This is a genomic window from Streptomyces plumbidurans (assembly GCF_019857225.1).
Lineage (GTDB): Bacteria > Actinomycetota > Actinomycetes > Streptomycetales > Streptomycetaceae > Streptomyces > Streptomyces plumbidurans.
Window position 1 is genome coordinate 1 of record NZ_JAFJSY010000010.1, and the last position, 225,128, is coordinate 225,128.

The following is a 225,128-nucleotide window of genomic DNA, read 5'->3' on the forward strand; positions in this document are numbered from 1 at the left end:
GAAAACCCCCGCACCTTTCGGTGCGGGGGTTTTCTGCGTTTACGCTCGATGTCATGCGCTACGACCTTGTGATCTTCGACAACGATGGCGTCCTCGTCGACAGCGAGCCCATCTCCAACCGGCTCCTCGCCGGCTATCTCACCGAGCTCGGGCATCCGACGTCGTACGAGGAATCGCTGCAGGACTACATGGGCGCCGCCATGCACCGGGTCCATGACCTCATCGAGGAGCGGACCGGGGAGCGGCTTCCGGCGGACTTCGACGATGTCTTCCATGCGCGGGTGTTCGCCGCGTTCGAGCGGGAGTTGGAGCCGGTTGCCGGGGCCGTAGGGCTGCTGGAGAAGTTGGCGGCCGACGGGGTGCCGTACTGTGTCGCGTCCTCCGGGAGTCATGAGCGGATTCGGGTGGGGCATCGTAAGACCGGGCTTGACCGGCTGTTCGACGACGGTCGGATCTTCAGTTCGCAGGATGTCGGGCGGGGCAAGCCGGCGCCGGATCTCTTCCTCTACGCGGCTGAGCGGATGGGGGCCGTGCCGGAGCGGTGTGTGGTGGTCGAGGACAGTCCTCTGGGGGTGCAGGCGGCTGTCGCGGCCGGGATGGACGTCTACGGGTTCACCGCGATGACGCCTGCTGAGAGGCTCGTAGGGGCCACTCGACTCTTCTCGGATCTGGGGGAGTTGGCTGACCTGCTCGTCTGACATTTGTCATGTGGAGCTCCGGACGATCGTTTCTACTGGAGTTCGAGTGCCGGTCGGCAAGCTGGGTGCATGACGACGAAGACTGGCAAGTCGAACGATTTCCTTCCGCTGATCGTGGACGTGGCCATCCCGCTCGGGTCGTACTACGTGTTCAAGGACGGCTTCGGGATGAGCACCTTCGCGTCGCTCGCCCTCAGCGCCGTGGTGCCGGCCCTGCGGACCGGGTGGTCCGTGGTCAGGGACCGGAAGGCCAACGTCCTGGCCGCTCTCATCCTCGTCGTGACCGTCGTGTCGCTGGCGCTGAGCTTTGTCTCCGGTGATCCGCGGCTGCTCCTGGCCAAGGACAGCGGGGTCAGCAGCACCATCGGCATCGGGATCCTGGTGTCGGTGGCGCTGGGCCGGCCGATGATGACCGAGGGGCTCAAGCCCTTCCTGATCAAGGACGAGGCCAGGCAGGCCGCCTGGGACCGTCTGATGGACGGGACGGCGGCGGCGTCGGCGGACTTCCGGCGCAAGGAGCGGGTCTTCTCCGTCGTGTGGGGTGTCGCGCTGCTCGTGGAGTGCATCGTGCGGATCGTGGGCGCGTACACCGTGCCGGTGGACACCATGGTGTGGCTCGGTACGGTCATCATGCTCGGCGCGATCGGGGTCGGCATCGTGGTCGGCGGTGCCTTCGGCGCCGGGCCCATGGAGCGGATGCTCGCCGCGGAGGCCGAGGCCGGCGCGACTGCCGAGGACGCCGAGGAGCCCGGGGCGCCCGGGTCGGCCGTCGCCGCCTGAAGCGACAATGGGTGAAGTTGAGGAAAACTCACCTTTGGCTTGATCTACCCACAGGTAGCCAGGGGCCCTACGCTCGCCGCCATGACAGATGTGCTGCGGCGAGGCAGGGCCTCTTTGGCGTTCAGCTTCTTCGCGCAGGGCGCCACCTTTGCCCTGCTGGTGACGCGGATTCCCGCCATCCAGGACCGCTACGGGGTCTCCGACGCGCTGCTGCCCGTCTTCCTCGCGGCCGTGCCCATCCTGGCCGGTGTCGGGAGCGTGACGACCGAGCAGCTGGTGAAGCGGGTGCGGCCGAGTCTGCTGCTGCGCTGCGTCCAGCCGGTGGTGCTGCTGGCGCTGCTCGGCGTCGGGGCGGGCGATCACCTGCTCGAACTGGGGATCGCGCTGGCGGCGTTCGGGCTGGCCGTGGGTGGGCTCGACGCGTCGATGAACATGCTCGGGGTGAGCCTGCAGCGGTCGTACGGCCGGAGCATCATGCTCAGCTTCCATGCGGCGTTCAGCCTCGGCGGGATCGTGGGGGCCTCGCTGGCCTGGGTGGGAGCGCACTGGCATCTGGCGCTGTGGGTGTCGTATCTGCCGGTCGTCGCCGTGCTGTTGCCGGCCACGCTGGTGGCGAGCCGCTGGTATGTCGACGGGGGTTCGTCGGCGGCCGTGGCGGAGCAGGAGGAGGAGCGGGCGCAGAGTCAGGGCATCGTCTTCAAGCTGCTGCTGCCGCTGTGCCTGGTGATGACCTTCGCCTATATCGGGGACTCGACCGTCTCCAACTGGAGCGCGAAGTACCTCAAGGACGTGCTCGGCAGCTCGGAGCAGCTGTCGACGGTGCCGTACAACGTGTACATGGTGACCACGCTGCTGGGGCGGTCGCTGGGGGACTGGGGTGTGCGGCGGTTCGGGGCCGTGGCCGTGGTGCGGCTGGGGGCGCTGGTGGGGGCGCTGGGCTTCGTGGTGGTGGCGGTGTCGCCGGGGGCGTGGGTCGGGATGCTCGGGTTCACGCTGGTGGGGTTGGGCCTGTGCGTGCTGGTGCCACAGACCTTCGCGGCGGCCGGGCGGCTGTTCCCGAACGCCTCCGACGCCGCCGTCGCGCGGCTGAACATCTTCAACTACGTCGGCTTTTTGATCGGCTCGCCGCTGGTGGGGGCGCTGGGCGATGCGTGGAGTTATCGCTGGGCGATGCTCGTGCCGATGCTGTTGGTGCTGGTGACGCTGTTCTACGCCCGGTCGTTCGCTCCTCAACCGGACCGATACGGTGGCGGGCATGAGTGGCCGCGCACAGCTGATGTGGGACGAGGCAGTAACGGGCTATGACTTCGGCCCGGACCACCCGATGGATCCGGTCCGGCTCGCCCTGACCAGGCACCTCGTCGACGCCTTCGGGCTCGACAAGGACGTGCGGGTGGTGGCGGCGAAGCCCGCGGGTGAGTCGACCCTGCGGCTCGTGCACCGGGAGGACTACATCGCGGCCGTGAAGGCGGCGTCGGCGGATCCCGGGGCGGCGGACGGGGCGTACGGGCTGGGCACGATGGACGATCCCGCCTTCGCCGGGATGCACGAGGTGTCGGCGATGATCGCGGGGCAGTCGGTGGCCGCCGCCGAGGCCGTGTGGAGCGGGGACGCGCTGCACGCGGTGAACTTCGCGGGCGGGCTGCATCACGCGATGCCGGGCAGCGCGTCGGGGTTCTGCGTCTACAACGACGCCGCGCTGGCGATCGCGCGGCTGCTGGAGCTGGGGGTCGAGCGGGTCGTGTACGTCGACGTCGACGTACACCACGGGGACGGCGTGCAGGCGGCGTTCTGGGACGATCCCCGAGTGCTGACGATCTCCCTGCACGAGCACCCGCGGACGCTGTTCCCGCAGACCGGGTGGCCGCAGGAGACGGGCGCGGAGTCGGCGGAGGGCTCGGCCGTGAATGTCGCGCTGCCGGCCGGGACCGGGGACGCGGGGTGGCTGCGGGCCTTCCACGCCGTCGTACCGGAACTGGTCGCCGATTGCCGGCCGCAGGTCCTGGTGACGCAGCACGGGGCCGATACGCACTTCGAGGATCCCCTGGCGCATCTGGCGGTGTCGCTGGACGCGCAGCGGGCGGTGCAGGTCGCCTGTCATGAGCTGGCGCACGAGTACGCCGACGGCAAGTGGGTCGCGCTGGGCGGCGGCGGCTACGCGGTCGTCGAGGTCGTGCCGCGCTCGTGGACGCATCTCGTGGGGATCGCGGCGGGGCGGGAGATCGAGCCCGAGGCGATGATTCCCGAGGGCTGGCGGCAGGAAGTGTTCGCGCGGACGCGGCAGTTGGCGCCGGCGCGGATGACGGACGGGCGGTGGCCGGTGTCGTTCGCCGGGTGGGACGCGGGGTACGACCCCGCCGACCGGCTGGACCAGGCGGTGCTGGCGACGCGGCGGGCGGTGTTTCCGCTGCGGGGGCTGCTGCCGTAGGGCGTTGCCGTTTTGCCGTTGCCGTTGCCGTTGCCGTAGGGCAGAGCGGTAGGAGTGGGCACAATCGTGCCCATTACGCCAACAGTGCGTTGTTTCGCCCGTTTCTGCCGTGCGGCCCCTCCCGGTCCGTCACCATCGCAGACGTGTTGAGCACCGGAGCCATGCGCGCTCATCTGCTGGCCGCCCGTCTCGCCGGGCCGGTGGCCACCTCCCGCGAGGAGAGCCTTCGCAGTTACCGGCTCTTCGCCGCCCGCGATCCTCGGGCGCTGCTCGGGCTCGATCCCGAATGGACGTGGCGGCAGCGGGATTTGATCGAGTTGATGGCGGACAAGTGCGGGGTTTCGGCCGATCCGCGCCAGGTCTCCGGTCAGGATGTGATCGATCCGGAGCGCACTCTGACCGCTCTGGATTCGTTCGCGGAGCGTCTCGCGGCAGCGGCCCAGCGTGGCGCACCCGTGCTCCTCGGCACCGGTCATCCGCACCGTCTGCTCGGTTTCTACGCAGCTCTGGCAGACGCGCTGTCGGCGGCGGGATGTGCCGTCCTCACCCCTGCGTATGGTCGCTGTGTCGACATAACGACCCGGTTCGGCCTACGCACGTACAACCTTGACTACGTACAAGGAGTCGCGCTGGTGCGGGAACCCGGTGCTCCCCGCCCCGGTTGTGCGACCGGCGTGCACACCCACTCCCCGCTCCCGGTTCGCACCGCGCTGGCCGCGGCCGCCGAGGCCGGCGGGCCGCTTCCCGAGCTGGTCGTCGGGGACCACGGCTGGGTCTGCGGGGCAGGTCAGCTGGGGTTCGAGGCCATCGGTCTGGCCGATACGGACGACCCCGCGCTCTTCGTGGGGGAGGCGGAGGGGTCCGTGTCCGTCGTCGTTCCACTTGATGACGCTGTGCGGTCTGATTACTACCGGCCGCTTACCCGCTACGTACTCAATCGAGCGTGTCTGTCACAGTAGGCCTGCGATGGGTGCACCTCTTCCCCACTCGCATCACCCGCCCCTACATTGGGGAGTGAGCACGCAGCGACGAAGAGTCACCGGAAGGGGAAGCCGGTGGCCGTCGAGTGCGGAAGGTTCAGGTGTGTCATGGCTGCTGAGCAGAGGCCTCTGAGCGAGGTTCAGTTCCTTACCGTGGCGGAGGTCGCCTCGGTGATGCGAGTGTCGAAGATGACCGTGTACCGGCTGGTGCACAGCGGTCATCTGCCCGCGATCAGGGTGGGGCGGTCCTTCCGCGTCCCCGAGAACGCGGTTCACGAGTACCTTCGCGAGAGCTACGTGGGGGTGGAAACCGCCTGACGACGGGTCGGGGGGAGCCTCAGGGCACTTGGTGGATCTCCCCCCGGAACCCTCGATTACAACCTCAGCGCTCGGACCGGTAGGCTGGCCCCTTGTAGGTCGTATGGGCCCATGGCGCCCAACGCCGAGTGATGAGAAGTGAGCGAGGGTAGTCGTGGGCTCTGTTATCAAGAAGCGGCGCAAGCGGATGGCGAAGAAGAAGCACCGCAAGCTGCTCAAGCGCACGCGCGTTCAGCGTCGCAACAAGAAGTAGGCGACGCGCCGAGAGCGTGCTCTGTGGCCCCCCACCGCAACAGGTGGGGGGCCACAGGCGTTTTCACATGGCCTGGTCTGTTCGTCCGGCTGTGGATGTCGTCACTTCATGCATTGGGTGGTCATCACAGCGCAACATCGACCCGCTAAGTTGGCCGAACGCGGGGAACACGGCAGGCTACGAGTACCGGATGGGCTGGAAGGAAGGCGCAGATCTTGGGCAAGGTCGTGCTCGTGACCGGAGTGGCCCGCAGGTTGGGGGGCCGGTTCGTACGGCGGATCCAGCGTGACCCGGAGGTGGACCGGGTCGTGGCGGTGGACGCGATCACGCCCGAGCACCACCTGGGCGGCGCGGACTTCGTCCAGGCCGACATCCGGCAGCCCTCCATCGGGCGGGTGCTCGCCGAGACGGGCGCCGACACCGTCGTACACATGGATGTCAGCGCGACCGGCCTGGGCAGCGGCAGCCGGGCGGCGGTCAAGGAGACCAACGTCATCGGCACGATGCAGCTGCTCGGCGCCTGCCAGAAGTCGCCGACGGTCAAGCGGCTGGTCGTGAAGTCCAGTACGAACGTCTACGGCTCCGCGCCCCGCGATCCTGCGGTGTTCACCGAGACGACCCCGCCCAAGTCCCTGCCCAGCGGCGGCTTCGCCAAGGACACGGTCGAGGTCGAGGGGTATGTGCGCGGCTTCGCGCGGCGGCGGCCCGACGTGGCCGTGTGCGTGCTGCGCTTCGCCAACATCCTGGGCCCCACGGCGGACACGCCGCTCGCCTCCTACTTCTCGCTGCCGGTCCTGCCGACCGTGTTCGGCTACGACCCGCGGCTGCAGTTCGTGCACGAGGACGATGTGATGGAGGTGCTGCGGATCGCCTCGCTGGAAGCCGCGCGGGGCACGCTCAACAGCGGCACCTTCAATGTGGCGGGCGACGGGGTCCTGCTGCTCTCCCAGTGCTCCCGGCGCCTGGGCCGCCCCACGGTGCCGCTGCTGCTGCCGGCGGTCACCTGGGCCGGCTCGCTGGTGCGGACGCTGGGCATGACGGACTTCTCGCCCGAACAGATCCGGCTGCTGACCCATGGCCGTGTCGTGGCGACGGACCAGATGCGTGAGACGCTCGGATTCCAGCCGAAGTACACGACGGCGGAGACCTTCGCGGACTTCGCGCGCAGTCATGGACCCGGGCTCCTGCCGCCGGAGGCCCTGGCGGGAGCCGTCGACCGGATCGCCGCGCTGCCCGTCCTGGGCGGCGGCCACCCCCCGACGCAGAGCGCCAACTGAGGAGCGCATCAACGATGGCGGATGCCAAGGTCATTCCGTTCGACGACGACCGGTCCCGTGGAGCCGCGCCGCGGCCGTCGCGGCGTCGCGGCATGGGAAGCCGACGCAAGACCACGGAACCCGCACTGGTCGGTGACGTCCAGCCCCTGCCCAGCAGGGCGCCTGCGCAGGATGATGTTCCCGTGACGCAAGAGGAACGGCCGCCCCAGCAGCCGCAGAGCGACGGCGGCTGGGAGCGGCGCGTCGCGAGCGGGCTCTCCTTCCTGCGCCGCCGTCTCACCGGCGACTACGAGGTCGACGACTTCGGCTACGACGAGGAGTTGACCGACCAGGTCCTGATGTCCCTGCTGCGGCCGGTGTACGAGAAGTACTTCCGGGTCGAGGTGAAGGGCGTCGAGAACATCCCCTCGGAGGGCGGCGCGCTGATCGTCGCCAACCACTCCGGGACGGTTCCGATGGACGGCCTGATGATGCAGGTCGCCGTCCACGACCACCACCCGGCGGGGCGCCATCTGCGGCTGCTCGCCGCCGATCTGGTCTTCGTGCTGCCGGTGGTCAACGAGCTGGCGCGCAAGCTGGGCCACACCCTGGCGTGCGCGGAGGACGCCGAACGGCTGCTGGGGAAGGGCGAGCTGGTCGGGGTGATGCCGGAGGGCTTCAAGGGCATCGGCAAGCCCTTCAGCGAGCGCTACAAGCTCCAGCGCTTCGGCCGCGGCGGCTTCGTCTCCACGGCGCTGCGCCACGGCACGCCGATCATTCCGTGCTCGATCGTCGGCGCGGAGGAGATCTATCCGATGATCGGCAACGCGAAGACCCTCGCGCGGCTGCTGGGCTTCCCGTACTTCCCGCTGACGCCCACCTTCCCGTGGCTCGGTCCGCTGGGCGCGGTCCCGCTGCCGACGAAGTGGACGATCCAGTTCGGCGAACCGATCCTCACGGACGGGTATCCGCCGGAGGCTGCCGAGGATCCCATGCTGATGTTCAACCTGACGGACCAGGTCAGGGAACAGATCCAGCACACGCTGTACAAGCTTTTGGTCCAGCGGAGGTCGGTGTTTTTCTGAGGGGCGCGTTTCACGGGGGAGCGCCGCTTCATCGCGGGCGGGCTGCCCGGGGGCGCGACTTCGGCTGCGTGGAGCCGCCGGACGGAGTCCGGCGCAGCTGTCCGAAGCCTGCGAAGCAGTGCGAGGGCAGCAGATGAGAGGGGCCAGGCTGCTGGTGCAGCGGCGGTCGGTGTTTCTCTGATGCCGTACTGCTGATGCCGTGCTTCTGATGCCGGTACGGCTGTGGGGGCGGCCTTCCTGGAGAAGGGCGCCCCCACAGCCGTAGGGCCTGGCCTACTGGGTGGTGTCCTCGCTGTCGATGCCCAGGCCGGGGAGCAGGCCGGGGAGCAGCGGGGGGATTGTCACGTCCGGTTCGCCGGAGGGGGGCTTGCTTGCCGACGGGGAGGCGCTGCCGGTGTCCTTCGGGGGGTCGAGCAGGCCGCCGGTGCTGCCGCCGAGGAGGCCCTCGCCGGTGGAGCCGGCCGACTGGCTCGGCTTGCTGGTGCGGCCGTGGTCGGAGGAGCTGTTGTCGGCGCTGGGCTCGGCGGACTTCCGGCCGGAGCCGGAGGTGCCCTGGGAGGCGCGGTCCGAGCCGTGGTGCTTGACGTCGCCGCCGTGTTGTGCCGGGGACTGCGGCAGCAGGGACTGCAGCGGGGCGACCTCGTCGTCTATGGCCGCGAACACCGACGACACCTGCTCACTGACGTCCCCGAGCTGCAGCGGGAGCCGCTCGCGCAGGGCGCCCCAGGCCTCGCGGTGCGAGCGCGAGAAGGCCGACAGGGCCTGGATGGGGCCGAGGCGGTCCGGGTCGCGCTCGTACGCCTCGTGCAGCAGCCGGTGGCCCTCGGACGCGTCGTGCGTCATGCCGGACAGGGTGCGCCGGATCTCGCCGAGGGACTCGTGGTCGAGGGTGTGGCCCCCGCGGCCGCGCTCCATCAGCCGGCGTGCCTCGCTCAGCCGGGTGGAGGCCTGGTCGAGATAGGCCACACCGCGCTGGTCGGCGCCGTCGGACATGTAGTTGAGCTTGAAGTCCTCGATGCCGCGCTTGAGTCCGTAGAGCGAGTCACCGGGCAGGGCGTCCTGGCTGGCCGCGGCGACACCGCCGAAGGCCCCTGCCGCGACGCCGACGCTCAGTCCGCCCGCCGCCAGGCCCTTGGTGAGCCGGGAGCGCGGCCGCAGTTTGCCCAGCGGGCTCGCGCGGTGGGCGCCGCGGGACCGCTGCACAGGAACCGCCGGTTCGGCCTCGCCGCCCGCGCCCTCCTGCATCATCGCCTCGAACGCGGCCACCAGTTGCGCCCGCTGAACGACCTTGACCTCGGGATCCAGCTGAGGTCGGGGCAGTTCGCCGAGACACTCCGTGAGCTCCAGCAGCCGGCCCTGCTCGCTTCGTTCCGCAGCAGTCGTGGCCGGGGCGGGTCCCTCGGACTGCTCGGCCGCCGTGCCCCGGTCCGGCTGCTCCTCCAGGGCCTGGGCGAAGGCGTTCGCCCGCCGGTGTGCCGATACGTTCGCGATCACTGGCGGCACCTCCTCTCATCATGACGGTCGACTCCCCAGGGGGTCCTGAGGGTTGCACGCTCTGACCACATCCACACGATCGAGTGATCGAAGACGGCCAGGGAGTGACCACAGGGAGCCTGCATCCCGCACAACGAGCGTCGCGGCACTTGGGTTACGGACGACAGATGATCCAAACGAGAAGTCAACGGACTTTCACTGACTGCTAGTTGGACATTACCGACCGTCAGCGGACGTCGTCCGGGAGGAGCCGGGCCAGAGTGCGCACCGCGCGGTACTGGAGCGTCTTGATGGCGCCCTCGTTCTTGCCCATCACACGGGCGGTCTCGGCGACCGACAGACCCTGAAGGAAGCGGAGCGTCACGCACTCCTGCTGCTGGGGGTTGAGGCGCCGTACGGCGTCGAGCAGCGCGTCGTTGGAGAGGGACTCCAAGACGGAGTCCTCGGGGGAGCGCTCGACCTCGTTGGCGTCGAGCATCTCACCGGTGGTCACCTCGAGCCGGAAGCGGCTCGACTTGAAGTGGTCGGCGACGAGGTTGCGGGCGATCGTCACCAGCCAGGCGCCGAAGTCGCGGCCCTGCCAGGTGAAGGTGCCGATACGGCGCAGCGCGCGCAGGAACGTCTCACTGGTGAGGTCCTCCGCGGTGGCTTTGCCGCCCACCCGGTAGTAGATGTACCGGTACACGGTGTCGCTGTACTGGTCGTAGAGGCGGCCGAAGGCGTCGGCCTCGCCGGCCTGGGCGCGTTCGACGAGGTCCATCATCCGGGCGCTGTCGCTGTCCGCTGCGGGACGGCGGGGGGTGGTGGTGCCCGTCGCCCGGCCGCGTCTGCCGACGGCGGCGCTGCCGTCGGCGAGCGCGTAGCACGGGCCGACGGGGGTGGTGGCAACGGCGAGGGCGGGGACGGCGTACGCGGTGGGGACGAAGCCGCGCAACAGGTCGAGGACCGTTGCGCGCAGCGTAGCCAGGCCCGAGGCGTCAACCCCGACGTGTGGGTACACGGGACTCCCAGAGGCAGAGCTTCCATCACGTGCAGTGCGGGACCGTTCACCCGTCGTAGCGACGGAGTGGTACCGGTTTGCGTCTGAGGAGAATAACGCTTCGTACAGGCGCTGCTACACCCAGTTGCTCAAATCACCGATTACGTCGCTTCCGTAACCGATTCGCGCCCGTTCTAGTACCTCTGAGTGATCGGTTGTTGATCGAAACAGTTCGGGTTCCGAGTGGGAACGGGGCGTGTTGTGGCGGTGTGCAGCCAACTGGACTGCACAAACGCTGAACGGGCCGGGAAACCTGCCCCGGCCCGTCGATTTCGTGGTGTGTCGCGGTCAGCGACGGCGCCGGTGCAGCGCGATCGCCGCCGCGGTGCCCCCCGCGACCGCGCCCACTCCTGCCGCCGCCGGGATGCCCACCTTCGCCGCCTTGCGGCCGGTGCGGTAGTCGCGCAGCCGCCACTCGAGCTTGCGGGCGTGCTTGCGGAGCTTGGCGTCCGGGTTGATCGCGTAGGGGTGGCCGACCAGCGAGAGCATCGGGATGTCGTTGTGCGAGTCGCTGTACGCCGCGCAGCGGGTCAGGTCCAGGCCCTCCGCCGCGGCCAGCGCGCGGACCGCCTCCGCCTTCGCCGGGCCGTGCAGCGGTTCGCCCACCAACTTGCCGGTGTAGACGCCGTCCACGGACTCGGCGACGGTGCCCAGGGCGCCGGTCAGGCCGAGACGGCGGGCGATCACGGTCGCGATCTCCACCGGGGCCGCGGTGACCAGCCACACCCGCTGGCCCGCGTCCAGGTGTGCCTGGGCGAGCGCGCGGGTGCCGGGCCAGATCCGCTCGGCCATGTACTCGTCGTAGATCTCCTCGCCGATCGACCGCAGTTCGGCGACGCGGTGGCCCTTGACGATGGACAGCGCCGAGTCGCGGGCCTCCTGCATGTGCTCCGGGTCCTCGACGCCGGCCAGTCTGAACCAGGCCTGCTGCCAGGCGAACTTGGCCAGGTCGCGGGTCTCGAAGAACTTCCGCTTGTACAGGCCCCGGCCGAAGTGGAAGAGCGCGGCGCCCTGCATGACGGTGTTGTCGAGGTCGAAGAAGGCGGCGGCCTTGTCGTCGCCGAGCACGGGGAACTGCGGTTCCTCCGGCGTGACGTCCTGCGAGGACTTGCGTGCTGCCTCCGCAGAGGCCTCGCCTGCCAACACGCTCCGCGCCGTGGCGGAGCGCCTACGGGGAGTGAGCCATCCGAGAGCGGCCATGTCCGTGAGCATAGCCAGTTTGTTCGGTGCCTCCGTACGCGCGAGGTTGGAAGCCTGTGAACTCTCCGCGACCGTGTCGTTAAAGAACTCATCCGATCCTGGCGTTCCTTGGCGCTTTCGGGTGTCCCGCCGTTTCACGTGCGCGCGAGAATGGCTGACATGAGTCCTCTCTTCCGCCGCAGGCCCGCTCCGCATGAGCGGTTGGTCACTCTCATCGGCAAGCCCGACTGCCATCTGTGCGACGACGCACGGCTGGTGGTCGAGAAGGTCTGCGGCGAACTCGGCGTCCCCTGGGAGGAGAAGGACATCACCCGTGACCAGGGGTTGTACGACGAGTACTGGGAGCAGATCCCGGTGGTCCTGGTCGACGGCAGTCAGCACACCTTCTGGCGGGTGGACGAGCGTCGCCTGCGCAAAGAACTGACCGAGTAGTACAAGGCCGTACGGGACATCGCCTAGGATCGAAGGCGATCTGGTCTGGGGGGCGGGATTCACGAGGAGAGTGTCGGTTTTGCCCCCTGCGATACGCCTGGGACGTGTGTGCGTGACCCCGGTCACGTTGGCCGGGCAAATCGGACACCATCTTTGTGCACGCGTTCACAAAGACATAGCCTTCTGTCGACGGGGCGGTCTTGGTACGTGTGACCGCCTGCAGCCCCGCTCTACCCGCAGGAGCACCGTGGCAACTGGCCGAACTCACCGACCGGCGACCCGCAGCCGAGGGATTCCCGAGGCCACCGTCGCCAGGCTTCCGCTGTACCTCCGCGCGCTGACCGCACTGTCGGAACGCTCGGTGCCCACGGTCTCCTCGGAGGAGCTCGCGGCCGCCGCGGGGGTCAACTCCGCCAAGCTGCGCAAGGACTTCTCCTACCTGGGTTCGTACGGCACCCGCGGTGTCGGCTACGACGTCGAGTATCTCGTCTACCAGATCTCGCGCGAGCTCGGGCTCACCCAGGACTGGCCGGTTGTGATCGTCGGTATCGGTAACCTCGGTGCCGCCCTGGCCAATTACGGCGGGTTCGCCTCCCGTGGCTTCAGGGTCGCGGCCCTGATAGACGCCGACCCGGAGATGGCGGGCAAGCCCGTGGCGGGCATCCCCGTGCAGCACACCGACGATCTGGAAAAGATCATCGACGACAACGGCGTGAGCATCGGGGTCATCGCCACCCCCGCGGGCGCCGCCCAGCAGGTCTGCGACCGGCTCGTGGCCGCCGGTGTCACCTCCATCCTGAACTTCGCGCCGACCGTGCTGTCCGTCCCGGACGGCGTCGACGTACGCAAGGTCGACCTCTCCATCGAGCTACAGATCCTCGCCTTCCACGAGCAGCGCAAGGCCGGCGAGGAGGCCGCCGAGACCGACGGCCGGCGACGTCCGGTCGCCGCCCGCAAGACCCCCGCCGACAAGGGCCCGGACGGGGACGTACCCGCCGTGATGCCGGCATGAGTCTCCTCGTCGTCGGGCTGAGCCACCGCAGCGCGCCGGTCAGCGTCCTGGAGCGTGCCGCGCTGAGCACGGACGCCCAGGTCAAGCTGTTGCAGGACACGGTCGCCGCGGAGCCCGCCACCGAGGCCGCGGTCCTCGCCACCTGCAACCGCATCGAGCTGTACGCCGACGTCGACAAGTTCCACGCCGGTGTCGCCGAGCTGTCCACCCTGCTCGCCCAGCACAGCGGGGTCGGCCTCGAAGAACTCACGCCCTATCTCTACGTCCACTACGAGGACCGTGCCGTCCACCATCTGTTCTCGGTGGCCTGCGGACTCGACTCGATGGTCGTGGGCGAGGGGCAGATCCTCGGCCAGATAAAGGACTCGCTGGCCCGGGCGCAGGACCTGCACTCCGCCGGACGGCTGCTGAACGACCTGTTCCAGCAGGCGCTGCGGGTCGGCAAGCGGGCTCACTCCGAGACCGGCATCGACCGCGCCGGGCAGTCCCTGGTCACCTTCGGCCTGGAGCAGCTGTCCGCCCGCGAGGACGTCCAGGAGTGGGCCCGCGGCAAGAAGGCGCTGGTCGTCGGGGCCGGCTCGATGTCGTCGCTGGCCGCCGCCACGCTCGCGCGGGCCGGGGTCGCCGAGATCGTCGTCGCCAACCGCACCGCCGAGCGCGGCGAGCGCCTGGCCCAGATACTGTCCGGGGCCGACGGCACGGACGTGGCGGCCCGCGCGGTACCGATGGACGCGGTGCCGGGCGAGCTGACACGTGCAGATGTCGTGGTGTCCTGTACCGGCGCGGCGGGGCTGGTGCTGCCGGCCGAGGCGGTCGCGACCGCGGTCGAGGGCCGTACGGGCGCACCCGTCGCCGTAGCGGAGAACGCGGAGGTACGTCCGCTGCCGCCCACCTCCGTCGGCACCGAGGAGGGCTGTCCGCTCGACCTCGCCGCACCGCAGCAGGGCTTCTCCGTGATGGGCGAGGCCGCCGTGGCCGGGATGGACGCGGCCACGCTGGAGCAGCACGCCGCCTGGGTGGACAACGGCACCGTGGACCGCCGCGAGGCCGCGCGCACCGCGACCGAGGCCGACGCCGAGCTGATCACCGCGCTCGCCGCCACCGCGGCGACCGTCGGCCGCATCCCCGAGCGCCGCAGGCCCGAACCGGTCGCCGAGCCGCCGCGGCCCGCGCCCGTCCTGTTCCTGCTCGACCTCGCGATGCCGCGCGACATCGACCCGGCCGTGCACCGGCTGACCGGCGTCCGTCTCGTCGACATCGAGTCGCTCGCGGAGGCCTCCGCCGACGCGCCGATGGCCGCCGACGTCGACCAGGTCCGCCGGATCGTCGCCGACGAGGTCGCGGCCTTCGGGGCCGCGCTGCGGGCCGCGCACATCACGCCGACCGTGGTCGCCCTGCGGGCGATGGCCGCCGACGTCGTGGCCGGCGAGATCGCCCGCCTGGAGGGGCGGCTGCCCGGGCTCGACGAAAAGCACCGCGGCGAGATCACCCAGACCGTCAAACGCGTCGTGGACAAGCTGCTGCACGCGCCGACCGTACGGGTCAAACAACTCGCGGCCGAACCGGGTGGAGCAGGGTACGCGGATGCCCTGAGAACCCTGTTCGACCTCGACCAGGAGGCGGTGGCCGCCGTCTCCCGGGCCGAGGGCGCCGACGACGAATCTGAGAACAGCAAGAACCGAGGGCCGGCATGAACAGCAAGGCATTGAGACTGGGGACGAGGCGAAGCAGACTCGCCATGGCCCAGTCCGGGCAGGTGGCGAACGCCGTGAGCGAGGTGACCGGACGGCCCGTCGAACTCGTCGAGATCACCACCTACGGCGACACCTCCCGCGAGCACCTCGCGCAGATCGGCGGCACGGGCGTGTTCGTCACGGCGCTGCGCGACGCACTGCTGCGGGGTGAGGTCGACTTCGCGGTTCATTCGCTCAAGGACCTGCCCACCGCGCAGCCCGAGGGCCTGGTGCTGGCCGCCGTACCCGTGCGTGAGGACCCGCGCGACGTGATCGTCGCCCGGGACGCGCTGAAGTTCACCGACCTGCCGCGCGGCGCGCGCATCGGTACGGGTTCACCGCGCCGAGCGGCGCAGCTGAACGCGTACGCCCGCACGCACGGGCTGGACATAAAGACGGTCCCGATACGGGGCAACGTCGACACCCGGATCCGGTTCGTGCAGGACGGTGAGCTGGACGCCGTCGTCCTGGCCGCCGCGGGCCTGAGCCGGATCGGCCGGATCGACGAGGTGACCGACTTCCTGTCGGTCGACACGGTTCTGCCCGCTCCCGGCCAGGGGGCACTGGCGATCGAGTGTGCCGCGGACAACGCGGACCTGATCGCGTCACTCGGGGAACTCGACGACCCGTTCACTCGGGTCGCCGTGACCGCCGAGCGGTCACTGCTCGCCGCCCTGGAGGCCGGCTGCAGCGCCCCTGTGGGCGCACTGGCCGACCTTCTGGCCGACGGGCAGATTGTCAAGGAAATGCGCCTGCGCGGGATAGTCGGCACGACCGACGGCTCGCGCACGGTGCAGCTGTCCACCACCGGTCCCGTGCCCGAGACGTACGACCAAGCAATGGCGCTCGGCCGTGAACTCGCTGCCGAGATGCTTGCCCAGGGCGCGGCCGGTCTGATGGGGGAGCGAGCACTGTGAGCCCCACCACCCTTCCCACCGGCCTCGAACACGGGCACGTCACCTTCCTCGGTGCCGGACCCGGGGATCCGGGACTGCTGACTCTGCGCGCCGTCGAGGCGCTGGCGAACGCGGACGTACTGGTCGCCGAGCACGACGTGCTCGACGTGGTGCGCAAGCACGCCAGGCAAGGCGTCGCCGAGGTGCACACGGACGGGGGTCCTTCTGCGGACTCCCACCCGGGCACGGGCACACCTCAGCTGGCGGTTGTTGACGGATCGTCAACAACCGCTGGGGTCCCCGCGGTACGGGATGCCGCACATCTTGTCATGGAGGCCGCGCGGGGCGGCAGGCGGGTCGTCCGTGCGGTCGCGGGGGACCCTGGCCTGGACACTTACGCCGCCGAGGAGATGCTCGCCTGCGCCGGTGCGGGTGTGCCGTTCGAGGTCGTCCCCGGTGTCGCCGCCGCCGTCGGTGTGCCCGCCTACGCGGGTGTCCCGCTGCGGGACGCCGAGGGCGCGGACGTGCGGTTCGTGGACGCCCGTACCGCCTCGGACCGGTGCTGGACGGAGGTGGGGGCCTCCGACGGGACCGTGGTCGTGTCGACGACGCTCGACTCCGTCGGTGCGGCCGCGGGTGAGCTGGTGTCGGCGGGCCGCAAGCCGGACACGCCGATGACGGTGACCATCGCGGGCACCACCACGCGCCAGCGGACCTGGACGGCGACGCTCGGCACCATCGCGCAGACCCTGAAGCAGGCCAAGGTGCTGCCCTCGCCGGAGGGCGGCCGCCCGGTGATAGCCGTGGTCGGAGACCGCAGCGCCCCCGCCCAGCGCGACCAGCTGTCGTGGTTCGAGTCCAAGCCGCTGTTCGGCTGGAAGGTCCTCGTGCCGCGTACGAAGGAGCAGGCGGCGTCGCTCTCCGACCAGCTGCGGTCCTACGGCGCCGTACCGCACGAGGTCCCGACGATCGCCGTCGAACCCCCGCGCACCCCGCAGCAGATGGAGCGCGCGGTCAAGGGCCTGGTCACCGGCCGCTACGAGTGGATCGCCTTCACCTCGGTCAACGCCGTCAAGGCGGTCCGGGAGAAGTTCGAGGAGTACGGCCTGGACGCGCGCGCCTTCGCGGGCATCAAGGTCGCGGCGGTCGGCGAGCAGACCGCCAACGCGCTGATCGCCTTCGGCGTGAAGCCGGACCTGGTGCCGAGCGGCGAGCAGTCGGCAGCTGGCCTCCTTGAGGACTGGCCCCCCTACGACCCCGTCTTCGACCCGATCGACCGAGTCTTCCTGCCCCGCGCGGACATCGCCACGGAAACCCTCGTCGCCGGGCTGATCGAGCTGGGCTGGGAGGTCGACGACGTCACGGCGTACCGCACCGTACGGGCCTCGCCCCCGCCGGCCGAGACCCGCGAGGCGATCAAGGGCGGCGGCTTCGACGCCGTGCTCTTCACGTCGTCCTCCACCGTCCGCAACCTCGTCGGCATCGCGGGCAAGCCCCACAACGTGACCGTCATCGCGTGCATCGGCCCGGCAACGGCGAAGACCGCCGAGGAGCACGGCCTGCGCGTGGACGTCATGGCCCCCGAGCCGTCCGTCCACAAGCTGGCGGAAGCGCTGGCCGACTTCGGCCTCCGACGGCGTGCTGCCGCGCTGGAGGCGGGGGATGCGGTGACCCGGCCGAGCGAGCGGAGGCCGGGGGCACGGCGGAGGCGGACGACGACCTGAGGCGAGGCGGAAGCCCCCTGTGCTTGCGCGGGGGGCTTTGCTGCGTTTTGCGCTACGGGTGGCGCTAGGTTGCTTCGCGGAGTTGTAAGCCGGCCGACGAAGGGACACCAGCCGTGGCTCAGCGGACCACCGACGACCACCCCGAAGCCCTCCCGCCCGCGCTCGAATCCATGACCCTGTTGGTCGCCGCCGTCATCGTCCACGACATGGCCACCAACCGCGTCGTCCTGCTTCAACGCGGCCAGAACGCCAAGTTCGCCCAGGGGATGTGGGACCTCCCTGTCGGGAAGAGCGAGCCCGGTGAACCCATCACGGAGACGGCAGTGCGGGAGCTGTACGAGGAGACCGGCCTGGTTGTGAAGCCCGAGGCGCTCAAGGTCGCCCACATCATTCATGGCGCCTGGGGCGTCGAGGCGCCCAACGGCTTCCTCACCGTCGTCTTCACCGCTCACGAATGGAGCGGTGAACCCGAAAACCGGGAACCACGCAAGCACTCTCAGGTTTGCTGGGTCGATGCCGACACAATCCCCGAGGAGTTCGTGGACACCACGGCCAGCGCTCTCCGCCGGTATCTCGATGGCGGGCCGCAGGTGTCGGTCGATGGCTGGAGTTAGGTGTTCCGTTGCGCCTGCCGTGTGACGGGTCCTGCAGGGGCCTGGCAATGCGGGATCCGGTGCAGCGGCGGCCGGGGCGGCGGGCGGTAAAAGACCAAAGCAACCTGGGGAAATAACCCACCAACCCAACCAAACCTCGCGCATGTCACACGGGCGGGTGAAACTGGCTGGTCTGGGTGGCGCAGCGGGGGATTGGGCGGGCAGTCTCGCCGTAGGCAACATCCGAAGGCAAAGTCCACAACTGCACAGCCCCCACACATACTTCGGCCCCCGCCGGGACGGCAATCCCAGTGCGAGGGCCTGACCAACGAGGAAGTCGAGACCTTCCCTATGGCTGAGAAGAAGCCTAACGCCGCCACGCGCCCGAATCAGGGCCTTCGCCAGACCACCACCCCCTCCGGTGTCATCCACGTACGGACGTCCCAATCGGGCCACTACACGGTCGTCGGCAATCACCTCGCGCAGCACCGTGAGCTCTCGCTGACCGCGATCGGGCTGGCCACGCACATCTTCTCGCTGCCGGAGGGGACGCCCGTCGACATCCGCAGCCTCGCCGAACGGTTCCCCGAGGGCCGGGACCGGATCGCCTTCGCTCTGCGGGAGTTGGAGGCGCACGGCTATCTGGAGCGAGTGCGGGAGCGTACGGACACGGGGCGGCTGGTCACGCGTACGTACGCCCATCACGCGCCCGCAGCGCCCGCTGTCACTCCGATTGCCATGGCCCGTCCCCGTAGCCGGAGCAGTGTGGTTCGTCCGTCCGCGGGTGACCGGCAGGCATCCCCGGAGGACGACCGAGGCGCGCGCCCGCAGGTGGACAGCGGTGTCGAAGCCACCGCTGCTCCCGCGCCCGTCCGGCCCCTCGAAGCGCCCGATCCGCGGCCCGTGAAAGCCCTGCACGGGCCGAGCCACGAAAAGGCCGTCGCCCTGCTCGCCGGCCTGCGTCGCGCCGACGACCGTCTCACCCTCTCCAGCCGGGACGTGCATCGGCTCGCGCCCGCTGTCAGAGCCTGGTTCGACGGGGGTGCCACGGCTGCCGTCGTTCACCACGCCCTGACCGCCGATCTCCCCGGCGACATGCGACACCCGGCCGGCGTGCTCGCCTACCGCCTTCGCGAACTGCTCCCCGTACCCTTGCCGACGCCCGCTCCACCACCGGCCGCACCGACAGGTACGTACACGAGGTTCCGTCCCCACCCCTTCCAGACGTGCGACGGCTGCGAGCGGGCCTTCCGGGCACCGGCTCCCGGGCAGTGCCGTGACTGCCGTGACCGCCGGTCCCTGGGAGACCGACATATCGTCGGCAAAGGTGCCCCCGAGGCGGGCGTAGCGTAGAGGTATGTCGAAGTACGGATCCTTTCCCGGTGCGCGGCCGCGGCGGTTGCGGACCAGCCCTGTGATGCGGCGGATGGTGGCCGAGACGCGGCTGCATCCGGCGGACTTCATTCTTCCGGCGTTCGTGCGTGAAGGGGCGGCCGAGCCCGTGCCCATTGCCGCGATGCCCGGCGTCGTGCAGCACACGCGGGACAGTCTGAAGAAGGCTGCCGCGGAGGCGGTGGCGGCCGGGATTTCCGGGATCATGCTGTTCGGCGTTCCGGAGGACGAGAAGAAGGACGCCGTCGGGACGCCGGGCACCGACCCGGAGGGCATCCTGCAGGTCGCCCTCCGTGATGTGCGCGCCGAGGTCGGCGACGATCTGCTCGTCATGTCCGACCTGTGTCTCGACGAGACCACCGACCACGGCCACTGCGGTGTGCTCGACGCCGAGGGGCGCGTCGACAACGACGCCACCCTTGAGCGGTACGCCGAGATGGCCCAGGTGCAGGCCGACGCGGGCGCCCATGTCGTGGGTCCCAGCGGGATGATGGACGGCCAGATCGGCGTCGTGCGCGACGCGCTCGACCAGATCGGGCGCGAGGACGTGGCGATCCTCGCCTACACCGCCAAGTACGCCTCCGCCTTCTACGGCCCCTTCCGCGAGGCCGTCGCCTCGTCGCTGCAGGGCGACCGGAAGACGTACCAGCAGGACCCGGCCAACGCACGTGAGTCGCTGCGGGAGTTGGCGCTCGACCTGGAGGAGGGCGCCGACATGGTGATGGTCAAGCCGGCCGGACCCTACCTCGACATCCTGGCCCGGGTCGCCGACGCCGTGGACGTGCCGGTCGCCGCGTACCAGATCTCCGGCGAGTACTCGATGATCGAGGCCGCCGCCGAGAAGGGCTGGATCGACAGGGACAGGGCGATTCTTGAGACGCTGACCGGCATCAAGCGGGCCGGGGCGCAGAACATCCTCACCTACTGGGCCGTCGAGGCCGCGCAGAGGCTGCTGGTCTGAGGCACTTCTGCTGATCTACGGCGCCTGCGGCGACGGTGCCCCCGCCGGGGCCGCAGGCGCCGTCGGCGTGTTCAGGGACGACGGTCCCTCGTCGCGCAGGCCCTCGCCGTTCCGGCACGCCGTCAGCACGAGCGCGGCGAGTGCGGCCGTCGCGGCGAGGAGCAGACGGGCTCGGGTGCGGGTGGGGGGTGCGGACATGGGTCGGCCCTCTCGATGGTGAACGCGGGGTCGGGGCACCAGCCTGCTCGGTGATCCGCCCGGCGCGCCACTGTCCGCGGGCGATTCGGGACGCCGGACCTTCCGGATACCGTCCGACCTGCGGGGATGTCATGTCCCGGGACGGCGTTCCGGGACGGCTCGCGGCGGGATCACGGTACGGGCACCATCAAGTTCCGCCGGGAGTTAGGTTGTTGGCGACTTCTCGTCGTTCATTGAACAACCGCCTCGACTCTTCAGGAGACGTCCATGTCCGGTGACGCCCTCAGCCAGGACCCCGCCGAGCTGAGAAGGAGGATCGACACCAGCCACGCGCACCCGGCCCGCGTCTACGACGTCTTCCTGGGCGGCAAGGACAACTACCCCGTCGACCGCGCCGCGGCCGCCGCCGCGCTCGCCGCCAACCCGCGCGGCTACCTCGATGTGCGGCACAACCGCGACTTCCTGCGCCGCGCGGTGAACTCACTGGCCGGGCAGGACGGCATCCGCCAGTTCCTCGACATCGGCACCGGCCTGCCCACCGCGGAGAACGTGCATCAGATAGCCCAGCGGATCATCCCGGACGCGCGCGTCGTCTACGTCGACAACGACCCCGTGGTGCTGGCCCACGCGCGGGCCCTGCTGACCAGCGGCCCCGAGGGCCGTACGGACTATGTCGACGCCGACTTCAAGAACCCCGCGCAGATCCTCGAACAGGCCGCCAAGACACTGGACTTCGACCAGCCGATCGCGCTCTGCCTCGTCGCGATCCTGCACTTCGTGGAGGACGAGGAGGCGTACCCGATCGTGCGCGAGCTCGTCCGTGCGCTGCCGTCCGGCAGCCGACTGGTGCTCAGCCATCTCACCGAGGACCTCAACCCCGAGAACATCCGCGCCGTTCAGCGGACGTACACCGAGCGGGGCTTCACGTTCGTGCTGCGGTCCGAGGCGGAGGTCGAGCGCTTCTTCACGGAGAACTCGCTGCGGGTGGCGGAGCCGGGAGTGGTCCCCGTCCACCACTGGCGCGCCGACAACGCCGCCCCCGTCCCGGAGCAGCCCGAGGAGTCCTATCTGGCGACGCTCGACGACATCGAGAAGGTGCGGTACGCCGACATCAACGACGTCACGGACGCCGACATCAACGTGTACGCGGGGGTCGGCGAAAAGGCCTGACCCTACCTCCCGCTGCCCCGGCGTTCGTTGATGTGGACGTAAACGTAAACGTAAACGTGGACGTGGACGCGGGCCGTCAGTCCCGTCAGTCCCACCAGAAGTGCCAGGCAGGCCGGTTGAGGAGGTGGCGCTCGGCGTAGGCCGTGCGGGTCGGGTCGTCGCCCTGCCAGATGTTGTCCGGGCAGAACGCGAAGTGCTCGGCGGCGAGCGCCTCCGCCTCGGCCAGGGTGGTGGGCGGCGCGGCGACCGACACCAGCAGGGTGTCGAAGCCGAGCGCCACCACCCGTATGCCGAACCGGTCCTCCCAGGAGCGGAGCACCGCGGACATGCGCGCGGTGTCGCCCTCGTGGTTCGCCGGGCCCGTCCAGCCGATGGCGGTCGGGATGTCGGCGCTGCGGCGGGCCGGGACGAGGGCGAGGCGGGCGTCCTTGAGCGGGCTGCCGGCGTCGAGGAGGGAGTCCACGATGCCGTCGGCGACAGAGTCGGGGTCCGCGCCGGCGTGCCTGGCGTCGGCCAGGCCGGGCCAGTCCGCGTCCGCCTCCGCGCACTCGTCCCAGAGCTCCTCCAGGACTTCCTCGGCGTCGTGATCCCCCGGATACGACACCTCGGCGGGCATCAAGTCCCAGTGCTGCGGGCCTTCATGACCGGCGCCGACGTCCAGCACGACCGGGAGCAGCCCCACGGCCGGTGCCGTCGCGCGGACCGCCGCCCAGTCGCCGGGCGCGGCCCGCCCGTCCGTCAGCCACAGCAGCGGCTCGTGCCACGGCCCGTCGTCCGTCGCGTCGACCAGCCCACCGGGCGGAAGCCGCAGACCGAGGGACGCGAGCCTCGGCAGCGGGTTCGGAAGTGTCGCCATGCCCGTGACTCTAGAGGCGGCCACTGACAACGGGCCTTCGTGGTCCACGACATGGCCTGCTCAAGGCACCGTAATCTCCGCCACCACCGCCCCCACCGTCCTGCGTACCGTCTCCCGGTCCGGTGCCCCCGACTCCCGGTCCGCGAACAGCAGGTGGGCGGCGCCCAGGAGGGTCGGGGCGAGGACGTCCACGTCCGCGTCGGGTGCGATACGGCCGCGGTCGCGTTCGGCGGTGAGGTAGGCCGCGAGGACGGCCGCCGCCTCCGTCATCAGGGGGATGCCCCGGGAGCCGGCAGCGCGCAGGCGGGTGCGGAGTTCGTCGCGGGCGATGACGAGGCCGACGACCGCGGTCGCCACCGGGTCGAAGAGTTCCAGGAGCGCGGTGGTGAGGTGGTCGGTGACCGTGCCCGTGCCCGCGGACTCGTTCAGGGCCGCGCCCAGCCGGTCGAGCCCGCGGATGCGACCTTGCACCAGCTCCACCAGGAACGCGTCGAAGTCCGTGAAGTGCCGGTGCAGGACGCCCTTGGCCACACCCGCCTCCGTCGTGACCGCCCTGCTGGTCAGCGCGTTCGGGCCGGCTCGGAGCAGGATGCGCTCGGCGGCGTCGAAGAGCTGTTGGCGGGGGTCGCGGATGGCCACTCCTGTCGGCATGTGGGCCATTGTCTCCTGGGTCGGAAGGGTGGGAGCGGGCGCCCGCCCGTTGACGAGTGGGCGCCTGCCCACCCATAGTGGGCACATGCCCACTCCTTCGTCCACCCCAGCGTCCACAACAGGTCCCACCCCGGCCTCCACCCCGAATCGCCCGCACGAGCGCCGAGACATCGCCGAGTCCTTCGGCACCGATCCCGAGCGCTACGACCGCGCCCGGCCCCGCTACCCGGAAGCCCTGGTGCGGCGCATCGTGGACGCCCTCCCCGGCCCGGACGTTCTCGACGTCGGCTGCGGCACCGGGATCTCCGCCCGGCAGTTCCAGGAGGCGGGGTGCACGGTGCTCGGGGTCGACCCCGACCCGCGGATGGCCGCGCTGGCGCGGCGGCTCGGGACGGACGCGGAGGTGGCGACGTTCGAGGAGTGGGAGCCGCGGGGGCGCCGGTTCGACGCCGTCGTCGCCGGGACGGCCTGGCACTGGGTCGACCACGCCGCCGGTGTGGCCAAGGCGGCGAAGCTCCTGCGCCCCGGCGGCCTGCTGGCCCTCTTCTGGAACGTGGCGGACATCCCCGCCGACCTGGCCGAAGCGGTCGCCGACAGCTGCGAACGCGTCATGCCCGACGCGCCGTTCGACTTCCGCGCCGCCCTGACCAGGTCCATGGTGGACGGCTACCAGACCTTCCTCGTCAAGGCGGCCGACGGCATCCGGGAGGCCGGCGGCTTCGACGAGCCCGAACAGTGGCGCTACGACTGGGAGTTCACCTACACCCGGGACGCCTGGCTGGACGTCGTCCCCACCCAGGGCGCCTTCACCAGGCTCCCGCCCGACAAGCTCGCCGAGATCCTGACCGCCGTCGGCGCGGCCATCGACGCGCGGGGCGGCACGGTCACCATGCCCTACGCGACGCTGGCGGTCACCGCCCGGCGTACCTGATCAGAGCCGCTCCGGCGTCCGGATCCCCAGCAGCGCCATGCCCTTGTGCAGCGTGCGGGCCGTCACGTCGCACAGGAAGAGGCGGTTCTCCGCGACCTCCTGGGCGGGCGCCGGCTTCACCACCGGGCACTGGTCGTAGAACGTCGTGTACAGCGACGCCAGTTGGTAGAGGTACGCGGCCACCTTGTGCGGTGCGTACTCCGCGGACGCCTCGAAGACCGTCTCCCCGAACGCGTCCAGGTGCAGGGCCAACGCCCGCTCCGCCGGGGCCAGTTCGAGCTCCGGGTGGGCCAGCGGGGCGCGGTCGCCGGCCTTGCCGAAGATGGACCGGATACGGGCGTACGCATACTGCAGGTACACGCTCGTGTCGCCGTTCAGCGACACCATCTGGTCCAGGTCGAACTTGTAGTCGCGGTTCGGGGACGTCGACAGGTCCGCGTACTTCACGGCGCCGATGCCGACGTAGCGGCCGTTCTCGACGATCTCCGCCTCGCTCAGGCCCACCTTCTCGGCCTTCTCCCGCACGACCGCCGTGGCCCGCTCGACCGCCTCGTCCAGCAGGTCCTCCAGCCGGACCGTCTCGCCCTCACGGGTCTTGAACGGCTTGCCGTCCGCGCCGAGGACCGTGCCGTAGCCCATGTTGTGCGCGGTGACGTCGTCGCCCAGCCAGCCGGCCCGCCGGGCCGTCTCGAAGACCATCTTGAAGTGCAGCGACTGGCGCACGTCCACGACGTAGAGCAGCGTCGTCGCGTGCAGTTCGAAGACGCGGTTGCGGATCGCCGACAGGTCGGAGGCCGCGTAGCCGAAGCCGCCGTCCGCCTTCTGCACGATCAGCGGCACCGGCTGGTCGTCCTTGCCGCGGATCTCGTCGAAGAAGACGACCAGCGCGCCCTCGGAGCGCACGGCGACACCCGACTCCTCGAGCAGCCGCGCGGTCTCCGCCATCATGTCGTTGTACGCGGACTCGCCGACGATCTCCTCGTCGCGGATGCGCATGTCGAGCTTCTCGAAGACCGAGTTGAAGTAGACCTTCGACTCGTCCACGAACTGCTGCCACAGCTCGAGCGTCTCCTTGTCGCCGGACTGCAGGGCGACGACCCGCTTGCGGGCCCGCTCCTTGAACTCCTCGTCCGCGTCGAAGACCGCGCGCGAGGCCTTGTAGACACGGTTCAGATTGCTCATCGCCTGCTCGCCGTCGACGTCGGCCGCCGGGGCCAGCTCGCCGGGGTTCTCGAACAGGTACTGGATGAGCATGCCGAACTGCGTGCCCCAGTCGCCGATGTGATGCCGGCCGATCGTCTTCTCGCCGGTGAAGTCGAGCATGCCGCGCAGGGCGTCGCCGATGACGGCGGAGCGCAGATGGCCGACGTGCATCTCCTTCGCCACGTTCGGCTGGGCGTAGTCGACGACCGTGATGCCCGCGTTCTGCTTCAGGGGCACACCGAGCCGCTCGCCGTCCGCGTACCGCGCGGCGAGGTTGTCGATGATCGCCCGGTCCGCGAGCGTGACGTTCAGGAAGCCCGGTCCGGAGACCTCGATGTCCTTGATCACGTCACCGGTGGCGATGTTGCCGACGACCTGCGCCGCCAGCTCCCGCGGGTTGGCCTTGGCCTTCTTGGCGAGCGCGAGGATGCCGTTCGCCTGGAAGTCGGCCCGGTCGCTGCGTCGCAGCAGCGGGTCCGCACCGGCGGCCTCCGGCAGGGTGGCCGAGAGGGCGGACGCGAGCTGCTGCTGGACGGAGTCGCTGAGGGACGTGACCGAGGCCATAGGAAGGGGTGCCGTTCTCCTCGTGGGGATCGATAGACCCATCCAGTATCCCATGGTGGGTAAAGCGGTTTTCTTCGCCGCGATCGGGTCTGGGAGAATGGGGCGGTCAGCCGTGCGACCGTACCGGCTGCCCCAGGCCAGAAAGAAGGACGTGCCGATCGTGGCTCAGAGCACCGAGACCACCGACTGGGTCTCCCGTTTCGCGGATGAGGTCATCGAGGAGTCGGAGCGTCGGGCCCCCGGCAAACCCGTCGTCGTCGCGTCCGGTCTCTCGCCCTCCGGTCCGATCCACCTCGGCAACCTGCGCGAGGTCATGACCCCGCACCTCGTCGCCGACGAGATCCGCCGCCGCGGCCACCAGGTGCGCCACCTCATCTCCTGGGACGACTACGACCGCTACCGCAAGGTGCCGGCCGGCGTCGCCGGGGTCGACGAGACCTGGGCCGAGCACATCGGCAAGCCGCTGACCTCCGTCCCCGCGCCCAAGGGCTCCGCGCACCCGAACTGGGCCGAGCACTTCAAGGCCGCGATGACCGAGTCGCTGGCCGCGCTCGGCGTGGAGTTCGACGGGATCAGCCAGACCGCGCAGTACACCACCGGCGTCTACCGCGAGCAGATCCTGCACGCGATCGCGCACCGGGCCGAGATCGACGCGATCCTCGACCAGTACCGCACCAAGAAGGCCCCCGCCAAGAAGCAGCAGCAAAAGCCCCTGGACGAGGCCGAGCTGGAGGCCGCCGAGGGCTCCGGCGCGGCGAGCGAGGACGACGGCTCGTCCGGCTCCGCCGGGTACTTCCCGTACAAGCCGTACTGCGGCAACTGCGAGAAGGACCTGACCACCGTCACCGCCTACGACGACGACACCACCGAGCTGACGTACGCCTGCACCGCGTGCGGCTTCTCCGAGACCGTCCGGCTCAGCGAGTTCAACCGCGGCAAGCTGGTCTGGAAGGTCGACTGGCCGATGCGCTGGGCGTACGAGGGCGTCGTCTTCGAGCCCAGCGGCGTCGACCACTCCTCCCCGGGATCCTCCTTCCAGGTGGGCGGCCAGATCGTCGGGATCTTCGGCGGCAAGCAGCCGATCGGGCCGATGTACGCCTTCGTCGGCATCTCCGGCATGGCGAAGATGTCGTCCTCGCGCGGCGGCGTGCCCACTCCCGCCGACGCCCTGAAGATCATGGAGCCGCAGCTCCTGCGCTGGCTCTACGCCCGCCGCCGCCCCAACCAGTCCTTCAAGATCGCCTTCGACCAGGAGATCCAGCGGCTCTACGACGAGTGGGACAAGCTCGACGCCAAGGTCGCGGACGGCAGCGCCCTGCCGGGTGACGTCGCCGCGCACACGCGCGCGGTCGGCACCGCCGCCGGCGAACTGCCGAAGACCCCGCGCCCGCTGCCGTACCGCACGCTGGCCTCGGTCGCGGACATCACCGCCGGGCACGAGGACCAGGCGCTGCGCATCCTGAGCGAGCTGGACCCCGCCAACCCGCTCGGCTCACTGGACGAGGCGCGGCCCAGGTACGACAAGGCCGAGGCCTGGATCAACACGCAGGTCCCCGCAGACCAGCGGACCATCGTGCGCGACGAACCCGACGCCGAACTGCTGAAGTCCCTCGACGAGGACGGCCGGCAGTCCCTGCGGCTGCTCCTGGACGGACTCGCCGACAACTGGTCGCTGGACGGGCTCACCCACCTCGTCTACGGCGTCCCCAAGGTGCAGGCCGGCTTCCCCGCGGACGCCACGCCCAAGGAGCTGCCGCCCGAGATCAAGACCGCCCAGCGGTCGTTCTTCGCGCTGCTCTACCACCTGCTCGTCGGCCGCGACACCGGACCGCGCCTGCCCACGCTGCTGCTGGCGGTCGGGCAGGAGCGGGTGCGGGCCCTGCTCGGGGAGTGAGGCCCGGCCTCAGGCGATGTGGTCGTCTTCCAGTTCCGCCGTGTGGCGGTTCTGGAAGCGCATCACCATGCGCTTGGCCTCGGCGTCCATGAGGGGAACGCCGAAGGTGGCCTCCGCGTTGTCGCTGAACTCCCGCGGAGTCGGGTAGCTGCCGTTTATCGACTGCTTGAAGACCTGGTAGTACGACTCCTCGTCCGGCTCCGGGTTGCCGCCGCCCTCACCCAGCTCGCGGGTGCGGCCCGGACTCACCGGGATCTGAAAGCTGCCCGTCTCCTCCGGGGAGGGCTCGTCGTACACGGGCTCTTCCGGATACTCCCCGGGGTCGAAGTACTGCTCGGGCCCCGGGTACTGCTCCGACCCGGGGTACTGCTCCGGCTCGGGATACTGCTCGGGCTCGTAGGCCGGGTCGTAGTCCCCGTAGTACGGCGTCTCCTGCGGGTGCCGGGCATGCAGCCAGGGGCTGCCGTCCGGCTGCATGGGCGCCTGGTCGAGGGGCCCGGACTGCCGCGGGACCGGCGGGGCGATCTCCTGCACGGGCGTCGGCGACGGTGCGGGCGCCGGAGGCAGCACCGCCGGCTCTATCCCGGCCGCCGCCAGGCCCGACGGCGCCGTCTCCGCCAGCGGGACGCCGTAACGGGCCAGCCGCAGCGGCATCAGGGACTCCACTGGGGCCTTGCGCCGCCAGGCACGGCCGAAGCGGGAGCGCAGCCGGGCCTGGTAGACCAGCCGCTCCTGCTCCAGCTTGATCACCTGCTCGTAGGAACGCAGCTCCCACAGCTTCATACGACGCCACAGCAGGAACGTCGGCACCGGCGACAGCAGCCAGCGGGTGAGGCGGACCCCCTCCATGTGCTTGTCGGCCGTGATGTCCGCGATCCGGCCGATCGCGTGCCGGGCCGCCTCCACGGAGACCACGAAGAGCACCGGGATCACCGCGTGCATGCCCACGCCCAGCGGATCCGGCCAGGCGGCCGCGCCGTTGAAGGCGATCGTCGCCGCCGTCAGCAGCCAGGCCGTCTGCCGCAGCAGCGGGAACGGTATGCGGATCCAGGTGAGCAGGAGATCAAGGGCCAGCAGGACACAGATGCCCGCGTCGATGCCGATCGGGAAGACGTAGGCGAAGTTCCCGAAACCCTTCTTGAAGGCCAACTCGCGCACGGCCGCGTACGAACCCGCGAAGCCGATGCCGGCGATGATCACGGCGCCGGACACGACCACGGCGATGAGAACGCGGTGCATCCGAGTCAGCTGCAGTGGCGCGGCCACCCGTACTCCCCTCCCATTGCGTGCTGTTGCGCGCAACAGAGTGGCACAAGTGTCCGGCGAACGATGTGCCGGGCCAGGCGGAGCCCGGTCCCCACAGGGGGCCGGGCTCCGTCAAAAGGCGTTGCTGAGCTGCGAGTTGGCGTCCAGATGTGACGGTCAGCTCTTCTTGGAAGCCGAAGCGGACGCGGAGGGCGAAGAGGACTTCTGGGCCTTCGAGGCCGACGCGGACGGCTTCGCCGACGCCGACTTCGAGGCCGACGTGGACGGCGAGGGCTTGCCCGCACCCGAATCCGAGCCGCTGCCCGTGCCCGAACCGGCGCCGGTGGCCGAGCCGTCACCGTTCGCCGACGCCACCGATGCCACCGCCTCCTTGGCCGCCTTCTCCGCCGACTTCGTCAGATCCTCGGCCGACGGGGTCTTCTCGCCCGCCAGGCCCGCGCCGTTGTAGTCGAGCGTGATGACGACGTTCTCGACGCGCGTCACGATCGTCTGCTGCCTGAAGGCGCCTTCCTTCTTCTTCAGGTCGTAGCGCACCAGCGACGCCTCGTCGCCCGTCCCGGCGACCGGCTGCGTTGTGGTGTTCTTCGCGCCCTCGACGCCCTGGGCGTCCTTGACCTGCTTCTCGTAGTACGTGTGCGCCAGCTTGTCGCCCTCGCCGCGCTGCGCGTCCGAATCGAAACGCAGCAGCGAGACATTGAGCCAGCGGAACTGCGAGCCCTTCACACCGTTGTTGTCCAGGCTGCTCCACGAACAGCTCGCCCGCGTCGCGGTGTCGTCCGACTGACCCTCCTTGCCGGATTTGGCGCCCTTCGGCACCAGCGAGGTCAGGGTCTTCTTCGACAGCACCGCACACGAGCCGGGCAGCTTGCGGTATGCCGCCGCCTGCACCGTCGGCGAGGCGCTCGCGCCGGACGCGGACGACGTGTCACCGCCCGCTCCCTTGCCGCTCCCGCCTCCGTCACCGGAGCCGGAGTCCGAGGAGCAGCCGGCGGTGAGCACCAGCACGGGGAGCGCGAGGGCGCAGACGGCAAGGCGCGCCGGGCTCCTGTGCCACCTGTCCCGCTGGTTGTGCCGGTCTCGCTCTGCTGGTCGCTGCATGGTTCCTTCACTCATGACGCTGTGGTTCCTGCGGTCGACGGGTCGGGTCCGAGGGGCCACGGTACGCGGTGAGGAAACTGTGTGCTTCTGCTTCACAGGCATTGCGGTCGCGCGCCGAGCACGCGCGAACGGCCCCTAGCCGCCCAGGGTGTCAGCCAGTTGCGCGGCCAATTTCCGGGCCTTGTCCTGCATTTCCTTGCTGTCCGGCACGGCGCCGACCACGGCCGGCTGCTCCTCGTACTGGATGGTCACCATCACGTTGGACGTGCGGAACGCCACAGTCACCGTGCGCTGCTGAGCCGTCGAGGCGGAGCCGCTGACGGCGTCGTCGAGGAAGGCCTCGTCGCCCAGACCGCTCAGCACGCGGGGCTGCAGATCGGCCGGCGGGACGGAGGAGGACGCGGACGCCGAGGAGGACGGCGAACCGCTGGGATCGGCGCTCCCGCCGGCATCCGCACCCGGAGAGGCGGAACTCGTGGCGTCACCCGGCGCGCTGCTGCCGGAGGCCGCCGGCTCCGGAAGGTCAGCCGCCGTCTCCTTCTGCGCGAACAGCTCCTGCGCCTGGGCGTCGTCGCTCACGGAGTTGTCGTAGGACACGACACGTTCGAAGTCCACGAGGAGATGGTCGGTCGCGTCCGGCGACTGCACCTTCCAGCGGCAGCCGACCTTGCGGTCCGTGTCGTACGTCAGCGTGGCCTCGCCCTGGTACGCCTTGTCCCGCTGCTCCGCGTCGGTGATCTGCTTGATGCCCGGCAGCATCGAGTCCAGGGTGTCGTGGCCGACCGCACTGCACGGCTCCGGGAGCGTGCGGTACTTGCCGGGCTGCGCCGCCGCGGACGCGGTACCGGCCTCGCCGGGGTTCGAGTCGTCCGTCGAACCCCCGCTGCCCGAGCCTGCCGTGCAGCCGGCCAGCAGCGCCACGAGGAGCGCGGCCACGCCGGGTACATATGCCTTCCGCTGCACGGTCAGGCTCCTCTCTCGACGGTGGCCGACGGCCGGTGCTCCAGTGTCCCCGCTGGTTATTCGCTTGCTGCACGGGGGCGTCCCCTGGAGACAATGTCTATCGCACGCACTGCCGTGGACGCCGGTCCGTTGTCCCATTTCACTGACCTTGGCGCCGGTTTTGCGTTTCATCACTTCTGTTGCTGTTCCGGGGGAATGAGGAAGACATGTCGTACGTCGAAATGCCGGGCGCGAAGGTCCCGATCCGCATGTGGACCGACCCGGCGACGGTCGAGGACGCGGCCCTGCAGCAGCTGCGCAACGTCGCGACCCTCCCCTGGATCAAGGGCCTCGCGGTCATGCCGGACGTCCACTACGGCAAGGGCGCGACGGTCGGCTCGGTCATCGCGATGCAGGGCGCCGTCTGCCCCGCGGCGGTGGGCGTCGACATCGGCTGCGGCATGTCCGCGGTCAAGACCTCCCTGACGGTCAACGACCTGCCGGGAGACCTGTCGCGCCTGCGCTCGAAGATCGAGCAGGCGATCCCGGTGGGGCGGGGGATGCACGACGACCCGGTCGACCCGGGCCGCTTCCATGGGCTGGCGACGGCCGGGTGGGACGGCTTCTGGGGGCGGTTCGACGGGGTCGCGGAGGCGGTGCGGTTCCGGGGGGAGCGGGCGGCCAAGCAGATGGGGACGCTGGGGTCCGGAAATCACCATCTGGAAGTTTCGCTCGATTCGGACAATTCCGTGTGGCTGACACTGCACTCCGGTTCCCGGAACATCGGCAAGGAACTGGCCGAACATCACATCGGTGTGGCCCAGAAGCTCCCGCACAACCAGGGCCTGGTCGACCGCGACCTCGCCGTCTTCGTCGCGGACACCCCCCAGATGGCGGCCTACCGGAACGACCTCTACTGGGCGCAGGAGTACGCGAAGTACAACCGCTCGATCATGATGGCGCTTCTCAAGGACGTGATCCGCAGGGAGTTCAAGAAGGCGAAGCCGACTTTCGAGACGGAGGTCAGCTGCCATCACAACTACGTTGCGGAGGAGCGCTACGAAGGGATGGACCTGCTGGTGACCCGCAAGGGCGCAATCAGGGCGGGTGCAGGTGACCTGGGAATCATCCCGGGCTCGATGGGCACGGCCACGTACATCGTCAAGGGCCTCGGCAACGAACTGGCCTTCAACTCGGCGTCCCACGGGGCGGGTCGGCGCATGAGCCGCAACGCGGCGAAGCGGCGCTTCTCGACCAAGGATCTCGAGGACCAGACACGAGGCGTGGAGTGCCGCAAGGACTCCGGCGTCGTGGACGAGATCCCGGGCGCGTACAAGCCGATCGAGCGGGTGATGGATCAGCAGCGGGACCTCGTGGAGGTCGTGGCGAAGCTGAAGCAGGTCGTGTGTGTGAAGGGCTGAACAGCGGGACCCCCGGCTCGTACCGGGGGCCTCGTTCAGTCGGCTATCGCTTGTCCGGGACGGGGACTCGGCCGGTTCGCAGGCGCCACAGGCGGAGGCTGCAGCTCTGGACGGTCCGGCCGAGTTCGTCGGCGGCTGCCTTCGGGCTGTTGAGTTCCAGCAGGATCAGGTCCTCGTGCTCGTTCCAGCGGCGTGCCGTGTGAGCAGCTCTCATGCCCGCCGGGCGTGCCCAGTCGGCGAGTGAACCGGCGGCTGCGCGCTTGCGCTCCAAGGACAGACACCCTGGGTAGTACAGGTGAGCTGCCAGTTTTTGGGCGGCCTCCATCATGTAGAGGACGTTGTAGATGCCGTCGCGTGCGTTGCGCTTGAGATTGCGCGCGACGCCCGTGAATTCCTGCGCGTACTGGCACAGATGAGTGCCGATGGCCGTGCTGGCAGTGGTGAGAGAGATGAACGGGAAGCCCTTGCCCGTGTAGCCCACCGAGCCGTCGGCATCGATGACGCCTCGAAGGTAGTCGCGCTGTGCGAACTCGCCGCGCGGCGGGGAGATCGTCTTCGATTTGCGGCCATGGGGCAGGCCGAGGTCATCCAGCAGGGTCCGGGCTTCGAAGGAGCACAGGCTCCACACCGCGGAGGTATGGGTCTCGGCGAAGTTCGTCGACCGGGTGCGCTCGTGAATGCTGCTGTAGTACGGCGTCAGCTTCTGGAACTGGCGCAGAAGCTCGATGTCTCGGGCGTTGATCTCGACGCTCAGCTTGCCCTTCTGCCCCACTCCCTGCGCCAGGTGCCCGTCCGCCTGGAGAAAGCCGAACATGTACGCGTACTCGGGGACCCTCAGGTCCATGAACCCGTGGGCGCTAGTCTCGCAGTCAGCCATGAGGAAGCTCTGTCCTTCCTTGCTGGTCAGGCCCTCGGCCAGGGATGCCGCCCTGCCGAGGGCCGTCGATTTGAGGTTGTGCTGCGAGGCTAGATCGTCAGTTCAGCGGCTGTTCGGGTGATCGATGACGTTCACTCCTGTGAGTTATGCGGGACCCGGGCCGGGGGAGCTGTGTGCCGGGTGGTCGTCAGGCGGTGGGGGCGGACTCAAGGAGCGATGTGCGGAGGGTGTTCTGCAACTCCTCTGCATCCAGGGACAGTTGCTGGTTGACGTAGTGCTCGGTTGAGCCGTAGCGGGTTCTCAGGGAGGTGAGGTAGGTCTTCATCACCGAGCTCGGGGCCCTGCCGAAGCCCGGCCAGGACGGCTCGCGGCCGGCGTTGCGGGTCTTCCAGTCGGCGAGGAGGGCCGGTGTGGCCAGTTCGGTCAGGGTGTAGTCCTCGATGATTGCCTCGTCGGGGACGCCTGCCAACTCCAGGATCAGCGCCGCCAGTTGGCTCGTGCGGTCCTTGCCCGAGGCGCAGTGGAAGACCAGCGGGGTGTTCGCCTGCACCGCCTCCGTGACCAACTGCAGGGCGCGGCCAATCTCCTTGACCCCGTCCTCGGCCAACCTCCATGTAGCGTGCGGCCAGATACGGGCCGGGGTCGACGTCCGGGCCCTGGATCGCCTGGTCGTACGGGCGGTGCTCGATGCTCAGGTTGTGGTACGTCAACGAGCCGTGCTCCGGTACGCGCCCCTGGGCCTCGGCCTCCCAGGGGTGGCGCAGGTCGATCACGGTGCGGATGCCCAGCGACCGGAAGCGGTCCCAGTCCGCGGTGCCCTCGCGCAGCTTGCCCAGGGAATCCGCGCGGTACAGCAGGCCGGTGCGGACGCGGCGGCCGTCGGCGGTGGCGTAGCCGCCGAGGTCGCGGAAGTTGTGCAGGGCGTCGAAAGGTATGTGTCTGTCCACGGACCATGACCCTACGTCGCCTGCGGCGCCGCCTACTTGGCGTGCAGCACCGCGTAGATCATCACGAACGCCACGATGTGGATGCCGAAGAGGAAGTACGCGAGGTAGTACCAGACGTACCGCTCGCGCTTCTTCTCCGCCGTCAGCCGCTGCTGCTCCCTCTCGTCCGCCATCACAGCTCCCGGTGGACCTTGGTGTTGGAGGCCTGCGCGCGGGGGCGCAGGACCAGCAGGTCGACGTTGACGTGGCTGGGGCGGGTGACCGCCCAGGTGATCGTCTCCGCCACGTCGTCGGCCGTCAGGGGTTCGGCCACGCCCTCGTAGACCTTCGACGCCTTCGCCTCGTCGCCGCCGAAGCGGGTGAGCGCGAACTCGTCGGTCTTGACCATGCCGGGCGCGATCTCGATGACCCGGACCGGGCGGCCGACGATCTCCAGGCGGAGGGTCTCGGCGAGGACGTGCTCGCCGTGCTTGGCGGCGACATAGCCCGCGCCGCCCTCGTAGGTGCCGAGGCCCGCGGTGGAGGAGACGACCACCACCGTGCCGTCGCCGCTCGCCTCCAGCTTGGGCAGCAGGGCCTGGGTGACGTTCAGGGTGCCGAGGACGTTCGTCTCGTACATCGTGCGCCAGTGGGCCGGGTCGCCGGTCGCCACCGGGTCGGCGCCGAGCGCGCCGCCCGCGTTGTTGACGAGGACGCCGACCGTGCTGAAGGCGCTCGCGAACTCGTCGACCGCCGCGCGGTCGGTGACGTCGAGCTGGTACGCCGCGGCGGAGTGTCCCGCCGCGTTGATCTCCTCCGCCAGCGCCTCGATCCGGTCCTTGCGGCGGGCGGTCAGCACGACGCGGTGTCCCGCGGCGGCCAGCTGCCGGGCCGTGGCGGCACCGATCCCGCTGCTGGCACCGGTGACGATCGCGATGCGGGAGGCTGCGGACGGTGCGGTTGCCATGCGGTGCTCCTGGTCTGCGGTGGCGGTCGGCTCCATTCAGCGTAAGTGAGGCTCAGCCGCCGTTCCGCGGCGCCCACATGATCAGCGCCATTCCCGCGAGGCAGACCAGCGCGCCGGTGATGTCCCAGCGGTCGGGGCGGTAGCCGTCCGCGACCACGCCCCACAGGAGCGAACCGGCGACGAAGATCCCGCCGTATGCGGCGAGGATGCGGCCGAAGTGGGCGTCGGGCTGGAAGGTGGCGACGAAGCCGTAGGCGCCGAGGGCCAGCACGCCTCCGGCCATCCACAGCCAGCCACGGTGCTCACGCACGCCCTGCCAGATCAGCCACGCCCCGCCGATCTCGAAGATCGCGGCGACGAGGAAGAGGGCGGCGGAGCGGACGATCAGCATGGTGCCAGCGTGCCATGGGCGCCGTCTCCTGCGGGGGCTGTCACCTGCGGACGCTGTCGCCTGCGGGTGGTGTCACCTGATGGACGGCGACTGGCATCGGCCTGGCGTGGGATACATCCAACAGGGGCCACGTACTACTTCCAGGGGAGCACGCATGGCCGGTGACGCGCGTGAGCGGCTGCTCGACGAGCTGTCCGTCGTCTCGCGCCGCTACATGGCCTCGTACGCCCTGTTCAACCAGGCCGTAGCCGACCATCTGGGGCTGCACCCGACCGATCTGCAGTGTCTGAACCTGCTGACGCTGGAGGGCGCGCCGGTGACGACCGGACGGATCGCGGAGCTGACGGGGCTGACCACCGGGTCGGCGACCCGGCTCGTGGACCGGCTGGAGCGGGCCGGCTATGTCGTGCGGGAGCGGGACGCGGAGGACCGGCGGAGGGTGCTGGTGGCGACCGTGCCGGAGCGGATCGCGGAGTTCGGGCGGCTGTGGGACCGGCTGGGCGGCGGCTGGTCCGCCCTCTTCGACGAACTGGACGACGCCGAACTGGCCGTGGTCGTCGGGCACATGCGCCGGACGGTGGAGTTCGGCGCGGAGCAGATCGCGCGGTTGCGGGCGGGCGGGGTCTGAAACGCCGCCGTGGCCCGGCGTTCGGACCGCGTCCTAGGACGCCGCGGCGTTCCCGGCGTCGTACTGCTCCCGTGCCGCGTGCACCTCGTCGAAGTGGGTCTCGGCCCAGGTCTTCACCGCGGTCATCAACTGCGCGAGGCTGCCGCCCAGTTCGGTGAGTTCGTAGTCGACGCGGACCGGCACGGAGGGGGTGACCGTGCGGGTGACGAGGCCGTCGCGCTCCAGTGCGCGCAGGGTCTGCGTGAGCATCTTGGGGCTCACGCCCGCGATCTTGCGGCTGAGGTCGCTGTAGCGCATCGGGCCGCTCGACAGGGCGGCGAGAACCAGGCTGACCCACTTGTCGCTGAGGCGGTCCAGGAGCTGGTTGGTGGGGCAGGCGCGCAGGAAGGCGTCGTAGGCGGTGCGGGCCTGCTCGCGCTTCTGGGCGGCGGTCATGGTCGCCATGGCTCTCCTCCGGGTGAGGTAGGCACCTTCAGGTAACTACTTCCTCCTGGATAGTAACTCTTCCTACGGTTGTTGCAGCACTTCAGAAACGCGAAACAACCATCTCGATTCCGGGAGAGACAACTATGCGTGCTGCAGTAGTGAGGACCTTCGGCGGGCCCGAGACCGTGGAGATCGTGGAGGCGGAGGTGCCCGAGCCGGGCGCCCGTCAGGTGCGGATCAAGGTCGCGGCGGCCGCGCTGAACCCGGTGGACGCGGGTGTGCGCGGCGGGTTCTTCGGGGGTGCGGGCAAGCGGATCGGCTTCGGCTGGGACGTCGCCGGGACGGTGGACGCGACGGGGGTGGCGACCGCGTGGAGCGTCGGCGACGAGGTGGTGGCCCTGGACCCGGGCATGGTGCGGCCGCTGGGCACCCATGCCGAGTACGTCGTCGTCGACACGGACGCGGTGGCGAAGGCGCCGGCCACGGTCGACGCCGTGCATGCCTCGACCCTGCCGCTGAACGCCCTGACCGCCGAACAGGCCCTGGAGTTGCTGGAGTTGACCGAAGGGCAGTCGCTGCTGGTGACGGGCGCCGCGGGCGCGGTCGGCGGGTTCGCGATCCAGCTCGCCGCTCGCCGGGGCGTGTCGGTGACCGGGCTCGCCCGCGAGGGCGACGAGGAGCTCGTACGGTCCCTGGGCGCCGACTTCGCGTCCAAGACCGCCGAACTGGGCACCTTCGACGCCGTGCTGGACGCCGCGAACCTCGGCGAGGCGGCCCTGGAGTGGGTCCGTGACGGCGGCGCCTACGTGGGGGTGCGGCCCGGCGGTCACCCCGAGTCGGTGCGCGGGGTGCGGACCACCGCGGTCGCCGTCACCGCCGACGGTGCCCGTCTCGCGAGGCTGGCGGCCCTGGTCGACGAGGGCGTACTGACCCTGCGGGTGGCCGAGACCTACCCCCTGGACGACGCCGCGAAGGCCCACGCCCGTCTGGACGCGGGCGGGGTTCGTGGTCGCCTGGTCCTGGTTCCTTGAGCGGGAGCGCCGGCGGGGGCGCGGTCGGCGGGACGAGGCAGACGGGGGCGCGGTCGGCGGGGCGCGGTCGGCGGGACGATGGAATCCCGGTGATGGTGAGGTGAGGTGAGGTGCGGCGAGGCTGCTAGACCGCGCCCTGCGCGTACGCCGTCGGCGGCACCCCCACCGTCGCCGTGAAGTCCCGTACCAGATGGGCCTGGTCGGCATAGCCGAGGTCGGCCGCGAGGGTCGCCCAGTCGACGTCCCGGTCGGTCTCGGCGCGCTCCAGGGCCTCGTGGATGCGGTAGCGCAGGACGACCCACTTGGGGCCCACGCCGACGTACCCGGCGAACAGGCGCTGCAGCACTCGTACGGACATGCCCTCGGCGCGGGCGAAGTCGCCGACGCGGCGGATCGTGCGGTCGGCGCGGATGCGGTCGACCAGGGTCATCGCGAGGTCGGCCTGCGGGTCGGGTCGCGGGGCGAGGCCGAGGAGGAAGGCGTCCAGGGCGGCGACCCGGGCGTCCTCGTCGTCGGGTCCGAGTACGGCGTGCGGGTCGGCGTCGAGGGGGACCTCGGGGAAGCGGACCCGCCGGCCGGTCCAGTCGCTCACCGGCCGGCCGGGGACGAAGGGGCGGAAGCCGCCGGGCCGGAACTGGATGCCGCACACCCGCCCCCGCCCCTCCAGCTTCTGCGTGAACAGTTCGAGCCCGATCCCCGCGACCTCGGCGAACGGCTCCTGCCCGGCGAACCGCTGGAAGACGACGTTGACCGAGGGGTGCGGGACCACGTGCGAGGCGTACGGCCGGGTGAGGTCCCAGTCGATCAGCCAGTAGTGCTCCAGATACGGGCGCAGCGGCTCGGCGGGCTCGCGGCGGCGGAAGCGCACCTGCGCGAGGAGCTCCGCGGCGTCGACGATCCCTCGGTGGTCACGGCGTGGGGCGGCCATGTCCGGATCGTAGGACGGGGCACTGACAGTCGCCGGAATAAGGGGACCCGGGTGACCGTTCAGCGGTATAGTTGAACGGTCAACAACTTGGAGGTTGAGCGACCATGCAGTTCGGGATCTTCAGCGTCGGCGACGTCACGCCGGACCCGACCACGGGGCGTACGCCGAGCGAGCGCGAGCGCATCAAGGCCATGGTCGCGATCGCGCTGAAGGCCGAGGAGGTGGGGCTCGACGTCTTCGCGACCGGCGAGCACCACAACCCGCCGTTCGTGCCGTCGTCCCCGACCACGATGCTCGGCCACATCGCCGCGCGGACCGAGAACCTGATCCTGTCCACCTCCACGACCCTCATCACCACCAACGATCCGGTGAAGATCGCTGAGGACTTCGCGATGCTCCAGCACCTGGCCGACGGGCGCGTGGACCTGATGCTGGGCCGCGGCAACACCGGCCCGGTCTACCCCTGGTTCGGGCAGGACATCCGGCAGGGCATCAACCTCGCCGTCGAGAACTACGCCCTGCTGCACCGGCTGTGGCGCGAGGACGTGGTGAACTGGGAGGGCAAGTTCCGCACCCCGCTGCAGGGCTTCACCTCCACCCCGCGCCCGCTGGACGGCGTCCCGCCGTTCGTCTGGCACGGCTCCATCCGCTCCCCGGAGATCGCCGAGCAGGCCGCGTACTACGGCGACGGCTTCTTCCACAACAACATCTTCTGGCCGGCCGACCACACCAAGCGGATGGTCGAGCTGTACCGCACCCGCTACGCCCACTACGGCCACGGCACGCCCGAGCAGGCGATCGTCGGCCTCGGCGGGCAGGTCTTCATGCGCAGGAACTCCCAGGACGCGGTCCGCGAGTTCCGCCCCTACTTCGACAACGCCCCGGTCTACGGCCACGGTCCCTCGCTGGAGGACTTCACCGACCAGACCCCGCTGACCGTCGGCTCCCCGCAGGAGGTCATCGAGAAGACCCTCGCCTTCCGCGAGTACGCCGGTGACTACCAGCGCCAGCTGTTCCTCGTGGACCACGCCGGGCTGCCGCTGAAGACCGTGCTGGAGCAGCTCGACCTGCTGGGCGAGGAGGTCGTGCCGGTGCTGCGCAAGGAGTTCGCGAAGGACCGCCCGGCCGATGTGCCCGAGGCGCCGACCCATGCGTCGCTGCTGGCCGCCGAGCAGTCGGCCGCCGCCGAGCAGGACGAGCACAAGGCCGAGCAGGACGAGCACAAGGAGGCCGTCGTATGAAGCTCGTCGTCGTCTCGGCGGGACTGAGCGTCCCGTCCTCCACCCGGCTGCTGGCCGACCGGCTGGCCGCCGCGGTCGGGCGGCAGGCCCCGGTCGACACCGAGGTCGTGGAGCTGCGCGAGCTCGCCGTGGAGATCGCGCACAACTTCACCAACGGGTTCCCGGGCCGCGCTCTGTCCGCCGCCATCGAGGCCGTGACCGGCGCGGACGGCCTGATCGTCGTCACACCGGTGTTCTCGGCCTCGTACAGCGGACTGTTCAAGTCCTTCTTCGACGTGCTCGACAAGGGCGCGCTGGCGGGCAAGCCGGTGCTGATCGCGGCGACCGGCGGCACCGCCCGGCACTCCCTGGTGCTGGACCACGCGCTGCGCCCGCTCTTCGCCTACCTGCGCGCGGTGGTCGTGCCCACCGGGGTCTATGCCGCCTCGGAGGACTGGGGCGCCGAGGGCCTGGAGGGCCGCGTCGACCGGGCGGCGGGGGAGCTGGCGGGACTGATGACCGGGCTGTCGACCGGGCAGTCGGCGACGCGTCCGGTCAGGGACGACTACGACGTGGTGCCGTTCGCCGACCGGCTCGCGGCGCTGTCGCGAGGGGGCGGCGGGCTGGGGTGAAAGGGGACGGCGGGTCGCGGTGAGAGGACGGCGGGCGCCCGCGCCTGCGCCCGTCTGTGACGGTGAGAGCGCGGTAAAAAGGCTGATCGTGGACCGGCCCACCCGGCTGAACCGGCACCGGCCAAGGCAGACTGGGGGTGTGCCCCAGACTGTGCTGCTCGCCGAAGACGACCGTGCCATCCGTCATGCCCTGCAGCGGGCCCTGAGCCTCGAGGGCTACCAGGTCATCGCGGTCGCCGACGGCGTCGAGGCGCTCGCGCAGGCGCACAAGTCGCCGCCGGACGTCCTGCTGCTGGACGTGATGATGCCCGGCATCGACGGGCTCCAGGTCTGCAGGGTGCTGCGGGCCGAGGGCGACCGCACACCGATCCTGATGCTCACCGCGCTCGTCGAGACCGCGGACCGGATCGCGGGCCTGGACGCGGGCGCCGACGACTACGTGGTCAAGCCGTTCGACGTCGAGGAGGTCTTCGCGCGGCTGCGCGCCCTGCTGCGCCGCACCAGCCCCGACAACGGCCAGCCGACCGGTCAGGCGGCCGGTCAGCCGTCCGGCCAGCCCAAGGAACAGCCCCAGGTCCCCGACCGGCAGATCGAGGCCGCGGGACTGCGCATGGACGTACAGGCCCGGCGCGCCTGGCGCGGCGAGCGCGAACTGGAGCTGACCCGCACGGAGTTCGAGCTGCTCGAACTGCTGGTGCGCAACGCCGGGATCGTCCTGGACCACTCCACCATCTACGACCGCATCTGGGGCTACGACTTCGGGCCCGGCTCCAAGAACCTCGCCGTGTACGTCGGCTACCTGCGCCGCAAGCTCGACGAGCCCTCGGCCCCGGCCCTGATCCACACGGTCCGCGGGGTGGGTTACGTGCTCCGGGAGGACTGAGTGGGCCGGCTCAGATGGCTGCCGGTCCTCCGGCGGCCCGGGCTGGTCTCCTTGCGCACGACCTTCGCCGTGTCGTTCGCGGCGGTCACCGCCGCCGTCACGGTGCTGGTCGGCGTGCTGTCGTACAGCGCGGCCGCCCGGCTGGTCCGCGTCGACCAGGAGTCGGTGTTCGACCAGGTCGTGCAGGACGTACGGGACGAGGTGCGCCAGCACCGGATGACGCCGGAGGACTTCTCCTCGTCCGCGCCGGGGCACGACGTGGTGCGGCCCGCCCGGACGGACGTACAGGTGCTGGGGCCGGACGGCGACGTCGTCGACCCGGGCAGGCCCGCCCTGCCGGTCACGGCCGCCGACCGCTCCGTCGTGGCGAGCCGTACCGCTGGGAAGATGGTCGAGCACAAGGACGTCGACGTCGCCGCGGACGTCTACCGCGTCGCCACCGTCTCGCTCGGCGCCGGGCGGGGCGCGGTGCAGGTCGCGCAGGAGTTCAGCGACACCGAGGACCTGCTGCGGGCACTGCAGCAGCGCACGCTGATCCTGATGGGTGCGGTGGTGGTCGGTGCGGGTCTGTTCGGCTGGTGGCTGGCCCGGCGCATCACCCGCCGGCTGATCATCCTGACCTCGGCCGCCGAGGACGTGGCCCGCACCCGCCGGCTCGGCATCCAGGTGCCCGTCACCGGCTACGACGAGGTGGGCCGGCTCGGCCGCGCCTTCGACCGCATGCTGGGCCGCCTCGCCCAGTCGGAGGAGGACCAGCGCCGCCTGGTCCAGGACGCGGGCCACGAACTGCGCACACCGCTCACCTCGCTGCGTACGAACATCTCCCTGCTGCGCCGGATCGACGAACTGCCGCCCGCCGCGCGCGAGGACCTGGTCGCCGACCTCGGCCAGGAGGCGCGCGAACTGACCGACCTGGTCAACGAGTTGGTGGACCTGGCCGCGGGCCAGTCCGACAGCGAGCCCCCGCAGCGGGTGGACCTCGCCGAGATCGCCGAGGACGTCGCGGGGCTCGCCCGGCGCCGTACCGGCCGCGAGGTCAGGGTGCGGGCGAGCGGCGACACGACGACCGACGGGCGGCCGGGAATGCTGCAGCGCGCGATGTCCAACCTGGTCGAGAACGCGGCCAAGTTCGACCGCGACGGCACGGGCCCCATCGAGATCGCCGTCCTCGGCCCCGCCCGCCCGGGCACGGTCCGCGTCGAGGTCCTCGACCGCGGCCCCGGCGTCGCCGACTGCGACCTGCTCCGCATCTTCGACCGCTTCTACCGCGCAACCGACGCCCGCTCCCTCCCCGGCTCCGGCCTCGGCCTCTCGATCGTCCGCGAGGTCGCCACGGCTCACGGCGGCGCCCCGTTCGCCTTCCGCCGCGAGGGCGGGGGATCGGTGATCGGGTTCTCGGTGGTGGGGGTGCCTCCGGCCTGAGGGTCGGGTGCGAGACTGGCGGGCGCGCCGGAAGAGCCGTCCGGTGCGTTGGGGGGGAGCCCGTGGGCAGGCCAAGAAGCAGGACCCGTATCGCCACCGTCCTGGCCCTCGCAGGCCTGGCCGCCGGGGCCGTCCTCGCCGCCCGTACGGTCAACTCGCCCACCCACGGCGTACGTTCGGCACCCGGCGCAAACACCCCGGAGTGCCGCCGGGTCGTGCGGGAGTACCCGGCCCGGCTCGCGGGACTGAAGCGCACGGACACCGGCGGGCCCGGCGTGGCCGTGTGGGGCGACGGCGCGATCACCGCCCGCTGCGGACTCGAACCACCCGCCCCGACCACCGACGCCTGCGTGACCGTGAACGACGTCGCCTGGGTGTGGCGGCCGCACTCGGCGAACCGTGAACGACTCCTCGTCACCTACGGCCGTGACCCCGCCGTGGAACTCACCGTCTCCGGACGGGTCGCCGCCGTGGACGAGGTCCTGGTGCAACTCAGCGCTCTCGTGAAGCCGATCGCGAGCAGGTCGAACTGCATAGGCGAGGACGACGTGGCGGGGTAACGCCGTGTCTCACGGACGGCTGCCGCGGCCCTCGTTCAGCGGGCGGCGTCAGGGGCGCCGTCGCCCCCACCGGCATCCGCCCGCCACGTCATGGTCACGCTCATGTGCGCCTCCGCGCCGGACTTGGCGATGACGGCGCCGAACTCGGCGTTGAACTGCATGCCGAACTCCAGGCTGACCTCGTCCGGACGGCTCGGCATGTCCCGCAGCCGCCGCAGGGCGGACGAAGCCGCCGTCCGGATACGGTCGATGCCCTCCTCGAACGAGGTGGCCGCGTCGGCGACGGCGTTGCCCAGCCGGGACACCTCCACCACGCCCGGTTCGTCCCCCGCGACCTCCATGACCACGTAGCCGTCGCCGTCCTCCGACGGAAACCTCACCAACTGCGCCATGTCCCTGCCCCCTTCGGCTTCCCCGTACGGGCCCGCACGGGCCCCACGCTGTATGACCTGCGGCCGTCTTCCGCTCGCGAGCCAATGCAGCCACCATGGAAGCGCACCCGAGCCGCCAAACCACCACGTCAGGGGGAACCACGGTATGGCAGAGTCTGCGAAGGACTTCTGTTCCGACCTGCTCGATCTGTCTGGGATCTCTTTGGCGGAGCTGCACTCGAGCGACGATCCGGCGCTGCGGCGGGCGTTGAGTCGGGCCGAGCACCGGGCCAGCCTGGCCTTCGGAACGCTCAACGAATCCAACAGCGAGGAGATGAGATTCCTGCGCGAGCGCGGGCAGGGTCAGCGGCGACCGTGACCGGCCGCTCGCTCGACGTCCACCGGGTGTCCCGGGAGTCGCTCAGGGCCATCGCGGCGGGCCGCGCGGACGAGACCGACCTGCACCTGCTGCGCTCCGCCCAGCGCAGCCAGCTCCTTCTGGTGCTGCGCGCCCTGCTGGACCACGCCGATGAATCGGCTGGGCGTGTCCGGCATCCCGGTGGTACACCGTCGGCGAAGGACGCCTGGCAGCTGCTGTGCACGGCCCAGCGGCAGGCGCCCGACGCGGTCGAGTGCGTGCTCTCGGACCCCGCCGTCATGGCGTGGGCGCTGCGCCTGCTCAGACGCCTGGGCGGATCCGCCGGCACACCGGCCCGCGTGCCGCTGTGGGCCGACCTCGGCCAGTTCCAGGCGCTGGCCGCCGCGGCTGTCCTGCGCGCCCGGATCCCGGCCGTGCTCCGGGTGCCCGCCCACCGGGGCACCGTCTGGCTCCCCGGCCTGGGAGTGGCGGGCCCGGTGGCACGGCGTCGGTGGAGCGTGGCGGAGATCCGGGTGGAGCCGGACGGCGCCGTCGTACAGGGGGAACTCGCGACCGTACGCCTGCCCGGCTCCCTGGTCGCACAGGCGCCGGGATGGCGTCCGCTGCATGTGCTGGACGGTCTGACGAGCCGTCCGGACGGGGACCTGGCCGACGGGGCGCCATGGCTGGACACGGTGACCCCGCACCGCGACTTCAACCGGTACCCGAAGGCGCCGGGCCGGCTCGCGCAGCGCCGATTACGGTCGTGGGAGGGGCGCCTGACCGAGGCGTACGCCCTCCTGGACCGGGAGTCGGAACCGGACGCCGCGGCGCTGCGGGCGCTTGTCAGATCACTGGTGCCCAGGCCGTTCCAGACCGCGCGGGGCGGCCTGGTGGCCAGCGCGTCGTCGGTGGACTCCTTCGGCGCCATCACGCTGTCCCTGCCGTACGACGCGACGCAGACGGCCGCCGTCCTGGTCCACGAAACCCGGCACCAGCAGCTGAACGCGCTGCTCAGCATGGTGCGACTGGTCCGCGCCCCCGAGGACGTGCCGGACCGCCCGCAGGCGCAGCGGCTCTACTACGCCCCGTGGCGCAGTGACCCCAGACCGGCGCTCGGAGTGCTGCACGGGCTTTTCGCGTTCTCCGGGGTGGCGCGGTTCTGGCGGACACACCGCGGATACGTGAAGGGGACCGAGGCGCAGCGTGCCGACTTCGAGTTCGCCGTGCTCAGGGAGCAGTTGCAGGAGGCGGCCACCGGGCTCCTGGCCGAGGACGAACTGACCGAAGGGGGCCGGTTGTTCGCGGGGGAGATAGCGGAACTCGTCCAGCAGTGGCAGAAGGACGACGTGGCCGCGCTTCCCGGCCGGCTGGCCGGCGACTACTGCGCGCTGCGTCGCGCCGTCTGGCGGGCGAGGCACCTGGAGATCGCCCAGCCCGAGGCCGAGCGGTTCGCCGGCGCCTGGGCGGCCGGGGCACCGGCCCCCGCCGTGCCGCCGTCGGTCCTGCGCCCTCGCCTGGATCTGGTCCGGCTGGACGTGTTCGGGCCGCTGGCCCGATACCGCCTGTCGGAGCCGAAACGCTTCTTCCGTGAGCGCGGGCAGGCGGAAGCCGGCGAGGATCCGGTGCGCCGGGCCGAATACGCCCTGATCGCGGGGGACGCTCAGCAAGCCGCGCGCTGGTACGGCGAGTTGACCGAGAACGACCCGCACAACGTCGAAGCCTGGATCGGCGCAGCGCTGGCCCAGCCGGCGCACGTTCGGTCGACGGGCCGTACGGTGCTGCTGGCCCGACCCGAAGTGGTGGCCGGCGTGTCGCGGGCCGTCGCCGCCGCCGGAGGCGATCCTCCCGACCTGTTTCGCCTGGCCGCCTGGTTGGGCGGAGCCGTTTCCGGCCCCGCCTGGGCAGCACACGGCGTGTGGATGGGCTAGAGCGACATCAGGTCGATGTCGGCATTGGCCCGCAGGCCCTTCTCGGCGTCGAGCGTCGCGGGGTGGGAAGGGCCCAGTTCGTTCCGGTACCGGTCAAGGGCCGCGGCGTACAGCCGCTCGCTCTCCTCGGTGCGGCGCAGTGCCTTCATGTCGTAGCTCAGATTGAGCTGGACGGCCAGGTTCGCCGGGTGGTTCTCGCGCAGCTGCGCCGACTCCTCGGCAACGGTCTCGTCGATGGCGCAGGCCTCCTCGGGCCGGCCGAGGGCGAAGTGGTCGCTGGCGAGGTTCATACGGGCGAGCAGCGTACGAGGGTGTACGGGACCGAGCGTGCGGGTGAGCCCGTCGACCGTCTCGAGATCCAGCTCCAGCGCGGCCTCGGGCTGCCCGAGCAGCCGGAGGGTCACCGCGAGGTTCATCGCGCAGCCGTAACTGTGCGGATGTTCCCGGCCGTACTTGCCGCGGTGCTGTTCCAGCACCTCCTCGCCCAGCGCGCGCGACTCCTGGAGCTTGCCGATCTGACGCAGGTCGTTGGCGTGGCTGACGGCCATCAGCAGGTAGTTCCGGCTGTCGCTGCCGAAGATGTTGCGGACCAGTTCGAGGTAGCGGCGCGACAGCGCGTACGCGCCGTCGTGGTCGCCCATCTTGCGGCGGGTCACACAACGGCTGCGGTTCACCAGGGCGGTGAAGGGGTGCTGCTCACCCAGCTTCTCGGTGACCTCCTCGGCCAGGAGCTCGATCCCCTCCAGCGCCTCCTCGTACCGGCCGACCTCCTGCAGGTCGAGCAGATAGGCGTCCCGGGTGGACAGGGTGTAGGTGTGGTCCTCGCCCAGCACCTCGATTCTGCGCTGCCAGGTGTCGTAGTCGAGTTCCCGCGCCTTCTCCGAGTCACCGGCCAGGCGCAGACTCACGGCGTAGTTGTGGGCGGCCAGGAGGGTGGCCGGGTCCTCCGCGCCGAACTCCCGGCGGCTGATCTCGTAGACCTGCTGGTCCATTTCCCGCGCCGCCTGGAACATGCCCCGCAGGCGGTGGTGGACCGCCAGGAAGCTCTGGGCCTGCATGGTGTCCTCGTGCGACTCGCCGAGGACCCGGCGAAAGCGCTCCACGAGCCCGGACTGCATCTCGTACGCCCGGTCGAGGGCGATGCCCTGATCGCTCAGTGCCTGGGCGATCTGCTGGTCGATGGCGAGGACCTCCTCGTGGTCGTCGCCCAGGCGCTCGTGCCAGATGCCCGCGGCGGCCTCGCCCAGTTCCAGCGCCTCCTCGTGCTGGCCGCGGGCGCGCAGGAACTGCACCTCGTTGAGGACGAGTCGGCGCACCCAGGGGTCCTCGCACTCCACCGCGTTGGAGGCCCTCAGGTGGCTCAGCAGCGAGGAGTAGCGCGGCCAGAAGGCGGCGCGGCGCGGATTGCGCGGGTCGGCGTGCGCCAGCAGCTGGTGCGCCGCATGCCGCATCGTCGCCTGCTCCTGCTGGTTCATCTGCTCGATCAGCACGCGCTGCACCAGTCGGTGCATCTGCACCGTGTTCTGGCGGTGGTCGATGCGGGCCAGGGCGTAGCGGCCGATCTCGCGTACCGCACGGCCGAGTTTGACCGGGTCGTCCAGGGCGGACTGGAGTTCCTGGGGGACCGTGATGCCGCGCACCGCCGAGAAGAGGTCCCACTCGATGGGTTCCGGCGCGAAGAACGCGCAGACCTGCAGCAGCTGCAGCGCGTCGGGGCGGGTCTCGCGCAGGCGGCCCAGTGACACGTTCCACGCGGCGGCCACCGGCCGGTTGTAGTCGCCGGGCGGGTCGGAGCGCATGATCTCGGTGAAGTTGCGCTCGTACACCTCGAGGTACTGCTGCACCGGCATGCCCGTCTCGGCCAGCCAGACCGCGGCCTGCTCGACCGCCAGCGGCAGGTCGCCGAGGGCGGCGGCGAGGTGGTCGACGGCCTCGTCGGGGAGGTTCTGGCTCCGGCGGCGCAGCAGTGCGACGCTCTCCTCGCGGGCGAAGACGTCGACCTCCAGGGAGCTGACGTCGGTGGACCACTGCGAGTTGCGGGAGGTGACCACGATGCGTCCCGGACCGTCGCTGGGGAAGTACTTGCGTACCTCCTTGGGGTTCTCCGCGTTGTCGAACACCAGCAGCCAGTCGCTGTACGGCTCGCCCCGGCGCAGGGCGTCCAGAACGGCGGGCACGGCGCTCATCTCGGAGCCCACCTGCAGGCCCATCTGCTCGCCCAGCTCGATCAGCGACTGGACGATCTGGCTCTCCTGCTCGGAGGGGACCCACCAGATCAGGCGGTACTCGCGGCTGTGCCGGTAGACGTACTCGATGGCGATCTGGGACTTGCCCACACCGCCCATGCCGTGCAGGGCCTCCGGCAGGACCGCGGCGACACCGCTGCGCAGTCTCTCCTGAAGCCGTTCCAGGAGGGTCTCGCGGCCCGTGAAGTTCCGGTTCCGTTGCGGTACGTTCCCCCAGATGCGGGGTGGGTCGTGCGGGCTTCGCGGACCCGGGGCAACGGGCAGACCGGCAGACACGGGGATGCCTCCTTGTCGTGGACGCGCAGGCGCTGGCGCAGACACAGGCGTGGGTGAGGGAGTCGTCGAGGTGGGCTGAACGGCGGCGGATGGCGGCACCGTGGGCGAAGTCCCCGTGGGGCGCGGGGTGTTCGCCGTGTCCGGGGCGGGAGGGGTTCGAGGCCCGGATCCTACCGTGCCCTCGGGTGGAATATGCAATTTTGCCTGCTTTTCACCGGATGTATACCCTGTTGGCGGCTTATGTACCGGCCCGGCCGGGCCACCGACGGCGGTGACCTGCCTGCCCGGTCGGGGGCCGCCGGTGCGCTGCAGAAGGCGGCCCAGATGGTTGGCGCGCGCGAGGTAGGGACCCGATACCGCGCACAGCGCCGTATAGAGATGAGATACGAACGGGCGCGTCTGTTCCGTCAACGGCGGGTCGGCGTGTTCGCCCTCCGCCGCCACGAGCGCCTCGCCGCCCTCGCCCCACAGCGCCTGAAGGCGCGGTCCGAGATGGTGCTGAATGCGGCGCAGCGCGTGGATCGTCTCCATCCGGCTGCCGAGGGCGAGCAGCTCCTCGCGTACGCCCTCCTCGAAGTCGAAGGAGACGCGATGGGCGTCCTCGACATCGGCCTCGCCGTCGGTGCGGCGCACCAGCCCCAGCAGCATGATCTCCGCGAGGTTCCAGAACTGCGCCTCCGGCAGCGCCTGTTGGAGCAGACGCATGACGGGCAGGTTGAGCGGAGCGGCCGCGAGTCGCTGGGCGAGGGTGTAGGCGGCCGGGGAGGCGGTGGCGCGAAAGCGGCGCACCATGGCGGCGGCCCGCCTGGCCCGCCGCACGGCCGAGGACCCGGCGGTGTTCTCCTCGGTGACGTCGTCCGGTGGCTCGGCCACCAGGTCGGACAGGTCCTCGGGGACGGGACCGACCGCCGCCGCGCGCACGTCCCGGCCCGGGGCGGTCCACAGCGCCGCGAGGTCGTGCCACTCGCCGCCCGCCGCGGCCACCAGCCGGGCCCAGCGGCCCAGCGAGGTCGGCCGCAGTTCGACGACGGGTACCGCGACGGCGTTCTGCGCGCCGGACTCGGCGGCGTCGCGCGGCTGGAGCCCGAGAGGATCGGCGTGCGGGTGCTTCCAGTCGGCGTCGTAGGAACGGTTGGGCGCGGCGGGAGAAGCGGCCCGTAACCGGGTGCGGGTGACCGTGGGCAGGGTCAGGTCCCACAGCTGCTGGGGGAGCAGGCTCAGCACGGCGACGGGCGAGAGGCGGCCCAGCCGGTGCAGTGCCGAGGCGGCACGGCCGGTGCGCCAGGCGCCGTGGCCGCCGTCCGTCACCGCCAGCAGCATCTGCTGGTCGCCGGCGTGGATGTCGGGCGTGCGCATACCCTCCGGCGTGCCCTCGTTCAGATCCCAGCGGACCAGCCGCACGGTGCGGAACGCCGCGGTCTGCTCCATCAGTTCCGCGATCTGGCGGACCGTGTGCGACCACAGCGCCATCGTGGGGCTCGCGTCCACCAGGAGCAGCAGGTCCAGGCGGCGTTCGGGAAGCGAACGGCACACCGGGGTCCACACGCCCGCCATCGCGGCCTGCTCGGCGGTCGCCTCCTCGTCCAGTTCCACCTCGTGGGGCGAGTCGCGGGACAGGCGCAGCGGCCGCAGTGACCTGCCGAGGGCCAGGGCGTCCGACAGCCGGGGGGACGCGGGCCATCCCGACTGCTCGTGGTCCGTCTCCGCGCCGGCGCCCGGGATCGCCGACCCGCGCATCCGTGCCCGTACGGCCGACGGCAGCACGTCGAGCACCGGAAGCGCGTCGGCCGGCGGTTCGTCCCCGTCGGGCGCCGGGTCGTCGGGGTGGCGTCGGTCCTGTCCGCCGGACTGCGGCGGCCGGTCGTGTCGGTGCCCGGGCTGCCGGGGCCGCTCGCCGCGCTCACGTGCGGCCCGGCCGGGGGCGTCGAACAGCGGTACGGCCGCATCCTGGCAGGCCGCCAGATACAGCGCGTCGGCCAGCTCCGTCCAGGCGGGCAGCTCCTGGTCGGGGGCAGGCCGCGGCTCCCCCTGCGGCGGCGTGGCCGAGAAGGGCGGTTCGGGGGACGCCGACGTCATCCGGCCCTCGATTCCGCCCCCGCTCCGTCGAGCCGGTGCCACAGCGCGTCCACGAGGTCCTCCAGCGCCTCCTCGTCGTCACCGGGGAAGCGCCCCGAGGTCGCCAGGAACACGGCGTTGAGCAGTTGGTCCACGGCCAGGCCGCCCCGGTCCCGGCTGTTGTGCAGGAAGCGGTCGATCAGGTCGTCGGCGCGGCCGGCGCCATTCGCGCCGCTCGCCGCCTCCCGCAGGTGGGCCATGACCATGTCGACCAGCTGCGGCCGGTCGGGCTCCGGCATCCGCAGCCGCAGGCAGCGGCGCAGGAACGCCGGGGGGAACTCGCGCTCGCCGTTGGAGGTGATGACGACGACGGGAAAGGAGCGGCACTTCACGACGCCGTCGACGATCTCGGCGCTGCGGCCCGGATCGTCGGTCATCACCGTCACCCGCGGATGCAGCCGCCGCGCCCGCACCAGCTCGGCGATCGGGAACTGCCCTTCTTCGAACACGCTCAGAAGATCATTGGCGAGATCCTGATCGCTCTTGTCCAGCTCGTCGACGAGCAGCACCCTGGGCAGCACGTACGGCAGCAACGCCGTTCCCAGCGGGCCGAGTTGGAGGTAGTCGCCGATGCCCGGGAGCTGGTCCTCGGCCGGCGGCCGCCCGTTCGCGGCGGCGGCGTTGTGGGCCGCGGGATCCAGCGCGCGCAGGGCCGCCGAGTCCTGGACCCGGCCGATCGCGTCGTACTCGTAGAGCCCGGAGCGCAGGGTGGTGCGGCTGGTGATGTGCCAGCGCAGCACGCGCCCCAGCTTGAGTTCCCGGCTGATCCGGTAGGCCAGCGAGGACTTGCCGGTGCCGGGACGCCCGGTGACCAGCAGCGGGCGACGTAACAGGAGGGCGGCGTTGACCATGTCGGCCTCGCGCCTGATCTGTTCGGAGCCGGCCGACAACGCGCGGATCCGGCCCAGCCGCCGCTCGCTCTCCTCGTCGTCCGCCGGTGGTGGCTCCACCGGAGGCCCGCCGGTGAACCGACGCCACGGCGGGGGAGGCGGCAGCAGCTCGGCGAGGCCGGTGTCGTACAGCGGTTGTCCCGTGCCGCGATAGATCCACCACCGGTGGTCGGGGCCGCCCCGGACCGTGCCGTCGAGGTCGGACCCGGCGGTGCCGTCCGCCGCCGCGTCTTCGGCCGGACGCGTCCCCCCGGACGCACCGTCCTCTGGAAGCATCTCGTCCTACCCTTCCCCCGCGGAAGAATCCGCCGCTTCTCCCTGCCCGCCCGGAAGGCGGTAGGGGTCGTCCCAGAGCAATGCCGCGTGGCGACCGAGCGTAGAGGAGCCGCCCCCAGCAGCATCCCCGCCCCCGGGCTCGATACGCAACGTCCTGACTTCGTCAGGTAACCGGTGTATGCCTTTGGCCGATGCCAGCTCCTGCAATTCGTCACGAAAGGCCGGATCGACACCCCCTCTGCGGTCCCAGACCACGATGGGAACTCCCGCCCGCAGCGACGCGTCCAGCTCATCGACCCCGTACCTCGCGTTCTGCTGTGCGCCTGGCGGCTCGCTCAGAACGACCATGACCGGATGCGGGGCGGCGAGCAGACGGTCGGGGTGCTCGTCCGGGAACCAGTGGACCGGCCCGCGGCAACCCGGTTTCAGGGCGTCCCAGCGCCTGAACCAGCGTCCATGCGTGGCCCTGCTTTCCACTCGTTCGAGACTGCGCAGCACCACCGGATGGTCCTTGCCGAGGGTCGCGCCGGCCTTCCCGAAGCCCTCCTTCGCCCAGGTTTCCACGGGCAGGTCCATGAGGTCCCTCGGCAGGACGAACTCCAGGGCCGGGTCCTCGCTGCACAGATACGCCCACCCGGTTTCGGCCTCCTGCACCAGCGACTTCACCTTGTCGGGCAGGTCGGCCAGATCGATCTCCAGGTCCCCGCCCTTGACCGGATAGGGGTTGAGGTCGTCGCCGTTCTGGCGCCAGTACGTCAGCTGCCGGGCTCTGTCGTGCTCCGGGTAGGGCAGCGGGCGCAACCGGATCAGCAGCCAGGTCGAGGGCGCCCACACCGAGTCGGCGTCGAGCCCCGGCAGCGGGACCGGCAGTACCGGCGTCTCCACATGGCCGTAATCGTGCGAGGGCCCGTCGGCCGGGGGACCGCTCTCAGCGCCGGCGGCCGCGGGCAGGGCGGTTTCGACCGCGCCGCCCGGGTGGGCCTCGGGACGGCAGCGGTGTTCCGCCGCCCAGTCGAGCAGGTCCTGCCGCTGCTGTCCGTGCGCGTACCGGGCGAGATGCTCCACCAGCAGGACGCAGGGAAGCGGCTCACCGGGCCGGGCGTTGAGGGTGGCCGCGTGCAGCACCGCCAGCCACGGCTCCTCGCAGTGCGCCGGCAGGGGTTCGGGCAGGTCGCCCAGGGCCGCGCGGAAGGCGCCGGCGATGTCGAGCACGTCGAGGTCGCTGAGGAGGGGCATCAGCTGCTGCCAGGTGTCGGGGGAGAACAGCGGCACCTCCGCCAGTGCGATGGCGGTCCGCAACCGGGCCATATGACGGGTCTCCCCTTCCACCATCCCGACCACGCCGCCCAGTACCTGCAGCCCGTCCGGGAAGGAGACCACCGCCTGGAGCAGGTGCAGCAGGGCGACGCGGCGGCGGCTGGTCTCCGGCAGGGTGATCCTGATCCCGAGCGCCCGGCCCACCTGGCGTGCGCACTCCTGCAGCATCCCTGGCTCCTCCAAGCAGGGGAGGGCTTCCAGCGCGTCGAGGAGGACCTTGGGCGGTCCCCAGGCCCCTTGGGAGTGGATCATGAGGCCTCGCTTCCGGGAGGCGACGGCCATCGTTCCTCGAAGAGTTCGAGGGCTGCCTTCGCGGCCCGCGACTCGTCGTCGAGAAGCCGCAGGGCCTCGATCAACGCCCTTCTGCCGCCGGGGTGTTCGGCGCAGGCCTGGACGAGGAAGAAGAGCTGGAGCCGGGGCCGGGCATGGGTACGGACGGCACGACGGATCGTGGCCGGCAGCAGACCGCGCAGCGCGGCGCCGTGGTCCTCCTCGACGGGCGGTATGTTCAACAAGGCATCGGCTAGGGCGAATTGATCCCTGTCGGACGGCTGAGCGGGCCGCCACCGGCCGGGCGAGAGCGCTGCGTTCGATGCTGGAGCCGCCATGGCGGAAGCCAGATCCGGCCAGGTACCCGCCGCGGCCTCCAGCGGAAGCATCCAGGCCACCTTGGCCTGTTGGTCGGTGTAGGCGGCGGTGACCATGCCGATCACCCGACGGGCCGCCGGATCCCACACCCCGGCACCGCTGAACCCGTGCCCGACAACCGCGCCGGTGGGGCCGAGCCCCTCCAGCTGGATCCAGTCCGGGTGCGGGCCACCGCGCCCCACCAGCCGCGCAGTTGACCACAGGCCGTGGGGCGCGCTCACCGGATGGCCGTACATGCCCACTTCACGCCGGTCCGGCTCACCGCACGGCCCGAGCCGCGCCGGCGGCACATCCTCCGAGGGCGACCACTCGGTGCGCAGTACGGCGAGATCCGAGCCGGAACCGCCCGCCAGGGGGCCGGGAGACCAGCCGCCCTCGACGACGACGGCCTCACCGGCCGGGACGTCCGGATGCGCGGGGGCGTCGACCAGAACGGGGTGGGGCGGCGCCTCGGGCCCGGCCCGCCCCGGAGCCAGGGCCGCCGCCACGACGTGTGCGCAGGTCAGCACCGTTCCGGGCATCACCAGAATCCCTGCGCCCCGCACGACACCCTGCGGTGACAGGACGCGGACCCTTCCTAATGCGGCGGCGCCCGCCGTGTCCCCCTTGACCACTCCCCTGTCCCTTCCCCCGCGTGGAGCCGTCCCCGGACCGCCCCACCTGATGAACCAGCGTACGAACCGCATGCGCGCGGCACACGGGCTGTGCGTATCCCGGAGCTTTACCGCAAGCGGCTTCGGTGAATCATCGGTGTACGCGGGGGCGCACAGTGACACAGGGGGTTCACTGCGGAAACTGCTCTCCGTTCGTGCGTCCGGCGATCTCGCCGGCGGCCAGGCGGTCGAGCAGCATGGGGATGCAGCGCCGGCCGTTGGGTCGTCAGCCCGGGCTCACGGCCAAACAAGGCAATAAGGCTGATGCCCCGCCTCATGCAGCCGGTGGCTGAAGTCCTGCCACTCGTGCAGCAGCTGATACACGTTGAACGCGTCGCGCGGACCCCCGCGGTCCGGGACCGTGGACCAGATGAAGGCCGCGGCGCCGACCGCTTCCTCGCCTATGCCGCGCAGGGGGTCGACGACTGTCATGGGGAGTTTGACCACGGCGTAGTCGGGGTGCAGGACGACCAGTTCCAGCGGGGGGACCTTGTGCAGGGGGACGCCTTCGATGCCGGTGAGCACCATCGCCGCCATCGTCTCCGGCTTGATCTTGGTGAACATGCCGTTCATCCCGAGCTCGTCGCCGCCGAGTTCCTCCGGGCGCATCGAGATCGGGACGCGGGCAGCGGTCGCACCGTCCGGCGCGCCGAAGTACTTGTAGGTCACCCCCACCCGACCACCATTCCTGCTCCCCGCCCGGAGCGACTCGCCCCGGGCAGGCTCGTTCGGTACACCCTGAACCTGGCGGGCTTCGGCCTCCTCCGCCGCGCGTCGGTGCCTTCCCCGCCGGGCACGTCGAGGACCCAGGTCGTCAGTCCCCTCGCCCAGTCCGCCACCGCGATGCATATCTCCACCCGACTGCTTTTCTAGGACGCGTGGCCCCCGCCGCGCAACCCGATCATCGTGTCAGTGACCTCCCCCACGGCCGCCCGCCGAAACGTGCGCTGAAACACCTGTCCGCAGGATCTTCGCAGCCCCTGAACACGCCTCCCGTACATCCCTCTGTGCATCTATACGTACGCAGGGCCGTTTGAGCTGTGTGAATCAGGTCCCAGTTTCGCAGATCATTTTGTGGAGCGGCCGGCTCCCGGTCGGCGGCGGCACCCCGCTGTCACCGGCACCCCCTGGCCTACCCTGAGGAGGTCACTGGCAACCGGAGCCCAAGAGTCGGAGAAGGTCGGAGAAGTCGCGGGTCATGAGCGAACTGCCATATTCATACGAAGCGCCTGTCTCGCAGGCCCTGTTCGACCGGGCCGAGGCCGTCACGCCGGGCGGGGTGAACTCGCCCGTGCGCGCCTTCCGTGCCGTGGGCGGCACGCCCCGGTTCATGGTGTCGGGCAAGGGGGCGTATCTGACGGACGCCGACGGGCGGGACTACGTCGACCTGGTCTGTTCCTGGGGACCGATGATCCTTGGGCACTCCCACCCCGAGGTCCTCGCCGCCGTCCAGGAGGCCGTCGCGCGCGGCACCTCCTTCGGTACGCCCGGTGAGGGCGAGGTCGCCCTGGCCGAGGAGATGGTCGCCCGGATCGAGCCGCTGGAGCAGGTGCGGCTCGTCTCCAGCGGGACCGAGGCGACCATGAGCGCCATCCGGCTGGCGCGCGGGTTCACCCGGCGCTCCAAGGTGATCAAGTTCGCCGGGTGCTACCACGGTCACGTCGACTCGCTGCTGGCCTCGGCGGGCAGCGGTGTGGCGACGTTCGCGCTGCCCGACACACCCGGCGTCACCGGCGCCCAGGCCGCCGACACGATCGTCCTGCCGTACAACGACCTCGAGTCCGTCCACGAGGCCTTCCACCGGCACCCCGGCGAGATCGCCTGCGTGATCACCGAGGCCTCGCCCGGCAACATGGGCGTCGTGCCGCCCCGGCCCGGCTTCAATCAGGGGCTGAAGGACGCCTGCGCCGAGAACGGCGCGCTGTTCATCTCCGACGAGGTGATGACGGGCTTCCGCACGAGCCGCGCGGGCTGGTTCGGGATCGACGGCGTACGGCCGGACCTGATGACCTTCGGCAAGGTCATGGGCGGCGGCTTCCCGGCCGCGGCCTTCGGCGGCCGCGCCGACGTCATGGCGCACCTCGCGCCCGCCGGGCCCGTCTACCAGGCCGGCACCCTCTCCGGGAACCCGGTCGCCACCGCCGCCGGCCTCGCCCAGCTGCGGCTGCTCGACGACGCCGCCTACGGCACGGTCGACGCCGTATCGGAGCAGATCCGTACGCTCGTCACCGAGGCGCTGACCAAGGAGGGTGTCGCGCACCGGCTGCAGAACGCCTCCAACATGTTCTCCGTCTTCTTCACGGACCGTGAGGTCCGCGACTACGAGGACGCCAAGAAGCAGGAGTCCTTCCGCTTCACCGCCTTCTTCCACTCGATGCTGTCGCAGGGCGTGTATCTGCCGCCCTCGTCCTTCGAGTCCTGGTTCGTGTCCACGGCCCACGACGAACAGGCCGTACAGCGCATCGCCGACGCCCTTCCGGCGGCGGCCCGAGCGGCGGCGGAGGCCACGGCAGCATGAGCGAGAGCAACCACACGGCGGGCAGCGACATCACCGTCGTCCATGTGATGCGGCACGGCGAGGTCGACAACCCCAGCGGGGTGCTCTACGGGCGGCTCGGCGGGTACCACCTCTCCGAGCTCGGGCGGCAGATGGCCGACCGGGTCGCCGAGCACCTGGCGTCCCGCGACATCACCTACGCCTGCGCCTCCCCGCTGGAGCGGGCCCAGGAGACGGCGACCCCGATCGCCAAGGCGCACGGGCTCGACCTCGCCACCGACGAGCGGCTCATCGAGGCCGACAACGTCTTCCAGGGCAAGACCTTCGGGGTCGGGGACGGCGCGCTGCGCCGGCCCGCTAACTGGAAGTACCTGGTCAACCCCTTCAAGCCGTCGTGGGGCGAGCCGTACGTCGACATCGTCGTACGGATGATGCAGGCGCTGGAGTCCGCCAAGGACCGGGCCCGAGGGCACGAGGCGGTGCTCGTCAGCCACCAGCTGCCGATCTGGACCGTGCGGTCGTACGTCGAGAAGCGGCGCCTGTGGCACGACCCGCGCAAGCGGCAGTGCACGCTCGCCTCCCTGACGAGCTTCACCTACCAGGGAGACAAGCTCGTCTCCGTCGGCTACAGCGAACCGGCCCGCGACCTCGTCCCCACCCATCTCCTCGCGGGCGCCAGACCGGTGAAGGGCAAGGGCAAGGCCTTCGGAGCCTGACGGATTCATCCTCTTCGGGTTCCATGACGCGCTCGTGACATTTGTTGCGAGATAGACGTACCTGATCAGGAACCTCCCCGTTCGTCATCTCCTCTGACTGGGTGACCACCAGAGGACATGACGAATCGGGGTTGGAATGCACGCTCTCACTCGCAGGGGAATGCTCGGTCTCGGCGCAGGTGCCGCGGCCGCCGCAGGGCTCTCGGCGTGCGGCTCCCTCAACCCGTCAGACGGGTCCAGCCATGCTGCGGGTTCCAAGGGCGGCAAGTCCGCCGGCTCCGCGCCCCCGGCCCGCCCCATCGGCGACGGTTCGACCTCGTTCACCGGCAAACAGCCCCATCAGCCGGGCAAGCCTGAGCCGTTGGAGCCCGGCCAGACCCCGCCCCAGTTCGTGATCTTCTCCTGGGACGGCGCCGGCGAGGTCGGCAATGGACTCTTCCCGCGCTTCCTCGACCTGGCGAAGGAGCACGGCGCGTCCATGACCTTCTTCCTGTCCGGGCTGTATCTGCTGCCCGAGTCGAAGAAGCGCCTCTACAACCCGCCGAACAACCCGCGCGGCGCCTCCGACATCGGCTACCTGACCGACGAGCACATCAAGGCCACGCTCACCAACGTCCGCCGCGCCTGGCTCGAAGGGCACGAGATAGGCACCCACTTCAACGGCCACTTCTGCTCCGGCTACGGCACCGTCGGCAACTGGACGCCCGCGCAGTGGAGGAGCGAGATCCAGCAGGCGAAGACCTTCGTCAAGGAGTGGCGCACCAACACCGGCTGGACGGACCTGCCCTCCCTGCCCTTCGACTACGACAAGGAACTCGTCGGCGGCCGCACCCCCTGTCTGCTCGGCCAGGACAACCTGCTGCCCACCGCCAAGGAGCTCGGCTGGCGCTACGACGCCTCCTCGCCCGGCGGCCGCCAGGTCTGGCCCGAAAAGAAGCAGGGCATCTGGGACCTGCCGCTGCAGCAGATCCCGTTCCCCGGGCGCAGCTTCGAGGTCCTGTCGATGGACTACAACATGCTCGCCAACCAGTCGGTCAACTCGACCAACGCCCCCGCCTACCACTACCCGGCCTGGCGCACCCAGTCCGCGAACTCGTACATATCGGGCTTCAAGCGGGCATACGAGAGCAACCGGGCACCCTTCTTCATCGGCAACCACTTCGAGCACTGGAACGGCGGCATCTACATGGACGCCGTCGAGCAGGCCTTCAAGCACATCGCGCGCGAGAAGGAGAAGGGTGCGGACGTGCGCCTCGTCTCCTTCCGGCAGTACGTCGACTGGATGGACGTACAGAAGCCGGAGGTGCTCGCCAAGCTGCGCACGCTCGATGTCGGGCAGGCACCGGCCGGCGGCTGGAAGACGTTCCTCAAGGACACCCCCTGAGCCTTCCGGGCGAGGGAGGGGGGTGCGCAAGATCCCCGGAACGGACATGCGAAACTTTTCACATGAGTGCCGCCAGCCGCGCCCCCTTGCGCTCGACCCGCGCCCGTCGTCGGGCCGTACTGACCACCGCCGGTGCCGCGGTCACCGCGCTGCTGATGTCCGCCTGCTCCTCCGGAGGAACCTCCGGCGGTGGCGGTGACACCAACTTCGTCATGGGCAAGGACGGCATCTCGACCGCCAAGAAGGGGGAGCGGGCCGCGGCCCCCGACCTGTCCGGCAAGACCGTCGACGGGAAGCAGCTCGACGTCGCCTCGTTCAAGGGCAAGGTCGTCGTCCTGAACCTCTGGGGCTCCTGGTGTCCCCCCTGCCGCGCCGAGGCGCCCGGCTTCGAGAAGGTCTCCCAGGATCTGAAGGACAAGGGCGTCCAGTTCGTCGGCATCAACACCCGTGACCCCGGCACCAGCAGCGCGCTCGCCTTCGAGAAGCAGTACGGAGTGAGCTTCCCCAGCCTGTACGACCCCACGGGCAAGCTGATGCTCCGCTTCAAGAAGGGCACCCTCAACCCGCAGGCGATCCCCACCACCCTCGTCCTCGACCGCGAGGGAAAGATCGCCGCGCGTTCGCTGGCCGCGCTCAGCGAGGACAAGCTGCGCAAGATGATCGCCCCCGTCCTCGCGGAGAAGTGACGTGAGCCCACTCACCACACTCGCGCAGCCGGGCCTGAACGACACGGTGCTCAACGGCGCCCTGCTGGCCGCCCTGCCCATCGCCCTGCTCGGCGGACTCGTCTCCTTCTTCTCCCCGTGCGTCCTGCCGCTCGTGCCCGGCTATCTGTCCTACGTCACCGGCGTCACCGGCACCGACCTGGCCGAGGCCCGGCGCGGGCGGATGGTCGCCGGCGCCTCGCTGTTCGTGCTCGGCTTCACCGCCGTGTTCGTCTCCAGCGGCGCCCTCTTCGGCTTCTTCGGCGACACCCTCCAGGACAACAAGGGCGTCCTGTCGAAGGTGCTGGGCGGGCTCATGATCCTCATGGGCGTCTTCTTCATGGGCCTGATGCCCTGGATGACCCAGCGTGAATTCCGCTTCCACCGGCGGCCCGTGGCCGGACTCGTCGGCGCCCCCTTCCTCGGCGCGCTGTTCGGCATCGGCTGGACGCCGTGCATCGGCCCGACGCTCGCCTCCGTGCTCGCGCTGTCCTCCCAGCAGTCCAGCGCGGGCCGCGGTGCCATACTGACCGTCGCCTACTGCCTCGGCCTCGGCGTGCCCTTCGTGCTCGCCGCGGTCGCCTTCCGCAAGGCGCTCGGCGCCTTCGACTGGGTCAAGCGCCACTACGTCTGGGTGATGCGGATCGGCGGCACGATGATGATCGTGACCGGTCTGCTGCTGCTCACCGGCGCCTGGGACCGTCTCGTGCAGGACATGCAGTCCTGGTCCGCCGGCTTCTCCGTGGGGATCTGATCGATGAGCAAGACCACAACCGGTACGCCCCCCGAGCGCGTCGACGACGACCTCGGCGCGGCCGGTTCCCAGCTGTCCACCGCCCCCAAGGAGGACCTGCCGAACCTGCCCTCCCTGGGCGTGCTCGGCTGGGCGCGCTGGCTGTGGCGGCAGCTCACCTCGATGCGGGTCGCGCTGCTGCTGCTTCTGCTGCTCTCGCTCGGCGCGATCCCCGGTTCGCTGATCCCGCAGTCCGGCACCGACGAGACGAAGGTCGCCGACTTCCGCAAGGCACACACCTTCCTCGCGCCGGTCTACGACAAGCTCGGCCTCTTCCACGTCTACAGCTCCGTGTGGTTCTCCGCGATCTACATGCTGCTGTTCGTCTCCCTGATCGGCTGCATCATCCCGCGCAGCTGGCAGTTCGTCGGCCAGCTGCGGGGCCGGCCGCCGGGCGCACCCAAGCGGCTGACCCGGCTGCCCGCGTACACCACCTGGCGCACGCAGGCCGAGCCGGAGCAGGTCCGCGCGGACGCGCTCGCCCTGCTCGGCAGGCGCCGCTTCCGCGCCCACCTCGCCGGTGACGCCGTCGCCGCCGAGAAGGGCTATCTGCGCGAGTTCGGCAACCTGGCCTTCCACATCGCACTGATCGTGCTGCTGACCGCCTTCGCCTGGGGCCAGCTGTTCAAGTCCGAGGGCAACAAGCTGGTCGTCGAGGGCGACGGCTTCTCCAACACCACGACGCAGTACGACGACTTCAAGTCCGGCAACCTCTTCACCGCCGACGACCTGGTGCCGTTCAGCTTCAACCTGGACAAGTTCACCGGCACCTACGAGGCCAGCGGCCCCAACCAGGGCACGCCGCGGATCTACCGGGCCGACATCGACTACAGCAAGGGCGCCTACGGCAAGCAGGAGAAGGGCTCCATCTCGCCCAACCACCCGCTGAGCATCGGGGACGCCAACGTCTACCTCACCGCCCACGGCTACGCCCCGCTCATCACCGTCCGCGACGGCAAGGGCAAGGTCGTCTACCACCAGGCCGTCCCCCTTCTTCCGCTCGACTCCAACGTCACCTCCACCGGCGTGATCAAGGTCCTCGACGGCTACAGGAACCCCGCGGGCGTCCGGGAGCAGCTGGGCATCAAGGCCTTCCTGCTGCCGACGTACACCAAGGGCGTCGAGACCGCCTCGACCTTCCCCGCGCTGCGCAACCCCGTGCTGAACCTGGAGCCGTACCACGGCGATCTGGGCGTCAACTCAGGTATCCCGCAGAGCGTGTACCAGCTCGACAAGACGCATGTGAAGGGCTACAAGGACGCCAAGGGCGCTCAGCTCAGGGACAATCTGCGGCCCGGCCAGACCATGAAGCTCCCGAACGGCGCCGGCTCCATCACCTACGAGGGCACCAAGGAGTGGGCGAACTTCCAGGTCGTCCAGCAGCCCGGCATCGACTGGGCCCTCGGCGGCGCGCTCGTCGCCATCTTCGGCCTCGCCGGCTCCCTGTTCATCCAGCGCCGCCGCGTATGGGTGCGGGCGGTCAAGGGCGCCGACGGTGTGACGGTCGTGGAGATGGCCGGGCTCGGCCGCAGCGAGTCCGCCAAGGTGCCCGAGGAACTCGGCGAACTCGCCGGGATCCTGTACGACAAGGCGCCGGGAGCGCCCGAGCCCGAACAAGCCCCCGACGACTCCTCAGACCAAGACGACACCACCCCCGATCCTCACGTCGTACCTGCCGAAGGGGCTGAGAAGTGACTCTCGCCACCGGAACCGAGCTGGCCACCGCGGCCAACGAACACCTCGCGAACATCAGCAACACGCTGATCTACTCCGCGATGGCCGTCTACACCCTGGCCTTCTTCGCCTACATCGCCGAATGGCTCTTCGGCAGCCGCAGCAAGGTCGCGCGCACTGCGGCCGCGCTGACCACCGGCGCGGAGAAGGCGAAGAGCGCCCCGGCCGTCACCGTGCAGACGGCCGGCGGAACCGCCGTACTGGAGCGGCCCAAGGTCGTCGTACGGTCCTCGGCCGGCGCGCGCGACGTGCCCGACGGGCCCGGGGCGCACGGCGGGGACGAGCAGGGCGACCTCTACGGGCGTATCGCCATCTCGCTCACCGTGCTCGCCTTCCTCGTGCATCTCTGCGGTGTGATCGCCCGCGCGGTCTCGGTGCAGCGGGCGCCGTGGGGCAACATGTACGAGTTCAACATCACGTTCTCCACCGTCGCCGTCGGTGTGTACCTCACGCTGCTCGTGCTGAAGAAGAACGTCCGCTGGCTCGGGCTGTTCCTGGTCACGACTGTCCTCCTCGATCTCGGCATCGCCGTCACTGTCTTGTACACCGCCAGCGACCAGTTGGTTCCCGCCCTTCACTCGTACTGGCTCTACATCCACGTCTCCACCGCCATCCTGTGCGGCGCGGTCTTCTACGTGGGCGCGGCGGGCACGCTCCTCTATCTCTTCAAGGACTCCTACGAGACCAAGCTGGAGAACGGCGGCACGCCCGGCCGGTTCGCGACGTCCTTCCTGGAGCGGCTGCCCGCGTCCTCGTCCCTGGACAAGTTCGCCTACCGCCTGAACGCCGCGGTCTTCCCGCTGTGGACGTTCACGATCATCGCGGGCGCGATCTGGGCCGAGTCGGCCTGGGGCCGCTACTGGGGCTGGGACCCGAAGGAGACCTGGGCGTTCATCACCTGGGTCGCCTACGCCTGCTACCTGCACGCCCGCGCCACCGCCGGCTGGAAGGGCCGCAAGGCCGCCTACCTGGCCCTGATCGCCTTCGGCTGCTGGCTGTTCAACTACTACGGCGTCAACATCTTCGTCTCCGGCAAGCACTCCTACGCGGGGGTGTGAGCGTCAGTCGCCGATGTCCTCGTTCCACAGGGCAGGGTGATCCTTGACGAAGTCGCGCATCATCGCGGCGCACCCGGGGTCGTCGAGCAGCACGATCTCCACACCGTGCTCGGCCAGCCAGTCGTGCCCGCCGTGGAAGGTGGCCGCCTCGCCGATCACGACCCGCGAGATGCCGAACTGGCGTACCAGTCCGGAGCAGTACCAGCACGGCGAGAGGGTCGTCACCATCGTGGTGCCGCGATACGACCGCTGCCGTCCCGCCGCGCGGAACGCGGCCGTCTCCGCGTGCATCGAGGGGTCGTCGTCCTGGACGCGCCGGTTGCGGCCCCGTCCGAGGAGGGTGCCGTCGGCGCCGTAGAGGGCGGCGCCGATCGGGATGCCGCCCTCCGCGAGCCCGGCGCGGGCCTCCTCGACGGCGGTGGCGAGCCAGGTGCGTGCCTGTGCGTGATCCATGTCCCTCACTGTCCAGGGGGCCGGGCGCCGGGGCAACGCCGGGCTTCGTTCCTGGGCGGCGGACGGCGGACGGGTAACGGCTGACGGTCAGCGCAGTGTGACCCGGCTCGGGCCGTTGAAGGGCGCGTAACAGGTCACCGTCTGCGGGGTGCGCAGGACGTCGTCCTCGGCGAACAGCGTGCGTACCGCCTCGAAGGAGATGTCGCCGCTGACGACGGGGGCTACGCGGTCGTAGAAGACGCGGGCCGGTTCGGGCAGCGGGTCGCCGGGTTCGCCCTCGGCCTCGCCCCAGACGTCCCACAGCAGGGGCTCCACCTTGTTCAGGGCGGCCAGGTCGAGGCGGATGTTGCCGGAGACGTATCGCTCGCCCCAGAACGGTCCCTGGTCCGGTGTGTGCAGTCCGAAGGTCTCCGGGTCCGCGCCGTCCTCGCGGATCGCCCGCCATGCCTCGCCCGCGACGAGGAAGCGGTCGCGCGGGACGTCCATCGGGTCGAAGCCGGGCTTCCAGTGATCGGTGAGCAGGGGATCGGCGAGTTCGGCGTCGGCGAGCAGCCAGCCCCGTCCGCCGTCCCAGTACTCGGTGACGACGTGGTCGACATGGAAGTCGCCGGAGCCGAAGTAGTCGGCGAAGCCGACCCGGATGCGGGCGGGGACGCCGACGTGGCGCAGCAGCGAGCAGTGCAGCAGGGAGAAGTCCCGGCAGGTCCCGACGAACCGGTCGCCCACCTCGCGCCGCCTCTCCAGCGGGGCGGCGTTGCGTCCGACGATGATGCGCAGGATGTCGTCGGTGTAGCGGGTCTCGGCGTCGTTGTGCAGACGGTCGGTGGGGTGGGTGTGGCCGAAGATCTCCCCCTCCATACGGTGGATGATCAAGTCCCTTGTGATGCGGGCGAGTTGTGCGGGGTCCTTCGGCAGTCCGGCGTAGAGGCGGGCGAGTTCGCCGGGGTCGGAGAAGGTGCTCTGCGTGGTGTAGAAGGCGAGGGACACGAAGCCTCACTCTCGGCATCATCGGCCACGTGTTCGATTACGGGCCGGTGCGCCTCACCGTGCCAAATTTCCCCGGGAAATGTCCAGTTGGCGGACAGGGGAGCGCGCGGCGCCGCTGCCCCCCAAGGCCCGGGCCAAGGCCCCTCCCCGCCCTAGTCGTTCACCCTCAGCAGGAGCTTGCCCGTGCTGGTGCGGGTGCCCATCAGGCGGTGTGCTTCCGCGGCCTCCTCCAGGGTGAACTCGGCGGTCACCGGGAGGGACACGGTGCCGTCGGTGACCTTGGTGAAGGCCCGTTCCACGAGGGTGCGCAGTGCGGCGGGTGCCGTTGCCGCCAGGGTGAGGATCGAGAAGCCGCCGACCGAGATGCCGGACGGGTACAGTTCCGGCTGCCCCACGGTCCAGGCCGGCGCCGAGCTCGCGTTGCCGAAGGAGACCAGGCGTCCGAAGACCGCGAGCGAGGCCAGGCTCTCGCGGAGGATCTCGCCGCCCACGGGGTCGAGCGCGAGGTCGACCCCGCGGCCGCCGGTGGCCGCCCGTACCGCCTCGGCGAAGCCGCCGACGAACGCCTCGTCGTAGCCGTGCTCGCGTGCGTAGGCCGCCTTGGCCTCGCTCGACACCACCCCGTACACCGCCCCGGCGCCCGCGGCCCGCGCCAACTGCCCGACCACCGTGCCGACTCCGCCCGCGGCGCCCTGCACTAGCACCGTCTCGCCGGGCTGCAGCCGCCCGACGGCGTGGACGAGGGCGTACGCCGTCGGCAGCACGGCGGGCAGGGTCGCCGCCGTCCGCAGGTCGAGCCCGGCCGGGACGGGGAACACTGTCGCCGCGTCCGCGAGTGCCACGTCCGCGTAGGCGCCGCCCTGCGTCAGAGCCGTCACCTCCTGCCCGGCGGACAGCCCGGTGACGCCCTCGCCGGTCGCGCGGATCCGGCCGGACATCTCCAGGCCGGGCACGAACGGCAGCTGCGGCACCCGGTAGCCCTCGCCGCGCGCCTTGAGGTCGGCGAAGTTCACGCCGGTGTACGCCACGTCGACGCTCACCTGGCCGGGGCCCGGTTCGGGGACCTCCGCCTCGACGACCTTCAGGACCTCGGGTCCGCCGTACTCCTGGAACTCGACCGCACGCATGCCGGCACTCCTCACGAGTGTTCGATGGGAAGCGAACACTGACGAGTGTATGGTTTTCATCGAACACTCGGCAAGGCGTGAAGGAGCCCCGCGTGGCGCAGCGCACCGGTCATCGGGCCGCCCCCGAGCACACCCACCCCGACGACGTCCCCGTCCTCACCGCACTCGCGGCACTCGCCGATCCCGTACGCATCGTCCTGGTACGGGAGTTGGCGGATTCCGGCGACTGGACGCGCAGCTGCGGCAGCTTCGACGTACCGGTCGGCAAGGCGGCACTCAGCCACCACTTCGCGGTCCTCCGCGGCGCCGGCCTCGTGGAACAACGCGACGAGGGCCCCCGCCGCGTCAACCGCCTGCGCAGGAGCGAGTTCGAGGCCCGCTTTCCGGGGTTGCTGGAGCTGGTCTTGCGGGAGGAGCCGACGGTCTGAAAGCGGGGGGCGGCCGGCCTACTCCTTGTCGCCGCTCTCCCGGCTGCCCTTGTCCCCCTGGCCCCCCTTGTCCCCCTGGCCCCCCTCGTTCCCCCGCTCCCGCCGTCGCAGTTCCTCCTCGCGGCGGCGTAGGTCGGCCTCCCAGTTTTTGAGGAGGGTTTCGTCCTTCTTGGTTTCCGCCTTGAGGGAGTTCAGGAAGTCGGGGTTGTCGTCCGGGGCGATGAACTCGGTGCGGTGGTTGCGGTGCCACTCGGAGGGGGTGGAGCCGCCCGGGGCGTTGTGCCGCACCTTGCCTGCCACGAGCCAGGCGATCGGGCCGACCAGTACCTCGCCGAACAGCAGGATGATGATGACCCAGACCACCTTGGGCAGCCCGCGCACCTGTTCTTCCGGGGTGTTCAGGCAGTCGATGAAGGCGAAGATCCACAGCGCCAGGACCAGCAGATACGGCAGATACCGGAGCATGGTGGTGCGATCCCCCATCGGACGGCGGCAGGGCACTGTCCGGCCCCGGTGACGGGGTCAGGGTAGCGGGTGGCAGATACTGGGACGCATGGCTTACGACGATCTTCGCTCCCTGCTCAGGGCACTGGAACGCGAGGGCGACCTCAAGCGCGTCAAGGCCGAGGTCGACCCGTATCTGGAGGTCGGGGAGATCGTCGACCGGGTGCAGAAGGCGGGCGGACCGGCGCTGCTGTTCGAGAACGTGAAGGGCTCCGCCATGCCCCTCGCGATGAACGTCTTCGGCACCGACCGGCGGCTGCTCAAGGCGCTCGGCCTGAAGTCCTACGGGGACATCTCCGAGAAGATCGGCGGACTGCTGCGCCCCGAGCTGCCGCACGGCTTCGTCGGGGTGCGCGAGGCCTTCGGGAAGCTCGGCGCGATGACGCACGTACCGCCGAAGAAGGTGAAGGACGCCCCCGTGCAGGAGGTGGTGCTCACCGGCGACGACGTCGATCTCGACGCACTGCCCGCGCTGTTCACCTGGCCCCAGGACGGCGGCTCCTTCTTCAATCTGGGCCTCACCCACACCAAGGACCCCGAGACCGGCATCCGCAACCTCGGGCTGTACCGCCTCCAGCGCCACGACCGGCGCACCATCGGCATGCACTGGCAGATCCACAAGGACAGCCGCAACCACTACCAGGTGGCGGCGCGAAGGGGCGAGCGGCTACCGGTCGCGATCGCCTTCGGGTGCCCGCCCGCGGTGACGTACGCCGCCACGGCCCCGCTGCCCGGTGACATCGACGAGTACCTCTTCGCCGGGTTCATCGCCGGCAAGCGGATCGAGATGGTCGACTGCAAGACCGTGCCGCTGCAGGTGCCGGCGCAGGCGGAGGTGGTGATCGAGGGCTGGCTGGAGCCCGGCGAGATGCTGCCGGAGGGACCCTTCGGCGACCACACCGGCTTCTACACCCCGCAGGAGCCCTTCCCCGCGCTGACGATCGACTGCGTGACGATGCGCAAGCGGCCGCTGCTTCAGTCGATTGTCGTAGGCCGCCCTCCGACGGAGGACGGACCGCTGGGGCGTGCGACGGAGCGGTTCTTCCTGCCGCTGCTGAAGATCATCGTGCCGGACATCGTGGACTACCACCTGCCGGAAGCGGGCGGCTTCCACAACTGCGCGATCGTCTCGATCGACAAGAAGTACCCCAAGCACGCCCAGAAGGTGATGCACGCTGTCTGGGGGGCACACATGATGTCCCTGACGAAGCTGATCGTGGTCGTGGACTCCGACTGCGACGTCCACGATCTGCACGAGGTCGCCTGGCGCGCCCTCGGCAACACGGACTACGCCCGCGACCTCAGCGTCGTCGAAGGCCCCGTCGACCATCTCGACCATGCCTCCTACCAGCAGTTCTGGGGCGGCAAGGCGGGCATCGACGCGACGAAGAAGTGGCCCGAGGAGGGCTACACGCGCGACGGCGGCTGGCCCGAGATGGTCCTTTCCGACCCGGAGACGGCGGCGAAGGTCGACCGCCGCTGGAAGGAGTACGGCCTTTCATGAGCAGCGCTTCCGCCGCGATCCCGCAGCCGGGGAGAACCAAGGCGTTCCTGCGCCTGGTGATGATCGAGCACTCGGTCTTCGCCCTGCCCTTCGCCTACACCGCCGCCCTCACCGCGATGTTCGAGTGGGACCGCAACATCCACTGGGGGCGGCTGCTCCTGGTCACCATCTGCATGGTGGGCCTGCGTACGTTCGCGATGGCGGTGAACCGGATCATCGACCGCGAGATCGACGCCCGCAATCCGCGCACGGCACACCGCGAGCTGGTCACCGGCGCGATGTCGGTCAAGCACGCCTGGACGGGCGCGCTGATCGCGGTCGTGGTCTTCCTGGGCTCGGCGGCTCTGCTCAACCCCCTGTGCTTCGCCCTGGCCCCCATCGCGGTGGTGCCGATGGTGGTCTATCCCTACGGCAAGCGGTTCACGAACTTCCCGCAGGCCATCCTCGGTATCGCGCAGGCGATGGGGCCGATCGGCGGCTGGCTCGCGATCAGCGGCAAGTGGTCCTGGGACGCGACGCTGCTCGGTCTCGCCGTCGGCATCTGGATCGGCGGCTTCGACCTGATCTACGCCTGCCAGGACGTCGAGACCGACCGCAGGATCGGCGTCATGTCGGTCCCGGCCCGCTTCGGTATCCCGGCCGCGATCTGGGGCGCCCGCGTCTGCCACACGGCGGTCATGGCCCTGCTCGTCGCCTACGCGGTGGCCACCGACGCCGGCGCCTTCTTCTGGATCGGCCTCATGATTGTCGCGGGCGCCTTCGTCTACGAGCACTACATCGTCCGCCCCCACGACCTGTCCCGCCTGAACCGCGCCTTCTTCAGCGTCAACGGCTTCATCGGCATCGCCCTGTTCGTGTGCGCGCTGCTCGATCTTCTGGTGCGGGGTCTGACTGTCTAGGGCGGCCGACGTGACCGTCTCGGGCATCGGTCGACCGACCGTGCATTAGCACCTCCCCGCCCCACCGGTACGCTCAAGGTGTGAACGCAGGGGAAAAGCAGCGCGTGCCTTGGATCGTGGGGGTGTCCGGGGCCTCCGGGACGCCGTATGCGGCCGCTGTGCTGCGCGCGCTTCTCGATGCCGGTGAGAGCGTCGATCTCGTCGTGTCGCGGGCCTCCCGGTTGACGCTGCTCGACGAGACCGGCATCTCCTTCCGGGACGCGCACTGGCGCGACGACCTGCGCGCATGGCTGAGCCGGGGCGCCGACGGCAAGCCCGGGACCTTCGAGACCGACCTCACGGGCGTGCGGTACTGGAACGCGGGCGACCTCGCGGCCGGGCCGTCGTCGGGGTCGTACCCCACCCAGGGCATGCTGATCGTGCCCGCCTCCACGGCCTGTGTCGCGGGCGTCGCGCTCGGGCTGTCCAAGGATCTGCTGCAGCGGACGGCGAGCGTCACCCTCAAAGAGCGCCGTCCGCTGGTCGTGGCCGTACGCGAGACCCCGCTGAACGGCCAGACCCTCAGGCATCTCGTCGCGCTGGACGACGCGGGCGCGAGCGTGGTGCCGGCCTCACCGGGCTTCTACGCGGGCGCCACCCACATCCAGGACCTGGTGGACTTCGTCGCCGGGCGGGTGCTGGACGCGGCGGGCGTCGGGCACGGCCTGTACCGGCGGTGGAAGGGCGAGCTGCACCGCGGCGCGGACGAGTAGAGCAGGACGCAGCACCTCAGCACTCCGGTACGCCAGTACCTCTGCACCTCAGCACCTCTCATCACTTCAGGAACTCTTCAGCGGAAGGCTTCGATCGCATGGACGCGGTGGACAGGCAGCTCATCCAGGCCCTGAGGGAGAACGGCCGGGCCTCCTACGCGGAGCTGGGGCGCCTCGTCGGACTTTCGGGACCCAGTGTCACCGACCGCATCAACCGGCTGGAGGCGGCCGGCGTCATCACCGGCTACCGCGCCACGGTCGACGCCGCCTCGCTCGGCCTCGGTGTCACCGCGCTCGTCGGCATCTCGCTGTCCGACGCCACCGACCACGAGGACGTGGCCCAGCGGCTGAAGGACCTCTCCGAGATCGAGGACTGCTGGTTCATCGCGGGCGACGACTCGTACATGCTCAAGGTGCGGGCGGCGAACGTGGACGGCCTGGAGAAGATCATCCGCCGGCTGTCCGGCACCAAGGGCGTCTCCCGGACCCGTACCACCATCATTCTCTCCACGAAGTGGGAGAACCGGGTCGGGGAGCTGCCCGAGGAGGTCTGACCGCCGGGACGTACGGTGGTCGGTGTCGTTGTCGTCGGGTCGTCGGAGAAAGGTGTGGGCATGGACGTCGGGCTCAAGCGTGAGCTGGAGGAGAAGGTCAGGGCGGGCGTCCGCCTGACCCGCGAGGACGGCATCGCGCTGTACGAGTCGGACGACCTGGCGTGGCTGGGCGGCCTCGCGCACGAGGTGCGCACCCGCAAGAACGGCGACGTCGTCCACTTCAACGTCAACCGCCACCTCAACATGACCAACGTGTGCACGGCGTCCTGCGCCTACTGCTCCTTCCAGCGCAAGCCGGGCGAGAAGGACGCGTACACGATGCGCATCGAGGAGGCCGTCAAGCTGGCCAAGGCGATGGAGGGCGAGAACCTCACCGAACTGCACATCGTCAACGGCCTGCACCCGAACCTGCCGTGGCGCTACTACCCGCGCTCGCTGCGGGAGCTGAAGGCGGCCCTCCCGGACGTCTCCCTGAAGGCGTTCACGGCCACGGAGATCCACCACTTCGAGACGATCTCCGGCCTGTCCGCCTCCGAGATCCTCGACGAGCTGATCGACGCGGGCCTGGAGTCGCTGACCGGCGGCGGCGCCGAGATCTTCGACTGGGAGGTGCGGCAGCACATCGTGGACCACCGCACCCACTGGGAGGACTGGTCCCGCATCCACCGCCTGGCGCACGAGAAGGGCCTGAAGACCCCGTGCACCATGCTCTACGGCCACATCGAGGAGCCGCGCCACCGCGTCGACCACGTGCTGCGGCTGCGTGAGCTGCAGGACGAGACCGGCGGCTTCCAGGTCTTCATCCCGCTGCGCTACCAGCACGACTTCGTCGACATGCAGGACGGCAAGGTCCGCAACCGCCTGCAGGCCCGCACCCAGATGGCCACCGGCGCCGAGGCCCTGAAGACCTTCGCGGTCTCCCGGCTGCTCTTCGACAACGTCCCGCACGTCAAGGTCTTCTGGGTCATGCACGGCGTGCAGACCGCGCAGCTCGCCCTCCAGCACGGCGCCGACGACATGGACGGCTCGGTCGTCGAGTACAAGATCACGCACGACGCGGACAACTACGGCACCCCGAACAAGCTGACCCGCGAGGACCTCCTGGACCTGATCCGCGACGCCGGCTTCCGCCCGGTGGAGCGCAACACGCGCTACGAGATCCTCCGCGAGTACGACGGCCCGGACCCGGCCCGCCGGGAGTCCCCGCAGCCGATGCGGGTGTGAGGCATTCCGGGCGCGGGGGTACCCGGCGGGCGTGAGCCCCCGTACCGGCGCGCCCGAGGACGCCTACACCGCCGAGCCCTACCTCCCGGACCGCGGTGGCCTGCCTGCCCTGCGCAAGGCGGCCGCCGGCTGCCGTGGCTGCCCGCTGCACCGGGACGCCACGCAGACCGTGTTCGGCGAGGGCACCGCGAAGGCCCGCGTGATGCTCGTCGGCGAGCAGCCCGGCGACCAGGAGGACCGCCAGGGCAAGCCCTTCGTCGGCCCCGCCGGCAAGCTCCTCGACCGGGCTCTCGAAGAAGCCGGCATCGATCCGGCGGAGGCGTACGTCACCAACGCGGTCAAGCACTTCAGGTTCACGCGCGACGAGCCCCGCAAGCGCCGTATCCACAAGGCGCCCACACTCCGTGAGGCGGCGGCGTGCGGGCCGTGGCTCGCCGCCGAGCTGGCGGTCGTCGAGCCCGAGCTGGTCGTGGTGCTGGGGGCGACCGCCGGCAAGGCGCTGCTGGGCTCCTCGTTCCGGGTCACGCAGGTGCGCGGCACGGTGCTGGAGGAGGAGATCCACGGGCAGCCGCGGCGGCTCGTGCCGACCGTGCACCCCTCTTCCGTGCTGCGGTCGGACGACCGGGAGGCGGCGTACCGGGGGTTCGTCTCGGATCTCGAGGTGGCGGGGCGTCTGCTGTAGGTAATGAGTACTATGGCGCCGTGTCCCTTACTTTCACTCTTGACCCCGCCGTCACTCCCGCCCTGCGCGACGGGATTCTCGGGCTGTGGGCCGACGTCTCGAACGCGGGCGGCTCGGTGGGCTTCGTGCCACCGGTCACCGCCGAGGACATACGGCCCGAGCTCGTGAAGCACCTCGTCGGCATGGCCGAGGGGCGGACCCGGCTGCTGGTCGGCCTCGACGAGGCGGGCGAGGTCGCGGCGACCGCCTTCTTCAGCTTCAACACCCACCGGCTGATGAAGCACTGGGTGTGGCTGTACACGGTGATGGTGCACCCCCGCCACCAGGGCAGGGGCTACGGGCGGGACCTGCTCGCCGCCGCCGAGGAGGCCGCCCGCGGCTTCGACGGCATCGAGGCGATCCGGCTGACCTGCCGCGGCGGCAACGGCCTGGAGCGGTTCTACGGCTCCTGCGGCTACAAGGAGGTCGGGCGGGTGCCCGACGCCATCCGTGTCGCCCCCGGCGACGACCGCGACGACGTCTTCATGCTGCTGCCGCTCGGCTGACCCCCGTCGAAGATCGCACATCCGGCGTGCTTCACTGGACCGTGCCCCTTTTTGGAACCGGAAGAGTGGATTGACATGCTCCGCTACACGCTGATGCGCCTCGGGATCTTCGCAGGCTGCCTCGTGGTCGTCTGGGGCCTCGTCTACTCCGGCATCGTCCCGCGCGGGCTCGGTGACTCCAACGGCATGTGGATCTGCCTGCTGGCCCTGGTGATCTCGGCCCCGATCAGCTTCGTGGTGCTGCGCAAGGAGCGGGACCGCGCCTCGCTCCAGGTCGTGCGCCGGGTCGACCGGATGAAGGCCAACCTCGACGCCAACCGCAGCCAGGAGGACGGCGCGGACGACGCGACGCGGGCGCAGGGCCAGACCTCGTAGACCTGGCGCCAGACCTCGTAGACCCAGGGCCGGACCTCGTAGACCCAGGGCCGGACCTCGTGGACGTGACGCAAGCGGGGTCTGGGACGGCGGCCGCCCAATTACCCTTGCCCCCATGGGTGCCGTGAAGACCAAGCGCATGCCGCGGGCGGTCCGTGAGCAGCAGATGCTGGACGCCGCCGTGCAGACGTTCGGGCAGCGTGGGTACATGGCCGCGTCGATGGACGAGATCGCCGAACTGGCGGGTGTGTCCAAGCCGTTGGTCTATCTGTATCTGAACTCGAAGGAAGACCTGTTCACCGCCTGCATCCGGCGCGAGGCGAAGGCGCTCGTCCAGGCGGTCCGGGCCGGTGTCCGCCCCGGGTTGCCCGCCGACCGCCAACTCTGGGAGGGGCTGCGGGCGTTCTTCACGCACACGGCGCTGAACCCGGACGGCTGGGCGGTGCTGCATCTGCAGGCCCGTACCCGTGAACCGTTCGCGGCCGAGGTGACCGCGATGCGCGAGGAGATCGTCGCGTTCGTCACCGAACTCATCGTCGTCGCGGCCAGGGCGGCGCACCGCGACCCCGACCTCGCCGAACGCGAGGTCGCCGGGCTCGCCGAGGCCCTGGTCGGCGCCGCCGAGTCCCTCGCCGCCTGGGCCAACGCGACCCCCGGCACCACGGCCCGCCAGGCCGCGGCCACCCTCATGAACTTCGCCTGGGCGGGCCTGGGCAACCTCATGGAGGGCCGACCCTGGACACCTCCGCCCCCGGAGAACTGACGCCGGTCCTGGCGGACTTGCCGGACGGACCACGGCACGGGACGGGCCACGGCACGGGACGGGCCACGGCACGGGACGGGCCACGGCACGGGACGGACTACGGCTGGAGGTCCTCCACCACTCCGCTCACATGCACGCGCTCGCCCCCGCGCAGTTCGAACCGGCCGCCCCGCGCCGCGTACGTCACCGTCCCCGGCAGCAGCACCGGCGCCCTGAACTGCGCCTGGACGCGGGTGCGTTCGGGGGTGCCGTGGGCGGCCAGACAACGGGCGGCGGTCCACATGCCGTGGGCGATGGCGCGGGGAAAGCCGAAGAGGCGGGCGGTGAGCGGGTGCAGGTGGATGGGGTTGCGGTCGCCGGACGCGGCGCCGTACCGGCGGCCCACGTCGCCGGCCAGCCGCCATTCCGCCACGGCGGGCAGCGGCGGACGCTCGTCTTTCGGGGACTCGCTCGTCCGCGAGGTGCGGTGCCGGGCAAGATAGGTGCTGCGCGACTCCCACACCACGTCCCGTCCGGACCGCACCTCGGTGATCACGGACGCCTCGGTGCCCCGCCGGTGCGGCTCCAGACCGCCCACGTGCACGGCGAGTTCGTACTCCCCGGTGGCCGTCAGCGACCGCCACCGGGTGATCTCGATCGACGTGTGGACGAGACCCAGCAGCGGCAGCGGAAAGCCGCGGTCGCTCATCAGCCGCATGGCCAGCGGGAAGCCCAGCACATGCGGATACGTCAGCGGGAGCGCGTCGTCGCCGGTCGCGAACCCGCACACCCGCTCGTAGGCGGCCAGCCGCGCCAGGTCGATGCGCAGTCCGCGCAGGACGAGCCGGTCACGCGGGAAGTCGGCGTCCGGGCGCGGGTGTTTGAAGGGTGAGAGGAGGGCGCCCCGGGCGAGCAGCGGCGCGAGCGCGGGGGAGGCGGGCAGTACGACCGACATCGGTTCTCACGCTCCCAGCAGGCTCTGGCCGCAGACCCGGACCACCTGGCCGTTGACCCCGCCCGAGGCGGGGTGCGCGAGCCAGGCCGTGGTCTCGGCGACGTCCACCGGAAGTCCGCCCTGCGCAAGGGAGTTCATCCGGCGCCCCGCCTCACGGATGAACAGCGGGACCGCCGCCGTCATCTTCGTCTCGATGAACCCCGGCGCGACCGCGTTGAGAGTCACCCCGTGCTCGGCGAGCGCGCGCGGCGCGAGGGAGCGGACCAGCCCCACGACGCCCGCCTTGCTCGCGCCGTAGTTCGTCTGCCCCGCGTTCCCGGCGAGGCCGGCGATCGAGGCGGTCGCGACGATCCGCCCGCCCCGCCCGAGCGCCCCGGCCTTCAGCAGCGCGTCCGTCGTCCGCAGCACGCTCGCGAGATTGACCTCCAGGACCGAACTCCAGCGCTCGGCGGGCATGTTGACCAGTCGGCGGTCACGGGTGATGCCCGCGTTGTGGACCAGCACGTCCAGGCCGTCCGGGAGCGCGGCGGCGATCCGCTCGCCCGCGTCGGCGGCGGTGATGTCGAGCGCGAGGGCGCTGCCGCCGAGCCGCTCGGCCACGCGCCGCGCGTCCTGCTCGGCCTGCGGTACGTCCAGTACGACGACCCGGGCGCCGTCCCTGGCCAGCGTCTCGGCGACCGCCTCGCCGATGCCGCGGGCGCCCCCGGTGACCAGGGCGGTGCGCCCGGCCAGGGGGCGCTCCCAGTCGACGGCGGACTCCTCGGCGCGTGCTGCCTCGATCACCTGACCGTCGACGTAGGCGGACTTGGGAGAGAGCAGGAAGCGCAGGGTCGACTCGGCGGAGCCGGCGTCCGTCAGCCGCAGCAGGTTCACGGTCCGGCCGCGCCCGATCTCCTTGCCGAGCGAGCGCACGAACCCCTCCAGCGCCTGCTGCACGGCGGCCTGGTGGTGATCGGTCGTATCGAGGGGCGAGCCCAGCACGACGATCCGGCCGCTGCTCGCGACGGACCGCACCACGGGGTGGAGCGCGGCGTGCACCTCGGCGAGCCCGTCGACGTCGCGCACCCCGGTGGCGTCGAGGACCACGGCCGCGACGGGCCCGCCGGTGGAGTCAGGCAGCCCCGCGCGGGCGAGGACCGGCGCGAGATCGAGGTCCGTCCGGCCCGCGGTGAGGTGCAGCAGTCCGCCGTCCAGCGAGGGCCGCTCAGGCGACCAGCGCCGCAGCTCGGCGGGCTGCGGCAGGCCCAGCCTGCGGGTCAGGAAGCGGCCGGGTGCGGTGCCGGAGAAGCGCAGATAGCGGTCGGCCATGTCCATAACTCCCCATGCGGATGCTCTTCTTACTCCGGAGTCAGGTTACCGGAGGTAAGGATCCAGGGAAGGGGTGTGGCGAGGGAGGTAAAAGTTGAAAAACGTTCACCATACCGCCCGGTAGGACGCTATCGGCAAGAAAAGCGACGAGATTGCACATCCCCGATCCATCGCCGCCGCCGTACACTCGTCGAACCCTCACCAGCTCATCACAAGCGCGCCGTACGATCTCCTCCCCGCCTGCGGCAACTACCCCGCAGGGCAACTCCGTTGAAGCGCTGGAGTCGCCCGTGTCCACCTCGCGCCCGTCCGCCGACGTCGCGGTTCACGCCACGGCGCTCGACGGCACGCCGGTCCTCGTGGAGCCCGTGATCCAGCGGCTGGGCGGGGAGGTGCGCGAGGCCTACGTGCCGCCCTTCGTCCCGCCGGTGCGGCACGGCTCCCTCGCCGACCTGCCCTTCGACAACGCGCGCACCGCCCCCGACGACCAGGTCCTCAGCCGCCGCACCGACACCGGCCGGTGGGAGCACGTCACCGCGGTCGAGTTCGCCGACGAGGTACTGGCGGCGGCGAAGGGACTGATCGCCGAGGGACTCAACCCGGGGGACCGGATCGCGGTCATGGCGCGGACCGTCTACGAGTGGACGCTCCTGGACTTCGCCGCCTGGGCCTGCGGCCTGGTCACCGTCCCGATCTACCCCACCTCCTCCGCCTTCCAGACCCGTTGGATCCTCCAGGACTCCGGCGCCGTCGCACTCGTCACCGAGACCGCGGCGCAGGCGGCCGCGCTGGGCCCCGAACTCGACCGGGTGCCCGACCTGCGGCATCTGTGGGTCATCGAGAAGGGCCATGTGGAGCGCCTGGCCGAGCGCGGCGGGCGCATACGGGACCAGGAGGTGGAGGTGCGGCGCGGGATGCTGGGCCCCGACACCCTCGCCACCATCGTCTACACCTCGGGCACCACCGGCCGCCCCAAGGGCTGCGCGATCACCCACGGCAACTTCTTCGCCGAGGTCGACAACGCGATCGAACTCCTCTACCCGGTGTTCCGGGAGCGGACCAGCGAAGAGGCCGCGGTCCTGCACTTCCTGCCGATGTCACACATCTTCGGCCGCATGGTGGCGGTCGCCTGCATCCGCGCACGGGTCCGGCTCGGACACGCCCCCAGCCTGAAGCCGGAGGAACTGCTGCCCGCCCTGGCCAGCTTCCGGCCGACCTGTCTCATCGCCATCCCGTACATGCTGGAGAAGGTGTTCAACGCCGCCCGCGCGAAGGCCGAGACCGGCGGCCGGGCCGGCACCTTCGACCGCGCGGTGGGCGTGGCCGTGCGCCACGGGGAGGCGGTCGAGGCCCGGCACGCCGGCACCGGCTCGGGCCCGCGCACCGTCCTCAAGGCGGCCCGCGCCATCTACGACCCCCTGGTCTACCGCCGCATCCGCAACGCGATGGGCGGCAGGGTCCGCTACATGATCTCCGGCGGCTCCCCCCTCGGCCGCCGCCTCGCCGCGTTCTACGCCGGGGCGGGCATCGAGATCTACGAGGGCTACGGCCTCACGGAGACCACCGGTGCCTCCACCGTGACCCCTCCCCTCAAACCCCGCCTCGGCTCGGTCGGTTGGCCGCTGCCCGGCACCAAGGTCCGGATCGCGGCCGACGGCGAGGTCCTGCTGAGCGGCGGCCATGTGCTGCGCGGCTACTGGGACCCGAACGCCGGCGGGGTGACCCCCGCGACCGTCGACGGCTGGCTCGCCACCGGCGACCTCGGCCGGCTCGACGAGGAGGGCTACCTCTACATCACCGGCCGCAAGAAGGAGATGCTGATCACGGCGGGCGGCAAGAGCGTCGCCCCGGCCCCGCTGGAGAACTGGCTGCGCGCCCACCCCCTGATCTCCCAGGTCATGGTCGTCGGCGACGCCCGCCCCTACGTCGCCGCCCTCATCACCCTCGACACGGACGGCGTCACCCACTGGCGCCGCATGCACGGCAAACACCCGGTCCCGGTGCAACTCCTCCTCGACGACGAGGAGTTGAGGGCAGTCCTGCAACGCGCCGTGGACGAGGCCAACAAACTGGTCTCCCGCCCCGAATCCATCCGCCGCTTCACCATCCTCCCCACCGACCTGACAGAGGAATCGGGCCACCTCACCCCGTCCCTGAAACTCAAAAGAGACGCAATCACCAGGGATTTCGCCGCACATATCGAGCAGCTCTACAGCTTTTAGGGGCGCCTGCAACTGCTTCTAAGGGGCGCGGGGAACTGCGCGACAAGCCACAACGCACCCGCACCCAAACACAAACCGATCCCGCCCCATACCGTCCCCGAACAAGCACATCCCCCACATGCCGCCCACGTACGATCGCCGCTATAACCCCCGGTAACCCCAAAACCCCCCGCCCCCGCGGAGCGGCTGAACCACTCGGCCTGCACTGCACGTACCTGAACAGCAGAGCAGAACCCCGAGCTGCACGTCCCAGGAGCTGCCATGTCCGTGTCCGTCCCCTACCCGTCCGCGTCCGACTACGACGGCGTACCCCAGCTGGTGCAGCCCGAGATCCGGCGCCTGGGCGGAGTGGTGCGGGAGACGTCGGTTCCGCCGCTCGTCCCGCCGCCCACCCACGGCTCGCTCGCCGACCTGCCGTTCGACAACGCGGACGCGGCGCCCGCATCCAGGGTCCTGAGCCGCCGCAGGGGCGACGGCGAGTGGGTGGACGTGACGGCGGGGGAGTTCGCGCAGCAGGTGCAGGCCCTGGCGAGGGGTTTGATCTCGGAGGGCCTGGTTCCCGGCGACCGTGTCGCCGTCATGGCGCGGACGATCTACGAGTGGACGCTGCTGGACTTCGCCGCGTGGGCCGCCGGTCTGGTGACCGTTCCGATCTACCCGACGTCCTCGGTCTATCAGACCCGGTGGATCCTCCAGGACTCCGGTGCGGTGGCCCTGGTGACGGAGACCGCCGCGCAGGCCTCGGCGCTCGGCCCGGAGCTGAGCCGGCTGCCGGATCTGCGGCACCTGTGGATCGTGGAGAAGGACCACCTCGACCGTCTCGACGAACTCGGGCAGCAGGTACCCGACCAGGAAGTCGCCGTGCGCCGCGGGATGCTGGTCCCCGACACGCTCGCCACCGTCATCTACACCTCGGGCACCACCGGCCGCCCCAAGGGCTGCGTGCTCACGCACGGCAACTTCATCGCCGAGGTCGACAACGCGATCGAGCTGCTCTACCCGATCTTCAAGTCGAAGGCGGACGACCCCTCCACGCTGCTTTTCCTGCCCATGTCGCACGTCTTCGGGCGCATGGTGGCGATCGCCTGCATCCGGGCCCGGGTCCGCCTCGGCCATGCCGCGAGCCTGGACGGGAACAGCCTGCTGGCCGACCTCGCCGCCTTCCGGCCGACCTTTCTGCTGTGCATCCCGTACATGCTGGAGAAGGTCTTCAACAACGCGCGTGCCAAGGCGGAGAGCGGCGGGCGGGCCACCGTCTTCGACCGCGCGGCGAACACCGCCGTCCGCTACGGCGAGGCGCTGGAGGCCCGGCACGCGGGCACCGGCCCCGGCCCGGGCACCGCGCTGAAGGCGGCCCGCGCCCTCTACGACACCCTGGTCTACCGCCGGATCCGCAACGCCATGGGCGGCCGCATCCGCCACATCATCTCCGGCGGCTCCCCCCTCGGCCGCCGCCTCGCCGCCTTCTACGCGGGCGCGGGCATGGAGGTCTACGAGGGCTACGGCCTCACCGAGACCACCGGCGCGGCCACGGTGACACCCCCGCTCAAACCCCGTCTGGGCACGGTGGGCTGGCCCCTGCCCGGCACGAAGGTGCGGATCGCGGCCGACGGCGAGATCCTGCTGAACGGCGGTCAGGTCTTCCGCGGCTACTGGGACCCGCAGGGCGGCGGGGTGATCCCGTCCTCGGCGGACGGCTGGTTCCCGACCGGTGACATCGGGCAACTGGACGACGAGGGCTACCTCACCATCACCGGCCGCAAGAAGGAGATCATCATCACCGCGGGCGGCAAGAACACGGCCCCCGCCCCGCTGGAGAACTGGCTGCGCTCGCACCCCCTGATCTCCCAGTGCATGGTGGTGGGCGACCGCCGCCCCTACATCGCCGCGCTCCTCACCCTCGACATGGAGGGCGTCGGCCACTGGCGCCGCATGCACGGCAAGCACCCCGTCCCCGCGGAACTCCTGGTCGACGACGAGGAGTTGAGGGCGGTGCTGCAGCGCGCCGTGGACGAGGCCAACAAACTGGTCTCCCGCCCGGAGTCGATCCGCCGCTTCGCCATCGTCCCCGAGGACTTCACCGAAGAGGCGGGCCACCTGACCCCGTCCATGAAGCTGCGCCGCGAGGCGGTCATGCGGGACTTCGCGGCAGAGGTGGAGAGCCTGTACGACCGCTGAGCCCCCGCCGGTGCTCCACGACCGTGTCGGCGAACGCCCGCGCCGGCGGACTGAGCGCGTCCCAGCGGCGTACGGCCCAGCCGACGGGGAGCGGTCGGAGCAGGGGGACGGGGATCAGCCGCAGGGCACCGTCGCCCGGCACGGCCAGCCCCGGCAGCGCGGGGACCAGCGCCCGTCCGACGCCCAGTTCCGCCAGCAGCAGCGCCGTGTCCCAGTCGGCGACGCTCGTGTCGTAACCGAAGCGGACCGCGAACTTTGCGCAGGCGGCGTCCAGATGGGCGGCGGAGGCGGAGTTCGGCGGCAGGCGGATGAGGCGTACGCCGGCCAGCTCGTGCGGGTCGAGGGACGGGCGGTCGGCCAGCGCGTCGTCGGCCCGTACCGCGAGCACCCACGGGAGTTCCACCACGGCCCGCTGCTCGATGCCCCGCACCGGCGGGCCGAGGGTGATCCACGCCAGGTCGAGCGTGCCGTCGGTCAGCGCGTCGAAGCTGCCGCGGCCCGAACTGACCGTGCGGAACTCGAGGTTGACGTTCGGATGCCCGCGCCGGAACTCCACCACCGCGTCCGACATGAAGTGCCGTACGGTCGTCGCTCCCGTCGCCACCCGCACCTGCCCGCTCGCGCCCTCGACGAGGTCCCGCAGCTGCCGCAGCGCCAGATCGAGCCCGGAGATCCCCTCGGCCGCCGCGGCCTCCAGCACCCGCCCGGCCCCGGTGGGCACGACCCCGCGCGACTGCCGCTCCAGCAGCGCCACACCCGTCTCCCGCTCCAGCCGCTTCACATGCTGGCTCACCGCCGACTGGGTGCAGCCGAGCTCCCTGGCCACCGCACTGAGGCTGCCGGCCCGGCACACCGCCACGAACACCCGCAGGTCGTCAAGGGTCACGACCTCCAAGCTAACACTTGGGTTCAGCGACAAATCCCAAGGATTGACTGCGCCTTGGGCCCGTACGACGATCACTTCAGGGCCCGAGGGCGGCAACCCGCTCCCACCCGCGCCGGGATCCGGAACCGTGCGGGGGAGCGAGCGGGTGCCGACCCGGACGTCGAAGGGATGCCGTCGTGCCGCGGACGCCCGACCACCACCAAGCCACCGCCCTCATGCGGGACTTGGGCGCCGACAGCCTTCCGCACCCCGGCGGGACGCTGCTCGCGCACCTCGATCGCGTGGGCGACCGGCTCGCCGCCTGGGGCGCCAGGCCCGCGCTGCAACGCGCCGGACTCACCCATGCCGCCTACGGCACCGACGGCTTCCCGACCGCCCTCCTCCCCCTCGACCGGCGGCCCGAACTCGCCGCCGTGATCGGCCCCGAGGCCGAGGAGATCGTCTACGTCTACGCCTGCTGCGACCGCCGAGCCTCCTACCCCGGCCTCGCGACCCCCGACGGCCCCTTCCACGACCGCTTCACGGGCCGCACCCTCACCCCGGCCACCCCTCTGCGCCAGGACATCGCCGAACTCACCGCCGCGAACGAACTCGACCTGGCCCACCGCAGCCGCGACTTCCGCACGCGATGGGGACCCGAACTCCTCACCCTCTTCACCCGCTTCCGGTCCCTGCTGAGCGAGCCCGCCTGGCAGGACTGCCTCACCGTGCTCGGCCCCGGGCGCAGTTGAGGCCCGCTGCCGGGCTAGGCGGTCGCCCCGCCGGGCCGCGCGGCCGTCACCGGCTTGCGGGCAAGGAGATACGCCTGCGGGGTCCGCTCGCCGAGGTCCTCGTCCGGTTCCCGGATCGTGCGTGAGCCGAGCGTGAAGCCTGTCTCGGTCAGCAGCTGTGCCAGGTCGTCCGGTTGGCGGCGCAGGAAGGTGAGCGACACGTCGTGGCCGAAGGGGCGGTCGTGGCGGCGGTGCGGGCCGCCGGTCTGGAAGGCGAGGAGGAGGTGGCCGCCGGGCGCGAGAGCGCGGTGGAACTCGGCGAAGAGCGCGGGCAGTCTGTCCACAGGCGTGTGGATGGTCGAGTACCACGAGACGATCCCGGCAAGAGACCCGTCGGACACGCCCAGGTCCAGCATCGAGCCCTGCTCGAACCGCAGTTCCGGGTTCTCCCGCCGGGCCACGGCCAGCATCGACTCCGACAGGTCGAGGCCGTAGGCCCGCAGGCCGAGTGCGGCGAGGTGCGCGGTGCTGCGGCCCGGCCCGCAGCCCACGTCGGCCACCGTCCCCTCGTCGCCCACGAGTTCGGCGAAGGCGGCGAGTATCGCCCGGTCCAGCGGCGTGGCCGCGTGCTTGCCCGCGAACATGGCGGCGTAGTCCTCGGCGATGGCGTCGTAGAACTCACGGGTGCTGGACAGGAAGTCGCTGCCGGGCTCGCTGCCGGTATCGGAAACGGTCATGGTCGAGACCGTAGCGACCACCACTGACAATCGGCCCGCTCGCTCACCGTCAAGCCGCCCCTGGCACCGTCGCCCGCAGCACAGCCGTGGTCACCGCCGCCCCCAGAACCACCACCACGAACGGCGCCCGTCGCCACGCCAGGGCGACCGCCACCAGTACGCCGCCGGGCCGAGCCCAGCCGGCGAAGCCGCCGTTCTCCGTCAGGGCCCCCGTCGCCAGCAGTGCGACGAGCAGGACGACCGCACCGGCCGCCGCCAACTCGTGGACCCGCTGCGGCAACCGCACCCGGCCGTGCAGCGCCGGGCCCACCAGGCGGAAGGCGTACGTCCCGACGGCCAGGGCCAGGATCAGCGAGACCGTCCCGTTCATTCGGACGCCTCCTTCCGCCCGTAGAGCGCCAGCCCCGCGAGCGCCAGCAGCACCGGCACACCCGCCGGGACGGCCGGTGCCACCGCCAGGGCCAACGCGGCGCCGAGCAGTGCGCACCGGCGTACCCGCCCGTCCGTGCGCAGCGCGGGCAGGACCAGCGCCACGAGGACGGCGGGAAAGGCCGCGTCCAGGCCGTACCGGGCCGTGTCCCCGAGGGCACCCCCGGCCAGCGCGCCCGCCAGGACACCGACGTTCCATACGGCGAACAGGCCGAGCCCGGAGATCCAGAATGCCGCCCGGCGCCGTACCGGATCGGTCTGGGCGAGTGTGAAGGCCACCGTCTCGTCGGTCACCAGATGCGCGCCGAGCAGCCGGGCCGCCCACCCGCGCCCGACGACGTCCGCGACGGCGAGGCTGAAGGCGGCCGTACGGGTGTTGAGCAGCAGGCCCGTGGCGGCCGCGGCGAGCGGACCGCCCCCGGCCAGCAGCACCCCGACCGCGCTGAACTGGGCCGACCCCGCGTACACCAGCAGAGACATCACCACCGGCACCCACACCGGCAGCCCACCGGCGACGGAGATCGCGCCGAAGGACACGCCCACGATCCCGCTGGCGAGCCAGACGAGTGAACTGTCGCGGACGAGGTCTCTCAGCGGCGCGCGGGGTGTGCCGTCAGTCTGGTGACCTGTTCGTTGCAGCGAACGCATGTTTTCTAGAATGAACAGCAGCTACCATGTTCGTCAAGGCGAACAAAAAGACCGATGGAGCGAACGCCATGCCCGACGCACCCCCGCCCCCACCCTCCCGGCTCCCCCTCGGTTGGATCGCCGCCGCCCTGCGCCGAGAGCGCACCCGGTCCGGCCTCACCCTCTCCGAGCTGGCCAAACGAGCCGGAATCGCGAAGTCCACGCTGTCCCAGCTGGAAGCGGCCAGCGGCAACCCGAGCATGGAGACGATCTGGGCGCTGGCGGTGGCGCTCGGCGTGCCGTTCGGTGCGCTGGTGGAGCCGCCGGCGTCGACCGTGCGCGTCATCCGGGCCGACGAGGGCCCGACCGTGCACTCCGAGCAGTCCAGCTTCACGGCCGCACTGCTGTCGGCCGGTCCGCCGGGCGCCCGGCGCGACATCTACCGCGTCCGGCTGGAGCCCGGCACCGTACGCGACTCCAAGCCGCACATTCCGGGCACCGTGGAGCACATCGTGGTCGGCGCCGGGCGGGTGAACGCCGGGCCGCCGGGGGAGCAGACGGAGCTGGGGCCGGGGGACTACATGGCCTACCCCGGGGATGTGCCGCACTCGTACGAGGCGCTGGCGCCCGGGACGGCGTTCGTGCTGATCATGCAGCACGTCTGAGAAGTCGAGCCAGGGTGGACGGGAAAAGGCAGGAGCCCCGCTGCCTTGCGGCGCGGGGCTCCTTGGGTACTGCTGTCAGTTCCGGATCAAAGCACCAGGCTCCGAGACCGAATGATCAGACGGGGGTGACGTTCTCCGCCTGCGGGCCCTTCGGACCCTGGGTCACGTCGAAGGAGACCTGCTGGTTCTCCTCCAGCGAGCGGAAGCCGCTCGCGTTGATCGCGGAGTAGTGAACGAAGACGTCGGGGCCGCCGCCTTCCTGGGCGATGAAACCAAAGCCCTTTTCGGCGTTGAACCACTTCACGGTTCCGGTAGCCATAAGCCCTCCTTGGGCCCAAAGGGTCGCCCTGCTCCAGAACCTGCAAGTGTGAAACTGTGCCGCACAACTGCATACGTCTGAAAACGACTAGAGCCCGCGGTTACATGCTCCGCAGGCTCTGTACTGCAAGGGAAACCAAACTGCAACTTGCGGGCGAGCCTAGCACGCAGGCAGCCGAAAGCAATAGAGGTCAAGATCACGTCACCCAGATGTTTGAATGGGGCGGGTGAGGTTGACGAGGCGACGGCGGCGGCACTGCGCCACCCTGAACGAAGCACCGTACCCCATAGGGTCTAGTCTCGCGATGTGGACAATTCTCGCACCCGGCCGCGCGTCGGCCACATCCAGTTCCTGAACTGCCTGCCCCTGTACTGGGGGCTCGCGAGAACGGGCACGCTTCTCGACTTCGAGCTCACCAAGGACACCCCCGACAAGCTCAACGAGAAGCTGGTGCAGGGCGACCTCGACATCGGACCCATCACCCTGGTCGAGTTCCTCAAGCACGCGGACGACCTGGTCGCCTTCCCGGACATCGCGGTGGGCTGCGACGGCCCGGTGATGTCCTGCGTGATCGTCTCGCAGGTCCCTCTCGATCAGCTGGACGGCGCCCGGGTCGCCCTCGGCTCGACCTCGCGCACCTCCGTCCGCCTCGCCCAGCTGCTGCTGGCCGAGCGTTACGGCGTCCAGCCCGACTACTACACCTGCCCGCCCGACCTCAGCCTGATGATGCAGGAGGCGGACGCGGGCGTGCTCATCGGGGACGCGGCGCTGCGCGCGAACCTGTTGGACGGGCCGCGCTACGGGCTCCAGGTGCACGACCTCGGCGCGATGTGGAAGGAGTGGACCGGACTGCCGTTCGTCTTCGCCGTCTGGGCCGCCCGCCGCGACTACCTCGAGCGCGAGCCGGAGATCACCCGCAAGGTCCACGAGGCCTTCCTCGCCTCCCGCAACCTCTCCCTGGAGGAGGTCGGCAAGGTCGCCGAGCAGGCGGCCCGCTGGGAGGCCTTCGACGAGAAGGTCCTGGAGCAGTACTTCACGACCCTGGACTTCCGCTTCGGCGCACCCCAGCTCAACGCGGTCGCCGAGTTCGCCCGGCGCGTCGGGCCGACCACGGGCTTCCCGGCGAACGTGAAGGTGGATCTGCTCCAGCCGTAGGCCGCAAGTCGCAAGCCGCAAGCCGTAAGCCGTACGGGAACGGCGCACTACCCTTTTCTCGTGTTACGGGGGAGGGGTGACGCCATGCAGCCACTGGGAGCCGACGAGCCCACCGTCGTGGGGCCCTACCGGCTGCTCGGCCGGCTGGGCTCGGGCGGCATGGGCCGCGTCTATCTGGGCCGCAGCGCGGGTGGTCGTACGGTCGCGGTCAAGATCGTGCATCCGCACTTCGCGCTCGACGAGGAGTTCCGCGCCCGCTTCCGCCGCGAGGTCGACGCGGCGCGCAGGGTCGGCGGCGCCTGGACCGCGCCGGTCCTCGACGCCGACCCGGGCGCGTCCGTGCCCTGGGTCGCCACGGCGTACGCGGCGGGCCCGTCACTGGCGGCCGCCGTCACGGACGGCGGTCCGCTGCCCGGCCATTCCGTACGAGTACTGGGTGCGGGCCTGGCCGAAGCGCTGGCGGCGGTGCACGAACTGGGCCTGGTGCACCGTGACGTGAAGCCCTCCAACGTCCTGCTCACCCTGGACGGCCCGCTCCTGATCGACTTCGGGATCGCCCGCGCCACGGACGGCACGGCGTCCCTGACCTCCACCGGCGTCTCCATCGGCTCGCCCGGCTACATGTCCCCCGAGCAGATCCTCGGCAAGGGCGCGACCGGCGCGGCCGACGTCTTCTCGCTCGGTGCGGTACTGGCGTACGCGGCGACCGGCGAGCCGCCGTTCCCGGGCGACTCCTCGGCGGCCCTGCTCTACAAGGTCGTCCACGAGGAGCCCGAACTCGGCCCGCTGGACGGCGAGTTGCGCGAGGTCGTGGAGTCCTGCCTGACCAAGGACCCGAGCGCACGCCCGGCCCCCGGCGACCTGGCCCGCCGCCTCGCCCCCGACGGCGCGGCCCGGCTGGTGGCGGCCGGATGGCTGCCGGGCGCACTGGTGGAACAGGTGAGCCGAGGTGCCGTACAGCTGCTGAACCTGGAGGCGACCACCTCCGGCCAGGAGGCGGCGTCCGGGCCGGTGGGGTTCAGCAGTGTGTCGGTCGGGGACGGGGCGCCGGCGGCCGGCGGGGAGGGGGCGGGGGCGGGGCGCTCGACGGTGGGGGAATTCGGACCGCCACCGGTGATGCAGCCGTCGACACCCGCGCCTTCCACGCCCGTGCCCTCTCCTCCTGTGTCTCCTACGCCCGCGACGCCCGCGCCCTCGGTTCCCGAACCGCGGGACGCGCCTCCCGGCAAGCTCTCCGTCTCCGTGGCCGCCTCGTCCGGGCCGGGGGACGGCGGGCGGGGGCGGCGGATGAGCTGCACGGTGGCGCTGGCGGTCGCGGGGGCGCTGGCGGCGGTGACGGTGGGATCGGCCTTCCTGTTCGACCTGCTGCCCGGCACGGGGAGCAACGGCAAGGACAACAACGCGGGCGGCGAGCCCTCCACGACAGCCCCACCGAGCTACGGCGCGACCGACGGGGCGAGCGAGAGCCCGAAGCCGGGTGCGAGCCCGAAGCCGAGCGAGAGTGCGGAGCCGAGCGGGAGCGCCCAGCCCACCGTCGGCACCGGCTCCGCCGTGCCCGCCTCCTACCTCGGCACCTGGGAGGGCCAGGCCCTCGCCCTCGACGGCACCCTGCCCGTCGGCACCTTCCGGCTCACCGTCCACAAGGCCGACGTGGGCGAGGAGTTGGGGCGCCTGCGGCAGACCGACCAACTCGGCGGCGTCTGCAACGACATCCTCACCGTCAAGACCGTCACCGCCCAGCAGATCGTCGCCACCTCGGTCGGCGCCGAGTCCAACCACAGCGGCTGCAACCCCACCCCCCACACCGTCCGCCTGTCCCACGTCGGCGACGACCTGAAGTACGCGTCGGACAGCGAGGCGGAGGGGAATCCGGCGGCTCGGATGTCGAAGATCCAGTAGGGGACCCGGCTACATCGGCGTAGTCACCGTGACGTGCTCTCCCGTGCCCAGGTGGAGCATGCCCTTGCCCGGGGTGATCGGGCCGCCGACCATGCTGCGGTTGGTGCGGATGCCGATGAGCTCGCCGGAGCCGGACTCCTGGGGCGAGAGCAGGATGCCGCGACGGGCCTTCTTGGCGTCGACCTGCCAGCCGGAGAAGCCCTCGCAGATCTCGTCCTCGTCGCCCGCGATGACGACCGCGAGACCCTCCTCGGTGCCGCGTTCGACGATGCGCTTGAAGACGTCCTCCGCGTCGCAGTCGTCGAGGACCTCGGCGTCGTCGACGAGGACCACGACCGGGTCCTCCGGCTTGGCCGTGTCGACGAGTTCCGTCAGCTCGTCCTCGTCCACGTCACGGCCGGTGAAGACCTTCAGCACGCCTTCCTGGCCGTCGAGTTCACGCAGCGGCGACGGGCGGGGCGCCGCGACGACGAGACGTACGCCCTTGGCGAGGTAGGAGCGGGCGAAGCTCAACAGCATGGTGGAGCGGCCGGACTTGGCCGGGCCGCCGATGACGAACGCCGGGACACCCTGGGCCAGATCGGGCCCGTAGGCGGCCAGTTCGTCGCCGCCGACGCCCGCGAGGGCCCACAGCGGGGCGGACGTCGTCGCCGGGTCGCGCATCGCCCACGCGTCCTCGAAGGAGATACGGCCGGGCAGCACATCGACGCGGAAGGGGCGCAGTGGGCGCGGGACGGAGGCGTCCCGGGCGGCCGCGGCCTCGCCGATCGCGACCAGCGCGGCGTTCTGGCCCTGGCCCGTGGTGTCCTCGGCGAGCAGCGCGAACTGCGTCTCCGCGGCGGTCTCGGCACGGAACGCGCGACCCGGCGGGATCTCCTCGGGCACCTTGCGGGCATTGATGTCCAGCATCGAGAAGTCGGCCCGGTCGGCCAGCCGCAGACCGTACTTGTCCTCGGTGAGGGAGGAGATGCGGCCCGCGAGGAGCTGGCGGTCACCGGTGATGACGACATGGATGCCGACGCTGGCGCCCTCACGCATCATCGCCATGATCTGGTCGGTCAGATCACCGTGGTTGTGCTCGCCGAGCGTGGGCAGCCAACCCTCCCAGCGGTCCAGCAGGACGACGATGTGCGGCAGCCGCTCCTCCGCCGCGACGGCGGCGCGCTGCTCGCCGATGTCGGCGAAACCGCGGTCGGCGAGCAGTTCCTGACGGCGGCTCAGCTCGCCGGACAGCCGGCCGACCAGCCGCTCGACCCGCTCCAGCTGGTTGCGGCTGACGACCGCGCCGCAGTGCGGCAGCCGGGTCACCGCGTTCAGGGCGCCGTTGCCGCAGTCGATGCCGTAGATGTGCACGTCCGCACAGGAGTTGGTGCGGGCCAGCGAGCCCGCGATGGTGCGCAGCACCTGCGAGCGGCCGGTGCGCGGGGCACCGGCGAGGATGAGGTGGCCGAAGGTCGCGAAGTCGACGGCCACCGGGCGGCGGGCCTGGTCGGCGGGCAGGTCCTCGATGCCGTACGGGGCGGCGGGCAGCGCACCCTGGCTCTGCGGGACCGGGACCTCGTCCAGCAGCAGCGTCTCGTCCAGCGCGGGCAGCCACGGGGAGTGCTGCGCCGGGATGCCGAGGGCCGTGTTGGCCTCCCGGACGGCGTCGACCAGGACCTTGAGGTCGGTGATCTCGTCGTCCTCGCGCGCCTCGGACTTGGGCTTGGTGAGCGCGGCCCGGCCCAGGTCCTGCCAGGACAGCGGACCGGCCCACGGCGCGAGCGTCGCCGGGTCGGCGGCACCGGGCCTGCGGCCACCGACGCGGCCCGACTGGAACGGGACCAGCGAGGCGTGCCCGAGGCGGACGTAGGCACGGCCCGGTGTGCTCTTCGCGATGTGCCCGGCGTCGGGCGCGTCGATGACGTCGGTCGACTCACCGGCGTCGGTCACGCGCAGCGCGATACGGAGGTTGGTGTTGGCGCGGATCTCGGGGGAGACGACGCCGGACGGCCGCTGGGTGGCCAGCAGCAGGTGGATGCCGAGCGAACGGCCACGCTGGGCGATGTTGACCAGACCCGTCACGAAGTCCGGCAGGTCGCGCACCATCGAGGCGAACTCGTCGATGACGATGAGCAGTCGGGGCACCGGCGGGTGGGAGGGATCCCGCTTCACCAGGTCCTGGTAGTCCTCGATGTCCTTGGCGTCGGCGGCGGCGAGGATGTGCTCGCGCCGCTTGAGCTCGGCGCCCAGCGACTCCAGGGCGCGCTCGACGAGATGGGCGTCCAGGTCGGTGACCATGCCGACGGTGTGCGGCAGCTTCACACAGTCCTTGAACGCCGAGCCGCCCTTGTAGTCGACGAGCACGAACGTCATGTTCTCGGGCGTGTTGGCGACCGCGAGCGCCGCGACGATGGTCTGCAGCAGCTCCGACTTGCCGGAACCCGTCGTACCGGCGATCAGACCGTGCGGCCCGTCCCGGCGCAGGTCGATGCCGAACGCACCGTCGTACGACTCGCCGATGACGGCCATCGTCGACTGGCCGCCCATCCGCCACCGCGCCGCGATCGCGTCACGCGTCGGCGGCTCCAGCTGGAGCACGTCGAGGAGCCGGCTGGAGCCGGGCAGTGCGGAGTCCTCGGTCTCGCCGCTGATGTCGCGCAGCGGGGACAGGGAGCGGGCGAGCCGGGCGCACCAGGCCGGGGAGACGAAGTCCGGCCGTACGTTCTTCTTGCGCAGCGCGCCGGTCTGCTCGACACGCAGCCGCAACTCCGGGACGGCCTTGGTGTGTTCGTCCGCCTGCTGGGCGGCGGGATGCCAGGCCTGGAAGGAGGGGAAGCCGCCGGCCGACTGCTGGGCGGCGGGAGTGAGGGACTTGCTGTTCTCGGCCGCGGGCCGCGGCTCGGCGACGACGAAGGCCTGGCACTCGCCGGGCAGGAAGCGCTCCTCCTCGTCCAGGCAGAGCGCGTAGATGGCGACCGCCGGGCCCTCCCGCAGCAGTCGTACGACACCGGGCATGGACCGAAGCCGCCGCGAGCCGTCCCAGACGACGACGATGTCCGGGTCGGAGAAGGCCGGTCCGTCGTTCTTGCCCCGCCCGCCCTGCTGGAGGGCCTTCTGCCGGGCGTCGAGCAGCTGCGTCAGCTCGCCGACGCGCGCGGCCACGGTCTCGGAGTCCGTGCCGATCAGGATGTTGACGTCCTGGCCGCTCGCCGGACGGGCGTGCGGCAGCCAGCGCACCCAGTCCCAGCGCTGGTCGGCCTCGTTGTCGGTCAGGACGTAGAACTGCACGTCCATCGGGCTGTGCAGGACGGCGGTCTGGGCGACGGCCCAGCGGCCGAGGGCGGGCGCGGAGTCGCCGGGGCCCGCGACGCCGATGACACCGAGTTCCCGCAGGGGCAGCGCCACGGGGGCGTCCTCGATGTACCAGCGGACCTTGCGCTTGTGCTCGTCCTGCTCGGGGTCGTCGAGCTCCACCTCGGAGGGGACACGGCCGGTGCCGAAGCGCAGGAGGAGATGGTCGGCGTCGGTACGTCTGCGCTCCCACAGCCGGGTGCGCGGGCCGGTGGCGGTGGCGAGGACGGCGGCGGGGTCGGGGACGGCCTGGCGGCGGTCCGTCCGCTCGGTGACCAGCGCCTCCTGCGCGTCCTTCTCGATCCGCTCCTTGTGCTCCTGGTACTCCTTGCGCTGCTTGGCGTGCGACTTCCGGCCGTGCTTCTTGTCCATGAAGTAGTTGCCGAACAGCATGACCGGGCTCATCACGGCCATGATCAGGTAGTACCAGCGGTGGAACATGAACACGGACACCACGGCGCCGACCAGCGGCAGCAGCGCCATCAGCCAGGGCAGCGGACGTGCCTCGTAGTCGCCGGGCGGGTTCGGCAGCGAGAACGACGTCTGCCGCTCGGCGGGCCGCAGCCGCGGGGGCCGGTTGTAGTCGAGACCGGCGCCGTCGTCGGACCACTTGAGGGCGGCGTTGGGCGGGGAGTAGGGGGCGAGCTCCAACAGGGTGTTGCCGAGCCCGAGTTGGCCGCCCAGCGGCCAGTCGCCGCCGTCGAACTCCTCGCCGTCCAGACGGGGGGAGTCCTGATCGCCGGAGGTCTTGCCGGAGTTCTCGCCGGTGTGATCGCCGCTGTTCTCGATGCCGTGCAGGGCGACCTGGCAGGCGCCGTCGATGGCGATGGAGAGCGTGGCGGCGCGGGCGGGGAGCTCCGGGTCGTCGATACGGATGTGGTCGGCGGGGCCGTTGCCGATGTCGTACCGCCCCACGCCCAGCCGGTGCAGGGCGCCGGCGGCCGGCCCGCCCGCCACCCGGAGCTCGACGACGCCGGTGGGCTCGCCGAGGATGCATCCGGCGGGGTCGTGCAGGCTGACGACGACGCCGTCGCGCAGCGGTGAGCCGACGACGGTGGCCGAGGGGTCGACGGCGTATCCGTCGACGTAGGCCAGGGGGGAGCCGGAGCCGCCGGCACCGCCGCGATGCGCGCCGATCGGGATGATCTGCGCACTGTCGCCCAGGCCGACGTGGCGCGCCAGCTCCTGGGCGATGTCACCGACGGTGGACTCCGGATCGGCGTCGAGCACCACGTCGGCGCTGGCACCCCCGAGAGGGTCGACGACGGTCAGACTCAGGCGCACGCTACGTCCCCCAACACACCGAGACCACTGAAGGCAGCGGGACCACCGACCACAGTGGGACCCGTACCACTGACCACAGTGGAGTCATCCAACACAGTGAGAGTGACCTTAGCCGCCCATGCTTTCCCGGATGCAACGGGATGTGTGCCGGTTCACGAATCCCTCTCATGAGGGCCCTGTGGCCCCACGGGCCACACCCGTAAGATCTTTGCTCATGCGGACGGTCGTCGGACGACCGTGGACCCGCACGAACAGCGCCACGGGGGAAGGCCCTGCGGCCACATGAACGGGAGGGAGCCGTCATGGCAGGCAAAGACACGGACCTTACATATGCCGAGATGGAAAAGGTCGCGGGTGACCTGATCAAGGACATGCACGACCTGGAAGACAAGATCAAGAACGTCGAGAAGCGCGTCAGCGCGCTGGTGGAGAACGGCTTCACCACCCAGAAGGCCTCCGGAGCCTACGACGACTCCATCAAGACCTTCACCAAGGGTGCGTCGAAGACCATCCAGGGCCTGCACGGCCTGTCCGACTTCCTGAAGAAGGCCAAGGAAGCGTACGAGAACCTGGACGAGCAGCTGGCCAAGCAGGCCAAGAGCTAGGTCTTGTCACTCGGCTGAGGGTTCGTGGGGCGTCTCCGGGGTTGGGTTCCGGGGGCGCCCCACCGCTCTGCCGCCGTCGGGCAGCTCCTCCAGCGGATCGGCGAAAGACACCGTACGGAGGATGGCGCCCATCATGTCGATGAAGCGGGGCCAGTACTCCACAGCCGCCGTGAAGAGGGTGAATACGGCCGTGAACGGGCCGGTGGGAAACGGGACATGAACCTGGATCTGTGCGGTCACGAGATCCGTCGCCTCACCGCTCACCGTCACTTCCGGGTTCAGCCAGAGCTGACGCCAGGTGACGCAGGAGACCGCAGGGCCGCACGGCAGATCCAGCCATTGGACTTCGTCGTGTGGGTCGGTGGAGAGGGTCGCGAGAATCCCCTGCGCGACCACGTCAACCTCACCGTCGCTCTGGTCGGTGGGCACGGCGGCCAGAGTGAAAACGCATTGGGCCGCACCGTTGGAGAGGTCATGCCTGACCGCGTCCCCGTCCGGTGTCAGCTCCTCTTCGGACGTGGAGAACAGCCCCATCGCAGCGTAGGAGACGCCCGTGTCCTCCATGAGTTCTGCGATCGCCGTGAAGTAGGGGGCGGCTGGATCCCACACGGCTTCGTCGCCGCGGGAATACAGCTCTCGTACGAAGGAATCGGCTAGTTGTGCTCGTTCGTCCGGAGTGGCGGCCAGTGGGAGCGCGAAGAACCCTTCAGGAGCGAGGAACCATATCGGCGGGGGCTCGGTGGTTGAAGGGGCGAGTGGTACGGGTGACGTCATCAGGGTGGACCGTTCAGGGCGTGGTGGTGTGGGTCGAAGGGGGGTCAGAAGTCCTCGGGAAGAAAGTCGTCGATATCGACTTTTCGCCCAGAGGTGTCCATGGTCATGGTTACTTCCGAAGCCCCGAAGGCCGACGTGAAGTTGCTCGGCAGAAGGATATCCACGCGCATTCGACCAGTCGGATTTCTGGCGACGATGGGCGAGACGGGTTCCGGCATCTGATGCTGTGCGGCGAAGTCTTCAACGGTTGCCCGCTGTTGCGGAGTCAGTGACTCCAGAGGGATCAGCTCGCGCGGCGGTACCAGATACCGCATGAGTGAAGCACGCCAGACGGAACTCAGCCTACACCACGAGCCGTCCACAAACTGGACCTTAAAATCATACCCGTCCTTGAAGTTTTTGAGCTCAATGCTCTGGATGTTGGAACGGGGGCATTCCCAGAGCAATTCGTCGTCGATCAGCTCCAGATTCTTCTTGTGATAAGGAAGGCCCACGACCACCAGCCTGCGGCTGGTGACGATCAGGTGAGTGCGGTAGTGCTTCTCGTCCGCGCGCCCGGGGTCCAGCTGCCAGGGAAGAGTCCGTGCGAGGGTGCCGGCCTCGGCCCACATGACAGGAAAGTCGTCCACCTCATCGGCCGGCTCGTCCGGGGTGCGTGAACCCTTGCTTTTGGCGTGTCCGCCGCCGCTGATGTTGCCCCCGGCGGAGCTGAGAAAGGCCAGGATGGCCGCGCCCACGGCCATCGCGGCGGCCTTCAAGGATGTGTGGGCCGCCACGCTGCCCGTGGAGCGGGCCGTGTAGGAAGGGCCCTCGGGCCACCCCGGCAAATCGTGCTGAATGTCGTTGCGCTGAGGGTCACGGAACCAACGCATACCCCTGACACGAGTCGCAGCGCCGGTGGCGAAGGCCACGGGGGCGCGGGAAAGAAGCATTTCCCTCGGTTCGGGCTGCCAAATCTTCATTGCTCTACGGCCTTCCTCATACGGCACCCTTGTCCTTCCGGTCAGTCGCCGGAAACGGCCTGCGCAATAGGTGTGGCAATCTTGGGCGCGATCTTCATGCTGCCATCGATCGCCCTGCCCAGGCCGCTGATGGGATCCACACTGAACTTCGTGAACGTGTTGATGCCCTTCGTTCCCAGCCACTGACCTTCTCGATAGCCAGCATTGACCAGGCCTCCCATACGCGACGCCAACCCGCTGGTCTCATGTGAGATCTCGTAGACGGATCTGGACGATCCCCCGATTTTCACCAAACCGGCCTTGCCGATCCCACCGGACAGTCCCTTCGAAGCCTTTCCCATCGCGAACAGGATGCGCGACCTGCCCAGGCTCGTGTACTTGAACCCCGTACCGAGCAGCTTGGTGGTAGCTGATGCCGTCGCCTCGGCTGCCTCGGCGCTCTCGCCGGCGACCTTGATTCCCTTGCCGAACATACCGATGCCGGGCATCAGGCCCAGCGCATCCGTACCGAGCGTCATCCAACTCACGTCCGCGCCTGCGGCCTTGGCGATTCCGTGGGCCGCCAGGGCGAGCCCACTGCCGATCAGCGCGGCCGTGCCGAAGATGGCTGCGAGAGGAGGGAAGGGGAGCGTGACGATGGCCAGCATGCCCAGCACCGCCGTGATGTCGCTGAGCACGTCGCCGATCATCTTGATCAGGTCGGCATGGTCCTGGAGCCAGTCACCCGTGGCGTCCCACGCGTTCGCGATCCCGCTTCCGAGCTTGTCCCAGAACCCGGGCTCGTCCGGCGCGATGTCGCCGGCCTTGTCCAGCTCCTTGCTGATCTTGCGGGCGGCCTGCCGGTACTCCTCCTCCAGGTCGTGGACCCGTTGGATGACGCCGTCCACCGCGCTGGAGGCCTTGCCGAGTTCGTCGCTGCCCTTGCCGTCGCCCTTCTGGTCGGCTTTGGCCTGGGCATCCGCCTTGGCGCTGAGCTTCTCCCCGGCCTCCTTCTCCAGCCGGTCCGCTCGCTCCTGGAAGCCGTCCAGTTGGTTGGCCCAGTGATGCAGCGCGCGCGAGGCTTTGTCGAAGGAGTCGTGGCTCTTGCGGATGAGGGGGGTGACGTCCTGGCCGACGTAGTCGGTGAAGGCGATCGCGGTCTTGCCCTTCCAGGCGCCGCACTCGATCCGTTCCAGTTCGCTCAGCGCCGTGCCGAGTTCACCCGCGAGCTTGCCGATCTGTTTGGCGAGTTCGCGGGTGTCCTCCACGTTTCCCGGAGTGGGGTCCCAGCCGATGTGCGGGAACGCGGGCCGCTGCCCTGCCACGTCAGGTGTCCTTCTTCTTCGGAGCCTTGAGGGACTGGGCGAGGTCCAGGTCGAGCTTGCCGAAGCTCTCCCCGATCTTGTTGATCATCTTCACGGCACCCTGGGTGTGCTTGCCGAGCTGCTTGATCCCGTACGCCCAGTCGTCGGCGAAGTCGTGCACATCGTCGATGAGCTTGCCCTCGCCGACGGCAGAGGCGTCGGTTCCCTTGAGGGTGCGGCGGGCGGTCTCCATACGGTCGCTGATGGAGGAGAAGGTCTTCTTCAGATCCTGGAAAATCGTGTCTTCGAGGCGCAGGTCGCTCATGTCAGGTCCGGTCTCTACGCGAACGGATCACGCGTCCGCAGTCGCGGCGGGCGGGACAACGGCAGATTGCATGCGGCTCTTCACGGCGGACTCCCCCATGTAACTGAAGTTCTACTAGAGCACGAACGTTATCCGCGGGGTTCCTGATTTCGCCAGGGCGAACTACACAGCGAACCGGCTCAATTCGGGCATAGTGGGCTTCATGGGTGTGGAGGACGTGTGTCGATCACGCTTGGTCCTACCGCTGTACGCGGGCCGTGAGGTCGCGCCGGTTTGGCGGGATGCCGCACTGCCGACTCGGTCCGCCTGTGCGGTTCTGGGCTCGTGGAAAGGTGCCGTTCCGGAGCATGGCGAACAGCAACGGGAGCTGGGCCACCCTGTGCTGGCATTGCTGCTAGAGATCGCCCGGCTGTGGCTTGGCCGTTTCTCCCGAGGGGCCCATCAGGATCGAGTGCGTCTCGTGGACGTCCTTGGACGCCTTTGACGGAACGCGCACCTCGACCATGAGGATTCCGCTGGGCAGGCGGGTGAGGGACGGGGGCTGGGCGTTGGCCGGGAGTTCGGCCAGGAAGCGGGTCAGGCGGTCGCGCTGGCCGCTGGTGAGTTCGCTCGGGGGGACGGCCTGGACCTGCCCCGAGAGCAGTTGGCACAAGCGCTCGGCGCTGTCGGGGTTGCCGGCGAACAGGCGGATCCAGGACTGGTCGGCGAAGGTCAGGCGTACATCGGCCTCGAGCTCGCTGTACTTCATCCGCCTGGCACCGGTCAGGGAGTCGCGAGGGTACTCCGCGAGGACGTCGGCCTTGGCTAGTGTGCCGGTCTGGGTGCCGAGGAAGAGCAGCCGGCGGCTAGTGAGGACGAGGTCGGTGGCGTAGGCCTTCGGGCGGCGGGCCGGGTCGAGTTGCCAGGGGGCCGTACGTGACAGGCTGCCCGGCGCCGCCCACATGACAGGGAAGTCCTGGACCTCGTTCTCCGGCTCCTCCGGCTTGCCCCGCACGGGCACGTCACCGAAGGGCGATCCCGAGGCTCCGCCGATGTTGGCGATGAGGTTCGCGATCAGGGGGATCCCCACCATGAAGGCCCGCCCCGTGCGCTGCGCGGCACGGTCCCCGGTCGAGTGAAGGGAGTAGGAAGGGCCTTCGGGCCAGCCCGGCAGTTCGCTCTGAATGTCGTTCCGCTCGGTGTCCCTGAACCACCTGGACCCCGAGACGGCAGGGGAGACACCGGTGGCGAACCTGGCCATGGTGCGAAGCTGCAGGTCTTCGTCGGCGCTGGGGTACCAGTCCATCTCTACGTCACTTCTCCACGGAGGAATTCGATTCGATCAGTCGGACTGACCCTCTGCACCGGCCGGCGACGGGAACTCCACCGAGCCGACGATTCCCGCAACGGCCTGCGAGAACTCGTCCCACTGTTCCACGGAAGCGGTGTCCAGGGTGAACACCGCGGTGTACGGGCCGGACGAGAACGGAACGTGCACCTGGATCTGTCCCATGACGAGCTCCTCGTCCTGGCCCGACTTGGTGTACGCACCGTCCACGAGCAGCTTGCGGAACGTGACACCGCAGACCGCAGGGCCGCACGGAAGATCCAGCCAGGTCACCTCGCGCATCGGGTCCTCGAGCAGGATCGCCTGGATCCCTTGGGCGACGACGTCCTGGTCGTTCTCACCCGACTCGAAGACCGCGACCGTGAGCGAACAGTGCGCCACCCCGACGCCTGGGCGCGTTCGTCGTCAGCGGTTGACGGCCTGGATCTCCTGGACGGTGACGTTCTGGGTGGCGCCGAAGGTTCCGTCGGGGAGGTTGTCGCCGGTTCCGTCGGAGCCGGTCCAGTGGATCTTCCAGGTGATGGTGGCCTTGAGCGGGTAGGTGCCATTGCCGGAGGAGCGCAGGTACTTCACGCCGCACGGCGGGGTCTGGTCGGCCTTGCCCTTGGCGTACGGGTCACCGATCCGGCCGTTGTGGATCTCACAGACGCCGGAGGCGGGGTAGGTCTCGGCGTCGGTGGTGCCGGGTTCGATCTTCAGGGAGACCGGTTCGGCCGTGGTCGTCGCGGAGATGTCGAGTGCCGGGATGGAGGCGGTGACCGAGACCGGCTTGAACGCGGCGCCGTCCAGCCATGCCCAGGTGGGCAGGTTGACCTTGGTCGCGTTGGCCGGGGCTAGGGTCACCTTGGTGCCGGGTACGCGGATCTCGTTGTACGCGAGTTCACCCAGGACCTTGGGGGTCACGGCGTTCTCGATGTCGGCCGGTGGCGGATCACCCTTGTCCACCCAGAAGAAGGGTTTGTTGCACTTGTCCCAGCCGGGCGGGAAGCTCTCGTTGACGTACGAGTCCCACCAGTAGCCGTTGCCGGTCTTCTCCTTGTTGAAGTCCTTGTACGTGCCGGGTTCCTTGCCGCCGTCCTCGTACTTGTTGCGCTGTTCCAGATCCCACTGGGACCCCGTCGATTCGGCCTGCCAGATCGGCTCCAGGTAGTCCTTGAGCCCCGCGGGGGAGTACTTGGGCGCGTACCAGCAGGCGGGCGGGGTCCAGGAGGTGGTGGAGGTGACGGGGCCGGCGGAGGGGCCGGTGCCGTTCTTGGAGCGGTCGTAGACGATGGTGCCGACGGTCGACGAAAGGGTTCCGTCGTCTGACGCGTCTCCAGAAGTGGTCGTGTCCGAGCCGCCGCCGATCGAGCCTCCGCCGCCAGGACGGTCGGCTACGGCGGCGGGTGCCGAAAGCAGACAGATTGATGATGCAAGAACTGTCGCCACGATGCCGTGGCGCAGTCGGATCACGGCTGGCATCGGTCGGCCCCCCGCACGGAAACGATCTTCACCATTTCCCAGATCCCCTTCGAGTTCTTCTCGACTTGCACGCCGTAGGAGACATAGCTGTTCTTGGTCGCCTTGGTTTTCTTGACCTTGCCCGTCTTGATGACCTTGTTGTAGCCCTTGCTCTCATCTCCGCAGTAGGTGAGCGACGCCTTGTTCTTTGACTCGACGGAGACCTGTCGGTCGAAGTAGCGGACGGTGCCAGTGACCGTCAGCCCTGCATCCACAAATGACTTGACCCACTGCTGAGCCGTTACGGCGCCCTCGCCCTCTGTGTAGTACTCCAGAGCCGGGAGCCTGGGATTCTGGGCGCCGATGGCTGCGTCGATCGCGCGGATGAGTTCCGCGTTGTCCTTGAGGATCGCGTCCTTGCTTGGATCGCTTACCTGCTCAGGATTGAACGTGAGCGTGTCACCCGCCGGCAGTTTGATCTGCGGGCGATCAGTTGAGGTCGAAGCCGACGAGCTCGGCGATGCCGAGGCCGAACCTCCCTGATCCGCGCCAGCGATCTTGTCATTGGCCTTGGGGCTGTCGTCCCCGCCCCCGCAAGCCGTCAGCAGCAGGGCTGCGGTCGCGGCGAGCGCGGTGGCAGCGGGCAAGGTGCGGTGCTTCACAGTGGTGGGCTCCCCGTGAGACTGAAGTTCGGCAAGAGCACAGACGGTATCGGTGGGGTTCCTGGTTTCGCCAGAGCGAACTTCCCTGCTAACCGGTGCAATTAAGGGCGTAACGGGCCCTTGGGTGTGTGAGGTGTGTGCCGATCGCGTACGGACCTGCCGGGCGCCGAAGCTGTTCCCGGTGGTGCCTCCCGAGGGACGACAACGTCCATGCCGGCCGGCAGCGAGGTCCCTGGCATCTGTTGCGGTGCCGCCGAGGTGGCTACGATTTACAACTGCCTTGCGGAGAGGGTGGGTTGGGTGAGTTGGCAGCCGTTGAGTAAGCGTGGCTCGGGTTCCGCGTCGAAGCAGAGCATGCTCGAGGACGGTGTTCCGCCGCATCTGGCAGCACCCTTGACGGGCTGGATCCAGGCAGTGCTTGACGATCTGTTTCAGCAGCACATTTCGCAAGAAAATACATTCTCGATCGTGAACTCCCATGCGAGGCAAATTGCAGCTCGCGCGCGCATCAGCCTTTCGCCGCACGAGGAAGCGATGTACGAGCTCGCCTACGCTGCGGAGAGGGAAGGAGGGCAGGCGCTCCTCGATACAGTCGATGCAACGCTTTCCATGGGCGTAAGTGATCTGCGCATGCGTGAGCTGGACCAGCTGTTGCTGGACGGCGGCTCCGCTTGGAACGTGGCCGACGACGGAAACGGGCTCCAGCGACGCGTGGAACAGACGGCCGTTGAGGCGCTGCGAACGGCCTCAGTTGCCATGAATGCCTCGCCGCATCTCAATGCGGCATGGGAAGCAGCGTACGGTCGCCATCCGGATCCCTCGCGGGCCTACAGCGAAGCCATCAAAGCTGTGGAGGCTGCAAGCATTCCCACTGTGCTTCCTGGGGCGCAGGGAGCCAAGGCCACACTCGGCCGGGTCATCGAGGCACTCGACAGGAACCGTGGTGATTGGCAACTGGCCATTGCATCTGCCGGGGTTCCCAGCAGGATTACTCCGCTCCTCGGGATGCTTCGTCTGCTGTGGCAAGGCCAAACCGACCGCCACGGTGGATCGTCTCCGACTGTTCCCATTGCGGCCGATGCCGCGGAAGCTGCCGTCCACCTCGCAGTCACGCTGGTTCAGTGGTTCGAGTCCGGTGTTGTGCGGCGCGCCGTTTCCCCTTGATTTTGAGGACATGGTCGACGAATCGACCTGGCGTGATGGGGCGTTCCGGCCGACAGCAGGGCGAGGCTCAGGTCAAAAAGTCCCCCGGGTGGTACTGGGTGAGCTTGAGCTCGGTGCCGTTGGTATCCATCACCGTGTTCAGGCTCGAGTGACCGAACGAAGCGCTGATGGTGCTGGGCGCCAGAACCTCGATGCGGAAGCAGCCACAGGCGTTCCGCTTCACGAGGGGCGGTTGGGCGTCCGGTGCCTGGGTCGCGGCAAAGGATTCCGCGGTGTTCCGCTGCGACGGTGTGAGCGAGTCCAGCGGAATGAAGTGGAGGGGTTCGATCAGGTATCGCGTGAGCCTCTCCCGAGCCACGCTGCTCACTCTGCACCACGAGCCGTCGGAAAAGGTGATCTTGGCGTCGTTCCCGATTTTGAACTCCCGCAGTTCCACCGTCTCGATGGCGGACCGAGGCGTTTCCCAGAGGACCGTGTCGTCGATGTGTTTCTCGTTCCCCTTGACGTAGGGGAAACCCACGATCACGAGCCGGCGGTCAGTGATGACCGCGTGTGTGCGGTACTGCTTCTCGGAACACCGGGCCGGGTCCAGTTGCCAGGGCAGGGTGCGGGCGAGGGTGCCGGGTGCGGCCCACATGACGGGGAAGTCCTCGACCTCGTCGGGTTGGTCCTGGGACGTGTCCGAGCCCTTGTCCGAACGGCCGGGACCGACACTGCCCGGCTGAGAGCTCAGCAGGCCCATGACGGCCACACCCGCAGCGATTGCCGCGCCCTTGACCGTGTTCCGGGCGACGGTGTCTCCCGTCGAGCGGGCGATATAGGTCGGTCCTTCGGGCCAACCCGCCAATTCGCCCTGAATGTCGCTGCGTTCGGTGTCGCGAAACCATCGCATCCCCTTGACGCGCGCGGCCGCACCCGTGGCGAACGTGACGGGTGCACGCGCGATCAGTACCTCGTCCGCTTCGGGCAGCCAGACATTCATATCGGTACGGCTCCTCCTTCGCGACAGCCAACGGACCGATGCTTTCGCACTTCACGATGGCTTGTCAGGGCTCCCCACGGCGCCCCTTCGCGCCTTCGTGCCGGTGGGCGACCGCTGTCCCTCCGATGATGGCGGCCGTCAGCGCGGCCGTGAGCAGCCACTTCCCCGTGGTGGCGCCGAGCAGGGCGTAGTCGCAGAGGAGCATGACGGGACCCGTGAAGAGTGCCCAGCCGATGCTCACGGGCTGCAGCAGGGTGCCCGGCAGGCCGCCGAGGCCGGCCCAGAGGGTCAGGCCGAGCAGCAGCCAGACGGCCGCGGTCCCCAAGTGCATCGAGTTCTCGGACGGTGACGGGAAGGTCTGTGTGTGGCCGCGGACGGTGATGCCCACCACGGCGCCCTGCCAGATCTGCACATCGGCGCGGCTGCCGCGGTAGGCGGCGTCGTAGGTGTCACCCGAGACGTCCAGCCACTCGATCCGCCGGCCCTCGTCGATGCGCAGTCTGTGCTTCGTGGTGCAACTCCGGCTGCTGCTGCCGCTGCCGGTGCAGTCCTGGAGTTCCGTCTTGTCGACCACGCGCGCCTCTTCCAGGCCGACGCAACTGCCGGTTCTGGCACCGCGTTCGGCGGTGCAGTCACCCGCCTGCCGGTAAGTGACCGACTCGCGGTACGCGTCGACCGTCCACTGCGCGCTCGCGACGATCCCGGCTGCCGCGACGGCCATGACAAGCACCCGCAGCCAGACCGGCGGACGCCACCTCAGCCACCTGACCCACTTCTGCGAGTCGTCGCGACCGCTCTTTCCCTGGAGGTCCGCACGCGCCCGCGCCTCCATCTCCTTGATGCCCATCGATCCCCCGTACTGTGCCGTGCTGCCGTGAGCAGGACGGTAGAGGCTACGCGGCGGCAGGCGGGCCGAAATGCGTGGGCGCCGCGCCCCTCCAGAACCTTCACTTCGGCAAAGCAGTTCTGGACCGTCCCTTTGCAGTCCATTGGTTGTTGGCCGAAATCCGCCGACGGAGAGTGACTCGGGCCGTCCCGTGCCGAGGGACGGCAGGGCGCATGTGTACGGGGGTCGTAGTGGCGAAGCACGTCAAGGTGTCCACGACGGAGCTGAAGGAGATCAGCCGGTCGGTGGGCAAGCTCAAGTCGCAGTTCGAGCACTCGAGGGATCTCGTCGACTCCTACGACGCCGAGATGGGGTCCGATGACGTCGCCTCGGCGCTGGACGACTTCGCGGACGACTGGAAGAAGAAGCGCAAGCAGCTCTGTGACGGCCTCGAGTTCCTCGGCAAGACCGCCGGGGCCGCGGCGAAGGCGTACGACGGGCTCGACCAGCATCTCGCCGACGCGCTGCTGAAGGCTCAGCCGGGGGACAAGTGAGCGACGACTTCTCCGGCGTCGACTGGCAGACGGCGCGGTACGACGACAAGGCGTTCACACCGGGCGATCCGTACGAGGTGGCCCGGCTCGGCAAGCGCATCGCCGACACCGCGAAGCTGATCGAGGAGCAGGCCGGCAAGCTGAACAACCTTGTCGACGGCAACGGATGGGACTCCGACGCCGGGCGGGCGTTCAGGGACAGGACCCATGACACGGTCGGGCTGCTCACCAAGACGCACAAGCGGTACGCGGCCGCCGCCTCCGCTCTCGGATCCTCGGTGCCGTACGGGCCGGTCACCGACGGGATGCGGGAGAACTGGGCGATCGCGCTCAACCACGCGCAGAGCCTGGTGCGTACGGCGCTGAAGAAGGCGCAGGCCGCGGATGCGGACGGCAGCCGGTACCAGAAGCAGATCGATCAGCATCCCGGCCCCGACGAGCACCCCGACAAGCAGAAGCTGAAGCGGCAGAAGGAGGCCGCGGACGGGGATCTGGAGGCCGCGAAGCGGGATCTGCGGCATGCGCTGAACTACCGGGACACCCAGGCCGGATACGCCGCCACCGCCATCCGCGAGGCCATCGACCACGACGGACTGAAGGACCCCAAGCACCACTGGTGGGACAACTGGAAGGACTGGGTCGCCAAGATCGGGCACTGGGCGGGGGCCATCGCCGGAGTGCTCTGCGTTCTGGCCCTCGTGCTGAGCTGGGTCCCCGTCCTCGGCGAGGTGCTCGGGGCGCTGGCCCTGATCGCCTCCGTCGTCGCCCTGGTCTGCGACACCGTCTCCGCGCTCGACGGCAAGGGCACATGGCTGGACGTCGCCATCGACGCGATCGGAGTGCTGTCCTTCGGCGCGGGCCGGATCCTCGGGACGACGGCGAAGGAAGCAGCCATCGCCGCACGGGGGTCCTCGGCGCTGAAGGACTTCCAGGCTCTGCGTGAGGTGGGCGCGAGCAAGGAACTGGCGGCCGGACTCGCCGAGGAGTTCTCGGGGGTGAAGGCGGGCAAGATCGGCGAGGCGTTGGCGAAGGGCCCGAACAGCGTCCTGCCGCGGATGCGGTCGATCGTCAAGGAGTCCTTCAACTTCAAGGCGTACGCCAACGACATCCGCGTGGCCGTGACCAAGGGGGCCGGCGAGGACGGGATTCTTGCCGGCGGGAAGCTGCCCGGTTTGGGCGAACTGTCCGACTCCGCGTTCAAGAGCATGGCGCATTCGGCCAACCGCCTCTACCTGGCCAGCCAGACGTTGCCGACCGCAGCGGGCATCCTCAATCTCTCGCCCGCCGAAAGCTGGGAACCGAGCATTCTCGAACCCAACCTGTTCGGTGGGCTCAAGGAGATTCCCGGTGTCGGCGCGAACGGAATCCCGTTCTACAACGGGCATTTGACCCCGCAGGGCTAGCCGAAAGGCAAACCCTTCATCCGCAAGGGCGAGAAGAGAGCGAAGCACGTGGTAGCTGGAGACGGCCGGTCCGTCGACGAAGAGTTCGCCGGACTCTCCAAGAGCAGGCAACGGGCACTCGAGGAGAACGGGCTGGGCCTGCCGGAACTGCGCCGGATCGCCGCCGAGGAAGGCGGCGAGCGGCGGGTGCGGCACATCCTCGCCGAGTACGCGCCTTCCACCAGTCGCTGGGACTTCCAGGGCGACCGGTGGGCGGGAGGCGGCTCGGCGGTCGGGCCCTGGATGCGGCTTCTGCTCGTATCGGTCGTGAGCGTGGTCGTCTGCCTGCTGTCCACCTACGTGATCAACAAGTACGCGCTGTTCGTCGGTGCGGTCTGCGGACTGGCTGTGGTCTGGGCGCTGCTCAGGACGCCCCTGTCGCGTGCCGGGCTCGTGGTGCGCTGCCTCGTCGGCGCCGCCTATGTCGTCCTGATCTGGGCGGGCTCCCAGTCGGCCGACGCGTGGTACCTGCATGTGCGGGGACAGGAGGCCACTGTCACCTACGCGACGCCCGTGAACCAGGGGTCGCACGGAGTCCGTACTCCGTACTGCCGCGTCAAGCTGCCCGACGGATCGGTCCGTCAGACCTTCCGCAACGACAAACGGTGCACGGACGCGGACAGCGCCGGCTCGAAGACGGACGCGGTCATCGACCCCTCGGGCCACTACCGGCCCGTCCTCGGCGACACGTCGGACATCGGTGGGGACGTTGCCGGATACGTCTCTGTGGGCGCCGCGGCGATTCTCGTCCTCGCCCCGCTGACCGCCGCCTACATGGGCCGCCGGAACGAGACGCGGGGCGGTCGGGCCGACCGGGCGGCCGGAGCATCGGCGTGAGCGACGAAACTCCCGCGGGCAGGGCGACCGGCGATGCACCGGCCCGCCCCGCGCCCCCTTCCGATTACCGCCTGGCCGTCCCCGAAGGCTGGGAGCGCATTGTTCTCGATCCCGACCGCTGGCCCCATCGCATCGACAAGCTGGTCAATCGCAGCCTGCGGCGCACGAAGGCCGGGCCGCAGCTGAAGGCGGCCGTCGCGGAGCGGCTGTGCGCCCAGGCGGAGTCGGCGCATGCGAACGGCGGCGTGGAGATGTACGTCGTCAATCAGCTGATCGGGCAGGTCCCGGTCTCCGCCGGGCTGGTGGTGACGGTCGCGCATCCGGAACCCGGCACCGCCGCCGGCGACCTCGCCGACGTCGCCCTCTCCCTTGCCGCACGCGCGCCCTCCGACGACGAGGTCACCACGGTCGAGCTGCCCGCCGGTCCGGCGGTACGCCACCTCTACCGCCGGCACCCCGCGGCAGACGACCCCGACGGCAACAAGCTGCTGGTCACGCACCTGGACGTCTACCTGGGCGTCCCGCACTCCGAGCAGCGGCTGCTGCTCTCCTTCTCCACCCCCATGGAGCCGCTTGCCGAGGTCCTGGTCGGCCTCTTCGACTCCATTGCCCGCACCCTGCAATGGATGGCCTGATGCCCGCCTTCTCCCCCTCGACCGTGCGCATGAAGGCGCCCGGTGAGGCGATCCCCCTGCCCGTGCGCGAACCGGTCGACCCGGCCGCCTGGGCCAGGGGAGCGGCCGTGCGGTGCGCCGGCACGGACGCGGACGTACGCCTGGTCGAGGCGCTCGCCGAGGAGCTGCGGCTCGCGGCCGAGGACGCGCGAGCCCGCGGCCCGGTCACCGCTCTGTCCTACGTCCCCGAACCGCGCCGCGGCGAACTCGCCCGTATCGAGCTGTCGGCGCTGGTCGCCGACGACACGTACCCGACGATGACCGTCGAGCTCCTGAGCCGTTATCTGTCCGCGCCCACGCCCGACTCGTACCGTCCGCCCGAGTCCGAGCCGTTCACCCTGCCCGTCGGACCGGCGGTCCGGGTGCGGCACGCGTACGTCCAGGACGCCGACCGGGACGGGACGGGCAAGGTTCTGGAGACCTGCGCCTACGGAATCGTCCCCGACGACAAGTGGGGCCTGGTGCTGATGACTTCATGGCGGGAGCAGGCGTACACGGACGTCCTGTGCGCACTGACGGACCGGCTGGCGCAGACCGTCGCCCTCGGCTGAGCAGACCCTTGTACGTGAGCAGTGTGAGCAGACCCTTCCGTGTGAGCGGTACGCGATTCGAGTGACGGGCCCGGCGGCGCGGACGGACGAGGCGGTGGCCGCCCGGTGAGCGAATCGTGCAGGCATCATGGCCGAGCCGTGAGAGACGGCCCACTCCGGGCGTCCTCCTGACAGGGTGGCGGATTCGCGCACGCACAGTCGGCCACCCCTCGCGGCCAGGCCAACAACTGGGGAAACCCCACTTCACGTTGCAGAGGGACAACAGTGCACGCCCGGCGTCCATGAGGCAGGACGCGTCTTGAGGGGCTTATGTGTGACTGGTACGGTGCCATGGCTTGACACTCACCCCAGCGATGGCTAATCGCCCAGGTCGGGCGGTAGGTCCGGGCCCGTCCTGGACGTCCGTGTGCGGGCGGAGCCGGGTGAAGTGTCCGTAATTGTAGAGAATTTGACAGACGTGTCAGACGATTTCTTGGGTGTACGGGGAGCGGTTGCGTGAAGATCCAGGAGCGTACGGGGGCGGGCGCAGGGCGTTCCGCGGCTCCGGCTCAGCCGTCGGTCGGCGACCGGCTTCCCACTCCGCCTCGCGAGCGCAAACCCGCGCTCGCCGCTCTGGCGGTGCTGTTGATCCTGGTGGGCGCGCTCGGCGCGACGATGCTCGTGCTGCGGGCCGGTGACCGGATCGAGGTCATCAAGCTGACCGGCACCGTCCAGGCCGGCGAGTCCATCACCGACGACAAGATCACGTCCGTGATGGTCAGCGAGGATTCGGGCGCCGCCTTCGTGCCGTGGTCCCAGCGCGAGGGCCTGAAGCGGCTCCAGGCCAAGTCCACCCTCTACGGGGGCACGGTCCTGGTCGGCCAGATGTTCTCGGCGAAGAGCGCGGTGCAGCAGGGCAAGGCGACCGTGGGTGTCTCCCTCAAGGAGGGGCAGTACCCCAACAACATCAAGCCCGGGGACACCGTCGCGGTCTACCGCGTGAGCAGCTCCTCCGGCGGCGGCTCCTCCAACTCCTCCTCCGGCTCCTCCGGTTCGTCCGGTTCCTCCGGCGGCAACGACTCCCTGCTCGTCGACCACGCCGTGGTCAGCGACGTCAAGGCCTCCAGCGACGATGTCATCAGCAGCACCAACCTGCCGATCACGCTGACTGTCGACACCTCCGACGCGCCCGCCCTCGCGCAGGCCGCGTCCAACGGCGAGGTCGCCGTCGTCCAGATCCCCGGCAACTAAAGGCGGCTGCGCACACCATGGCCCTCATCGCCCTCGCCGCCGACAAGGGTTCCCCCGGCGTCACCACCGCTGCCGTCGCTCTCGCGGCGGTCTGGCCGCGTCGCGTCCTGCTCGCCGAGACCGACCCGGCCGGCGGTGACCTGGTGTACCGCAGCGCCGCCGCGCACGGCGGTCCGCTCAACCCCAACACCGGAATGCTGTCGATCGCCGCGACCGCGCGCCGCGGCCTCGTGCCCGACCAACTCTGGGACCACGTACAGCCGTTGAGCGGCGGCCTCGAAGTCCTCGTCGGGCTCGGGAACGCCGAGCAGGCCGCCGGTCTCGCCGGGCTCTGGCCGACCCTCGGCCACGCCTTCTCCTCGCTCGCCGACTCGCCGAACGCGCCCGCCGACGTCATCGCCGACTGCGGCCGTATCAGCGGAGACACCCCGGCGGTCGAGCTCTTCCCGCACGCCGCGCTGGTGCTGCTGCTGTCCCGTACGGAGCCCGAGTCCATCGCGCGCGTCCGGGACCGCGCCGCCGCGCTCGGCAACAAGCTGCACGGCGGCCCGCGCGGTGCCGCGAGCCTCGGCACCCCGATGATCGGCGTCGTGCTGATCGCCGACACGAACGACGCGGCGAAGATCGCCCACCAGGTCAACGACATGCTGGTGCACGCCCAGACCGGCGCCCGCGTCGTGGGCACCATCGCCGACGACCCGGCCGGCGCCGAGCAGTTGGCCGGCCGCCGCCGCGGCCGCCTCGACAAGTCGCTGCTGATCCGCTCGGCCCGCAAGGTCACCACCGACCTCTACCAGCAGTACGGCGCCGCCTGGACCGTACCCACCCACGGCCAGGTCAGCGGCCACGCGGGGGCCGGGGCATGACCGCTGTCGACCACCAGTTGGTCAAGCGGTTCCGGCAGGAGGCCGGCGACCGCATCGCCGAGCAGCGCCGCCTCGACCAGGCGAACAACGTCACGCCGATGTCCACCGAGGACGAGCGGCAGTACGCCCGCGCGGTCATAGCCCAGATCCTGGAGGACCACGCCCGCACCGAGATCAACGCGGGCCGTACGCCTCTGGACGCCGAGACCGAGGAGCAGTACGCGGCCGCCGTGCACGCGGCGCTCTTCGGCGTCGGCCGGCTCCAGCCGCTGCTCGACGACCCCGACGTCGAGAACATCGACATCAACGGCGCGGACCAGGTGTTCGTCGGGTACTCCGACGGCCGTGAGGTCGTGGGCGACCCCGTCGCCGAGACCGACGAGGAGCTCATCGAGCTGATCCAGGTGCTCGGCGCCTACTCGGGTCTGTCCTCCCGGCCCTTCGACTCCGCCAACCCGCAGCTCGACCTGCGGCTGCCGGACGGTTCGCGACTGTCGGCCGTCATGGACGTCACCCGGCGCCCCGCCCTGTCCATCCGCCGCGCCCGCATGGGCAAGGTCTTCATCTCCGACCTCGTCGGCAACGGCACGGTCACCCCCGAGGTGGCGCACTTCCTGGCCTGCGCGGTCCGCGCCCGCAAGAACATCATGATCGCGGGCGCCACCAACGCCGGTAAGACCACGCTCCTGAGGGCCCTCGCCAACGAGATCGCACCCCACGAGCGGCTCATCACCGTCGAACGCGCCCTGGAACTCGGACTCGACACCTTCCCCGAACTCCACCCCAACGTCGTGGCGTTCGAGGAGCGGCTGCCCAACTCCGAGGGGCAGGGCTCGATCTCGATGGCGGAACTGGTCCGTCGTTCCCTCCGCATGAACCCCTCCCGCGTCATCGTCGGTGAGGTGCTCGGCGACGAGATCGTGACCATGCTCAACGCGATGTCGCAGGGCAACGACGGTTCGCTGTCCACGATCCACGCGAACAGCTCCAGCGAGGTCTTCAACCGTATCTCCACCTACGCGCTGCAGGCCGCCGAGCGGCTGCCCATCGAGGCCAGCCAGATGCTGATCGCGGGCGCGGTGAACTTCGTCGTCTTCATCCAGCGGCGCAACAACTACCAGACCGGCGGTCGTCTGCAGCGCATGGTCACCTCCGTCCGTGAGGTCAACGGCGTCGACGGCCGCGTGCTGTCCAGCGAGGTGTTCGCGGAGGCGCCCGACGGGCGGATCGTGCCGCACGCGCCCATCGCCTGCCTGGAGGACCTGATCGCACAGGGCTACCGGCCGACGGGAACCTGGGGGTGAACATGATGCCTGTTGCACTCAACTCGCTCGGTTCCATGGGCGGATTGTTCTCCACGAGCGTCCTGTACTCGATCGGCTGCGGCGTCGCCGTCGGCGGTGGACTCGCGCTCTTCATGATCGCCGTACGGGGTCTGCCCGCGAAGCCCGACCACGAGAAGCAGAAGGCGGCCGAACGGGCCTCCGAGCTGATCCGGTTCGCCGGGCAGCGCGGCTCGCTCGCGGCCATCATCGGCATCGTCGTACTGCTGCTGACCCGTTGGGCGGTCGCCGGTATCGCGGCCGGTGTGCTCGTCTTCTTCTGGGACCGCCTCTTCGGCGGCGCGGGGGAGGAGCGGGCGGCCATGCGCCGCGTCGAGGCGCTGGCCTCCTGGACGGAGTCGCTGCGCGACACGATCGCCGGCGCGGTCGGCCTGGAGCAGGCCATCCCGGCGTCGGCCCGTGCCGCGGCCCCCGTGCTGCGCCCGCACCTGGACGCGCTCGTCGACCGGCTCCGCTCCCGCACCCCGCTCCCCGAAGCGCTGCAGCACCTCGCCGACGAGATCAACGACGCCTCCGCCGACATCATCGTCGCGGCACTCATCCTCAACGCCCGGCTGCGCGGCCCCGGTCTGCGCCAAGTGCTCGGCGCACTGGCCAAGTCGGCGCGCGAAGAGGTGGACATGCGCCAGCGCGTGATGGCCCAGCGCTCCTCGACCCGCCGCTCGGTGCAGATCGTGGTCGGCGTTTCCGTCGCCTTCGTCCTCGGCCTGTCCATCTTCAACCGCGACTTCGTCTCGCCGTACGGCACACCCGTCGGCCAGCTCGTACTCGCCTGTGTCTGCGGCCTGTTCGCCCTCGGCTTCTGGTGGCTGCGCAAGCTGTCGACCATCGAGACACCGGAGCGGTTCCTGGTGCGGGACGAGTCGTCGGTGCAGTTCGTGCGGCCCCGGACCCCGGCACAGCACGCGCAGCAGGAAGAGGGGGTACGACGGTGAACCTGACGATGCCGGTCCTCGTCGGCGCGGTCCTGGGCCTCGGTATCTACGCCCTCGTACGGGCGCTGATGCCCTCCAAGCGCAGCGCCGTCTCCCAGGTCGCGCGGATCGACGCGATGCGGGCGCGCGGCGCGGCGTACGAGTCGGCCCGCACCACGCAGGACAAGGGCCGCCTCGGCTCGCTGCGGGCCGAAGTCGGCCAGCGCGTCGCGGAGTTCTACCTCCAGCAGGGCTGGGAGCAGCGCTCGCTGCGCGCGGACCTCGCCGTCCTGGACCGCAGCTGGGAGAAGTTCCTGGCGACCAAGGTGCTGCTGTCGGTGGCGGGACTGTTCTTCGGCCCGTTCCTGTTCGCGGTGGTCTGGACGCTCGGCTTCGGCAGCAGCCCGATCATCCCGGTCTGGCTGGCGCTGATGTTCGCGGCGGTGTTCTTCCTGCTGCCCGACCTGGAGGTACGGCGGGACGCGGCCGAGAAGCGGCGCGACCTGCGGCGCGTGATCGGCGCCTACCTGGACCTGGTGTCGATGAGCCTGGCGGGCGGCCGCGGTCTGCCCGAGGCGCTCATGGCCGCAGCCGAGGTCTCCGACGGCTGGGCGACGCAGCGCATTCGCAACGCCCTGTCCGACGCCCGTATCACCGGCATCAGCCAGTGGCAGGCGCTGGGTCAACTCGGCGAGGAGATCGGTGTGGAGGAGCTCAAGGACCTCTCCGCCTCCCTCGCGCTGGTGGCCGACGACGGCGCCAAGGTCCGTGAGTCGCTCGCCTCCCGGGCCGAGACCATGCGGCACCGCGAACTCTCCGAGATCGAGGGGAGCGCGGGCGAGAAGTCCCAGTCGATGCTCGTGGCCCAGCTGCTGCTGTGCGCCGGCTTCCTGGTGTTCCTGATCTTCCCGGCGGCCATGCGGGTGTTCCAGGTGTCATGACCCGCGCCGCCCCACAGCGACTACCAGCCAGCGAACTGCTTCTGAGAGGACAACTCACCATGAACGGACGGAACTTCCACACCGGTATTCCGGCCATGGACTTCCTGGTCACCTTCCTGCAGGGCCGGGTGCAGCGCGCCCGCTCCGGCGAACTGGACCGCGGTGCCTCCGCGGTGGAGTGGGTCATCATCTCCGCCGTCGTCGTGGCGATCGTGGGCGTGGTCGCCGCGATCATCAACGCCGCGCTGAGCGACGGCGCCAACAAGGTCGGCAACTGCATCAAGGGCGCCGACGCGGGCAAGACCTGCTGACCGCTCGTAACGCTCGTACAGGATTCGGATCTGTTTCTACGGGGATGACGGTGCGCGTACGTCGCTGGGTACGCCGACGGGTGGAGGCCGCCTCCGCCCGCGGTGACTCCGGCATGACCGCCATCGAGTTCGTGCTGCTCACGCCCGTCCTGTTCTTCATGATCTTCGCGACGGTGCAGTTCGCCCTGTACTTCTTCGCCGACCACGTCGCCCAGGCCGCGGCCCAGGCGGGAGCCCGCAAGGCCCGTGCAACGGCGCACGATCAGCCCGGCGGCTGGCGGGGCGAGGCGCAGGACGTGGTGGACAGCTACATCAGTCAGCTCGGCCCCCAACTGGTGCTCTCGCCCGACGTGCAGATGCTGCAGCCGGACCAGAACACGGTGGGCGTGGAGATCTCGGCGCGGGTGCCGACGGTGTTCCCGGGCCTGGACCTGACCGTGCACGCACAGTCGTCGGGACCGGTGGAGCGGTTCGTGCAGGACAACGGGGGGAACTGATGGGGCTCGCTGCCTGGCGGGACGCTGTTCTCCGGGTTCTCCGGCGCGCGGCCGGCGACGGGGGAGACGGGGACGACCGGGGTGGCCGGGACGACCGGGGTGGCCGGGACGACCGGGGGCTGTCCACCATCGAGGTGGTGATCCTTGCCCCGGTGATGATCCTGTTCATCCTGGTGCTGGTGGCGTTCGGTCAACTGGTGGACGGCCGTGGCGCGCTCGACGGCGCGGCGCGCGACGCGGCCCGCGCGGGCTCGATCCAGAAGGACCACGCGACCGCCATCTCCGAGGCGAAGAAGGCGGCGGACGCGGACCTCTCCGACGTCTGCTCCGGGCCGGTGTCGGTCGTGCAGACGAGCGCGGGCTTCGAACCGGACACCATCTTCACGGTCGAGGTCAGCTGCCAGGTCCGGGGCCTGGCGATGCTGGGCCTGGACGTCCCCACGACCCTGAAGTCGAGCTTCAGTTCGCCTCTGGATCCCTTCCGGAGGACGACATGAGCGAGTTCGTGTCTCTTGTATCCGCGGGCGAGCGCGCCCGGGACCATGTCCGCACGTGGCTGTCCTCCCGCCGCGCACACCTGGACGACCGCGGCTCGGGCGCCGGCGCCGTCATCATCTTCGCGATCGTCTTCCTCTCCCTGTCGGCCTTCGTCATCGACGGCGGCATGTCCATCTCGAAGCGCGAGCGAGCGGCGGACATCGCCGAACAGGCGGCCCGCTACGCCGCCCAGGACATCGACCGCGAGGCCCTCTACGACGACCAGGCCGGCCCCGCCCCGATCAACTACCAGGACTGCGACGCCCGCGTGAAGACCTTCGCCCGCCAGATGGACATGTCCGGCGCCGACATCGCAGCCACCCACTGCGTCACGGCCGACGCCCAACAGGTCCAGGTCGAGGTCCAGTTGACGTACGCGCCGGTCTTCACCGGGATGTTCTACGGGGGGGATGTGGTGGTGCATGGGCAGGCGGTGGCGGAGAACGAGGTGGGGTGAGGCGTGATGGCACGCAGAAGGCCGGAACCGGTGGTGGAAGCGGTGCCGTGGTCCGAGGTGACCTGGTTCTCGGTCTCCGACGTGGTACGGCCGTCGACCCTGCGCCGCAAGAAGCTGACGGGCCGGATCGCCGTACGGGTGCCCAAGACGTATGACGGCGTACGGTACTTCGCCCCGTCCGTGCTCGTATCGGCGACGGAGGACGAGACCCCCTCGTACACCCTGCACGACGCCACGCGGCCGGACACCCTGCTGTGCTCCCTGACACCGGAGAAACGCGGCGCGCGCTACCGCGTCGCGGACGAGCGGGGCGCGGACATCGGCCTGCTCCACCGGACCCCGGCGGCCAAGCGCGCCGTCCAGCACAGCTGGTGGCTCCAGCAGCCCGGCCACGCGGACGTGGTGGCCCGCTACCGCTGGGCCAGGGGCAGCGCGAAGGACGTCGCGGAACGGGGCAGGGACACCCTGGTCCGCGGGGCCGGAAGCTTCGTCGGAAGCGTCGTCGACACCGTCATCAGCCTCGGAGTCGAGGACACCGCGGCGGGCAGCTCGTACACCCCCAAGCCGATCACCTGGCTCGCGGACGGCGACCCTGAGCCCGTGGCGCTGACGGCCGGCCATGTGGACGGCATCACCACCTACCTGCTGAAGGCGAGCTGGCTGGACAGCCGACTGGCCTTCGCGCTCGGGGTGTTGCGGGAGGCGTGAGCGGGCCGCTGCCGCGACCGGGCCGAACTGCGCTTCGGGGACGAGGGGAGGGGTACGGAGGCCGGGGCGTGGTGGGCGTGGTGGGTGTGCTGGGCGCACTGGGTGTGCTGGGCGCACTGGGTGTGCTGGGCGGCCCGGGCGTGCCAGGCGGGCAAGTGGGCATACGCGCATTCCGGTTCGAATCCGTGAGGGCAGCCTCGACGTGACGCACGCCACAAAAATCGCCCACCGCCACAACGTAATGCAGGCCGCACTTCTCGCTCTACATGATGCACGGCCCCACCGTTCGCCCCGCCCGAAAAGAGCCCCGCACGTGTACATAGCCCTGGAGCAGCCCACCGGCGCCCACCTGCTCACCGACCACAACGAGGTGGCGGTACCCGTGACCCTGCGCCACACCTCGGACGACCCGTCGGCCGTGCACCTGGCCTTCCCGGCGTGGATCTCACTGGACGAGGAGGAGGTGACCTGGACCGTCACCCGCAGCCTCCTCAGCGAGGGCCTCACTGCCCCCGCGAGCCGCGGCACGGTCCGCATCCGCCCCCACGGCCCGACCCACACCGTCGTAGAACTCCACACCCCCCAGGGCATCGCAGCGGTCCGCTTCACAACCGCCGACCTGCACCGCTTCCTGACCCGGTGCTACGAGGTCACGGAGTCGGAGGGCGAGCCGACGGAATCGGCACACGCCCTGGGGCGGGCATCACTGTTCGGGGCGGCGTGAGCGCGGACCGCAGGGGCGGCTTCCAGGCGGGATCCTCGCCTATATTTACGACGTCGTGTCCAGCCAACCAGCCCCAGACCTCGCCGCGCCGACCCCGGACCGACTGCTGATGCCGCCGTTCTTCACCATGAACTGGGCCTGGCAGACGGGCTACTTCCGCACGGTGGCGCACGACATCCTCTCGGAACGCGTGAAACCATGCGGTTGGTTCGCTCTGATCAACTTCGAGCACTTCCAACGTGAACTCGACGAGGCCCTGGCGGGACGCCCTGTCCATGGGGCGTATGCACGTAACGCCGACGGAGGGCCCGGAGTCTCATGACCTCTTCGCGAGCACGCGTGCTCTTCGTTCCGGGAGGGGTGGGGGCGTCGGAAATCTGGCAGGAACTGTCCGCACTGGAGGCGGGCGGGGGACGTGTTTTCCACTTCGACGCTCACGCTCTGATGACCGAGCAAGAAATCTTCTCCTCATTCGCGAAGGTCTTGCAGTTCCCTGGCTATTTCGGCCGGAATTGGGACGCAATGGTCGACTGCCTGGATGACCTGTGTGGCGCTGTCACCGGGGGTGTCGGGATCGCAGTCGTCGTCCATGACGCAGATCAGTTGCTGGAGACGGAACACTTCCCGCTGTTCGTCTCGGTCCTCTGCCAGGGCGCGGATCGTGCGAACTCGGCCGTGGACCTCGATGGGTTTCCCCTGGACCGCCCTGCTCTCAGCGAGCATTTCGTTTTCGAGTTCCGTGAGTTCGACCACGAGGAGATCGCTGCTCGGATCCGACAGCCTGATCTGATCGTCAATGTCGAGGACCGCTTTGTTGGAGCTGCCCTCGACCCGGAGGAATGGCACTGATGTGGCGGGCGGAGCGGGGTGGCGAAAGACAGCAGCAGGATCAGGTCGTTCGGCCGGGTCCTTCGGTGTACCGACTCCTGCCGAGCCTCAGTGACTATCAGGGGCTGCATCTGGAGAGCGCTGATGTCATTCGACTCATGCGCTGGCAACGCGACGGAACCGAAGCAGACCGGCCCGCGCGGCTGCGCGCCACATGGCTCGGCGAGCGGAAATGGGCCAAGAGCGAGTTTCCCTCCGGTCGCGCCGGCGCTCCTGTACTGAGTCGGCGTCTCGCCGAGAGCATGGGAGAGGGGCTGGCGGCGGCCGGCAGCCTGGTGCCGGTCGACATCGATGCCGCAGTCAAGGACGACGAGTACTTCCTCTTCGTGGTGGAGGTGGTGGTCGACTGTCTAGACCTGCGCAGGTCGTCCAAGCCGAAGAAGATCGACGGGGAAGTCAAGAAGGCGGTCTTCCGTCCGGAAGCCTTGCCGTCGCATCTGCCGGCCTTCCGCCTGCCGCAGTTTCCCGGCGCCGTCCAATGGAACGGCTGGGCGGCCGACCTGCTGGCCGACCTCACGGGAGACCAGATCGAGAAGCGCCTGATCTGGTCCGAGGATCCGGCCACGAGGCCGCACCCCGATCCCTGGGGTATCTGACTCGACAGCAACGAGGACTCGCGCTCACCGCTGCGGGCTCTCTTCGAGGGCATTGATGAGCGAGGGGAAGGATGCGGTGGGGAGGGCGGGGTGTCCTGCCGCGGTCAAGGAGCAGCGTGTGCTGGCGTCTTCTCCGTGTGAGGGATGACGGCTGACGGACGGATACCTGGTTAATTCATGACATTTGAGTACGACTGGGAAACGGGCGAGGGGCTGTCGGGCATCGACGACCCTGCCGCTGTCGATGCCGCGTTCGAGCGGGACGAGCAGCATCTCGGTACGGCGGTGATCGGGTTGGCGTTTACCTGCCCGCCTGTGGTGGCGTCGCCGCGGATCGTGCGGGCGATGCGGGTGCTGGACGCCCCCAGGAGGGAGTTGGCCTTCACGGCGGCGGGCATCGTCGCCCGCCTCCACGGCGAGCTCACACCTGAGCTGTATGCCGCACTGCGCGCCGAGGGAGCCGGTGGTGTCGCCGAGAACGCGATCAGCGACACGCTGACGTTTGTGCCGTTCCGGAGCCTGGCGCTCTGGTTCAAGTGGCGATGGTTGCTGGCAACGGTGCGAAACACGCTGGAAGGCTGGTGGCTGCGCGCCCAGGACGCGGTCGAAGACGCCTGGCGCAGTGTGCGTGGGCGCCGTTCTTGAGTGTGTTGACGGCCGGGTCAGATGGGCTTGGGTACGGCGCTCTTTTTGAGGGTTTCGATGAACGCGGTGAAGACGCTGGTCGGGAAGGAGAGGGTGCCGTGGCCCGGGGCTTTGGAGTCGCGTATCGCCACTCGGGTGTGCAGGTTGGCTATCTCTACGCAGGCGTTGCCGACGGAGCGGAACGGCGAGCTGATGGAACCGGCACTCTCAGGGCCGGCGTCGCTGTTCGGGGCGGCGTGAGCGCGGCAGGGGCGGTCACTTGCCGCTGCCGTCTCCCTTGCCCCCAGGCTTGACCGCGTCGTCGGCCTTCTTCGCGAGGTCGACGTCGAGCTTCTTGAACTCGCGGACGACCGTGTCGGCCATGTCGGCGAGCGCGTCGAAGGACTGGCTGATGTCCTCGCGACCGTCCTCCCAGTTGGACTCGAAGTCGCTGAGAGCGTCGTTGACGCTGCCGTCGCCGATGTCGTCCTTGTAGGACTCGAAAAGCTTCTTGGTGTGGTTCAGACGGCTCTTGAGTGAGCGCAACTTGCCGCCGTACTCCTCGAGTTCGCTCAACGGCAGTGCGAGGTCGCTCTTGCCCTGGCCCATGCCCGTCCCCTCGTCGTGGCGATCTCGTAGTCTGGGCCGAACCGTACAACGGAACGACGGTCGTACAAACAGCGACAACGGGGAGAGCCGGACACAACATGGCCCGCTACGTGGAGGCGCTCACCATTGAGCGCGGAGGTTTCCGTATCAAGGTTCCCGAGTCGTGGTGGGAGTTCGACGTACGCCCCGAGTCGCGCGACGACTCGATCCGCCGGATGGTGAACGAACGGGTGCAGCAGCACCCGGAGTTGGTTCAGCATCGCGACACCTATGTCTCCTTCCTGCAGAAGGCGGCGGCGGACGCGTGGAAGTCTGGCGCGCTGTATTGCGGTTGCATGGCGGAGAGCTTCGGCGGGGACACCCCGATCACGGGCTCGGTGACCGTGTCGCTCGTCGGCGGCCGTACGCGCGACGGCGCCCCGCTCTCCACGGACCCCTCCGCGATCGCGTCCGGCCTCGCGCCCAAGGAGGCGAAGAAGGGCGGGGATTCGTGGCGGAAGGTGACGACGGTCGACATCCCCGGCGTGGGCCCGGCCGCCCGAACCTACGGCATCGAGGACATCGCCGTACCCGACGACAACCTTGGCCGGACGATCCGCGCCGTCCTCATGCAGACGTTCATCCCGGTGCCGGGCCAGGAGGGCAAGGTCGCTCTCGTCGCGGGCAGTAGCCAAGTCCTGGATCTGGCCGACTCGTTCTTCGACATCTTCGACGCGATCACGTCGACGTTCCGTTTCACGGGCTGAGCTTCGTCACAGGCTGATCTCCTTCACTTCGAAGGTGAGAGCCAGGTAAGTTCGCGTGTGCATAGGGTTGTTGCAGCTGATGTGCGCGTGACGGGGGTTGCGGAATGGCGGGATACCGGCCGAGGGACTGGCATGTGCTGGACCTGGACAGGGATCCCACGCCGGGCGATCCCGACCGCGTACGGACGCTCGCCAGGACGCTGCACACGTTCGCGGAGGACGTCGCCGGCGCCCTGAAGGTCGTCAAGAGCATGGCCGAGGACGACGCGACCCTGCAGTGGGCCGGCAAATCTGCAGACGTCTTCAAGGACGAGTTCTCCGACGTCCCGAAGAACCTCAAGAAGCTGAAGAAGTCCTACGAGATGTGCGGCGACGCCCTGGCGGCGTACTGGCCGAAGCTGGAGCGCGCACAGGCCCTCGCGGACAAGGCGCTGGCCAAGGGCCGCGAGGCGCAGCACGACCTGTCGTCCGCCAAGTCCCGCCTGGCGTCCGCGGATTCCTGGGTCACCCGGGCCGGCCGGGAGGCCGACAAGTACAAGGACGACCCCACCGGCAGCAAGTCCGGCGCCGACAAGCCGGACGAGGCCAAGGTCCGCGCCGCCACCCGCGACGTCCAGCACGCCAAGTCCGCCCACACCAAGGCCCAGTCCGACGTCAACAGCGCCCAGGACGCCCTCTCCGCCGCCAAGAAAATGGCCGAGGACGCCCGAAAGATGCGCGACGACGCCGCCCGCGAGGCCAAACACAAGATCGACGACGCTTCCGACGCCGGCATCCAGAACCGCTCCTGGTGGGAGGACGTCGGCGACTGGTTCGAGGACAACTGGGACACGATCGTCACGGTCTGCAAGGTCGTCGTCACGGTCGTCGGGATCGTCGCGATGATCATCGGTGGTCCGATCCTGGGCGCGATCGTGCTGGTGGCGGCCCTCGTGGTCCTCGCGGACACGCTTTATAAGTACTCCAAGGGGCAGGCGTCGCTGTGGGATGTGGGGTTCGCGGCGCTGGACTGCATACCTGGCATGAAGGGGCTGACCACTCTGGGCGGCCTTGCCAAGGGCCTCAAGGGCGGCATGGCGGCGATGAAGGGCCTCAGAGGTGGCCTCAAGGGCGTGGGGCTGGCTGTGCGAGGCCTTGGGAAGAACGCCCGTGGCATGATCGCCGACGGAGCCAAGGGCGCTTACAGCCGCGTCAAGAACGTCGTCAAGTCCAAAGGCAGCGACCCGGTAGACATGGCTACCGGCGCCATGTATCTGCCCCAGAGCGATGTGGAACTGCCTGGCTTGTTGCCACTATCCCTTACTCGCCGGGCGGCCTCCGACTACCGCTGCGGCTGGTGGTTCGGCCCCACTTGGTCCTCCACCATCGACCAGCGGCTCGAAGTCGACCAGGAAGGCATTGTCTTCGTCACTGAGGACGGGATGCTGCTCGCGTATCCACACCCCGCTGATCGGCACACCCCCGTGCTGCCCGAAGCAGGACCTCGATGGCCCCTGACCAGCCTGGACGACGGCGGCTACCGGATCGACACCCCACGCACCGGCCAGGCCCGCCACTTCGCCCGCCCTGCTGCCGACGGCGTCGCGCCGATCACGTACATCACTGACCGCAACCAGCACTCGATCACCTTCGACTACGACGAGCACGGCACCCCCCTCGCCGTCCGCCACTCGGGCGGATACCACCTCAGATTCGCCACTGATGAAGGCCGCATCAGCACGCTGAGCTTGGTCGGTGCCGGGGAGAGCGGCTCGGACATCGTCATCAAGCGTTACGGATATACCGACGGGAACCTCACCGAGACGATCAACTCCTCCGGCCTGCCGCTGCGCTTCGCCTACGACCACCGCCTGCGCATCAGGTCCTGGACCGACACCAACCACCGTAGCTACGCCTACACCTACGACGACCGCGACCGCTGCATCGCCGAGGGAGGCGAGGCCGGCCACTTCAACGTCACACTCGATTACGACGGGACGGACCCTGCCTGGCCCGGCTGCCGCGTCACCAGCCTCACCACCGCGGAAGGTGCCACCTCTCGTTTCGTCATCAATGACAACAGCCAGGTCATCGCCGAATTCGACGCACTGGGCAACGGCCTCCGCACGTCCTACGACGAGCACCATCACGTCGTATCCCTGGTGAACTCCTTGGGCCACGTCACGCAGTTCGAGAACAACACGGCTGGGCAGCCTGTCCGAATCGTTCGCTCGGACGGCCATGTGATTCAGGCGGAGTACAACGACCTGTACCTCCTGGAGAAGCTCGTCAGTGCCGACGGCATGACGCAGCGTCACGCTCACGACGAGCGTGGTAACCGAATTTCGGAAACCGACCGTGTAGGGAGCACCACCGAATTCGCCTATGACGAGCAGGGCCGCCTCACGGCTGTGAAGGACCCCCTGGGGCACGTCACCCAGGTCCGTTGCGACCCCGCTGGCCTCCCGATCGAGATTATTGATCCGCTCGGCGGTATCACTCGATACGAGCGCGACAGGTTCGGCCGACCGATCGCCATCACCGATGCGCTCGGAGCGCTGACCCGTTTCGAGTGGACCGTGGAAGGGCGCCTAACCCGGCGCACGGCACCCGACGGCACGACCGAGTCCTGGACCTACGACGGTGAGGGCAATTGCATAAACCACACCGACCCGTTGGGCAGCGTCACCAGTTACGAGTACACACACTTCGACCTGCTGAGTGCTCGGACCACTTCTGACGGCGTACGGTACGAATTCGCCCACGACGCGGCGCTGCGCCTTACGCAAGTCAGCGCCCCTCTAGGCCTGTTGTGGACTTACCGATACGACGCAGCGGGCAGACTGATCTCCGAGACTGACTTCGACGACCGTACGGTGGTGTACGGGCACGACGCGGCGGGTCGGCTCACATCACGCACGAACGCCCAGGGGCACACGGTTCGGTACGAGCGCAATGAGCTGGGACAGGTAACGACGAAGGACGTCGTAGGCCAGGTCACCACATACACCTATGATCCCGCCGGCCGGTTGACTCAGGCCGAGGGCCCGGATGCAACACTCACCTTGCATCGCGACCAATATGGCCGCCTCAGTCAGGAAATCGTCAACGGCCGCGCCTTGACGTATGAATACGACGCCCTCGGCCGCCGCACGGCTCGTGTGACACCGAGCGGCGTGCGGACTGAGTGGACCTACGACGCCATGGGCAACCGCACAGGCATGGTGTCGTCGGGGCGGAGCGTCGAATTCACTTACGACCCGGCAGGCCGTGAGGTAATGCGCAGTATCGGCGGGGGAGCCCTGACCCTGGACCTGACATATGACCCCCTGGGACGACTGGTGAGTCAGAGCCTGGCAGGACCGCTGGGGCAGGATGTTCAGCGCCGCACCTATGCGTACCGTGCTGACGGCCACGTGAGTACTGTCGACGACCAACTCGCTGGAAGCCACTCCTTCGAACTGGATCTGGTGGGTCGCGTCACGGAGGTGCACGCGGCGGACTGGACAGAGCGGTACGCCTATGACGACATGGGCAATCAGATGGCGGCGTCATGGCCCGCAGAGCATTCCGGCACGGACGCCATCGGTGACCGAACCTACGCGGGTACCACCATCACTCGGGCGGGGCGCGTCCGATACCAGCATGACGCTCTCGGCCGCATCGTCCTGCGGCAGAAAATTCGACTGTCTCGCAAACCGGATACGTGGCGCTACGAATGGGATGCGGAAGATCGCCTCACCGCCGTCACCACCCCGGACGGGACACGATGGCGCTATGAGTACGATCCGCTGGGGCGCCGCATCGCCAAAATGCGTCTGGCGAAGGACGGCGAAAACGTCGCGGAGCGCATTGAGTTCGCCTGGGACGGCACAATATTGTGCGAGCAGACGACGGCGGCGCACGATCTTCACAACCAGGTTACGCTGACCTGGGAGCATCAAGGGCTGAGTCCCATTTCTCAATCGGAAAGCATTGCTGCAATCGATGCTCCTCAGGAAGAAATCGACTCCCGCTTCTACGCGATTGTTACCGATGTTGTCGGGACTCCAAGCGAACTCGTCGACGAACAAGGCGGAGTGGCCTGGCGTGCGCGCAGGACGGTCTGGGGAACCACGACATGGCTGAAGAAGAGCGAGGCATATACTCCGCTTCGATTCCCGGGCCAGTACCACGATGCTGAGACGGGGCTGCACTACAACTACTTCCGGCACTACGATCCGGAAACAGCCAGGTATCTCACGCCGGACCCGCTAGGCCTTACTCCGGCACCGAATCCATCCACCTACGTCGAGAATCCGCTGAGGCAAACTGATGCTCTCGGCCTTGCGCCCGATTACCCGTTGGGTGAGCGAGGCAACCCGTTCGGCAGCAGGGCGGATGCGGAAAAGGCTGCATTTGACGTAGCGGGGGTGCCGCACGGTTCGACTCCCGACGCCGAGTGGGTGGTCATGGGCGACAAAACGTACAAGAATATGCCGGGTTACGTTTACTCGAAGGATCCGACTCACTGGGGGAACTTCCGACAGTTCGAAACGGACAGCGGATCCCGCGTGATCGTGGAGCATACTCATGACCCTGCCGGTCTTCACTTCCATGCAGGCGCACCCAAGGGAATGACGCCTGAGGAGCAGAGTCGAAACCTGGTCAACTTCGGCTGGGACAATACGCAAGCTGGCTATGGCACGATGGAACGGTATCGGGCGTTGGACAAGCCTGGTGGAGATCATCACTTCTTCTACCAGAATTAGACTCATGGGAGAACAATGGAAACGGACATCGAATCCCGCTTCCGCCGTGTTGGCCTCGAAGTGATCGGTAGGTTCACGGAGAGCGGCAGACCATCGGTTACGGAAGCATTCCACAAGGTGGTCCACATTGATGCGGAACCCGTGGAGCGAATTCAGCGACGTGCAGTCGACGCCGCCCAACGTGTCGACGAAGCATGGAAGAACCATGCGAGTAACGGCGGCGTACTGTCTGATGATGGGTCGTTTCTGGCTGCAGGCAGCATGGCCTATGGGTGGGTTCACGTCAGGTTGACTGACAGCGTCGATATTGCGGCCCTTGGGGGGCCGCAAAAAGAGCTCATCTTTATAGCACGCTCCCTCAGCGGGCACCGCGTGTGTGCGGCGAGCACCGAAGGGGACGAGTACTGGATCCTCGAAGCGGAATTTCCCGAGTCCTCATAGCGCTTCGATCCGCCACAGGTTGGACGAATGGCAGCACTGCTGGGTTGGCAGAGAGGCGGAGGGGCGGGGTCTGCAAGCAAGTGCTCGCAGGGCCGCTTGTGAATTCTGGGTCAGACGGGTTCTGGTGAAGTGGCGCCCTTCAGGGCCTCGATAAATGCGGTGAAGGATGTGGCGGGGAGGGACAGGACGCCTTTGCCCGGGTCCTCGAGTCATGCCTTGTCGATGCCCAGGCCAGGGAGATATGGAAGGAGCTGATGATGCCGGTCAACTACTTCTTCCGGCATGAGGTCGCCGAGAAGGTTCGTGCGGAGGCGCGCGAAGAGGGGCGGGAAGAAGGACGCGAAGAGGGCATCGAGCAGGAGCGTGCGGTGTGGGCCCAGCAGGCGGTTTGTGCGGCGAGCGCGGCGGATTTGTTCGCCGAGGGCCCGAACTGATCGGCCGGTCGGCGCGGGGGTGCCTCAGCGTGAGCAGGCACCTCGTTTGCCGTGTTGGGACGTGTTCTGCCAGACGCCCTGGGCGTTCTTGGCGAAAGAGATGGAGTAGCTGACGTAGGGGCTGGTGCCTTCTGGATTGCCCAGCTTCTCGCCCGTCTTGCGGTTCTTCGTGTACGCCTTGCTCTCGTCCGTGCAGTAGGAGACGACTGCGGCTCGCTTGTTGGAGCCGAGGACGACCTTGGGGGCGAAGGCGGGTAGCTTGCCCAGGACGGTGAGGTTCTTGTCCGTGTAGGTCCTGATCCACGCGCGAGTCTGTCCGACGACGCCTTCGGAGTCGTAGAAGGCGACGTCTTTGCTGTCGGGGTTGTTCGCGATGATGGCCGCGTAGCCTGCCCGGAGTTCTTCCTTTGCGTCGGCGAGTACCGCTTGCTTCAGCGGGTCGTTGCTCGTCCAGTTCTCGAAGGTCAGCTGGAATGTGCTCGGAAGGGTGATCTCCGGGCGTTGCGCGGCATCGGTGGGTCCGCCTGGGTCCGCCTTCGCCTTGGCCTTTGCGCCCGTGCTTTTGGCGCTGCCTGCAGGCGAGGCGTCATCGCCGCTGCCACACGCTCCGAGCAGGAGTGCCATGGCGGCAACGAGCGTGCACGTAACGGTGGTTGAGGCGAGGCGGGGCATGCTCACTCTCTTTCGAGGATTGGTGGGCGCGACGATCAGAGCCAGGGCGTGAGGCTCTGCTACTTCCGGCACTCGTTCGCCCTCTCCTGGACCTCTACGACGACGGTCTTCCAGGCCTTGGAGGAGCCGGCCGGTGGATACATGAGCAGCCGGTACTTCACGTAACTGTCGGCGTTCTCCTCGCTGTAGAGGATCTTGCCGGTCTTGATCTCCTTGCTGTACGACTTGGCCTGGTTGCGGCAGAAAGTGACGAGTTCGCGCTTGCCGCCGCCCTGCGCGGTCACGTCAGCGTCGTAGTACCTGTCGGTTCCTGTGACGGTCCAGTGCCCTTTCACCCAGGCCTGGATCTGCGACTTGGCGTACTGCGCGGCCTGACCTTGCGAGTAGTACTGATATGCGGGGTCGTTCGGGTCCTGCTTGGAGATCCCGTGCTTCAGAGCTCGGATGTAGCTCTCCGCTCCGGCTAGTGCTGACGCCTGCTTGGCTTCGGGCGGCGTATCGAAGTCGAACACGAGGTGGAAATCGGTGGGGACGCCGACGTCGGGGGCTCCAGGAGTGGGCGCCGATGCCGATGGTGTCGCGGACCTCGCGTCCGGTTCCTTGCCGTCGTTCGAAGCCGCTGTGTCTCCGCCACCACAGCCGGTGAGCAAGAGGGCGGTTGCCGCGGTGAACGTGGTGACTGTGGTGGGCAGGGCGTAGCGCAGCACAGTTGGTTTCTCCGGGAGCGTGGCTAGCGGTTGACGGCCTGGATCTCCTGGACGTTCATGTCCTGGGTCGTGTCGAACGTGCCGTCGGGGAGGTCGCCCTTGCTTCCGTCGGAGCCTTGCCACGAGACCTGCCAGGTGATGCTGGCCTTCAAGTGGTACGGGGTGCCGTTCGTCGCATGGAGATACGTGATGCCGCACGGCGGGGTCTTGTCGGCGTCGCCCTTCGCATACGCCGTGCCGATGCTGCCGTCGTCATTGATCTTGCAGTCAGCTGAGGCAGGGTACGTCGTCGCGTCGTCCGTGCCCGGTTCCAGGTGCAGAGCTACAGGCTTTGCCGTCGTCTCCGCCCACAAACCCGTGTTCGGCAGAGAGGCGCGGACCTTGACGTCCTTGAACTTGCCCTTGTCCAGCCACACCCAAGTCGGAAGGTTCACCGTCGACTTGGCCGTGGGCTTCACCTCGATCTCGGTCTCGGGAACCTTGATCTTGTCGTAGGCGTACTCGGCGAGAGTCTTCGGGGTGGGGGAGTTGGGGTCGTCGGGGACCTGGCCCGCGGGGACCCAGAACATGATGCGGCCGCAGTCCCAGGAGTCGGGGTCCTGGTCGTCGGGAGCGACTCCTCGCCAGAAGTAGCCGTCCTTGCCGGTGTTGTAGTTCTTGTAGCCGTCGGCGCTGCTGTTGGTCGGCGAGTTCATGTCGAAGTTGTCCGCCGGCTTTCCGTCGCGGTAGTGGTCCGTCCACAGACCCTTGCCGAACCACGACTCGTGGATGCCGACGTCGCCGCCGCCGTCGGTGTCCACGAAGTGCTTGAGCTCCGCGGGAGTGAAGGCAGGCTCGTACCAGCAGGCCGGAGGCTTCCAGTTGGGGTCGACCGTGCCGAGGTTGCCCTGCTTGCCGTCGCCCCCGTCACCGCCACTGACGTACTCGATCTGAATGTGGGACACGGAAGCCTTCAGGGTTCCGTTGTCGGCGCTTCCGTGTGTGTTGCCGTGCGTGCTGGGGACGGGCTTTCCGGCATGGGCCGTGCCCGCAGCACAGAGAAGCGTTCCCGCGGTCAGAGCTACAACCCACCGTGTGCGCCTGGCAGAAATCACTCCTGGCACTCCTTCGCCTTCCCCGTGACGGTGATCTGCTCGGCACGCCAGACGGGCGAGTTCTTCGTGGATGCCATGAGAACGCTGAACTTCTGGAAGCTGGACAGGTCTTCCTTGGTGTACAACACCTTGCCGGTCTTCAGCTCCTTGCCGTAGACCTTGGCCTGGTTCTCGCAGAACTCGACGCGGACGAGCTTGACCGCCTTCGACTGACCTGCGGAGGTGGTTTCGGCGCGGTAGAAGCGGTCGGTACCGGTGAGCGTCCAGCCACCCTTCACGTACGCCTTGATCTGCGAGTTCGCGTACCGGGCCGCGTCTCCGGCCGAGTAGTACTGGTACGCCGGGTCATGCGGATCATGCTTGGTGATGCCGTGGTTCAGCGCCCGGATGTAGTTGCTCGCGTCTTCCAGGGCCGCAGCGCTGTCCGCATCCGACGGCTTGTCGAAGTCGAAGGCCAGCTTGAGGTCCTTGGGCAGGCTCACATCCGGTCGGTCTGCCGCGGTCGGGGCCGACGCCGAGGCCGAAGCCGAAGGACTCCCCGCCCCCGTATCCGCCCCCTTGATGTCGTCCGACGAGGACTTGTCACCCCCACCGCACCCGGTGAGAAGCAGAGCCGCGGCGGCGGTGAACGCGGCAGCGGTAGTCGGCAGTGCGCGGCGGGCCACGGTTGATCTCCCCCGGAGTCGGCTGTGTCGGCTGTGTGCAACAGGGAACGAAGCTATCAGGGGCGGGTAAGAGGGTCTGGCGTGCCGGTGGGGGATTGTGTGGGGGATGTGAGGAGTGTGGCGTGACCGGCGCGGGGGCGGGGATCGTAGGGGCGTGGACCCGTGGTGGCGGTGCCGCCGGGGGTCGTGGGCGCGTGGGTCTGTAGCGGCGGCCCGGCGGGGCAAATCGGGTTTAGGGGGCGCGGGGTGACGTATCGGATGGTGGGCGTGTGCTCTTCGTCTCGTCCGGCCTTCGACGTCCCAAATAAGAGTCCATAAGATCTCGGTAGGCTCACTGCGCCCCACAACCACCGCACTCACAACCACCGCACCCAACACCCCGCACACCACACAACCCAGGACACCGCCATGCCGCGACGCAGCACCTCAAGCTCGACGGGACGCTCGACGGGCAACTCGACGAACGCGAACGCGCCGAGGAACCGGACGCCGCAGGCTGTCCGTGTCCGGCGGCGTTCGTTCGGGGACTTCGTCAAGGCGTTCTTCGCGTTCGTCGCGTTGCTCGTTCTGGTGGTCGGGGTGCCCGGGGCGCTCGCCGTGCTGATCGGGTGGCCGCTGCCGCACGGGGCGCCGAGCCTGGACTGGCTGCAGCGGGAAATCACCGTCGACACGTTCCTGCGCATCCTGACCGTCATCGTGTGGCTGGCCTGGGCCCAGTTCACGGCCTGTGTGCTCGTCGAGGTCAAGGCCGCGCTGTCCGGTGTCGGGGTGCCGGGGCGCGTACCCGGGGCCGGGCCGAGTCAGTTGCTCGCGCGGCAGCTCGTCGCCGCCCTGCTGCTCGTCGGCGCGACCGCCGCCAGCCTCACGCCGGGGCTGTCGAACCTCGGGCACAGCCTGGAGGGCAACCACAAGCCGACCGTGGCCGCGGCGCAGGCGACTCCCGGGATCCTCGCCCAGCAGCAGGAGCAGGCCGCGAGCACCGCGGCCGCCCTCGCCGAGCAGGCCTCCCACGCGCAGGCCGACGCCGGCCACAACGCCAAGCAGCACGGCGACACGAAGTACTACCGCATCCAGCCGCCCGAGGGCCGCCACCACGACTCTCTGTGGGAGATCGCGCAGCGCCACCTCGGTGACGGACGCCGGTACAAGGAGATCTACGAGCTCAACAAGGACCGTATCCAGCCCGACGGTTCCCGCTTGTCCGAGGCCAGCCTGATCCGGCCCGGGTGGATCATGGAGATGCCCGGCGACGCGCACGGCGGCGAGCTCGTCGAGATGCCCGACGCCAACGCCAATGCCAGTGCCCATGTCTCGCCCGGCGTTCAGCAGCAGATTCACGACTACGCCAAGTCCGGCGACCACGCCCAGGGCGGCGGCAGCCAGGCCCAGGGCGGCGGCCACGGCGGCGCCCAGGTCTCCGTGCCCCAGCAGCGCCCCGCCTCCGACGGCGACCGGCAGCACGCCGGTGCTCAGCACACCGCCCCAGCCGCAACCGGCGAAAGCAGCGCCTTCGGGCTCCCCCAGGCCCTCATCGGCGCCCCCCTCCTCGCCGCCGGCCTCCTCGGCGCTCTCGGGCGCCGCCGCCGGCAGGCCCTGTGGCAGTCGGCGCTCGGTGCCGTCGGCGGGCGGCGCGGGATGGAGCCGCCGACGCCGACCGGTGACGCCGCGGACGTGCAGGACGCCCTGCTCGTCGGCGCCGACCCCGACGGCGTACGGCTGCTGGACCGGTCGCTGCGCGGCCTCGCCGCCCAACTCGCCGGTGAGTCGCGCGCCCTGCCCACCGTCTACGCCGCCTGGCTCAGCAACGGCGATCTGCATCTGCAGCTCGCCCAGCCCGCCGGGAAGCCGCCCGCGCCCTGGCAGCTCGGCCAGGACCAGACGTTCTGGATGCTCGCCCGCACCGACGCCGAGCGCTACGACGACGTCGACACGGCCGCGCCGTACCCCGGCCTCGTCAGCCTCGGCACCATGGACGACTCGCGGCTGCTGCTCAACCTGGAGTCCGTGCCGGGCATCGTCTCCCTCAGCGGCCGCGAGGCCGACCGGGCCGCCGTCTTCGCGTCCGTCGCCGCGGAGCTGGCCACCAACGGGTGGTCGGACCGCATGACCATCACCCTCGTCGGGTTCGGCGAGGACCTCACCCCGCTCGCGCCCAACCGGCTGCGCCACCTCGACGGCATCGACGACCTGATCGAGACCATGGAGGCCGAGACGCGGCAGCGCAGGGGAGCGCTCGGCGCCGCCGGACACGACTCCGTCCTCACCGGGCGTACGGGCCCTGCCCAGCACACCCGTTGGGCCCCGCACCTCGTCCTGCTCGCCGCCCAGCCCTCCGCCGAGAACGCCGTCAAACTGGCCGAACTCGCCTCCGACGCGAGCCGCCTCGGCATCGGCTACCTCGTCGGCACCGAGACCGGCGATCTGCCCGGCGCCGCCTGGGAGATGGAGATCACCGGCGCGGGCAAGCTGCTCGCCCCGCTCCTCGGGCTCGAACTCGACGCCCAGATGCTGCCGCTCGCCACCCAGCGCGCCGTCGTCGAGCTGTTCGTCGAGGCCGATCCCGAGCGCGACCCGCAGGGGCCCACGCCCACCCCGCCGTTCCTCGTCGACGTCAGCGAACAGGGGCGCCCGGCGGTGTACGCGCGCCTGGTCGGCCCGTACGAGATCATCGGCCTCGACACCCCGGACGGCGACCGCAGCGCCCTGCTGCACGAGGCGCTCGCGCTGCTCCTGCTGCACCGCGAGGGCGTGCACCCGCGGGTGCTGTCCTCCGCGCTGTGGCCGCGGGGCGTCACCGAGGACGTACGCGACGCGCTGCTGGAGCGGCTGGCGGACTGGCTCGGCACCGACCCGGACGGCAGCCCCCGGCTCTCGGCCGACGCCACCGGGCGGCTGGTGCTCGCCAAGTCCGTGGTGTCCGACCTGGACGTGCTGCGCTCGCTCTACCACGAGGCCACCCAGGGCAAGGGCGTCGACAGCCGGGCCGTGCGCGGGCGGCTGCTCACCGACGCGCTGGTGCTGGTGCGCGGTCCCCTGCTGGCCGACCGTCCCGAGGGCCGCTACCGCTGGCTCACCCACGAGATCATCGACGCCCAACTCCCGCTGCTCGTCGCGGACATCGGGCTCGCCCTGTCCGCCTTCCACCTGGAGAAGAACCGCGCGGAGAAGGCCATCGAGGCCCTGAACGCGGCCCTCAACTCCGCCCCCGCCGACGAGCGCCTGTGGAACGAACTGCTGCGCGCCACCCACGCCACCGGCGACGAGGCCCGCCTGCAGGCCCTCGCCGCCGACCTGGTCAACCGCAGCGGCGCCCGCGGACTGCCGCCGCGCACCGAGGCGCTGCTCGACGAGCTGCTGCCGTCGTGGCGCAGCGGCGTCGCCGCCGTGGGATGAACAGCGACTCGATGACGATCGTGCTGATCGCCGTCGCCGCCCTGTGGGGCGCGGCGGCGGGCGCGCTGCTGCCGCGCGCCGTGTACCGCTTCTCCGTACCGTCCGGGGAGGACTGGCGGGAGCAGTGCCCCGGTGGGCATCCGGTCGGCGGATGGATCGGGCGTGCGCGCTGCGCGCGGTGCGGGCCGGAGCAGGCCGCCTACGGTTCCGCGACGCCCGTGATCATCGCCACCGCCCTCGTCTGCGCCGCCCTCGCCGCCGCCACCGACACCCGCCCCGAACTGGGCGTCTGGCTGCTGCTCGGGCCCGTCGGCGTGCTGCTCGCGGTCGTCGACTTCCGGGTGAAGCGGCTGCCGGACGTGCTCACGCTGCCGCTCGCGAGCGCCGCGCTCGTCCTGCTCGGCATCACGGCCCTGCTGCCCGAGCACGCCGGTGACTGGCTCACCTCCCTCTACGGCGCCCTCGCGCTCGGCGGCGCCTTCTTCGTGCTGTTCCTCATCAACCCCGGCGGCATGGGCTTCGGCGACGTCAAGCTGGCGCTGGGGCTGGGCGCCGCCCTGGGCTGGTACGGCTGGCCGACGCTCATGCTGGGCACCTTCGCGGCGTTCGTGCTCGGCGCGCTGTACGGGGGCGCCCTCGTCGTCGTACGGCGGGCCGGGCGCAAGACGGCCATCGCGTTCGGGCCGTTCCTGATCGCGGGCACGTTCGTGGGGCTGCTCATGGGGGCCTACGCGGCCTGACGACAGCCTCGCACAGGCCCTGGCGTACGCTGGTCAGGACTGTCCGACCGTCCACAACCCTTGACGAAAGGGACGCCCCGGTGACCGAGAAGGCCGAGCTTCAGTCCGTCCTCGACCGTGCCGCGGCCGGCGGGCGGATCACCCCGGAAGAGGCCCTCGACCTCTACCGCGACGCCCCGCTGCACGCGCTGGGCGCCGCGGCCGACGCCGTACGCCGCCGCAAGTACGCGGGCACCGAGCACATCGCGACGTACATCATCGAGCGCAACATCAACTACACCAACGTGTGCGTCACGGCGTGCAAGTTCTGCGCCTTCTACGCGGCCCCCAAGGACACCGAGAAGGGCTGGACCCGCGACCTCGACGACATCCTGCGGCGCTGCGCCGAGACCGTCGAGCTCGGCGGCACCCAGATCATGTTCCAGGGCGGCCACCACCCGGACTACGGCGTGGAGTACTACGAGAAGCACTTCGCGGCCATCAAGAAGGAGTTCCCGCAGCTCGTCATCCACAGCCTGGGGGCGAGCGAGGTCGAGCACATGGCGCGGATCTCGAAGGTCTCCGTCGAGGAGGCGATCCGGCGCATCCACGCCGCCGGCCTCGACTCCTTCGCGGGTGCCGGCGCCGAGTTGCTCCCCGAGCGGCCGCGCAAGGCGATCGCGCCGCTGAAGGAGTCCGGCGAGCGCTGGCTGGAGATCATGGAGACCGCGCACAACCTGGGCGTCGAGTCGACCTCCACCATGCTGATGGGCACCGGCGAGACCAACGCCGAGCGCATCGAGCACCTGCGGATGATCCGCGACGTACAGGACCGGACGGGCGGGTTCCGCGCCTTCATCCCGTACACGTACCAGCCCGAGAACAACCATCTGAAGGGCCGCACGCAGGCCACGCTCTTCGAGTACCTGCGGATGATCGCCATCGCCCGGCTGTTCATGGACAACGTCCAGCACATCCAGGGTTCCTGGCTGACCACGGGCAAGGAGGTCGGCCAGCTGTCGCTGCACTACGGCGCCGACGACCTCGGTTCGATCATGCTGGAGGAGAACGTCGTCTCCTCGGCCGGTGCCAAGCACCGCTCCAACCGGATGGAGATCATCGACCTGATCCGGAAGGCCGGGCGGGTGCCGGCCCAGCGGACGACGACGTACGAGCACATCGTCGTGCACGACGACCCGGCGAACGACCCGGTCGACGAGCGGGTCATGTCCCACATCTCGTCCACGGCGATCGCGGGCGGCACGGCCCACCCGGAGCTGAAGCTCCTGGCCTCCAACTGACCGTACGGTGCTGACGATTCACGCGGCGGACGAGGTGCGCCGCGACTGGGCCACCGCGTCCGCCGCGCGCGTCGGGGTCGTCACGGGAGGCGCCGTGGCGGTCGAGGGCGGGCGTATCGCCGCCGTGGGCACTCTCGCCGAGGTGCAGGAGCGGTTCCCGGGCGGACGGGTGCGGCGCTGGCCCGGGGTGCTCGGGCCCGCCCGCGTGCACGAAGGGCCGCTGCCCGACGCCCCGTCCCCGCGCGAACGCGTCCACGCCGTCCTGAAGTCGGGGGCGACGGCGGTTCTGGCGGCCCACGCCGACTCGCCCGAACTCCGCGCCGCGGCCGACCGCAACGACGTGCTGGTCCTCGCGAGCGCCCGCCGGACGGTGCTCGACGAGAACGCCCGCGCCGACCTCGCCGTGTTCGACGACACCGGCGACTGCATCGCGACGGTGTGCGCCGGACGCCTGGTGCATCGGCGGCGCTGAAGGTCTTTCAGGGGCGCGGGGAACCGCGCGACCGGCCACGAACCACCCGCACTCCGTGCACTCAGCCGGCGAACGCCTTCCCGAACGCCCCCGAACTCTGCTCCACCCCGCTGCAGTTGGTGGCCGCGTCGTCGGAGGCGGAGTCACCGGCCTTGCACTTCTGGTCCCGGAACGTCGACCACATCGACACCCAGGCGATCCCCTTCTTCTGCGCGAACGCCCGCACCTGCGCCGCGTCGGAGAGCGAGAACGTCTCGTTGGCGACGTCGTTCACGCCGAGCATCGAGGTCAGCGCCATGCCCTGCCAGGCGTTCGCGTCGGACAGGCCGAAGACCTTCTTCAGCTGGGTGTGGGCAGCCTTGGCGGAGGTGAGGGCGTAGTCGCCCATGTCGCCGGCGTACGACTCGCCGTAGTTCATGGTCATCAGGTTCACCGTGGAGACCTGCACGTCGTACTTGTTCGCGGATTCCAGCAGCGCCAGGCCGTCGGCGTCCAGGCCGGACGGCATGACCGGGAGCGTGAAGGTGACCTCCAGGTCGCTGCGTTGCTTCTGCAGCAGGGCGATCGCCTTCGAGCGCAGGGCGACCGAGCCGGCGTCGGTCAGTTCGTCGCCCTCGATGTCGAAGTCGGCGCGGTCGGTGCCCGCCGCGTCCAGTGCCTTGCCGTACGCCGCCGCCAGCGCGGACGCGCTGTCGCAGGTCGATGCCAGCTCCTTGCCGGAAGCACCGCCGAAGGAGACGCGGACGTCACCGCCGTCCGCCTTCAGCTTCGAGATCCGGGACTTGATCGCCGAGTTGGTCAGGGCGTCCTGGCCGTCCCACTTCGGGGTGCAGGTTCTGCCGTCGGAGATCACGAAGGCCAGGTTGTACGTCGACGGGGAGCCGGCCGAGTCGTTGGCGGAGGCGTCCGTGGCGCTCACGTAGGGGGCGTATGCGGTGTGGGACGGCTCGGCGGCGTCCGTGCTCCCGCCCGAGTCCCCCGAGCCCGCGGAACAGCCCGCCACGGCCAGGGCGAACAGGCACGTCAGCCCGGCCATCGGCTTCCGGAAAATCGGCATTCGCAGGAACTCGCTCTCGTGCGCTCTCGAGCGCTGTCGTGATGTCATTCTGAAAGGGAAACGTCTCATATGCGGCCGGTGTTCCGGAAGGATTCCACAGGCGAGGGACAGCTCACGAGGTTTCTCTTATGCACCTCACAACAAGACTCGATTCGGTCACATAATGACTCCCTAACGTCTGGGGAATGCATTCCGAGCCTGCCATCGAAAACCGTGCGACCGAACGTGGTCGCCGCCGCAAACGCGGCAACGGGCCTGCTGAGGGGCCCGTGTTCGTTGACAACTCCGGGCGCCGTTCCAAGCTGCTGCGCCGGATCGGCCTGCTCGCCGGCGTGCTGTGCCTCGGGTACGCCGTCGTGCTGGGCCTGGCCTTCATGGGGATCGGCACCGCGACCCCGTCCTCGCTGCTGCCCTTCGCGGGCGGCGGCCCGGCCGGTGTCCGCAACTCCGGCCCCCGGGGCACCGAGCCGCCGGGCGGATTCGGCACCCCGCCGGCGAGGCCCACCGGTACGCCGCTCACGGGCGCCCCCACCGGAACGCGGCCATCCTCATGACGACGACATCCACCACTCGTGGCCGCCGCCGCGCCCCCTCCCGTATGCAGCGCGCGGCGGGCAAGGCCGCGGCACTGCAGAAACCGCGTGTCATCCTCGCCCTGCTGGTGCTGCTCGGGCTGACCAGCGTCATGCTGCTCGACGGCTATCTGCGGGCCGAGGTCGGCGGCGACCAGCGCGTGCGCACCGGCGCCGGCTCCAGCAAGGTCCCCGACAAAGTCCTCGACGGCGGGCCGATCCTCACCTTCCGAGGCGACCGGGCCACCACGGTCTCGGTGCCGAAGAAGACCATCGCGCTCACCTTCGACGACGGTCCGAACCCCACCTACACGCCCCAGGTGCTGAAGATCCTCAAGAAGTACGACGTCCCGGCGACCTTCTTCCTGGTCGGCTCGATGGTCTCGCGCTACCCGGGGATCGTGAAGGACATGGTCGGGCAGGGCGACGAGGTGGGCATCCACACGTTCACCCACGTCGACCTCTCCTACCAGAGCAATGCCCGCGTCGACCGGGAGATGAAGCAGACCCAGCTCGCGCTCGCGGGCGCGGCCGGGATCACGACCACGCTGTTCCGGGCGCCGTACTCCTCGGAGACGGACGCCATCGACAACTACAGCTGGCCGGTCTACAAGAGGCTCGGCCAGGAGGGTTACACCAGCGTCTTCGTCGACACCGACAGCGACGACTGGAAGAAGCCGGGCGTCTCGAAGATCGTGGACTGGGCCACACCGAAGGGGACTTCGGGCGCGGCGGTTCTCATGCACGACGCCGGCGGCGACCGCGAGCAGACGATCAAGGCGCTGCCGAAGTACATCGAGAAGATGAAGGCGAAGGGCTACACCTTCACCACCATCAGCGGCGTCATGGAGAAGCAGAACACCGGCAGCGGCCGGGCGGTGACCGGTGCTGCCGCGGCGCTGCGGCCGGGCGGCAGTGTCCCCAACGGCCCGCAGGCGCGCGGCGTTTCGGTCACGGGCGGCCTGCAGGCCGCCCAGCACAAGGCCACCGGCGCGACCCTCTACGAGGGCAAGGCGCTGATCGTGGCCGTCGCCGTGGCCGAGTACGCGCTGCCCGTGCTCTCGGTCGGTCTGATGGTCGTGGGCGTGGCCGTCATGGGCCGCTTCGGGATGATGGTGGTCCTCGCCCGCCGCCACTACAGACAGCGCAACAAGCGCCGGTTCAGCTGGGGGCCGCCGGTCACCCGGCCGGTCAGCGTGATCGTCCCGGCGTACAACGAGAAGGAGTGCATCGCCAACACCCTCGAGTCGCTGTCGAGGAGCACCCATCCGATCGAGGTCATCGTGGTCGACGACGGCTCGACGGACGGCACCTCCGAGATCGCGCGTGAGGCGGCGAACGCGCTCGGCATGACCAATGTCCGGGTGATCCGCCAGGAGAACGCGGGCAAGCCGGCCGCCCTCAACCACGGGGTGCGCAGCGCCAGTTGCGACATCGTCGTGATGATGGACGGCGACACCGTCTTCGAACCGGACACCGTACGGCACCTCGTGCAGCCCTTCGCCGACCCCGAGGTCGGCGCCGTCGCCGGCAACGCCAAGGTCGGCAACCGCAACACGCTCATCGGCGCCTGGCAGCACATCGAGTACGTGATGGGCTTCAACCTCGACCGGCGCATGTACGACCTGCTGCGCTGCATGCCCACCATTCCGGGCGCGATCGGCGCCTTCCGCCGCGAGGCGGTGCTGCAGGTCGGCGGGATGAGCGAGGACACCCTCGCCGAGGACACCGACATCACCATCGCCATGCACCGCGCGGGCTGGCGGGTCGTCTACCAGGAGCACGCCCGGGCCTGGACGGAGGCGCCCGGATCGCTCAAGCAGCTGTGGTCGCAGCGCTACCGCTGGTCGTACGGCACCATGCAGGCGCTGTGGAAGCATCGCAAGTCCCTTACGGACAAGGGACCTTCGGGCCGCTTCGGCCGCGTCGGCATGCCGCTCGTCGTCATCTTCCAGATCGTGACGCCGGTCTGCGCCCCGCTCATCGACGTGTTCACCGCCTACTCGATGATCTTCGTCGACTTCACGGCGGCCCTGCTCGCCTGGCTCGCGGTGCTGGCCATTCAACTCGTCTGCGCGGCCTACGCGTTCCGCCTCGACCGCGAAAAGTACCGCTACCTCCTGATGATGCCCCTCCAGCAACTGGCCTACCGCCAGATGATGTACCTCGTCCTCATCCACTCCTGCATCACCGCCCTCACCGGCGGCCGCCTCCGCTGGCAGAAGCTGAAACGAACGGGCGAGGTCGGAACTCCGGCGGGGGTGGGCTGAATTGGGTTCGCACAGAAGAGGAGCGCCACCCGCCGCTTCCGCTACCGCTGTGGGCAATCGTTCCGCACGGCGGAACGGGTGGGCACAGCCTGCAGCGCCGGGCGCGGCTGAACCCGGCGAGACGGGGAGCACCGTCCCACTGCCTCAAGTCCCCCCGCGGGACCGCTACTTCGACACCCTCAGAGCAGTAGCCCTGGTAAGGGTCGTCACGTACCACACCTTCGGCTGGCCCTGGGCAGGAATGATCTACCCCTCGATGGGCGTCATGTTCGCCCTCGCAGGCACCCTTATGGCCAAGTCCCTGGAGCGCCCCGCCCCGAAGGTCCTCAGGAGCCGCCTGCGAAGACTCCTCCCCCCGTTCTGGTTCTGGGGCGTCTTCGTGGTCCTCGCCATGCTGATCCACGGCTGGATCCCCGGCTGGCAGATCGTCTACTGGGTCGTCCCGCTCGGCGACCCCCCGGGCAACGCCTGGGGCGAGCAGGCATGGGAGATCCTCTGGTACCTGCGGACGTACCTCTGGTTCGTCCTGCTGTCCCCCCTTCTCCTACGGCTCTTCCGGCTCGCCCCGCTCCCCGTCCTGGCCCTGTCCCTCGCCCCGATCCTGGTCCTGAACTTCGTCTGGACCGGCCCGGACAACCGCTTCGGCAGCGCCCTGTGGGACCTGTCGACGTACCTCTTCTGCTGGATCCTCGGCTTCGCGCACCGCGACGGCGTGCTGCAGCGGATGAAGCCGGCCCTCGTCGTCGCGCTCTCGCTCGCCGCGCTGGGCTACGGCGGCTGGTACGCCTTCGGCCACCAATCCGATTTCGGCACGTACGACCTTGACGAGGACCCGCTCGCCCAGGCCTTCTGGTCGGCCGGCTTCGTGCTGCTGCTGATGTGGGCGAAGGCGTACTTCCGGATCGACTTCGCTCGACTGACCAGCTTCCGGCGGCTGGACCGGACGGTCACGGTCTTCAACGCGCGTGCCGTGACGATCTACCTCTGGCACGAGATCGCGCTGATCCTGGCCGTCCCGCTGATCGACCAGTTCTGGAACGTGCCCGCGTTCGAGAAGTACCTGCCGCTGGAGAGCCAGTGGTTCATGTTCGGCATCGGCTGGGTCCTGATCGCGGTGTTCGTCCTTGTGTGCGGCTGCGTGGAGGACGTGGCCGCGAAGAAGAAGCCCAGACTCCTTCCGGGAGGGCGGGCTGCAACAATGGCGAGGTGACCCGCGCTTCCCTGAACAAGCAGCCGCACGAAGTCGCCTCGATGTTCGACGACGTGGCGGAACGGTACGACCTGACGAACGACGTGCTGTCGCTCGGCCAGGACCGGGTGTGGCGCAAGGAGGTGGCGAAGGCGGTCGATGCCAGGCCGGCGCGGAAGGTCCTGGACCTCGCGGCGGGCACGGCGACCTCCTCGCTGCCGTTCGCCCGCACGGGCGCCTATGTCGTCCCCTGCGACTTCTCCCTCGGCATGCTCCAGGTCGGCAAGAAGAAGCACCCCTGGCTGCCGCTGACCGCGGGCGACGCGACGAAGCTGCCGTTCCGCGACGACACCTTCGACGCCGTCACGATCTCCTTCGGGCTGCGCAACGTGCAGGACGTCGACGGCGCCCTGCGCGAGATGCACCGGGTGACCAAGCCCGGCGGCCGGGTGGTGATCTGCGAGTTCTCGCACCCGACCTGGGCGCCCTTCCGCACCGTCTACACCGAGTACCTGATGCGCGCCCTCCCGCCGGTCGCCCGCGCGGTCTCCTCCAGCCCCGACGCCTACGTCTACCTCGCCGAGTCCATCCGCGCCTGGCCCGACCAGCCCGCGCTGGCCGAGCGGCTGCAGAAGGCCGGTTGGTCGAAGGTGGCGTGGAAGAACCTCACGGGCGGCGTGGTGGCCCTGCACCGCGGGTTCAAGCAGAGCTGACCACGTACGGGTCGCCCGGCTCGTCGAGTTCGCGCTGCAGTCCGCCCGTGGGGGGCCGGGGGATGCGGGGCTCGCGCATGCCTCCGCCGCCCTCCCCCTCGCCGAAGTCGAACCACACGTAGATCACGGAGTCCCGGGGCACCTCGGCGCCCGGCTGCGGGTACTGCCGTACGACGTATTCGACGACGGTCTGGTGGAAGTCCGGCCGGTCCGGTGCGTTGAGGAAGAGCCCGGTCGTCTCTGCCGACTTGCGCGCGTCCATGGCCATCAGCCCGACAAGCCGTGGTACGCGCACTTCGGGTGGTTTGGGTGTTATACGCACAGATGTCACCCCCAGCGGTACAGGCAGGGTAACCGCCCGGGGGTGTCATCCGGAAGCGTCAAGTGTCTTTCTGTAGCAGTCAGTTACTCCGTGTGACCGGTTTGGAGGTCGAGGCCGAAGCAGAGCGCGTCCTCGTCGAGACGCGGGTGCCGGTAGGTCTCCCTCAGCTCCATGCCGAGGCGCTTCGTGACCGCGATCGACCGCTCGTTTCCGGGTCTGACCATCGCCACCACGCTCGTCACCCCGGCCGCCCGCAGCCGCTCCAGCGTCATCTGCGCGGCGGCCGTTGCGTACCCCTTGCCCCAGAACTCCCGGCCGAGCCGCCAGCCGATCTCTATCTCGCCGCTGGGCCCCCACTCGTGCGGCCACGGCTGGGCGCCGGTGAACCCGATGACCTGCCCGCGGTCGTCGCTCATGGTCCACAGGCAGAAGCCCCGTTCGGCATCGTGCCGGCGCTGCCGGGCGGTGAGCTCCTCGTAGACGGACAGTTCCGCGGACGTACCGCCGTGGAACTCCATGACGTCCGGGTCGTCGAAGACCCGGTGCCAGGCGATCGCGTCCTCGTCGGTGGGTACGCGCAGCCGTACTACGGGGAGAGCTCGGTTCACGAGGGCAGCCCTTCAGCCAGGTGATCAATGCTGCTGAATAGACTGCCCCTGTCCCGTGCCGTCCGGCACAGAGATTTCGAAGTTGGGGAGATCCCGCCGTGACCGTCGCGCCCGAGCCGCTCTCCGAGAACACCGCCGATGTGATCGTCGTGGGCGCGGGGCCCGCCGGTTCCACGACCGCCTACCACCTCGCCAAGTCCGGCCTGGACGTCCTCCTGCTGGAGAAGACCGAGTTCCCGCGGGAGAAGGTCTGCGGTGACGGCCTCACCCCGCGCGCGGTCAAACAGCTTGTGGCCATGGGCATCGACATCTCCGAGGAAGCCGGCTGGCTGCGCAACAAGGGCCTGCGGATCATCGGCGGGGGAGTGCGGCTCCAGCTCGACTGGCCGGATCTGGCCTCCTTCCCCGACTACGGTCTCGTCCGCAAGCGCGACGACTTCGACGAGCAGCTCGCCCGGCAGGCCCAGAAGGCGGGCGCGCGGCTCTACGAGCGCTGCAACGTCGGTGCCCCGATCGTCGACGAGCGCACCGGCCGCATCACCGGCGTCCACGCCAAGCTCGGCGAGGACAAGCGCGAGGTGACCTTCCACGCGCCGCTGGTCGTCGCCGCCGACGGCAACTCGACGCGGCTCTCGCTGGCGATGGGCCTGCACCGCCGCGAGGACCGCCCGATGGGCGTCGCCGTACGGACGTACTTCACCTCGCCCCGCCACGAGGACGACTACCTGGAGTCCTGGCTGGAACTGTGGGACCGCCGCGGCCCCCAGGACCGGCTGCTGCCCGGCTACGGCTGGATCTTCGGCATGGGCGACGGCACCTCGAACGTCGGCCTCGGCGTGCTGAACACCTCGGCGGCCTTCAAGGAGCTGGACTGGCGCGAGATCCTCAAGGCGTGGTGCGCCTCCATGCCCGAGGACTGGGGCTACACCCCGGACAACATGACCGGGCCGATCCGCGGCGCCGCGCTCCCCATGGCCTTCAACCGCCAGCCCCACTACACCAAGGGCCTGCTCCTGGTGGGCGACGCCGGCGGCCTGGTGAACCCGTTCAACGGCGAGGGCATCGCCTACGCCATGGAGTCCGGCCAGATCGCCGCCGACGTCATCGTCCAGGCCCACGCCCGCCCGACGCCCGCGAGCCGTGAACTCGCCCTGCAGCGCTACCCCCGGGTCCTCAAGGACACCTACGGCGGCTACTACACGCTGGGCCGCGGCTTCGTGAAGCTCATCGGCAACCCGAAGATCATGAAGATCGCGGCCCAGCGCGGCCTGACCCACCCCATGCTCATGAAGTTCACCCTCAAGATGCTGGCGAACCTGACCGACCCGACCGGCGGCGACGCCATGGACCGGATCATCAACGGCCTGAGCAAGGTGGCCCCGAAGGCGTGAACCGGCCGAACTAGCTGTTCAACGCCGCCACGTTGGCGGCCCGGCGGGCGAACACCTCGTCGCGCCGGTCCGCCACCTGCCGCAGCGCGTTCTTGCGGTCCCGGCCGGAGAGCCGGTCCAGGTAGACCCGGCCGTTGCAGTGGTCGGTCTCGTGCTCCAGGCAGCGCGCGAAGTACCCCGTCCCCTCGATGACGAGCGGCTGCCCGTCCTTGTCCAGCCCGCGCACCACGGCCCGGTCGGGGCGCGGTACGTCCATGACGGCACCCGGCACCGACAGGCACCCCTCGTTCTCGTCGAGCAGCCGGCGCCCGGCGGGTGCGAGCGCGTCGAGCACCGGGTTGACGATGTGCCCGACATGGCGGGTCCCGTCGTCGTCCGGGCAGTCGTAGACGAACAGCCGCAGGTCGACGCCGACCTGGTTCGCCGCGAGGCCGGCTCCCTCGGCGATGTACATGGTCAGGAACATGTCGTCGATGAGCGCGGCCAGGTCGGGACCGAACTCGGTGACGTCCCTGCAGGGCTTGTGCAGGACCTCCTCACCGACCTCGGTCACGCGCCGCACCCTCCCGCGCCGGGCCTCGGGCGCGAGCGGCGGATACGAGTCGACGGGCCTGCCTTGCACGAACACACTGGGCATCTCTGTGTCTCCCTGTGATTGTGAGGATGCTGTGGGTGGCGGGAAAACAGGGTTCCGGCCTGCGGAAGCCCTCCCTACCCTCCGGTACTCATGACAACAGAACACTCACCGCGACCGGAGGGGAACTCCGGCCACACCCGCAGACGATTCCTCGCCGGCACCGGGGGCGCGGCGGGTGCGCTCGCCTTATGGCCCGCCACGCGCGCGAGCGCGGCCTCCACCGGCAAGCGCGTCGCCGTCCTCGGCGGCGGGGTCTCCGGCCTCAGCGCCGCCCACGAACTCGCCGAACGCGGCTACGCCGTCACCGTCTACGAGTACTACGACATCCTCGGCGGCAAGGCCCGCTCGATGGACGTCCCCGGCACCGCGAGCGGCGGGCGCAAGCCCCTGCCCGGCGAGCACGGCTTCCGCTTCTTCCCCGGCTTCTACCGGAACCTGCCGGACACGATGCGCCGCATCCCCTTCCCCGGCAGCGCGAACGGTGTCCACGGCAACCTGCGGAACGCCACCGAGGAGCTGTTCGCCCGCGCCTCGGGACGGCCGGATCTGCACTTCCCGCTGCGCCGCGCGACGACCCCGCCCGCCCCCGGAGACATCACCCCGTCCTGGATCCGCGACCAGATCCTCTCCGTGCTGGACCTGGGCACCCGCCTCCCGGCCCACGAGGTCGCCTACTTCGCCGACCGACTCCTCGTCCACCTCACCAGCTGCGACGCCCGCCGCGAGGGCCAGTGGGAGAAGGTCGCGTGGTGGGACTTCATCCGCGCCGACGACATGAGCGAGGAGTACCGGACCCTCCTCGGCATCGGCCAGACCCGCAACCTCGTCGCCACGCGCGCGGAGGTGGCGTCCACGCGCACCGTCGGCCGCGTCATCATCGAGGCCCTGATCCTCTGGGGCCTGCTCGGCCGCGGCCTGGACGGCGACGCCGACGTCGACCGGGTCCTCAACGCCCCCACGAGCGAGGCCTGGATCGACCCCTGGGAGACCCATCTGCGCTCCCTGGGCGTCGAATTCGTTCTGGGCACCCAGGTCCACGAGGTCCTCCACGACGGCGGCCGGGTCACCGGCGTACGGGTGTCCGCGCGCGACGGCGGCCAGGAGCGCACGGTCACCGCCGACCACTACGTCTCCGCGATGCCCGTCGAACACGCCCGCACGACCTGGGGCAGGGCGCTGCGGGCGGCCGACCCGCAGCTCGCCAGGTGCGACGCGCTGCAGACGGACTGGATGACCGGCGTGATGTTCTACCTGCGCACGCCCACGCCCGTCGTGCACGGCCACATCAACTGCCTCGACTCACCCTGGTCGGTGACCGGCATCGGCCAGGCCCAGTTCTGGGACGTCCGCGACTTCTCGCGCGACTACGGCGACGGCCGGGCCCACGACTGCCTCTCGGCGATCATCTCCGAGTGGGACAAGCCGGGCATCCTGTACGGCAAGACGGCCAAGGAGTGCACCAAGGACGAGATCGTCGCCGAGCTCTGGGCGCAGCTGAAGGACGCCCTGAACGACTCCGGCAAGACGACGCTCACCGACGAGGACCGCCTCGGCTGGTTCATGGACCCGGCCGTGACGGGCCTGGGCGGCCCCGAGCCGCGCAATCGCGAGCAGCTCCTCATCCATCCCACGGGAACCCTCTACAACCGCCCCTCGGCCCGCACAGCGGTCCCGAACTTCTTCCTCGCCGGCGACTACGTCCGCACGGACGTCGACCTGGCGACGATGGAAGGCGCCAACGAGTCGGCGCGACGGGCCGTCAACGCCCTCCTGGACGCGGACAATTCGGACGCGGGACGCTGCGAGATCTGGGAGCTGTACCGCCCGCCGGAGATGGAGCCCCTCAAGCGCGTCGACGAGGTCCGCTACCGGCTGGGCCTGCCCAACACCTTCGACCTGGGCTGAGCCCGACCGGGCCGGGCTCGGCGGAACGGGCTGGGCGGAGCGGGCTGGGCGGAACGGGCTGGGCGGAACGGGCGGAAGGACCGCGGCCCCCGAGCGGCTGCGGTCCTTCCGTGCGTCCGTATTGCGTGAGTTGTGCTGTGAGGTGCTGAGAGGTGCGTCAGAGCATCCGCACCGCGCCGGTCGGCGGGTCGTAGGAGAGCGGCTTCTCGACCACACCGGTCGACGGGTTCTGCGCGCCGACGAACATGCCGTCGCCGACGTACACCGCCACGTGGTACGCGCTGCCCGCGCTGCCCCAGTACAGGATGTCGCCGGGCTGCAGGTTGCTCAGCGAGACCTGGGTGCCGGCCGTCGACTGGCTCTGCGAGACGCGCGGCAGGTCGACGCCGACCTGCTTGAAGGCGGCCTGCACCAGACCGGAGCAGTCCCACGAGTTGGGGCCGGTGCCGCCGGAGACGTACGCGTCGCCGACCTGAGCCTTCACGAAGGCGATGACCGCCGCGGCCGAACCGGTGGCCGTGGCCGAGCTCGTGGAGGCCGTCGAGGTGCCGGCGGTGGCGGAGAGGGTGGTCCGCTCCGTGCTGCGCGAGGCGCGCTCGGCGGCGGCCTTGCGGGCGGCCTCCTGGGCCTTCTTCTTGGCCTCTGCCTTCTTCTTCGCCTGTGCGAGGTCCGCCTTGGCCTGCTTCGCGGCCTTTGTGGCGGCGGCGTCACGCTCGGCCTGCAGCTGGTAGTTCGCGGCCGCCTGCTGCGTGGCGTCCGCGGACTGGGCGACCTGAGTGGCCATGTCGGCCGTCAGGGTGGGCAGTTCGAGGGTCTGCGTGACCGGCTCGGCGGCATTCGCCGAAGCCGACGCACCCGCCGCTGCCATGCTGAGGACGCCACCGGTCACACCGACGCGCAACGCGAGCGACGACGTCGCGGTGCGGCGGGGTTTCCGGTGGCTGCGTATGTGAGCGGTGTGGGACATGAGAACAACCGGTATCAGGGGCTCCTCCATACCTTCAAGAAACGTGTGCTGCGCCACAGTTGTTCAACTGACGCCCCGAAACCTGGTTCCAGCGACCCTTATTGACGCCCTAACGGACATAGCGGGCACGGCCCATTGCCCTCGTGATCACGGTCTTTCATCGTTACGCCCGAATTGCCCCGCGCCTACCACCGGTTGAGGCAGTTGGCCAAGCCCCGTTCTCATGCCCCTCTCATGAGTGTGGCGGAGGTCACGCAACGGTCACGCCGACGGCTGCGTCTCGCGCGAAGATCACGACGAGATTGCGCCGGGGTCACGACCGGGCTCCGCTCGTGAACGCGTGCACGCGTCCACACCGCACCGCACACCTCCCCCTGACGTGTGAACGCAGTCCTCTATCAAGACGACCCGTCCAGCGCCAATTTGCATGCAAGGGAAGTCTCTTGATATTGAGACGCCGCCTCCGAACTGCGTCGACAAGCGGAAATGTCACCTCTGGTGACCACTCGGACGCTTCACGTACGAAGATCACTTCTGCTCCGGCTTCATGATCCTTCGTCAGGTGGTGGAGATCACAAAGCTTGTGCAATACCCCGTGTCGCAGATCACAGAGCGGCGGGCATAAGATGCGAGGCAGTTGGGCTTGTGACCTGCTTCACATGTTCTCGATCTTCGCCGGGACGGGCGGGGTGAGAGGGGCGTATGAGGCGGGTGTGAGCCCGCCATCGCCAGCAGTCAGTGCCGACTGAGAGGAGCGAGGAGCGGTGAACGCGTATGCGCCCATCCTCGTACTGGGAGCCCTCGGGGCAGGCTTTGCGATCTTCTCCGTGGTCATGGCCACGCTGATCGGTCCGAAGCGGTACAACCGGGCCAAGCTCGAGGCCTACGAGTGCGGGATCGAGCCGACCCCCACGCCGGCCGGCGGCGGGCGTTTCCCCATCAAGTACTACCTGACGGCGATGCTCTTCATCGTCTTCGACATCGAGATCGTCTTCCTCTACCCCTGGGCCGTCACCTTCGACTCCCTGGGGATTTTCGGGCTCGTGGAGATGCTGCTCTTCGTGCTCACCGTCTTCGTCGCGTACGCGTACGTATGGCGGCGCGGCGGCCTGGAATGGGACTGAGGGGCCTTTAGACCATGGGACTCGAAGAAAAGCTGCCGAGCGGATTTCTGCTGACCACCGTCGAGCAGGCCGCGGGCTGGGTGCGCAAATCGTCCGTCTTCCCGGCCACGTTCGGCCTCGCCTGCTGTGCCATCGAGATGATGACCACCGGCGCCGGCCGCTACGACCTGGCGCGCTTCGGCATGGAGGTCTTCCGCGGTTCGCCCCGCCAGGCGGACCTGATGATCGTGGCCGGCCGGGTGAGCCAGAAGATGGCACCGGTGCTGCGCCAGGTCTACGACCAGATGCCGAATCCCAAGTGGGTGATCTCCATGGGGGTCTGCGCCTCCTCGGGCGGCATGTTCAACAACTACGCGATCGTCCAGGGCGTCGACCACGTCGTCCCCGTCGACATCTATCTGCCCGGCTGCCCGCCGCGGCCCGAGATGCTGATGGACGCCATCCTCAAGCTGCACCAGAAGATCCAGTCCTCCAAGCTCGGCGTGAACGCCGAGGAGGCGGCCCGCGAGGCGGAGGAAGCGGCGCTCAAGGCCCTGCCCACGATCGAGATGAAGGGGCTGCTGCGGTGAGCGACGCGAACGGCACCGGCGGGGCGTCGAACGGGGTCAACCCCGAGAAGGACCTCGGCGCCTCCAACCTCCCCGGCCAGCGCGGCGAGGGCGGTGAGGAGATCCGCGTCCAGCGCGGCATGTTCGGCGCCAACAACGGCGGCGACACCTCCGGCTACGGCGGCCTGGTCCGCTCGGTCCGCCTCCCGGGACCGGCGGCCCGCCCCTACGGCGGCTGGTTCGACGAGGTCGCCGACGAACTGGAAGGCGCGCTGGAGGAACAGGGACTCCTGCCCGACAACGCGATCGAGAAGACGGTCGTCGACCGCGGAGAGCTCACCTTCCACATCGAGCGCGAGCATCTGCTCCGGGTCGCCCAGACCCTCCGCGACGACCCGGCCCTGCGCTTCGAACTGTGCACCGGCGTCAGCGGCGTCCACTACCTGCACGACAAGGGCCGCGAGCTGCACGCCATCTACCACCTGCGCTCGATCACCCACAACCGGCTGATCCGCCTCGAGGTCAGCGCGCCCGACAGCGACCCGAAGATCCCGTCGCTGGTCTCGGTGTATCCCACCAACGACTGGCATGAGCGCGAGACCTACGACTTCTTCGGCATCGTCTTCGACGGTCACCCGGCCCTGACCCGGATCATGATGCCGGACGACTGGCAGGGCCACCCGCAGCGCAAGGACTACCCCCTCGGCGGCATCCCCGTCGAGTACAAGGGCGCCCAGATCCCGGCTCCGGACCAGCGGAGGTCGTACTCGTGAGCAACACGCAGTCAGCAGCCGCGTCCGCATCGGCGCGCGAGACCACCGAGGGCACCGTATACACGGTCACCGGTGGCGACTGGGACGAGGTCGTCCAGTCCGCGGCCCGTGCCGACGACGAGCGCATCGTCGTCAACATGGGTCCCCAGCACCCCTCCACCCACGGGGTGCTCCGCCTGATCCTGGAGATCGAGGGCGAGACGGTCACCGAGGCCCGCTGCGGCATCGGCTATCTCCACACGGGGATCGAGAAGAACCTCGAGTTCCGCACGTGGACGCAGGGCACCACGTTCGTGACGCGCATGGACTACCTGACGTCCTTCTTCAACGAGACCGCCTACTGTCTCGCCGTCGAGAAGCTCCTCGGCATCGAGGACCAGATCACCGAGCGCGCCGAGATCATCCGGGTGCTCCTGATGGAGCTGAACCGCCTCTCCTCCCACCTGGTGTGCATCGCCACCGGCGGCATGGAGCTCGGCGCCACCACGATCATGATCTACGGATTCCGTGATCGTGAAATGATTCTCGACATCTACGAGCTCATCACGGGCCTGCGCATGAACCACGCGTACATCCGGCCCGGCGGACTCGCCCAGGACCTGCCGCCCGGCGCGGTGGACCACATCCGCGAGTTCGTGAAGAAGATGAAGAAGAACCTCCCGGAGTACGACAAGCTCGCCACCGGGAACCCCATCTTCAAGGCCCGTATGCAGGACGTCGGCTATCTCGACCTGGCCGGCTGCATGGCCCTCGGCGCCACCGGCCCGATCCTGCGCTCCACCGGCCTGCCGCACGACCTGCGCAAGGCACAGCCGTACTGCGGATACGAGACGTACGACTTCGAGATCCCGACCGCCGACTCCTGCGACTCCTACGGGCGCTTCCTGATCCGCCTGGAGGAGATGCGCCAGTCGCTGGGGATCATCGAGCAGTGCCTGGACCGGCTGCAGCCAGGGCCTGTCATGGTCGCCGACAAGAAGATCGCCTGGCCAGCCCAGCTCGCCCTGGGACCGGACGGGCTCGGCAACTCCCTCGACCACATCAAGAAGATCATGGGCACGTCCATGGAGGCCCTGATCCACCACTTCAAGCTGGTCACCGAGGGCTTCCGCGTTCCGCCGGGACAGGCGTACGTGGCCGTCGAGTCGCCCAAGGGCGAACTCGGGGTGCATGCCGTCTCCGACGGCGGCACCCGCCCCTTCCGGGTCCACTTCCGCGACCCGTCCTTCACCAACCTGCAGGCCATGGCGGCGATGTGCGAGGGCGGCCAGGTCGCCGACGTCATCGTCGCCGTCGCGTCCATCGACCCCGTGATGGGAGGCGTCGACCGGTGACCACCAGTTCCTCGGAGCAGGGCGTCAGCCTGGGCATGCCCCAACTGCCCGCGCCCGCCTACCCGGACGACGTCCGAGCCCGGCTCGAGGCCGACGCGCGCCAGGTGATCGACCGCTACCCCGACTCCCGGTCCGCGCTCCTGCCGCTGCTGCACCTCGTGCAGTCGGAGGAGGGCCATGTCACGCGCACCGGGATGCAGTTCTGCGCGGACATGCTCAAGCTGACCACGGCGGAGGTCACGGCCGTCGCGACCTTCTACTCCATGTACCGGCGCAAGCCGTCCGGCGACTACCAGGTCGGCGTGTGCACCAACACGCTGTGCGCGGTGATGGGCGGTGACGCGATCTTCGAGGAGCTCCAGGAGCACCTCGGCGTCGGCAACGGCGAGACCACCGCCGACGGCAAGGTCACCCTGGAGCACATCGAGTGCAACGCGGCCTGCGACTACGCGCCGGTGGTCATGGTCAACTGGGAGTTCTTCGACGACCAGACCCCGGACAGCGCCAAGCGCCTCGTCGACGACCTGCGCGCGGGACGCGAGGTCGAGCCCACGCGCGGTGCGCGTCTGTGCACCTTCAAGGAGACCGCGCGGATCCTGGCCGGCTTCCCCGACGAGCGGCCAGGGGCCGTCGAGGCGAGCGGCAGTGCGGGACCGGCGTCGCTGGTGGGCCTCCGCCTGGCCAGGGGAGAGACCGCACCCGCGCGCGTGGTCCATCCGCGGGACGGCGGGCCGCACGACGAGCAGGACAGGGCCGCCGTGCACGACCCGTCGCCGACCGAGCGCCTGAGCGCACATGACGCGCCGCAGGAGACGTCGGCCTCCGACCCGGCCCACCCGGCCGGGCCCACCGCCGAGGAGGGGGAGTGATGACCTTGGCACCCGAACTCAAAGACACCAGCCCCGAGAAGCTGCTCGCACCCGTGCTGTCCGCCTTCTGGGACGAGGACAAGGCCTGGACGCTGGACGTCTACAAAAGGCACGAGGGGTACGAGGGGCTCCGCAAGGCGCTCGCGATGTCCCCGGACGACCTGATCGCGTACGTCAAGGACTCCGGGCTGCGCGGCCGCGGCGGCGCGGGATTCCCGACCGGAATGAAATGGCAGTTCATTCCCCAGGGAGATGGAAAACCGCACTATCTAGTTGTCAACGCCGACGAGTCGGAGCCGGGGACGTGCAAGGACATCCCGCTCCTCTTCGCGAACCCGCATAGCCTCATCGAGGGCATTGTCATCGCCTGTTATGCCATCAGGTCTTCGCATGCCTTCATCTATCTGCGTGGTGAAGTCGTCCCCGTTCTGCGGCGGTTGCACGAGGCCGTGCGCGAGGCCTACGAGGCCGGCTACCTCGGCGAGAACATCCTGGGCAGCGGCCTGAACCTCCAGGTCACCGTGCACGCGGGCGCAGGCGCGTACATCTGCGGTGAGGAGACCGCACTGCTCGACTCGCTCGAAGGCCGCCGGGGTCAACCGCGGCTCCGTCCCCCTTTCCCTGCGGTCGCGGGCCTCTATGCGTGCCCGACTGTTGTGAACAACGTCGAGTCGATCGCGTCGGTTCCCGCAATTCTGAATCGGGGCAAGGAATGGTTCCGGTCGATGGGCAGCGAGAAGTCCCCGGGCTTCACGCTCTACTCGCTCAGCGGCCATGTCGCCAGCCCCGGCCAGTACGAGGCCCCGCTCGGCATCACGCTGCGCCAGCTGCTCGAGATGAGCGGCGGCATGCGGCCGGGCCACCGCCTGAAGTTCTGGACGCCGGGCGGCTCCTCGACGCCGATGTTCACCGACGAGCACCTCGACGTACCCCTCGACTACGAGGGCGTCGGCGCCGCCGGCTCGATGCTCGGCACCAAGGCCCTGCAGTGCTTCGACGAGACGACCTGCGTCGTGCGCGCCGTCACCCGCTGGACCGAGTTCTACGCCCACGAGTCCTGCGGCAAGTGCACACCGTGCCGCGAAGGGACGTACTGGCTCGTGCAGTTGCTGCGTGACATCGAGGCGGGCAAGGGCGTCATGTCCGACCTCGACAAGCTGAACGACATCGCCGACAACATCAACGGCAAGTCGTTCTGCGCCCTCGGCGACGGTGCCGCCTCGCCGATCTTCTCCTCGCTGAAGTACTTCCGCGAGGAGTACGAGCAGCACATCACGGGCCGCGGCTGCCCCTTCGACCCGGCCAAGTCGACGGCCTGGGCCGACTCCCGCACGGAGGTGAACGCATGACCGTGACCACCAACGCTCCCTCGGGAGGGGGAGAGGCGGCGGTCCCGCCGGAGGATCTCGTCTCGCTGACGATCGACGGCGCCGAGATCAGCGTGCCCAAGGGCACCCTGGTCATCCGGGCCGCCGAGCAACTCGGCATCGAGATCCCCCGGTTCTGCGACCATCCCCTGCTCGACCCGGTCGGGGCCTGCCGCCAGTGCATCGTCGAGGTCGAGGGCCAGCGCAAGCCGATGGCCTCCTGCACCATCACGTGCACGGACGGCATGGTCGTCAAGACGCACCTGACCTCGCCGGTCGCCGAGAAGGCCCAGCACGGTGTGATGGAGCTGCTGCTCATCAACCACCCGCTGGACTGCCCGGTCTGCGACAAGGGCGGCGAGTGCCCGCTGCAGAACCAGGCCATGTCGCACGGCCAGGCCGAGTCCCGCTTCGAGGGCAAGAAGCGGACGTACGAGAAGCCCGTCCCGATCTCCACACAGGTGCTGCTCGACCGCGAGCGGTGCGTGCTGTGCGCCCGGTGCACCCGCTTCTCCAACCAGGTCGCGGGCGACCCGATGATCGAACTGGTCGAGCGGGGCGCGCTGCAGCAGGTCGGCACCGGTGAGGGTGACCCCTTCGAGTCGTACTTCTCCGGCAACACCATCCAGATCTGCCCGGTCGGCGCGCTGACCTCGGCGGCGTACCGCTTCCGCTCGCGCCCCTTCGACCTGGTGTCCTCGCCGAGCGTGTGCGAGCACTGCTCCGGGGGCTGCGCCACCCGCACCGACCACCGCCGCGGCAAGGTCATGCGGCGGCTCGCCGCCAACGACCCCGAGGTCAACGAGGAGTGGATCTGCGACAAGGGGCGGTTCGCCTTCCGGTACGCGCAGCAGCGCGACCGGCTCGAACAGCCCCTGGTGCGCAACGCCGAGGGCGAGCTGGAGCCGGCCTCCTGGCCGGAGGCGCTGCAGATCGCGGCCCAGGGCCTGCTCGCCTCGCGCGGCCGGACCGGTGTGCTGACCGGCGGCCGCCTCACCGTCGAGGACGCCTACGCCTACAGCAAGTTCGCGCGCGTGGCGCTCGACACGAACGACATCGACTTCCGCGCGCGCGTGCACACCAGCGAGGAGGCCGACTTCCTGGCGGCCCGGGTCGCCGGACGCGGCCGTGATCTCGACGGTACGGGAGTCACGTACACCCTCCTGGAGAAGGCGCCCGCCGTCCTGCTGGTAGGCATCGAGGCCGAGGAGGAGGCGCCCGGCGTCTTCCTGAGGCTGCGCAAGGCCTGGCGCAAGCGCGGCCAGAAGGTGTTCTCGCTGGCCACGCACTCCACGCGCGGTCTGGAGAAGGCCGGCGGCACCCTGCTTCCGGCGGCTCCCGGCACCGAGACCGAGTGGCTGGACGCGCTCGCCGGCGGGGTCGGCCTCGACGGGGACGGCTCGAAGGCCGCCGAGGGGTTGCGCACCGAGGGCGCGGTGATCGTGGTCGGCGAACGGCTGGCCGCCGTCGCCGGCGGACTCACCGCCGCCGTACGGGCCGCCACCGCGACCGGCGCCCGGCTGGCGTGGATCCCGCGGCGGGCCGGAGAACGCGGCGCCCTGGAGGTCGGCGCACTGCCGTCGCTGCTTCCCGGCGGACGCCCGGCGACCGACCCACGCGCGCGTGAGGAGGTCGCCGCCGTCTGGGGACTGGCCGAACTCCCGCACCGCTACGGCCGCGACACCGGCCAGATCCTGGAGGCCGCCGTCAGCGGCGAACTCCAGGCGCTGCTGGTCGCGGGTGTCGAGGTAGCCGATCTGCCGGACCCGGCACGCGCGCGTGAAGCACTTCACGAGGCCGGCTTCGTGGTCTCCCTGGAGCTGCGGCCCGGCGAGGTGAGCGAGCTCGCGGACGTCGTGCTGCCGGTCGCCGCCGTCGCCGAGAAGGGCGGCACCTTCCTCAACTGGGAGGGCCGGGTGCGCTTCTTCGAGGCCGCGCTCAAGCCCGACCACATGGTCCGCCCCCTCCCGCCCACCGACGCGCGCGTGCTGCAGATGCTGGCCGACGCCATGGACGTACACCTGGGGCTGCCGGATCTGCGCACCGTGCGCGCGGAGATCGACCGGCTCGGGCCCTGGGACGGTCCGCGGGCCACCGAACCTGTGGAGAGCGGGGGCATGTTGCCGCGGCCCGCCGTCGGCGAGGCCGTCCTCGCGGGACACCGCCTCCTGCTCGACCAGGGCGTCCTCCAGGACGGCGACGAGGCGCTCGCCGGAACCAGGCACGCCGCCCACGCGCGTGTGTCGGCCGCGACGGCCGCCGAATCGGGCGTCAAGGACGGCGATCTGCTCGCCGTGACCGGTCCCGCCGGGACCGTCGAACTCCCGCTGCGGATCACGGAGATGCCCGACCGTGTGGTCTGGCTCCCGCTGAACTCCGCAGGCAGGGGCGTCGCCTCCGACACCGGGGCGCTGCCCGGCGCACTCGTCCGCATCGGCCCGGCGACACTCGTCGGCGAGGCCCCCAAGGAGGTGGAGGCATGAGCCCGTACCTCGCGGCTGAAGACCTCTCGATGTTCGGCCGCGACCCCTGGTGGCTGGTCGTCCTCAAGGCCGTCTTCTGCTTCGCCTTCCTGATGGTGACCGTGCTGTTCTCCATCGTCTGGGAGCGCAAGGTCGTCGCCTGGATGCAGCTGCGCATCGGCCCCAACCGGCACGGCCCCTGGGGCATGCTCCAGTCGCTCGCCGACGGCATCAAGCTGATGCTCAAGGAAGACGTCATCGTCAAACGCGCGGACAAGGTGGTCTACGTCCTCGCGCCGATCGTGGCCGCGATCCCGGCCTTCATGGCGATCGCGGTGATCCCCTTCGGCCCGGCGGACAACCAGATCTCGATCTTCGGCCACCGCACCACGATGCAGCTGACCGACCTGCCGATCGCGATGCTGTTCATCCTCGCGGTCGCCTCGGTCGGCATCTACGGCATCGTGCTCGCGGGCTGGAGCTCCGGATCCACCTACCCGCTCCTCGGCGGCCTGCGCTCCTGCGCGCAGATGATCTCGTACGAGATCGCCATGGGCGCCGCCTTCGCCTCCGTGTTCCTCTACTCGGGGTCGATGTCGACGTCGACGATCGTCGAGCAGCAGCACGACCGCTGGTACATCATCCTGCTGCCGGTCTCCTTCATCCTCTACATCGTCACGATGGTCGGCGAGACCAACCGCGCCCCCTTCGACATGCCGGAGTCCGAGGGCGACCTGGTGGGCGGCTTCAACACCGAGTACTCGTCGATCAAGTTCGCGATGTTCATGCTCGCCGAGTACGTCAACATGGTGACCGTCTCGGCCGTGTCCACCACGCTCTTCCTCGGCGGCTGGCGGGCCCCCTGGCCCATCAGCACCTTCTGGGAGGGCGCCAACCACGGCTGGTGGCCGCTGCTCTGGTTCGTGATCAAGGTCCAGCTGCTGCTGTTCTTCTTCATCTGGCTGCGCGGCACGCTCCCGCGGGTCCGCTACGACCAGCTGATGAAGCTCGGCTGGAAGGTCCTCATCCCGGTCTCCGTGGTCTGGCTGATGCTGGTCGCGACGGTCCGGGCCCTGCGGAACGAGAACTACGACTTCGCCGACATCGCCCTCTACATCGGCGGCGGCGTCCTCGCCCTGCTGGTGCTGTCCTTCGTCGCCGACATGTTCCGCGAGAAGGGCAGGACGGCCGAGGCACAGGCCGCCGCACCGGTCGGCTTCGACCCGATGGCCGGCGGGTTCCCCGTGCCCCCGCTCCCCGGACAGGAGCTCCCGCCGGTGCCGAGGCGCAGTCCGCGCCGCGAGCGGGAGCTGATTGTCAGTGGTGGGTCGGATACTGCCAGTGACGGATCTTCGGATGGAAAGGAGGCGTCCGATGGCTGAGGAGCCCAAGGAGACCGAGCAGTTGAAGCCCGGTTTCATGAACCCCGTGGCCGGCTTCGGCGTGACCTTCAAGGCCATGTTCAAGAAGCGGCTGACCGAGCAGTACCCGGAGCAGCACAAGACCACCGCCCCCCGGTTCCACGGACGGCACCAGCTCAACCGCCATCCGGACGGCCTGGAGAAGTGCGTGGGCTGCGAGCTGTGCGCCTGGGCCTGCCCCGCCGACGCCATCTACGTGGAGGGCGCGGACAACACGGACGAGGAGCGCTACTCACCGGGCGAGCGCTACGGCCGCGTCTACCAGATCAACTACGCCCGCTGCATCCTGTGCGGCCTGTGCATCGAGGCGTGCCCCACGCGCGCGCTGACGATGACCAACGAGTTCGAGCTCGCGGACTCCAGCCGCGCCAACCTCATCTACACCAAGGAGCAGCTGCTCGCCGGCCTCGAAGAGGGCATGGTCGACAGCCCGCACGCCATCTACCCGGGGATGGACGAGCAGGACTACTACCGGGGACTGGTCACCGAGGCGGCGCCCGGTACGGAGCCCCAGGTGGCCCACTCCAAGGGCGAGGTCGTCCAGGAGGCCGACTCCACCTTCGGTGCGAGCGAGCCGGCGTCGGAGAAGGTGATCGGCCGATGACCGCGCAGCTCGCCGCCTACTCCACCTCCACCGGAGAGGCCTTCCAGTTCTGGGTCCTCGGCACCGTCGCCGTGATCGGCGCCCTGGCCACGGTCTTCATGAAGAAGTCCGTGCACAGCGCCCTCTCGCTCGCCGGCACCATGATCGTCCTGGCGGTGTTCTACCTCGCCAACGGCGCCTACTTCCTCGGGATCGTGCAGGTCGTCGTCTACACGGGCGCGATCATGATGCTGTTCCTGTTCGTGGTGATGCTCGTCGGCGTGACCGCGGCGGACTCCCTGAAGGAGACCATCAAGGGCCAGCGCTGGCTGGCCCTTCTGTGCGGGCTCGGCTTCGGCGTCCTACTGCTCGGCGGGATCGGCAACGCCTCGCTGCACGACTTCAACGGCCTCACCCAGGCGAACGGGAACGGCAATGTGCAGGGCCTCGCCGCTCTCATCTTCACCAAGTACGTGTTCGCCTTCGAAATCACCGGTGCCCTGCTGATCACGGCCGCCGTCGGCGCCATGGTGCTCACCCACCGCGAGCGCACCGAGAGGGCCAAGACGCAGCGGGAGCTGTCCGAGGAGCGCGTCCGCCAGGGCAAGCACGTACCGCCGCTGCCGGCGCCCGGCGTGTACGCGCGGCACAACGCGGTGGACATCGCGGGCCTGCTGCCCGACGGCACCCCGTCCGACCTCACGGTCAGCAAGACGCTGCGCGAGCGCGGCCAGATCCGTGATGTGTCGACCGAGGCGCTCAACGACCTGCGCGCGCTGGAACAGCGCTCCGAGGAGCGCCTGGAGCGCACCGAGATCGAACCGGCCACCTTCAAGCGGGAGGAGGCGTCGCAGTGAACCCGGTCAATTACCTGTATCTGGCGGCCCTGCTGTTCACGATCGGCGCCACCGGTGTGCTGATCCGGCGCAACGCCATCGTGGTGTTCATGTGCATCGAGCTGATGCTGAACGCCTGCAACCTCGCGTTCGTCACCTTCTCCCGGATGCACGGCAATCTCGACGGCCAGGTCATCGCGTTCTTCACGATGGTCGTCGCCGCCGCGGAGGTCGTGGTCGGGCTCGCGATCATCGTGTCCCTGTTCCGTTCCCGCCACTCGGCCTCGGTCGACGACGCCAGCCTGATGAAGCTCTGAGGGGTCGCTGAATCGTGGAGAACCTGATTGCGCTGCTGGTGGCGGCGCCACTGCTCGGAGCGGCCGTACTGCTGTGCGGCGGCCGGCGCCTTGACGCCGTCGGCCACTGGATCGGCACGGTCCTCGCGTTCGTCTCCTTCGCCTTCGGCGTGATCCTCTTCGCGGATCTGCTGGGCAAGGACGCCGAACACCGGACGTTGATGCAGCATCTGTTCAGCTGGGTCCCGGTCCAGGGCTTCCAGGCGGACGTGACGTTCCGCCTCGACCAGCTGTCGATGACGTTCGTACTGCTGATCACCGGCGTCGGCTCGCTGATCCACCTGTACTCGGTCGGGTACATGGAGCACGACGAGCGCCGCCGCCGCTTCTTCGGCTATCTGAACCTGTTCCTCGCGGCGATGCTCCTGCTCGTCATCGCCGACAACTACCTGCTGCTGTATGTCGGCTGGGAGGGCGTGGGTCTCGCGTCCTACCTGCTGATCGGCTTCTGGCAGCACAAGCCCAGCGCGGCGACGGCGGCGAAGAAGGCCTTCCTGGTCAACCGCGTCGGCGACATGGGCCTGTCCATCGCGATCATGCTGATGTTCGCGACGTTCGGGACCTTCGCCTTCGGGCCGGTCTTCGGTCACGTCGGTGACACCTCCGAGGGCAAGCTCACCGCCATCGCCCTGATGCTCCTGCTGGCGGCCTGCGGCAAGTCCGCCCAGGTGCCGCTGCAGTCCTGGCTCGGGGACGCGATGGAGGGCCCGACCCCGGTCTCGGCCCTCATCCACGCCGCGACGATGGTGACCGCGGGCGTCTACCTGATCGTCCGCTCCGGCGCGATCTTCAACGCCGCGCCCAACGCACAGCTCGTGGTCACGGTGGTCGGCGCCGTCACGCTCCTGTTCGGTGCGATCGTCGGTTGCGCGAAGGACGACATCAAGAAGGCACTGGCCGGCTCGACCATGTCGCAGATCGGCTACATGGTGCTGGCCGCGGGCCTCGGCCCCATCGGCTACGTCTTCGCGATCATGCACCTGGTGACGCACGGCTTCTTCAAGGCCGGCCTGTTCCTCGGCGCCGGATCGGTCATGCACGGCATGAACGACGAGGTGGACATGAGGAAGTACGGCGGCCTCAGGAAGTACATGCCGGTCACGTTCATCACGTTCGGCCTCGGCTACCTCGCCATCATCGGCTTCCCGGGACTGTCCGGCTTCTTCTCCAAGGACAAGATCATCGAGGCGGCCTTCGCGAAGGGCGGCACGGAGGGCTGGATCCTCGGCGCCTGCGCCCTGCTGGGCGCCGCCATCACCGCCTTCTACATGACGCGCGTGATGCTGATGACGTTCTTCGGCGAGGAGCGCTGGAAGAACCAGCCCACCCGCTCCCCGCAGTCACCGAGCGCGGAGCCCGCCGCCGAGCACCACGGCGAGCACGCGGAGCCGCACCCGCACGAGTCGCCCAAGGTCATGACGATCCCGATGATCGTGCTGGCCGTCGGATCGGTCTTCGGCGGTGCGTTCTTCAGCATCGGTGACCGCTTCCTGCACTGGCTCGAACCGGTCACCGGTCACAGCGAGGGCGACTCGCCGGTCAGTGCGGCGACGGTCACCGGAGCGACGATGGTCTGCCTGATCATCGGCGTCGGCATCGCCTACGCCATGTACGGCCGCCGCACGGTCCCGTCCGTCGCCCCGCGCGGCTCGTTGCTCACCCGGGCCGCCCGGCGCGATCTGCTGCAGGACGACTTCAACCACGTCGTCCTGGTCCGCGGCGGCGAGCACCTCACGCGCTCCCTGGTGTACGTCGACCACACCCTGGTCGACGGAGTGGTCAACGGCACGGCGGCTTCGGTCGGCGGCCTGTCCGGGCGGATGCGCAGGCTGCAGAACGGCTTCGCGCGGTCGTACGCGGTCTCGATGTTCGGCGGTGCGGCGGTCCTCGTCGCCGCGACCCTGCTGATGAGGGCGGTCTGATATCCGATGTCCTTTCCTCTGCTGACAGCGACGGCGGTGCTCCCGGCGATCGGGGCGATCGCCACGGCCGCCGTGCCGGCCGCGCGGCGCACCGCTGCCAAATGGCTGGCGCTGCTCGTCTCACTGGCCACGCTCGCCCTCGCGATCACGATCCTGGTCCGCTTCGACCCCGACGGCAGCCGGTACCAGCTCACCGAGTCCCACTCCTGGATCGCGTACTTCGGGGTGCGCTACGAACTGGGCGTGGACGGCATCGCGGTGGCGCTGATCGCGCTGACCGCGCTGCTGATGCCGTTCATCATCCTCGCGGGCTGGCACGACGCCGACCCGCTGGAGACCGGAAGCAGGCGGTGGCGGCCGACGCAGGGCTTCTTCGCCCTGATCCTGGCCGTCGAGGCGATGGTGATCATCTCCTTCGAGGCCACCGACGTCTTCCTCTTCTACATCTTCTTCGAAGCCATGCTCATCCCGATGTACTTCCTCATCGGCGGCTTCGGGGACCGTGCCCACGAGCACGGCGAGGAGGCGGCGTCGACGCAGCGTTCGTACGCCGCGGTGAAGTTCCTCCTCTACAACCTGATCGGCGGCCTGATCATGCTGGCCGCGGTGATCGGGCTCTATGTGGTCGCCGGGAACTTCAGCCTCCAGGAGATCGCACAGGCCCGGGCGAACGGCTCGCTGCACATGGCGACCAGCACCGAACGCTGGCTGTTCCTCGGCTTCTTCTTCGCCTTCGCGGTGAAGGCGCCGCTGTGGCCGCTGCACACCTGGTTGCCCAACGCCATGCAGGAGTCCACCGCCCCCGTCGCCGTCCTCATCACTGCGGTCGTCGACAAGGTGGGCACCTTCGCGATGCTCCGCTTCTGCCTCCAGCTCTTCCCGGAGGCGTCGAAGTGGGCCACGCCCGTCATCCTGGTTCTCGCCCTGATCAGCATCGTCTACGGCGCGCTGCTCGCGGTCGGTCAGCGGGACATCAAGCGGCTGGTGGCGTACGCCTCGATCTCGCACTTCGGCTTCATCATCCTGGGCATCTTCGCGATGACCAGCCAGGGTCAGTCCGGCGCCACGCTCTACATGGTCAACCACGGCATTTCCACGGCCGCGTTGATGCTGGTGGCGGGCTTCCTGATCTCCCGGCGCGGCTCCCGGCTCATCGGCGACTACGGCGGTGTCCAGAAGGTCGCCCCGGTGCTCGCCGGCACGTTCCTGATCGGTGGCCTGGCGACCCTGTCTCTGCCGGGACTCGCACCCTTCGTGAGTGAGTTCCTGGTCCTGGTCGGCACGTTCACGCGCTATCCGGCGGTCGGCATCATCGCCACCTTCGGCATCGTGCTCGCCGCGCTCTACACCCTCGTCCTGTACCAGCGGACGATGACGGGCCCGGTGAAGAAGGAGGTCTCCGCGATGCCGGACCTCAGAGTGCGTGAACTGGTGGTCGTCGCGCCGCTGATCGTGCTGCTGGTCTTCCTGGGCGTGTATCCGAAGCCGGTGACGGACATCGTCAACCCGGCGGTGAAGTCGACCCTGTCCGACGTACACAAGAAGGACCCCAAGCCCCCGGTGGAGGCGGCCAAGTGAGCGCATCAGCCGTCCACAGCCTGTGGACAACGGCGGCAACCGCGGCCGATCCGATCACGAAGATCGACGCGCCGAAGATCGAATACGGGCAACTGTCGCCCACCTTGATCGTCGTGGGCGCGGCGATCATCGGGGTGCTGATCGAGGCATTCGTGCCGCGCAAGTCCCGCTACGTCGCCCAGGTGTTCATGTCCGCCGTCGCCCTGTGCGCGGCCTTCGCGGCGGTCGTCGCGCTCGCGGCCGACGGATACGGCACCACCAAGGCGCACATCGCGGCGATGGGCGCGATCGCGGTCGATGGGCCGTCCCTGTTCCTGCAGGGCACGATCCTGCTCGCCGGCCTGGTCGGCCTGTTCACCTTCGCCGAGCGGCGCCTCGACCCGGAGGCGCACGGCAACCGCGTCGACTCGTTCGCCGCGCAGGCCGCGTCCGTGCCCGGCAGCGACAGCGAGAAGGCCGCGGTCAAGGCCGGGTTCACCACCACCGAGGTCTTCCCGCTGCTGCTCTTCGCGATCTCCGGCATGCTGGTGTTCCCCTCGGCGAACGACCTGCTGACGCTGTTCGTGGCCCTGGAGGTCTTCTCCCTCCCGCTCTACCTGCTCTGCGCACTGGCCCGCCGCAAGCGGCTCATGTCGCAGGAGGCGGCGGTCAAGTACTTCCTGCTCGGCGCGTTCGCCTCGGCGTTCACGCTGTTCGGCATCGCGCTGCTGTATGGCTACGCGGGCTCGGTGTCGTACGCGCGCATCGCGCAGGTCGTCGACGGGACCGTCACGAACGTCGACCCGGCGCTCGCCGACACCATGGGCAACGACGCGCTGCTGCTCGTCGGCGGCGCCATGATCGTGATGGGGCTGCTGTTCAAGGTGGGCGCCGTCCCGTTCCACATGTGGACGCCGGACGTCTACCAGGGCGCGCCGACCCCGGTGACCGGGTTCATGGCGTCGGCGACGAAGGTGGCGGCGTTCGGCGCGCTGCTGCGCCTGCTGTACGTCGTCCTGCCCGGACTGCGCTGGGACTGGCGGCCGGTCATGTGGGCCGTCGCGATCATCACCATGCTGGGCGGTGCGATCGTCGCGATCACCCAGACCGACATCAAGCGGCTGCTGGCGTACTCGTCGATCGCGCACGCGGGATTCATCCTCGCGGGTGTCATCGCGACCTCGAAGGACGGCGTGTCCTCCGTCCTCTTCTACCTGGCCGCGTACTCCTTCGTGACGCTCGGCGCCTTCGCCGTGGTCACGCTGGTGCGCGACGCGGGCGGCGAGGCGACGCACCTGTCCAAGTGGGCCGGGCTCGGCCGCCGTTCACCGCTGGTGGCGGCCGTGTTCGCGGTGTTCCTGCTGGCCTTCGCCGGTATCCCGCTGACCTCCGGCTTCGCGGGGAAGTTCGCCGTGTTCAAGGCGGCGGCGGAGGGCGGGGCGGCCCCGCTGGTCGTGATCGGTGTGATCTCATCCGCGGTCGCGGCCTTCTTCTACATCCGCGTGATCGTGCTGATGTTCTTCAGCGAGCCGCGGCCCGAAGGCCCGACGGTCGCCGTGCCGTCGCCGCTGACGATGACGGCGATCGGCCTGGGTGTGGTGGTCACGCTGGTGCTCGGTGTGGCGCCGCAGTACTTCCTCGACCTGGCGAACCAGGCGGGAGTGTTCGTGCGCTGACCTGCGGTGTCTGCGCCGCCGACCTGCGGTGCCTGTGGAGGGGCCCCGGTTCTCGACGGAGACCGGGGCCCACTGCTGCGCCGGGGCCTGTGGATAACTCCGGGGCTGTCGGTGCGGACCCCTATCGTGGAGGCAGTGGTCGAGGGACGACGTACGGGGGGCACGACGATGGGTGGGACGGGCGGTATCAGCGAGATGCCAGGGGCGACAGACAGCGAGGCGTTGGCCACGCTGCACCGGGTCTTCGGCTACGAGACCTTCCGCGGCGAGCAGGAAGCGGTCATCGACCATGTGGTGGCCGGCGGCGACGCCGTGGTGCTCATGCCGACCGGCGGCGGAAAGTCGCTGTGCTACCAGATCCCGGCCCTGGTCAGACCCGGTACGGGCATCGTGGTCTCCCCGCTCATCGCGCTGATGCAGGACCAGGTGGACGCGCTGCGGGCGCTCGGCGTGCGGGCCGGGTTCATGAACTCCACGCAGGACTTCGACGAACGACGGGTGGTGGAGGCCGAGTTCCTCGCCGGTGAGCTGGATCTGCTGTATCTGGCGCCGGAGCGGCTCCGGCTCGACTCGACGCTCGATCTGCTCTCCCGCGGCAAGATCTCGCTCTTCGCGATCGACGAGGCGCACTGTGTCTCCCAGTGGGGCCACGACTTCCGGCCCGACTATCTCACCCTGTCCCTGCTCGGTGAGCGCTGGCCGGACGTCCCCCGGGTCGCGCTCACGGCCACGGCCACGCATGCGACGCACCAGGAGATCACCCAGCGCCTGAACATGCCGGCGGCCCGGCACTTCGTGGCGAGCTTCGACCGCCCCAACATCCAGTACCGCATCGTGCCCAAGGCCGACCCCAAGAAGCAGCTGCTGACCTTCCTGCGCGAGGAGCACCAGGGCGACGCGGGCATCGTGTACTGCCTCTCGCGCAAGTCCGTCGAGGCGACGGCCGAGTTCCTCAGCCGCAACGGCATCGAGGCCGTGCCGTACCACGCGGGCCTGGACGCGGGCACTCGCGCGGCGCACCAGTCCCGCTTCCTGCGCGAGGAGGGCCTGGTCGTGGTCGCGACCATCGCCTTCGGCATGGGCATCGACAAACCGGACGTGCGCTTCGTCGCCCACCTCGACCTGCCGAAGTCGGTCGAGGGCTACTACCAGGAGACGGGCCGCGCGGGGCGCGACGGACTGCCCTCCACGGCATGGATGGCCTACGGCCTCAACGACGTCATACAGCAGCGCAAGCTGATCCAGACCGGCGAGGGGGACGAGGCGTTCCGGCGCCGGGCCGCCGCCCACCTGGACTCGATGCTGGCACTCTGCGAGACGGTCCAGTGCCGCCGCGCCCAGCTTCTCGCCTACTTCGGCCAGGACCCCGATCCCACCGGCTGCGGCAACTGCGACACCTGCCTGACCACACCGGAGACCTGGGACGGCACGGTCGCCGCACAGAAGGTGCTGTCGACGGTGGTGCGGCTGCAGCGGGAGCGGGGACAGAAGTTCGGCGCGGTGCAGATCGTCGACATCCTGCTGGGGCGGCGCACGGCCAAGGTGATCCAGTTCGATCACGACCAGCTGTCCGTGTTCGGTATCGGCGAGGAGCTCACCGAGGGCGAATGGCGGGGCACCGTACGGCAGTTGCTGGCCCAGGGGCTGCTCGCGGTCGAGGGGGAGTACGGCACGCTGGTGCTGACCGAGGCGAGCGGATCGGTGCTGCGGCGCGAGCGGGAGGTGCCGCTGCGCAAGGAACCGAAGAAACCGGCGACCTCGCGCTCGTCCTCCTCGGGCAAGGGAGACCGCAAGGCCAAGGCCGCCGTGGCCGAGCTGCCCGAGTCGCTGCAGCCCGCCTTCGAGGCCCTGCGCGCCTGGCGCGCGGAACAGGCCCGCGAACAGGGCGTCCCGGCCTACGTCATCTTCCACGACGCCACACTCCGCGAAATCGCCACCATCTGGCCGAGGTCGGTGCGCGAACTCGGGGGGATCGCCGGGGTGGGGGAGAAGAAGCTGGCGACGTACGGGGAGGGGGTGCTGGCGGTGCTGGCTGAGCTGGGCGGGCCGAATGAAACGGTTTCCGGGGCGGCCCCGGAGGCGGTCACAGCGGCTGAGCCCGCTGCGGATGCGGCGGCGGGCGGCGACGACCACTGGCCCGAGATGGACGGGGAGCCGGAGCCGGAGGACTGGATATAGGGGCGGGCCCGGTCCCGCTCGCAGCGGACCGCGTCACAAGGCCTGGCCCGCAGCGGAGGTTGCCGTCATGGTCCCGCTCAGCCCCGGCCCCAGCGGCGAGCGCCCTCACAGCGCCCGGGTCGCGTACGCCCTGACGTCTGCGTCCGGGTCCGTGGTGGCTGTGGCCAGGGCGGCTCGGGTGGCGGCGGTGGTGGTGTGGTGGGTGAGGGCGAGTACGGCTGCCTTGCGTACGTCGGCGTTCGGGTCGGCGGCGGCCTTAGCCAGGGCGGGGACGGCGATGTGGGGGTCGGCGGTGGACAGTGCGGTCGCGGCGCCCGATCTCACCTGCCAGGCGGGGTCGGACAGGGCGGTCACGGCGCGTGTGGCGAGCGGTGCCGGGCAGCCGGTGGTGCCCAGGGATTCGTAGGCGGCGCCCCGGACCAGGGCGTCGGGGTCGCGGGTGAGGTCGGCCAGGGCGGTGAGCACGGCATCGGGGTCGCCCGGAGCGGCCGCGGCGCGGCCCGCCCACACCGTCGCCAGGGCCTTGGCGACGGTGACGCGGACCTCGCGGGAGGGATCGGTGGTGGCGGCCCGGGCCAGTTCCGGGGCGGCGTCCACGGAGACGAGCGCGCGGACGGCCTCGATGCGGACGGGGATGTCGGTGTCCGTCAGCGCTCCGGTGAACAGCGCTGCGTCACCCAGGCGCAGAGCACGCAGCACGTCGAGCGAGGCGGCGCGGACCACGGGGTCGGGTTCGGCGAGCGCGGCGGCGAGGCCGTCGCGCAGGGCGGGTTCGGCGGGCAGCGTCTCGACGAGTTCGCGCAGGGACGCGGCGGCCGCGGCCCTCACCTCGGCGGCGCTGTCGCGGAGGGCCTCGGCGAGGGCGGGGCCCGTGCCCGGCGGCACCGTCTCGGTGAGGACGGCGACGGCCTCACGGCGGACGGCGGGTGCGGGGTCGGCCAAGTACGGCCGTAGGGCGGCGAGTTCGGGTTCCTCCTCGGCGAGGGCGACGAGCTCCAGAAGACGGGCCGAGGCCTGGCCGGGGTCCGGGAACGAGGGCTCGGCGCTCGCGGCACCGGTCGCGACAGGCGTCACGACGGGCGTCACGACAGTCGTCGCGACGGGCGCCCCGGACGCCACCGGGGCCACGTCGCGCGAGCCGGCCGTGGCGACGTCCTCGGCGTGGACCTCGCCGAGGTGACGGGAAGGACCGCCGACAGGAGTGAACTCGTCGACGGGGACGAGGTACGGGGCCACGGGACGAGCCGTGAACTCCATCGAACCGGAGGGGGACTTGTGCAGATCGAGGTGGTGGAACCAGGACGTGTCGTCGCGATGGGGGTGGTCGAGACGGTCGTGGTAGAGGCCCCAGCGGGACTCCGTGCGGGCCAGGGAGGCACGCGCGGCCATCTCCGCGCAGTCCCGGATGAAGGAGACCTCGGCGCAGCGCATCAGCTCGTGCGGGGTGCGCGCGCCCATCGCCGCGATGTCGTCGTGCATCCGCTCGAAGGCCTCCAGGGCCAGGGACAGCCGGGCGCCCGACTTCGGCGGGGCCACGTAGTCGTTCACGAAGCGGCGCAGCTTGTACTCGACCTGGGTCTGCGGCGGGCCGTCCGGGTTGCGCAGCGGGCGGTAGATCAGCTCGTGCGCCGCGCGCAGCTGCTCCTTCGGCAACTCGCCCTCGTAGGGCTGGTACTGGGTGGCGTCCGCCCCCGCCAGGTCGCCGAAGACGAATGCGCCGATCATGTAGTTGTGCGGCACGCACGCCAGGTCGCCGGCGGCGTACAGACCGGGGACGGTCGTGCGGGCGTGGTCGTCGACCCGGACGCCGGAGGCGGAGTGGCCGCCGCACAGGCCGATCTCGGAGATGTGCATCTCGACGTCGTGCGTGCGGTAGTCGTGGCCGCGGCCCGCGTGGAAGGTGCCGCGGGTGGGGCGTTCGGTCGAGTGGAGGATCGACTCCAGCGCGGAGACCGACTCCTCCGGCAGATGGCTCAGCTTCAGATAGACCGGTCCGCGGTCGCTCGCCACCTCCGCCGCGAACTCGGCCATCATCTGGCCCGACCAGTAGTCGGAGTCGACGAAGCGCTCGCCGTGCCGGTTGACCTGGTAGCCGCCGAAGGGGTTGGCGACGTAGGCGCAGGCGGGGCCGTTGTAGTCCTTGATCAGCGGGTTGATCTGGAAGCACTCGATGCCGGTCAGCTCGGCGCCCGCGTGGTAGGCCATCGCGTAGCCGTCGCCCGCGTTGGTGGGGTTCTCGTACGTGCCGTACAGGTAGCCGGACGCGGGCAGGCCGAGGCGGCCGCAGGCGCCGGTCGCGAGGATCACGGCGCCGGCGCGGACGGTGACGAACGCGCCGGTGCGCGTGTTGAAGCCCACCGCTCCCACCGCCCGCCCCCCGGCGGTCAGCACCCGTACGGGCATCACGCGGTTCTCGATGCGGATCCGCTCGCGCATCTCGCGCCGCCGCAGCTGCCGGTACAGCACCTTCTTGACGTCCTTGCCCTCCGGCATCGGCAGCACATAGGAGCCGGAGCGGTGCACCTGGCGGACCGCGTAGTCGCCGTGCTCGTCCTTCTCGAACTTCACGCCGTACGACTCCAGGCGCTGCACCATGGCGAAGCCGCGGGTGGCGGTCTGGCGGACGGTGGACTGGTCGACGATGCCGTCGTTGGCGCGGGTGATCTCGGCGACGTAGTCGTCGGGCTCGGCGCGGCCGGGGATCACCGCGTTGTTGACGCCGTCCATGCCCATGGCGAGCGCGCCGGAGTGCCGGACATGGGCCTTCTCCAGAAGGAGCACGTTCGCGCCGTGCTCGGCGGCGGTCAGTGCGGCCATGGTGCCGGCGGTGCCGCCGCCGACGACGAGGACGTCGCAGCGGATCTCCTCGGCGTCGGTGAGCGCGGGGATCTGCAGGGGGGTGTTCACGGGGGTGGTCACCGGGGTGCCCTTCGGTTCCGGGGTGCCTTTCAGGTACCGAGCGAGGAGAGGACGTCGCGCCGCAGCGCCACGCGCGCGGGATCGTCGTGCGCCGTGCGGTCGCGCGGGCGCGGCACGTCGCGTACGGCGGTCAGCCGGCCGTTGCCGAGGAGCGCCACGCGGTCGCCGAGGAAGAGGGCCTCGTCGACGTCGTGGGTGACGAAGACGACGGTCGCGCCGGTGCCGTGCAGGACCTCCACCAGCAGGTCCTGCATGCCGGCGCGGGTCTGGGCGTCGAGGGCGCCGAAGGGTTCGTCCATGAGGACGGCGCGGGGAGCGCTGGCCAGCGCCCTGGCCAGCTGGGCGCGCTGGCGCTGTCCGCCGGAGACGCGGTGCGGCAACTGCCGTGCGTGGTCGGCGAGTCCGACCCGGTCGAGCCAGGACTCGGCCTGGGCGCGACGTTCGGCACGCGGCAACCCCCGGATGGCGAGCGGCAGTTCGACGTTGGCGCGCAGGGTGCGCCACGGCAGGAGGGCGTCCTCCTGGAAGATCAGGGCGCGGTCGGCCGAGGGGCCCGTCAGCGGGCTGCCGTCCTGGCCTGCCCGGCCGCCGAGGGGCGACAGCAGTCCGGCGAGCGTGCGCAGCAGGGTCGACTTGCCGCATCCGGAGGGGCCGACGACGGTGAGGATCTCGCCGGGGGCCACGTCCAGGTCCACCGCGTCGAGCACCGGCGCGCCGGGCCTGCCGAGGACGGCGCCGTGCAGCGAGAGTCCCGCCCCGGTGCGGGAGACCGGGCGGACGTCAGACGAGCTGGTCATGGGGCGCGTCCTCCTTGGTCGTGGGCTTCGCCGGCACTGCGGCCCCCGTGTCGCGCACGCGCCGCACGGGCCGGGCGGCGGGGACGTACGAGGTGCGTGGCAGCCAGCGGGTCAGACGGCGGCCGAGGAGTTCCACCGCCGTGGAGGTGACCCAGCCGAGCACGCCGATGGTGACCATGCCGACCAGGACACCCGCGTAGTTGACGACGGTGTAGTCCTGCCAGGTGCGGTAGCCGACGCCGTACTGGCCGGAGATCATCTCGGCGGAGATGACGCAGATCCACGAGACGCCGATGCCGACCGACAGGCCGCCGAAGATGCCGGGCAGTGCGCCCGGCAGGACGACCGAGCCGAGGATGCGCCATCGGCCGCCGCCCATCGTGCGGACCGCCTCCTCCCACACCGGGGTCAGGGCGCGGACCGCGTGCCGGGTGGAGACCAGGACCGGGAAGAAGGCGGCGGTGAAGGTGATGAAGACGATGCCCTGTTCGTTGGAGGGGAACAGGAGGATGGCGACCGGGACCAGGGCGATCGCGGGGATCGGGCGGACGACTTCCAGGACCGGGCCGAGCAGGTCCTCGGCGAGGCGGGAGCGCGCTACGAGAACGCCCGTCGCCACACCCAGTACGGCGGCGAGCAGAAAGCCGGTGAGGATGCGGGTCAGGCTGTCGGTGAGGTCTGTCCAGTAGTCGGGGCCCGACAGCCGGTCGGCGAAGGTGCGGGCCACGTCCGCGACCGTGGGGAACTGCGAGAAGCGCAGCCACAGGTCGACGTTCAGGCTGGTCAGCAGCTGCCACAGGCCGAGGGCGGCGGCCAGGGAGAGGGTCCTGAGCGCATACCGTGCAAGCGGCCGCCGGGTCATGACGCCCTCCCCAGTGCGTCGGCGTACGTGATGACGCGGGCACCGCCGTGCGCGGTGACGTACGCCTTCGCGGTCTCCGGTGTGACGAAGGGCAGCAGCAGCCGGTCGCCGTCGGCCACCCAGACGGCCTTGTCGGCGAACCAGAGGGTGCCGGTGGTGGCGTCGGGGACATAGGCGGCGCGGATGCCGTTCTTGTGCCCGGCGACGTAAGCCAGCAGCTCGGTGGCCGACTTGAACTGGATCGTCTTCTGGGCGCCCTTGGGCCACACCTCGCCGGCGGCCGCCGGCGGCGTGGAGGCGAGATGTTTGGCGTAGTCGGCGCCGAGTGCCTTCTTGACGTACGTGTCGTCGACGAAGGAGTCCACGTCGATGTCACCGGTCAGCTTCTCGGCCTTCAGGACCGAGACGTCCTGCTTCAGCGCGGAGACGAGCTGCGGCTTGATCGCCGGGTCGAAGGTGGAGATGCCGTGGGCGCCGTTGTAGAGGTAGACGGCCTCGGCGGGGAGTTCGGTGGCCTTCGCGACCTTCTCGGCGGCGGCGACGGGGTGGGTGTCGAGATAGTCGGTGGCCTGCGCCTGGGCCTTGAGGAAGGCCTCCAGTACTGCGGGGCGTCGCTGTGCGAAGTCCTGGCGGGCGGTGACGCCGTGGAAGGTGGCCAGGTTCAGCCGGGCGCCGTCGTACAGGGCCTTCGCCCGGCCCTGGTAGGCGAGCAGGCCGGGCCAGGCGACGAACTGCGACAGGGCGTCCGCGCTGCCCGCCGACAGGGCCGAAGCGCCCACGGCAGGCTGCTGGTTGAGCTTCTCGATGCCCTTCTCGGGATCGATGCCGGCCCGCTGCAGGGCCCGTACGAGCGTGCCGTCGGCGGCGGAGCCGACGCTGGTGGAGACCTTCTTGCCCTTGAGGTCGGTGAGGGAGGACAGCTTGGAGGAGGGGGAGGTGACGACGGTGTTGAGACCGCCGCGGAGGTTGTAGCCGGTGACGGAGACCAGCCGGGTGGGCTTGCTCAGCTGCTTGCCCCGGGCCGCGTTGAGGAGCAGCGGGAAGTCGCCCATCGAACCGATGTCGATCTTCCCGGCGGTCATCTGGGCGGTGATGGGGGCGCCCGTGGCGTAGTCCTGCCAGTCGACCTTGTAGATGTGGCCGTCGTGGAGGGCGTCGAGGTTCTTCTCGAAGTAGCCGAGGGAGCGCAGAAGAGTGCCCGCGGTGACCGTGTTGATGGTCTTGGACTGATAGCCGACGGTGATGGTGACCGTCTTGCCGTCGCCCGCCTCGGCGCTGCCGCCGCAGGCGGACAGCGGCAGCAGAAGAAGGGCGGCGGATGCGGCGATTGCCTTGCGTTTCATGGGAGTTCGGGACCTCTCACCGGAGCAGGTAGGGCATGTTGACCGTCACGGCTCCGGTGGGACAGCGGGCCGCGCACGGACCGCAGTACCAGCACTCGTCGACGTGCATGTAGGCCTTGCCGCTGCTGTCGTCGATGGCGAGGGAGTCCAGCGGGCACATGTCCACGCAGAGCGTGCAGCCGTCGATGCACTTCGACTCGTCGATGGTCACGGGCACGTCGGCCCGCTGGGGCGCCAAAGGCATGGCTGTCTCCAGGGAGGTCGGACTCGGTGGGTCGACTCGGGGGAAAGGGGTGGTGTCAGGCGGAGCGGTGCAGGAGGCCGCTCATCGTGATGCGGTCGCCGCGGAAGCGGATGAACTCCAGGTCGACGGGGCGGCCGTCGGCGAGATGGGTGAGGCGTTCCAGCATGAGGACGGCCGCGCCGTGCGGGGCTTCGAGCACGGCGGCGGAGTGGGTGTCCGCGTTGACCGCCTCCAGCGTGATCGCGGCGTGGCCCAGGCGCTGCCCGGTGATCGTCTCCAGGAGGCGGAAGACGTCGGTGTTCTCCAGGTCGGCGCCGAGCAGGGCGGTGCCGATGTCGAGCGGGATGTAGGTGAGGTCGAGGGAGAGGGGGAGGCCGCTCAGGCGGCGCAGGCGTTCGATGTAGAGGACGTCCGTGCCGGGCTTCACCTGCAGCCGCTCGGCGACCGGGGCGGGTGCCGGGGCGGGACCCACGGTGCGGACCTCGTTGGTGACCCGGCCGTGCTCGCGCAGGGTCTCGGCGAGGCCCATCAGACGGTCGAGGCCGTGCGGGTACTTCTGGGCGACGACCACCGTGCCGACGCCGGGCAGGCGGTCCACGAGGCCTTCGGCCCGGAGCAGGTCAAGGGCCTGACGGACGGTGTTGCGGGTCGCGCGGTAGTCCGTGGCGAGAGTCGTCTCGTGGGGGAGCGTGCCGTCCGGGAAGCCTCCGGCCAGGAGCTGGTGGCGGAGCAGATCGGCGAGCTGCCGGGCCTGGTCGGCGCGCAGCCGGCGCCGCGCGCGGTGGGCGGCGACGGTGGTCGCGCCCTGGCCGGCGTGGTCCCGGAGGCGGTCGCTGGATGGCATGTTTTGAACCATACCGAGTTGGTAGGGAAGGGAGTGTTGCAGCGGTGTTGCGCCACTTGCCGTGGCGTCAGACACGGCGTTGACCTGGGGAAACAGTGGTGCGGATGTAAGATCTGCCACAACGTCCGTGGCGCAACGTCCGTGTCGCAACCTCGGCGCCACGGCCGCCGGGTGCTCAGCTCAGCGCGGTCAGTCCCGGTGCGAAGGTGATCAGCAGCGGCAGCAAGGGCACCAGCGCGGCGACCGTCGACGTCAGGGCCCGATGCCGGCGGCCGAGCCGTGGCGGGGGCTGGAGCAGACGGTCCACCCGCTCGCCCAGCAGCCGGTGACTGGAGGCGCAGGACAGTACTCCGCGGTGCTGGTTCAGCTCGATCAGCGCGAGCGCGGTGGTGAGGTGACCGCAGCGGCGAGAGGCCGTGTCGTCCGCGGCCAGCTCCACCAGCCGGTGCGTCTGCTCGCAGAAGTGGGCGAACAGCGGCACCCGGGGAAAGCCCGTGGCCAGGGCGCTCGACAGATGCAGCAGCCAGTCGTGGTGGGCGCGGGCGTGGTCGCGCTCATGGGTGAGGACGGCGTCGAGCTGGTGGTCGGTGAGGCGGTGCAGTGCACCCGTCGTGACGACCAGCTGGGGCGGATGGCCGGGCATCCACCAGGCGTCGGGGTACTCGTCCTCCAGCACCAGCAGCGGGCCGCGCGCCGCCGCCTCCAGCCCGGCGGGCAGTTCGGGGGCGCGTTCGCGCAGGTGCGCCCGGGTCTGGCCGCGGCTGCGGCGCGCCTCGACGAGTTCGCGGGCGAGCATCGCCGTCGTCCAGGCGGCACCGCAGGCCAGCAGCAGGGTGAGGGCGTCGGCCCAGGCCGGGGCGGCGGTGAGGTCGTACGCGGCGGTCACGGCCGGGGGCGCCGGGGCGAAGACATGGTCGCGGAAGGTGTGGAAGACGGCGGCCGCACCGAGCACGAGCGCCGTCAGACAACAGAGCAGAACGGTGGCGACCAGGCACTGCCACACCCACAACGCGACGACGGGCTCGCGTTCCGGCCACGCCGCCCGTACCAGCGCACGCGGGACGGGCACAGCGGCCATCAGGGCGACGACGCTCAGCAGGAGCAGGACGACGGTCATGCCACGGTCTCCGGATCTCGGTCGGAGGAAGGCGGTGCGGCTCGGCGCACGAGGCGCCGGACGCCAGTATGACGGCGAACGGCCCCGGAGTCAGGGGACGACGACCACCCCGTACGTCCCGTGCGGCGCCGGTCACACCCTGCAACTCCTGCCCGCCCCAACGCGCTTGCCCGCGCGCGGGCGTGAGCCGGGGGTGCTGCGCGCGGAGGTGAGCGGGGCGGGGTGCGCTGCGCGCGGGCGTGAACCGCACCCCGCCTCAGCCCGCCCCCTCAGCCTGCACCCCCTCAGCGCAGGCCCCCTCAGCCTGCACCCCCTCAGCGCAGGCCCCCTCAGCCTGCACCCCCTCAGCGCAGGCCCCCTCAGCCTGCACCCCCCTCGGCCCGCAACCCCACACCCCTTTAAGTGCGCCCCCCTCTTTAAGTGCCCCCCTCACCGCCCCACAATCCGCCCCCTCACCTCACCCAGCCCCACCCGCACCCCGCCCGGCCCCGGCGCCCAGGCCGAGAGGGTCACCACGTCGCCGTCCTCCAGGAACGCGCGCTTGCCGTCGGGGAGTTCCAGGGGGTCGCGGCCGTTCCAGGTCAGTTCCAGGAGCGACCCGCGCTGGGAGAGCTCCGGGCCGCTGACGGTGCCCGAGGCGTAGAGGTCGCCGGTGCGCAGGGAGGCGCCGTTCACCGTCATGTGGGCGAGCTGCTGCGCGGCCGTCCAGTACATGCCGGAGAAGGGGGGCTCGGAGATGACGTGGCCGTTGAGGGCGACGGTGATGCGCAGGTCGTAGCCGCCGGGTTCGTCCTGGCTGTCGTCCAGGTAGGGCAGCAGCTCATGGGTGCGCTCCGGGGGCGCCACGCGCGCCTCCTCCAGTGCGTCCAGCGGGGTGATCCAGGCCGACACCGAGGTCGCGAAGGACTTGCCGAGGAACGGGCCGAGGGGGACGTACTCCCAGGCCTGGATGTCGCGTGCGGACCAGTCGTTGAGCAGGCACAGCCCGAAGACGTGGTCGCGGAAGTCGCCGAGCGGCACCGGCGTCCCCTGCCGCGAGGGCACGCCCACCACGAAGCCGACCTCGGCCTCGATGTCCAGGCGGACGGACGGCCCGAAGACGGGCGCCGCGTCGGCCGGGGCCTTGCGCTGTCCGGAGGGCCGTACGACGTCCGTGTCCGACACCACGACCGTGCCGGCGCGTCCGTGGTAGCCGATCGGCAGATGCTTCCAGTTCGGGGTGAGCGAGTCGGCGGCGTCCGGGCGGAAGATCTGGCCGACGTTGCGGGCGTGGTGCTCGGACGCGTAGAAGTCGACGTAGTCCGCGACCTCGAAGGGGAGGTGGAGCGTGACCGAGGAGAGCGGGTGCAGGAAGGGCGCGATCGCCTCCTGGTGCGCCGGCACCGTGACCCACCCCGTCAGCGCGCGCCGCACGTCCGACCAGGCGGTGCGGCCCGCGGCGAGCAGCGGGTTCAGCGAGGGGTGCGCGAGCAGCGAGGCGTACGGCGAGCCGAGCGCCATGGCCGCGCCGCCCGCGTCGAGGACATGGTCGCCGAGCCGGACGCCGACCCTCCGCTCGGCCGGACGGGTCGAACCGGCGAGCGAGAAGACGCCGTACGGAAGGTTGTGCGGTCCGAAGGGGTCGCCCTCGGGGACATCGAAGGGGGGCATGGGGTGCTGCCTCACTCTCACCAGGTCACGAGCGTTCTGTCACGGGCCGTCATGTGGCCGCGCCACACGTTACGGCTGAGGCGCCGGTCTTGGGCAGTGTCTAAAGAGTTTGCAATGTCCGGATTTTCCTTGTCGGAGGCCCCAATTCCGGCTTAGCGTCCTTTGGGGGACACGGACGGGGTGGGTCCGGTCCGTAGGGGGGACACGTGGGGGGACCCGTGGCCAGGAGCACCAGCAGTGTGCCGTTCGAGGCCGACCGGGATGTGCCGGGCCTGATCGTCAAGTTCGGTGACTATCCGCTGCACCACGGCGGTGTCGGCGCGATCCGCAGCCTCGGGCGCCTCGGCGTGCCGATGTACGCGATCACCGAGGACCCCTACACCCCCGCCGCCTCCTCCCGCTATCTCAGGAAAGCCTTCGTCTGGCCGACCACCGGTACGGAGCACCCGGATCACCTCGTGGAGGGACTGCTGCGGATCGGACGCCGCATCGGCCGCCCCACCGTCCTCGTCCCCACCGACGAGGAGGCGGCCGTACTGATCGCTGAGCACCAGGACGAACTTTCCGGCCGTTTTCTCTTCCCGCGTGTAGAGCGCGCCCTGCCTCGCCGCCTCGCGAGCAAGCAGGGCCTGCACGAACTCTGCGTGGAGCACGGCATCCCGAGCCCGACGGCCGCGTTCCCGCAGTCGTACGACGACATCGCGGTCTTCGCCGAGAAGGCCCGCTTCCCGGTGGTGGCCAAGAACCGCGAGGCGTTCTTGCGGCGCAAGCGGCCGGCGGTGAACGGTACGACGAGGATCGCCACCCGCGAGGGTCTGCTGAGCCTCGCCCGCGACTGGGGCGAGCAGCCCGGAGTGATCCTGCAGGAGTACCTGCCCAGGGAGGAGGCCGAGGACTGGATCGTGCACGCCTACTTCGACCAGGACTCCACACCGCTCGCCATGTTCACCGGCGTGAAGGTGCGCTCCTGGCCGCCGCACGCCGGCATGACGGCGAACGCGTACGTCGTCGACAACCCGGAACTTGCCGACCTCGCCGCACGTTTCATCAAGCAGATCGGCTTCACCGGCATCATCGACCTCGACCTGCGCTTCGACCGGCGCGACGGACAGTACAAGCTCCTCGACTTCAATCCGCGCATGGGCGCCCAGTTCCGGCTCTTCGAGAACGAGTCGGGGGTGGACGTCGTCCGCGCCATGCATCTGGATCTGACCGGGCGTCCCGTTCCGGAGGGGGAACAGCGGGCCGGTCATCGATACATCGTGGAGAACATCGACCTGCCCGCCCTGCTCGCCTACCGCCGCAGCGGCTATACGACGCCGCACGCCCCGGCGCGCCCGAGCGGGACCGAGCTGGCCTGGCTCGCGGGTGACGACCCGCTGCCGTTCCTCACGATGCTCGCGCGCTTCGTGCGACCGGGCGCGAAGCACCTGTATCAGCTGTGGCGGACCAACCGCCGCGGCAGCGCCACCAGTTCGAGCAACTGACCGGCAGACCGGACCAGCTGTGCGAGCCGGACGCGAAGTGACGAAGTGACGTCCTGGGGAGGGACTTCGTGATGCAACCGGTTGCAGTCATCGGCGCCGGGCCGTTCGGCCTGTCGACCGCCGCGCACCTCAAAGCACGGGGTATGCCGGTGCGCGTCTTCGGCGACCCCATGGTCAGCTGGCGCGACCACATGCCCGCGGGCATGCTCCTGAAGTCGACCCCTGTCGCCTCCAACATCGACGCCCCGCAGCCGGGCCACAACCTCGTCGACTACTGCGACGACGCGGGCATCAGGCGGCTGGTGACGGACGAGGACATCATCCCGGTCGAGACCTTCATCGCCTACGGCGAGTGGTTCCGCGACAAGCTCGTGCCCGAACTGGAGCAGGTGCGGGTGGTCTCGGTGGACCGGCACAAGGGCGGCGGCTTCGAACTGAAGCTGGACTCGGGCGAGTTGTTCACCGCCCGCGCGGTCGTCGTGGCGACCGGCCTGTCGGGCCTCGCGCATGTGCCCGCAGAGTTGGCCGCGGCCGCGCCGGACGGACCGGACCCGGCCAGCCCGGTCTCGCACAGCTCCCAGGAGCACGACCTCACACGCCACGCGGGCAAGGAACTGATCGTCGTCGGTGCCGGCCAGTCCGCCCTGGAGACGGCGGCCCTGGCGGCGGAGGCCGGCGCGCAGGTCAGGGTGGTCGCCCGCGGCCGCGGCAAGGTCGCCTTCGGCTCACCGCCGTGGAAGCAGCCGAAGCTGCGCCCCGAGTCGCCCTTCGGCCGCGCCTGGTCCCTGTGGGCCCTCAGCTACTACCCCCACCCCTACCGCTACCTCCCGGCCGAGGCCCGGCACTATCTGGTGCGCCGGGTCCTCGGCCCGCTCGGCGCCTGGTGGCTGCGCGAGCGCTTCGAGGGGAAGGTGCAGGTCAGCGAGGTCGACCGGATCGTACGGGCGGACGCGGCCGACGGCAGCCCGACGCTGACGGTGCGCACCCTCGCGGGCCGCACCCAGAGCCTGTCCGCCGACCATGTGGTCGCGGCCACCGGATACCGGGTGGACCTCGCGGCGATGGACTTCCTCGGCCATGAACTGCGGACGCGGCTGGCGGTGAGCCGCGGCGCACCCAAGCTGGGCGCGGGCTATGTCTCCTCGGTCCCGGGCCTGTACTTCACGGGCCTGCCGGCCGCGTCCTCCTACGGCCCGGTGATGCGCTTCGTGTGCGGCTCGGAGTTCGCCTCGCCGCGGCTGGCCCGGCATCTGGCGGCGGCGCACGGATAGCCGGGCGGCCCGTGCGGAGGTCACGGATGTCCCGGATGTCACGGGCGCCGGAAGGTGCCCAAGAGCCCACAGAGGCAGGGGAGTTCGGAAGGTGCCCGAGTGGGCTCCGCGGTCGTCCGGTTCGGGATGAGTCGGTGGCCCGTCAGGTCCGTATTCTCTGATCATGGCCGCACCCACCGCATATGCACTCATCGCCACCGACCTGGACGGCACGCTGCTCCGAGGCGACGACACGCTGTCCGACCGGTCCCTCGCCGCGCTCGCACGGGTGGCCGCGGCCGGTGCCCGGCACCTGGTGGTGACGGGCCGGCCGGCCCCGAGGGTGCGGCCGCTCCTGGACGCCCTGGGCAGCACGGGGCTCGCGGTGTGCGGACAGGGCGCGCAGGTCTACGACGCCGGCGCGGACCGTCTGTTGTGGTCCGTCAGGCTGGACCGGGAGCTGGCCGAGACCGCGCTCGGCAAGATCGAGGCGGAGGTCGGCCAGGTGTACGCGGCCGTGGACCAGGACGGCGTGGAGGGGCTCACCCTCATCGAGCCGGGCTATCTGATGCCGCACCCCACGCTGCCGGCCGTCAGGGTCGACCGGCGCGACGACCTGTGGTGCGCGCCCATCAGCAAGGTGCTGCTGCGCCATTCCACGCTGACGGACGACGAGTTGGCGGCGACGGCGCGTTCGGTGGTCGGTTCGCTGGCCACCGTCACCATGTCGGGGCCCGGGACCGTCGAACTCCAGCCATGCGGCATCACCAAGGCGACGGGCCTGGCCCTGGCCGCCGCACATCTGGGACTCGGGCCGGAGCGGACGATCGCCTTCGGCGACATGCCCAACGACATCCCGATGTTCGACTGGGCCGCGCACGGTGTCGCCATGGCCAACGCCCATCCCGAACTCAAGGCGGTGGCCGACGAGATCACCCTGTCGAACGAGGACGACGGCATCGCCGTCGTCCTCGAACGACTGTTCAGCGGAGAGCCGGACCGGCACAGGGAGCTGCTGACAAAGCCTCAGTAGGCGCCGAAGACGTTGTCGATCGAGCCGTAGCGCGCGGCCGCGTACTTGCAGGCGGCGGTGATGTTCGCTACCGGGTCGTAGGGGTTCATCGCCGTGCCGGGCACGTGATAGGCGAGGAAGGTCGGGTCGATGACCTGCAGCAGGCCCTTGGAGGGCGTGCCGGCGACGGCGTTGGAGTCCCAGTTGTTGATGGCGGCGGGGTTGCCCGAGGACTCGCGCATGATGTTGCGGTAGATGCCGTCGTACGACCCGGGGATGCCGTGCTGCGCCATCACCTGCAGGGAGGCTCGGATCCAGCCGTCGAGGTTGTCGCTGTAGCCCATGGAGGTCGCGGTGAGCGTGGTGGGCGTGGCCGCGGAGGCGGTGGTGGCGCCGATGAGCGGCAGCGCCAGAACGGCGGCACCGGTACCGGCGACGGCGAGCTTGCGGACCAGGCGGGAGCGCTTGGGACGTCGGTGGTGAGCGGCTGCGGACATGCGGGGTTCCTCTCCGGCGCCTGCGAGGTGAGCTGTCGGGTTCGGGCTGGAGCTGCCCGGCCGTGCCGCCCTGCGGCGACGCGGCTTCACCCCTGGTCGTCCCGGTGCAAAGCCCGGTGCGACGGCTTACCTGGTTCCCCCGCTCCTGCCGTGCGAGTGAGTTCGTCGATGGGTGGTCTCCGGGCGGCGGCAGGATTCGGCGTCCGCCCGACAGGCCGGGAACGTATGCGAGAGCACATGTCCGGAACAAGTGCCGGATTCACAGATAGCGCCTATTGACCTTGGTCTGGTGCTTATGGGGCGCTTGATCCTTTGCGGCTGCCAATCCTCAACTGGCGTACGGGCGCTGGAAAGTCGACATTTGCGAGGGTGTCGCCGGCCGGTGTGCGGAAGTGACCCAACTCACTGGCTTCCGCAAGCGCGGCAAATCGGGCAATGAGCTCAACTCGTGTGCAACCAACCGGTGGTGAGATCCGCAGTCCTCAAGTCCGGTGAAAGGCAGCCTTTTCGGCCTCGCGCAGATGCCTCATCGAGGAGCAAAAGGGACTTCACGGGTATGTCCACCACTGGGGTGGAACCTCGTCCGTGGTGCTCGTCGTTGTCCTGGTGGTCGTCCATCCGGCCCCTCCTCTGGAGGAGTGACGTCACGGAAGCGCTCGTAGGCAAGTCGATAGATATCCACTCATATCAAGCGATCACATACATGCCGGTCCTGATCCGATACAGCCCGTGCTGGACCGGTGGGCGGCATGGGTGATCGAAAGGTGACCGGATACGCTGACTTGAGTGATGGCAGCGACCTATCGACAAACCGTGTGACCGCCAGTAGACACCAGCAGACAGGAGACCCCTCGTGACCGTCGTCGGGCCGTTCGGGCTGAGCGTGCGGGACCAGGCTCTGGAAGCCGATGTCCAGGCCGGATTGGCGGCCGTCGAGGAAGGTTTGCTCGAAGCCACCAAGAGCGAGGTTCCCTTCATCACGCAGGCCGCCCAGCACCTGGTGCGCGCCGGTGGCAAGCGGTTCCGCCCGCTGCTCGTGATGCTCGCCGCGCAGTTCGGTGACCCCTACGCCCCGGGTGTCGTGCCGTCGGCCGTGGTGGTGGAGCTGACCCATCTGGCGACGCTGTACCACGACGACGTGATGGACGAGGCCGCCGTACGGCGCGGTGTGGACAGTGCCAACACCCGCTGGGGCAACTCGGTCGCGGTCCTCACCGGCGACTTCCTGTTCGCGCGCGCCTCGCACATCCTCGCCGACCTCGGGCCCGAGGCGGTCCGGGTGCAGGCCGAGGCGTTCGAGCGCCTGGTCACCGGGCAGATCCTGGAGACGGCCGGCCCCCAGGACGGCCGCGACCCGGTCGATCACTACCTGGACGTCCTCGGCGGCAAGACCGGTTCGCTGGTGGCGGTCTCCTGCCGCTTCGGCGCGATGATGTCGGGCGCCGACGAGACGGTCGTGGACGTGCTGACGCAGTACGGCGAGCGGCTGGGGGTTGCCTTCCAGCTCGCCGACGACGTGCTGGACATCGCCTCCGACTCCCACGAGTCCGGCAAGACCCCGGGCACCGACCTGCGCGAGGGCGTCTCCACCCTTCCCGTGCTGCGCCTGCGCGAGCGGGTGGCGCGGCTGGGGCTGGCCGAGGACATCGCCCTGCGCGACCTGCTGGACTCCGACCTGAGCGACGACGCCCTGCATGCGAAGGCACTGGCCGGTCTGCGCGCGCACCCCGCGCTGGAGCAGGCCCGTCGCGACACCGTGCGCTACGCGGAGGACGCCCGCGCGGCCCTCGCACCGCTGCGGGAGTGCGACGCCAAGGCCGCCCTGATGGAGATGTGCGACGCGGTGGTGCACCGCGCCGGCTGAGGCCCCTTCGGGCGACCTTCTTCCCTACGACCCCTACGGGTCGGGGGAGGCATCGCCCTCCCGTGTCATACCCCAGGTGTACATGGAGTTGGATCCCCGGTCTGACGCTTCTTCCCGGCCGATTTGGTGAGATGGAAACCACGGAAATCACCACTCCTCACCGATTCGGGTGAGAATGGCGGCTCGGGGTGGACAACACAGGCTCATGAGTTGGACAGGCCGCCGCCGACGACGGAGGTAGCGCACACATGGCACCGTACGAATCCGACGAGAGCACGACCGCCGAGGAGGCCGACGACCTCCGCGCGGGCCGGCGCAAGGCCGCACGGTATGTGGTCCCGGCCGCGGTGGTGGGGGTGGCGGCGGCGACCATCGGGCTCGTCCCGGCCCTCGCCGACTCCGGTGACCCCAACCTGCCGAAGATCAGCGCGCAGCAACTCATCGACAAGATCGCCAAGTCGGACGTCCAGCAGATGTCCGGCACGGTCAAGATCAGCACGGACCTGGGCCTGCCGGACCTCGGCGGCCTGGAGAGCAGCCTGATGTCCGGCGCCACCAAGTCGGGCGACGGCTCGTCCGCCGACCCGACCTCCAAGCTCACCGAGCTGGCCACCGGCACGCACACCCTGCGCGTCGCGTCCGACGGCCCGGACCGGCAGAAGGTCTCGCTGCTGGAGAACGCGGCGGAGTACAGCCTCATCCACAACGGCAAGGACGTCTGGGGCTACGACAGCCAGTCGAACGAGGTCTACCACTCCACCGCCGCCGACAGCGCCGACGCCCACAAGAAGCAGGACGTCCCGGCCACGCCCAAGGACTTCACCGAGGACGCCCTGAAGTCGGTCGACGACACGACCTCCGTGAGCGTCCAGGGCACCGCCCAGGTCGCGGGCCGTGACGCGTACCGGCTGGTCGTGAAGCCGAAGCAGTCCGGGTCGACCGTCGGTCAGATCACGGTCTCGGTGGACGCCAAGACCGGGATGCCGCTGAAGTTCACGCTGACGCCGTCGAGCGGCGGCGCGGCCGTGATCGACGCCGGCTTCACCAAGGTCAGCTTCGCCAGGCCCAGCGCCTCGACCTTCGACTTCACCCCGCCCAAGGGTGCGAAGGTCACCGAGGACGGCAAGTCCGAGCACGGCAGGAGCGAGCACGGGTTCAAGGGCGGCGACCGGGCCCCGAGGTCCGGCAAGGACCTCGCCAAGGGGACCGAGGGAGCCAAGGGCGCCGACGGGATGAAGGTCCTCGGCAAGGGCTGGAACTCCATCGCCACCTTCGACACCGGCGGCCAGGGCATGCCGTCCGGCTCCGCGGCCGGCGGCAAGTTCGGCGGCATCCTGAACTCGCTCGGCGACAAGGTCTCCGGCACGTTCGGCTCGGGCACGATCTTCAAGACCCGCCTGATCAACGCCCTGATCACCGACGACGGCAAGGTCTACGTCGGCGCCGTGAACAAGGACGCACTGGTGAAGGCAGCCGACGCGGGCAAGTAGGACACTGCGGGCAACCGCCGTACACGCACACGTACGACGAATCGAGGGAGCCGATGGGCGATGCGTCCGCCACGGAGCCGGCGAAGGGTGAGCCGGGTGCCGGCGTCATCGCCACCCACGGGCTCACCAAGCGCTACCGCGGCGGGCAGCTCGCCGTCGACGGTCTGGATCTGACCGTCCCGGCGGGCAGCGTCTTCGGCTTCCTCGGTCCCAACGGCTCCGGCAAGACCACCACCATCCGCATGCTGATGGGGCTCATCGAGCCCACCTCGGGCACGGCGCGCGTCCTGGGGCGGCCCATGCCGCGCGCCTCGCGCGCCGTGCTCCCGCACGTCGGCGCCCTGATCGAGGGCCCGGCCCTGTACGGCTTCCTCTCCGGCCGCGACAACCTCCTGCGCTACGACGCCGCCGACCCGACCGCCGATCCGCGCACCCGGCGCACCCGGGTCGCCTCGGCGCTGGAGCGGGTGGGTTTGACGGCCGCCGCCGGCAAGAAGGCCAAGGCGTACTCGCTCGGCATGAAACAGCGGCTCGGTCTCGCGGCCGCGCTGCTGCAGCCGCGCAGGCTGCTCGTGCTGGACGAGCCGACCAACGGGCTCGACCCGCAGGGCATGCGCGAGATCCGCTCCCTGGTCAGGGAGCTGGCCTCCGACGGCACGACCGTCTTCCTCTCCTCGCATCTGCTCGACGAGATCGAACAGGTCTGCACCCATGCCGCCGTGATGGCGCAGGGCCGTCTGATCACCCAGGGCGCCGTCGCCGATCTGTCCGCGGGAGTGCGCGGCCGCCTCGTCGTCACCACGCCCGACACCGGGGACGCGGCCCGGGTGCTGAAGGAGCAGGGCGCCGCTGACGTCGTCGTGGCCGAGGACCGGGTGAGTGCCGAGCCGCCCGACCGCGACCTCGCCGAGGTGAACGCGGCACTGGTGACGGCCGGCGTCCGGGTGCGCGGCTTCGGGGTGGAACGGGCCTCCCTGGAGGACGCGTTCGTGGCGCTCACGGGGGAGGGTTTCGATGTCGCGGGCTGAGGCGACCACCGATTCGGTGACCACTGAGCCGACCGGCGGTGCGGTCCGCGCGCCGAGGCCGCTGTGGACGTTCGGACTCCTGCGCAGCGAACTGCTCACCACCTTCCGGCGCTGGCGCACGCTCGCGCTGCTCGCCGTGTTGGCGGCCGTGCCGATCCTGGTCGGCATCGCGGTCAAGATCGAGACCAGCGACGGCTCCTCGGTCGGCGGGGGCGGGCCCGACGGCGGCGGGGGAGGACCGGCGTTCATCTCGCAGATCACCAACAACGGACTGTTCCTGGTCTTCACCGCGCTGGCCGCGACCCTGCCGTTCTTCCTGCCGATGGCGATCGGCGTCGTCGCGGGCGACGCGATCGCGGGCGAGGCGAACGCCGGCACCCTGCGCTATCTGCTGGTCGCCCCGGCCGGCCGCACCCGCCTGCTGCTCACCAAGTACGCGACCGTGCTGGCCTTCTGCCTGGTCGGCACCCTCACGGTCGCGGTCTCGGCGCTGACGGTCGGCGCCGTCCTCTTCCCGCTCGGCGACCTCACGACGATCTCCGGCACCCAGATCAGCTTCGCCGACGGGCTCGGCCGGGCCCTGCTGATCGCTCTGGTCGTCGCCGCGTCCCTGGTGGGCATCGCGGCCCTCGGCCTGTTCGTGTCGACGCTCACCAGCAGCGGGATCGCGGCGATGGCGACCACGGTCGGGCTGCTGATCACCGTCCAGATCCTCGACCAGATCCCCCAACTGCACGCGATCCAGCCGTACTTCTTCTCCCACTACTGGCTGTCCTTCGCCGACCTGATGCGGGAGCCCATCTACTGGGACGACCTGGTGAAGAACCTCGGACTGCAGGGCCTGTACGCCGCGGTGTTCGGCTCGGCGGCCTGGGCGCGGTTCACCGCGAAGGACATCACGGCCTAGCGATCACCTGCGCCGCGCCGCCGCCCCCGTGAGCCGGGCCAGGGCCTCCGTCTCGCGCGGCGGCGTCCCGCCGAGGTCGCCGAGGCGCCAGTCGGGCACCCAGGGCACGCGGTACACGTCGATGAGCGGCTCGATCAGCCGGACCTTTTTCTCCAACGGCCGCGGCAGCCGCCCCGGCGCGTCCGCGACCAGCACGACGGCGTCGAGGTCGAGCCCGGGCGGGGCCTCCCCGAGCCGGAAGACCTCCACCGCGCGCAGCACGGCCGCAAGACCCGCAGCATGCGTACGCCCGACGAGCAGCACGGACGCGGGGTCCTGTGGGCCCGGCCAGTCACGGCCGCAGTCGTGGCCGCCGTAGACCGCGGCGAGGGTGGAGACGCCGGCGCCGCCGTGGGTGCCGACCCAGGAGTAGCGCCGGGCGCCGGCCTGGGGGTGGGCGGGATATTGCGGTCCCGGCTCCGGTACGGCGACCGGGCCGCGGAGCCAGATCTCCGGTCCCCTCTGCACATCCGCGCCCATGCCCGCTCTCCTCCTCGTCACGCCGATCCTGACCGTGCCGCTACGGTCACGCGACGGGGTGCGCAGCACCTGCTACGAGTCTGTGACGCCACGGTGACGTGTGCACCGGGAGCGACCGGAGAGACTCGACAGTACGTGCAGGACCCGGATCTTGTCGCCGGGCCGGCGGTTGGCCGACGGCGGGAGGGAGCACCATGGAAGCGGCAGGCGCGGTCCGCGGGCTCCCCGACGCATCCGAGTGAGGAAAGCGATGTCTCGACTCAGCCGCGAGAAGAAGCGGGAACAGAAGGGCGCCGCGGGCTCGGCGGCCCTCGTGGCGGCACCGATCGACGTCCGCGTGCCCGCGGCCGGTGCGGTCGGCGCCTGGGTCGGCGGCGTACCCGTCAGCGCGGGCACCGGCGAGGAGATCCAGCAGGCCGTACTGAACCACCTCCAGCGCATCGCCCAGGCCACCGGCCACCCCGCCCACGCCACGGTCCACGACGAACGGATCGGCTACGTCGTCCACGTCCAGGTCGGGGCGGACGGAGCCAGCAACTTCACCGGGGAACCCGTGCGGATGGCTGGCGCCGGGGAGCCCGGGGACATGTCCGCCCAGGTGCCCCCGCCTCCGCAGCCCGCGCCGTCGCTCGCACCCCCGCCTGCACCACCCCTCGCGCTCCCGCCCGCGCCGCCGGTCGAGCCGGAGGCCCCCGCGGCTCCCACGGCCGCCGCGGAAGCGCCGCAGCCCGAGGACACCCCCCGGCGGGACAAGCCGACGCACGTGCTCCGGGCCACCCCGGAACCCCACCGGGAGACCGCGCCGACCTTCCCGCTGCGGGCGGCCTCGGAACCCCGGCCCCTGGGCGAGAACGTCCCGACGTTCCCCCTGCGCGCCGTCCCCGAATCGGCCGCCGGCACGGGCGGTACCGCGCCGACCTTCACGCTGCGCAAACTCCCGGAGCCACCCGAGGACCGCCCCCCGGGCACGGTCGCAACACCATCGGGCGAATTCGGCCCACCCCCACCGATGGACGCGGTACCGCAAGGCCCGACGAAACCGGAGGACGCGCCCGCGCGCGGGCCGCGATCCACCCCGGGGCCGCAGCCCCCATCCGCACCGCAGCCCGCCCCCAGCCGGCCCGGCGCCCCCAACCGCAGTGACCCCGCCCCCCTCCTGATCGTCCCCCCGGACCCAACCCTGGACCCCGATCCCAAGCCCACCCCCGCCCGGGGCTTCGATGCTGTGGCTGAGGCCGTGCTCGGGGATGAACCGCCGGTCACCACCAGTTTTCTCATCGAGCCGATGGCGCGGATCAATGAGGCTGTGAAGGGGGGCCGGACGGAGGAGGCCGCGGGGCTGGCCGAGAGTGCGGTGGGGGAGGCTTCGGCGGCGCTCGGGCCGGAGCACGACGAGGTGCTGCGGCTGCGTGAACTCACCGCCTACATCGCCTACTTGGCGGGCGACCCGGTCCGCTCCTTCCGGCTCTCGCTGGACCTGGCCCGGATCCGCCGGCGCACCGGGGACGCGGAGGGGGCCTACGGCAACGTCCAGAGCGCGGCCTCCGCCTGGCGCGCGGTGCGCGACCCGCGGCAGGGCCTGGACCTCGGTCGCGATCTGATCGGCCTGTGGACCGAGCTCACCGCCGAGGACGGCCCGGCCGCCGACGACATCGAACAGCTGGAGTCGGCCCGCGCCCGCATGGGCCGACTCACGGAACGCGCCCGCAAGTCGGCCCAGTAGCAGACCAGTTGTTCCGGACCGCTACGAAGACAGCTCCCAGACCGCGTGTGCGATGGCGTCGCTGTTGTGGTCCAGAGCGGTGTCGTCGATGTTCGTCGACGTGTCGCAGGAGCGGTGGTAGCAGGGGTCGAACGCCTTCCCCGACGTACCGCCCCACGCCGCCTTCTGCGCCGCCGTCTTGATGTAGTCGGCGCCGCTGAACAGCCCGCCGACGGGGATGCCGGCGCTCTTGAACGGCGCGTGGTCGGAGCGCCCGTCGCCCTCGGTCTCCGGCTCGGTGGTGATGTTCAGGCCGGTGAAGTAGTCCTTGAAGGTCTTCTCGATCGTCGGGTCGTCGTCGTAGACGAAATACCCGGGGTTGGGCGAGGCGATCATGTCGAAGTTCAGGTAGTCGCTGATCTTCGAACGGTTCGCGGTGGAGAGGCCGTTGACGTAGTTGCGGGAGCCGACCATGCCCAGCTCCTCCGCGCCCCACCAGGCGAACCGCAGGTGCTTGGCGGGCTGGTAGCCGGCCCGCGACACCGCGAGCGCGGTCTCCAGTACGGCAGCCGAGCCGGAGCCGTTGTCGTTGATGCCGGGCCCGGCGCTGACGCTGTCCAGGTGGGAGCCGGACATCACGACGTGGTCGGTGTCCCCGCCCGGCCAGTCGGCTATCAGGTTGTAGTCGGTGGCGCCGGAGGAGGTGAAGGTCTGGACGGTGGTGGTGAACCCGGCCGCGTCCAGCTTGCCCTTCACATAGTCGAGGGAGGCCTTGTAACCGGCCTTGCCGTGGGCGCGGTTGCCGCCGTTGGCGGTGGCGATGGACTGCAGCTGGGCGAGATGGGCCTTGACGTTGGCCACGGGTATGTCGGGCGCGGCGGCCTGCGCGGGCCCGGGTGCGGCACCGGCCAGGGATCCATCGGTCAGGAGCATGACAGTCGAGACGGCGGCTGCGACCAGACCGGTGGCAGCCGTACGCCCGGAAACGGAGAACTTCATGTGGGGGGCTCCGATTTCCTTGGGAATCAAGGGGATTCCGCAATGAAGGGGGTCCCAGGATGGTGAACGCTTTATCAACTGTGCGTCAAGAGCGGTATCAGGACACAGGGTTCATATAGCGGACGCCGGCACATCGACCCGCGCCACCCGGCGGTCCCGGGCGACTCTGCGGGCGGCCCGCCACGCGTCCCAGGTCAGCAGCGCCAGCGCCACCCACACCAGCCCGAACCCGGCCCACCGCTCCGGCGGCATCTCCTCGTGGAAGTACAGGATCCCGAGCAGGAACTGGAACACCGGCGTCAGATACTGCAGCAGCCCCAGCGTCGACAGCGGCACCCGGATCGCTGCCGCGCCGAAGCAGACCAGCGGCAGCGCCGTGACCACTCCGGCCGCGGCGAGCAGCGCCGCGTGCCCCGGCCCGTGCGTGGCGAACGTCGACTCGCCCTGCGAGCTCAGCCACATCAGATAGCCGACCGCGGGCACGAACTGGATCGCGGTCTCCGCGGCCAGCGACTCCACCCCGCCGAGGTCGACCTTCTTCTTCACCAGCCCGTAGGTCGCGAAGGAGAAGGCGAGCGTGAGCGAGATCCACGGCAACTGCCCGTATCCCACGGCGAGCACGACCACCGCGGCCAGGCCGGTCCCGACCGCCACCCACTGCACGGGACGCAGCCGTTCCTTCAGCAGCAGCACGCCCATGGCGATGGTGACCAGCGGGTTGATGAAGTACCCGAGCGAGGCCTCGACCACGTGCCCGCTGTTCACGGCCCAGATGTAGACGCCCCAGTTGATGGTGATGAAGGCCGCGGCGACCGCGACGAGCGCCAGTCTGCGCGGCTGCCTCAGCAGGGCGCCGGCCCAGGCCCAGCGCCGGGTCACGAGCAGCGCGACGGCCACGAAGACGAGGGACCAGGCCATCCGGTGGGCCAGGATCTCGCCCGCTCCGGCGGGCTTCAGCAGCGGCCAGAAGAGGGGGACCAGGCCCCACATCCCGTATGCCGCGAAGCCGTTCAGCAGTCCTGTACGCCGTTCGCCGCCCGACTTCCCGGTCACGTGCCTCCTCCTCGCCCGGTCGCATGTATGTGCCAGGCAGAAGGTAACGCCGAACGGCCTCGCCTGTCATGCCCGTATCGCCATACGGTCATGACAGGCGAGGGAGACTGCCGAGGGGCCGAGGGGCCGAGGGGCCGAGGGGTCGGAGTGTCAGCCCTTGAGCGCGGCCGCGATCGCGTCGGCGAGCGGTGTGGTGGGCCGCCCGGCCAGCCGGGACAGATCGCCGGTGGAGATCGCCAGCTCGCCCTTCTCGATCGAGGCGTCCACGCCCGCGAGAACACCGGCGAGCGGCCCGGGCAGCCCGGCGCCGGTCAGGATCTGGGTGTAGGCGTCGACCGTGACGGGGTTGTAGGTGATCTCCTTGCCGGTCTGCCGGCTCAGCTCGGCCGCGTACTCGGCGAAGCCCCACGCCTCGTCGCCGCCCAGCTCGTACGTCTTGTTCTCGTGTCCCTCGCCGGTCAGTACGGCGACCGCGGCGGCCGCGTAGTCGGCGCGCGAGGCGGCGGAGACGCGGCCCTCGCCGGCGGCCTGGACGACGGCTCCGTGCTCGAGCACCGGAGCCAGGTTCTCGGTGTAGTTCTCGTGGTACCAGCCGTTGCGCAGCAGCGTGTACGGCAGCCCGGAGGCGAGGAGGATCTCCTCGGTGTCGCGGTGGTCGTCGGCGAGCGCGGCCTTCAGGCTGCCCGGGGCGCTGGTGTACGCGAGCAGCGCGACACCGGCGGCCTTCGCGGCGTCGATGACCGCCTTGTGCTGGGCGACACGGCCCTTGTCGAACTCGTTGCCCGAGATGAGCAGCACCTTGTCCCCGGCCGCGAACACGCCGTCGAAGGTCTCGGGACGGTTGTAGTCGGCGACCGCGAGCCGCACGCCGCGCGCGGCGAGGTCGGCGGCCTTGGCCTCGTCCCGTACGACCGCGGTGACCTGGTCGGCCGGGACCTTCTCCAGCAGCTGCTGCACGACGTGACGGCCGAGGTGTCCGGTGGCGCCGGTGACGACGATGCTCATGACGTAAGACTCCTTGTGGGGTGGCGGATGACACCGACCTTAGGAGTTGCGCTAACTATTGGAAAGTACCCACTTTGAAGTAAGGTACTGGCATGGCAGTTAGTGGAGCAGTAAAGGGAGCAAGGGAAACAGGAGCAAGGGGGCCGGATGCCGACGCCGAGGCCGTGTGCCCCTATCGCCTCGTCATCGAGCACGTCACCAGCCGGTGGGGCGTGCTGATCCTGATCGAGCTCCTCGACCGCCCCCACCGCTTCAGCGAACTGCGCCGGGCCGTCAGCGGATACGGCCGCGCCGTCAGCGAGAAGATGCTGACCCAGACCCTGCAGACCCTGGAGCGCGACGGCATGGTCAACCGCGACGCCCAGCCCGTGATCCCACCCCGGGTCGACTACTCGCTGACCGGCCTGGGCCGGGAGGCGGCGGAGCAGGTGCGGGCCCTGACCCTGTGGACCGAGAAGCGGATGGACGCGGTGGAGGAAGCACGGGAGGCGTACGACACCCGCCGGGGTGCCGACGCCTCCTGAGCCTGCTCTGCCGCCTGCGACCTGCGGCGTGTGGCGTGCGGCCGGGTCAGCCGACGACCGTCCAGGTGTCGCCGCCCGCCAGCAGCGATGCCAGGTCGCCCTTGCCGTGCTGCTCGATCGCGGTGTCGAGCTGGTCGGACATCTGCGTGTCGTAGACGGGCCGGTCGACCGAGCGCAGCACCCCGATCGGGGTGTGGTGCAGGGTGTCCGGGTCGGCCAGTCGGGACAGCGCGAACGCCGTGGTCGGGGAGGTGGCGTGCGCGTCGTGGACCAGCACGTCGGCCTCGTTCTCGGACGTCACGGTGACCACCTTCAGATCGCCCGTCGCCGCGTCCCGTACGACACCGCGCGAGCCGTCCGCCCCGAAGCGGATCGGCTGCCCGTGTTCCAGCCGGATCACGGCCTCCTGGGCCTGTTGGTTGTCCTTGAGGGCCTCGAAGGCGCCGTCGTTGAAGATGTTGCAGTTCTGGTAGATCTCGATGAGCGCCGTGCCCGGGTGCTCGGCCGCCTGGCGCAGCACCTCGGTGAGGTGCTTGCGGTCGGAGTCGATGGTGCGGGCGACGAAGGACGCCTCCGCGCCGAGCGCCAGCGACACCGGGTTGAACGGCGCGTCCAGCGAGCCCATCGGCGTCGACTTCGTGATCTTGCCGACCTCGGACGTCGGGGAGTACTGCCCCTTCGTCAGGCCGTAGATCCGGTTGTTGAACAGCAGGATCTTGAGGTTGACGTTGCGGCGCAGGGCGTGGATGAGGTGGTTGCCGCCGATGGACAGGGCGTCGCCGTCACCCGTGACCACCCACACCGACAGATCCCGCCTGCTGGCAGCGAGGCCGGTCGCGATGGCCGGGGCGCGTCCGTGGATGGAGTGCATGCCGTACGTGTTCATGTAGTACGGGAAGCGGGACGAGCAGCCGATGCCCGAGACGAAGACGATGTTCTCCTTGGCCAGGCCCAGTTGCGGCATGAAGCCCTGGACGGCCGCCAGGATCGCGTAGTCCCCGCAGCCGGGGCACCAGCGCACTTCCTGGTCGGACTTGAAGTCCTTCATGGACTGGCGGCCCTCGGCCTTGGGAACGAGGGAAAGCGCCTCGATCGTGCCCGTGCCTTCCGTGGACGTCTCAGCCATCGATGGCCTCCTTGAGAGCCGTGGCGAGCTGTTCGGCCTTGAACGGCATGCCGTTGACCTGGTTGTACGAGTGCGCGTCGACCAGGTACTTCGCCCGGATCAGGGTGGCGAGCTGACCGAGGTTCATCTCGGGGATCACCACCTTGTCGTACCGCTTGAGCACCGCGCCGAGATTGGCCGGGAACGGGTTGAGGTGGCGCAGATGGGCCTGCGCGATGGACTCACCGGCCGTGCGCAGCCGCCGTACCGCCGCGGTGATCGGTCCGTAGGTCGAGCCCCAGCCGAGCACCAGCGTCCGCGCCCCGTGCGGGTCGTCGACCTCCAGGTCCGGTACGTCGATGCCGTCGACCTTGGCCTGGCGGGTGCGAACCATGAAGTCGTGGTTGGCGGGGTCGTAGGAGATGTTGCCCGTGCCGTCCTGCTTCTCGATGCCGCCGATGCGGTGTTCGAGACCGGGGGTGCCGGGGATCGCCCAGGGCCGGGCGAGGGTCTGCGGGTCGCGCTTGTACGGCCAGAAGACCTCGGTGCCGTCGGCCAGCGTGTGGTTCGGGCCCTGGGCGAACTGCACGGTCAGATCCGGGAGTTCGTCGAGCTCGGGGATGCGCCAGGGCTCGGAGCCGTTGGCCAGGTAGCCGTCGGAGAGCAGCACCACCGGGGTGCGGTACGTCAGCGCGATCCGCGCCGCCTCGATGGCCGCGTGGAAGCAGTCCGCGGGCGTCCTGGGCGCGACCACCGGCACCGGCGCCTCGCCGTTGCGGCCGTACATGGCCTGCAGCAGGTCCGCCTGCTCGGTCTTGGTGGGCAGGCCGGTGGAAGGGCCGCCGCGCTGGATGTCGATGACGAGCAGCGGCAGCTCCAGCGAGACGGCGAGCCCGATGGTCTCGCTCTTGAGCGCCACACCGGGGCCGGAGGTGGTGGTCACGCCCAGCGAACCGCCGAAGGCCGCGCCCAGCGCCGCACCGATGCCGGCGATCTCGTCCTCCGCCTGGAAGGTGCGTACGCCGAAGTTCTTGTGCCTGCTCAGCTCGTGCAGGATGTCCGAGGCCGGCGTGATCGGGTACGAGCCCAGGAACAGCGGCAGGTCCGCTTGGCGCGAGGCGGCGATCAGGCCGTAGGCGAGGGCGAGGTTGCCGGAGATGTTGCGGTAGGTGCCGGGCGGGAAGGCCGTCGTGGCCGGGGCGATCTCGTAGGAGACCGCGAAGTCCTCGGTCGTCTCGCCGAAGTTCCAGCCGGCCCGGAAGGCGGCGAGGTTCGCCTCGGCGATCTCGGGCTTCTTGGCGAACTTGGTCCGCAGGAACTTCTCGGTGCCCTCGGTCGGCCGGTGGTACATCCACGACAGCAGGCCCAGCGCGAACATGTTCTTGCTGCGCTCGGCCTCCTTGCGGCTGAGGTCGAACTCCTTGAGCGCCTCGACCGTGAGGGTCGTCAGCGGCACCTCGTGCAGGTGGTAGCCGTCGAGCGAGCCGTCCTCCAGCGGGGAGGTGGCGTAACCGACCTTCTGCATCGCCCGTTTGGTGAACTCGTCCGTGTTGACGATGATCTCCGCGCCGCGCGGCAGATCGGCGATGTTCGCCTTCAGCGCGGCCGGGTTCATCGCGACCAGGACGTTCGGCGCGTCGCCCGGGGTGAGGATGTCGTGGTCGGCGAAGTGGAGCTGGAAGGAGGAGACGCCCGGCAGGGTTCCGGCAGGTGCCCGGATCTCGGCGGGGAAGTTCGGCAGGGTCGACAGGTCGTTGCCGAAGGACGCCGTCTCGGAGGTGAAGCGGTCGCCGGTGAGCTGCATCCCGTCACCGGAGTCTCCCGCGAACCGGATGATCACCCGGTCCAGCCTGCGTACGTCCTTGGCCGCGCCCGGTTCGCGCTGCACTCCCACTACGGTTCCGTCTGCCTGCTCCGTCGTCCTGCTGACCTGGCTGGTCACTGAACTGGACCTCCCTCGAGGCGACTGTCTGGGACCGGCCTTCCCGCAGGCCCTCCCAGGATCAACCCTACGTCGGTTAGGGTCGCCTTCCCGTGGCCATTCGCATGATGGACACAGACTTGAGATGCTGTGACGCCCTGACTTGTCATGATTTCCCGCCCCCGGCGCTTGCCTTGAAGACGCTTCACCGTGATGGTGCGGTTTCGGGGCTGACGGACGCTTGACTGACGCTGGGCCGACGGCCGGACCTGCCGGGTGACTGACATTCAGTGCCGGCGTGTCATGAGTTCAAGTAGGTGAGGACCGCGAGGACCCGCCGGTGATCCCCGTCGCTCTGGGACAGCCCGAGTTTCAGGAAGATATTGCTGACGTGCTTCTCGACGGCACCGTCGCTGACCACGAGCTGGCGCGCGATGGCCGAGTTGGTCCGGCCCTCGGCCATCAGCCCGAGAACCTCACGCTCCCGGGGCGTCAGCCCCGCCAGCACGTCCTGCTTACGGCTGCGCCCGAGCAGCTGCGCGACCACCTCCGGGTCAAGCGCGGTACCGCCCTGGGCCACCCGCACCACCGCGTCGACGAACTCACGCACCTCGGCCACGCGGTCCTTGAGCAGATAGCCGACGCCATGGCTGGAGCCGGCCAGCAGCTCGGTGGCGTAGCGCTCCTCCACGTACTGCGACAGCACGAGCACGCCGAGGCCCGGATGCGCCTTGCGCAGCTGCACCGCGGCGCGCACCCCCTCGTCGGTGTGGGTCGGCGGCATCCGTACGTCCGCGACGACGACATCGGGCAGCTCGCCCTGCCCGTCCAGCTCGGTGATGGTCTTGATCAGCGCCTCGCCGTCACCCACCCCGGCGACGACGTCATGCCCACGGTCGGTCAGCAGCCGGGTCAGCCCCTCCCTGAGCAGCACTGAATCCTCGGCAATGACCACCCGCACCCTGTCCTCCACGATTTTTGGCCCCCCAGCCCGATCCGTCTGCCAGTAGTCCAGCATTCCAGCATTCGAACCGGGCTGCGCCGCGCGAACCTATTTCAGCGGGAATGGGGGTGGAGTGGGGGTGGGGTTGGCTGGATTTCCGTCACGGGGCTTTGGCGGGGGTGAGTGGCGGGTCGGGCCGCCATGCTCGGCCGAGCCACATGCGGGGCCCACGGCTCAGCCGAGCGCCCGTTCGCCCCGCCAGGGGAGTTCCGCGGTGACTCGGGTGGGGCCGCCGGCAGGCGAGTCCACCAGCAGGATTCCGTCCACCGCGTCCAGCCGTTCGGCGAGCCCGCCCAGGCCCGAGCCGCCGGAGGCGTCCGCTCCGCCGACGCCGTTGTCCACGACCTGCACCATCAGCCGGTTCTCCACCCGCCACACATCCACGGCCGCCCAGGTGGCCCGCGCGTGCTTGCTGATGTTCTGCAGCAGCTCCGACACCGTGAAGTACGCGATCCCCTCGATCGCCGGCGCCGGCCGCTCGACGAGATCCACCTCGACCTGCACCGGCACCGTGCACCGCGAGGCGACCGAGGACAGCGCGGCGTCCAGACCGCGGTCGGTCAGCACCGCCGGATGGATCCCGCGCGCGAGGTCCCGCAGCTCCTGCAGCGCGGTTTTCACCTCGCCGTGCGCCTCGTCGACCATCCGCGCCGCCGCCTGCGGGTCCTCCGTCAGCTTCTCCTTGGCCAGCCCCAGATCCATGGCCAGCGCCACGAGCCGGGCCTGCGCCCCGTCGTGCAGGTCGCGCTCGATCCGCCGCAGGTCCGCGGCCGCCGTGTCGACCACGACACCCCGGTCCGACTCCAGCTCCACCACCCGCGCCGACAGCCGCGACGGGCCGAGCAGCCCCTGCACCATCACCCGGTCCACCATTGTCAGCGCCCGTACGATCCACGGCGTGGCCAGCGTGAACACCAGTCCCACCAGCGCCGTCACGGTGATCTCGAAGGGGTTGTCGAGGTACACGCTGTGCGAGGTGTCGCCGTAGAGCTGAAGCCCGCCCTGGCCGCCGTACACCGGGAAGAGCCAGAACCACAGCGGATACGTCAGCAGGGCCCATCCGTACGCCCAGAAGTTCACCGCGATCACGAACGAGAAGACCGACCAGGGGAACTGCAGCAGTGCGTACAGCAGCGTCCGCCACGAGGTGCCGCTCTTCAGTACGGCCCCCATCCAGGCCATCACGCCGGACTTCCGCATCCGCAGCGGCTCGGGGTCGGCCACCTCCAGGCCCAGCAGCCCGCGCGCCCGCGCCCGCTCCAGCGCCCCGAAGCCCCGGCAGCCGGCCAGCCCCGCGGCCAGCACCGGGATGCCCAAAAACGTCACCAGGAGGCCCGCGCCGAGCGCGACCATCGTGACCGAGTACACGAAGAGCGTGACGCCGATCGGCAGGCTCAGCAGCACATAGGCGAACTCGCGCCAGCTGCGCGCCTCGAACGGCGCCCGCAGACCGGCGGGCAGCCGGCGCCGGGGGCCGGCGCCCAGCCCGTCGTCGTACCCGTACCCGTGTCCGTAGCCCTGTCCGTACTCGGTGGCCATCGACGTCGTCCGTTCTACTCGTCCTGCCGGCTCAGCGGCTCCCCTGCCTACCTCCACGGTCCCGTCTCCCAACTCCCCGGACCATGGAGTCCGTAGGCGTCTTGGGAGGGGGGTTTTCCCTACCCTTCGGCCTCACCAGGGCTGTCCGGACTTCTTCTGTCTCAGCGGGGCTGTCCGGATCTCTTCGGCTTCAGCAGGGCCGTCCGGGCTTCTTCTGTCTCAGTGGGGCTGTCCGGCTCCCTTCGGCCTCACCAGGGCCGTCCGGACTTCTGCTTTCTCAGCGGGGCTGTCCGGATCCCTTCGGCCTCAGCAGGGCTGCCCGGACCTCTTCGTCTTCAGAGGGCCCACCCGGATCTCATCGGGCTTCAGCGGCGCTGTCCGGACCGGCCCTTTCGGCCTCATCGGGGCTGCCCCGCGCCCGCGGCGGCGTTGTCGCCGGATCCGCGGTCGCGCCAGGGCAGCTCCGCCGTCACGACGGTCGGCCCGCCCGGCGGCGAGTCGATGACGAACAGCCCGTCGACGGCGTCCAGCCGGTCCGCGAGCCCCTGCATGCCCGAGCCGCCGTCGAGCCGCGCGCCCCCGTGGCCGTTGTCCTCGACCTGGATCAGCAGCCGCTCGCCGGACCGCCACACCTCGACGGACGCGGACCTCGCCCCGCTGTGCTTGCTGATGTTCTGCAGCAGCTCGGAGACGGTGAAGTAGGCGATGCCCTCGATGGCCGCGGCCGGCCGCGAGACGAGGTCGACCGTCACCTTCACGGGCACGGTGCAACGCGAGGCGACCGAGGACAGGGCGGCGTCCAGACCGCGGTCGGTCAGCACCGCCGGATGGATGCCCCGGGCCAGATCCCGCAGCTCCTGCAGCGCGAGCTTCACCTCGCCGTGCGCCTCCGCGACCATGTCCGCGGCCGCGTCCGGGTCCTCCAGCAGCTTCTCCTTGGCCAGCCCGAGCCCCATCGCCAGATTGACCAGGCGGGCCTGCGCCCCGTCGTGCAGATCGCGCTCGATCCGCCGCAGATCGGCGTTGGCGGTGTCGACCACGACCCCCCGGTCCGACTCCAGCTCCGCGATACGCCGCTCCAGCTCGTCGGAGGGCGACAGCAGCCCGCGCACCATCGCCCGGTCGGCGTTGGTCAGCCCCCGCGCGATGTACGGCAGCACCGGCCACAGCACGAACAGCGAGGTCAGCGTGATGGCGAAGGTGAGCACGCCCCAGGGCAGCCGTATGAAGTCGTAGAGCACGGTGCGCCAGCCCACCGGGTCCTTCAGCCGCATCCACAACCGCGGCAGCAGACCGGTACCGCGCCCCGGCAACGGGCTCGGCTCGTCCACCCGTACCCCGAGCAGCTTCCTGGCCCGCGCCCTCTCCATCCTGCCCAGCACCCGCGCGCCCGCCAGACCGGCCGCCAGCAACGGGAACCCGATCACCGTCACCGTCAGCCAGAAACCCGTGAACAGCACCGTGACGACATAGACGAAACCGAACAGCGACACCGGGAGGTTCGCCAGGAGATGCGCGATCTCCTTCCAGGTCTGCCGGTCGTAGGCGAAACGGGCTGGGGGCAGGCGGTCGTCACCTTCCGGAGCCCCCTCCGGGCCTCCGGGAGCCCCGATCGGGTGCGAGAGTCGTTCGGTCATACGGGCCAGCGTGCCGCGTGGCGAGCGCTCGCGCCATGAGGTCGACCGCCCAGGTCTCCTGGGGAAAACCCCACCCCGGCATATCGAGCACATCTCAAGGCGCGACGGGCTGCTTACCCTCTCTTTATCAGGGCCTAGACTCCCGTGCGTACAGATCGTCGAGCGACACCGTTCGCCAAGGTCGCAGGTCACATCAGCAAGCCGCATCAGCAAGTCGTATCAGCAAGTCGTATCAGGGAGCGAGGGCACGGACGTGCGGGAACCGACCGTCGTCGCGGCGGACTACTTCCAGTCGTACTCGGTCGTCGGACTGCTGGCCGTCGTCGGCGTGCTGTTCGTCGCCGTCGCCTTCGGAGCGGGCCGGCTGCTGCGCCCGGTCGTGCCCACCCCGGAGAAGCTGCTGACGTACGAGTGCGGAGTCGACCCCGTCGGCGAGGGCTGGGCCCACACCCAGGTCCGCTACTACGTCTACGCCTTCCTCTACGTCATCTTCGCCGTCGACTCGATCTTCCTGTTCCCCTGGGCGACGGTCTACGCCGCCCCCGGCTACGGCGCCACCACCCTCGTCGAGATGTTCATCTTCCTCGGCTTCCTGGCCGTGGGCCTGCTCTACGCGTACAAGAAGGGCGTTCTGGCATGGACGTGACGACGCCGGACACCAACGGGCAGTCGGCCGAGCCCCCTGCCACGCAGCCCGTGCTGCTGCCGGAGCCGAAGAGGCTGGGCGCACTGGCCCGCCTCGCACCGGAACCGATGAAGGTGGTCCTGAACTGGGGCCGCCGCTACTCCCTGTGGGTCTTCAACTTCGGCCTCGCCTGCTGCGCGATCGAGTTCATCGCCGCGTCGATGGCCCGCCACGACTTCATCCGCCTCGGCGTCATCCCCTTCGCGCCGGGCCCGCGCCAGGCCGACCTGATGGTGGTCTCGGGCACGGTCACGGACAAGATGGCCCCGGCCGTGAAGCGCCTGTACGAGCAGATGCCCGAGCCGAAGTACGTCATCTCCTTCGGCGCATGCAGCAACTGCGGCGGCCCCTACTGGGACTCCTACTCCGTCACCAAGGGCGTCGACCAGATCATCCCCGTCGACGTCTACGTCCCCGGCTGCCCGCCCCGCCCCGAGGCCCTGCTCCAGGGCATCCTCAAGCTCCAGGAGAAGATCGCACGCGAGTCCCTGGGGGAGCGCTACGGCACCTCCCGGCCCTCCGCCGCGGCCCTGCAGAGCCCCCTGGTCGAGCCGCCCGCCGCCACGCCCCCGTCCGGGGAGGACCGATGAGCACGGTCGGCTGGCTGCCCGCCCCCGCGGAGGAACTCTTCGGCCCGGAGGCCACGGCCGAGGAGTCCTACGAGGTCCTGACGGTCGACGTCCCTCCGGCGTCCTGGCTCACCGCCCTGGAAGTCGCGCGCGACCGCCTCTCCTGCACCTATTTCGACTGGCTGAGCGCGGTCGACGAACCGGGCACAGGGTTCCGCGTCTCGGCCCACGTCGTCTCCCTGTCCCCTCTTCGTCGCCTGCTGATCCGCACCACCGTCCCGCACGACGCCCCGACGCTGCCCTCCGCCGTCGACGTCTACGCGGGCGCGGCCTGGCACGAACGCGAGACCCACGAAATGTTCGGCGTCCACTTCGAGGGCCACCCCGGCCTCGACCACCTCCTGCTCCCGGACACCTTCGAGGGCCACCCCCTCCGCAAGGACTTCGTCCTCGCCGCCCGCGTCGCCAAGGCCTGGCCCGGCGCCAAGGAACCAGGCGAATCCGACCACGGCACCCCCAAGCGCCGCCAAATGCTCCCCCCAGGCGTCCCCGACCCCAACGAATGGGGCCCCTTGAAGGGACAGCTCCCCCCAGCACCGTCCCGCCCGACCCGCAGCACGGGCACGGCCGCGGGCCGAGGCGCGGCGCGAGCAGGGACTGGGGAACGGCCTGCCCGCCGAGCGCGGTCGGTGGGGGAGGGGTCGGTCAGCCAGGGGGCGGCTGGGGCTGCGGGTGGTTCGGCTGGTCAGGGGGCGGCTGGAGGTTCGGGACCATCGGGTGAGGCGGGGGCTGCGCCGCGTCGTGCGCGGTCGGCGGCCGAGGGTTCGGTGAGCCAGGCGGCTGGGGCCGAGGGTGCGGCGGCCGGGGTGCCGGGTGAGGGTGCGGCTGGGCCGCGTCGTGCGCGGTCGGCGGCGGAGGGTTCGGCGAGTCAGGCGTCTGGAGCCGAGGGTTCGGCCGGGCAGGCGGCGGCCGGGGTTGGCGGGGCGTCGGGTGAGGCGGAGGCTGGGCCGCGGCGTGCGCGGTCCGCGGCGGAAGGTTCGGCGAGTCAGACGGCCTCGCCCGCGGCCGACCAGCGGCAGGGTGCGGCCGGCACGGCTGCACCGCGCCGCTCGCGCCGCGCGAGAGACGGTTCGGCCTCGCAGGCTGCCGAAACCCCGTCGCCACAGGCCCCGAACACCCGCCCCGCCCCCCGCAGTTCGGACGCCCCTTGGCACCACGCCCGCCCGGCTTTCGACGATGCGGAACCGGAAGCGAAGGGGAGCGCGGGGGCGGAACCGGAGGCCGAGGCAGAGCAGAGCGCGAAGGCCGGTGCGACAACGGAGCCGGGTCCCGCGGTGAAGCCAGCGGAGCCGAAGCCGAGCCCAAGCCCGAGCCCAAAGTCCAGCGCGGAGCCGGAGCTCAGCCCGGAGCCGGTGCCGAGCCCGGAACCGAAGCCCGGCCCGGAACCCAAGCCCAGCGCGGAACCGAAGCCGAGCCCAGAGCCGCAGCCCAGCCCAGACCCGGAGCCCAGCCCAAAGCCCACCACGCAGGACACCCCCGCCGACAAAGCCCCGCCCACCCCCGAAGACCCAGCCGAAAACCCAGACCCCCCCTCAGGAGGTACGCAGTGACCGACGCCCTGGACGTCACCCTGCGACTCCTGATCGTGTTCGTCGTCTTCCTCACCTTCCCCCTGATCGTGGGCCAGACCGAGCACAAGGTCATGGCTCACATGCAGGGCCGCCTCGGCCCGATGTACGCCGGCGGCTTCCACGGCTGGGCCCAACTCGTCGCCGACGGAGTCAAGTTCGCGCAGAAGGAGGACGTCGTCCCGGCGGGCGCGGACCGCCGCGTCTTCCAGCTCGCCCCGGCCGTCGCCCTCCTCCCGTACCTCGTCGTCCTGCTGGCCATCCCCATCGGCCCGGGAGAGGGCGCGGTCGGTCAGGTCCTCGATGCGGGCGTCTTCTTTGTCCTCGCGGTGATGGGCGTGGGCGTCCTCGGCTCCCTCATGGCCGGTTGGGCCTCCGCCAACAAGTTCTCCCTCCTCGGCGGCCTGCGCACCGCCGCTCAGCTCCTCGCCTACGAACTCCCGATGCTCCTCACCGCCGCCTCGGTGGCCATGGCGGCCGGTACCGTCTCCCTCCCCGGCATCCTCGACGCCTTCCAGTGGTGGTGGCTTCCCTGGCAGATCGTCGGCGCGATCGTCTTCTTCGTCGCCGGCCTCGCCGAACTCCAGCGCCCGCCCTTCGACATGCCCGTCGCCGACTCGGAGATCATCTTCGGCGCGTACACCGAATACACGGGCCTGCGTTTCGCACTGTTCCTCCTCGCCGAGTACGCCGGAATCATCGTCCTGTGCGGCCTGACCACCGTCCTGTTCCTGGGCGGCTGGCACGGCCCCTGGGGCTCCGACGGCCTCGGCTGGGTGTGGACCCTGCTGAAGACGGCCGTCCTCGCCTTCCTCGTGATCTGGCTCCGCGTCACCTATCCCCGCCTGCGCGAGGACCAGCTCCAGAAGCTCTCCTGGACCCTCCTCGTCCCCCTCTCCCTCGCTCAGATCGCCCTCACCGGCATCGTCAAGGTGGTGATCTCCTGATGACGGAGCCGCTCCCCTCCACCCGGTCCCGCATCCCCGGCGCGGGCCTGGCCAAGGGTCTGGCCGTCACCCTGCGCACGATGACGAAGAAGACCGTCACCGCTCAGTACCCGGACGTCCTGCCCGACCTGCCGCCCCGCAGCCGTGGCGTCATCGCTCTGTTCGAGGAGAACTGCACGGTCTGCATGCTCTGCGCCCGGGAGTGCCCGGACTGGTGCATCTACATCGACTCCCACAAGGAGACGGTCCCGGCGGCGACCCCCGGTGGCCGCGAACGCAGCCGCAACGTCCTCGACCGCTTCGCCATCGACTTCGCCCTGTGCATGTACTGCGGTATCTGCATCGAGGTCTGTCCTTTCGACGCCCTGTTCTGGTCCCCGGAGTTCGAGTACGCCGAGACCGACATCCACGAACTCACCCACGAACGCGACAAGCTCCGCGACTGGATGTGGACGGTGCCCGCCCCGCCGGCCCTCGACCCGGCCGCCGAGGAACCGAAGGAGATCGCCGCCGCCCGCAAGGCCGCCGAGAAGCTGGCGGCCGCCCAGGCCGAGCCCCAGGAAGGAGAGTCGTGAGCCTCGTCGCAGCCACAGCCACAGCCACAGCCTCAGCCGTGACCGCGGCCCCCGCCACGAGCCTGGCCGCCGACACCCACGGCTTCCTCTCCCCGACCGGCGTCGAGATCGCCTTCCTCCTCGTCGGCCTCGTCACCTTCGGCGCCGCCCTCGTCACCGTCACCACCCGCCAACTGGTGCACGCCGCCCTGTGGCTGGTGGTCACCCTCGGCGGTCTGGCCGTCGAATACCTGCTGCTCACCGCCGAGTTCATCGCCTGGGTGCAGGTCCTCATCTATGTCGGCTCCGTCGTGGTCCTCCTTCTGTTCGGTCTGATGCTCACCAGGGCACCCATCGGCCGCTCGCCGGACGCCGACTCCGGCAACCGCTGGGCCGCACTCACCGTGGCCGTCGCCTCGGCCGCCGCCCTGGTCTGGGTCGTCGTCGACGCATTCCGTGCGACCTGGATCGACCTGGACGGTCCGGCCGCCGGCTCCACCGCCGTCACCGGGGCGAGCCTCTTCCAGAACTGGGTGCTCCCCTTCGAGGCCCTCTCCGTCCTTCTCCTCGCGGCCCTGGTCGGCGCGATCGTCCTGTCCCGCAAGGCGAAGGCGGAGTCGAGCTCTCCCCCTGTGAACTCCCGGGCCGGGTCCGGCAGTTCCCCATCCGTCCCGGATTCCCGGAATCACCCGTCAGGGCGAAAGGAGCCGGCCCAGGCAACCGATCCGGTCCAGGCAACCGATCAGGTCGGGACAACCGATCCGGCCGAGCAGGAAGGCGCCCGCTGATGCATCTCGCCTATCCCGCCGTGCTCTCCGCCCTCCTGTTCTGCACCGGCCTGTACGGCGTCCTCGCCCGCCGCAACGCGATCCTGGTCCTGATGTCCGTCGAGCTGATGCTCAACGCCGTCAACCTCAACCTCGTCGCCTTCGACGTCTGGCTCAGCAAGGCCGCCCGGGACACCCTGCACTCCGGCCAGGCCCTGACCCTGTTCACCATCGCCATCGCCGCCGCCGAGATCGGCATCGGCCTGGCGATCGTCCTCGCCGTCTACCGCAACCGCGGCACCTCCGACATCGACAGACTGCGCGACAGCGCCGAGGGCCACGAGAGCGACGGCCCGGAAGGCGACGCCCCGACGACGGATCAGACCGGGAAGGCTGAGGCCACCGCGTGACCACGACCACCCTCGCCGTCCTCGTTCCCCTGCTGCCGTTCCTGGGCGCCGCGGCCGGCCTGCTCCTGGGCCGCACGGCCCCCGGCTTCGTCCGCCCTCTCGCGGTACTGCCGACCCTCGCCTCGTTCGTGCTGGCCGTGCTGGTCGCCGTACGCCAGGGGGGCGACCAGGCCGTCGACGCCCACACCGAACTCACGCCCACCGGCTCGGTCCCCGTCGAACTCGCCCTGCACATCGACGGCTTCGCCGCCCTCGTCGCCGTCCTGGTCGGCGTCGTCGCCTCGTGCGTGCAGATCTACTCGACGGGCTACCTGCGCGACGACCCGCGCTACCCCTCGTACGCCGCGCTCGTCTCCCTCTTCACCTCCGCGATGCTGCTCGTCGTCTACTCCGGCGACCTGATCGTGCTGCTGGTCGGCTGGGAGATCATGGGCATCTGCTCGTACTTCCTGGTCGGCCACTATTGGGAGACCCCGGAGGCCCGCGCCGCCTCCATCAAGGCCTTCCTGGTGACGAAGCTCGGTGATGTCCCCTTCCTCATCGGTTTGTTCGCCCTCGCCACCGACACCGGCTCCTTCCGGATCACGAAGGTCCTCGGCGCCGTCGCGAGCGGCGGCCTCCACCACCCGACGCTGATCGCCCTGCTGCTCCTTGCGGGCGTGGCGGGCAAGTCGGCGCAGTTCCCGCTGCACACCTGGCTCCCCGACGCGATGGCGGGCCCGACGCCGGTCTCCGCGCTGATCCACGCCGCGACAATGGTCGCCGCCGGTGTCTACTTCGTCGCCCGCCTCCTCCCGGTCTTCGAGGCCTCCTCGGCCGCGATGGTCGTCCTGGCCGTCATGGCCGCCGTCACCATGCTCGGCTCGGGCCTCGCCGCACTCGCCCAGGACGACATCAAGCGCGTCCTCGCCTACTCGACGATCGGCCAACTCGGCTACATGACCGGCGCCCTCGCCGTCGGCGACCGCGGCGCCGCCGTCTTCCACCTCCTGTCCCACGGCGCCTTCAAGGCGCTGCTGTTCCTCGCCGCCGGCGTGATCATCCACGCCGCCGGCACCAACTCGCTGGCCGCCATGTCCCGCATGGGCAACCTGCGCGACCGCGTCCCCGACGCCTTCTGGACGATGACCGTGGCGCTCCTCGCGCTCGCCGCGATCCCGCCCTTCAGCGGCTTCTTCTCCAAGGACGCCGTCCTCGGCGCCGCGGAACACGTCGCCACCGGATACACCGAGCACGCCCCCGGCACCGCGGGCTGGATCACCCTCGTCGCCGGCCTGATCACCGCGGCACTCACCGCCGCGTACGCGACGCGCCTCTGGCTGCTCGCCTTCCGCGGACAGGGCACCGAGGCTCCCGACCACGGCCGCCAGCCGCTCACCATGACCGCGGTGCTGTGGGTGCTCGCCGTCCCGTCCCTGGCGCTCGGCGGGTTCGCCTACCGTTCGCTGCCCGACTGGTTCGACGGTCGGGACCTCGCCCCGACCCTCACCACCTCCGTCCTCGGCACGGGAGTGGCCCTGATCGGCGGCATCGTCACCTACGCGGCCTGGCGACACAGCACGGCAGCCGCGGCCCGTGTCCCGCTCGGCGCGGTCGCCGCCCACCCCGAGGGCGACGCCGGACTCGTCGAGGCCGAGGCCATCGCCACCCACGCACCCGCCTACGGCGACGTCGCCTCCGCACCCGACCCGGCGGACCCCGGACGGCTGCTGCTCGGCCCGCTGCACCGGCACGCGGCCGTCGGCTTCCACCTCGACGCCGTGTACGCGGCACTCTTCGTCCGCCCAGTGCTGGCTGGCGCGAGCCTCGTTCGGTTCCTGGACCGCGAGGTCGTCGAGACCTACGTACGCGGCGCGGGAGCCCTACCCCGCCTGCTGGGAGCCGCCGTACGGCGCGCCCAGACCGGCAATGTGCAGACCTATGTGAGCGCGCTGCTCGCCGGCACCGTCGTCCTCGCGGTCGCCGCCGTCCTTGTCGCCACGGGAGCGTGAGCAGGCGTGATCGATATCAGCGAGTCCGTGATGCAGTTCCTTCTGGCGTTGATCGTCGTCGTGCCGCTTCTCGGTGCGCTCGCCGCGCTCCTGCCCGCCCCGCCCGGGCTGAAGGGGAAGTCGCCCGAGCAGGCCGTGCTGCGGCACGGCGTGACCGTCACCGCAGCGGTCCTCATCGCGGCGATCGTCCTCGCGCTCGGCTTCGACCACGACCACCCGTCGAAGATGCAGGCCACGACCGACATCAGCTGGATCCCCGCACTCGACGTGCGGGTCCACCTCGGCATCGACGGCATCTCCCTCCCCCTTCTGGTCCTGACCGCGCTGCTGACCTTCCTCTGCGCGCTCTACTCGTACTTCAAGATGCCCGCGGGCCCGACCCCGAAGGCCTTCGTCGCACTGCTGCTGGTCCTCGAGTCCGGCACGCTCGCGAGCTTCGCCGTCCTCGATCTGCTGCTGTTCTTCCTCGCGTTCGAGATGGTGCTCATCCCGATGTACTTCCTCATCGCCCTCTGGGGCGGCGAGGGCAGGACCCAGGCCGCCTGGCGGTTCATCCTCTACACACTGCTCGGTTCGGTCGTCATGCTGCTCGGCCTGCTCCTGATCGGGATCAAGGCCGGCACATTCGACATGGTGGCACTCGCCACTGACAACGGCCGGTCGCTGACCGCATCTGTGCAGGTCATCGCAGTTCTGGCGATCGGGCTCGGGCTCGCGGTCAAGACGCCGATGTGGCCGCTGCACAGTTGGCTGCCCGACGCCCACACCTCCGCGCCGACCGTCGGCTCGGTCCTGCTGGCAGGCGTACTGCTGAAGATGGGTACGTACGGGTTCGTCCGGATCATCCTGCCGATCGCGCCGCACGGCTTCCACACCTTCGCGCCCTACCTCGCCGCCTTCGCCGTCGTCGGGATCATCTACGGATCCCTCGCCTGCCTGTCCCTCGCCAAACAGGGCGCGAAGGGCGACCTCAAGCGCCTCATCGCCTACTCGTCCGTCGGCCACATGGGCTTCGTCCTGCTCGGCATCGCGACCATGACGCCGACCGGCGTGAACGGCGCCCTGTTCGCCAACATCGCCCACGGCCTCATCACCGGACTGCTGTTCTTCCTGGTCGGCGCGCTCAAGGACCGCACCGGCACCACCGACCTCGACAGCCTCGCCGACAAGACCGGAGCCGCCCTCTACGGCAAGGCGCCACGCCTCGGTGGCCTGCTCGCCTTCGGAGCGGTCGCTTCGCTGGGTCTTCCCGGCCTGGCCGGCTTCTGGGGCGAGATGCTCGCCCTGTTCGGCGCCTTCAAGCCCGCCGACGACCTCAGCCGTCCCGCCTTCCTCACCTTCATGGCGATCGCGGCCTTCGGCACCCTCCTGACAGCCGCGTACATGCTCGTCGTGGTCCGCCGCGTCTGCATGGGCGCCGTACCGCAGGAAGCGTCGCAGCTCGCCGACGTCCACACGTACGAGTTCGCGGCCTGGACCCCGCTCGTCGCCCTTACCGTCGTCGCCGGGCTGTGGCCCAAGGCCCTCCTGGGCCTGACCGATCCGGCCGTCCAGCAGCTGTTCGCAGGAGGCGCCCGATGAGTTCCCTGGCCCAGCCGCTGGCCGCGAACCTCATCCAGTCCGTCGACTGGCTCGCCGTCGCGCCGCCGACCGTCGCCGCCGTGGTGGCGATCGCGGTGCTCGTCGCCGACCTGTTCGTACCGGAGGCGCGCAAACCCCTCCTCGGCTGGATCTCCGTCGCGGGCCTGGCCGCCGCCGCACTGATGCTCCTGCCACTGCTCGACGGCGACCGCAGCACCTTCTGCGTGCACGGCACGCACGCGTGCAGCTACACGGCCGACCGCTTCACCCTGGTCGTCCAGTTCCTCGTACTCGGCGGCGCCCTCCTGTCCGCCCTCCTGTCGGTCACCGCACTGAAGGACGCCGACAAACAACTCCCCGAAGGGGAGTACTGGTTCCTGCTGCTCTCCTCCGCGGCCGGAGCCGCCCTCCTGCCCGCCTCCCGCGACCTCGCGACCCTCATCGTCGCCCTGGAGGTCGCCTCCCTGCCCGCCTTCGCGCTCGTCGGCCTGCGGCACGGCGACAAGAAGTCCTCCGAAGCCGCCCTGAAATTCTTCCTGTCGTCGGTCACCGCGACCGCCGTCAGCCTCATGGGCATCAGCTTCGTGTACGCCTCCACGGGCACCCTGTACCTCACGCAGGTCGCCGACCGCATCCAGCACGTCGACAGCCAACTGCACACCCTCGCGCAGACCGGGGTGGCCCTCACCCTCGTCGGCTTCGCCTTCAAGACGGCCGCCGTGCCCTTCCACTTCTGGGTCCCGGACACCTACGTGGGCGCCCCCCTGCCGATCGCCGCCTACCTCTCGGTCGTCGGCAAGGCGGTCGGCTTCACCGGCCTGATCCTCGTCACCGTCATCGCCTTCCCGTCGTACGCCGACGTCTGGGGCCCGGCGCTCGCGGCCCTGGCCGCGCTCACCATGACGGTCGGCAACGTCGGCGCTCTGCGCCAGCAGGCCACGCGCGCGTACAGCGCGGTACGCCTGCTCGCCTGGTCGTCGGTGGGCCAGGCCGGCTACCTCCTCGTACCGATCGCCGCTGCCGCCTACTCCGACGACGCCGAGCACTCCATCGGATCCACGCTCGCCTACGCCCTGATGTACGCGGCCGTGAACCTCGGTGCCTTCGCGGTGGTCGCCCTGGTGGGCCGCACCAGGCGCGCGAACCGCATCACGGACTACCGGGGCCTGTACGCGAAGAACCCGCTCGCCGCCCTCGTGATGGCCTTCTTCCTGCTCTGCCTGGCCGGACTTCCCCCAGGTATCATCGGCCTGTTCGCCAAGGTCACGGTGTTCTCGGCGGCGGTCGACGCCGGACTCGGCTGGCTGGCCGTGATCATGGCCGCCAACGTCGTCATCGCGCTGTTCTACTACCTCCAATGGACGGCCCTGCTGTTCCGCGCCCCCGAGGGCGAGCCCGTCCAGCACCGCCTCCCGGCGCCGCTCACCGCGGCCATCACCCTCACCGGCGTCCTCGGCGTCGCCCTGTCCGGAGCACCACAGCTGATCCTGCGCTTCGCCGACACAACCCTCTTCTGAGCCGACAACGGGCTTGTCCCGGGCCGCCGCGCCGACTGCTCGGCGCCGCCGTCACCCGGTCGGCCCACCGACGGCACGGTACGCACAAGGGAACTAGTGGCTCTCGCCTGGCGTTGACCAGTACGGGAGGGTCCACTGGACGTGTCGCCACGGCACCGGTGGCACCCGAGACAGCGAGCAAGATCTGCAAGCAAAGGGTTCCCCTGCTGCACCATTTGGAGGGCGTACCGTGCACCGCCGGCACAACGGGCTAAGGACCGCAGTACTCCTCGGGGGACTGTCCGCCCTCATCATCGTCATCGGCAGTTTCTTCGGCCGTACGGGGCTCGTCGTCGCGGTTGTGATCGCTCTGGGCACGAACGCGTACGCGTACTGGAACAGCGACAAACTGGCACTGCGCGCGATGCGGGCCCGCCCGGTCAGTGAATTCGAGGCACCTGCCCTCTACCGCATGGTCCGCGACCTCTCCACCCAGGCCCGCCAGCCCATGCCGCGCCTGTACATCTCCCCGACAGAGGCACCGAACGCCTTCGCGACAGGCCGCAATCCGCGCAATGCCGCCGTGTGCTGCACGGAAGGCATCCTGCGCATCCTGGACGAGCGCGAACTGCGCGGCGTCATCGGCCACGAGCTCAGCCATGTCTACAACCGCGACATCCTTATCTCGTCGGTCGCGGGCGCCCTCGCCTCCGTGATCATGTTCCTGGTCAACTTCGCATGGCTGATCCCCGTCGGCCGCTCGGACGACGACGACGGTCCCGGCATCCTCGGCATGTTGTTGATCATGATCCTCGGCCCGCTCGCGGCCACCCTCATCCAACTGGCCATCAGCCGTTCCAGAGAGTACGAGGCCGACGCGTCCGGCGCGCAGCTGACCGGCGACCCCCTCGCGCTCGCCAGTGCGCTGCGCAAGCTCGAAGCAGGCACCAAGCAACTGCCGTTGCCGCCCGAGCCGCGCATCGAGTCCGCCAGCCATATGATGATCGCGAACCCCTTCCGGCCGGGCCAGGGGCTCTCCAAGATGTTCTCGACACACCCGCCGATGGCGGAGCGCATCTCCCGGCTCGAGAAGATGGCAGGTCGACCCCGGTGAAAACCATCCTGAACGTCATTTGGCTCGTCCTGAGCGGCTTCTGGCTCTTCCTCGGATACATGGCCGCGGGCCTGCTGCTCTGCATCACGATCATCGGCATCCCGTTCGGCATCGCTGCCTTCCGTATCGGGGTCTACGCCCTGTGGCCCTTCGGGTACACGACGGTCGAGCGCCGCGACGCCGGTGCGCCCTCGTGCATCGGCAACGTGCTGTGGCTGATCCTCGCGGGCTGGTGGCTGGCGATCGCGCACATCGTCACGGGCATCGCCCTGTGCATCACGATCATCGGCATCCCGTTCGGCATCGCCAACTTCAAGCTCATCCCAGTTTCCCTGCTGCCGCTCGGCCGCGAAATCGTGCGGACCGACGAGCCGTTCGCGACTCGCTGACCAGCCCGGCGAAGGCGCAACCCGGACCCTCATCCAACTCCCGGTTTCCCACAGCCCGGTAGTTGTCCACAGGCCGGCCCGACTGTCAGTGCGGCCTTGCATCATGAACCCATGAGCGAGAACGAGCAGTTGCCGGCACGGGTCGTGGCCAAGGCCCACAACACCCGTGCATGGGGCCGGCCTTCACTTACGGCGCGGGCCGACGCGCCCACCCTGGCCCGCGCCGAGGCCACCCTGGGCTTCACCCTGCCTCCCCTGCTCGCCGACCTCTGTCTGAGCATGGGCGACGGCGGATTCGGCACGGACTGCGGCCTGTTGCCCCTGCCGATATGCCGAGCCGAACGAGGAGGTGGAGACGGCCCGTTGGCCCGACTTCCGCATACGTACTTCGGGCGCAGCGCGAGCGTCCTGACGGCCGCGAGACGGCCGTAACGGCCGCGAGATGGGCCGTACGTCGTCGCAGCAACTGCCTGCCTTGAGCCGCGGCTCACCCGCTGCCGCCGTTCACCCGCCCCGGCAGTCTGCCCGCCCCAGCCATTCACCCGCTCCAGCCAAGAACCCGCTGCGGCCGTTCGCCCGTCCGATCCGCTACCGCGCGGCAACCCATCGGCGTACGCCATAGGCGATCACGCCCACCGCCAGTACACCCGCGCCTACCACCACCGACAGCACCGGCAGCGAGAACGCCAGCACCACGCACCCGAGGAGTCCCAGGGCCGGCAGCACCCGAGTTGTCGGTGCCGGGTTCAGCGTCCAGGCCGAGGCGTTGGCCACGGCGTAGTAGGCCAGCACACCGAAGGAGGAGAACCCGATCGCGCCTCGCACGTCCACCGTGGCGGCCAGGACCGCAACCACCACGCCCACAACCAGTTCGGCCCGGTGCGGCACCTGGAAACGCGGATGCACGGCCGACAGCACACCGGGCAGATGCCGGTCGCGGGCCATGGCGAGCGTCGTGCGCGAGACGCCCAGGAGCAGAGCGAGCAACGAACCAAGCGCGGCCACGGCGGCGCCGACCCGTACCACCGGTACCAGCCCCGGCACCCCGGCGGCGCGCACGGCGTCGGCCAGCGGAGCGTCGGCGTGCCCGAGACCGCCGGCCCCCAGCACAGAAAGGACAGCCACCGCCACACACGCGTACACCGCCAGCGCGATGCCCAGAGCCAGGGGGATCGCACGAGGGATGGTGCGCGCCGGATCCCGTACCTCCTCACCGAGCGTCGCGATCCGCGCGTACCCGGCGAACGCGAAGAAGAGCAGCCCGGCCGCCTGCAGCACTCCGCCCGCACCACCCGAGGCCCCGGCGTCCAGGCGCCCGACGTCGGACGCCCCGGATCCCAGACAGACGACCACGACGAAAGCGAGGACGGCGAGGACCACTGCCACGATCACCCGCGTGACCCAGGCGGACTTCTGGACACCGCCGTAGTTCACCGTGGTCAGCACCACCACGGCCGCGACCGCCACAGCGTGCGCCTGCCCGGGCCAGACGTAAGCCCCCACGGTGAGCGCCATCGCCGCGCAGGAGGCGGACTTTCCGACGACGAACGACCAGCCGGCGAGGTAGCCCCAGAACGGGCCGAGCCGCTCGCGCCCGTACACATAGGTACCGCCCGAGGCCGGGTACAGGGCGGCCAGGCGGGCCGACGCGATGGCGTTGCAGTAGGCGACGACCGCGGCGACGGCGAGGCCGAGCAGCAGGCCGGACCCGGCCGCGCGAGCCGCGGGCCCCGGAGCGGCGAAGATGCCGGCTCCGATCATCGAGCCGAGCCCAATGACGACTGCATCGCCGACGCCCAGCGTGCGCCGCAGCGCGGAGGCAGAACCGGTGGGTGCCATGGCCCGCACGTTACTGATCACTGCAACCGAAAAGTGCCGTCGTGACGTCCTGTTCACCGACAGGGCAGGGACAGGGCCGGGGTAAGGCAGGTACCAGACAGGTACCAGGCAGGAACAAGCGCGCGGCACACAGCGGATCTTGACCGAATGCTCACTGTCCGGAAAGTGCAGGCACAGCGCGGAGGGGCAGGTTGACGGCATGACCATCATCAGCTGGATCGTTCTGGGGCTGTTGGCCGGAGCCATCGCCAAGTTCCTGCTGCCCGGCCGTGACCCGGGCGGCCTCATCGGCACGACCCTCATAGGCATCGCCGGCGCGTTCATCGGCGGCTGGATCTCGGCCCGCTGGCTTGACCACCCGATCGCCAAGAGCTTCCACGACGGCGCGACGTGGGCCGCGGCGATCGGAGGCTCGTTCGTCCTCCTGGTCGCCTACCGCCTCCTGTTCGGCAACTCGCGCCACTGAGCACGATCGAGCACGCCCCCGGACCGCAGCCAGCAGGCGAGAAGGGTGGGCACCCACCAGGTGCCCACCCTTCCTCGTGACCGTTCGATCGGCGACGGCGGCCGTCGCCATGAATCAATGGCTCACCGGTAGTTCACGAACTGCAGCGCAAAATCGAAGTCCTTGCCCTTCAGGAGGGCGATCACGGTCTGCAGGTCGTCGCGGCTCTTGGAGCTGACCCGCAGTTCGTCACCCTGCACCTGGGCCTTGACGCCCTTGGGGCCCTCGTCGCGGATGATCTTCGCCACCTTCTTCGCGTTGTCCTGGGAGATACCCTCCTCGATCGACGCGAAGATCTTGTACTCCTTGCCCGAGAGCTGCGGCTCGCCCGCGTCCAGGGCCTTCAGCGAGATCCCGCGCTTGATCAGCTTGGACTGGAAGACGTCGAGAACGGCCTTGACCCGGTCCTCGGAGTTCGCCTCCATCAGGATCTTGTCGCCGGACCACGAGATCGAGGCACCCACGCCCTTGAAGTCGTAGCGCTGCGAGATCTCCTTGGCGGTCTGGTTGAGGGCGTTGTCGACCTCCTGCCGCTCGACCTTCGAGACGATGTCGAAACTGGAGTCGGCCATGTCCTGTGGCTCCTTGTATCGGTTTGTATTGGTGCGTAAACGGAGTGCGTACGGATGCGTATCGGCGTACGTGGGGGCGGGCGCCGCGCCCGGCGTGATCCCGGGCCGCATCCGCACAAGCCTAGCCACCCGTCGTCCCTGGAGCGCAGATCAATCGGGTGGCGAAGCACCCCTCGGCATCGGGTATTGTTTACGTCGTTGCCAGGGAGCACCGCCAAAAAGCGGTACGACCGGCAGCAACCCCGGCGGTGTGCCCGAGCGGCCAAAGGGAGCAGACTGTAAATCTGCCGGCTCAGCCTTCCCAGGTTCGAATCCTGGCGCCGCCACACGATCAAAATGGTCTGTGACCAGCAGCGATGCTGGCCGCAGGCCATTTTGACGTACTGGGGGACAGGCGCTTCGATTTGACCGCCTTGTCTCACTGTGTCTCACCCTGAATCGCGTGCTGACCAGTCAGTGTGGGGCAGGCGTGGGGCAACTTTCCGGCTTCTACCTGCCGTCTCTCAGTGCCGCTTCGATCCGAGCGTTCGCCGTGGCGGCGGCGCCGTCGAGGCACTTGGCATAGACCCGGAAGAGAACGGCCACGCTGTGGCCGGCGCGTGCGGCGACCACCTGTGGTTCAACGCCAGAACTGAGCCATGTGGAGACCGCGGCATGGCGAAGGTCATAGGGTCGCTTGGCCAGTTGTGACGCGCACTGAGCAGGCGTGAGAGCTCCTCCAGCACGCGAAAGAAGTCCTTCGCGAATGGGCTCACTCGGTGCGCTGTCCGACGCGGAGGACGCTCAGATAGCGGCGTGATACGCGGTCGCCCATCCGCGTGCGGATGCGCTCGGCCACGGCGTCGAGCAGGGGCTCACGGACGTCGCGATCGAGCTTGCGGTACAGCGACAACGAGCGAAGGTGATCGGCGAAGCCTTCTCCGTCGAACCACTGGACGGTCGGATACCAGCGCACGATCGTCGGGCCGAACAGTCCGCCGGGATCGTCGACCAGGCCCCAACCCTCATCCGTGGAGCGCACCTCGTCCTCCAGGGGAGGATGACCCCAGTCGGGGTTCCCGGGGCAGAACTGCTCATGGAGATCGGCGGTCTCGGCGTACACCTCCGGCTCTCCCGGCCGGCGGACGACGACGTGGCCGATCAGTGCCATCCAGCCCCTGGGGCGGAGCACGTCGTGCGCCCGCTGCCAGCCGATCGACGGGTCGACCCAGTGCCACGACGACGCAGCCACGAGAGCATCGAAGCGTCGACCGCGGTCGTCCCACTCCTCGAATGTCGACGTCTCGATGGTGACGTCAGGGAAGGAGGCGATCCGTTGGCGAGCGAGTGCGGCCATGTCTGCGCCCGGCTCGACGGCGGTCACCGAGCATCCGAGTGCTGCCAGCGAGCGCGTCGCCTGACCGGTACCGCAGCCCACCTCCAGTACCGACGAGCTTTCGGCCACGCCGGTAATGGCGACAAGGTCCGCGAACAGTTCGTCGGGGTATCCCGGCCGAACCCGGTCGTAGAGCTCCGGCACCTCGTTGAAGACCCGTCCGAGGTCGGGTGGATTCGGGCGCATCTTCGGAGCGTCAGTCACGAGTGCACAAGCTATGAGGGTCATCCACGGGACGCCACTGGTTTGACGGCAACTCCTCTACAGCGCCAGGCCCGGCCCCCAGGGCCGTCTTCGCGTTGATCGGACGATCCGGCGTGCCGACTGATCGATATAGGGCATTTGCGGATGAACCTCTCGTCACCTTATGTCACCTGCACGACGACCGAACAGAACGTCGACGTGCAGGGTCAATCCGGGTTCCAGAACGGACTGGAGGGCAACGCGCCCAACGCCAGCGGCTCGCCCGGCGCGCAGACCACCAATGTCGGCTCCGGCCTGGGATGCAACGACACCATCACCCTCGGCAGCTAGCGCATCCGGGTCCCGGCGCCGAGCCGCACGCTCGGCGCCGGGACGAGGACGAACCGGACGCCGTCATCGGCCGTGGGGTGGTACCGGCCGTGGGGTGGTACCGGCCGTGGGGTGGAACTACTCGGCGCTGTGCGCGAGTTCGATGTCGTGGGCGTTCGGGCCGGTGTTCGACACGGTGACCGGGGCCGCTTGGGGCGGGTAGCCCGTCGCTATGACCGTGTAGGCGCCGCTGTCCAGGTCGGTGAAGGCGTAGGCGCCGTCGTGGCCGGTCCTCGTCGTGGCGACGACGTTGCCCGCGGCGTCGACCAGGGTCACGCGGGCGTCGCTGAGCGGTGCGCCGGCTCCGCGTACCGTGCCGCGCACATGGACGCCGGGGTGCAGTTCGACCTCGATACGGGTGGTGCCGGCGCCGCCGATCTCGACGGGCAGGGCCAGCGGGCGGTGCTTGGGGGAGTTGACGGCGAGCGTCACCGTCCCCGGCACCAGATCGGTCACCGTGAACTCGCCCAGTACATCGGTCCGTCCGGTGGCGAGCACGTCCCCGCGCACATCGGTGACGATCACCACGGCCTCGGCGACCGGCGTTCCGCTGTCGGCCGACCGCACCAGTCCCGCGAGGGTGCTCGTACCGCCGAGCAGGACGTCGTACGAGACCGGTCCGTCGGCGACGACGAGTGTCGAGGCCTGTGGCTGGTAGCCCTCGGCGGAGGCGATCAGGACGTAGGAGCCGGTGGTGGGCGCGCCGACGCCGTACGAGCCGTCGCTCCGGGAGACCGACCGGCTCAGTTGCCGGCCGCCGAGTGAGATGAGGGTGACCGCGGCCGCCGCGACGGGGGCGCGGTCCGCACCCAGGACGCGACCGGTCACCGCGATTGCGCCGCCTGACGCGGGCAGTACGCCGCCGGCGTCACCGCTCGTCCCGGGCAACGCGCCGCCGGCGTCACCGCTCGTCCCGGGCAGCGTGCCGCCGACGGCACCGCTCGTCCCCTCGGGCTCGACGGACGCCGCGACGGCCTGCACCGACGTACCCTCGCCGGCCTCCCCCGAGACCCCGACCTCTCCGGCGCCTGCGCCTGCGCCTGCTCCTGCTCCCGCCCCGGCCCCCGCCGGCACCCCATGCCGCGGAATGAACGACGCCACCACGAACGCCAGCAGTGCCGCGCCGCCGCCCACCGCCAGCACTGTCTTGAAGCCGTTCTCCGAGGGCAGCGGGGCCCCGCCCAGGTCGGTGGTCATCTGCGAGAGGATGACGCCGGCGACGGCGCTCGCGGTGGACGTACCGATGGAACGCATCAGGGTGTTGAGGCTGTTGGCCGCGCCCGACTGGGACGGCGGCACGGCGCCCATGATGAGGGCGGGCATCGCGCCGTAGGTGAAGCCGATGCCGGAGCCGATGACGCAGGACACCAGTACGAACTGCCAGACCTCGGACATCAGCACGATGTTGAGGCCGTAGCCCGCCGCCACGATGAGGGAGCCGAGCATCAGGCTGGCCTTGGGGCCCTTGGCCCTGGAGAGCGCGGCGGAGACGGGGGCCACCGCCATCATCACCAGGCCGGACGGGGCCATGACCAGGCCCGCGATGAGCAGGGACTTGCCCAGGCCGTAGCCGGTCGCCTTGGGCAACTGCAGGAGCTGCGGAAGCACCAGGGACATCGCGAACATGCCGAAGCCGAGCGCGATCGAGGCGAGGTTGGTGACCAGCACCTGGCGGCGCGCGGTGGTGCGCAGGTCGACCAGCGGCTGGTCGGTACGCAGCTCGTACCAGCCCCACAGCAGCAGGATCACGACGCAGGCGCCGAACAGACCGAGCGTGGTGCCGCTGCCCCAGCCCCAGTCGCCGCCCTTGGAGATCGGCAGCAGCAGGCAGAGCAGGCCCGCCGCCATGCCGAGTCCGCCGACGACGTCGAACCGTCCGCCCGTACGCACCTTCGACTCGGGCACGACGAACAGCACCAGCAGCAGGGCCACCACACCCAACCCCGCCGAGCTCCAGAACAGGACGTGCCAGTCGAAGTTGTCGGCGATCAGCGCCGACAAGGGCAGCCCGAGCGCGCCGCCGACGCCGAGCGAGGCGCTCATCAGGGCGGTGGCGGAGCCGAGCCGTTCGGCGGGCAGTTCGTCCCGCATGATGCTGATGCCGAGCGGGATCACGCCGCTGGCCGCGCCCTGCAGCGCCCGCCCGACGATCATCGGGACCAGCGAGTCGCTGAGCGCGGCTGTGACGGACCCCGCGATCAGCAGCACCATGCTGGTCAGCAGCATGCGGCGCTTGCCGTACATGTCCCCCAGTCGCCCCATCATCGGCACGGCCACGGCGGCGGCCAGCAACGTGGCCGTCACGGCCCACGCGGCGTCGGACGCCGGGGAGTTCAGCAGCTTCGGCAGCTCCGGGACGATCGGGATCACCAGGGTCTGCATCAGCGAGACCACGATCCCGCCGAAGGCCAGGACCGCGACGACGGCGTTGGCCCGCGGCGCCGCGGTCACCACCCCGTCGTCGTCGCCGGGTCGGGAAACAGCGTGGGACATGGACCGGGCCTCCGTGTACATCGGGCAGGGGATGAGGGCAGAAAGCAGAGGGCAGAAAGCAGAAGACAGGGAGCAGAAGACAGGGAGCAAGGGGTATTGGGCGTGGGGGGGCATCGGGCGTGGGCGCGCGACAGCCCTAAGCTAAGTCAGTTGATTGACTTAAGCAAGGCGCGTCCCGGCGTCTGGGCCCGCCCCGTTGGGGGCGCTCATGATCCGGCGCTCCGACAACGGTCGTTGGGCACTGCCGGGAGGCGGCCACGACGTGGGGGAGTCCATCAGCGACACGATGGTTCGCGAGGTCCGGGAGGAGACCGGAATCGAGGTCGAGGTCCTCGGCCTCTCCGGGATCTACACCGACCCCGGCCATGTGATGCGCTACGACGACCGCGAGGTCCGCCAGCAGTTCAGCATCTGCTTCCGGGCGCGCCCCACGGGCGGGGAGCTCCGCACGAGCGACGAGACCACCGCCGTCCGCTGGGTCGACCCGGCCGACCTGCCCGCCCTGGACGTCCACCCGACGATGCGCCTGCGCATCGAGTACGCCAGGGACGGCTCGCGTACGTCCCCCTACATCGGCTGACACCGACCGTGGTGTACGTCCGCCCCACGCACAACACGCCCCCCAGCGGGGCACACTGACTGCATGTCCACTCGTCGCAGACGCTGCCCCGAATGCCGTCGCGAGATCGCCGTCGTCGCCGGACGGTTCGCGCGGCACGACCCGCCCGGCGCGCGCGAGAACGGCGTACTCGTCTCCTGTCCGGGCTCCCGCCGACAGGCCGGCCCCGACGCGACCCAACCATCGTTGGACGGCTACGTCGTCCCCGAAATCCCGGGCCAAATGCCCCTGTTCTAGCGGGTGTTCGTCCCCCGGCTGCAGCTCGCCGCCCCGTCAGTTCCCGGCGACCGACTTCACGGCCACCGACACCGGCGCCGACCCGCTCACCAGCTCCAGGGTCAGACCGGCCGTCGCCGGTGACTCCACCAACTCCGCCAGTACGGCGGCCACATCGTCCCGCGGGACGGGGCCGCGGCCCGTGTGGGCCTCCAGTCGTACGAGACCGGTTCCGGCGTCGTTCGTCAGCATCCCGGGGCGCAGAATCGTCGCGTCCAGGGCGTCCTGGCTCCGTACATAGGCGTCGGCCTCACCCTTGGCGCGCAGATACGCGTCGAAGATCTCGTCCCCCTGGTGCGCGGGGTCGGCGCCCATCGACGAGACGACCACGTGCCGTCGTACGCCCGCCCGAATCGCCGCATCCGCAAACAGGATCGCCGCGCCCTTGTCCACCGTGTCCTTGCGCGCCACGGTGCTGCCCGGGCCCGCGCCCGCCGCGAACACCGCCGCGTCGGCGCCCGCCAGATGCGCCGCCACCTCCTCGACCGAGGACGACTCCAGATCGAGCAGGACCGGTTCGGCACCGGCCTCTCGCAGATCGTCGCCCTGCTCGGCGTGACGGATGATCCCCGCTACCTCGTCTCCGCGCGCGGCGAGCAGCCGCTCAAGCCGTAGCGCGATCTGACCATGACCACCAGCGATGACAATGCGCATGTCTTCGACCGTACGCCCGGACCGCCGCATCCGCCGCACGACTTGAGCCGCGAACCAGTGCACTCCCGCACGACTTGAGCCGCGAACCAGTCCACGCCGCAACCAGCCCACGCTCGCAACCAGTGCACGCCGCAACCAGCCCATGCACGCAACCAGTGCCCGCCCGCAACCAGTGCACGCCCGCAAACTGAGCACCTGCGTCACGAAAGCTCCCCCCGCCCCTGCCGAGGCAACCCCAGTTCCGCCGCGGCGGCCGAGTTGCAGTACTCCCGTACCGCGCTCGTCCGCGCCACCACCCGCCCCCGATGGATCACGATGCGGCTGTAGGCCAGGGACAGCGCGCCCTCCAGCCGGTCCCCGCGCACGGCCAGGAGCTCGGCGGGGAAGCCCGCCTCCAGGCGCACCTCGGGCAGCCCCATCACCGTGCGCGCCGTCGAACTCACGGCGTCGTAGGCGTCCTCGGGCCGCAGCCCGTAGCGGGAGGCCAGCAGGTATGCCGCCTCCAAGGGGTCCCCGCGCCCCACCGGGTTCGACAGGTCGCGCAGCGCGCCGCTGCCCGCGGCCACCCGCACACCGGCCGCCCGCAGCATCCGTACCGGAGCCGTCTCGCGCCGATCCGTGGCGCCGCAGCCGCCCTGCGGCAGGCACACCACCGTCACCCCGGCCGCCGCGAGCTGGTCCGCGGTGCGCCGGGCCGCCTCTGCGGGCATCCGGGCGAGGTCGCCGCACGGGCCGAGCGTCACGCCGGGGCGCAGCCCGCCGGCCATCGCGGCGAGGCGGGCGAGCCGGGCGGGGTCTGCGGCGTCGGTGTGCAGGTCGACGGAGCAGCCGTGTTCGGAGGCGACCTCGAGGACCGCCTCCACGTACCCGATCGGATCCGGGTCCAGGTCCGGGCAGCCACCCACCACGGACGCGCCCATCTTCAGCGCGTCCCGCAGCATCGCCAGCCCGTCCGCCCCGGCCGCACCGGTCAGCAGCCGCGGCACCGCAACCGTCGTCAGTTCCGTCAGCCCGCGCAGCGAACGCCGCGCCTGCAGTACGGCGGCCAGCGCGCCCAGCCCCTGCACGTCGCCCACGCGCACATGCGCCCGCAGCGCGGTCGCCCCGTGCCCCAGCTGCAGCAACGCCGCCTCCGTGGCCCGGCGCTGGACGTCCCTCGGCTCGTACGAGGCCGGCCCGTCGCCCTCGGCCGACAGCGCGGTGTCCAGGTGCGTGTGCGGGTCGGCCGGGGCCGGCAGCAGCAGATAGCCGCTGAGGTCCACGCGCGCGCCGCGGCCCTGCGGTCCGCCCGCGACCAGGCTGCCCGCCGTACCGACCGCCTCGATACGCCCGCCGCCCAGCCGTACGTCCACCGTCCGACCGTCGGTCAGCCGAGCCCCGCACAGCAGCAGAGTGGCCGGGTCGACTCCGTTGCCCGGAGAAGCCGGAGGCCCCGACGGGCCGGGAGAGCCCGCAGAACCAGCAGGGCCCGAGGCCCCCGGCGTACCCGACGACGAGGACGAGGACGAGGACCACGAGTGGGGCGGCGGCTGGCTCTCGGGCATCGCGCTCCAGGTGCTCGGGGGACTGGTGCTCGGGGACTGCGTGCCAGGGCGCAAGATCACGCAGAGTGAGTCGAGCCTAGGGCGGCGATCCGCTCGTGTCGGGGAGGAGCGCAATAGTCGTACCGGTGTGGTCCGCCGTACCGAAGAGGCCGCAGTGGCCCGTGGGAGAGCAGGGCGACGGACCTGGGCAGGAGCCGGAACCATCCCCGAGCGGAGGCCGGAACAGAACCCGAGCGGAAGCCGGAACATAACCTGGGCGGAAGCAGGAACCGGACCTGCGGGGAAGCCGGAACAGAACCAGGACGAAAGCCGGAACCGCACCAGGACCGGAGCCGGAACCGGCCCTGGAACAGGCCGGGACGGGGGCCGCGAAACGGATTTGGGCGAACGGCGGCGGAGCGTGTAATGTCTTCATCGCTCGCCCCAATAGCTCAGTCGGCAGAGCGTCTCCATGGTAAGGAGAAGGTCAACGGTTCGATTCCGTTTTGGGGCTCTGGTGTGTGAGGTTCCCGTCGCGAGGCGGGAACGGATCGCATCACAGCGGTGTAGCTCAGTCGGTAGAGCAAGCGGCTCATAATCGCTGTGTCACCGGTTCAAGTCCGGTCACCGCTACTGACAGTAGCCGATTGCGGGGTCGGTCCTTCGATCGGCTACTCTTTCTTGCGTTGAACAAGTCCATCCGTTCGTCTTAGGAGCACTCACGTGGCTGCCACCGACGTCCGCCCGAAGATCACGCTGGCCTGCGTGGAGTGCAAGGAGCGGAACTACATCACCAAGAAGAACCGGCGTAACAACCCGGACCGTCTTGAGATGAAGAAGCACTGCCCGCGTTGCAACGCGCACACCGCGCACCGCGAAACGCGATAAATCAGGCTCGTACGCGAGGCCGCTCCCAGCCGGGGGCGGCCTCGCGTCGTTTCAAGCCGGGGGCGGCTTCGCGTCGTTTGGAGCGGCATCCCCGGGCATCGACAGCCACACACCAGGAGGTGCCGAGCCATGGCGCTCGACCAGTCCTTCGTGGGGCGGAGCTACCCGCCCACCGAGCCCTACGAGGTGGGCCGGGAGAAGATCCGTGAGTTCGCGGAAGCGGTGGGGGACCCCAACCCGGCGTACACGGACCCGGAGGCGGCCAAGGCGCTGGGCCACCCCGATGTGATCGCACCGCCGACCTTCGTCTTCGCCATCACCTTCAAGGCCGCGGGACAGGTCGTCCAGGACCCACAACTCGGCCTGGACTACAGCCGCGTCGTGCACGGCGACCAGAAGTTCGCCTACGTCCGCCCGGTGCGCGCCGGCGACCGGCTCACCGTCACCTCGACCATCGAGGCCGTCAAGTCCATGGCGGGCAACGACATCCTGGACATCCGCGGCGAGGTCCACGACGAGGCGGGCGAGCATGTGGTCACCGCGTGGACGAAGCTGGTCGCCCGCGCGGCCGAGGAGGCGTGAGGAACCGATGACGGCGAAGATCGCTTACGACGGCGTCGAGGTCGGCACCGAACTGCCCGCCCAGACCTTCACTGTGGATCGCGCCACACTCGTCCGGTACGCGGGTGCCTCCGGGGACTTCAACCCGATCCACTGGAACGAGAAGTTCGCCAAGGAGGTCGGACTGCCGGACGTCATCGCGCACGGCATGTTCACCATGGCCGAGGCGATCCGGGTGGTCACCGACTGGACCGGCGACCCGGGTGCGGTCGTCGAGTACGGCGTCCGCTTCACCAGGCCCGTCGTCGTCCCGAACGACGACCAGGGCGCCACCATCGAGGTCAGCGGCAAGGTCGCCGCCAAGCTCGACGACAACACGGTCCGCGTGGACCTCACGGCGACGAGCGCAGGGCAGAAGGTGCTGGGGATGTCGCGGGCGGTCGTACGGCTGGCCTGAGCGGCGAACGCATCTCATCCGGTGCCGGTGAGTGAGCCGGTGTAAGGGGCGTCCTCCATTGCGGGGCGCCCCTTACGCGACTGAGGCCCCCTGTCCGCACCAACGGCTGAACCCGCTGCAGCGTTCCCCCTTGACGTAGTTAGTGATTGAGCACTAACTTACTCGCATGGTCAGGATGAGCGCAGAAGAGAGGCGCGAGAGCGTCATCCGTGCGGCGACCGCGGAGTTCGCCCGCGGCGGCTACTACGGCACGTCGACCGAGGCGATCGCCAAGCGGGTCGGTGTTTCGCAGCCGTATCTCTTCCGTCTCTTCCCGGGCAAGAAGGCGATCTTCCTCGCGGCGGCCCAGCGGTGCGTGGAGGACACCATCCGCACCTTCGAGCAGGCCGCCGAGGGGCTGGAGGGCGAAGAGGCCCTGCAGGCCATGGCGAACGCGTACACCGAGGTCATCACGGAGCGGCCCGAGCGGCTGCTGATGCAGATGCAGATGTACGTCACCGTGGCCGCCGCCGAGCAGGCCGGTGACCATGAACTCGGCGAGGAGGTGCGGGCGGGCTGGATGCGGCTGTGGGACACGGTGCATCTGCCGCTCGGTGCCGACGTCGAGGAGACGACGTCGTTCATGGCGCACGGCATGCTCATCAACTGCCTGCTGGCGATGGGCTTTCCGCCCGAGCACCGGGTCTGGGAGGGGCTGTATCCCGAGGCGCGGCTCAAAGGGCGGCTGGGGAAGTAGCCGGCGCGGTCCATTGCGCAAGACGGTCCGCGCGCAGGGGTGTCGTGAACGCCTTTTCATGCCCATGAAAGTTAGTCATCAATAACTAATTCGATAGCTGATTCGACAACACCGATCACCCGCTGGGGGAGCGATGTCACAGCAGACAGAACGTCACGGGGGAACCGTCTGGGCCCTCGTCATCACCAGCGTCGCCGGATTCATGGCGGCCCTCGACAATCTCGTCGTCACCACCGCACTGCCCTCCATCCGCAAGGACCTCGGCGGGGCGCTGGGCGACCTGGAATGGACGGTGAGCGCGTACACCCTCACCTTCGCCGTCCTGCTGATGTTCGGCGCCGCGCTCGGTGACCGGTTCGGCCGCCGCCGGCTCTTCCTCGTCGGCATCACCGTCTTCACCGGCGCCTCCGCAGCCGCGGCCATGGCGACCGGCATCGACTCCCTCATCGCCGCCCGCGCGGTCCAGGGCGTCGGCGCGGCGATCATGATGCCCCTGACGCTCACCCTGCTGACCGCCGCCGTGCCCGCCGCCAAACGCGGGATGGCGTACGGGATATGGGGAGCCGTCAACGGCCTCGCCGTCGCCTCCGGACCGCTGATCGGCGGCAGCCTCACCGAGCACGTCTCCTGGCACTGGATCTTCTGGCTGAACGTCCCGCTCGGCATCGCCCTGCTGCCGCTCGCCCGGCTGCGGCTGGCCGAGTCCCACGGCACCGGCGCCCCGCTCGACGTCCCCGGCACCCTGCTCGCCAGCGGCGGCCTCTTCGGGATCGTCTACGGCCTGGTCCGCGGACCCGCCGACGGCTGGACCAGCCCCCTGGTGCTGACCGGCCTGTTCACCGGCGGCGCGCTGCTCGTCGGGTTCGTCCTCTACAGCCTGCGCGCCAAGAACCCCATGCTGCCGATGCGGCTGTTCCGCTCCCGCGCGTTCTCCGGGATCAACGCCGCGAGCCTGCTGATGTTCCTCGGGATGTTCGGCTCGATCTTCCTGCTCAGCCAGTTCATGCAGGGCGTCCTCGGCTACTCGCCCACCGAGGCGGGCCTCAGGATGCTGCCCTGGACCGGTATGCCGATGCTGGTCGCGCCCGTCGCCGGCATCCTCTCCGACCGCATCGGCGGCCGCCCCGTCGTCGCCGCCGGACTGTTCCTGCAGGCCGCGGGTCTCGGCTGGATCGCCACGGTGGCCACGACCGGCGTCTCCTACGGCGCCCAGCTGCCCGGCCTGATCCTCAGCGGCATCGGCATGGCGCTGTACTTCGCCCCGGCCGCCAACCTGGTCATGTCGAGCGTCCACCCCAAGGAGCAGGGCATCGCCTCCGGCGCCAACAACGCCCTGCGCGAGGTCGGCGGCGCACTCGGCATCGCGATCATGTCGTCGATCTTCGCCGCACAGGGCGGCTACGAGTCCGGACAGGCCTTCGTCGACGGCCTCAGGCCCGCCCTGGTCACCGGTTCCGCCGTCGTCGCGCTCGCCGGGTTGGCCGCCCTGCTCATCCCGACCCGACGGCGCGCCGCACAGCTCGCGAAGGCGTCCGAGCAGCCTTCGGAACCGGCGCTGGAAACGGCGTCCCACTGACCACGGCCACTGACCACGGCCACTGACCACGGCCACTGACCAAACCGACCGAGCCACAACACCCAGCACGCGCGCGTACGGCCCCGTCCACCCCGGCGGGGCCGTACGCGCGCGTGGCGGGCCTTCGGGTGAGGGCCGGTCGGGGTGTCGGTGGCGTCTCGTAGTCTTGGGCGCGTGCAGGAACTCCACGACGCCCCCCTCGCCCCGCTGACCACCTTCCGGCTCGGCGGCCCCGCGACCCGGCTGCTCACCGCGACGACCGACGCCGAGGTGATCGCCGCCGTCCGCGAGGCCGACGACACCGGTACGCCACTGCTGCTGATCGGCGGCGGCTCGAACCTGGTCATCGGCGACAAGGGCTTCGCGGGCACCGCCCTCGTCATCGCCACCAAGGGCTTCGAGCTCGAAGGCACCCGCCTGGAGCTGGCCGCCGGAGAGGTGTGGACGGACGCCGTCGCCCGCACCGCCGAGGCCGGGCTCGCCGGCATCGAGTGCCTGGCCGGCATCCCGGGCTCGGCCGGCGCGACCCCGATCCAGAACGTGGGGGCGTACGGCCAGGAGGTCTCCTCCACCATCACCGAGGTCGTCGCCTACGACCGCCGTACCCACGAGACGGTCACCCTCCCGAACGCCGACTGCGCGTTCTCCTACCGCCACAGCCGCTTCAAGGCCGACCCCGAGCGGTATGTCGTGCTCCGCGTCCGCTTCGAACTGGAGGACGCGGCCGGCCTGTCCGGACCCGTCCGGTACGCGGAGACGGCCCGCGCCCTCGGTGTCGAGCCCGGCGACCGCGTGCCGCTGGCCGCCGCCCGCGAGACCGTGCTGAAGCTGCGCTCCGGCAAGGGCATGGTCCTGGACCCCGAGGATCACGACACCTGGTCGGCCGGTTCCTTCTTCACCAACCCGATCCTCACCGACGCGGAGTTCGCCGCCTTCCACGCGCGCGTGCGAGAGCGGCTCGGCGACGACGTGATGCCGCCCGCCTACCCGGCCGGGGACAGCCACACCAAGACCTCCGCCGCGTGGCTGATCGACAGGGCCGGCTTCAGCAAGGGCTACGGCAGCGGGCGCGCCCGTATCTCCACCAAGCACACTCTCGCCCTCACCAACCGGGGCGACGCCACCACCGAGGACCTGCTCGCACTCGCCCGCGAGGTCGTCGCCGGCGTCCACGATGCCTTCGGCATCACCCTGGTCAACGAGCCGGTGACGGTCGGCGTCAGCCTCTGACCCAGGCATCCGTACGGCCCGTACGGACGAGGGTCAGTACGCGACGCCCACCCCCTGCTTCACCGTCCCCGGGTCCCCGGCCATCGCCAGCATCGCGTGGGCCACGTCCGCGCGCCCGATGAACCGGCCCTTGGCCGGGAAACCGTCGACCACCGTCCGGTACACCCCCGTGAGCGGCTTGTCCTGCAGCCGCGGCGGCCGCACCGACGTCCAGTCCGTGGCGCTGCGAGCCAACTCGCCCTCCATCTCGGCCAGATCGGCGTACACGTCCTTCAGCAGGGCGGAGATCATCCCGCGTGCGGCACGGTCGAGCAGCCCGTTCCCCTCGG

Annotated in this window: 217 protein-coding genes, 3 tRNA genes, 2 pseudogenes and 1 riboswitch (1 of these 223 running past the window's edge); of the genes and pseudogenes, 139 read left to right on the plus strand and 83 right to left on the minus strand. The window is 69.9% G+C overall.

The window, feature by feature from the left end:
* Window positions 1-53 precede the first annotated feature (53 nt).
* The 9 genes from JYK17_RS08580 to JYK17_RS08620 all read left to right on the plus strand — a co-directional run bounded on the left by JYK17_RS08580 (window position 54) and on the right by JYK17_RS08620 (window position 7,798).
* Window positions 54-698: an HAD family hydrolase gene (locus JYK17_RS08580; protein ID WP_108014603.1), complete on the plus strand. Its 645-nt coding sequence runs from the start codon at window positions 54-56 to the stop codon at window positions 696-698.
* A gap of 69 nt (window positions 699-767) precedes the next feature.
* The gene (locus tag JYK17_RS08585; protein ID WP_108014401.1) at window positions 768-1,478 is read left to right on the plus strand and encodes a VC0807 family protein; all 711 of its coding nucleotides are present in this window, start codon (window positions 768-770) and stop codon (window positions 1,476-1,478) included.
* Between the two features lie 81 nt (window positions 1,479-1,559).
* A complete protein-coding gene (locus JYK17_RS08590; protein ID WP_128802624.1) occupies window positions 1,560-2,783 on the plus strand; it encodes an MFS transporter in 1,224 nt (407 codons plus the stop codon).
* Window positions 2,734-3,906 carry an acetoin utilization protein AcuC gene (locus JYK17_RS08595; protein WP_222810129.1) on the plus strand — a complete coding sequence of 391 codons (1,173 nt, stop codon included), beginning with the start codon at window positions 2,734-2,736 and terminating at the stop codon, window positions 3,904-3,906. Before JYK17_RS08590 ends, JYK17_RS08595 begins: the two co-directional genes overlap by 50 nt.
* 161 nt (window positions 3,907-4,067) lie before the next feature.
* Window positions 4,068-4,865 (plus strand): phosphatase, encoded by a 798-nt coding sequence (locus tag JYK17_RS08600; protein WP_261995540.1) that lies wholly within the window; start codon window positions 4,068-4,070, stop codon window positions 4,863-4,865.
* 129 nt (window positions 4,866-4,994) lie between these two features.
* Window positions 4,995-5,204 carry a helix-turn-helix domain-containing protein gene (locus tag JYK17_RS08605; RefSeq protein ID WP_016437488.1) on the plus strand — a complete coding sequence of 70 codons (210 nt, stop codon included), beginning with the start codon at window positions 4,995-4,997 and terminating at the stop codon, window positions 5,202-5,204.
* Between the two features lie 154 nt (window positions 5,205-5,358).
* Window positions 5,359-5,457, plus strand: a complete 99-nt coding sequence (locus JYK17_RS08610; RefSeq protein WP_003948845.1) for a 30S ribosomal protein bS22 — start codon at window positions 5,359-5,361, stop codon at window positions 5,455-5,457.
* Window positions 5,458-5,672: 215 nt separating this feature from the next.
* The gene (locus JYK17_RS08615; protein WP_108014403.1) at window positions 5,673-6,734 is read left to right on the plus strand and encodes an NAD-dependent epimerase/dehydratase family protein; all 1,062 of its coding nucleotides are present in this window, start codon (window positions 5,673-5,675) and stop codon (window positions 6,732-6,734) included.
* A 14-nt stretch (window positions 6,735-6,748) separates the two neighbouring features.
* Entirely contained in the window at window positions 6,749-7,798 is a 1,050-nt protein-coding gene (locus tag JYK17_RS08620; protein ID WP_222810130.1) for a lysophospholipid acyltransferase family protein, read from the plus strand.
* Between the two features lie 273 nt (window positions 7,799-8,071).
* Here JYK17_RS08620 and JYK17_RS08625 read toward each other — a convergent pair whose 3' ends face one another.
* From JYK17_RS08625 to JYK17_RS08635, 3 genes are all read right to left on the minus strand, one after another.
* The gene (locus JYK17_RS08625; protein WP_222810131.1) at window positions 8,072-9,292 is read right to left on the minus strand and encodes a DUF5667 domain-containing protein; all 1,221 of its coding nucleotides are present in this window, start codon (window positions 9,290-9,292) and stop codon (window positions 8,072-8,074) included.
* A gap of 226 nt (window positions 9,293-9,518) precedes the next feature.
* The gene (locus JYK17_RS08630) at window positions 9,519-10,292 is read right to left on the minus strand and encodes an ECF subfamily RNA polymerase sigma factor, BldN family (protein ID WP_108014406.1); all 774 of its coding nucleotides are present in this window, start codon (window positions 10,290-10,292) and stop codon (window positions 9,519-9,521) included.
* A 327-nt stretch (window positions 10,293-10,619) separates the two neighbouring features.
* Window positions 10,620-11,531, minus strand: a complete 912-nt coding sequence (locus JYK17_RS08635) for an HAD family hydrolase (RefSeq protein WP_222810132.1) — start codon at window positions 11,529-11,531, stop codon at window positions 10,620-10,622.
* A 150-nt stretch (window positions 11,532-11,681) separates the two neighbouring features.
* On the opposite strand from JYK17_RS08635, the gene JYK17_RS08640 reads away from it, so the two are divergent.
* From JYK17_RS08640 to hemB, 8 genes are all read left to right on the plus strand, one after another.
* Window positions 11,682-11,963: a glutaredoxin family protein gene (locus tag JYK17_RS08640; protein ID WP_181362580.1), complete on the plus strand. Its 282-nt coding sequence runs from the start codon at window positions 11,682-11,684 to the stop codon at window positions 11,961-11,963.
* 247 nt (window positions 11,964-12,210) lie between these two features.
* Window positions 12,211-12,975, plus strand: coding sequence for a redox-sensing transcriptional repressor Rex (locus JYK17_RS08645; protein WP_108014408.1), 765 nt, complete (start codon window positions 12,211-12,213; stop codon window positions 12,973-12,975).
* Window positions 12,972-14,669: a glutamyl-tRNA reductase gene (locus JYK17_RS08650; RefSeq protein WP_108014409.1), complete on the plus strand. Its 1,698-nt coding sequence runs from the start codon at window positions 12,972-12,974 to the stop codon at window positions 14,667-14,669. The genes JYK17_RS08645 and JYK17_RS08650 overlap by 4 nt, the downstream gene beginning before the upstream one ends.
* Entirely contained in the window at window positions 14,666-15,625 is a 960-nt protein-coding gene (hemC, locus tag JYK17_RS08655) for a hydroxymethylbilane synthase (protein ID WP_108014410.1), read from the plus strand. The genes JYK17_RS08650 and hemC overlap by 4 nt, the downstream gene beginning before the upstream one ends.
* The gene (locus JYK17_RS08660; protein WP_108014411.1) at window positions 15,622-17,328 is read left to right on the plus strand and encodes a bifunctional uroporphyrinogen-III C-methyltransferase/uroporphyrinogen-III synthase; all 1,707 of its coding nucleotides are present in this window, start codon (window positions 15,622-15,624) and stop codon (window positions 17,326-17,328) included. The genes hemC and JYK17_RS08660 overlap by 4 nt, the downstream gene beginning before the upstream one ends.
* Window positions 17,329-17,441: 113 nt before the next feature.
* Entirely contained in the window at window positions 17,442-17,942 is a 501-nt protein-coding gene (locus tag JYK17_RS08665; RefSeq protein WP_128802629.1) for an NUDIX domain-containing protein, read from the plus strand.
* Between the two features lie 330 nt (window positions 17,943-18,272).
* Window positions 18,273-19,274, plus strand: coding sequence for a helix-turn-helix domain-containing protein (locus tag JYK17_RS08670; protein WP_261995541.1), 1,002 nt, complete (start codon window positions 18,273-18,275; stop codon window positions 19,272-19,274).
* Window positions 19,275-19,278: 4 nt separating this feature from the next.
* Entirely contained in the window at window positions 19,279-20,274 is a 996-nt protein-coding gene (gene hemB, locus JYK17_RS08675) for a porphobilinogen synthase (RefSeq protein ID WP_108014413.1), read from the plus strand.
* 15 nt (window positions 20,275-20,289) lie between these two features.
* Here hemB and JYK17_RS08680 read toward each other — a convergent pair whose 3' ends face one another.
* Window positions 20,290-20,472 carry a hypothetical protein gene (locus JYK17_RS08680; RefSeq protein ID WP_108014414.1) on the minus strand — a complete coding sequence of 61 codons (183 nt, stop codon included), beginning with the start codon at window positions 20,470-20,472 and terminating at the stop codon, window positions 20,290-20,292.
* Window positions 20,473-20,739: 267 nt separating this feature from the next.
* Between JYK17_RS08680 and JYK17_RS08685 the strand changes: the two genes are divergently transcribed.
* A complete protein-coding gene (locus JYK17_RS08685; RefSeq protein ID WP_108014415.1) occupies window positions 20,740-21,642 on the plus strand; it encodes an SAM-dependent methyltransferase in 903 nt (300 codons plus the stop codon).
* A gap of 85 nt (window positions 21,643-21,727) precedes the next feature.
* Here the strand turns inward: JYK17_RS08685 and JYK17_RS08690 are convergent, their stop codons facing one another.
* Complete coding sequence (locus JYK17_RS08690) at window positions 21,728-22,498, minus strand: DUF4253 domain-containing protein (protein ID WP_108014416.1); 771 nt, start codon at window positions 22,496-22,498, stop codon at window positions 21,728-21,730.
* 60 nt (window positions 22,499-22,558) lie between these two features.
* The gene (locus JYK17_RS08695) at window positions 22,559-23,149 is read right to left on the minus strand and encodes a TetR/AcrR family transcriptional regulator (protein ID WP_108014417.1); all 591 of its coding nucleotides are present in this window, start codon (window positions 23,147-23,149) and stop codon (window positions 22,559-22,561) included.
* An 85-nt stretch (window positions 23,150-23,234) separates the two neighbouring features.
* Between JYK17_RS08695 and JYK17_RS08700 the strand changes: the two genes are divergently transcribed.
* The gene (locus JYK17_RS08700; protein ID WP_261995542.1) at window positions 23,235-24,080 is read left to right on the plus strand and encodes a class I SAM-dependent methyltransferase; all 846 of its coding nucleotides are present in this window, start codon (window positions 23,235-23,237) and stop codon (window positions 24,078-24,080) included.
* Here JYK17_RS08700 and argS read toward each other — a convergent pair whose 3' ends face one another.
* On the minus strand, window positions 24,081-25,847 hold the full coding sequence (gene argS / locus JYK17_RS08705; protein WP_108014419.1) for an arginine--tRNA ligase: 1,767 nt from the start codon (window positions 25,845-25,847) through the stop codon (window positions 24,081-24,083).
* Between the two features lie 151 nt (window positions 25,848-25,998).
* Here argS and lysS point away from each other — a divergent pair, with 151 nt between their 5' ends.
* A complete protein-coding gene (gene lysS / locus JYK17_RS08710; protein WP_222810133.1) occupies window positions 25,999-27,741 on the plus strand; it encodes a lysine--tRNA ligase in 1,743 nt (580 codons plus the stop codon).
* A 9-nt stretch (window positions 27,742-27,750) separates the two neighbouring features.
* Here the strand turns inward: lysS and JYK17_RS08715 are convergent, their stop codons facing one another.
* The 3 genes from JYK17_RS08715 to JYK17_RS08725 all read right to left on the minus strand — a co-directional run bounded on the left by JYK17_RS08715 (window position 27,751) and on the right by JYK17_RS08725 (window position 31,068).
* Window positions 27,751-29,007 carry a DUF2637 domain-containing protein gene (locus tag JYK17_RS08715; protein ID WP_181362581.1) on the minus strand — a complete coding sequence of 419 codons (1,257 nt, stop codon included), beginning with the start codon at window positions 29,005-29,007 and terminating at the stop codon, window positions 27,751-27,753.
* Between the two features lie 156 nt (window positions 29,008-29,163).
* A complete protein-coding gene (locus JYK17_RS08720; RefSeq protein WP_222810134.1) occupies window positions 29,164-30,120 on the minus strand; it encodes a DUF3558 domain-containing protein in 957 nt (318 codons plus the stop codon).
* 120 nt (window positions 30,121-30,240) lie between these two features.
* Window positions 30,241-31,068 (minus strand): hypothetical protein, encoded by an 828-nt coding sequence (locus JYK17_RS08725; RefSeq protein WP_108014423.1) that lies wholly within the window; start codon window positions 31,066-31,068, stop codon window positions 30,241-30,243.
* Window positions 31,069-31,274: 206 nt separating this feature from the next.
* Here JYK17_RS08725 and JYK17_RS08730 point away from each other — a divergent pair, with 206 nt between their 5' ends.
* A complete protein-coding gene (locus JYK17_RS08730; protein WP_222810135.1) occupies window positions 31,275-32,468 on the plus strand; it encodes an RtcB family protein in 1,194 nt (397 codons plus the stop codon).
* A gap of 43 nt (window positions 32,469-32,511) precedes the next feature.
* Here JYK17_RS08730 and JYK17_RS08735 read toward each other — a convergent pair whose 3' ends face one another.
* The 6 genes and pseudogenes from JYK17_RS08735 to JYK17_RS08755 all read right to left on the minus strand — a co-directional run bounded on the left by JYK17_RS08735 (window position 32,512) and on the right by JYK17_RS08755 (window position 35,629).
* Entirely contained in the window at window positions 32,512-33,345 is an 834-nt protein-coding gene (locus tag JYK17_RS08735; RefSeq protein ID WP_108014425.1) for an LAGLIDADG family homing endonuclease, read from the minus strand.
* Between the two features lie 187 nt (window positions 33,346-33,532).
* Entirely contained in the window at window positions 33,533-33,952 is a 420-nt protein-coding gene (locus JYK17_RS40975) for a tyrosine-protein phosphatase (RefSeq protein WP_308011660.1), read from the minus strand.
* A gap of 136 nt (window positions 33,953-34,088) precedes the next feature.
* Window positions 34,089-34,292, minus strand: a pseudogene (locus JYK17_RS40980) (tyrosine-protein phosphatase); the annotation flags it as partial.
* Between the two features lie 32 nt (window positions 34,293-34,324).
* Window positions 34,325-34,465 carry a hypothetical protein gene (locus tag JYK17_RS08745; RefSeq protein ID WP_181362582.1) on the minus strand — a complete coding sequence of 47 codons (141 nt, stop codon included), beginning with the start codon at window positions 34,463-34,465 and terminating at the stop codon, window positions 34,325-34,327.
* Window positions 34,465-35,238: an SDR family NAD(P)-dependent oxidoreductase gene (locus tag JYK17_RS08750; protein ID WP_108014607.1), complete on the minus strand. Its 774-nt coding sequence runs from the start codon at window positions 35,236-35,238 to the stop codon at window positions 34,465-34,467. The genes JYK17_RS08745 and JYK17_RS08750 overlap by 1 nt, the downstream gene beginning before the upstream one ends.
* A gap of 52 nt (window positions 35,239-35,290) precedes the next feature.
* Complete coding sequence (locus JYK17_RS08755; RefSeq protein ID WP_108014427.1) at window positions 35,291-35,629, minus strand: YnfA family protein; 339 nt, start codon at window positions 35,627-35,629, stop codon at window positions 35,291-35,293.
* Between the two features lie 154 nt (window positions 35,630-35,783).
* On the opposite strand from JYK17_RS08755, the gene JYK17_RS08760 reads away from it, so the two are divergent.
* Window positions 35,784-36,257 carry a MarR family winged helix-turn-helix transcriptional regulator gene (locus tag JYK17_RS08760; RefSeq protein ID WP_108014428.1) on the plus strand — a complete coding sequence of 158 codons (474 nt, stop codon included), beginning with the start codon at window positions 35,784-35,786 and terminating at the stop codon, window positions 36,255-36,257.
* 33 nt (window positions 36,258-36,290) lie between these two features.
* Here the strand turns inward: JYK17_RS08760 and JYK17_RS08765 are convergent, their stop codons facing one another.
* Window positions 36,291-36,701 carry a winged helix-turn-helix transcriptional regulator gene (locus tag JYK17_RS08765; RefSeq protein WP_128802635.1) on the minus strand — a complete coding sequence of 137 codons (411 nt, stop codon included), beginning with the start codon at window positions 36,699-36,701 and terminating at the stop codon, window positions 36,291-36,293.
* Window positions 36,702-36,826: 125 nt separating this feature from the next.
* Here JYK17_RS08765 and JYK17_RS08770 point away from each other — a divergent pair, with 125 nt between their 5' ends.
* Complete coding sequence (locus tag JYK17_RS08770) at window positions 36,827-37,714, plus strand: NADP-dependent oxidoreductase (protein ID WP_222810136.1); 888 nt, start codon at window positions 36,827-36,829, stop codon at window positions 37,712-37,714.
* 124 nt (window positions 37,715-37,838) lie between these two features.
* Here the strand turns inward: JYK17_RS08770 and JYK17_RS08775 are convergent, their stop codons facing one another.
* Window positions 37,839-38,642: a helix-turn-helix domain-containing protein gene (locus tag JYK17_RS08775; RefSeq protein ID WP_128802637.1), complete on the minus strand. Its 804-nt coding sequence runs from the start codon at window positions 38,640-38,642 to the stop codon at window positions 37,839-37,841.
* Window positions 38,643-38,746: 104 nt separating this feature from the next.
* Here JYK17_RS08775 and JYK17_RS08780 point away from each other — a divergent pair, with 104 nt between their 5' ends.
* From JYK17_RS08780 to JYK17_RS08800, 5 genes are all read left to right on the plus strand, one after another.
* The gene (locus JYK17_RS08780; RefSeq protein WP_222810137.1) at window positions 38,747-39,883 is read left to right on the plus strand and encodes an LLM class flavin-dependent oxidoreductase; all 1,137 of its coding nucleotides are present in this window, start codon (window positions 38,747-38,749) and stop codon (window positions 39,881-39,883) included.
* On the plus strand, window positions 39,880-40,494 hold the full coding sequence (locus tag JYK17_RS08785) for an FMN reductase (RefSeq protein ID WP_222810138.1): 615 nt from the start codon (window positions 39,880-39,882) through the stop codon (window positions 40,492-40,494). The genes JYK17_RS08780 and JYK17_RS08785 overlap by 4 nt, the downstream gene beginning before the upstream one ends.
* Before the next feature lie 151 nt (window positions 40,495-40,645).
* Complete coding sequence (locus JYK17_RS08790; RefSeq protein WP_128804498.1) at window positions 40,646-41,377, plus strand: response regulator transcription factor; 732 nt, start codon at window positions 40,646-40,648, stop codon at window positions 41,375-41,377.
* Window positions 41,378-42,799 carry a sensor histidine kinase gene (locus JYK17_RS08795; protein WP_222810139.1) on the plus strand — a complete coding sequence of 474 codons (1,422 nt, stop codon included), beginning with the start codon at window positions 41,378-41,380 and terminating at the stop codon, window positions 42,797-42,799. It begins immediately after the preceding gene.
* Between the two features lie 62 nt (window positions 42,800-42,861).
* Window positions 42,862-43,359 (plus strand): DUF3515 family protein, encoded by a 498-nt coding sequence (locus JYK17_RS08800; RefSeq protein ID WP_222810140.1) that lies wholly within the window; start codon window positions 42,862-42,864, stop codon window positions 43,357-43,359.
* Between the two features lie 35 nt (window positions 43,360-43,394).
* Here JYK17_RS08800 and JYK17_RS08805 read toward each other — a convergent pair whose 3' ends face one another.
* Window positions 43,395-43,751, minus strand: coding sequence for a CU044_2847 family protein (locus tag JYK17_RS08805; protein ID WP_108014436.1), 357 nt, complete (start codon window positions 43,749-43,751; stop codon window positions 43,395-43,397).
* A gap of 145 nt (window positions 43,752-43,896) precedes the next feature.
* Here JYK17_RS08805 and JYK17_RS08810 point away from each other — a divergent pair, with 145 nt between their 5' ends.
* Both JYK17_RS08810 and JYK17_RS08815 read left to right on the plus strand, forming a co-directional pair.
* Window positions 43,897-44,109, plus strand: coding sequence for a hypothetical protein (locus JYK17_RS08810; RefSeq protein ID WP_164932219.1), 213 nt, complete (start codon window positions 43,897-43,899; stop codon window positions 44,107-44,109).
* Window positions 44,106-46,019, plus strand: coding sequence for an aKG-HExxH-type peptide beta-hydroxylase (locus JYK17_RS08815; RefSeq protein ID WP_222810141.1), 1,914 nt, complete (start codon window positions 44,106-44,108; stop codon window positions 46,017-46,019). The genes JYK17_RS08810 and JYK17_RS08815 overlap by 4 nt, the downstream gene beginning before the upstream one ends.
* Here JYK17_RS08815 and fxsT read toward each other — a convergent pair.
* From fxsT to JYK17_RS08840, 5 genes are all read right to left on the minus strand, one after another.
* On the minus strand, window positions 46,016-50,617 hold the full coding sequence (fxsT, locus tag JYK17_RS08820; RefSeq protein WP_222810142.1) for an FxSxx-COOH system tetratricopeptide repeat protein: 4,602 nt from the start codon (window positions 50,615-50,617) through the stop codon (window positions 46,016-46,018). The genes JYK17_RS08815 and fxsT overlap by 4 nt on opposite strands.
* Window positions 50,614-51,822 (minus strand): AAA family ATPase, encoded by a 1,209-nt coding sequence (locus tag JYK17_RS08825; protein ID WP_222810143.1) that lies wholly within the window; start codon window positions 51,820-51,822, stop codon window positions 50,614-50,616. The genes fxsT and JYK17_RS08825 overlap by 4 nt, the downstream gene beginning before the upstream one ends.
* A 6-nt stretch (window positions 51,823-51,828) precedes the next feature.
* Entirely contained in the window at window positions 51,829-53,391 is a 1,563-nt protein-coding gene (locus JYK17_RS08830) for a VMAP-C domain-containing protein (protein ID WP_128802644.1), read from the minus strand.
* Window positions 53,388-54,473: an effector-associated domain 2-containing protein gene (locus JYK17_RS08835; protein WP_108014441.1), complete on the minus strand. Its 1,086-nt coding sequence runs from the start codon at window positions 54,471-54,473 to the stop codon at window positions 53,388-53,390. The genes JYK17_RS08830 and JYK17_RS08835 overlap by 4 nt, the downstream gene beginning before the upstream one ends.
* Before the next feature lie 204 nt (window positions 54,474-54,677).
* Window positions 54,678-55,289 carry a hypothetical protein gene (locus JYK17_RS08840; protein ID WP_181362584.1) on the minus strand — a complete coding sequence of 204 codons (612 nt, stop codon included), beginning with the start codon at window positions 55,287-55,289 and terminating at the stop codon, window positions 54,678-54,680.
* A 349-nt stretch (window positions 55,290-55,638) separates the two neighbouring features.
* Between JYK17_RS08840 and hemL the strand changes: the two genes are divergently transcribed.
* From hemL to ccsB, 7 genes are all read left to right on the plus strand, one after another.
* On the plus strand, window positions 55,639-56,958 hold the full coding sequence (hemL, locus tag JYK17_RS08845) for a glutamate-1-semialdehyde 2,1-aminomutase (protein ID WP_108014443.1): 1,320 nt from the start codon (window positions 55,639-55,641) through the stop codon (window positions 56,956-56,958).
* Window positions 56,955-57,653 carry a histidine phosphatase family protein gene (locus JYK17_RS08850; protein ID WP_108014444.1) on the plus strand — a complete coding sequence of 233 codons (699 nt, stop codon included), beginning with the start codon at window positions 56,955-56,957 and terminating at the stop codon, window positions 57,651-57,653. Before hemL ends, JYK17_RS08850 begins: the two co-directional genes overlap by 4 nt.
* Before the next feature lie 136 nt (window positions 57,654-57,789).
* On the plus strand, window positions 57,790-59,037 hold the full coding sequence (locus JYK17_RS08855) for a polysaccharide deacetylase family protein (protein ID WP_222810144.1): 1,248 nt from the start codon (window positions 57,790-57,792) through the stop codon (window positions 59,035-59,037).
* A 62-nt stretch (window positions 59,038-59,099) separates the two neighbouring features.
* Entirely contained in the window at window positions 59,100-59,723 is a 624-nt protein-coding gene (locus tag JYK17_RS08860) for a TlpA family protein disulfide reductase (protein ID WP_222810145.1), read from the plus strand.
* Window position 59,724: 1 nt separating this feature from the next.
* Window positions 59,725-60,495, plus strand: coding sequence for a cytochrome c biogenesis CcdA family protein (locus JYK17_RS08865; protein WP_108014447.1), 771 nt, complete (start codon window positions 59,725-59,727; stop codon window positions 60,493-60,495).
* A 3-nt stretch (window positions 60,496-60,498) separates the two neighbouring features.
* Window positions 60,499-62,229, plus strand: coding sequence for a cytochrome c biogenesis protein ResB (resB, locus tag JYK17_RS08870; protein ID WP_222810146.1), 1,731 nt, complete (start codon window positions 60,499-60,501; stop codon window positions 62,227-62,229).
* Window positions 62,226-63,326, plus strand: a complete 1,101-nt coding sequence (gene ccsB, locus JYK17_RS08875; protein WP_108014449.1) for a c-type cytochrome biogenesis protein CcsB — start codon at window positions 62,226-62,228, stop codon at window positions 63,324-63,326. Before resB ends, ccsB begins: the two co-directional genes overlap by 4 nt.
* Before the next feature lie 3 nt (window positions 63,327-63,329).
* Here ccsB and JYK17_RS08880 read toward each other — a convergent pair whose 3' ends face one another.
* The 3 genes from JYK17_RS08880 to JYK17_RS08890 all read right to left on the minus strand — a co-directional run bounded on the left by JYK17_RS08880 (window position 63,330) and on the right by JYK17_RS08890 (window position 65,893).
* Window positions 63,330-63,779 carry a nucleoside deaminase gene (locus tag JYK17_RS08880; protein WP_206660182.1) on the minus strand — a complete coding sequence of 150 codons (450 nt, stop codon included), beginning with the start codon at window positions 63,777-63,779 and terminating at the stop codon, window positions 63,330-63,332.
* An 87-nt stretch (window positions 63,780-63,866) separates the two neighbouring features.
* Complete coding sequence (locus JYK17_RS08885) at window positions 63,867-64,766, minus strand: transglutaminase-like domain-containing protein (RefSeq protein WP_222810147.1); 900 nt, start codon at window positions 64,764-64,766, stop codon at window positions 63,867-63,869.
* 152 nt (window positions 64,767-64,918) lie between these two features.
* A complete protein-coding gene (locus JYK17_RS08890) occupies window positions 64,919-65,893 on the minus strand; it encodes a quinone oxidoreductase family protein (protein WP_222810148.1) in 975 nt (324 codons plus the stop codon).
* A 92-nt stretch (window positions 65,894-65,985) separates the two neighbouring features.
* On the opposite strand from JYK17_RS08890, the gene JYK17_RS08895 reads away from it, so the two are divergent.
* Window positions 65,986-66,321, plus strand: coding sequence for an ArsR/SmtB family transcription factor (locus tag JYK17_RS08895; RefSeq protein ID WP_108014453.1), 336 nt, complete (start codon window positions 65,986-65,988; stop codon window positions 66,319-66,321).
* Between the two features lie 18 nt (window positions 66,322-66,339).
* On the opposite strand, the gene JYK17_RS08900 is transcribed toward JYK17_RS08895, so the two are convergent.
* A complete protein-coding gene (locus JYK17_RS08900; RefSeq protein WP_108014454.1) occupies window positions 66,340-66,786 on the minus strand; it encodes a PLD nuclease N-terminal domain-containing protein in 447 nt (148 codons plus the stop codon).
* Between the two features lie 88 nt (window positions 66,787-66,874).
* Here JYK17_RS08900 and JYK17_RS08905 point away from each other — a divergent pair, with 88 nt between their 5' ends.
* From JYK17_RS08905 to JYK17_RS08945, 9 genes are all read left to right on the plus strand, one after another.
* Window positions 66,875-68,329, plus strand: a complete 1,455-nt coding sequence (locus tag JYK17_RS08905) for a menaquinone biosynthesis decarboxylase (protein WP_128802651.1) — start codon at window positions 66,875-66,877, stop codon at window positions 68,327-68,329.
* Complete coding sequence (mqnP, locus tag JYK17_RS08910; RefSeq protein WP_108014456.1) at window positions 68,326-69,228, plus strand: menaquinone biosynthesis prenyltransferase MqnP; 903 nt, start codon at window positions 68,326-68,328, stop codon at window positions 69,226-69,228. The genes JYK17_RS08905 and mqnP overlap by 4 nt, the downstream gene beginning before the upstream one ends.
* 104 nt (window positions 69,229-69,332) lie before the next feature.
* Window positions 69,333-69,980: a UbiX family flavin prenyltransferase gene (locus tag JYK17_RS08915; protein ID WP_108014457.1), complete on the plus strand. Its 648-nt coding sequence runs from the start codon at window positions 69,333-69,335 to the stop codon at window positions 69,978-69,980.
* A gap of 98 nt (window positions 69,981-70,078) precedes the next feature.
* Complete coding sequence (locus JYK17_RS08920) at window positions 70,079-70,534, plus strand: Lrp/AsnC family transcriptional regulator (RefSeq protein WP_108014458.1); 456 nt, start codon at window positions 70,079-70,081, stop codon at window positions 70,532-70,534.
* 60 nt (window positions 70,535-70,594) lie between these two features.
* Complete coding sequence (mqnE, locus tag JYK17_RS08925; protein WP_128802652.1) at window positions 70,595-71,758, plus strand: aminofutalosine synthase MqnE; 1,164 nt, start codon at window positions 70,595-70,597, stop codon at window positions 71,756-71,758.
* 31 nt (window positions 71,759-71,789) lie between these two features.
* Window positions 71,790-72,440 (plus strand): UdgX family uracil-DNA binding protein, encoded by a 651-nt coding sequence (locus JYK17_RS08930; RefSeq protein ID WP_128802653.1) that lies wholly within the window; start codon window positions 71,790-71,792, stop codon window positions 72,438-72,440.
* Between the two features lie 20 nt (window positions 72,441-72,460).
* Window positions 72,461-72,985, plus strand: a complete 525-nt coding sequence (locus JYK17_RS08935; RefSeq protein WP_108014461.1) for a GNAT family N-acetyltransferase — start codon at window positions 72,461-72,463, stop codon at window positions 72,983-72,985.
* 75 nt (window positions 72,986-73,060) lie between these two features.
* A complete protein-coding gene (locus tag JYK17_RS08940; protein WP_108014462.1) occupies window positions 73,061-73,360 on the plus strand; it encodes a DUF4229 domain-containing protein in 300 nt (99 codons plus the stop codon).
* A gap of 115 nt (window positions 73,361-73,475) precedes the next feature.
* Complete coding sequence (locus tag JYK17_RS08945) at window positions 73,476-74,123, plus strand: TetR/AcrR family transcriptional regulator (RefSeq protein ID WP_108014463.1); 648 nt, start codon at window positions 73,476-73,478, stop codon at window positions 74,121-74,123.
* Between the two features lie 97 nt (window positions 74,124-74,220).
* Here the strand turns inward: JYK17_RS08945 and JYK17_RS08950 are convergent, their stop codons facing one another.
* Both JYK17_RS08950 and JYK17_RS08955 read right to left on the minus strand, forming a co-directional pair.
* The gene (locus tag JYK17_RS08950; RefSeq protein WP_108014464.1) at window positions 74,221-75,057 is read right to left on the minus strand and encodes a MaoC/PaaZ C-terminal domain-containing protein; all 837 of its coding nucleotides are present in this window, start codon (window positions 75,055-75,057) and stop codon (window positions 74,221-74,223) included.
* Window positions 75,058-75,063: 6 nt separating this feature from the next.
* A complete protein-coding gene (locus tag JYK17_RS08955; RefSeq protein WP_108014609.1) occupies window positions 75,064-76,365 on the minus strand; it encodes a 3-oxoacyl-ACP reductase in 1,302 nt (433 codons plus the stop codon).
* 290 nt (window positions 76,366-76,655) lie between these two features.
* Here JYK17_RS08955 and JYK17_RS08960 point away from each other — a divergent pair, with 290 nt between their 5' ends.
* Together JYK17_RS08960 and JYK17_RS08965 are read left to right on the plus strand one after the other, a co-directional pair.
* Entirely contained in the window at window positions 76,656-78,587 is a 1,932-nt protein-coding gene (locus JYK17_RS08960; protein ID WP_128802654.1) for an AMP-dependent synthetase/ligase, read from the plus strand.
* 261 nt (window positions 78,588-78,848) lie between these two features.
* Window positions 78,849-80,765, plus strand: coding sequence for an AMP-dependent synthetase/ligase (locus JYK17_RS08965; RefSeq protein WP_108014466.1), 1,917 nt, complete (start codon window positions 78,849-78,851; stop codon window positions 80,763-80,765).
* Here the strand turns inward: JYK17_RS08965 and JYK17_RS08970 are convergent.
* Window positions 80,719-81,651, minus strand: coding sequence for a LysR family transcriptional regulator (locus tag JYK17_RS08970; protein WP_222810149.1), 933 nt, complete (start codon window positions 81,649-81,651; stop codon window positions 80,719-80,721). The genes JYK17_RS08965 and JYK17_RS08970 overlap by 47 nt on opposite strands.
* A gap of 215 nt (window positions 81,652-81,866) precedes the next feature.
* Between JYK17_RS08970 and JYK17_RS08975 the strand changes: the two genes are divergently transcribed.
* Window positions 81,867-82,382 (plus strand): DUF6817 domain-containing protein, encoded by a 516-nt coding sequence (locus JYK17_RS08975; RefSeq protein ID WP_222810190.1) that lies wholly within the window; start codon window positions 81,867-81,869, stop codon window positions 82,380-82,382.
* A 14-nt stretch (window positions 82,383-82,396) separates the two neighbouring features.
* Here the strand turns inward: JYK17_RS08975 and JYK17_RS08980 are convergent, their stop codons facing one another.
* The 3 genes from JYK17_RS08980 to JYK17_RS08990 are packed head-to-tail and all read right to left on the minus strand — an operon-like array spanning window position 82,397 to window position 84,175.
* Window positions 82,397-83,098, minus strand: a complete 702-nt coding sequence (locus tag JYK17_RS08980; protein WP_222810150.1) for a class I SAM-dependent DNA methyltransferase — start codon at window positions 83,096-83,098, stop codon at window positions 82,397-82,399.
* Between the two features lie 49 nt (window positions 83,099-83,147).
* Window positions 83,148-83,468 (minus strand): AzlD domain-containing protein, encoded by a 321-nt coding sequence (locus tag JYK17_RS08985; RefSeq protein WP_108014468.1) that lies wholly within the window; start codon window positions 83,466-83,468, stop codon window positions 83,148-83,150.
* A complete protein-coding gene (locus JYK17_RS08990) occupies window positions 83,465-84,175 on the minus strand; it encodes an AzlC family ABC transporter permease (protein WP_222810151.1) in 711 nt (236 codons plus the stop codon). Before JYK17_RS08990 ends, JYK17_RS08985 begins: the two co-directional genes overlap by 4 nt.
* 68 nt (window positions 84,176-84,243) lie before the next feature.
* Between JYK17_RS08990 and JYK17_RS08995 the strand changes: the two genes are divergently transcribed.
* Window positions 84,244-84,819, plus strand: a complete 576-nt coding sequence (locus JYK17_RS08995) for a helix-turn-helix domain-containing protein (RefSeq protein ID WP_222810152.1) — start codon at window positions 84,244-84,246, stop codon at window positions 84,817-84,819.
* 115 nt (window positions 84,820-84,934) lie between these two features.
* Here the strand turns inward: JYK17_RS08995 and JYK17_RS09000 are convergent, their stop codons facing one another.
* A complete protein-coding gene (locus tag JYK17_RS09000) occupies window positions 84,935-85,138 on the minus strand; it encodes a cold-shock protein (protein WP_003992177.1) in 204 nt (67 codons plus the stop codon).
* Window positions 85,139-85,444: 306 nt separating this feature from the next.
* On the opposite strand from JYK17_RS09000, the gene JYK17_RS09005 reads away from it, so the two are divergent.
* Together JYK17_RS09005 and JYK17_RS09010 are read left to right on the plus strand one after the other, a co-directional pair.
* On the plus strand, window positions 85,445-86,293 hold the full coding sequence (locus JYK17_RS09005) for a menaquinone biosynthetic enzyme MqnA/MqnD family protein (protein WP_108014469.1): 849 nt from the start codon (window positions 85,445-85,447) through the stop codon (window positions 86,291-86,293).
* A gap of 84 nt (window positions 86,294-86,377) precedes the next feature.
* Window positions 86,378-88,192, plus strand: coding sequence for a serine/threonine-protein kinase (locus JYK17_RS09010; protein ID WP_222810153.1), 1,815 nt, complete (start codon window positions 86,378-86,380; stop codon window positions 88,190-88,192).
* A 9-nt stretch (window positions 88,193-88,201) separates the two neighbouring features.
* On the opposite strand, the gene JYK17_RS09015 is transcribed toward JYK17_RS09010, so the two are convergent.
* Window positions 88,202-92,809: an FtsK/SpoIIIE domain-containing protein gene (locus tag JYK17_RS09015; protein ID WP_108014471.1), complete on the minus strand. Its 4,608-nt coding sequence runs from the start codon at window positions 92,807-92,809 to the stop codon at window positions 88,202-88,204.
* Window positions 92,810-93,111: 302 nt separating this feature from the next.
* Here JYK17_RS09015 and JYK17_RS09020 point away from each other — a divergent pair, with 302 nt between their 5' ends.
* Window positions 93,112-93,414, plus strand: coding sequence for a WXG100 family type VII secretion target (locus JYK17_RS09020; protein ID WP_108014472.1), 303 nt, complete (start codon window positions 93,112-93,114; stop codon window positions 93,412-93,414).
* Window positions 93,415-93,420: 6 nt separating this feature from the next.
* On the opposite strand, the gene JYK17_RS09025 is transcribed toward JYK17_RS09020, so the two are convergent.
* The 8 genes from JYK17_RS09025 to JYK17_RS09060 all read right to left on the minus strand — a co-directional run bounded on the left by JYK17_RS09025 (window position 93,421) and on the right by JYK17_RS09060 (window position 100,187).
* Window positions 93,421-93,978, minus strand: coding sequence for a hypothetical protein (locus JYK17_RS09025; RefSeq protein ID WP_222810154.1), 558 nt, complete (start codon window positions 93,976-93,978; stop codon window positions 93,421-93,423).
* 254 nt (window positions 93,979-94,232) lie between these two features.
* Entirely contained in the window at window positions 94,233-95,150 is a 918-nt protein-coding gene (locus JYK17_RS09030; protein WP_108014473.1) for a hypothetical protein, read from the minus strand.
* A gap of 41 nt (window positions 95,151-95,191) precedes the next feature.
* The gene (locus JYK17_RS09035; protein WP_108014474.1) at window positions 95,192-96,454 is read right to left on the minus strand and encodes a hypothetical protein; all 1,263 of its coding nucleotides are present in this window, start codon (window positions 96,452-96,454) and stop codon (window positions 95,192-95,194) included.
* 1 nt (window position 96,455) lies between these two features.
* Window positions 96,456-96,758: a hypothetical protein gene (locus JYK17_RS09040; protein WP_108014475.1), complete on the minus strand. Its 303-nt coding sequence runs from the start codon at window positions 96,756-96,758 to the stop codon at window positions 96,456-96,458.
* A 394-nt stretch (window positions 96,759-97,152) separates the two neighbouring features.
* Window positions 97,153-98,043, minus strand: a complete 891-nt coding sequence (locus JYK17_RS09045; protein WP_222810155.1) for a hypothetical protein — start codon at window positions 98,041-98,043, stop codon at window positions 97,153-97,155.
* A gap of 36 nt (window positions 98,044-98,079) precedes the next feature.
* Window positions 98,080-98,466 carry a hypothetical protein gene (locus JYK17_RS09050; RefSeq protein ID WP_234547967.1) on the minus strand — a complete coding sequence of 129 codons (387 nt, stop codon included), beginning with the start codon at window positions 98,464-98,466 and terminating at the stop codon, window positions 98,080-98,082.
* 24 nt (window positions 98,467-98,490) lie between these two features.
* Complete coding sequence (locus JYK17_RS09055) at window positions 98,491-99,546, minus strand: hypothetical protein (RefSeq protein ID WP_108014477.1); 1,056 nt, start codon at window positions 99,544-99,546, stop codon at window positions 98,491-98,493.
* Window positions 99,534-100,187, minus strand: a complete 654-nt coding sequence (locus JYK17_RS09060) for a hypothetical protein (protein WP_108014478.1) — start codon at window positions 100,185-100,187, stop codon at window positions 99,534-99,536. Before JYK17_RS09060 ends, JYK17_RS09055 begins: the two co-directional genes overlap by 13 nt.
* A 354-nt stretch (window positions 100,188-100,541) precedes the next feature.
* On the opposite strand from JYK17_RS09060, the gene JYK17_RS40440 reads away from it, so the two are divergent.
* Complete coding sequence (locus JYK17_RS40440) at window positions 100,542-101,351, plus strand: hypothetical protein (RefSeq protein ID WP_234547966.1); 810 nt, start codon at window positions 100,542-100,544, stop codon at window positions 101,349-101,351.
* A 67-nt stretch (window positions 101,352-101,418) separates the two neighbouring features.
* Here JYK17_RS40440 and JYK17_RS09070 read toward each other — a convergent pair whose 3' ends face one another.
* Both JYK17_RS09070 and JYK17_RS09075 read right to left on the minus strand, forming a co-directional pair.
* Entirely contained in the window at window positions 101,419-102,333 is a 915-nt protein-coding gene (locus JYK17_RS09070; RefSeq protein WP_222810156.1) for a hypothetical protein, read from the minus strand.
* Window positions 102,334-102,397: 64 nt separating this feature from the next.
* Window positions 102,398-103,180, minus strand: a complete 783-nt coding sequence (locus JYK17_RS09075; RefSeq protein WP_108014480.1) for a hypothetical protein — start codon at window positions 103,178-103,180, stop codon at window positions 102,398-102,400.
* Window positions 103,181-103,410: 230 nt separating this feature from the next.
* Here JYK17_RS09075 and JYK17_RS09080 point away from each other — a divergent pair, with 230 nt between their 5' ends.
* The 20 genes from JYK17_RS09080 (at window position 103,411) to JYK17_RS09175 (ending at window position 117,874) form a co-directional block, all read left to right on the plus strand.
* Complete coding sequence (locus tag JYK17_RS09080; protein WP_108014481.1) at window positions 103,411-103,713, plus strand: hypothetical protein; 303 nt, start codon at window positions 103,411-103,413, stop codon at window positions 103,711-103,713.
* Window positions 103,710-105,116, plus strand: a complete 1,407-nt coding sequence (locus JYK17_RS09085; protein WP_108014482.1) for a hypothetical protein — start codon at window positions 103,710-103,712, stop codon at window positions 105,114-105,116. The genes JYK17_RS09080 and JYK17_RS09085 overlap by 4 nt, the downstream gene beginning before the upstream one ends.
* A gap of 48 nt (window positions 105,117-105,164) precedes the next feature.
* Entirely contained in the window at window positions 105,165-105,992 is an 828-nt protein-coding gene (locus tag JYK17_RS09090) for a hypothetical protein (protein WP_222810157.1), read from the plus strand.
* A complete protein-coding gene (locus JYK17_RS09095; protein ID WP_222810158.1) occupies window positions 105,989-106,627 on the plus strand; it encodes a hypothetical protein in 639 nt (212 codons plus the stop codon). Before JYK17_RS09090 ends, JYK17_RS09095 begins: the two co-directional genes overlap by 4 nt.
* Window positions 106,627-107,217 carry a hypothetical protein gene (locus JYK17_RS09100; RefSeq protein ID WP_108014485.1) on the plus strand — a complete coding sequence of 197 codons (591 nt, stop codon included), beginning with the start codon at window positions 106,627-106,629 and terminating at the stop codon, window positions 107,215-107,217. Before JYK17_RS09095 ends, JYK17_RS09100 begins: the two co-directional genes overlap by 1 nt.
* 495 nt (window positions 107,218-107,712) lie before the next feature.
* A complete protein-coding gene (locus JYK17_RS09105) occupies window positions 107,713-108,447 on the plus strand; it encodes a hypothetical protein (RefSeq protein ID WP_108014486.1) in 735 nt (244 codons plus the stop codon).
* Between the two features lie 17 nt (window positions 108,448-108,464).
* The gene (locus JYK17_RS09110; RefSeq protein ID WP_108014487.1) at window positions 108,465-109,313 is read left to right on the plus strand and encodes a hypothetical protein; all 849 of its coding nucleotides are present in this window, start codon (window positions 108,465-108,467) and stop codon (window positions 109,311-109,313) included.
* A complete protein-coding gene (locus tag JYK17_RS09115) occupies window positions 109,310-110,617 on the plus strand; it encodes a TadA family conjugal transfer-associated ATPase (RefSeq protein WP_108014488.1) in 1,308 nt (435 codons plus the stop codon). The genes JYK17_RS09110 and JYK17_RS09115 overlap by 4 nt, the downstream gene beginning before the upstream one ends.
* Before the next feature lie 2 nt (window positions 110,618-110,619).
* The gene (locus JYK17_RS09120) at window positions 110,620-111,591 is read left to right on the plus strand and encodes a type II secretion system F family protein (RefSeq protein ID WP_108014613.1); all 972 of its coding nucleotides are present in this window, start codon (window positions 110,620-110,622) and stop codon (window positions 111,589-111,591) included.
* Entirely contained in the window at window positions 111,588-112,511 is a 924-nt protein-coding gene (locus JYK17_RS09125; RefSeq protein WP_164932223.1) for a type II secretion system F family protein, read from the plus strand. Before JYK17_RS09120 ends, JYK17_RS09125 begins: the two co-directional genes overlap by 4 nt.
* Window positions 112,512-112,570: 59 nt before the next feature.
* Window positions 112,571-112,822: a hypothetical protein gene (locus JYK17_RS09130; RefSeq protein WP_016437600.1), complete on the plus strand. Its 252-nt coding sequence runs from the start codon at window positions 112,571-112,573 to the stop codon at window positions 112,820-112,822.
* A 44-nt stretch (window positions 112,823-112,866) separates the two neighbouring features.
* Window positions 112,867-113,319: a TadE family protein gene (locus JYK17_RS09135; RefSeq protein WP_108014489.1), complete on the plus strand. Its 453-nt coding sequence runs from the start codon at window positions 112,867-112,869 to the stop codon at window positions 113,317-113,319.
* Complete coding sequence (locus JYK17_RS09140) at window positions 113,319-113,816, plus strand: TadE/TadG family type IV pilus assembly protein (RefSeq protein ID WP_234547965.1); 498 nt, start codon at window positions 113,319-113,321, stop codon at window positions 113,814-113,816. The genes JYK17_RS09135 and JYK17_RS09140 overlap by 1 nt, the downstream gene beginning before the upstream one ends.
* Complete coding sequence (locus tag JYK17_RS09145; protein ID WP_222810159.1) at window positions 113,813-114,313, plus strand: TadE/TadG family type IV pilus assembly protein; 501 nt, start codon at window positions 113,813-113,815, stop codon at window positions 114,311-114,313. The genes JYK17_RS09140 and JYK17_RS09145 overlap by 4 nt, the downstream gene beginning before the upstream one ends.
* Window positions 114,314-114,319: 6 nt before the next feature.
* Window positions 114,320-115,021 (plus strand): hypothetical protein, encoded by a 702-nt coding sequence (locus JYK17_RS09150; protein ID WP_222810160.1) that lies wholly within the window; start codon window positions 114,320-114,322, stop codon window positions 115,019-115,021.
* 313 nt (window positions 115,022-115,334) lie between these two features.
* Complete coding sequence (locus JYK17_RS09155) at window positions 115,335-115,745, plus strand: SsgA family sporulation/cell division regulator (RefSeq protein WP_108014493.1); 411 nt, start codon at window positions 115,335-115,337, stop codon at window positions 115,743-115,745.
* A gap of 31 nt (window positions 115,746-115,776) precedes the next feature.
* Entirely contained in the window at window positions 115,777-116,067 is a 291-nt protein-coding gene (locus JYK17_RS09160) for an Imm26 family immunity protein (protein WP_108014494.1), read from the plus strand.
* The gene (locus JYK17_RS09165) at window positions 116,064-116,594 is read left to right on the plus strand and encodes a barstar family protein (RefSeq protein WP_258198398.1); all 531 of its coding nucleotides are present in this window, start codon (window positions 116,064-116,066) and stop codon (window positions 116,592-116,594) included. Before JYK17_RS09160 ends, JYK17_RS09165 begins: the two co-directional genes overlap by 4 nt.
* Window positions 116,585-117,229: a hypothetical protein gene (locus tag JYK17_RS09170; protein WP_261995545.1), complete on the plus strand. Its 645-nt coding sequence runs from the start codon at window positions 116,585-116,587 to the stop codon at window positions 117,227-117,229. Before JYK17_RS09165 ends, JYK17_RS09170 begins: the two co-directional genes overlap by 10 nt.
* Window positions 117,230-117,406: 177 nt before the next feature.
* The gene (locus tag JYK17_RS09175; RefSeq protein WP_128802665.1) at window positions 117,407-117,874 is read left to right on the plus strand and encodes a hypothetical protein; all 468 of its coding nucleotides are present in this window, start codon (window positions 117,407-117,409) and stop codon (window positions 117,872-117,874) included.
* 17 nt (window positions 117,875-117,891) lie between these two features.
* On the opposite strand, the gene JYK17_RS09180 is transcribed toward JYK17_RS09175, so the two are convergent.
* Window positions 117,892-118,068, minus strand: a complete 177-nt coding sequence (locus JYK17_RS09180; protein ID WP_108014496.1) for a DUF397 domain-containing protein — start codon at window positions 118,066-118,068, stop codon at window positions 117,892-117,894.
* Window positions 118,069-118,129: 61 nt separating this feature from the next.
* Window positions 118,130-118,462 (minus strand): hypothetical protein, encoded by a 333-nt coding sequence (locus JYK17_RS09185; RefSeq protein ID WP_108014497.1) that lies wholly within the window; start codon window positions 118,460-118,462, stop codon window positions 118,130-118,132.
* A gap of 98 nt (window positions 118,463-118,560) precedes the next feature.
* On the opposite strand from JYK17_RS09185, the gene JYK17_RS09190 reads away from it, so the two are divergent.
* The 4 genes from JYK17_RS09190 (at window position 118,561) to JYK17_RS09205 (ending at window position 124,813) form a co-directional block, all read left to right on the plus strand.
* Complete coding sequence (locus tag JYK17_RS09190; RefSeq protein WP_128802666.1) at window positions 118,561-119,208, plus strand: hypothetical protein; 648 nt, start codon at window positions 118,561-118,563, stop codon at window positions 119,206-119,208.
* A gap of 104 nt (window positions 119,209-119,312) precedes the next feature.
* On the plus strand, window positions 119,313-123,938 hold the full coding sequence (locus tag JYK17_RS09195) for a DUF6531 domain-containing protein (RefSeq protein ID WP_128802667.1): 4,626 nt from the start codon (window positions 119,313-119,315) through the stop codon (window positions 123,936-123,938).
* A gap of 15 nt (window positions 123,939-123,953) precedes the next feature.
* Window positions 123,954-124,379: a hypothetical protein gene (locus JYK17_RS09200; RefSeq protein WP_128802668.1), complete on the plus strand. Its 426-nt coding sequence runs from the start codon at window positions 123,954-123,956 to the stop codon at window positions 124,377-124,379.
* 254 nt (window positions 124,380-124,633) lie between these two features.
* Complete coding sequence (locus JYK17_RS09205) at window positions 124,634-124,813, plus strand: hypothetical protein (protein WP_234547959.1); 180 nt, start codon at window positions 124,634-124,636, stop codon at window positions 124,811-124,813.
* Between the two features lie 24 nt (window positions 124,814-124,837).
* Here JYK17_RS09205 and JYK17_RS09210 read toward each other — a convergent pair whose 3' ends face one another.
* The 4 genes from JYK17_RS09210 to JYK17_RS09225 form a co-directional block, all read right to left on the minus strand.
* Window positions 124,838-125,437 (minus strand): hypothetical protein, encoded by a 600-nt coding sequence (locus JYK17_RS09210; RefSeq protein ID WP_234547958.1) that lies wholly within the window; start codon window positions 125,435-125,437, stop codon window positions 124,838-124,840.
* Window positions 125,438-125,544: 107 nt separating this feature from the next.
* Window positions 125,545-126,192, minus strand: coding sequence for a hypothetical protein (locus JYK17_RS09215; RefSeq protein ID WP_234547957.1), 648 nt, complete (start codon window positions 126,190-126,192; stop codon window positions 125,545-125,547).
* Window positions 126,193-126,215: 23 nt separating this feature from the next.
* Window positions 126,216-127,286 (minus strand): hypothetical protein, encoded by a 1,071-nt coding sequence (locus JYK17_RS09220; protein WP_372465030.1) that lies wholly within the window; start codon window positions 127,284-127,286, stop codon window positions 126,216-126,218.
* Window positions 127,283-127,768 (minus strand): hypothetical protein, encoded by a 486-nt coding sequence (locus JYK17_RS09225; RefSeq protein ID WP_234547956.1) that lies wholly within the window; start codon window positions 127,766-127,768, stop codon window positions 127,283-127,285. The genes JYK17_RS09220 and JYK17_RS09225 overlap by 4 nt, the downstream gene beginning before the upstream one ends.
* 591 nt (window positions 127,769-128,359) lie before the next feature.
* Between JYK17_RS09225 and JYK17_RS09230 the strand changes: the two genes are divergently transcribed.
* The 4 genes from JYK17_RS09230 to JYK17_RS09245 all read left to right on the plus strand — a co-directional run bounded on the left by JYK17_RS09230 (window position 128,360) and on the right by JYK17_RS09245 (window position 133,836).
* Window positions 128,360-131,344 carry a BTAD domain-containing putative transcriptional regulator gene (locus JYK17_RS09230; protein ID WP_222810161.1) on the plus strand — a complete coding sequence of 995 codons (2,985 nt, stop codon included), beginning with the start codon at window positions 128,360-128,362 and terminating at the stop codon, window positions 131,342-131,344.
* Between the two features lie 11 nt (window positions 131,345-131,355).
* Window positions 131,356-132,084 carry a prepilin peptidase gene (locus JYK17_RS09235; RefSeq protein WP_222810162.1) on the plus strand — a complete coding sequence of 243 codons (729 nt, stop codon included), beginning with the start codon at window positions 131,356-131,358 and terminating at the stop codon, window positions 132,082-132,084.
* An 80-nt stretch (window positions 132,085-132,164) separates the two neighbouring features.
* Window positions 132,165-133,364, plus strand: coding sequence for a cyclic dehypoxanthinyl futalosine synthase (gene mqnC, locus JYK17_RS09240; protein ID WP_222810163.1), 1,200 nt, complete (start codon window positions 132,165-132,167; stop codon window positions 133,362-133,364).
* A gap of 7 nt (window positions 133,365-133,371) precedes the next feature.
* A complete protein-coding gene (locus tag JYK17_RS09245; RefSeq protein WP_222810164.1) occupies window positions 133,372-133,836 on the plus strand; it encodes an imidazolonepropionase-like domain-containing protein in 465 nt (154 codons plus the stop codon).
* 61 nt (window positions 133,837-133,897) lie between these two features.
* On the opposite strand, the gene JYK17_RS09250 is transcribed toward JYK17_RS09245, so the two are convergent.
* Window positions 133,898-134,893 carry a chitinase gene (locus JYK17_RS09250; protein WP_206660186.1) on the minus strand — a complete coding sequence of 332 codons (996 nt, stop codon included), beginning with the start codon at window positions 134,891-134,893 and terminating at the stop codon, window positions 133,898-133,900.
* Between the two features lie 269 nt (window positions 134,894-135,162).
* Here JYK17_RS09250 and JYK17_RS09255 point away from each other — a divergent pair, with 269 nt between their 5' ends.
* The 4 genes from JYK17_RS09255 to JYK17_RS09270 all read left to right on the plus strand — a co-directional run bounded on the left by JYK17_RS09255 (window position 135,163) and on the right by JYK17_RS09270 (window position 139,637).
* On the plus strand, window positions 135,163-135,447 hold the full coding sequence (locus JYK17_RS09255; protein ID WP_308011664.1) for a hypothetical protein: 285 nt from the start codon (window positions 135,163-135,165) through the stop codon (window positions 135,445-135,447).
* On the plus strand, window positions 135,444-137,735 hold the full coding sequence (locus tag JYK17_RS09260) for a bifunctional polysaccharide deacetylase/glycosyltransferase family 2 protein (protein WP_222810165.1): 2,292 nt from the start codon (window positions 135,444-135,446) through the stop codon (window positions 137,733-137,735). Before JYK17_RS09255 ends, JYK17_RS09260 begins: the two co-directional genes overlap by 4 nt.
* 139 nt (window positions 137,736-137,874) lie before the next feature.
* Window positions 137,875-138,945: an acyltransferase family protein gene (locus JYK17_RS09265; protein ID WP_222810192.1), complete on the plus strand. Its 1,071-nt coding sequence runs from the start codon at window positions 137,875-137,877 to the stop codon at window positions 138,943-138,945.
* A complete protein-coding gene (locus JYK17_RS09270; RefSeq protein ID WP_108014510.1) occupies window positions 138,942-139,637 on the plus strand; it encodes a demethylmenaquinone methyltransferase in 696 nt (231 codons plus the stop codon). The genes JYK17_RS09265 and JYK17_RS09270 overlap by 4 nt, the downstream gene beginning before the upstream one ends.
* Here JYK17_RS09270 and JYK17_RS09275 read toward each other — a convergent pair.
* Window positions 139,624-139,932 carry a PASTA domain-containing protein gene (locus JYK17_RS09275; protein ID WP_164932225.1) on the minus strand — a complete coding sequence of 103 codons (309 nt, stop codon included), beginning with the start codon at window positions 139,930-139,932 and terminating at the stop codon, window positions 139,624-139,626. The two genes, JYK17_RS09270 and JYK17_RS09275, sit on opposite strands and share 14 nt — an antisense overlap.
* 110 nt (window positions 139,933-140,042) lie before the next feature.
* On the minus strand, window positions 140,043-140,567 hold the full coding sequence (locus JYK17_RS09280) for a GNAT family N-acetyltransferase (protein ID WP_108014512.1): 525 nt from the start codon (window positions 140,565-140,567) through the stop codon (window positions 140,043-140,045).
* Window positions 140,568-140,665: 98 nt separating this feature from the next.
* Between JYK17_RS09280 and JYK17_RS09285 the strand changes: the two genes are divergently transcribed.
* Window positions 140,666-141,958 carry a geranylgeranyl reductase family protein gene (locus tag JYK17_RS09285; protein WP_108014513.1) on the plus strand — a complete coding sequence of 431 codons (1,293 nt, stop codon included), beginning with the start codon at window positions 140,666-140,668 and terminating at the stop codon, window positions 141,956-141,958.
* Window positions 141,959-141,968: 10 nt separating this feature from the next.
* On the opposite strand, the gene def is transcribed toward JYK17_RS09285, so the two are convergent.
* Window positions 141,969-142,595: a peptide deformylase gene (gene def / locus JYK17_RS09290; RefSeq protein ID WP_108014514.1), complete on the minus strand. Its 627-nt coding sequence runs from the start codon at window positions 142,593-142,595 to the stop codon at window positions 141,969-141,971.
* A 90-nt stretch (window positions 142,596-142,685) separates the two neighbouring features.
* Here def and JYK17_RS09295 point away from each other — a divergent pair, with 90 nt between their 5' ends.
* Entirely contained in the window at window positions 142,686-144,500 is a 1,815-nt protein-coding gene (locus tag JYK17_RS09295; RefSeq protein WP_108014515.1) for a hydroxysqualene dehydroxylase, read from the plus strand.
* Between the two features lie 157 nt (window positions 144,501-144,657).
* On the opposite strand, the gene JYK17_RS09300 is transcribed toward JYK17_RS09295, so the two are convergent.
* On the minus strand, window positions 144,658-145,467 hold the full coding sequence (locus JYK17_RS09300) for a C40 family peptidase (protein ID WP_108014516.1): 810 nt from the start codon (window positions 145,465-145,467) through the stop codon (window positions 144,658-144,660).
* 764 nt (window positions 145,468-146,231) lie between these two features.
* Between JYK17_RS09300 and JYK17_RS09305 the strand changes: the two genes are divergently transcribed.
* The 15 genes from JYK17_RS09305 (at window position 146,232) to recQ (ending at window position 164,473) form a co-directional block, all read left to right on the plus strand.
* Entirely contained in the window at window positions 146,232-146,591 is a 360-nt protein-coding gene (locus tag JYK17_RS09305; protein WP_030379754.1) for an NADH-quinone oxidoreductase subunit A, read from the plus strand.
* 14 nt (window positions 146,592-146,605) lie between these two features.
* Window positions 146,606-147,160, plus strand: a complete 555-nt coding sequence (locus tag JYK17_RS09310; RefSeq protein WP_006133126.1) for a NuoB/complex I 20 kDa subunit family protein — start codon at window positions 146,606-146,608, stop codon at window positions 147,158-147,160.
* Window positions 147,157-147,912, plus strand: a complete 756-nt coding sequence (locus JYK17_RS09315) for an NADH-quinone oxidoreductase subunit C (RefSeq protein ID WP_222810166.1) — start codon at window positions 147,157-147,159, stop codon at window positions 147,910-147,912. Before JYK17_RS09310 ends, JYK17_RS09315 begins: the two co-directional genes overlap by 4 nt.
* A complete protein-coding gene (locus JYK17_RS09320; RefSeq protein WP_108014518.1) occupies window positions 147,909-149,246 on the plus strand; it encodes an NADH-quinone oxidoreductase subunit D in 1,338 nt (445 codons plus the stop codon). The genes JYK17_RS09315 and JYK17_RS09320 overlap by 4 nt, the downstream gene beginning before the upstream one ends.
* On the plus strand, window positions 149,243-150,115 hold the full coding sequence (nuoE, locus tag JYK17_RS09325; RefSeq protein WP_108014519.1) for an NADH-quinone oxidoreductase subunit NuoE: 873 nt from the start codon (window positions 149,243-149,245) through the stop codon (window positions 150,113-150,115). The genes JYK17_RS09320 and nuoE overlap by 4 nt, the downstream gene beginning before the upstream one ends.
* The gene (nuoF, locus tag JYK17_RS09330) at window positions 150,115-151,464 is read left to right on the plus strand and encodes an NADH-quinone oxidoreductase subunit NuoF (protein WP_108014520.1); all 1,350 of its coding nucleotides are present in this window, start codon (window positions 150,115-150,117) and stop codon (window positions 151,462-151,464) included. The genes nuoE and nuoF overlap by 1 nt, the downstream gene beginning before the upstream one ends.
* The gene (locus JYK17_RS09335) at window positions 151,461-153,965 is read left to right on the plus strand and encodes an NADH-quinone oxidoreductase subunit G (RefSeq protein ID WP_128802674.1); all 2,505 of its coding nucleotides are present in this window, start codon (window positions 151,461-151,463) and stop codon (window positions 153,963-153,965) included. The genes nuoF and JYK17_RS09335 overlap by 4 nt, the downstream gene beginning before the upstream one ends.
* Window positions 153,962-155,326: an NADH-quinone oxidoreductase subunit NuoH gene (nuoH, locus tag JYK17_RS09340; protein WP_108014522.1), complete on the plus strand. Its 1,365-nt coding sequence runs from the start codon at window positions 153,962-153,964 to the stop codon at window positions 155,324-155,326. Before JYK17_RS09335 ends, nuoH begins: the two co-directional genes overlap by 4 nt.
* On the plus strand, window positions 155,319-155,969 hold the full coding sequence (gene nuoI, locus JYK17_RS09345; RefSeq protein ID WP_222810167.1) for an NADH-quinone oxidoreductase subunit NuoI: 651 nt from the start codon (window positions 155,319-155,321) through the stop codon (window positions 155,967-155,969). Before nuoH ends, nuoI begins: the two co-directional genes overlap by 8 nt.
* Window positions 155,966-156,805, plus strand: a complete 840-nt coding sequence (locus JYK17_RS09350; protein WP_108014524.1) for an NADH-quinone oxidoreductase subunit J — start codon at window positions 155,966-155,968, stop codon at window positions 156,803-156,805. Before nuoI ends, JYK17_RS09350 begins: the two co-directional genes overlap by 4 nt.
* On the plus strand, window positions 156,802-157,101 hold the full coding sequence (nuoK, locus tag JYK17_RS09355) for an NADH-quinone oxidoreductase subunit NuoK (RefSeq protein ID WP_046585936.1): 300 nt from the start codon (window positions 156,802-156,804) through the stop codon (window positions 157,099-157,101). Before JYK17_RS09350 ends, nuoK (JYK17_RS09355) begins: the two co-directional genes overlap by 4 nt.
* Window positions 157,102-157,115: 14 nt before the next feature.
* The gene (gene nuoL / locus JYK17_RS09360; protein ID WP_108014525.1) at window positions 157,116-159,062 is read left to right on the plus strand and encodes an NADH-quinone oxidoreductase subunit L; all 1,947 of its coding nucleotides are present in this window, start codon (window positions 157,116-157,118) and stop codon (window positions 159,060-159,062) included.
* Between the two features lie 6 nt (window positions 159,063-159,068).
* Window positions 159,069-160,640 carry an NADH-quinone oxidoreductase subunit M gene (locus JYK17_RS09365; RefSeq protein WP_108014526.1) on the plus strand — a complete coding sequence of 524 codons (1,572 nt, stop codon included), beginning with the start codon at window positions 159,069-159,071 and terminating at the stop codon, window positions 160,638-160,640.
* Window positions 160,637-162,295, plus strand: coding sequence for an NADH-quinone oxidoreductase subunit NuoN (nuoN, locus tag JYK17_RS09370; protein WP_108014527.1), 1,659 nt, complete (start codon window positions 160,637-160,639; stop codon window positions 162,293-162,295). The genes JYK17_RS09365 and nuoN overlap by 4 nt, the downstream gene beginning before the upstream one ends.
* 168 nt (window positions 162,296-162,463) lie before the next feature.
* Window positions 162,464-164,473: a DNA helicase RecQ gene (gene recQ / locus JYK17_RS09375; protein WP_108014528.1), complete on the plus strand. Its 2,010-nt coding sequence runs from the start codon at window positions 162,464-162,466 to the stop codon at window positions 164,471-164,473.
* 105 nt (window positions 164,474-164,578) lie between these two features.
* On the opposite strand, the gene JYK17_RS09380 is transcribed toward recQ, so the two are convergent.
* The 8 genes from JYK17_RS09380 to fahA form a co-directional block, all read right to left on the minus strand.
* Window positions 164,579-167,392 carry a fumarate reductase/succinate dehydrogenase flavoprotein subunit gene (locus JYK17_RS09380; protein ID WP_108014529.1) on the minus strand — a complete coding sequence of 938 codons (2,814 nt, stop codon included), beginning with the start codon at window positions 167,390-167,392 and terminating at the stop codon, window positions 164,579-164,581.
* Window positions 167,393-167,421: 29 nt separating this feature from the next.
* Entirely contained in the window at window positions 167,422-168,189 is a 768-nt protein-coding gene (locus JYK17_RS09385; RefSeq protein ID WP_222810168.1) for an ABC transporter ATP-binding protein, read from the minus strand.
* A complete protein-coding gene (locus JYK17_RS09390) occupies window positions 168,173-169,051 on the minus strand; it encodes an ABC transporter permease (protein WP_108014531.1) in 879 nt (292 codons plus the stop codon). Before JYK17_RS09390 ends, JYK17_RS09385 begins: the two co-directional genes overlap by 17 nt.
* Complete coding sequence (locus JYK17_RS09395) at window positions 169,048-170,394, minus strand: ABC transporter substrate-binding protein (RefSeq protein ID WP_222810169.1); 1,347 nt, start codon at window positions 170,392-170,394, stop codon at window positions 169,048-169,050. Before JYK17_RS09395 ends, JYK17_RS09390 begins: the two co-directional genes overlap by 4 nt.
* Before the next feature lie 16 nt (window positions 170,395-170,410).
* Window positions 170,411-170,638: a 4Fe-4S dicluster domain-containing protein gene (locus JYK17_RS09400; protein WP_016437651.1), complete on the minus strand. Its 228-nt coding sequence runs from the start codon at window positions 170,636-170,638 to the stop codon at window positions 170,411-170,413.
* A gap of 55 nt (window positions 170,639-170,693) precedes the next feature.
* Window positions 170,694-171,482 carry a GntR family transcriptional regulator gene (locus JYK17_RS09405; RefSeq protein ID WP_108014533.1) on the minus strand — a complete coding sequence of 263 codons (789 nt, stop codon included), beginning with the start codon at window positions 171,480-171,482 and terminating at the stop codon, window positions 170,694-170,696.
* Window positions 171,483-171,657: 175 nt separating this feature from the next.
* Window positions 171,658-172,599, minus strand: a complete 942-nt coding sequence (locus JYK17_RS09410) for a M56 family metallopeptidase (protein ID WP_108014534.1) — start codon at window positions 172,597-172,599, stop codon at window positions 171,658-171,660.
* 429 nt (window positions 172,600-173,028) lie between these two features.
* Entirely contained in the window at window positions 173,029-174,249 is a 1,221-nt protein-coding gene (gene fahA / locus JYK17_RS09415; protein ID WP_108014535.1) for a fumarylacetoacetase, read from the minus strand.
* 218 nt (window positions 174,250-174,467) lie between these two features.
* On the opposite strand from fahA, the gene JYK17_RS09420 reads away from it, so the two are divergent.
* The 3 genes from JYK17_RS09420 (at window position 174,468) to JYK17_RS09430 (ending at window position 178,019) form a co-directional block, all read left to right on the plus strand.
* Complete coding sequence (locus tag JYK17_RS09420; protein WP_372465033.1) at window positions 174,468-175,736, plus strand: carboxylate--amine ligase; 1,269 nt, start codon at window positions 174,468-174,470, stop codon at window positions 175,734-175,736.
* Between the two features lie 68 nt (window positions 175,737-175,804).
* A complete protein-coding gene (locus tag JYK17_RS09425; protein ID WP_108014537.1) occupies window positions 175,805-177,007 on the plus strand; it encodes an FAD-dependent oxidoreductase in 1,203 nt (400 codons plus the stop codon).
* Between the two features lie 163 nt (window positions 177,008-177,170).
* Entirely contained in the window at window positions 177,171-178,019 is an 849-nt protein-coding gene (locus JYK17_RS09430; RefSeq protein ID WP_108014538.1) for a Cof-type HAD-IIB family hydrolase, read from the plus strand.
* Here the strand turns inward: JYK17_RS09430 and JYK17_RS09435 are convergent.
* On the minus strand, window positions 178,013-178,495 hold the full coding sequence (locus JYK17_RS09435; RefSeq protein WP_108014539.1) for a transglycosylase SLT domain-containing protein: 483 nt from the start codon (window positions 178,493-178,495) through the stop codon (window positions 178,013-178,015). The two genes, JYK17_RS09430 and JYK17_RS09435, sit on opposite strands and share 7 nt — an antisense overlap.
* Before the next feature lie 4 nt (window positions 178,496-178,499).
* Window positions 178,500-178,673: riboswitch (cyclic di-AMP (ydaO/yuaA leader) on the minus strand.
* A gap of 675 nt (window positions 178,674-179,348) precedes the next feature.
* On the opposite strand from JYK17_RS09435, the gene JYK17_RS09440 reads away from it, so the two are divergent.
* The 4 genes from JYK17_RS09440 (at window position 179,349) to JYK17_RS09455 (ending at window position 183,784) form a co-directional block, all read left to right on the plus strand.
* Window positions 179,349-180,359 carry a polyprenyl synthetase family protein gene (locus tag JYK17_RS09440; RefSeq protein WP_108014540.1) on the plus strand — a complete coding sequence of 337 codons (1,011 nt, stop codon included), beginning with the start codon at window positions 179,349-179,351 and terminating at the stop codon, window positions 180,357-180,359.
* 248 nt (window positions 180,360-180,607) lie between these two features.
* Entirely contained in the window at window positions 180,608-181,849 is a 1,242-nt protein-coding gene (locus JYK17_RS09445) for a LolA family protein (RefSeq protein WP_222810170.1), read from the plus strand.
* A 53-nt stretch (window positions 181,850-181,902) separates the two neighbouring features.
* Window positions 181,903-182,877, plus strand: coding sequence for an ABC transporter ATP-binding protein (locus JYK17_RS09450; RefSeq protein WP_108014542.1), 975 nt, complete (start codon window positions 181,903-181,905; stop codon window positions 182,875-182,877).
* The gene (locus JYK17_RS09455) at window positions 182,864-183,784 is read left to right on the plus strand and encodes an ABC transporter permease (RefSeq protein WP_108014543.1); all 921 of its coding nucleotides are present in this window, start codon (window positions 182,864-182,866) and stop codon (window positions 183,782-183,784) included. Before JYK17_RS09450 ends, JYK17_RS09455 begins: the two co-directional genes overlap by 14 nt.
* Window positions 183,785-183,787: 3 nt before the next feature.
* On the opposite strand, the gene JYK17_RS09460 is transcribed toward JYK17_RS09455, so the two are convergent.
* Window positions 183,788-184,303 (minus strand): DUF6668 family protein, encoded by a 516-nt coding sequence (locus JYK17_RS09460; protein WP_222810171.1) that lies wholly within the window; start codon window positions 184,301-184,303, stop codon window positions 183,788-183,790.
* A gap of 250 nt (window positions 184,304-184,553) precedes the next feature.
* On the opposite strand from JYK17_RS09460, the gene JYK17_RS09465 reads away from it, so the two are divergent.
* Window positions 184,554-186,026, plus strand: coding sequence for a YML083C domain-containing protein (locus JYK17_RS09465; protein ID WP_222810172.1), 1,473 nt, complete (start codon window positions 184,554-184,556; stop codon window positions 186,024-186,026).
* Window positions 186,027-186,047: 21 nt separating this feature from the next.
* On the opposite strand, the gene JYK17_RS09470 is transcribed toward JYK17_RS09465, so the two are convergent.
* The 3 genes from JYK17_RS09470 to JYK17_RS09480 all read right to left on the minus strand — a co-directional run bounded on the left by JYK17_RS09470 (window position 186,048) and on the right by JYK17_RS09480 (window position 189,062).
* Complete coding sequence (locus JYK17_RS09470; RefSeq protein ID WP_128802684.1) at window positions 186,048-187,004, minus strand: M28 family metallopeptidase; 957 nt, start codon at window positions 187,002-187,004, stop codon at window positions 186,048-186,050.
* A 111-nt stretch (window positions 187,005-187,115) separates the two neighbouring features.
* Window positions 187,116-188,057 (minus strand): EamA family transporter RarD, encoded by a 942-nt coding sequence (rarD, locus tag JYK17_RS09475; RefSeq protein WP_222810173.1) that lies wholly within the window; start codon window positions 188,055-188,057, stop codon window positions 187,116-187,118.
* A gap of 150 nt (window positions 188,058-188,207) precedes the next feature.
* Window positions 188,208-189,062, minus strand: coding sequence for an SDR family oxidoreductase (locus tag JYK17_RS09480; RefSeq protein WP_108014548.1), 855 nt, complete (start codon window positions 189,060-189,062; stop codon window positions 188,208-188,210).
* Window positions 189,063-189,154: 92 nt separating this feature from the next.
* Here JYK17_RS09480 and JYK17_RS09485 point away from each other — a divergent pair, with 92 nt between their 5' ends.
* Window positions 189,155-189,586, plus strand: coding sequence for a winged helix-turn-helix transcriptional regulator (locus JYK17_RS09485; protein ID WP_108014549.1), 432 nt, complete (start codon window positions 189,155-189,157; stop codon window positions 189,584-189,586).
* Window positions 189,587-189,632: 46 nt separating this feature from the next.
* Here JYK17_RS09485 and JYK17_RS09490 read toward each other — a convergent pair whose 3' ends face one another.
* From JYK17_RS09490 to JYK17_RS09510, 5 genes are all read right to left on the minus strand, one after another.
* Window positions 189,633-190,712, minus strand: coding sequence for a 2-oxoacid:ferredoxin oxidoreductase subunit beta (locus JYK17_RS09490; protein ID WP_108014550.1), 1,080 nt, complete (start codon window positions 190,710-190,712; stop codon window positions 189,633-189,635).
* Window positions 190,705-192,633, minus strand: a complete 1,929-nt coding sequence (locus tag JYK17_RS09495; protein WP_222810174.1) for a 2-oxoacid:acceptor oxidoreductase subunit alpha — start codon at window positions 192,631-192,633, stop codon at window positions 190,705-190,707. Before JYK17_RS09495 ends, JYK17_RS09490 begins: the two co-directional genes overlap by 8 nt.
* Before the next feature lie 280 nt (window positions 192,634-192,913).
* Window positions 192,914-193,573 carry a response regulator transcription factor gene (locus JYK17_RS09500; protein WP_277751740.1) on the minus strand — a complete coding sequence of 220 codons (660 nt, stop codon included), beginning with the start codon at window positions 193,571-193,573 and terminating at the stop codon, window positions 192,914-192,916.
* Window positions 193,574-193,789: 216 nt separating this feature from the next.
* Entirely contained in the window at window positions 193,790-195,154 is a 1,365-nt protein-coding gene (locus JYK17_RS09505; protein ID WP_108014553.1) for a sensor histidine kinase, read from the minus strand.
* 398 nt (window positions 195,155-195,552) lie between these two features.
* Window positions 195,553-196,791, minus strand: a complete 1,239-nt coding sequence (locus JYK17_RS09510; protein WP_128802686.1) for a sensor histidine kinase — start codon at window positions 196,789-196,791, stop codon at window positions 195,553-195,555.
* Window positions 196,792-197,044: 253 nt separating this feature from the next.
* Here JYK17_RS09510 and JYK17_RS09515 point away from each other — a divergent pair, with 253 nt between their 5' ends.
* The 13 genes from JYK17_RS09515 to JYK17_RS09575 all read left to right on the plus strand — a co-directional run bounded on the left by JYK17_RS09515 (window position 197,045) and on the right by JYK17_RS09575 (window position 209,354).
* A complete protein-coding gene (locus JYK17_RS09515) occupies window positions 197,045-197,437 on the plus strand; it encodes an NADH-quinone oxidoreductase subunit A (protein ID WP_108014555.1) in 393 nt (130 codons plus the stop codon).
* Entirely contained in the window at window positions 197,428-198,066 is a 639-nt protein-coding gene (locus JYK17_RS09520; protein WP_108014556.1) for an NADH-quinone oxidoreductase subunit B, read from the plus strand. The genes JYK17_RS09515 and JYK17_RS09520 overlap by 10 nt, the downstream gene beginning before the upstream one ends.
* On the plus strand, window positions 198,063-199,655 hold the full coding sequence (locus tag JYK17_RS09525; RefSeq protein WP_222810175.1) for an NADH-quinone oxidoreductase subunit C: 1,593 nt from the start codon (window positions 198,063-198,065) through the stop codon (window positions 199,653-199,655). The genes JYK17_RS09520 and JYK17_RS09525 overlap by 4 nt, the downstream gene beginning before the upstream one ends.
* Window positions 199,652-200,620 carry a complex I subunit 1/NuoH family protein gene (locus JYK17_RS09530; RefSeq protein WP_108014558.1) on the plus strand — a complete coding sequence of 323 codons (969 nt, stop codon included), beginning with the start codon at window positions 199,652-199,654 and terminating at the stop codon, window positions 200,618-200,620. Before JYK17_RS09525 ends, JYK17_RS09530 begins: the two co-directional genes overlap by 4 nt.
* The gene (locus tag JYK17_RS09535; RefSeq protein ID WP_108014559.1) at window positions 200,620-201,195 is read left to right on the plus strand and encodes a NuoI/complex I 23 kDa subunit family protein; all 576 of its coding nucleotides are present in this window, start codon (window positions 200,620-200,622) and stop codon (window positions 201,193-201,195) included. Before JYK17_RS09530 ends, JYK17_RS09535 begins: the two co-directional genes overlap by 1 nt.
* Before the next feature lie 38 nt (window positions 201,196-201,233).
* Complete coding sequence (locus JYK17_RS09540) at window positions 201,234-201,962, plus strand: NADH-quinone oxidoreductase subunit J family protein (protein WP_222810176.1); 729 nt, start codon at window positions 201,234-201,236, stop codon at window positions 201,960-201,962.
* Window positions 201,962-202,351, plus strand: coding sequence for an NADH-quinone oxidoreductase subunit NuoK (gene nuoK, locus JYK17_RS09545; RefSeq protein WP_222810177.1), 390 nt, complete (start codon window positions 201,962-201,964; stop codon window positions 202,349-202,351). Before JYK17_RS09540 ends, nuoK (JYK17_RS09545) begins: the two co-directional genes overlap by 1 nt.
* On the plus strand, window positions 202,348-204,342 hold the full coding sequence (locus tag JYK17_RS09550; RefSeq protein ID WP_222810178.1) for an NADH-quinone oxidoreductase subunit 5 family protein: 1,995 nt from the start codon (window positions 202,348-202,350) through the stop codon (window positions 204,340-204,342). Before nuoK (JYK17_RS09545) ends, JYK17_RS09550 begins: the two co-directional genes overlap by 4 nt.
* A gap of 6 nt (window positions 204,343-204,348) precedes the next feature.
* Entirely contained in the window at window positions 204,349-205,923 is a 1,575-nt protein-coding gene (locus tag JYK17_RS09555; protein WP_222810179.1) for a complex I subunit 4 family protein, read from the plus strand.
* Complete coding sequence (locus JYK17_RS09560; protein ID WP_222810180.1) at window positions 205,920-207,440, plus strand: NADH-quinone oxidoreductase subunit N; 1,521 nt, start codon at window positions 205,920-205,922, stop codon at window positions 207,438-207,440. The genes JYK17_RS09555 and JYK17_RS09560 overlap by 4 nt, the downstream gene beginning before the upstream one ends.
* Window positions 207,441-207,669: 229 nt before the next feature.
* Entirely contained in the window at window positions 207,670-208,533 is an 864-nt protein-coding gene (gene htpX, locus JYK17_RS09565) for a zinc metalloprotease HtpX (protein WP_108014564.1), read from the plus strand.
* Entirely contained in the window at window positions 208,530-208,922 is a 393-nt protein-coding gene (locus JYK17_RS09570) for a YccF domain-containing protein (protein ID WP_016437686.1), read from the plus strand. The genes htpX and JYK17_RS09570 overlap by 4 nt, the downstream gene beginning before the upstream one ends.
* A 111-nt stretch (window positions 208,923-209,033) precedes the next feature.
* Window positions 209,034-209,354: a hypothetical protein gene (locus JYK17_RS09575; protein ID WP_222810181.1), complete on the plus strand. Its 321-nt coding sequence runs from the start codon at window positions 209,034-209,036 to the stop codon at window positions 209,352-209,354.
* A 156-nt stretch (window positions 209,355-209,510) separates the two neighbouring features.
* Here JYK17_RS09575 and JYK17_RS09580 read toward each other — a convergent pair whose 3' ends face one another.
* Window positions 209,511-210,761, minus strand: coding sequence for an APC family permease (locus JYK17_RS09580; RefSeq protein WP_222810182.1), 1,251 nt, complete (start codon window positions 210,759-210,761; stop codon window positions 209,511-209,513).
* A 199-nt stretch (window positions 210,762-210,960) separates the two neighbouring features.
* On the opposite strand from JYK17_RS09580, the gene JYK17_RS09585 reads away from it, so the two are divergent.
* Window positions 210,961-211,227: a GlsB/YeaQ/YmgE family stress response membrane protein gene (locus tag JYK17_RS09585; RefSeq protein ID WP_108014567.1), complete on the plus strand. Its 267-nt coding sequence runs from the start codon at window positions 210,961-210,963 to the stop codon at window positions 211,225-211,227.
* A 122-nt stretch (window positions 211,228-211,349) separates the two neighbouring features.
* Here the strand turns inward: JYK17_RS09585 and JYK17_RS09590 are convergent, their stop codons facing one another.
* Window positions 211,350-211,838 carry a YajQ family cyclic di-GMP-binding protein gene (locus JYK17_RS09590; RefSeq protein ID WP_108014568.1) on the minus strand — a complete coding sequence of 163 codons (489 nt, stop codon included), beginning with the start codon at window positions 211,836-211,838 and terminating at the stop codon, window positions 211,350-211,352.
* 244 nt (window positions 211,839-212,082) lie between these two features.
* On the opposite strand from JYK17_RS09590, the gene JYK17_RS09595 reads away from it, so the two are divergent.
* Window positions 212,083-212,164: transfer RNA gene (locus JYK17_RS09595), tRNA-Tyr, on the plus strand.
* Window positions 212,165-212,327: 163 nt separating this feature from the next.
* Here JYK17_RS09595 and JYK17_RS40445 read toward each other — a convergent pair.
* Window positions 212,328-212,552 (minus strand): annotated as a pseudogene (locus JYK17_RS40445) (site-specific integrase); the annotation flags it as partial.
* Between the two features lie 37 nt (window positions 212,553-212,589).
* A complete protein-coding gene (locus JYK17_RS09600) occupies window positions 212,590-213,357 on the minus strand; it encodes a class I SAM-dependent methyltransferase (RefSeq protein WP_234547953.1) in 768 nt (255 codons plus the stop codon).
* Window positions 213,358-213,561: 204 nt separating this feature from the next.
* On the opposite strand from JYK17_RS09600, the gene JYK17_RS09605 reads away from it, so the two are divergent.
* Window positions 213,562-213,747: a hypothetical protein gene (locus JYK17_RS09605; protein ID WP_222810183.1), complete on the plus strand. Its 186-nt coding sequence runs from the start codon at window positions 213,562-213,564 to the stop codon at window positions 213,745-213,747.
* 117 nt (window positions 213,748-213,864) lie between these two features.
* Here the strand turns inward: JYK17_RS09605 and JYK17_RS09610 are convergent, their stop codons facing one another.
* Window positions 213,865-216,279 (minus strand): MFS transporter, encoded by a 2,415-nt coding sequence (locus tag JYK17_RS09610; RefSeq protein WP_222810184.1) that lies wholly within the window; start codon window positions 216,277-216,279, stop codon window positions 213,865-213,867.
* 208 nt (window positions 216,280-216,487) lie between these two features.
* Here JYK17_RS09610 and JYK17_RS09615 point away from each other — a divergent pair, with 208 nt between their 5' ends.
* Together JYK17_RS09615 and JYK17_RS09620 are read left to right on the plus strand one after the other, a co-directional pair.
* Window positions 216,488-216,859 carry an NUDIX hydrolase gene (locus JYK17_RS09615; RefSeq protein WP_108014571.1) on the plus strand — a complete coding sequence of 124 codons (372 nt, stop codon included), beginning with the start codon at window positions 216,488-216,490 and terminating at the stop codon, window positions 216,857-216,859.
* A 63-nt stretch (window positions 216,860-216,922) separates the two neighbouring features.
* Complete coding sequence (locus tag JYK17_RS09620; RefSeq protein ID WP_108014572.1) at window positions 216,923-217,135, plus strand: hypothetical protein; 213 nt, start codon at window positions 216,923-216,925, stop codon at window positions 217,133-217,135.
* A 36-nt stretch (window positions 217,136-217,171) separates the two neighbouring features.
* Here JYK17_RS09620 and JYK17_RS09625 read toward each other — a convergent pair whose 3' ends face one another.
* Window positions 217,172-217,828 (minus strand): NAD(P)H-binding protein, encoded by a 657-nt coding sequence (locus JYK17_RS09625; protein ID WP_108014622.1) that lies wholly within the window; start codon window positions 217,826-217,828, stop codon window positions 217,172-217,174.
* Window positions 217,829-218,028: 200 nt separating this feature from the next.
* Entirely contained in the window at window positions 218,029-219,372 is a 1,344-nt protein-coding gene (locus JYK17_RS09630; protein WP_108014573.1) for an amidohydrolase family protein, read from the minus strand.
* Between the two features lie 420 nt (window positions 219,373-219,792).
* Between JYK17_RS09630 and JYK17_RS09635 the strand changes: the two genes are divergently transcribed.
* The 8 genes from JYK17_RS09635 (at window position 219,793) to JYK17_RS09670 (ending at window position 224,799) form a co-directional block, all read left to right on the plus strand.
* A tRNA-Thr gene (locus JYK17_RS09635) sits at window positions 219,793-219,865 on the plus strand.
* A 46-nt stretch (window positions 219,866-219,911) separates the two neighbouring features.
* Window positions 219,912-219,984, plus strand: a tRNA-Met gene (locus JYK17_RS09640).
* Between the two features lie 90 nt (window positions 219,985-220,074).
* Entirely contained in the window at window positions 220,075-220,239 is a 165-nt protein-coding gene (gene rpmG / locus JYK17_RS09645) for a 50S ribosomal protein L33 (protein ID WP_003948671.1), read from the plus strand.
* A gap of 129 nt (window positions 220,240-220,368) precedes the next feature.
* Entirely contained in the window at window positions 220,369-220,821 is a 453-nt protein-coding gene (locus JYK17_RS09650; protein WP_108014574.1) for a MaoC family dehydratase N-terminal domain-containing protein, read from the plus strand.
* 7 nt (window positions 220,822-220,828) lie between these two features.
* On the plus strand, window positions 220,829-221,257 hold the full coding sequence (locus tag JYK17_RS09655; protein ID WP_108014575.1) for a MaoC family dehydratase: 429 nt from the start codon (window positions 220,829-220,831) through the stop codon (window positions 221,255-221,257).
* 166 nt (window positions 221,258-221,423) lie between these two features.
* Window positions 221,424-221,993, plus strand: coding sequence for a TetR/AcrR family transcriptional regulator (locus tag JYK17_RS09660; protein ID WP_206660188.1), 570 nt, complete (start codon window positions 221,424-221,426; stop codon window positions 221,991-221,993).
* Between the two features lie 133 nt (window positions 221,994-222,126).
* The gene (locus JYK17_RS09665) at window positions 222,127-223,569 is read left to right on the plus strand and encodes a DHA2 family efflux MFS transporter permease subunit (RefSeq protein WP_108014576.1); all 1,443 of its coding nucleotides are present in this window, start codon (window positions 222,127-222,129) and stop codon (window positions 223,567-223,569) included.
* A 174-nt stretch (window positions 223,570-223,743) separates the two neighbouring features.
* The gene (locus JYK17_RS09670; protein ID WP_128802695.1) at window positions 223,744-224,799 is read left to right on the plus strand and encodes a UDP-N-acetylmuramate dehydrogenase; all 1,056 of its coding nucleotides are present in this window, start codon (window positions 223,744-223,746) and stop codon (window positions 224,797-224,799) included.
* Window positions 224,800-224,832: 33 nt separating this feature from the next.
* On the opposite strand, the gene JYK17_RS09675 is transcribed toward JYK17_RS09670, so the two are convergent.
* Window positions 224,833-225,128: the end of an NAD(P)-dependent oxidoreductase gene (locus JYK17_RS09675; RefSeq protein ID WP_222810185.1), read on the minus strand. The gene runs 337 nt beyond the window's last position; the window shows 296 of its 633 coding nt (coding positions 338-633); the start codon falls outside the window, past its right edge — the gene reads right to left on this strand; the stop codon is at window positions 224,833-224,835.

Bases quoted from the DNA above. Each gene is read 5' to 3' on its own strand.
- JYK17_RS08580 (WP_108014603.1), top strand. From the start codon at position 54: ATGCGCTACGACCTTGTGATCTTCGACAACGATGGCGTCCTCGTCGAC.
- JYK17_RS08585 (WP_108014401.1), top strand. From the start codon at position 768: ATGACGACGAAGACTGGCAAGTCGAACGATTTCCTTCCGCTGATCGTG.
- JYK17_RS08590 (WP_128802624.1), top strand. From the start codon at position 1,560: ATGACAGATGTGCTGCGGCGAGGCAGGGCCTCTTTGGCGTTCAGCTTC.
- JYK17_RS08595 (WP_222810129.1), top strand. From the start codon at position 2,734: ATGAGTGGCCGCGCACAGCTGATGTGGGACGAGGCAGTAACGGGCTAT.
- JYK17_RS08600 (WP_261995540.1), top strand. From the start codon at position 4,068: ATGCGCGCTCATCTGCTGGCCGCCCGTCTCGCCGGGCCGGTGGCCACC.
- JYK17_RS08605 (WP_016437488.1), top strand. From the start codon at position 4,995: ATGGCTGCTGAGCAGAGGCCTCTGAGCGAGGTTCAGTTCCTTACCGTG.
- JYK17_RS08620 (WP_222810130.1), top strand. From the start codon at position 6,749: ATGGCGGATGCCAAGGTCATTCCGTTCGACGACGACCGGTCCCGTGGA.
- JYK17_RS08635 (WP_222810132.1), bottom strand. From the start codon at position 11,531: ATGGCCGCTCTCGGATGGCTCACTCCCCGTAGGCGCTCCGCCACGGCG.
- JYK17_RS08640 (WP_181362580.1), top strand. From the start codon at position 11,682: ATGGCTGACATGAGTCCTCTCTTCCGCCGCAGGCCCGCTCCGCATGAG.
- JYK17_RS08650 (WP_108014409.1), top strand. From the start codon at position 12,972: ATGAGTCTCCTCGTCGTCGGGCTGAGCCACCGCAGCGCGCCGGTCAGC.
- hemC (WP_108014410.1), top strand. From the start codon at position 14,666: ATGAACAGCAAGGCATTGAGACTGGGGACGAGGCGAAGCAGACTCGCC.
- JYK17_RS08670 (WP_261995541.1), top strand. From the start codon at position 18,273: ATGGCTGAGAAGAAGCCTAACGCCGCCACGCGCCCGAATCAGGGCCTT.
- hemB (WP_108014413.1), top strand. From the start codon at position 19,279: ATGTCGAAGTACGGATCCTTTCCCGGTGCGCGGCCGCGGCGGTTGCGG.
- JYK17_RS08680 (WP_108014414.1), bottom strand. From the start codon at position 20,472: ATGTCCGCACCCCCCACCCGCACCCGAGCCCGTCTGCTCCTCGCCGCG.
- JYK17_RS08685 (WP_108014415.1), top strand. From the start codon at position 20,740: ATGTCCGGTGACGCCCTCAGCCAGGACCCCGCCGAGCTGAGAAGGAGG.
- JYK17_RS08690 (WP_108014416.1), bottom strand. From the start codon at position 22,498: ATGGCGACACTTCCGAACCCGCTGCCGAGGCTCGCGTCCCTCGGTCTG.
- JYK17_RS08695 (WP_108014417.1), bottom strand. From the start codon at position 23,149: ATGCCGACAGGAGTGGCCATCCGCGACCCCCGCCAACAGCTCTTCGAC.
- JYK17_RS08700 (WP_261995542.1), top strand. From the start codon at position 23,235: ATGCCCACTCCTTCGTCCACCCCAGCGTCCACAACAGGTCCCACCCCG.
- argS (WP_108014419.1), bottom strand. From the start codon at position 25,847: ATGGCCTCGGTCACGTCCCTCAGCGACTCCGTCCAGCAGCAGCTCGCG.
- JYK17_RS08720 (WP_222810134.1), bottom strand. From the start codon at position 30,120: ATGAGTGAAGGAACCATGCAGCGACCAGCAGAGCGAGACCGGCACAAC.
- JYK17_RS08730 (WP_222810135.1), top strand. From the start codon at position 31,275: ATGTCGTACGTCGAAATGCCGGGCGCGAAGGTCCCGATCCGCATGTGG.
- JYK17_RS08735 (WP_108014425.1), bottom strand. From the start codon at position 33,345: ATGGCTGACTGCGAGACTAGCGCCCACGGGTTCATGGACCTGAGGGTC.
- JYK17_RS08745 (WP_181362582.1), bottom strand. From the start codon at position 34,465: ATGGCGGACGAGAGGGAGCAGCAGCGGCTGACGGCGGAGAAGAAGCGC.
- JYK17_RS08750 (WP_108014607.1), bottom strand. From the start codon at position 35,238: ATGGCAACCGCACCGTCCGCAGCCTCCCGCATCGCGATCGTCACCGGT.
- JYK17_RS08755 (WP_108014427.1), bottom strand. From the start codon at position 35,629: ATGCTGATCGTCCGCTCCGCCGCCCTCTTCCTCGTCGCCGCGATCTTC.
- JYK17_RS08760 (WP_108014428.1), top strand. From the start codon at position 35,784: ATGGCCGGTGACGCGCGTGAGCGGCTGCTCGACGAGCTGTCCGTCGTC.
- JYK17_RS08765 (WP_128802635.1), bottom strand. From the start codon at position 36,701: ATGGCGACCATGACCGCCGCCCAGAAGCGCGAGCAGGCCCGCACCGCC.
- JYK17_RS08770 (WP_222810136.1), top strand. From the start codon at position 36,827: ATGCGTGCTGCAGTAGTGAGGACCTTCGGCGGGCCCGAGACCGTGGAG.
- JYK17_RS08775 (WP_128802637.1), bottom strand. From the start codon at position 38,642: ATGGCCGCCCCACGCCGTGACCACCGAGGGATCGTCGACGCCGCGGAG.
- JYK17_RS08780 (WP_222810137.1), top strand. From the start codon at position 38,747: ATGCAGTTCGGGATCTTCAGCGTCGGCGACGTCACGCCGGACCCGACC.
- JYK17_RS08785 (WP_222810138.1), top strand. From the start codon at position 39,880: ATGAAGCTCGTCGTCGTCTCGGCGGGACTGAGCGTCCCGTCCTCCACC.
- JYK17_RS08805 (WP_108014436.1), bottom strand. From the start codon at position 43,751: ATGGCGCAGTTGGTGAGGTTTCCGTCGGAGGACGGCGACGGCTACGTG.
- JYK17_RS08810 (WP_164932219.1), top strand. From the start codon at position 43,897: ATGGCAGAGTCTGCGAAGGACTTCTGTTCCGACCTGCTCGATCTGTCT.
- fxsT (WP_222810142.1), bottom strand. From the start codon at position 50,617: ATGACGTCGGCGTCCCCCGAACCGCCCTTCTCGGCCACGCCGCCGCAG.
- JYK17_RS08825 (WP_222810143.1), bottom strand. From the start codon at position 51,822: ATGCTTCCAGAGGACGGTGCGTCCGGGGGGACGCGTCCGGCCGAAGAC.
- JYK17_RS08830 (WP_128802644.1), bottom strand. From the start codon at position 53,391: ATGATCCACTCCCAAGGGGCCTGGGGACCGCCCAAGGTCCTCCTCGAC.
- JYK17_RS08835 (WP_108014441.1), bottom strand. From the start codon at position 54,473: ATGCGGTTCGTACGCTGGTTCATCAGGTGGGGCGGTCCGGGGACGGCT.
- JYK17_RS08840 (WP_181362584.1), bottom strand. From the start codon at position 55,289: ATGCATCGCGGTGGCGGACTGGGCGAGGGGACTGACGACCTGGGTCCT.
- hemL (WP_108014443.1), top strand. From the start codon at position 55,639: ATGAGCGAACTGCCATATTCATACGAAGCGCCTGTCTCGCAGGCCCTG.
- JYK17_RS08850 (WP_108014444.1), top strand. From the start codon at position 56,955: ATGAGCGAGAGCAACCACACGGCGGGCAGCGACATCACCGTCGTCCAT.
- JYK17_RS08855 (WP_222810144.1), top strand. From the start codon at position 57,790: ATGCACGCTCTCACTCGCAGGGGAATGCTCGGTCTCGGCGCAGGTGCC.
- JYK17_RS08860 (WP_222810145.1), top strand. From the start codon at position 59,100: ATGAGTGCCGCCAGCCGCGCCCCCTTGCGCTCGACCCGCGCCCGTCGT.
- resB (WP_222810146.1), top strand. From the start codon at position 60,499: ATGAGCAAGACCACAACCGGTACGCCCCCCGAGCGCGTCGACGACGAC.
- JYK17_RS08880 (WP_206660182.1), bottom strand. From the start codon at position 63,779: ATGGATCACGCACAGGCACGCACCTGGCTCGCCACCGCCGTCGAGGAG.
- JYK17_RS08890 (WP_222810148.1), bottom strand. From the start codon at position 65,893: ATGCGTGCGGTCGAGTTCCAGGAGTACGGCGGACCCGAGGTCCTGAAG.
- JYK17_RS08900 (WP_108014454.1), bottom strand. From the start codon at position 66,786: ATGCTCCGGTATCTGCCGTATCTGCTGGTCCTGGCGCTGTGGATCTTC.
- JYK17_RS08905 (WP_128802651.1), top strand. From the start codon at position 66,875: ATGGCTTACGACGATCTTCGCTCCCTGCTCAGGGCACTGGAACGCGAG.
- mqnP (WP_108014456.1), top strand. From the start codon at position 68,326: ATGAGCAGCGCTTCCGCCGCGATCCCGCAGCCGGGGAGAACCAAGGCG.
- JYK17_RS08920 (WP_108014458.1), top strand. From the start codon at position 70,079: ATGGACGCGGTGGACAGGCAGCTCATCCAGGCCCTGAGGGAGAACGGC.
- mqnE (WP_128802652.1), top strand. From the start codon at position 70,595: ATGGACGTCGGGCTCAAGCGTGAGCTGGAGGAGAAGGTCAGGGCGGGC.
- JYK17_RS08940 (WP_108014462.1), top strand. From the start codon at position 73,061: ATGCTCCGCTACACGCTGATGCGCCTCGGGATCTTCGCAGGCTGCCTC.
- JYK17_RS08945 (WP_108014463.1), top strand. From the start codon at position 73,476: ATGGGTGCCGTGAAGACCAAGCGCATGCCGCGGGCGGTCCGTGAGCAG.
- JYK17_RS08950 (WP_108014464.1), bottom strand. From the start codon at position 75,057: ATGTCGGTCGTACTGCCCGCCTCCCCCGCGCTCGCGCCGCTGCTCGCC.
- JYK17_RS08955 (WP_108014609.1), bottom strand. From the start codon at position 76,365: ATGGCCGACCGCTATCTGCGCTTCTCCGGCACCGCACCCGGCCGCTTC.
- JYK17_RS08965 (WP_108014466.1), top strand. From the start codon at position 78,849: ATGTCCGTGTCCGTCCCCTACCCGTCCGCGTCCGACTACGACGGCGTA.
- JYK17_RS08975 (WP_222810190.1), top strand. From the start codon at position 81,867: ATGCGGGACTTGGGCGCCGACAGCCTTCCGCACCCCGGCGGGACGCTG.
- JYK17_RS08980 (WP_222810150.1), bottom strand. From the start codon at position 83,098: ATGACCGTTTCCGATACCGGCAGCGAGCCCGGCAGCGACTTCCTGTCC.
- JYK17_RS08985 (WP_108014468.1), bottom strand. From the start codon at position 83,468: ATGAACGGGACGGTCTCGCTGATCCTGGCCCTGGCCGTCGGGACGTAC.
- JYK17_RS08990 (WP_222810151.1), bottom strand. From the start codon at position 84,175: ATGCGTTCGCTGCAACGAACAGGTCACCAGACTGACGGCACACCCCGC.
- JYK17_RS08995 (WP_222810152.1), top strand. From the start codon at position 84,244: ATGCCCGACGCACCCCCGCCCCCACCCTCCCGGCTCCCCCTCGGTTGG.
- JYK17_RS09000 (WP_003992177.1), bottom strand. From the start codon at position 85,138: ATGGCTACCGGAACCGTGAAGTGGTTCAACGCCGAAAAGGGCTTTGGT.
- JYK17_RS09010 (WP_222810153.1), top strand. From the start codon at position 86,378: ATGCAGCCACTGGGAGCCGACGAGCCCACCGTCGTGGGGCCCTACCGG.
- JYK17_RS09020 (WP_108014472.1), top strand. From the start codon at position 93,112: ATGGCAGGCAAAGACACGGACCTTACATATGCCGAGATGGAAAAGGTC.
- JYK17_RS09025 (WP_222810154.1), bottom strand. From the start codon at position 93,978: ATGGAGGACACGGGCGTCTCCTACGCTGCGATGGGGCTGTTCTCCACG.
- JYK17_RS09030 (WP_108014473.1), bottom strand. From the start codon at position 95,150: ATGAAGATTTGGCAGCCCGAACCGAGGGAAATGCTTCTTTCCCGCGCC.
- JYK17_RS09040 (WP_108014475.1), bottom strand. From the start codon at position 96,758: ATGAGCGACCTGCGCCTCGAAGACACGATTTTCCAGGATCTGAAGAAG.
- JYK17_RS09045 (WP_222810155.1), bottom strand. From the start codon at position 98,043: ATGGACTGGTACCCCAGCGCCGACGAAGACCTGCAGCTTCGCACCATG.
- JYK17_RS09055 (WP_108014477.1), bottom strand. From the start codon at position 99,546: ATGCCAGCCGTGATCCGACTGCGCCACGGCATCGTGGCGACAGTTCTT.
- JYK17_RS40440 (WP_234547966.1), top strand. From the start codon at position 100,542: ATGCTCGAGGACGGTGTTCCGCCGCATCTGGCAGCACCCTTGACGGGC.
- JYK17_RS09070 (WP_222810156.1), bottom strand. From the start codon at position 102,333: ATGAATGTCTGGCTGCCCGAAGCGGACGAGGTACTGATCGCGCGTGCA.
- JYK17_RS09075 (WP_108014480.1), bottom strand. From the start codon at position 103,180: ATGGGCATCAAGGAGATGGAGGCGCGGGCGCGTGCGGACCTCCAGGGA.
- JYK17_RS09100 (WP_108014485.1), top strand. From the start codon at position 106,627: ATGCCCGCCTTCTCCCCCTCGACCGTGCGCATGAAGGCGCCCGGTGAG.
- JYK17_RS09110 (WP_108014487.1), top strand. From the start codon at position 108,465: ATGGCCCTCATCGCCCTCGCCGCCGACAAGGGTTCCCCCGGCGTCACC.
- JYK17_RS09115 (WP_108014488.1), top strand. From the start codon at position 109,310: ATGACCGCTGTCGACCACCAGTTGGTCAAGCGGTTCCGGCAGGAGGCC.
- JYK17_RS09120 (WP_108014613.1), top strand. From the start codon at position 110,620: ATGATGCCTGTTGCACTCAACTCGCTCGGTTCCATGGGCGGATTGTTC.
- JYK17_RS09130 (WP_016437600.1), top strand. From the start codon at position 112,571: ATGAACGGACGGAACTTCCACACCGGTATTCCGGCCATGGACTTCCTG.
- JYK17_RS09135 (WP_108014489.1), top strand. From the start codon at position 112,867: ATGACGGTGCGCGTACGTCGCTGGGTACGCCGACGGGTGGAGGCCGCC.
- JYK17_RS09140 (WP_234547965.1), top strand. From the start codon at position 113,319: ATGGGGCTCGCTGCCTGGCGGGACGCTGTTCTCCGGGTTCTCCGGCGC.
- JYK17_RS09145 (WP_222810159.1), top strand. From the start codon at position 113,813: ATGAGCGAGTTCGTGTCTCTTGTATCCGCGGGCGAGCGCGCCCGGGAC.
- JYK17_RS09150 (WP_222810160.1), top strand. From the start codon at position 114,320: ATGGCACGCAGAAGGCCGGAACCGGTGGTGGAAGCGGTGCCGTGGTCC.
- JYK17_RS09165 (WP_258198398.1), top strand. From the start codon at position 116,064: ATGACCTCTTCGCGAGCACGCGTGCTCTTCGTTCCGGGAGGGGTGGGG.
- JYK17_RS09170 (WP_261995545.1), top strand. From the start codon at position 116,585: ATGGCACTGATGTGGCGGGCGGAGCGGGGTGGCGAAAGACAGCAGCAG.
- JYK17_RS09175 (WP_128802665.1), top strand. From the start codon at position 117,407: ATGACATTTGAGTACGACTGGGAAACGGGCGAGGGGCTGTCGGGCATC.
- JYK17_RS09185 (WP_108014497.1), bottom strand. From the start codon at position 118,462: ATGGGCCAGGGCAAGAGCGACCTCGCACTGCCGTTGAGCGAACTCGAG.
- JYK17_RS09190 (WP_128802666.1), top strand. From the start codon at position 118,561: ATGGCCCGCTACGTGGAGGCGCTCACCATTGAGCGCGGAGGTTTCCGT.
- JYK17_RS09195 (WP_128802667.1), top strand. From the start codon at position 119,313: ATGGCGGGATACCGGCCGAGGGACTGGCATGTGCTGGACCTGGACAGG.
- JYK17_RS09200 (WP_128802668.1), top strand. From the start codon at position 123,954: ATGGAAACGGACATCGAATCCCGCTTCCGCCGTGTTGGCCTCGAAGTG.
- JYK17_RS09205 (WP_234547959.1), top strand. From the start codon at position 124,634: ATGATGCCGGTCAACTACTTCTTCCGGCATGAGGTCGCCGAGAAGGTT.
- JYK17_RS09210 (WP_234547958.1), bottom strand. From the start codon at position 125,437: ATGGCACTCCTGCTCGGAGCGTGTGGCAGCGGCGATGACGCCTCGCCT.
- JYK17_RS09230 (WP_222810161.1), top strand. From the start codon at position 128,360: ATGCCGCGACGCAGCACCTCAAGCTCGACGGGACGCTCGACGGGCAAC.
- JYK17_RS09235 (WP_222810162.1), top strand. From the start codon at position 131,356: ATGACGATCGTGCTGATCGCCGTCGCCGCCCTGTGGGGCGCGGCGGCG.
- JYK17_RS09250 (WP_206660186.1), bottom strand. From the start codon at position 134,893: ATGCCGATTTTCCGGAAGCCGATGGCCGGGCTGACGTGCCTGTTCGCC.
- JYK17_RS09260 (WP_222810165.1), top strand. From the start codon at position 135,444: ATGACGACGACATCCACCACTCGTGGCCGCCGCCGCGCCCCCTCCCGT.
- def (WP_108014514.1), bottom strand. From the start codon at position 142,595: ATGCCCAGTGTGTTCGTGCAAGGCAGGCCCGTCGACTCGTATCCGCCG.
- JYK17_RS09295 (WP_108014515.1), top strand. From the start codon at position 142,686: ATGACAACAGAACACTCACCGCGACCGGAGGGGAACTCCGGCCACACC.
- JYK17_RS09300 (WP_108014516.1), bottom strand. From the start codon at position 145,467: ATGTCCCACACCGCTCACATACGCAGCCACCGGAAACCCCGCCGCACC.
- JYK17_RS09310 (WP_006133126.1), top strand. From the start codon at position 146,606: ATGGGACTCGAAGAAAAGCTGCCGAGCGGATTTCTGCTGACCACCGTC.
- nuoF (WP_108014520.1), top strand. From the start codon at position 150,115: ATGACCTTGGCACCCGAACTCAAAGACACCAGCCCCGAGAAGCTGCTC.
- JYK17_RS09335 (WP_128802674.1), top strand. From the start codon at position 151,461: ATGACCGTGACCACCAACGCTCCCTCGGGAGGGGGAGAGGCGGCGGTC.
- nuoH (WP_108014522.1), top strand. From the start codon at position 153,962: ATGAGCCCGTACCTCGCGGCTGAAGACCTCTCGATGTTCGGCCGCGAC.
- nuoI (WP_222810167.1), top strand. From the start codon at position 155,319: ATGGCTGAGGAGCCCAAGGAGACCGAGCAGTTGAAGCCCGGTTTCATG.
- JYK17_RS09350 (WP_108014524.1), top strand. From the start codon at position 155,966: ATGACCGCGCAGCTCGCCGCCTACTCCACCTCCACCGGAGAGGCCTTC.
- JYK17_RS09365 (WP_108014526.1), top strand. From the start codon at position 159,069: ATGTCCTTTCCTCTGCTGACAGCGACGGCGGTGCTCCCGGCGATCGGG.
- recQ (WP_108014528.1), top strand. From the start codon at position 162,464: ATGGGTGGGACGGGCGGTATCAGCGAGATGCCAGGGGCGACAGACAGC.
- JYK17_RS09385 (WP_222810168.1), bottom strand. From the start codon at position 168,189: ATGACCAGCTCGTCTGACGTCCGCCCGGTCTCCCGCACCGGGGCGGGA.
- JYK17_RS09390 (WP_108014531.1), bottom strand. From the start codon at position 169,051: ATGACCCGGCGGCCGCTTGCACGGTATGCGCTCAGGACCCTCTCCCTG.
- JYK17_RS09395 (WP_222810169.1), bottom strand. From the start codon at position 170,394: ATGAAACGCAAGGCAATCGCCGCATCCGCCGCCCTTCTTCTGCTGCCG.
- JYK17_RS09400 (WP_016437651.1), bottom strand. From the start codon at position 170,638: ATGCCTTTGGCGCCCCAGCGGGCCGACGTGCCCGTGACCATCGACGAG.
- JYK17_RS09405 (WP_108014533.1), bottom strand. From the start codon at position 171,482: ATGCCATCCAGCGACCGCCTCCGGGACCACGCCGGCCAGGGCGCGACC.
- JYK17_RS09410 (WP_108014534.1), bottom strand. From the start codon at position 172,599: ATGACCGTCGTCCTGCTCCTGCTGAGCGTCGTCGCCCTGATGGCCGCT.
- fahA (WP_108014535.1), bottom strand. From the start codon at position 174,249: ATGCCCCCCTTCGATGTCCCCGAGGGCGACCCCTTCGGACCGCACAAC.
- JYK17_RS09430 (WP_108014538.1), top strand. From the start codon at position 177,171: ATGGCCGCACCCACCGCATATGCACTCATCGCCACCGACCTGGACGGC.
- JYK17_RS09435 (WP_108014539.1), bottom strand. From the start codon at position 178,495: ATGTCCGCAGCCGCTCACCACCGACGTCCCAAGCGCTCCCGCCTGGTC.
- JYK17_RS09445 (WP_222810170.1), top strand. From the start codon at position 180,608: ATGGCACCGTACGAATCCGACGAGAGCACGACCGCCGAGGAGGCCGAC.
- JYK17_RS09450 (WP_108014542.1), top strand. From the start codon at position 181,903: ATGGGCGATGCGTCCGCCACGGAGCCGGCGAAGGGTGAGCCGGGTGCC.
- JYK17_RS09455 (WP_108014543.1), top strand. From the start codon at position 182,864: ATGTCGCGGGCTGAGGCGACCACCGATTCGGTGACCACTGAGCCGACC.
- JYK17_RS09460 (WP_222810171.1), bottom strand. From the start codon at position 184,303: ATGGGCGCGGATGTGCAGAGGGGACCGGAGATCTGGCTCCGCGGCCCG.
- JYK17_RS09465 (WP_222810172.1), top strand. From the start codon at position 184,554: ATGTCTCGACTCAGCCGCGAGAAGAAGCGGGAACAGAAGGGCGCCGCG.
- JYK17_RS09470 (WP_128802684.1), bottom strand. From the start codon at position 187,004: ATGAAGTTCTCCGTTTCCGGGCGTACGGCTGCCACCGGTCTGGTCGCA.
- JYK17_RS09480 (WP_108014548.1), bottom strand. From the start codon at position 189,062: ATGAGCATCGTCGTCACCGGCGCCACCGGACACCTCGGCCGTCACGTC.
- JYK17_RS09485 (WP_108014549.1), top strand. From the start codon at position 189,155: ATGGCAGTTAGTGGAGCAGTAAAGGGAGCAAGGGAAACAGGAGCAAGG.
- JYK17_RS09490 (WP_108014550.1), bottom strand. From the start codon at position 190,712: ATGGCTGAGACGTCCACGGAAGGCACGGGCACGATCGAGGCGCTTTCC.
- JYK17_RS09505 (WP_108014553.1), bottom strand. From the start codon at position 195,154: ATGGCCACCGAGTACGGACAGGGCTACGGACACGGGTACGGGTACGAC.
- JYK17_RS09510 (WP_128802686.1), bottom strand. From the start codon at position 196,791: ATGACCGAACGACTCTCGCACCCGATCGGGGCTCCCGGAGGCCCGGAG.
- JYK17_RS09520 (WP_108014556.1), top strand. From the start codon at position 197,428: ATGGACGTGACGACGCCGGACACCAACGGGCAGTCGGCCGAGCCCCCT.
- JYK17_RS09525 (WP_222810175.1), top strand. From the start codon at position 198,063: ATGAGCACGGTCGGCTGGCTGCCCGCCCCCGCGGAGGAACTCTTCGGC.
- JYK17_RS09535 (WP_108014559.1), top strand. From the start codon at position 200,620: ATGACGGAGCCGCTCCCCTCCACCCGGTCCCGCATCCCCGGCGCGGGC.
- nuoK (WP_222810177.1), top strand. From the start codon at position 201,962: ATGCATCTCGCCTATCCCGCCGTGCTCTCCGCCCTCCTGTTCTGCACC.
- JYK17_RS09560 (WP_222810180.1), top strand. From the start codon at position 205,920: ATGAGTTCCCTGGCCCAGCCGCTGGCCGCGAACCTCATCCAGTCCGTC.
- JYK17_RS09575 (WP_222810181.1), top strand. From the start codon at position 209,034: ATGAGCGAGAACGAGCAGTTGCCGGCACGGGTCGTGGCCAAGGCCCAC.
- JYK17_RS09580 (WP_222810182.1), bottom strand. From the start codon at position 210,761: ATGGCACCCACCGGTTCTGCCTCCGCGCTGCGGCGCACGCTGGGCGTC.
- JYK17_RS09585 (WP_108014567.1), top strand. From the start codon at position 210,961: ATGACCATCATCAGCTGGATCGTTCTGGGGCTGTTGGCCGGAGCCATC.
- JYK17_RS09590 (WP_108014568.1), bottom strand. From the start codon at position 211,838: ATGGCCGACTCCAGTTTCGACATCGTCTCGAAGGTCGAGCGGCAGGAG.
- JYK17_RS09605 (WP_222810183.1), top strand. From the start codon at position 213,562: ATGAACCTCTCGTCACCTTATGTCACCTGCACGACGACCGAACAGAAC.
- JYK17_RS09610 (WP_222810184.1), bottom strand. From the start codon at position 216,279: ATGTCCCACGCTGTTTCCCGACCCGGCGACGACGACGGGGTGGTGACC.
- JYK17_RS09615 (WP_108014571.1), top strand. From the start codon at position 216,488: ATGATCCGGCGCTCCGACAACGGTCGTTGGGCACTGCCGGGAGGCGGC.
- JYK17_RS09620 (WP_108014572.1), top strand. From the start codon at position 216,923: ATGTCCACTCGTCGCAGACGCTGCCCCGAATGCCGTCGCGAGATCGCC.
- JYK17_RS09625 (WP_108014622.1), bottom strand. From the start codon at position 217,828: ATGCGCATTGTCATCGCTGGTGGTCATGGTCAGATCGCGCTACGGCTT.
- JYK17_RS09630 (WP_108014573.1), bottom strand. From the start codon at position 219,372: ATGCCCGAGAGCCAGCCGCCGCCCCACTCGTGGTCCTCGTCCTCGTCC.
- JYK17_RS09650 (WP_108014574.1), top strand. From the start codon at position 220,369: ATGGCGCTCGACCAGTCCTTCGTGGGGCGGAGCTACCCGCCCACCGAG.
- JYK17_RS09655 (WP_108014575.1), top strand. From the start codon at position 220,829: ATGACGGCGAAGATCGCTTACGACGGCGTCGAGGTCGGCACCGAACTG.
- JYK17_RS09660 (WP_206660188.1), top strand. From the start codon at position 221,424: ATGGTCAGGATGAGCGCAGAAGAGAGGCGCGAGAGCGTCATCCGTGCG.
- JYK17_RS09665 (WP_108014576.1), top strand. From the start codon at position 222,127: ATGTCACAGCAGACAGAACGTCACGGGGGAACCGTCTGGGCCCTCGTC.